At 46.7% G+C, this 192,977-nt stretch carries 172 protein-coding genes, 1 tRNA gene and 1 pseudogene (1 of these 174 running past the window's edge); 102 read left to right on the forward strand and 72 right to left on the reverse strand.

Features of this window, described 5'->3' with window-relative positions; genetic code table 11:
• The 3 genes in view from AC1DXC_RS07640 to AC1DXC_RS07650 are tightly spaced (at most 1 nt apart) and all read left to right on the forward strand, a layout consistent with a single transcriptional unit that may run on beyond the window.
• On the forward strand, positions 1-397 hold the 3' portion of the coding sequence (locus tag AC1DXC_RS07640; RefSeq protein WP_477458555.1) for an EVE domain-containing protein. It extends 11 nt beyond the left edge of the window; 397 of the gene's 408 nt are visible here — the last part of the coding sequence; its start codon lies off the left edge, out of view; the stop codon is at positions 395-397.
• The gene (locus AC1DXC_RS07645) at positions 394-1,521 is read left to right on the forward strand and encodes a carbohydrate-binding family 9-like protein (RefSeq protein ID WP_477458556.1); all 1,128 of its coding nucleotides are present in this window, start codon (positions 394-396) and stop codon (positions 1,519-1,521) included. Before AC1DXC_RS07640 ends, AC1DXC_RS07645 begins: the two co-directional genes overlap by 4 nt.
• 1 nt (position 1,522) lies before the next feature.
• Complete coding sequence (locus AC1DXC_RS07650) at positions 1,523-2,596, forward strand: family 10 glycosylhydrolase (protein ID WP_477458557.1); 1,074 nt, start codon at positions 1,523-1,525, stop codon at positions 2,594-2,596.
• Here the strand turns inward: AC1DXC_RS07650 and AC1DXC_RS07655 are convergent, their stop codons facing one another.
• From AC1DXC_RS07655 to AC1DXC_RS07685, 7 genes are all read right to left on the reverse strand, one after another.
• A complete protein-coding gene (locus tag AC1DXC_RS07655; protein WP_477458558.1) occupies positions 2,597-2,917 on the reverse strand; it encodes a hypothetical protein in 321 nt (106 codons plus the stop codon).
• A gap of 20 nt (positions 2,918-2,937) precedes the next feature.
• On the reverse strand, positions 2,938-3,465 hold the full coding sequence (locus AC1DXC_RS07660; RefSeq protein ID WP_477458559.1) for an O-acetyl-ADP-ribose deacetylase: 528 nt from the start codon (positions 3,463-3,465) through the stop codon (positions 2,938-2,940).
• 42 nt (positions 3,466-3,507) lie between these two features.
• A complete protein-coding gene (locus tag AC1DXC_RS07665) occupies positions 3,508-4,377 on the reverse strand; it encodes an aspartyl protease family protein (RefSeq protein WP_477458560.1) in 870 nt (289 codons plus the stop codon).
• A gap of 52 nt (positions 4,378-4,429) precedes the next feature.
• Complete coding sequence (locus tag AC1DXC_RS07670; protein ID WP_477458561.1) at positions 4,430-4,954, reverse strand: acyl-CoA thioesterase; 525 nt, start codon at positions 4,952-4,954, stop codon at positions 4,430-4,432.
• 30 nt (positions 4,955-4,984) lie between these two features.
• Positions 4,985-6,484: a type IX secretion system plug protein gene (locus AC1DXC_RS07675; protein WP_477458562.1), complete on the reverse strand. Its 1,500-nt coding sequence runs from the start codon at positions 6,482-6,484 to the stop codon at positions 4,985-4,987.
• A 13-nt stretch (positions 6,485-6,497) separates the two neighbouring features.
• The gene (locus AC1DXC_RS07680; RefSeq protein WP_477458563.1) at positions 6,498-8,426 is read right to left on the reverse strand and encodes an ABC-F family ATP-binding cassette domain-containing protein; all 1,929 of its coding nucleotides are present in this window, start codon (positions 8,424-8,426) and stop codon (positions 6,498-6,500) included.
• A gap of 327 nt (positions 8,427-8,753) precedes the next feature.
• A complete protein-coding gene (locus AC1DXC_RS07685; protein WP_477458564.1) occupies positions 8,754-9,521 on the reverse strand; it encodes an SGNH/GDSL hydrolase family protein in 768 nt (255 codons plus the stop codon).
• Between the two features lie 94 nt (positions 9,522-9,615).
• Between AC1DXC_RS07685 and AC1DXC_RS07690 the strand changes: the two genes are divergently transcribed.
• The gene (locus AC1DXC_RS07690; protein WP_477458565.1) at positions 9,616-10,650 is read left to right on the forward strand and encodes a quinone-dependent dihydroorotate dehydrogenase; all 1,035 of its coding nucleotides are present in this window, start codon (positions 9,616-9,618) and stop codon (positions 10,648-10,650) included.
• 156 nt (positions 10,651-10,806) lie between these two features.
• Here the strand turns inward: AC1DXC_RS07690 and AC1DXC_RS07695 are convergent, their stop codons facing one another.
• The 3 genes from AC1DXC_RS07695 to AC1DXC_RS07705 all read right to left on the reverse strand — a co-directional run bounded on the left by AC1DXC_RS07695 (position 10,807) and on the right by AC1DXC_RS07705 (position 11,880).
• Positions 10,807-10,980, reverse strand: a complete 174-nt coding sequence (locus tag AC1DXC_RS07695; RefSeq protein WP_078347886.1) for a spore protein — start codon at positions 10,978-10,980, stop codon at positions 10,807-10,809.
• A 32-nt stretch (positions 10,981-11,012) separates the two neighbouring features.
• Positions 11,013-11,083: transfer RNA gene (locus tag AC1DXC_RS07700), tRNA-Cys, on the reverse strand.
• 47 nt (positions 11,084-11,130) lie between these two features.
• Positions 11,131-11,880, reverse strand: a complete 750-nt coding sequence (locus AC1DXC_RS07705) for a TrmH family RNA methyltransferase (protein ID WP_477458566.1) — start codon at positions 11,878-11,880, stop codon at positions 11,131-11,133.
• Between AC1DXC_RS07705 and tamL the strand changes: the two genes are divergently transcribed.
• The gene (gene tamL / locus AC1DXC_RS07710) at positions 11,871-14,264 is read left to right on the forward strand and encodes a translocation and assembly module lipoprotein TamL (protein ID WP_477458567.1); all 2,394 of its coding nucleotides are present in this window, start codon (positions 11,871-11,873) and stop codon (positions 14,262-14,264) included. The genes AC1DXC_RS07705 and tamL overlap by 10 nt on opposite strands.
• Positions 14,265-14,298: 34 nt before the next feature.
• On the opposite strand, the gene AC1DXC_RS07715 is transcribed toward tamL, so the two are convergent.
• From AC1DXC_RS07715 to AC1DXC_RS07725, 3 genes are all read right to left on the reverse strand, one after another.
• Positions 14,299-15,186 carry a flavin reductase family protein gene (locus AC1DXC_RS07715; protein WP_477458568.1) on the reverse strand — a complete coding sequence of 296 codons (888 nt, stop codon included), beginning with the start codon at positions 15,184-15,186 and terminating at the stop codon, positions 14,299-14,301.
• A 121-nt stretch (positions 15,187-15,307) separates the two neighbouring features.
• Positions 15,308-16,303 (reverse strand): fumarylacetoacetate hydrolase family protein, encoded by a 996-nt coding sequence (locus tag AC1DXC_RS07720; protein WP_477458569.1) that lies wholly within the window; start codon positions 16,301-16,303, stop codon positions 15,308-15,310.
• The gene (locus AC1DXC_RS07725) at positions 16,300-16,590 is read right to left on the reverse strand and encodes a hypothetical protein (RefSeq protein WP_477458570.1); all 291 of its coding nucleotides are present in this window, start codon (positions 16,588-16,590) and stop codon (positions 16,300-16,302) included. Before AC1DXC_RS07725 ends, AC1DXC_RS07720 begins: the two co-directional genes overlap by 4 nt.
• A 375-nt stretch (positions 16,591-16,965) precedes the next feature.
• On the opposite strand from AC1DXC_RS07725, the gene AC1DXC_RS07730 reads away from it, so the two are divergent.
• The 6 genes from AC1DXC_RS07730 to AC1DXC_RS07755 all read left to right on the forward strand — a co-directional run bounded on the left by AC1DXC_RS07730 (position 16,966) and on the right by AC1DXC_RS07755 (position 21,737).
• Positions 16,966-18,123 carry a homogentisate 1,2-dioxygenase gene (locus AC1DXC_RS07730; protein WP_477458571.1) on the forward strand — a complete coding sequence of 386 codons (1,158 nt, stop codon included), beginning with the start codon at positions 16,966-16,968 and terminating at the stop codon, positions 18,121-18,123.
• A 104-nt stretch (positions 18,124-18,227) separates the two neighbouring features.
• A complete protein-coding gene (hppD, locus tag AC1DXC_RS07735; protein ID WP_477458572.1) occupies positions 18,228-19,352 on the forward strand; it encodes a 4-hydroxyphenylpyruvate dioxygenase in 1,125 nt (374 codons plus the stop codon).
• 121 nt (positions 19,353-19,473) lie between these two features.
• Complete coding sequence (locus AC1DXC_RS07740) at positions 19,474-19,935, forward strand: YciI family protein (protein ID WP_477458573.1); 462 nt, start codon at positions 19,474-19,476, stop codon at positions 19,933-19,935.
• Positions 19,925-20,599 (forward strand): DNA alkylation repair protein, encoded by a 675-nt coding sequence (locus AC1DXC_RS07745; protein WP_477458574.1) that lies wholly within the window; start codon positions 19,925-19,927, stop codon positions 20,597-20,599. Before AC1DXC_RS07740 ends, AC1DXC_RS07745 begins: the two co-directional genes overlap by 11 nt.
• A 51-nt stretch (positions 20,600-20,650) precedes the next feature.
• The gene (locus tag AC1DXC_RS07750) at positions 20,651-21,148 is read left to right on the forward strand and encodes a TspO/MBR family protein (protein WP_477458575.1); all 498 of its coding nucleotides are present in this window, start codon (positions 20,651-20,653) and stop codon (positions 21,146-21,148) included.
• A 49-nt stretch (positions 21,149-21,197) separates the two neighbouring features.
• On the forward strand, positions 21,198-21,737 hold the full coding sequence (locus AC1DXC_RS07755) for a hypothetical protein (RefSeq protein WP_477458576.1): 540 nt from the start codon (positions 21,198-21,200) through the stop codon (positions 21,735-21,737).
• Positions 21,738-21,802: 65 nt separating this feature from the next.
• Here AC1DXC_RS07755 and AC1DXC_RS07760 read toward each other — a convergent pair whose 3' ends face one another.
• On the reverse strand, positions 21,803-22,501 hold the full coding sequence (locus AC1DXC_RS07760; RefSeq protein WP_477458577.1) for a L,D-transpeptidase family protein: 699 nt from the start codon (positions 22,499-22,501) through the stop codon (positions 21,803-21,805).
• A 259-nt stretch (positions 22,502-22,760) separates the two neighbouring features.
• On the opposite strand from AC1DXC_RS07760, the gene AC1DXC_RS07765 reads away from it, so the two are divergent.
• Positions 22,761-22,955: a hypothetical protein gene (locus AC1DXC_RS07765; protein WP_477458578.1), complete on the forward strand. Its 195-nt coding sequence runs from the start codon at positions 22,761-22,763 to the stop codon at positions 22,953-22,955.
• Positions 22,956-23,048: 93 nt separating this feature from the next.
• On the opposite strand, the gene AC1DXC_RS07770 is transcribed toward AC1DXC_RS07765, so the two are convergent.
• The 4 genes from AC1DXC_RS07770 to AC1DXC_RS07785 form a co-directional block, all read right to left on the reverse strand.
• A complete protein-coding gene (locus AC1DXC_RS07770; protein ID WP_477458579.1) occupies positions 23,049-23,798 on the reverse strand; it encodes a LytR/AlgR family response regulator transcription factor in 750 nt (249 codons plus the stop codon).
• Positions 23,795-24,829, reverse strand: a complete 1,035-nt coding sequence (locus AC1DXC_RS07775) for a sensor histidine kinase (RefSeq protein WP_477458580.1) — start codon at positions 24,827-24,829, stop codon at positions 23,795-23,797. The genes AC1DXC_RS07770 and AC1DXC_RS07775 overlap by 4 nt, the downstream gene beginning before the upstream one ends.
• A gap of 158 nt (positions 24,830-24,987) precedes the next feature.
• Positions 24,988-25,323 (reverse strand): DUF4288 domain-containing protein, encoded by a 336-nt coding sequence (locus AC1DXC_RS07780; protein WP_477458581.1) that lies wholly within the window; start codon positions 25,321-25,323, stop codon positions 24,988-24,990.
• A 44-nt stretch (positions 25,324-25,367) separates the two neighbouring features.
• On the reverse strand, positions 25,368-26,207 hold the full coding sequence (locus AC1DXC_RS07785) for a LiaF transmembrane domain-containing protein (protein WP_477458582.1): 840 nt from the start codon (positions 26,205-26,207) through the stop codon (positions 25,368-25,370).
• Positions 26,208-26,373: 166 nt separating this feature from the next.
• Here AC1DXC_RS07785 and AC1DXC_RS07790 point away from each other — a divergent pair, with 166 nt between their 5' ends.
• From AC1DXC_RS07790 to AC1DXC_RS07800, 3 genes are all read left to right on the forward strand, one after another.
• A complete protein-coding gene (locus AC1DXC_RS07790) occupies positions 26,374-27,522 on the forward strand; it encodes a hypothetical protein (RefSeq protein WP_477458583.1) in 1,149 nt (382 codons plus the stop codon).
• Between the two features lie 46 nt (positions 27,523-27,568).
• On the forward strand, positions 27,569-27,970 hold the full coding sequence (locus AC1DXC_RS07795) for a hypothetical protein (protein ID WP_477458584.1): 402 nt from the start codon (positions 27,569-27,571) through the stop codon (positions 27,968-27,970).
• Positions 27,971-28,309: 339 nt separating this feature from the next.
• Complete coding sequence (locus tag AC1DXC_RS07800; RefSeq protein WP_477458585.1) at positions 28,310-29,146, forward strand: hypothetical protein; 837 nt, start codon at positions 28,310-28,312, stop codon at positions 29,144-29,146.
• Positions 29,147-29,149: 3 nt separating this feature from the next.
• On the opposite strand, the gene AC1DXC_RS07805 is transcribed toward AC1DXC_RS07800, so the two are convergent.
• Positions 29,150-30,190 (reverse strand): agmatine deiminase family protein, encoded by a 1,041-nt coding sequence (locus tag AC1DXC_RS07805; protein ID WP_477458586.1) that lies wholly within the window; start codon positions 30,188-30,190, stop codon positions 29,150-29,152.
• A 135-nt stretch (positions 30,191-30,325) separates the two neighbouring features.
• A complete protein-coding gene (locus AC1DXC_RS07810; protein WP_477458587.1) occupies positions 30,326-31,195 on the reverse strand; it encodes a carbon-nitrogen hydrolase in 870 nt (289 codons plus the stop codon).
• 454 nt (positions 31,196-31,649) lie between these two features.
• Here AC1DXC_RS07810 and AC1DXC_RS07815 point away from each other — a divergent pair, with 454 nt between their 5' ends.
• The 3 genes from AC1DXC_RS07815 to AC1DXC_RS07825 all read left to right on the forward strand — a co-directional run bounded on the left by AC1DXC_RS07815 (position 31,650) and on the right by AC1DXC_RS07825 (position 35,656).
• On the forward strand, positions 31,650-32,621 hold the full coding sequence (locus AC1DXC_RS07815) for a lysylphosphatidylglycerol synthase transmembrane domain-containing protein (RefSeq protein WP_477458588.1): 972 nt from the start codon (positions 31,650-31,652) through the stop codon (positions 32,619-32,621).
• A 485-nt stretch (positions 32,622-33,106) separates the two neighbouring features.
• Entirely contained in the window at positions 33,107-34,885 is a 1,779-nt protein-coding gene (locus AC1DXC_RS07820) for an aromatic amino acid hydroxylase (protein ID WP_477458589.1), read from the forward strand.
• Positions 34,886-34,951: 66 nt separating this feature from the next.
• Positions 34,952-35,656, forward strand: a complete 705-nt coding sequence (locus tag AC1DXC_RS07825; RefSeq protein WP_477458590.1) for an SDR family NAD(P)-dependent oxidoreductase — start codon at positions 34,952-34,954, stop codon at positions 35,654-35,656.
• A gap of 172 nt (positions 35,657-35,828) precedes the next feature.
• On the opposite strand, the gene tnpA is transcribed toward AC1DXC_RS07825, so the two are convergent.
• Entirely contained in the window at positions 35,829-36,263 is a 435-nt protein-coding gene (tnpA, locus tag AC1DXC_RS07830) for an IS200/IS605 family transposase (RefSeq protein ID WP_477458591.1), read from the reverse strand.
• A 358-nt stretch (positions 36,264-36,621) separates the two neighbouring features.
• A complete protein-coding gene (locus tag AC1DXC_RS07835; RefSeq protein WP_477458592.1) occupies positions 36,622-36,960 on the reverse strand; it encodes a single-stranded DNA-binding protein in 339 nt (112 codons plus the stop codon).
• Positions 36,961-37,107: 147 nt separating this feature from the next.
• Here AC1DXC_RS07835 and AC1DXC_RS07840 point away from each other — a divergent pair, with 147 nt between their 5' ends.
• The 8 genes and pseudogenes from AC1DXC_RS07840 (at position 37,108) to AC1DXC_RS07875 (ending at position 43,325) form a co-directional block, all read left to right on the forward strand.
• Positions 37,108-37,494 carry a hypothetical protein gene (locus AC1DXC_RS07840; RefSeq protein ID WP_477458593.1) on the forward strand — a complete coding sequence of 129 codons (387 nt, stop codon included), beginning with the start codon at positions 37,108-37,110 and terminating at the stop codon, positions 37,492-37,494.
• Between the two features lie 55 nt (positions 37,495-37,549).
• Positions 37,550-37,714, forward strand: a pseudogene (locus tag AC1DXC_RS07845) (short-chain dehydrogenase); the annotation flags it as partial.
• Positions 37,715-37,733: 19 nt separating this feature from the next.
• Complete coding sequence (locus tag AC1DXC_RS07850; protein WP_477458594.1) at positions 37,734-38,123, forward strand: hypothetical protein; 390 nt, start codon at positions 37,734-37,736, stop codon at positions 38,121-38,123.
• 163 nt (positions 38,124-38,286) lie between these two features.
• A complete protein-coding gene (gene namA, locus AC1DXC_RS07855; protein ID WP_477458595.1) occupies positions 38,287-39,354 on the forward strand; it encodes an NADPH dehydrogenase NamA in 1,068 nt (355 codons plus the stop codon).
• Between the two features lie 87 nt (positions 39,355-39,441).
• Positions 39,442-39,861, forward strand: a complete 420-nt coding sequence (locus tag AC1DXC_RS07860) for an OsmC family protein (protein ID WP_128531669.1) — start codon at positions 39,442-39,444, stop codon at positions 39,859-39,861.
• A 76-nt stretch (positions 39,862-39,937) separates the two neighbouring features.
• Positions 39,938-40,525: a DUF4230 domain-containing protein gene (locus AC1DXC_RS07865; RefSeq protein WP_477458596.1), complete on the forward strand. Its 588-nt coding sequence runs from the start codon at positions 39,938-39,940 to the stop codon at positions 40,523-40,525.
• Between the two features lie 61 nt (positions 40,526-40,586).
• Positions 40,587-41,969 (forward strand): M16 family metallopeptidase, encoded by a 1,383-nt coding sequence (locus AC1DXC_RS07870; protein ID WP_477458597.1) that lies wholly within the window; start codon positions 40,587-40,589, stop codon positions 41,967-41,969.
• An 18-nt stretch (positions 41,970-41,987) separates the two neighbouring features.
• The gene (locus AC1DXC_RS07875) at positions 41,988-43,325 is read left to right on the forward strand and encodes a M16 family metallopeptidase (RefSeq protein WP_477458598.1); all 1,338 of its coding nucleotides are present in this window, start codon (positions 41,988-41,990) and stop codon (positions 43,323-43,325) included.
• Positions 43,326-43,420: 95 nt separating this feature from the next.
• Here AC1DXC_RS07875 and AC1DXC_RS07880 read toward each other — a convergent pair whose 3' ends face one another.
• From AC1DXC_RS07880 to AC1DXC_RS07900, 5 genes are all read right to left on the reverse strand, one after another.
• Positions 43,421-44,527: an AI-2E family transporter gene (locus AC1DXC_RS07880; protein ID WP_477458599.1), complete on the reverse strand. Its 1,107-nt coding sequence runs from the start codon at positions 44,525-44,527 to the stop codon at positions 43,421-43,423.
• Between the two features lie 165 nt (positions 44,528-44,692).
• Positions 44,693-44,974, reverse strand: a complete 282-nt coding sequence (locus AC1DXC_RS07885; protein WP_477458600.1) for a Txe/YoeB family addiction module toxin — start codon at positions 44,972-44,974, stop codon at positions 44,693-44,695.
• The gene (locus AC1DXC_RS07890) at positions 44,956-45,165 is read right to left on the reverse strand and encodes a DUF2683 family protein (protein WP_477458601.1); all 210 of its coding nucleotides are present in this window, start codon (positions 45,163-45,165) and stop codon (positions 44,956-44,958) included. The genes AC1DXC_RS07885 and AC1DXC_RS07890 overlap by 19 nt, the downstream gene beginning before the upstream one ends.
• Positions 45,166-45,245: 80 nt before the next feature.
• On the reverse strand, positions 45,246-46,727 hold the full coding sequence (locus AC1DXC_RS07895; RefSeq protein ID WP_477458602.1) for a glycine--tRNA ligase: 1,482 nt from the start codon (positions 46,725-46,727) through the stop codon (positions 45,246-45,248).
• A gap of 162 nt (positions 46,728-46,889) precedes the next feature.
• Positions 46,890-47,984: an AI-2E family transporter gene (locus AC1DXC_RS07900; protein ID WP_477458603.1), complete on the reverse strand. Its 1,095-nt coding sequence runs from the start codon at positions 47,982-47,984 to the stop codon at positions 46,890-46,892.
• Between the two features lie 450 nt (positions 47,985-48,434).
• Here AC1DXC_RS07900 and trpA point away from each other — a divergent pair, with 450 nt between their 5' ends.
• A complete protein-coding gene (gene trpA, locus AC1DXC_RS07905) occupies positions 48,435-49,205 on the forward strand; it encodes a tryptophan synthase subunit alpha (RefSeq protein ID WP_477458722.1) in 771 nt (256 codons plus the stop codon).
• 46 nt (positions 49,206-49,251) lie between these two features.
• Here trpA and AC1DXC_RS07910 read toward each other — a convergent pair whose 3' ends face one another.
• From AC1DXC_RS07910 to AC1DXC_RS07920, 3 genes are all read right to left on the reverse strand, one after another.
• Positions 49,252-50,433 (reverse strand): hypothetical protein, encoded by a 1,182-nt coding sequence (locus tag AC1DXC_RS07910; protein ID WP_477458604.1) that lies wholly within the window; start codon positions 50,431-50,433, stop codon positions 49,252-49,254.
• Positions 50,434-50,467: 34 nt separating this feature from the next.
• The gene (locus AC1DXC_RS07915) at positions 50,468-51,088 is read right to left on the reverse strand and encodes an L-threonylcarbamoyladenylate synthase (protein ID WP_477458605.1); all 621 of its coding nucleotides are present in this window, start codon (positions 51,086-51,088) and stop codon (positions 50,468-50,470) included.
• Positions 51,089-51,297: 209 nt separating this feature from the next.
• On the reverse strand, positions 51,298-51,831 hold the full coding sequence (locus AC1DXC_RS07920) for a YceI family protein (RefSeq protein ID WP_477458606.1): 534 nt from the start codon (positions 51,829-51,831) through the stop codon (positions 51,298-51,300).
• Between the two features lie 722 nt (positions 51,832-52,553).
• Between AC1DXC_RS07920 and AC1DXC_RS07925 the strand changes: the two genes are divergently transcribed.
• Complete coding sequence (locus AC1DXC_RS07925; RefSeq protein ID WP_477458607.1) at positions 52,554-53,093, forward strand: hypothetical protein; 540 nt, start codon at positions 52,554-52,556, stop codon at positions 53,091-53,093.
• Positions 53,094-53,357: 264 nt separating this feature from the next.
• Here the strand turns inward: AC1DXC_RS07925 and AC1DXC_RS07930 are convergent, their stop codons facing one another.
• The 3 genes from AC1DXC_RS07930 to AC1DXC_RS07940 all read right to left on the reverse strand — a co-directional run bounded on the left by AC1DXC_RS07930 (position 53,358) and on the right by AC1DXC_RS07940 (position 56,283).
• Entirely contained in the window at positions 53,358-53,831 is a 474-nt protein-coding gene (locus AC1DXC_RS07930; protein ID WP_477458608.1) for a hypothetical protein, read from the reverse strand.
• Positions 53,832-53,979: 148 nt separating this feature from the next.
• A complete protein-coding gene (gene sucC, locus AC1DXC_RS07935) occupies positions 53,980-55,173 on the reverse strand; it encodes an ADP-forming succinate--CoA ligase subunit beta (protein WP_477458609.1) in 1,194 nt (397 codons plus the stop codon).
• A 291-nt stretch (positions 55,174-55,464) separates the two neighbouring features.
• Positions 55,465-56,283 carry an alpha/beta hydrolase gene (locus AC1DXC_RS07940; protein WP_477458610.1) on the reverse strand — a complete coding sequence of 273 codons (819 nt, stop codon included), beginning with the start codon at positions 56,281-56,283 and terminating at the stop codon, positions 55,465-55,467.
• Positions 56,284-56,368: 85 nt separating this feature from the next.
• Here AC1DXC_RS07940 and AC1DXC_RS07945 point away from each other — a divergent pair, with 85 nt between their 5' ends.
• The 4 genes from AC1DXC_RS07945 to AC1DXC_RS07960 are packed head-to-tail and all read left to right on the forward strand — an operon-like array spanning position 56,369 to position 59,562.
• Positions 56,369-57,031, forward strand: a complete 663-nt coding sequence (locus AC1DXC_RS07945) for an ABC transporter ATP-binding protein (protein ID WP_477458611.1) — start codon at positions 56,369-56,371, stop codon at positions 57,029-57,031.
• Positions 57,028-57,336: a hypothetical protein gene (locus AC1DXC_RS07950; protein ID WP_477458612.1), complete on the forward strand. Its 309-nt coding sequence runs from the start codon at positions 57,028-57,030 to the stop codon at positions 57,334-57,336. The genes AC1DXC_RS07945 and AC1DXC_RS07950 overlap by 4 nt, the downstream gene beginning before the upstream one ends.
• A complete protein-coding gene (locus tag AC1DXC_RS07955; protein ID WP_477458613.1) occupies positions 57,317-57,934 on the forward strand; it encodes an HAD hydrolase-like protein in 618 nt (205 codons plus the stop codon). Before AC1DXC_RS07950 ends, AC1DXC_RS07955 begins: the two co-directional genes overlap by 20 nt.
• 59 nt (positions 57,935-57,993) lie before the next feature.
• Positions 57,994-59,562: a S41 family peptidase gene (locus tag AC1DXC_RS07960; RefSeq protein ID WP_477458614.1), complete on the forward strand. Its 1,569-nt coding sequence runs from the start codon at positions 57,994-57,996 to the stop codon at positions 59,560-59,562.
• 57 nt (positions 59,563-59,619) lie between these two features.
• Here AC1DXC_RS07960 and smc read toward each other — a convergent pair whose 3' ends face one another.
• Positions 59,620-63,162, reverse strand: coding sequence for a chromosome segregation protein SMC (smc, locus tag AC1DXC_RS07965; RefSeq protein ID WP_477458615.1), 3,543 nt, complete (start codon positions 63,160-63,162; stop codon positions 59,620-59,622).
• A 76-nt stretch (positions 63,163-63,238) separates the two neighbouring features.
• On the opposite strand from smc, the gene AC1DXC_RS07970 reads away from it, so the two are divergent.
• On the forward strand, positions 63,239-63,769 hold the full coding sequence (locus AC1DXC_RS07970; RefSeq protein ID WP_477458616.1) for a hypothetical protein: 531 nt from the start codon (positions 63,239-63,241) through the stop codon (positions 63,767-63,769).
• A 25-nt stretch (positions 63,770-63,794) separates the two neighbouring features.
• Here AC1DXC_RS07970 and AC1DXC_RS07975 read toward each other — a convergent pair whose 3' ends face one another.
• Together AC1DXC_RS07975 and AC1DXC_RS07980 are read right to left on the reverse strand one after the other, a co-directional pair.
• On the reverse strand, positions 63,795-64,913 hold the full coding sequence (locus tag AC1DXC_RS07975; protein ID WP_477458617.1) for a redoxin domain-containing protein: 1,119 nt from the start codon (positions 64,911-64,913) through the stop codon (positions 63,795-63,797).
• Positions 64,906-65,691 carry a PhzF family phenazine biosynthesis protein gene (locus tag AC1DXC_RS07980; protein ID WP_477458618.1) on the reverse strand — a complete coding sequence of 262 codons (786 nt, stop codon included), beginning with the start codon at positions 65,689-65,691 and terminating at the stop codon, positions 64,906-64,908. The genes AC1DXC_RS07975 and AC1DXC_RS07980 overlap by 8 nt, the downstream gene beginning before the upstream one ends.
• A gap of 136 nt (positions 65,692-65,827) precedes the next feature.
• Between AC1DXC_RS07980 and AC1DXC_RS07985 the strand changes: the two genes are divergently transcribed.
• Positions 65,828-67,258 carry a cyclodeaminase/cyclohydrolase family protein gene (locus tag AC1DXC_RS07985; protein ID WP_477458619.1) on the forward strand — a complete coding sequence of 477 codons (1,431 nt, stop codon included), beginning with the start codon at positions 65,828-65,830 and terminating at the stop codon, positions 67,256-67,258.
• A gap of 30 nt (positions 67,259-67,288) precedes the next feature.
• Here the strand turns inward: AC1DXC_RS07985 and AC1DXC_RS07990 are convergent, their stop codons facing one another.
• From AC1DXC_RS07990 to AC1DXC_RS08005, 4 genes are all read right to left on the reverse strand, one after another.
• The gene (locus tag AC1DXC_RS07990) at positions 67,289-67,948 is read right to left on the reverse strand and encodes an ATP-binding cassette domain-containing protein (RefSeq protein ID WP_477458620.1); all 660 of its coding nucleotides are present in this window, start codon (positions 67,946-67,948) and stop codon (positions 67,289-67,291) included.
• Complete coding sequence (locus tag AC1DXC_RS07995) at positions 67,945-68,250, reverse strand: hypothetical protein (RefSeq protein ID WP_477458621.1); 306 nt, start codon at positions 68,248-68,250, stop codon at positions 67,945-67,947. Before AC1DXC_RS07995 ends, AC1DXC_RS07990 begins: the two co-directional genes overlap by 4 nt.
• A gap of 137 nt (positions 68,251-68,387) precedes the next feature.
• Complete coding sequence (locus tag AC1DXC_RS08000) at positions 68,388-69,248, reverse strand: sigma-70 family RNA polymerase sigma factor (protein ID WP_067053926.1); 861 nt, start codon at positions 69,246-69,248, stop codon at positions 68,388-68,390.
• 122 nt (positions 69,249-69,370) lie between these two features.
• Positions 69,371-70,210 carry an MBL fold metallo-hydrolase gene (locus AC1DXC_RS08005; RefSeq protein ID WP_477458622.1) on the reverse strand — a complete coding sequence of 280 codons (840 nt, stop codon included), beginning with the start codon at positions 70,208-70,210 and terminating at the stop codon, positions 69,371-69,373.
• Positions 70,211-70,326: 116 nt separating this feature from the next.
• Between AC1DXC_RS08005 and AC1DXC_RS08010 the strand changes: the two genes are divergently transcribed.
• A complete protein-coding gene (locus AC1DXC_RS08010) occupies positions 70,327-71,826 on the forward strand; it encodes an ATP-binding protein (RefSeq protein WP_477458623.1) in 1,500 nt (499 codons plus the stop codon).
• A gap of 14 nt (positions 71,827-71,840) precedes the next feature.
• On the opposite strand, the gene AC1DXC_RS08015 is transcribed toward AC1DXC_RS08010, so the two are convergent.
• Together AC1DXC_RS08015 and AC1DXC_RS08020 are read right to left on the reverse strand one after the other, a co-directional pair.
• On the reverse strand, positions 71,841-72,668 hold the full coding sequence (locus AC1DXC_RS08015) for an SGNH/GDSL hydrolase family protein (RefSeq protein WP_477458624.1): 828 nt from the start codon (positions 72,666-72,668) through the stop codon (positions 71,841-71,843).
• Between the two features lie 63 nt (positions 72,669-72,731).
• Positions 72,732-74,024, reverse strand: coding sequence for a tetratricopeptide repeat protein (locus tag AC1DXC_RS08020; protein WP_477458625.1), 1,293 nt, complete (start codon positions 74,022-74,024; stop codon positions 72,732-72,734).
• 229 nt (positions 74,025-74,253) lie between these two features.
• On the opposite strand from AC1DXC_RS08020, the gene AC1DXC_RS08025 reads away from it, so the two are divergent.
• The gene (locus tag AC1DXC_RS08025; protein WP_477458626.1) at positions 74,254-74,682 is read left to right on the forward strand and encodes an SRPBCC family protein; all 429 of its coding nucleotides are present in this window, start codon (positions 74,254-74,256) and stop codon (positions 74,680-74,682) included.
• A gap of 38 nt (positions 74,683-74,720) precedes the next feature.
• Here AC1DXC_RS08025 and AC1DXC_RS08030 read toward each other — a convergent pair whose 3' ends face one another.
• The 7 genes from AC1DXC_RS08030 to AC1DXC_RS08060 all read right to left on the reverse strand — a co-directional run bounded on the left by AC1DXC_RS08030 (position 74,721) and on the right by AC1DXC_RS08060 (position 85,061).
• The gene (locus AC1DXC_RS08030; RefSeq protein ID WP_477458627.1) at positions 74,721-76,382 is read right to left on the reverse strand and encodes a serine/threonine protein kinase; all 1,662 of its coding nucleotides are present in this window, start codon (positions 76,380-76,382) and stop codon (positions 74,721-74,723) included.
• Between the two features lie 513 nt (positions 76,383-76,895).
• On the reverse strand, positions 76,896-77,963 hold the full coding sequence (locus tag AC1DXC_RS08035) for an NHL repeat-containing protein (protein ID WP_477458628.1): 1,068 nt from the start codon (positions 77,961-77,963) through the stop codon (positions 76,896-76,898).
• A 425-nt stretch (positions 77,964-78,388) separates the two neighbouring features.
• Entirely contained in the window at positions 78,389-80,458 is a 2,070-nt protein-coding gene (locus tag AC1DXC_RS08040) for an alpha/beta hydrolase (RefSeq protein WP_477458629.1), read from the reverse strand.
• 64 nt (positions 80,459-80,522) lie between these two features.
• Positions 80,523-81,815 carry a hypothetical protein gene (locus AC1DXC_RS08045; protein WP_477458630.1) on the reverse strand — a complete coding sequence of 431 codons (1,293 nt, stop codon included), beginning with the start codon at positions 81,813-81,815 and terminating at the stop codon, positions 80,523-80,525.
• A gap of 261 nt (positions 81,816-82,076) precedes the next feature.
• A complete protein-coding gene (locus tag AC1DXC_RS08050; RefSeq protein ID WP_477458631.1) occupies positions 82,077-82,850 on the reverse strand; it encodes a polysaccharide deacetylase family protein in 774 nt (257 codons plus the stop codon).
• Complete coding sequence (locus tag AC1DXC_RS08055) at positions 82,831-83,841, reverse strand: glycosyltransferase family 2 protein (protein ID WP_477458632.1); 1,011 nt, start codon at positions 83,839-83,841, stop codon at positions 82,831-82,833. The genes AC1DXC_RS08050 and AC1DXC_RS08055 overlap by 20 nt, the downstream gene beginning before the upstream one ends.
• The gene (locus AC1DXC_RS08060) at positions 83,838-85,061 is read right to left on the reverse strand and encodes a glycosyltransferase family 87 protein (protein ID WP_477458633.1); all 1,224 of its coding nucleotides are present in this window, start codon (positions 85,059-85,061) and stop codon (positions 83,838-83,840) included. Before AC1DXC_RS08060 ends, AC1DXC_RS08055 begins: the two co-directional genes overlap by 4 nt.
• 652 nt (positions 85,062-85,713) lie before the next feature.
• Here AC1DXC_RS08060 and AC1DXC_RS08065 point away from each other — a divergent pair.
• The 7 genes from AC1DXC_RS08065 to AC1DXC_RS08095 all read left to right on the forward strand — a co-directional run bounded on the left by AC1DXC_RS08065 (position 85,714) and on the right by AC1DXC_RS08095 (position 93,150).
• The gene (locus AC1DXC_RS08065; protein ID WP_477458634.1) at positions 85,714-86,403 is read left to right on the forward strand and encodes a class I SAM-dependent methyltransferase; all 690 of its coding nucleotides are present in this window, start codon (positions 85,714-85,716) and stop codon (positions 86,401-86,403) included.
• 114 nt (positions 86,404-86,517) lie between these two features.
• Complete coding sequence (locus tag AC1DXC_RS08070; protein ID WP_477458635.1) at positions 86,518-87,639, forward strand: glycoside hydrolase family 130 protein; 1,122 nt, start codon at positions 86,518-86,520, stop codon at positions 87,637-87,639.
• A gap of 235 nt (positions 87,640-87,874) precedes the next feature.
• Positions 87,875-88,429, forward strand: a complete 555-nt coding sequence (locus tag AC1DXC_RS08075) for a hypothetical protein (RefSeq protein WP_477458636.1) — start codon at positions 87,875-87,877, stop codon at positions 88,427-88,429.
• A gap of 182 nt (positions 88,430-88,611) precedes the next feature.
• Entirely contained in the window at positions 88,612-89,547 is a 936-nt protein-coding gene (locus AC1DXC_RS08080) for a transporter family protein (protein WP_477458637.1), read from the forward strand.
• A gap of 16 nt (positions 89,548-89,563) precedes the next feature.
• Positions 89,564-91,117 (forward strand): vanadium-dependent haloperoxidase, encoded by a 1,554-nt coding sequence (locus AC1DXC_RS08085; protein WP_477458638.1) that lies wholly within the window; start codon positions 89,564-89,566, stop codon positions 91,115-91,117.
• A gap of 36 nt (positions 91,118-91,153) precedes the next feature.
• Positions 91,154-91,957, forward strand: coding sequence for a hypothetical protein (locus tag AC1DXC_RS08090; RefSeq protein ID WP_477458639.1), 804 nt, complete (start codon positions 91,154-91,156; stop codon positions 91,955-91,957).
• Between the two features lie 92 nt (positions 91,958-92,049).
• Positions 92,050-93,150: a transporter family protein gene (locus AC1DXC_RS08095; RefSeq protein ID WP_477458640.1), complete on the forward strand. Its 1,101-nt coding sequence runs from the start codon at positions 92,050-92,052 to the stop codon at positions 93,148-93,150.
• 92 nt (positions 93,151-93,242) lie between these two features.
• On the opposite strand, the gene AC1DXC_RS08100 is transcribed toward AC1DXC_RS08095, so the two are convergent.
• From AC1DXC_RS08100 to AC1DXC_RS08120, 5 genes are all read right to left on the reverse strand, one after another.
• Positions 93,243-93,659: an OsmC family protein gene (locus AC1DXC_RS08100; protein WP_477458641.1), complete on the reverse strand. Its 417-nt coding sequence runs from the start codon at positions 93,657-93,659 to the stop codon at positions 93,243-93,245.
• Positions 93,660-93,680: 21 nt separating this feature from the next.
• Positions 93,681-94,094 (reverse strand): hypothetical protein, encoded by a 414-nt coding sequence (locus tag AC1DXC_RS08105; protein ID WP_477458642.1) that lies wholly within the window; start codon positions 94,092-94,094, stop codon positions 93,681-93,683.
• A 43-nt stretch (positions 94,095-94,137) separates the two neighbouring features.
• The gene (locus tag AC1DXC_RS08110; RefSeq protein ID WP_477458643.1) at positions 94,138-95,187 is read right to left on the reverse strand and encodes a PorP/SprF family type IX secretion system membrane protein; all 1,050 of its coding nucleotides are present in this window, start codon (positions 95,185-95,187) and stop codon (positions 94,138-94,140) included.
• Positions 95,188-95,189: 2 nt separating this feature from the next.
• Positions 95,190-100,316 (reverse strand): PKD domain-containing protein, encoded by a 5,127-nt coding sequence (locus tag AC1DXC_RS08115; protein ID WP_477458644.1) that lies wholly within the window; start codon positions 100,314-100,316, stop codon positions 95,190-95,192.
• A gap of 258 nt (positions 100,317-100,574) precedes the next feature.
• Positions 100,575-101,813 carry a nucleoside recognition domain-containing protein gene (locus AC1DXC_RS08120; protein WP_477458645.1) on the reverse strand — a complete coding sequence of 413 codons (1,239 nt, stop codon included), beginning with the start codon at positions 101,811-101,813 and terminating at the stop codon, positions 100,575-100,577.
• Positions 101,814-101,906: 93 nt separating this feature from the next.
• Between AC1DXC_RS08120 and AC1DXC_RS08125 the strand changes: the two genes are divergently transcribed.
• From AC1DXC_RS08125 to AC1DXC_RS08175, 11 genes are all read left to right on the forward strand, one after another.
• Positions 101,907-102,341, forward strand: a complete 435-nt coding sequence (locus AC1DXC_RS08125; protein ID WP_477458646.1) for a DinB family protein — start codon at positions 101,907-101,909, stop codon at positions 102,339-102,341.
• A 1-nt stretch (position 102,342) separates the two neighbouring features.
• Positions 102,343-102,765: a DUF3052 family protein gene (locus AC1DXC_RS08130; protein ID WP_477458647.1), complete on the forward strand. Its 423-nt coding sequence runs from the start codon at positions 102,343-102,345 to the stop codon at positions 102,763-102,765.
• 182 nt (positions 102,766-102,947) lie between these two features.
• Positions 102,948-103,655, forward strand: a complete 708-nt coding sequence (locus AC1DXC_RS08135) for an ATP-binding cassette domain-containing protein (RefSeq protein ID WP_477458648.1) — start codon at positions 102,948-102,950, stop codon at positions 103,653-103,655.
• Between the two features lie 169 nt (positions 103,656-103,824).
• Positions 103,825-104,328 carry a hypothetical protein gene (locus AC1DXC_RS08140; RefSeq protein ID WP_477458649.1) on the forward strand — a complete coding sequence of 168 codons (504 nt, stop codon included), beginning with the start codon at positions 103,825-103,827 and terminating at the stop codon, positions 104,326-104,328.
• A 153-nt stretch (positions 104,329-104,481) separates the two neighbouring features.
• Complete coding sequence (locus AC1DXC_RS08145; protein ID WP_477458650.1) at positions 104,482-104,991, forward strand: hypothetical protein; 510 nt, start codon at positions 104,482-104,484, stop codon at positions 104,989-104,991.
• A 76-nt stretch (positions 104,992-105,067) separates the two neighbouring features.
• Positions 105,068-105,604, forward strand: a complete 537-nt coding sequence (locus AC1DXC_RS08150; RefSeq protein WP_477458651.1) for a hypothetical protein — start codon at positions 105,068-105,070, stop codon at positions 105,602-105,604.
• 118 nt (positions 105,605-105,722) lie between these two features.
• A complete protein-coding gene (gldG, locus tag AC1DXC_RS08155; RefSeq protein ID WP_477458652.1) occupies positions 105,723-108,122 on the forward strand; it encodes a gliding motility-associated ABC transporter substrate-binding protein GldG in 2,400 nt (799 codons plus the stop codon).
• 146 nt (positions 108,123-108,268) lie between these two features.
• Positions 108,269-109,393 (forward strand): DNA polymerase III subunit beta, encoded by a 1,125-nt coding sequence (dnaN, locus tag AC1DXC_RS08160; protein ID WP_477458653.1) that lies wholly within the window; start codon positions 108,269-108,271, stop codon positions 109,391-109,393.
• A gap of 177 nt (positions 109,394-109,570) precedes the next feature.
• Positions 109,571-110,245 carry a DUF4397 domain-containing protein gene (locus AC1DXC_RS08165; RefSeq protein ID WP_477458654.1) on the forward strand — a complete coding sequence of 225 codons (675 nt, stop codon included), beginning with the start codon at positions 109,571-109,573 and terminating at the stop codon, positions 110,243-110,245.
• Between the two features lie 15 nt (positions 110,246-110,260).
• Positions 110,261-110,998, forward strand: a complete 738-nt coding sequence (locus tag AC1DXC_RS08170; RefSeq protein WP_477458655.1) for a DUF4397 domain-containing protein — start codon at positions 110,261-110,263, stop codon at positions 110,996-110,998.
• 58 nt (positions 110,999-111,056) lie between these two features.
• Positions 111,057-111,725 (forward strand): DedA family protein, encoded by a 669-nt coding sequence (locus AC1DXC_RS08175; protein ID WP_477458656.1) that lies wholly within the window; start codon positions 111,057-111,059, stop codon positions 111,723-111,725.
• Here AC1DXC_RS08175 and AC1DXC_RS08180 read toward each other — a convergent pair.
• The 4 genes from AC1DXC_RS08180 to AC1DXC_RS08195 all read right to left on the reverse strand — a co-directional run bounded on the left by AC1DXC_RS08180 (position 111,715) and on the right by AC1DXC_RS08195 (position 114,737).
• The gene (locus AC1DXC_RS08180) at positions 111,715-112,446 is read right to left on the reverse strand and encodes a TMEM175 family protein (protein ID WP_477458657.1); all 732 of its coding nucleotides are present in this window, start codon (positions 112,444-112,446) and stop codon (positions 111,715-111,717) included. The two genes, AC1DXC_RS08175 and AC1DXC_RS08180, sit on opposite strands and share 11 nt — an antisense overlap.
• Positions 112,443-112,877: a hypothetical protein gene (locus tag AC1DXC_RS08185; protein WP_477458658.1), complete on the reverse strand. Its 435-nt coding sequence runs from the start codon at positions 112,875-112,877 to the stop codon at positions 112,443-112,445. The genes AC1DXC_RS08180 and AC1DXC_RS08185 overlap by 4 nt, the downstream gene beginning before the upstream one ends.
• A 9-nt stretch (positions 112,878-112,886) precedes the next feature.
• The gene (locus AC1DXC_RS08190; RefSeq protein WP_477458659.1) at positions 112,887-113,849 is read right to left on the reverse strand and encodes a zinc dependent phospholipase C family protein; all 963 of its coding nucleotides are present in this window, start codon (positions 113,847-113,849) and stop codon (positions 112,887-112,889) included.
• A gap of 114 nt (positions 113,850-113,963) precedes the next feature.
• Positions 113,964-114,737 (reverse strand): class I SAM-dependent methyltransferase, encoded by a 774-nt coding sequence (locus tag AC1DXC_RS08195; protein WP_477458660.1) that lies wholly within the window; start codon positions 114,735-114,737, stop codon positions 113,964-113,966.
• Positions 114,738-115,266: 529 nt separating this feature from the next.
• On the opposite strand from AC1DXC_RS08195, the gene rpsT reads away from it, so the two are divergent.
• From rpsT to AC1DXC_RS08245, 10 genes are all read left to right on the forward strand, one after another.
• Positions 115,267-115,521, forward strand: a complete 255-nt coding sequence (gene rpsT, locus AC1DXC_RS08200; RefSeq protein WP_067190882.1) for a 30S ribosomal protein S20 — start codon at positions 115,267-115,269, stop codon at positions 115,519-115,521.
• A gap of 258 nt (positions 115,522-115,779) precedes the next feature.
• A complete protein-coding gene (gene radC / locus AC1DXC_RS08205) occupies positions 115,780-116,478 on the forward strand; it encodes a RadC family protein (RefSeq protein ID WP_477458661.1) in 699 nt (232 codons plus the stop codon).
• 159 nt (positions 116,479-116,637) lie between these two features.
• Entirely contained in the window at positions 116,638-116,865 is a 228-nt protein-coding gene (locus tag AC1DXC_RS08210) for a hypothetical protein (RefSeq protein ID WP_477458662.1), read from the forward strand.
• A 161-nt stretch (positions 116,866-117,026) separates the two neighbouring features.
• The gene (locus tag AC1DXC_RS08215) at positions 117,027-117,470 is read left to right on the forward strand and encodes a DUF1572 family protein (protein WP_477458663.1); all 444 of its coding nucleotides are present in this window, start codon (positions 117,027-117,029) and stop codon (positions 117,468-117,470) included.
• A gap of 568 nt (positions 117,471-118,038) precedes the next feature.
• Positions 118,039-120,438 (forward strand): phenylalanine--tRNA ligase subunit beta, encoded by a 2,400-nt coding sequence (gene pheT / locus AC1DXC_RS08220; protein ID WP_477458664.1) that lies wholly within the window; start codon positions 118,039-118,041, stop codon positions 120,436-120,438.
• Positions 120,439-120,559: 121 nt separating this feature from the next.
• A complete protein-coding gene (locus tag AC1DXC_RS08225) occupies positions 120,560-120,850 on the forward strand; it encodes a hypothetical protein (RefSeq protein ID WP_128531645.1) in 291 nt (96 codons plus the stop codon).
• A 21-nt stretch (positions 120,851-120,871) separates the two neighbouring features.
• The gene (locus tag AC1DXC_RS08230; protein ID WP_133234236.1) at positions 120,872-121,165 is read left to right on the forward strand and encodes a cell division protein ZapA; all 294 of its coding nucleotides are present in this window, start codon (positions 120,872-120,874) and stop codon (positions 121,163-121,165) included.
• Between the two features lie 222 nt (positions 121,166-121,387).
• Entirely contained in the window at positions 121,388-122,953 is a 1,566-nt protein-coding gene (rny, locus tag AC1DXC_RS08235) for a ribonuclease Y (RefSeq protein WP_477458665.1), read from the forward strand.
• Between the two features lie 51 nt (positions 122,954-123,004).
• Entirely contained in the window at positions 123,005-123,544 is a 540-nt protein-coding gene (locus AC1DXC_RS08240) for an Mpo1 family 2-hydroxy fatty acid dioxygenase (RefSeq protein ID WP_477458666.1), read from the forward strand.
• Positions 123,545-123,554: 10 nt separating this feature from the next.
• A complete protein-coding gene (locus tag AC1DXC_RS08245) occupies positions 123,555-124,037 on the forward strand; it encodes a hypothetical protein (RefSeq protein WP_477458667.1) in 483 nt (160 codons plus the stop codon).
• Positions 124,038-124,305: 268 nt separating this feature from the next.
• On the opposite strand, the gene AC1DXC_RS08250 is transcribed toward AC1DXC_RS08245, so the two are convergent.
• Entirely contained in the window at positions 124,306-126,060 is a 1,755-nt protein-coding gene (locus tag AC1DXC_RS08250; RefSeq protein WP_477458668.1) for a lysophospholipid acyltransferase family protein, read from the reverse strand.
• 60 nt (positions 126,061-126,120) lie between these two features.
• On the opposite strand from AC1DXC_RS08250, the gene AC1DXC_RS08255 reads away from it, so the two are divergent.
• The 8 genes from AC1DXC_RS08255 to AC1DXC_RS08290 all read left to right on the forward strand — a co-directional run bounded on the left by AC1DXC_RS08255 (position 126,121) and on the right by AC1DXC_RS08290 (position 143,925).
• Entirely contained in the window at positions 126,121-126,960 is an 840-nt protein-coding gene (locus AC1DXC_RS08255; protein WP_477458669.1) for a ComEA family DNA-binding protein, read from the forward strand.
• A 49-nt stretch (positions 126,961-127,009) separates the two neighbouring features.
• On the forward strand, positions 127,010-127,537 hold the full coding sequence (locus tag AC1DXC_RS08260; protein WP_477458670.1) for an adenine phosphoribosyltransferase: 528 nt from the start codon (positions 127,010-127,012) through the stop codon (positions 127,535-127,537).
• A gap of 244 nt (positions 127,538-127,781) precedes the next feature.
• Positions 127,782-130,244: a glycoside hydrolase family 31 protein gene (locus AC1DXC_RS08265; protein WP_477458671.1), complete on the forward strand. Its 2,463-nt coding sequence runs from the start codon at positions 127,782-127,784 to the stop codon at positions 130,242-130,244.
• Positions 130,245-130,487: 243 nt separating this feature from the next.
• On the forward strand, positions 130,488-132,101 hold the full coding sequence (locus AC1DXC_RS08270; RefSeq protein WP_477458672.1) for a DUF6377 domain-containing protein: 1,614 nt from the start codon (positions 130,488-130,490) through the stop codon (positions 132,099-132,101).
• 450 nt (positions 132,102-132,551) lie between these two features.
• Positions 132,552-135,578 (forward strand): SusC/RagA family TonB-linked outer membrane protein, encoded by a 3,027-nt coding sequence (locus AC1DXC_RS08275; RefSeq protein ID WP_477458673.1) that lies wholly within the window; start codon positions 132,552-132,554, stop codon positions 135,576-135,578.
• Positions 135,579-135,591: 13 nt separating this feature from the next.
• Entirely contained in the window at positions 135,592-137,130 is a 1,539-nt protein-coding gene (locus AC1DXC_RS08280; protein WP_477458674.1) for a RagB/SusD family nutrient uptake outer membrane protein, read from the forward strand.
• An 80-nt stretch (positions 137,131-137,210) separates the two neighbouring features.
• Positions 137,211-140,513, forward strand: coding sequence for a VCBS repeat-containing protein (locus AC1DXC_RS08285; protein ID WP_477458675.1), 3,303 nt, complete (start codon positions 137,211-137,213; stop codon positions 140,511-140,513).
• 46 nt (positions 140,514-140,559) lie between these two features.
• Positions 140,560-143,925, forward strand: coding sequence for an FG-GAP repeat domain-containing protein (locus tag AC1DXC_RS08290; protein ID WP_477458676.1), 3,366 nt, complete (start codon positions 140,560-140,562; stop codon positions 143,923-143,925).
• Between the two features lie 3 nt (positions 143,926-143,928).
• On the opposite strand, the gene AC1DXC_RS08295 is transcribed toward AC1DXC_RS08290, so the two are convergent.
• Entirely contained in the window at positions 143,929-144,867 is a 939-nt protein-coding gene (locus AC1DXC_RS08295; protein ID WP_477458677.1) for a GyrI-like domain-containing protein, read from the reverse strand.
• A 203-nt stretch (positions 144,868-145,070) separates the two neighbouring features.
• Here AC1DXC_RS08295 and AC1DXC_RS08300 point away from each other — a divergent pair, with 203 nt between their 5' ends.
• The 3 genes from AC1DXC_RS08300 to AC1DXC_RS08310 all read left to right on the forward strand — a co-directional run bounded on the left by AC1DXC_RS08300 (position 145,071) and on the right by AC1DXC_RS08310 (position 149,205).
• Positions 145,071-146,399: a vanadium-dependent haloperoxidase gene (locus tag AC1DXC_RS08300; protein WP_477458678.1), complete on the forward strand. Its 1,329-nt coding sequence runs from the start codon at positions 145,071-145,073 to the stop codon at positions 146,397-146,399.
• Between the two features lie 10 nt (positions 146,400-146,409).
• A complete protein-coding gene (locus tag AC1DXC_RS08305; protein ID WP_477458679.1) occupies positions 146,410-148,443 on the forward strand; it encodes a glycoside hydrolase family 65 protein in 2,034 nt (677 codons plus the stop codon).
• Between the two features lie 282 nt (positions 148,444-148,725).
• Entirely contained in the window at positions 148,726-149,205 is a 480-nt protein-coding gene (locus AC1DXC_RS08310) for a hypothetical protein (protein ID WP_477458680.1), read from the forward strand.
• Between the two features lie 25 nt (positions 149,206-149,230).
• Here AC1DXC_RS08310 and bla read toward each other — a convergent pair whose 3' ends face one another.
• From bla to pgmB, 3 genes are all read right to left on the reverse strand, one after another.
• On the reverse strand, positions 149,231-149,950 hold the full coding sequence (bla, locus tag AC1DXC_RS08315) for a subclass B1 metallo-beta-lactamase (protein ID WP_477458681.1): 720 nt from the start codon (positions 149,948-149,950) through the stop codon (positions 149,231-149,233).
• On the reverse strand, positions 149,947-150,408 hold the full coding sequence (locus AC1DXC_RS08320; RefSeq protein WP_477458682.1) for a hypothetical protein: 462 nt from the start codon (positions 150,406-150,408) through the stop codon (positions 149,947-149,949). The genes bla and AC1DXC_RS08320 overlap by 4 nt, the downstream gene beginning before the upstream one ends.
• Positions 150,409-150,500: 92 nt before the next feature.
• A complete protein-coding gene (gene pgmB, locus AC1DXC_RS08325; RefSeq protein ID WP_477458684.1) occupies positions 150,501-151,154 on the reverse strand; it encodes a beta-phosphoglucomutase in 654 nt (217 codons plus the stop codon).
• A 108-nt stretch (positions 151,155-151,262) separates the two neighbouring features.
• Here pgmB and AC1DXC_RS08330 point away from each other — a divergent pair, with 108 nt between their 5' ends.
• Both AC1DXC_RS08330 and AC1DXC_RS08335 read left to right on the forward strand, forming a co-directional pair.
• Positions 151,263-151,631, forward strand: coding sequence for a hypothetical protein (locus AC1DXC_RS08330; RefSeq protein ID WP_477458685.1), 369 nt, complete (start codon positions 151,263-151,265; stop codon positions 151,629-151,631).
• Positions 151,632-151,755: 124 nt separating this feature from the next.
• Positions 151,756-152,280 carry a ferritin gene (locus tag AC1DXC_RS08335; RefSeq protein ID WP_477458686.1) on the forward strand — a complete coding sequence of 175 codons (525 nt, stop codon included), beginning with the start codon at positions 151,756-151,758 and terminating at the stop codon, positions 152,278-152,280.
• A gap of 80 nt (positions 152,281-152,360) precedes the next feature.
• Here the strand turns inward: AC1DXC_RS08335 and AC1DXC_RS08340 are convergent, their stop codons facing one another.
• Complete coding sequence (locus AC1DXC_RS08340) at positions 152,361-152,609, reverse strand: (2Fe-2S) ferredoxin domain-containing protein (RefSeq protein ID WP_477458687.1); 249 nt, start codon at positions 152,607-152,609, stop codon at positions 152,361-152,363.
• A gap of 96 nt (positions 152,610-152,705) precedes the next feature.
• Between AC1DXC_RS08340 and AC1DXC_RS08345 the strand changes: the two genes are divergently transcribed.
• The 8 genes from AC1DXC_RS08345 (at position 152,706) to AC1DXC_RS08380 (ending at position 159,882) form a co-directional block, all read left to right on the forward strand.
• Positions 152,706-153,059 carry a VOC family protein gene (locus AC1DXC_RS08345; RefSeq protein ID WP_477458688.1) on the forward strand — a complete coding sequence of 118 codons (354 nt, stop codon included), beginning with the start codon at positions 152,706-152,708 and terminating at the stop codon, positions 153,057-153,059.
• 173 nt (positions 153,060-153,232) lie between these two features.
• Positions 153,233-153,814 (forward strand): thermonuclease family protein, encoded by a 582-nt coding sequence (locus AC1DXC_RS08350; protein ID WP_477458689.1) that lies wholly within the window; start codon positions 153,233-153,235, stop codon positions 153,812-153,814.
• Between the two features lie 191 nt (positions 153,815-154,005).
• Entirely contained in the window at positions 154,006-156,432 is a 2,427-nt protein-coding gene (locus AC1DXC_RS08355; RefSeq protein WP_477458690.1) for a penicillin acylase family protein, read from the forward strand.
• 4 nt (positions 156,433-156,436) lie between these two features.
• On the forward strand, positions 156,437-156,778 hold the full coding sequence (locus AC1DXC_RS08360) for a hypothetical protein (protein ID WP_477458691.1): 342 nt from the start codon (positions 156,437-156,439) through the stop codon (positions 156,776-156,778).
• A gap of 4 nt (positions 156,779-156,782) precedes the next feature.
• Entirely contained in the window at positions 156,783-157,436 is a 654-nt protein-coding gene (locus AC1DXC_RS08365; protein WP_477458692.1) for a hypothetical protein, read from the forward strand.
• Positions 157,437-157,529: 93 nt separating this feature from the next.
• Positions 157,530-158,036, forward strand: a complete 507-nt coding sequence (locus AC1DXC_RS08370; RefSeq protein ID WP_477458693.1) for an RNA polymerase sigma factor — start codon at positions 157,530-157,532, stop codon at positions 158,034-158,036.
• A gap of 14 nt (positions 158,037-158,050) precedes the next feature.
• The gene (locus tag AC1DXC_RS08375; RefSeq protein ID WP_477458694.1) at positions 158,051-158,722 is read left to right on the forward strand and encodes a hypothetical protein; all 672 of its coding nucleotides are present in this window, start codon (positions 158,051-158,053) and stop codon (positions 158,720-158,722) included.
• Between the two features lie 59 nt (positions 158,723-158,781).
• A complete protein-coding gene (locus AC1DXC_RS08380) occupies positions 158,782-159,882 on the forward strand; it encodes an adenylate/guanylate cyclase domain-containing protein (protein ID WP_477458695.1) in 1,101 nt (366 codons plus the stop codon).
• A gap of 64 nt (positions 159,883-159,946) precedes the next feature.
• On the opposite strand, the gene AC1DXC_RS08385 is transcribed toward AC1DXC_RS08380, so the two are convergent.
• Positions 159,947-160,627 carry a lipid-binding SYLF domain-containing protein gene (locus tag AC1DXC_RS08385; protein ID WP_477458696.1) on the reverse strand — a complete coding sequence of 227 codons (681 nt, stop codon included), beginning with the start codon at positions 160,625-160,627 and terminating at the stop codon, positions 159,947-159,949.
• Between the two features lie 686 nt (positions 160,628-161,313).
• On the opposite strand from AC1DXC_RS08385, the gene AC1DXC_RS08390 reads away from it, so the two are divergent.
• From AC1DXC_RS08390 to AC1DXC_RS08400, 3 genes are all read left to right on the forward strand, one after another.
• A complete protein-coding gene (locus tag AC1DXC_RS08390; RefSeq protein ID WP_477458697.1) occupies positions 161,314-162,300 on the forward strand; it encodes a LuxE/PaaK family acyltransferase in 987 nt (328 codons plus the stop codon).
• A 70-nt stretch (positions 162,301-162,370) separates the two neighbouring features.
• Positions 162,371-164,344, forward strand: coding sequence for a gliding motility-associated C-terminal domain-containing protein (locus tag AC1DXC_RS08395; protein WP_477458698.1), 1,974 nt, complete (start codon positions 162,371-162,373; stop codon positions 164,342-164,344).
• A gap of 92 nt (positions 164,345-164,436) precedes the next feature.
• Positions 164,437-165,108, forward strand: a complete 672-nt coding sequence (locus AC1DXC_RS08400) for a PH domain-containing protein (protein WP_477458699.1) — start codon at positions 164,437-164,439, stop codon at positions 165,106-165,108.
• Between the two features lie 77 nt (positions 165,109-165,185).
• Here the strand turns inward: AC1DXC_RS08400 and tyrS are convergent, their stop codons facing one another.
• A complete protein-coding gene (gene tyrS, locus AC1DXC_RS08405) occupies positions 165,186-166,469 on the reverse strand; it encodes a tyrosine--tRNA ligase (protein ID WP_477458700.1) in 1,284 nt (427 codons plus the stop codon).
• A 194-nt stretch (positions 166,470-166,663) separates the two neighbouring features.
• On the opposite strand from tyrS, the gene AC1DXC_RS08410 reads away from it, so the two are divergent.
• The 4 genes from AC1DXC_RS08410 (at position 166,664) to AC1DXC_RS08425 (ending at position 171,003) form a co-directional block, all read left to right on the forward strand.
• The gene (locus AC1DXC_RS08410) at positions 166,664-167,326 is read left to right on the forward strand and encodes an ACP phosphodiesterase (protein WP_477458701.1); all 663 of its coding nucleotides are present in this window, start codon (positions 166,664-166,666) and stop codon (positions 167,324-167,326) included.
• A gap of 13 nt (positions 167,327-167,339) precedes the next feature.
• Entirely contained in the window at positions 167,340-167,699 is a 360-nt protein-coding gene (locus AC1DXC_RS08415; protein WP_477458702.1) for a hypothetical protein, read from the forward strand.
• A gap of 389 nt (positions 167,700-168,088) precedes the next feature.
• The gene (rpsA, locus tag AC1DXC_RS08420) at positions 168,089-170,095 is read left to right on the forward strand and encodes a 30S ribosomal protein S1 (RefSeq protein ID WP_477458703.1); all 2,007 of its coding nucleotides are present in this window, start codon (positions 168,089-168,091) and stop codon (positions 170,093-170,095) included.
• An 83-nt stretch (positions 170,096-170,178) separates the two neighbouring features.
• On the forward strand, positions 170,179-171,003 hold the full coding sequence (locus tag AC1DXC_RS08425) for an RNA 2'-phosphotransferase (RefSeq protein ID WP_477458704.1): 825 nt from the start codon (positions 170,179-170,181) through the stop codon (positions 171,001-171,003).
• 200 nt (positions 171,004-171,203) lie between these two features.
• Here the strand turns inward: AC1DXC_RS08425 and AC1DXC_RS08430 are convergent, their stop codons facing one another.
• Together AC1DXC_RS08430 and AC1DXC_RS08435 are read right to left on the reverse strand one after the other, a co-directional pair.
• Complete coding sequence (locus AC1DXC_RS08430) at positions 171,204-173,999, reverse strand: hypothetical protein (protein ID WP_477458705.1); 2,796 nt, start codon at positions 173,997-173,999, stop codon at positions 171,204-171,206.
• A gap of 193 nt (positions 174,000-174,192) precedes the next feature.
• The gene (locus AC1DXC_RS08435) at positions 174,193-175,818 is read right to left on the reverse strand and encodes an aminopeptidase P N-terminal domain-containing protein (protein ID WP_477458706.1); all 1,626 of its coding nucleotides are present in this window, start codon (positions 175,816-175,818) and stop codon (positions 174,193-174,195) included.
• Positions 175,819-176,251: 433 nt separating this feature from the next.
• On the opposite strand from AC1DXC_RS08435, the gene pyrR reads away from it, so the two are divergent.
• The 4 genes from pyrR (at position 176,252) to AC1DXC_RS08455 (ending at position 178,821) form a co-directional block, all read left to right on the forward strand.
• Complete coding sequence (gene pyrR, locus AC1DXC_RS08440) at positions 176,252-176,800, forward strand: bifunctional pyr operon transcriptional regulator/uracil phosphoribosyltransferase PyrR (RefSeq protein WP_477458707.1); 549 nt, start codon at positions 176,252-176,254, stop codon at positions 176,798-176,800.
• Positions 176,801-176,938: 138 nt separating this feature from the next.
• Positions 176,939-177,304, forward strand: coding sequence for a four helix bundle protein (locus AC1DXC_RS08445; RefSeq protein WP_477458708.1), 366 nt, complete (start codon positions 176,939-176,941; stop codon positions 177,302-177,304).
• Positions 177,305-177,363: 59 nt separating this feature from the next.
• Complete coding sequence (locus tag AC1DXC_RS08450; protein WP_477458709.1) at positions 177,364-178,287, forward strand: aspartate carbamoyltransferase catalytic subunit; 924 nt, start codon at positions 177,364-177,366, stop codon at positions 178,285-178,287.
• A 12-nt stretch (positions 178,288-178,299) separates the two neighbouring features.
• Complete coding sequence (locus tag AC1DXC_RS08455) at positions 178,300-178,821, forward strand: hypothetical protein (RefSeq protein ID WP_477458710.1); 522 nt, start codon at positions 178,300-178,302, stop codon at positions 178,819-178,821.
• A gap of 39 nt (positions 178,822-178,860) precedes the next feature.
• On the opposite strand, the gene AC1DXC_RS08460 is transcribed toward AC1DXC_RS08455, so the two are convergent.
• The 4 genes from AC1DXC_RS08460 to AC1DXC_RS08475 are packed head-to-tail and all read right to left on the reverse strand — an operon-like array spanning position 178,861 to position 182,237.
• Positions 178,861-179,784: a hypothetical protein gene (locus AC1DXC_RS08460; RefSeq protein WP_477458711.1), complete on the reverse strand. Its 924-nt coding sequence runs from the start codon at positions 179,782-179,784 to the stop codon at positions 178,861-178,863.
• Between the two features lie 46 nt (positions 179,785-179,830).
• Positions 179,831-180,175 carry a cupin domain-containing protein gene (locus AC1DXC_RS08465; RefSeq protein WP_477458712.1) on the reverse strand — a complete coding sequence of 115 codons (345 nt, stop codon included), beginning with the start codon at positions 180,173-180,175 and terminating at the stop codon, positions 179,831-179,833.
• Between the two features lie 41 nt (positions 180,176-180,216).
• Positions 180,217-180,906: a DKNYY domain-containing protein gene (locus AC1DXC_RS08470; protein ID WP_477458713.1), complete on the reverse strand. Its 690-nt coding sequence runs from the start codon at positions 180,904-180,906 to the stop codon at positions 180,217-180,219.
• 26 nt (positions 180,907-180,932) lie between these two features.
• Positions 180,933-182,237, reverse strand: coding sequence for a flavin monoamine oxidase family protein (locus AC1DXC_RS08475; protein WP_477458714.1), 1,305 nt, complete (start codon positions 182,235-182,237; stop codon positions 180,933-180,935).
• A gap of 65 nt (positions 182,238-182,302) precedes the next feature.
• Here AC1DXC_RS08475 and AC1DXC_RS08480 point away from each other — a divergent pair, with 65 nt between their 5' ends.
• The 6 genes from AC1DXC_RS08480 to AC1DXC_RS08505 all read left to right on the forward strand — a co-directional run bounded on the left by AC1DXC_RS08480 (position 182,303) and on the right by AC1DXC_RS08505 (position 192,673).
• Positions 182,303-184,621, forward strand: a complete 2,319-nt coding sequence (locus AC1DXC_RS08480; RefSeq protein ID WP_477458715.1) for a family 65 glycosyl hydrolase domain-containing protein — start codon at positions 182,303-182,305, stop codon at positions 184,619-184,621.
• A gap of 282 nt (positions 184,622-184,903) precedes the next feature.
• Positions 184,904-186,160, forward strand: coding sequence for a sensor histidine kinase (locus AC1DXC_RS08485; RefSeq protein ID WP_477458717.1), 1,257 nt, complete (start codon positions 184,904-184,906; stop codon positions 186,158-186,160).
• A 5-nt stretch (positions 186,161-186,165) separates the two neighbouring features.
• Entirely contained in the window at positions 186,166-186,609 is a 444-nt protein-coding gene (locus AC1DXC_RS08490) for a response regulator (protein ID WP_477458718.1), read from the forward strand.
• 39 nt (positions 186,610-186,648) lie between these two features.
• Positions 186,649-188,127 carry a sensor histidine kinase gene (locus AC1DXC_RS08495; protein ID WP_477458719.1) on the forward strand — a complete coding sequence of 493 codons (1,479 nt, stop codon included), beginning with the start codon at positions 186,649-186,651 and terminating at the stop codon, positions 188,125-188,127.
• Between the two features lie 191 nt (positions 188,128-188,318).
• Positions 188,319-190,040, forward strand: a complete 1,722-nt coding sequence (locus AC1DXC_RS08500) for an alpha-amylase family glycosyl hydrolase (RefSeq protein WP_477458720.1) — start codon at positions 188,319-188,321, stop codon at positions 190,038-190,040.
• Between the two features lie 218 nt (positions 190,041-190,258).
• A complete protein-coding gene (locus tag AC1DXC_RS08505) occupies positions 190,259-192,673 on the forward strand; it encodes a glycoside hydrolase family 31 protein (protein ID WP_477458723.1) in 2,415 nt (804 codons plus the stop codon).
• Positions 192,674-192,977 lie beyond the last annotated feature (304 nt).

Below are 192,977 nucleotides of genomic sequence, written 5' to 3' on the forward strand. Positions count from 1 at the left end.
GCTCGTAAAATCGGAACCATTTAAATACAGTTGGGATAAGTTCAATCAAGAGGGCCGCACCTTTTGGGATGGCGTGCGCAATTACCAGGCGCGTAACAATCTCAGGGCCATGGCCACCGGCGATTTGGTGCTGTGGTACCACAGCAACGAAGGCAAGGAGATCGTAGGCATAGCCCGCGTAGCAAAAGAGGCCTACCAGGACCCCACCACAGAAGACCCGAACTGGGTAGTGGTTGACCTTGAACCCGTAGAGAGCCTTAAACGCCCCGTAACCCTCGAAGAAATAAAAGCCGATGAGCCTTTGAAAGATATAGGCCTGGTGCGCCAGGGGAGGCTATCGGTAATGGGCCTTAAACGCGAAGAGTTCGACCGCATACTGGAGCTGGCCGAAAAATGAAGCATCAGACTGCCTATACCTCCAAATCATTAATCATATCACTTGTAGCAGCTTGCCTGTTCACCATACCGCAATTTGCAAAGGCGCAGGATGCTTTTGGCCGGTTTGCTAACTTATTTACCGTGCCCGCCCATTATGTGGTAAAGCATGTAGATAAAGCGCCGGTGATAGATGGCAACATAAGCAAAGACGAATGGCAACAGGCCGCGTGGACTACCGATTTTGTAGACATAGAAGGCGACCTGAAGCCGAAGCCATTTTTGCAAACCAACCTCAAGATGCTTTGGGATGATAGCTGCCTGTACATAGCCGCCCGCATACGCGATCCGCACGTGTGGGCCACCCTTAAAAAGCACGACGATATTATCTACCTCAACAATGATTTCGAGCTGTTTATAGATCCGCTGAATACTATGCACCATTATTATGAGGTAGAGGTAAACGCTTACAACACTATATTCGATTTATTGCTGACCAAGCCCTACCGCAACGGGGGCAAGGCGGTTATCAGTTGGGATGCAAAGGGCCTGCGCTCCGCTGTGCAGATTCAGGGAACATTAAACAATCCTGCCGATCGCGACACGGGTTGGACGGTGGAAATGGCCATCCCTTTTAAGGCCTTGAATGCCACGGCGCAGCAAATCAAGCCGGGCAACGGTTCCATGTGGCGCATCAATTTCTCGCGCGTGCAATACGATACCGAAATTTTTGGCGGCGATTACCGCAAATTGAAAGACAGCACCGGCCGCACGCTGCCCGAGCGTAATTGGGTATGGAGCCCGCAAGGCGTTGTCAATATGCATTGCCCCGAGCGCTGGGGTTACCTGCTCTTTAGTAAGGGAAAGAAAGCAGCTCAATTTAAGATGCCCGATGCCGAATTGCAGAAAAAATACCTTTGGCTGGTATATTACAAGCAGAAAGAATGGCTGAAAGGCAAGGGTAACTATGCGCCAACGCTTGCCGATTTGCAACTGGATGGCGCGGTTAAGGTGGCGGGGGCCATCAATGCCTTAAGCCTGGAAGCCAGGGGGCAAACTTTTATTGCCCGTATCAGCGGCGGTAGCAATAAAACTGTTTATACAATAGATCAGGACGGTTTGATACAACGAGAAACTGCTAAATAAAATGAATAAACGGGAATTTTTAAAAGTGGGCATGCTTACTGCCGCCGCAGCGCAGTTGCCTTTAGGAAGCTTTGCCACAAGCAAAAAGAAAAAAGGCATGAAAAACTGGGTATGGACCAACCCAAACACCAAAGATACCGACGAGGAACTGCCGGCCCGCTACGCCGCTTATAAAGCCGCAGGCATTACCGGGATATTTTTCGAGGCGGATAGCGAGCGGCATTTCCGTGCGGCAAAGGCGCAGGGGCTGGAAACGCACCGCTGGATATGGACCTTTAACCGCGCCGAACTGGTGAGCCAACACCCCGAGTGGTATAGTATAAGCCGCAAAGGCGATTCCTGCGCGGATAAGCCGCCATATGTAACTTACTACCGCTGGCTGTGCCCATCGCGCCCCGAGGTGCAGGAGTATCTGGAAAAGACTGTTACCGATATTTTAGCCTTGGATTATGTAGACGGCATTCACCTGGATTATGTAAGATACTGCGACGTAATTTTACCGGTAAACCTGTGGGACCATTACAAGCTTGACCAAACCCGAGAAATCCCCGAATACGACTTTTGCTATTGCAACGTATGCAAGGCCAAATTTAAAGAGAAATACAACTACGATATCGACCAGGTACAATACCCCGATGCCAGCTTATCCTGGCGCTTGTTCAGGTACGGAAACATCACGCGCGTGGTAAATAGCATTGCAAATATTGCACATCGCAATAAAAAACAGATTACCGCGGCCGTGTTCCCCACGCCGGAGATTGCCCGCCGCAACGTAAGGCAAGACTGGACGAATTGGAACCTGGATGGCATCTGCCCCATGATATACCACGGCTTTTACAAGGAAGGCGTAGGATGGATAGGCGATGCAGTGGCCGAAGGCGTACACTTTTTAGCAGGCAAATTTCCAATTTATGCAGGCGTGTACCTGCCCGATTTCAAGAACGACGACGAAGTGAAAACAGGTATCCAAAACGCGCTCAAGAACGGCGCAGCGGGTATATCTTTCTTCGGCAATGTTACGCCGGGCGTATTGGATGCCTTAAAAGGGGAGATTGCCAATAGCAAACGAGCGTAGCTAAAATTTCCCGAAAAAACTCGAGATATCGAAATAGACATCCAGCTTAGTACCTTCGCTGGTGATGATATGGATGATGTCGTAAGGTTTTTTGTCGTGGCTGCTTAGCGCCTGCCCCTGTGTTTTGGCCCCGGGGTATTTTACTTTTATCCACGCATATTCGGCATCTACGCCCTGGCGCTCGTGCGTTTCTGTGGTGATGACGGCGGTTTCAAAGGATTTGCCGTCTTGTACTGCGCTGGTACCGGCCAACTTTTTGGTGCTTGCGCAGGACGCAAAAATTAACAGGGAAAGGGCAAAAGCAACAGGTAATCTTTTCATAACGATATTGATTCAGGTATCTATAAATGTAATAAATTTTTATAGATACCTAAATTTTCATCGTCGAAGCAGATAAAAATCACTTCGTCTATCCCGTGGTTATCCGCCAGGAATTTATCCACGGTTTCGGTTGCTATTTCTGCGGCCCGCTGTTTAGGGAAACGATATACGCCCGTACTAATGTTGGGGAAGGCGATTGTTTTGATGCCGTTTTCAATTGCCAGGTTAAGGCTGTTGGTATAGCAGTTGGCCAGTTGTTCTTCCTCTTTAGTTATGTTCTTCCCGCCGTTGTAAACCGGGCCAACGGTGTGGATAACATATTTAGCGGGCAGGTTACCGCCCGAGGTGATGACCGCCTTGCCTGTTTTACAACGGCCTTGCCTGTCGACAATCTTTATACACTCTTCCAATATCTGCTTGCCGCCGGCGCGATGTATGGCGCCATCCACGCCACCGCCGCCCATCAGGCTGCTGTTGGCCGCGTTTACGATGGCATCCACGGCTAACTTAGTAATATCGCCCTGCTGTAATTTTATCCTTACATCCATAATAGTATAACGGCTGTTTAATGCAGCTGTTTGCGTGGGAAATTACTCCAAATAAAGCAAATTCCGTTTATAATCTATGGTGAATTTATACTGTTTTAAAATGCCGCCGCCGATGCTGCCATCTATACTGGTATCAGCAAAGCCACCGGTTTTTGCCATGGGGATGCGGGAAGCTACGTTGGCTATTTGTTTGTTCCCGATGCCGATCTGCTTTAAAGTAAACGTTCGCGCGTAAATTGGTCCGCCAATGCCATAGCCGGTAATGCTGGTATCAGATAATGGGTAGCGATTTTTGATGCCTGTACTTTCGGCATAATGGTTAAATACCGTGAGCGCGGTGCGGTCGCCGGTATCCATAATGAGGGTGGCGGGTTTGTCGTCGATAGTTGCTTTTATCCTGGGGATATGGTAATACATGCCGAATTGAATTCCACCTGTACCGGCGTATGAATTATAAAAGTTGATGGTTCGGTTGGGATAGTCGAACTGTACCGCATAATCTTTCATGAAGTTATAGCCGATGGCGCCATCCAGATAGGGCAAGTGCAGCTTGTTTTTGATTTCCGACAGGTCGACCACGTTAAAATCACCTTTTATGATGATAGCTTTGCCGATGCGCGTGGTATCTACAGTAGTTTCCCAGCTCGATGCCCGTTTGGCCCCTGCGCCGCTGGTGGTGCTTTCGTTTTCGAGTTTAAGGTGCAGGGCACGCGCCGTAGCCACATCTATCACATCCGTTGCACCGCAATCTAATATAAAGTGTAGGGTTTTATTATGAATCTTCACCTCGATGAACGGGCGGTTATCTACCAATGTAAATGGGATGCTGAACTGCAATTTATTTTGAGCCGATGCGGTATTGCAGCAAAGCAAAAATATGGCAAAGGCAAGCAGGCAAGTATTCCTCATCATCCAGGTTTTTAGTTGGATGGTTGAGAGAGACGAAAGTTACAGGGGCCACGATTTACTTCTTCTGCGCAGCAAAAAACAAAGCCTTCAACTCCGTAGCGTCATCCGGTTTCATCTTGCCGCCCAGTATCAGTCTCAGCTGCCGACGACGCAGTGCACCCTCGTACAATTCTATCTCATCTTCGGTTACGGGGAGCAGGGCGGGGACAGCTACCTTGCTGCCGTCTTTATCCAGGGCCACGAAGGTGTAGTAGGCTTCATTGCTTTTATGGCGGGTGCCTTGGGGGATGTTCTCGGCATACACATCCATCCGCACCTCAACCGAAGTGGTGAAAGCACGCGTAACCCTGGCTTCGATGGTAATTACATCGCCCAGTTTGATGGGGTGGTGGAAGGAAACATTATCTACCGATGCGGTTACCACCACGCGGTTGCAATGCTTTTGTGCGGATATGGCAGCCGCTATATCCATCCAGTGCAGCAGGCGCCCGCCCATTAAATTATTGAGGGTGTTGGTATCGTTGGGCAATACCAATTCGTTCATAATGGTGAATGATTCTTTAGGCGCTTTTCCTGTCATAATTGCAAAGATAGTTTTTACGGGTTAAAACTACGGCCTCACCGTCCTCAACAAACTATAGCCCACCAGTTCCTCCCAGCGGGCACCGGCGGGCCGGGCGTAAACCAATAGCTGGTACTCGTTCTCGGTTTCGAAATAAGTGCCCTCCAGCGCAGCGTAATCGGGTTGTTTGGTGGCGTTGTTTACCCACACGTACATATAATCGTAAACGCCTTGCTTTAGCAGCAAATCGGTGTAGAAGCGGCCACGGGCATCAAATTGCATGCGGCTTTGCTCATTTATCTTAAAATCATTAAACTGACCAATGATATAGGGCGTGCCCTCGGCTTCAGATTTATTGGTGCCCACATTGAAATATACATGCGCGTAATCGGCGTCCGTGCGTGCATCGCGGCCGTCCTGGTTTATCACATAGTATTTGCCGTCGTTATCGTAAAGCAAGGTGTAATTGGGCAGGTTGCGGTTCGGGTCGCCCAGCAGCATTACGGTGTTGGCCGTATCGCGGTATATCCTGGCAATACGCTCGGAATTTAGTTTCAACGAGCGCGTATCAAAATGCCGAAACTCGTTACCGCCGGCAAAATCGTTGATGTTTACATCGTTATACACCAGCTGCGTGCCGCGGATGTAGGTAGGCACGGTGTTCATCCTGCCGGTTTCGGGCCGGGCGTTTTGCATTACCAGCACGCGGATATCGCGATTGGGGTTCTGAACGTTCAGGCCGCCATAATCTACGGTGAAATTCAACTTTTGATTAGTTCGCCTCGCCAAAACATTGTTGGATGAAGTAATGGTGCCCCCAACACCAACGCGACTGTTCAGCACATACATGCGGCGTGTGAGTATCAGTTTAGTCGGGTCGCCATCTTCATAAATCTTCAAAACATAATTGCCCGCTATTTTTGGTGCAATGTTTTGATTGGGCAAGGTGAGCTCGTAATGGGTGTATTTTTGGAACGTGGCAGATGAGTAGGTGTAATTGAAAAGCCTGTCGTCCATAAAAGTTTGTAGGTATTCGGCAGGGGAGAGGTTAGATGATTTCCAGTTGGCATCGCAATGCTCTATAGTGTACGAGAAGTTGCGGCTGCCGCCGCTGAGGTCGTCAAAGCCTAACCTTACTTTTTCGTCGCTGTTTAGCGAAATTACCGGGAAGGCTGCGGCTTGTTTATCTACTTTGTAAAACTCTACGCTTTTTATTTCGGGGCGGAAGATATTGTTGCCGTAGGGGGATTGGGCGAAGGCGGTGCTTCCGAAAAAAAGGAGAAGTGTGGTGAGCAATGTTGTTGGTGACAACACCAACAACGGCGATAGGAAAACTCTCCACGCGTCGTTGCTAGGAACGACGCAATCCCCTATAGGCAGGTCGACCTGCAATGTGGCCTTGCGCGCCGATGATTGCCGCGCTGTCGCTCGCAAGGACGTGGTGACTATTTCCCGCCCGTCATTGCGAGGCGCGAAGCAATCCCCGATTTGCAGGTCGTCAAGGCTAAGTTCAGAGATTGCTTCGTTCCTCGCAATGACGTTTCTCATACTATCTTATCTACTAGGCTTCCAGCTCCATTATTTGCTCGGCCAGAGCTTCCCATTTTTGCTGCAGGCCGCCAAGCTCCATTTTTTTAAGCTGATAGCTGTTGTTTATCTGCTTCAACTTTTCGGCCTGGTTAAAGATGGCGTTATCAGCCAGTTGGGCCTCTAAGGCTTTTATCTCTTTTTCTACCAATGCAACGTTATCCTCCAGCTTTGTCAAATCCTGGTTAAGCTTTTTCAGCTGCTGGTGTTTGTTATCGCCACCGGCCTGTTGTTTAACCGGGGCAGATTCCTTCTTCTCTTCCTTTTTAGGCTGAGGAGCAGGTGTAGCTGCAACCGGCTCCAAAACGCGTTTGGCGTTCCATACGTCGTACTCGGCGTAGGTGCCGGGGTATTGTTTTATCTTTTGATTTTCGATGAACCAGATTTTATTCGCCACATTATCCAGGAAGTACCTATCGTGCGATACCACGATAACCGTACCTTCGTACTGTTGCAGCGCCTGTATTAGTATATTCACCGAAGCCATATCCAGGTGATTGGTAGGCTCATCCAGTACCAGGAAGTTAGCATCCGCAGTAAGTGCTTTGGCCAATGCCACGCGCGATTTCTCGCCACCCGATAGCACTTTTATCTTTTTGAAAACATCATCGCCGGTAAACAGGAACGAACCTAATATCGAGCGCAGCTCGGTATCGGTATGTTTTGGAGCGAACGCCTGCAGTTCCTGCAATATCTGGTGCTCCAGGTGCAACGACTCTAACTGATGCTGCGCAAAGAAAGTTTGCGTAACGTTATGGCCTGTTTGTGATGTGCCCTCAAACTCAGTATCGGCCCCTGCAACAATGCGCAGCAGGGTAGATTTACCTTTACCGTTGGCACCGATCAGGGCAATTTTATCACCTTTTTCGATGATGGCTTCGGCATCATCCAAAATATCGATGGTTGGATATTTTTTGGTGATATGCTCCATAGTAACCACGTGCCTGCCACTTTGCTTGCTGAAACGGAAGCTGAAGTTCACTTCTGGGTTATCATCATCCACATCATCAACGCGCTCCATTTTATCCAGCATTTTTATACGCGACTGGGCCATTTTAGCCTTGGAAGCCTTCGCACGGAAACGCTCTATCAAGCGCTCCTCCTGCTTTATTTTTGATTGCTGGTTTTTAAACTCGCCACGCTGTATCTCGGCACGTAGGGCTTTCTCTTCCAGATAGAAAGTGTAGTTGCCTGCGTAAACGTTCAGTTTGCCCTTGCGGCTTTCTACCGTGCGGTTGATAACTTTATCCAAAAACCACCTATCGTGCGATACGATGATGATGGCGCCATTAAAAGCCTTCAAATAATCTTCCAGCCATTGGATGGAGGGTAAGTCCAGGTGGTTGGTAGGCTCATCCAGCAGCAGGATATCCGGTGCCTGCAACAGTATTTTTGCAAGCATCACGCGCATGCGCCATCCACCCGAGAAGGTGCTTAACTTGCGTTGGCACTCGGCTTCGCTAAAACCAAGACCGGCCAAAATTTCGTGTGCTTTGTACTCGATGTTGTAACCATCAAGCAGTTCAAACTCGTGCTGTTTATCGCTAAGTTTATGTAAAAGGTCTTCGGTATAATCTGTTTCCAGTTTTTTTAGGAGGGCCTCAATCTCGTCGTGCAATTGGTTCTGGCGCTCAAAGGCTTCCATAGCAACGTGTACGATGTTCTTGTCGGATGAGTAAGAGAGCAGATCCTGGTTAAGGTAACCCATGGTGAGGTCCTTAGCCATAGATATGGTACCCGATGTGGGTTTGTAATCGCCTACGATTATCTTCAGGAGGGTGGTTTTACCGGTGCCATTGGCCCCTATAAGGCCAATTTTTTCTCCCGGTTTTATATGCCAGTTAGCTTCATCATACAGCGCCCGGGCACCAATCTCAAACGTAAGGTTATTTATAGCGATCATTTGCCGCAAAGATACGCTTTTGCGGCGACGCCTCAAAAGAGAGATTAGAGATAGGGAGACAGAGGTTAAAGATTAGAGGTCGGAGGCTAGTTGGTAGGTTGTTGTTGTTTTATAGATTAAATAGTCTTTGTACAGTTAATTTCTAATTTCTTGCCTAAAGTCTGTCCTTCAATAATGGCACCCCCTGCGGGCCGGGCTTTTCGGGGCTGCGCTTTGCTTCGGCCCCGTTGCCCCGCTCTTGCCCGTTGCACCGTGGCTTCCCCCTACAATCCCTGGTGCGGAGGAATGGCATTTAAATATATTTTCCTAACCTCTAATCTCTAGCCTCTACCCTCTAACAGTGCTTAACCATCCCTCTGCCATCAGCCTTGATCCTGCTACGCTGGGGTGTACGCCATCGAGCGTCCAATAATTGGCAGAGCCTGTTTCCAACGCCTTATCGAATATCTTTTGCAACAGTATCAGCGGCGCATCGAATTGCCCGGCCAGATCTTTCGCCGCCTTTTGGAATAGCGGGAACGTAGGGTACCACTTATCATCTACGAATTTGGTGCCCTTTAAAGCAAATGGCTCGCCGATGATGAATTTTACGCCGGGCAATGCTTTTTGGGTACGCTCAAGCAAGGTCCTGTAGTCAGCAATATAGGTGTCTATGGTGCCTTTGTAGCCGTTGGTAAGGCTGTGCCAAAAATCGTTCACGCCGATGTGGATGCTCACCACGTTTGGTTTTAGGGCCAGGCAATCGGCCTCCCAACGTTCGGCTAATTGGTACACCTTGTTGCCGCTTACGCCGCGGTTATATATTTTGAAGTTTTTTTGAGGATGTTTCAATAGCAGTTCGCTGGCGGCATAGGTGGTATAGCCGGTGCCCAGCATGTCTGTAGTGTTGGGTTCAGTTGCGGCATGGTTGCGGCCCCAGTCGGTTATGGAATCGCCCTGGAAAAGGATCACGTCGCCATCATTCAGCTCCACTTTTTTTGCAGATGATGTGCCAACGGCGGCCGATACGATTTGCGGGATTGACAAGGTGGCAACGGTGCCTATAGCGGCGCTTTTAATAAAACTGCGGCGGGAGTTTTGCAGGAAATTCTTCATTATTGGCAGGTGTCTGTTATAAATGGACAGCAACTAAATTACAATTTTCCGGCTGATGTTAACCCTTAAATATTAAAAACGGTAAATTCGCGGCATGTATCAACTGCTTAAGCCCCTGCTGTTCAAATTCGACCCGGAGAACGTGCATTATTTCGTTACCCGCAACCTAAAGCGTTTCAATAAAGCGCCGGGTGGTACGGCCATCAGCAAAGCCATATGGGCAAGCGATGATAAACGTTTGGAGCGGGAAGTCTTCGGCTTGAAATTCAAGAACCCGGTGGGATTAGCAGCTGGTTTCGATAAAAACGCAGAGCTGATAGCCGAGATGGGCAACCTTGGCTTCGGGTTTATAGAAGTGGGTACGGTTACACCTTTGCCGCAGCCGGGTAACGATAAGCCACGTATGTTTCGCCTGCCGGCAGATGAAGCGCTCATCAACCGGATGGGTTTTAATAATTTAGGGGTGGATGTTGCAGCGGAGCGTATTGCCGCCTACCGCAAAAGCCTTAAACCGGGCGAAACGGCCCTCATCATAGGCGGCAACATCGGCAAAAATAAAGTTACTCCGAACGAAGATGCCGTGAGCGATTACATCAAATGTTTCGACCGGCTATTTGATGTGGTGGATTATTTTGTGGTGAACGTAAGTTCGCCCAATACGCCCGGTCTGCGGGCCTTGCAGGAAAAGGAACCATTGATGCATATCCTGAACACGCTGCAGCAGCGTAATAGCAAGGATGGTATCAGCAGGCCAATCTTATTGAAAATAGCCCCGGATCTTATCGATTCGCAGTTGGATGATATTGCCGATATTGTAAAGCAAACGGGCATAGCGGGCATTATAGCAACCAATACTACTATCAGCCGCGATGGTTTGGTGTCGCCGCATAAAGGCGAAACGGGCGGTTTAAGTGGCAAGCCTTTAACCAAACGTTCCACTGAAGTTATCAGCTATCTACATAAAGTATCGGGCGGCTCGTTTCCGATCATAGGGGTGGGCGGTATCCATTCGGCAGAGGATGCGTTGGAGAAGATTGCCGCCGGCGCGGTGTTGGTGCAGTTGTACACCGGGTTTATTTATGAGGGGCCGGGGTTGATCAAGCGTATATTGACACGATTGAAGGATTAATAGATTAAAACGATTTTATTGTAGAGACGCAATATTTTGCGTCTCTAATCATGTAATCTTAAAATCAAGCAAATCATGGTTCAGACAAAATCTTCCCCAACAAAAAAAGGCGTACCGAACCTCGGTACACCTTCAAATCTTTTGTGTAGATAGGAATTACTTGCCTGCAGCAATAGCTAAAACAGCATTGTTTTTTGCTATCTGGCTATCTTTTTTCTCTGCCGAACGGCTGCCCAACTCAATGTTGGTAGCTAACTTTAAAAACTGTACTTCTAAACGAGAGAAAGTTTTGTTTCTTCTATCTTTTCTTTTTAAACGAGTAACGCCCATGATCTTTTATTTTATAAAATATATTAACCCTGAGGTCGGAAGCGGATTCGAACCGCTGTAGGAGGTTTTGCAGACCTCTGCCTAGCCACTCGGCCATCCGACCTTTTTTAAGGACTGCAAAAATAGTAATTATTATTTGCTAATCAATTTTTATTGAAATGATTTTGCTGCAAGTTTTGCACAAAATATAGCGGTAGCTATCGCCACGTTCAACGATTCGGCACCGCCCACGCGTGGGATGGTTACCGGATGCTGTATCACCTGCTGAATTTCGGGCCGAATGCCGTTGCCCTCATTCCCCATAACAATCAATGCTTCCTTTCCAAAATCGGTTTGGTAGATGCTTTCGCCATTGAGTAAAGCACCATATATGGGCAGATTTGCCGATCGCAGGAATTCCTTCAAATTGGTATAACTGATATTCATGCGAGCAAGGCTGCCCATGGTGGCCTGCACCACTTTGGGGTTGTATGCATCAACGGTATCTTCGCTGCAGATGATATTGGTAATGCCAAACCAATCTGCCGTCCGGATGATTGTCCCCATGTTGCCGGGATCCTGCACGCCATCAAGTACCAGGCTATGTTTATTTTTCAGGTCGGCATCGCTAAAACCCGCCCATTGCGGTATATTGACGGCTGCAACAGCATCGGCAGGGTTCTTCAGTACGCTTATTTTTTGCAGCTCGGCAGGTGAAATCTCCTGAAAGTTTATTTTTCGGGATAAATTGAGCAATTTTGAGGCAATGCCCGGCGTGTGGTAAATTGTTTGGATACGGTATGGGGAGTTTGCAAATTCGATGATGGATTTATAACCCTCCACCAGAAACAAACCACTTTGCTGGCGAAACTTTTTGTGTTGTAGAGACGTTAGTAAACTGATTTGAGATTTTGAAAGCATATTTAACACCCGGCCCTTACCGTCTTGCAATATTAAGTATTTTGGTGGTTATTATCTCCGGTTGCAGCGTTACGCGCGGAATAAAGCCCAACCAGGTCATTGTGCGCAAGGTTACATTAAAGAATTTCGACAAGGAGTTCTCCGAAGCGGCCTTAAATTATGTTGACAAAGAACAGCAGCCCAACAACTGGCTAAACCTGCAATTCTATTACACTTTCAGCAAAAAAGGCAAACGTAACATCGGCGAGGCTCCGGCTTTATTGGATAGCAACCTGGTGGAGTTCTCGCGCCTGCAGCTGCAAAAATACCTGCAGAACAAAGGATACCTTAAAGCAAAAGTGGCCGATTCCATCGTGATAAAAAAGCAGAAAGCGGAGTTGATTTTTACAGCCACCGAAGGCCCGATGTTTCACATCAGAAATTACAAGGACAGTATTGCCGACCCCAACGTACGCAACCTTTATCGCAGCACCAAGAAGCAATACTCGCATGTTAACCCCGGAAGCCGCTTCGATACGGATAGCCTGGCTTATGATCGCGACCAGTTTTTCCAGGTGATGAAACGGAACGGTTACTTCGATTTTTATCGCCAGTACATCAACTTCGAACCCGACAGCAGTTACCGCCAAAGCGTAGTAGATCTGGTGATGATTATAGATAACCCTACCGGCAAAGCCGCCCACCCAACTTATACCATCAATAATACGCTCATAACTATTTCCACCAGCAATGGCCGCAAAATGGGCAAGGCCGATACCATACAGGTAGACTCGCAGTTCAGGTACGTAGATTACTCGGGCCGCTTTAAGCCTAAAACGGTAACCGATTATATCTTTCAGAAAAAGGGGCGGATGTTTGATATAGATATGCAAACGCTTACCACTACGCGCTTATCGGAATTGAACGTTTTTAGGAACGTACCCAGTCCCATTTACGACAAGTTGCCCGATAGCACAAACCGGTTGAATACCAGGCTGGAGATAGTGCCACTCAAAAGGATGTCTGACAGGGTGGAGGCGGAGTTTCTGTTCAACGGCGGGCGTTATGGCTATAACCTGGGCAACACTTTTACCAACCGCAATATTTTTAAACAGGCTGCTGCCTTGCAGGTGAAGATTAACTGGAGCATATTGTTCGATAGTGGGCGCAACGCAGGCGATAACAAAGGCATCCAGAACCAGGAGTTCAAAACGGGCGTTAGCCTTATTTACCCGCGCATCGTTTCTCCCTTCGATTTCCCCAACCTGGCCAAATTCGGTGTGCCGCATACTACGTTCTCTACTAACTTCTCGTTGTTTTACCAGAAAGGCCTGGTACAACGCCGCAGTTGGGTAAACTCCATCACTTACGATTTCTTCGATACCCGTACCAAGCAGCACTCTATTACGCCCATCAACATCGAATTTTCCAGTGGTAGTATAGATCCGGTTGCCAAGGCCGAGTTGCTTAAACAGAATCGCTATTCGTATGTGTACCTTATCGGTCGCACCACATTTACATCCGGCTCGCAGTACACCTTTCAGTATAACACCATCAAGCTGAATACCTACGAGAATTTCTACTATTTCCGCGGTAGCCTGGATTTGGGCGGCGGCACGCTCAACCTGCTTAGCCGGGCCTTTAATACCCCGAGGGACACCCTGGGGCAGCGCACCATTTTTGGCAACGCTTTTTCGCAATACATCAAAACCGAGATCGATTACCGCCTGTATAAAAGTCTCGGCGGCGAAAAGCAGTTCATTTTCCGCTTTAGCCCAGGTATTGGCGTGCCTTATGGCAATAGCAGCCAGCTGATATTCGAAAAGAACTTTTATACCGGTGGTGCAAACGATATGCGTGCCTGGTTGCCGCGTACGCTTGGCCCTGGCCAGTTTAACCGCGCCAGCTACGGTGTTGGCGGCGCTGCCGATACCACGCGCGCCCGCCTCAAATACCTCGATCAATTTGGCGAGATAAAGATGGTTGCCAACCTGGAGTACCGATACAAACTGATGGATAACTTCTTCGGCACGAAGCTTAAAGGCGCTCTGTTTATGGATATGGGCAACGTTTGGCGCCTGCACAAAACGGCCGACAACCCTAACGGAGAGTTTAGGCTGAATAACATTTTCAATTCTACCGCCATAGGCATAGGTACGGGTCTGCGTTTCGACCTTAGCTTCTTTATCTTCAGGCTTGATGCTGCGTTTAAATTCAAAGACCCACAGTTTAGCGGATCTGATCAGTGGGTGCTCATTAAACACCCGGGTGAGTTATTCAAAGCCGGCGAATTTAAAAAGGCCTACCTTAAAGCCAACAGCACCGGAACGGATGGCAATGGCAATTATGTGGGCGATAGCTACAACTTTATGCAGTTGAACTTTGGTATCGGGCTACCTTTTTAGGCGCCACTGGCTGAATCGGGATTTTAGACAACGTTTACATCAGCAACACCTTCCAGGCATCAGCAACCAGGCCGTTATCCAGCAAATGTTTGGCGTGCAGGTGCAGCTGCAATTCGCGAGTTTGGCTGTCGCCGATGGTAGCATCGAATAATTCTTTTATCTCATCGCTTTGGGCAAATACTTCGATTTCTTCATCAGTAGGTAAAGCTTCCACATTGCCCAGCTGCCCCAGGTTATTCCCTGTGAGTACTTTAGAATTGCGGATGGCATATGGAATAGCATCCACGCCGATACCTATCGTACGCACGGGCTTTGCTACCTTAAACAGGTTATCGGCAGTAACGCGGCAGTACCAGTCGCCGCCAAGGCGGGCCACAAGGTCTATCTTCTCCTGGTCTATCTTGCCGGTAGCATCCAGTATGTCCTCAATAATGTGGATGAGCTTAATTTCTGCGATAACCAAATTCCCAGCGCCCGGGCCATCGCCAAGGCTTATTACCTCTTTAATCAGGCATTCAAACTGTACCGGAGATTCGGCAACGCGGGGTGGTTTTACCAGTACCGATGGTAGCGGTGTCAACCCCGATTTAACGAACTCGTCAACCCCCGCCGGGTACTCCACGCTGGATAGCGACACCTGCTGTACGATATCGTAATTCACGATATTGATTACGCACTCGGGCACTGCCAGTATATTCTCCAGCGTGTGCTTGGTGGTATTGTCCCTCACCCTCCGCGCAGGCGAAAACACGCAAATGGGTGGGTTGGTGCTGAACATATTAAAAAAACTGAAGGGGCTTAAATTGACATTCCCCTCCGCATCCATGGTTGATGCCAAACAGATAGGGCGCGGCGCTATAGCGTAATGCAGGTAGTTCTGCAATTCCAGCGGGGAGAGGTCGGAGGTATCAAGTGTTAACATAGCTATTATACCTCCACCACGTCATTGCGAGGAACGAAGCAATCTCCCGGCTAGGCGTACCACTTAGCGTAGCGGCTTGTCCTATGTAGAGATTGCTTCGTTCCTCGCAATGACGTGATGGTTATTTTTTTAGTTTTAGTATCGAAAACTCACTCTCACTTTTCTTGATAATATTGCCCAGCATCCCCAATCCTGTTATTTCCATTTCTACCAAATCGTTGGGTTGCAGCCATTGGGTTTGATAGTCAGGGTCGTTCAATAAACCGGTACCGTTCAGCTCCAGGAAACAGCCCGTACCTACTGTGCCGGAGCCGATGACATCGCCGGGCAGCACATCGCAGCCGTAGGCGCAGCGTTCTATTATTTCGGCAAAGGTCCAGTCCATATCAGCCATATTGCCGCTGCTTACTTCTTTGCCGTTTACCACGCACTTCATCTGCAGGTTGTAGGCGTTACCTGTGTGGCCCGGTTTGGGCGCAGCTTTGTATTGCTCTAATTCATCGGGTGTTACCAGCCATGGGCCAATTACGGTAGAAAAATCCTTTCCCTTTGCCGGACCAAGGTTCAACAGCATTTCTTCCATTTGCAGGGTGCGGGCGCTCATATCGTTCATGATCATGTAGCCTGCGATATAGCTATCTGCATCAGCTGCTTTTATGTTACGTCCTTTTTTGTTGAGTACTACGGCTACTTCCAGTTCAAAATCGAGCTTTTGGAAATGATCCGGCATGCATTCTATTTCGCCGGGGCCTTGTATGGCATTGTGATTGGTAAAATAAAAAATCGGGTACTGGTCAAATTCGGGTATCATATCCACCTTGCGGTTGCGGCGGGCAGCAGCCACATGCTGGCGGAAAGCGTAGCCATCGCGGCAGCTTGTAGGGTGGGGCACGGGTGCTATCAATTCGTAAAACAGTTCTTCTTTACCTTGCATCTTGCCCTTGCGCAAATCCTCGTCTACACGTTTGGCGTGCTGCATTAACTCATCGCCGCCCCATAAAAACTCATTCATGCTATCGGGGATAAGCTTATCGCAGGAGTTGAGGTTGTAGATATGTCCTTTGATGTACACACCTAAATGCTCGCGGTCTTCGGTTTTATACGATACTAGTTTCATAAATATGGTGGTTTGTTTGGTTCTTGTTTTTTGAGGTTGCGCTGCAGGAATATGTTCGCGCCGTAGATAAAGGCGGCTAAGGAGGAAAGATCTAATATGAAGTTGCTGAAATTAAAACCCAACTGGCTTTGGTCAACATAGGCCAGCCTCCCGCCCGTGTAACGGTAAAATTGCCAGGGAAAACCAATAGCAGTAAAACCATCAATAGCGGCTTTATTCTCCATAAACAAAAAAGTTAAAATAACCCAAACGACTATCCCGATTACTATGGCGTCTTTTCTGATCATGCCCGGTTTAATTGGAAACCAAACATAAAACTTTTTTATAATAAACAGTATCGATAATATTATGCTTGCATATTAAAACAACTAGTCCTACATTTGTTTACCAAATATGAGCATCATCAAACAGTTTTACTTTTCCCTGGGCCTCACCTCTATGAGTGATGCTTCTTCCTTCAGGGATGCTGTGCTCGCTACTGCTGTTTTAGCACAGTATTAACTTCGTTGTTTTAAGGTTTTAATATTGAAAGCTTAGAAGGTTGTCTTTCTCCTGGCTATTAAAACTATTCCCCCGTTTCAATCGTTTAATAACTAATGATTTAAGTTAAGGTTTTCACAACTTTTCAACCTTAAAGCATTCCAACATTTAAACCAATTTTAATGCCTATTTACCATACTTTGGGGACTATCCCGCATAAGCGGCATACCCAGTTCCGTAAACCCGATGGCACTTTATACGCCGAAGAGTTGGTTTCTACCGAGGGTTTCTCCAGCCTCTACTCGCTGGTTTACCATGCCTACCCGCCAACCATTGTAAAGGAGCTGGGCGAGCCATACTCCGTAGAACCGAAAATTGCCCGCGAAAAGCACCTTAAACATACCAGCCTCATCGGTTTCAATATTGAACCGGTTGACGATTACCTGCAAAGCCGTAAACCGATGCTGGTGAATGCCGACCTGCATATTTCGCTAGCCGCCCCGCGCCAAAGCATGACGGATTATTTTTACAAGAACAGCCAGGCCGACGAGGTGATATTTATCCACGTAGGTAGCGGCACGCTAAAGACGGGCTTCGGGAAAATCAAATTTGCTTACGGCGATTATCTGGTGATACCCCGCGGGACCATCTACCAACTGGAATTCGATACGCCCGATAACCGCCTGTTTATCGTAGAGAGTTTTAGTCCCATCCGTTCGCCCAAACGCTACCGCAATGCCTACGGGCAACTAATGGAGCACTCGCCCTATTGCGAACGCGATATCAAACGCCCAACCGATTTGCAAACAATCGACGAGAAAGGCGATTTCAAGATACTCATCAAAAAACAAGGGCTTATTTACCCCTACATCTATGGCACTCACCCCTTCGATTTCATCGGCTGGGATGGCTTCCATTACCCCTGGGCATTTTCGATACATGATTTTGAACCCATAACCGGTCGGGTACACCAGCCACCACCTGTGCACCAAACCTTTGAGGGTAACAACTTCGTTATCTGCTCTTTCGTGCCGAGGAAATTCGACTACCACCCGTTATCTATCCCCGCACCCTACAACCACAGCAATGTGGATAGCGATGAGGTGCTGTATTACGTAGACGGCGATTTTATGAGCCGCAAGAGCGTGGTAAAAGGGCAGATAACTCTGCACCCCGGCGGCATTCCGCATGGCCCTGCGCCGGGCTCGGTAGAGAAATCTATCGGTAAGGAGTTTACCGATGAATTGGCCGTGATGATAGACCCCTTCCGCCCGCTGATGTTGACGGAAGATGCGGTAAGGATAGAGGACGAGAATTATTATAAGAGCTGGGTTATTTAGGATTTGTTGGAAGGTTGAAATGTTTGAAGGTTGGAAAGTTAGAATTCCGCCGAAAGCAAATCAACCAACTTTACAACCTTTCAACCTTAAAACATTACAACACTATGGAAACACTAACATTAGATAAAAAACCAACCACAACAGATTTCCTGCCGCTTAACGGTACCGATTATGTGGAATTTTACGTGGGCAATGCCAAGCAGGCGGCGCATTATTACAAAACCGCTTTCGGCTTTCAGGACCTGGCTTATGCAGGCCCGGAGACCGGCATGCGCGACCGTGCATCGTACGTGTTGCAGCAGGGCAAGATACGCCTGGTGCTTACCACGCCCTTGCATTCGGAGCATCCCATTGCCGAGCATATCAAAAAGCATGGCGATGGCGTAAAGATATTGGCCCTTTGGGTGGATGATGCCTTCGATGCCTTTAAGCAAACCGTTGCCCGTGGTGCCGAGCCGTACCAGGAGCCAAAGTCTATCACGGACGAGCATGGCGAAGTACGTACCAGCGGCATTAAACTTTATGGCGAAACCGTGCACCTTTTTGTGGAACGCAAAAATTATAATGGGCCGTTTTTACCAGGTTATAAAGCTATGCAAACCACCTATCAGCCAAGCGATACGGGCCTGCTATATGTAGACCATTGCGTGGGCAATGTGGGCTGGCATAAAATGAACCAATGGGTTAATTTTTATGAGGATATTATGGGCTTCCGCAACATCCTAACCTTTGATGATAAGATGATATCTACCGAATACAGTGCCCTGATGAGCAAGGTGATGAGCAACGGGAACGGCTACGTAAAGTTCCCGATAAACGAGCCCGCCGAGGGCAAAAAGAAAAGCCAGATAGAAGAATACCTGGAGTTTTACGAAGGCGAAGGCGTGCAGCACATGGCATTGGCCACTGCCGATATCGTTAAAACCGTAACCGACCTGCAAAGTCGCGGTATAGAGTTTTTAACCGTGCCCACCACTTATTACGATGAACTGACCGACCGCGTGGGCCACATAGACGAGGACCTGGGCCCCTTAAAGGAACTCGGCATCCTGGTAGACCGTGACGACGAAGGCTACTTGCTACAGATATTCACCAAACCGGTGGAGGATAGGCCTACTTTGTTCTTCGAGATTATCCAGCGCAAGGGTGCCAAATCATTCGGTGCGGGTAATTTTAAGGCCCTTTTTGAAGCGATTGAAAGAGAGCAGGAATTGAGGGGGAATCTATAGTTAGATGTGAGATTTTAGATATGAGATTTGAGACAGAAGCCGGGCCGAATAGTCCGGCTTTTTGTTTGGGTAATAGCCAAAGAGATTTTCTATCTTTATTCCACAACCCAAAAAAACCTGTATGATGTTACGATTAAAACTCCTGCTGCCCTTGCTGTTCATTGGCATGGCTTGTTTTGCGCAAGATAAACCTGTTTATGATGCCGCCCTGGCCAAAAAGCTGGGGGCCGACCAGTACGGCATGAAGAAATACGTAATGGCTTTCCTGAAAGAAGGCCCCACCAAAATTACCGACCCTAAAGCCGCGCAGGAGCTGCAAATGGCGCACCTGCGTAACATTATGAAACTTGCCGCCGAAGGCAAACTGGTGCTTGCCGGGCCGTTTATGGACGACCAGCCCATCCGGGGCATCTTTATTTTCAATGTAGAAAGCGTGGCCGAGGCCGAACAACTCACCGCTACCGATCCGGCCATAAAAGCCGGTACGCTGGTGATGGAACTGCATCCCTGGTACGGCTCGGCGGCCTTGATGCAGGTGGTACCCATCCACAACACCCTCCAAAAAAAGAGCGTTGCCGACTAAACCTCTCAGTGATGCGGATAGCATCATAGTCCAGCTAAAAGAGCATGCCGATGCTAAATACCTTGCCGGTATGCTGCGCTTTGGTGTGGATAACACACGCGCCCTTGGCGTAAGGATACCTGAGGTGCGTAGAATAGCGAAAGCCTACAAAAAGAATCACCAGCTGGCTTTACAGCTTTGGGATACAGGCATCCACGAGGCACGTATAATGGCGTCGATGGTTGATGACCCCGCACAGGTTACCGAAGAACAGTTTGATGCCTGGGCGATGGATTTTTACTCATGGGACCTGTGCGACCAGGTTTGCGGGAACCTGTTCGACCGTACGCCATTTGCCATAGCTAAAGCCATAGCGTACAGCGAACGCCCCGAAGAATACGTAAAACGCGCCGGCTTTGTGCTGATGGCCGAATACGCCATGCATCAAAAAAAGGCCGCAGACGAGGTGTTCTTGCAATTCTTCCCCCTCATGGAGCGCGAAGCATACGATGGCCGCAATTTTGTGAAGAAAGCCGTGAACTGGGCCTTGCGGCAAATTGGCAAGCGAAATGCCATCCTGAAGGCCGAAGCAATTGCAACGGCAAACCGTATAATTTTACAAGATAGCAAGGCGGCGAAATGGATAGCCCAGGATGCTCTAAAAGAGCTTTCAAGCCGACCTTAATTTATGCTTGAATTATAAACTTTTTAATTCTGAAGCTGTTGTGCTAATACCATGAAAGCCGATACTTCCGTTGACAAATTCCAGCCAATACCTTTTACCATTAGCCTGGCTATTACGCTCGTTATTGGTTTTGTTGCCTCGCTGTTTACCCGGCCCGAAATTGCGGGTTGGTACACCACATTAAAAAAGCCCGGCTACACGCCGCCGAACTGGGCATTCCCTGTAGCATGGACCACCCTTTACATCCTCATTGCCACTGCCGCCTACCTGGTTTGGAAACGTAGGGACGGTACTTCGGTTTACAAAACCGCCGTGTTTATTTATATCGTTCAACTGCTGTTAAATTTCTCCTGGTCGATTGTGTTCTTCGGGATGCATGCGGTGCTGGGCGGGTTGGTCGTTATTATCCTGTTGCTGGTATCTATCGTGCTCAACATCGCATGGTTTGCACGCTTCAAAAACACGGCAGCCTGGCTGCTGGTGCCATACCTGCTTTGGGTGGGTTATGCCACGCTGCTCAACATCGGTATTTATATATTTAACAAGTGATAGAAAAAACATTATTTTTATTGCAGGCTTATAGCCATAAAAACGCCCCATGAAAAAAATACTTTTTGCCTGCTGCCTGTTATTCGTTGCATCGGGTTACGCTTTTGCAGATACCGTAAGCATCAAACATTTCGTGGTAAAGGAAAACCCTTTCGCCAAGGATGAGATAGCCATAGTGGCTGTAGATACCGCCAGCAATATACAGGAAAACGTAAACGGCACCTTCAATTTTACGATAAACGGATTTTCGGAGGAACTGAAATTCGAAAAGGGTACGGCCTTCTACCGACATAAACTCGATAAATCGAGCTTTATATTTGCCCGCCATCAGAACGACGAGGGCACCACCTCGATGCTCTACTACGTTTACCGGCACGATAGCAAACTTACCCCGGTAAAAATCAGCTGGATACTGCTTGTAGCCATCCCCTTAGGGCTGGTATTATTGGGCTACCTGTTTAAGCGCTTCATCATCATCGCGCTCATCATCTTCTGTATATTCCTATATTTTAACCACAGCAACGGGCTCAGCATACCTACCTTTTTCCAAAGCGTGCTCGACGGATTGAAGGGGATATTCAGTCATTAATGAGTGAATTAGTGAGGGATTGAATGAGTGAATTAATGAATTGGCGAGGGGGTGCTAATCTGCTTCTAAAAGCTATACGCTTTCCTTAGCACTTTGGCGGTTGCAGGTATGTGCTTTTTCTCAAATAAATCGTATCCCGGTTTCAGGGTTGTCCAAAAGGGTAGGTAGGGCGATGCCGTGAATAACTGCATATGGGTTGCATCCATCGCAAAAGGATAGATATCCAGGTTTATTTTTTCCTGCCCGGCGCCGAGGGCTTTGTAAATCAGCGTGTAAATTTCTTCGATACGCGCGTCCGTCATGGCGTAGCAGCCGATAGAGGCGCAATTCCCGTGTATCATGATGGCGCTGCCGGTGTAGCCTTTTTGCTGTTCCAGTCTGTTAGGGTAACCTATGTTGATAGCGAGGTGGTAATTGCTTGCGGGGTTAAGCTGTTTAGCCGTAATAGTGTAAAAGCCTTCCGGACTTTTGCCGTCGCCCTGTTTGGTTTTGGTGCCCAACCCGCCCGAGTAATAGCAAATCTCATAGCGTTTAAACAAAGCATACTTCGAGCCTTTTTTCGCCCACACTTCAAGCTGGTTGTTTTGTTTAAAAATGCGCAGGTAGATGCGGTAATTGCTATCGAAACCGCCATCGGCAATTTCCTTTTGAAGCCTGGGCCAAAGCGTTGTACGCACATCGCTGGCGCGTTTGCTGTCGGGGAGTTCGGCAGTTTTTTTGAACGTTAATAAGGATAGGAAAAGGATAAAGAATAGCTTAGGCATTGCTGGTAATTTGATTGATCAAATATACCTAAGTTTGTAGTTGATTCGGAATAAAATTTTAATATATTTTATTATTTAGCTTTTAATTCTTTTAAAATGTATTTTAAAGATATTAAAAGTTGTTTTTATTGAGTTTTGTTCCCGGGCTTAAGCTGGAAGCTTAAGCCATGTCAGCCACGAGATACGCTTCGCTAATCTCGCGGCAGCGGAGGAAATTTTGAGGAAAACTATTTCTTTGGAAATTGTTATATTTGTTAAAATGAAATTCTACGAAAAATATCCGCAACTAAAAGACAGGGCCTTTTTGACGAAGGTGCTAACGGATACAATTTATTCAACTATGGCGCTCGAAGATCAAACAATTGAGGAAACTCGTGTTGAAGAACTTGTTGAATCGCTACTACATGATGCCGAATTAAAGGGGCCGCAGTTCTTTAGTAATCCAAATAATTAACCATTCGAATTGCTCGTCTACAACGAGGGGCGGATTGCTAATCTCACGGCAACTTCGTAACTAAATCCGAAATCGAAAATCCGAAATCCCAGCTTATATCCCCAACACCTGTTTCAACTTCACATACCCGGTTTTGCTTACCGGTATCTTCGCGCCCGACTTCAGGATGGCCAGGTGGCTGTCTTTCTCGTAAGGATCTAAGCGGGTGATTTGCTGTATGGCGATGATGTAGGAGCGGTGTACGCGCACGAAGTAACGCGGGTCGAGGGTTTTCTCGAAGAAGGCCATGGTTTTGTTCTTCAGGAAGGCACCTTCGGCCGTTATTACGCTTACGTAATCATCGTCGGCTTGCAGGTATTCCACATCCTGTACCGATATAATCTTCACTTTGGTGCCTGTTTTTACCACGATGCGCTCGTTTTGCGCGGGCGATTGAGCGGCTATCTCCAATAAAGTTTCCGTAGTTTTTGCGTTAGCGGCAGGGCCGGCAGCGGCGTGCGACAAGTATTTATCAATTGCTTTTACGAAACGCTCCTTGCTGAATGGCTTGAGCAGGTAATCTACCGCATGCGCTTCAAAGGCTTTTATGGCAAATTCATCAAAAGCGGTAGCAAATATTACGGCAGGTGGGTTCTCTACCAGCTCCAGCATCTCAAAGCCGTTTATTTTTGGCATCTGCACATCCAGGAAAATCAGGTCGGGCTGGTGCTGCTGGATAGCCTTGAGGCCCTCGAAGCCGTCGCCGCATTCCTGCAAAACTTCAATCTGCGGGAATGCCTGCAGGTATTCCAGTACAACCATACGTGCCAGGGGCTCGTCGTCAATAATCAAAACGCGTGTCATAACTGCGGTATTTTTATAATGGTTGTAAATATATTATCATTTGCATGGGTTTCCATCAAATCGTTGCGGGCAAATATCAAATATAATCTGCGTTGTACCCCACTGAGGCCGAAACCGGTGCCCTTGCGGGGCCTTGATGTTTGCGAATCGTAGGGGTTTTGTATGGTCATGATGAGGTAGTTATCCTCCAGTTCGCCACTGATGCTGATAGTTACTTCGCCCGTGGTATCGTACAAGCCAAATTTTATCGCATTTTCTACCAAAGGCTGTAAAAGCATAGAGGGCAGCAGCGCCTTGCCACATTTTTCGTAGCAGCTTATTTCGGTTTGCAGGCGGTGGCCAAAGCGTACCTTCTCAATCTCCAGGTATAAGTTCAAATGCGTCAGCTCATCGCTCAGGGGCACCAGCAGTTGGTCGTCCTTTTTGAGCGTGCCGCGAAGGAAGTCTGATAGCTGGTGTATCATCTTACGCGCCTCATCGGGCTTAAAGCCAATGAGCGCATTGATAGAGTTTAGGCTATTGAACAAAAAGTGGGGCTGCAATTGCTGGCGAAGGTTGTAAAGCTCGGCATCGCGGGCCAGTTTTTCGGCCTCGGTTTTGCGTTCTTCTGTTTTCTTATGGTCCAGCTGCGAGTAGAACAGGGCGCTGATCATGGCCATCCAGCCGATGGCCAGGAAATCGGTAAAGAGACGGATAATGAACGATTGTTTCAAAAAGTTATCATACACTACGCCGAAGTTAAAGAAAGGCAGTAGGTACCTGCATGCTGCTGTACAGCCTGCCGCCAGGGCACCGCACCATACCAGCAGGTAAATGTAGCTGCCACGGTCGGGTTGGTAGTAGCGCAGGTTGTTGTTGATGAGCCAGCAGGCCATGGAGAGCAAAAGGGCGCTCATGGCGCTATCGGCCAGGGCTACCATCCAAACAAAGCCGAAACTATGCAGGATATAAGCCTGCAGCGCGGCCCAAACCACCCCGCAGATAGCAAATGCCCCAAATAATTTCCCTCCTGATAATTGTGATGATGCCAAAACCTATGGTTTAATATTTTATTTAACGTTTAACGTTGCGTTTTTAATTCCCCTCTTGAGAGGGGGCGGGCCGGATAGGTGCAATGGCAGGGGTGTGTTGGCGACGCGGACTAACACACCCCTAACCCCTCTCAAGAGGGGAACCTTTTCGGCCTTCCCTAATTCCTAACCCCCAAAAGGGCCGATTTATGATGCGCCCAGGCGATGTACAGATCCGGGTCGGGAGCTTCGTGGATATTGTAGTAAAGTTCTGCGCCGTCTGTCGGCGTGCCTATGGCGTTCAGTTCGGCAACATCTATAAACTGCCATTTTACGGTTTGCTTTTGCACGTTTACAAAGCTATCCTGGTTGGCGTGGCCTATGTTGCTGGCTTTTTCGAAGGCGTGCTGCTCGGTGTCGGCGTTTATCAGCCTAAGTTGTTCGTCAAACTGTGGGTTATGGTCGCCGTTGCCGCTTATCACCCTAAAAACTAATTTCGCTACGTACCAATTCATGTTGTTGGGTATTATAGGTTATCGGATATATTAATGGGTATCGATTAGTAGCTGCGTATCTCCAGCCCGGCGAATAATGATACGCCTTTGATAATCAAAACCTTGTCGCTTTTCATGGCCTGCATGGTCTTCATGCGTTTATCGTCGGTGCCGGCAAAAATCGCGCTCATATCTACTATTACCTGCCAGTTGGCCGGTACGATAATTTTGGTTCCGCCAAATACCTGCGTAAGATCTATGATGGCGCGGTTGCCGATATCGGCATGGGTAAAATCAATTTCGGTACCACCGAAGATGTTGGTAATATCGCCACCCCTGAAGTTTTTGGAGAAGATGGTTTTATTTACCCCGCCGAAGATGGCGGTAGCATCTAAAATATCATCGTGCGATGGGGGAGGCGTAGTGCCGCTGTTTGTACCGCCATCGGTTGGAGGCACACCGGTTGAGGCACTGTATGGGGCAGCGTCACCAAAATCGGCTAACGGTTTTTCGCCGCTAACGCTACCTGCCTGGTATTTTTTATCCCAAAAGTCGCCGTCGTTTAATTGCCCGGCGGTTTTTTTCTTCTTCATAATGATCCACAAGCCCATGGCTATGAAGGCTGCGGGCCAAACGATGCCGCTGGCGTTATTGATGTTCTCTGTTAAAAGGGTTATAACGCCCAGACCAGTGATAATAACCCAGGTAGCGTTTTGGAAGTTGCTGCGCGAACCTATCCACAGGCCGATGAATACCAGCCATAGCGGTTTAAGATCTATATAATCGGGCAGGAGGAAAAGGTTGAGTTGCCTGAGCAGCATATAGCTGCCTATGAGGAGCAGTATTGCCCCGGCCATAACTGCGCCATTGGCTTTGTTAGGTTTTGGATTTATGTTGGTGTTCATGATATCTAAATTTTAATGTTACCCAAAACTAATGTAACATTTGGTTTATGCAAACCGCTTATTGGCGATGTAATTGAAGAAGTCGGTAAGTATGGATAAATTGTCGGTGAAAAATTTTGAGGGGCTTTAGTTTTTGATTGATATATTCGGAAGCAGAATAACGGAGATGAATAAAGAGTATAAAGTTGGAACCTACAGCAGGCTGTTTTATGGGTTCGCTGCCTCGGCAATGTTGTTTTTTTGCTTATTGCTCGTAATAACCATACGCTCCCATGGCTATGCGGTTTTATTTGTGCCGGCAATACCAAGTTTCATATGCATAGCTATTTTGTTCAACCTGTTTACCAGTAAAGTGGTGGTAACTGATGATGCAATCCGCCGCATCAGGTTGTTTTACGATAAGGAGCTTAGGCTTGCCGACATTAAAGGGTGCCGCATTGGGCAAAAAGTTATCGTTTTAGAATCTAAAACGGCATCATCGTTAAATATACAAATCAGCAACTATCATGACTTAAGCAGGTCTGAGGAGCTGGCAGCCTGGATAGCAAAAACCTTTGTCGATTTGAATAAACAAGATTTGGAAAAAAACGAATTGGAGATATTAAAGGATACCCAACTTGGGGCGACAGAAGCCGAACGCAAAGCCAAAGCAGGCAGGATAAAAGAATTCGGTATCGCTTACGTTATTTGGGGCGTTATTTTAGGGTTGATATCGTTACTTATTGATAATAAAATTGCATTGGTTTTAATGGGAATAGCGTACCCATTGTTGGCCTTCGTATTATTTAAATTCAGTTACGGCTTGCTGGTGTTTGTGACTACTAACCAAAACAGTGCATCCTTCGGAATAGCGATAGGCTTCCTGGCGCCGGCGGGTGCTATGCTGGCCGCGACACTGACAAAATTCGAACTATTAACAGTTGCAAACGCATTGCTACCCGCAATAATAATCGGTTTGGTGATAGCCGCCCTTTTCTACCTATCAGGAATTAACAAATCAGAGCGTGTAAGCGGACAAATTGCATTAATGGTATTAGCAGGGTTCGTTTACGCTTTTGGGGGCATATTGATGGTCAACTGCCGGTTTGATCAGTCCAAACCGAAAATTTACCAGACTACCGTGACCGACGAATACATCAGCAGCGGCAAGGGTCCTCATTATCATATCAGGTTAAAGCCATGGTTGGCCGGTAGGGGATACCAGGAGATTGATGTGTCTGAAAGCACTTACGAAGCGAAGCCGATTGGCACGCCCGTTACAGTTACCCAAAAAGCGGGAGCCTTGGGCATCCCGTGGTTTTATACCGATTTGTAATGCGGGTTTTCGCATTTGCCTATATTCGGGCACCTAAATAATTGGAATGGAAAAGGAGTATAAACTATCAGTATTTTGGAGAGCATTGAACGGCCTTGCGGCATTTGTTTTGATTGGTGCGGGCGTTTATGTGTATATAATTCTTCCTTTAAAATTAAGCTCACTTTGCTTGTTTCTGGTATTATTTGGCACAGGTTTGTTTATTGGAATCGATATTTTTAAACGTAGAGTCATTACATCGGATACAGCTATCCAACGAATTAATGTATTGGGGAAAAAGCAAATCCAGCTGGTTGAGATAGGATCGATAAGAATAGAAGCAACTTCGATAATTATAGTGCCGAAAGATAAATCAAGAAAAAATATACTCATTGCTTATGCTCACCTAAGCAATCATGAAGAATTTATCAATTGGCTAAAAGGGAAATTTACGTCTCGGGACGCTTAAATAAATGTAATGGAACAAGAATTTACCTTGTCAAAATACTGGAAAGCATTTTACGGAATAGTGGCCACTGGAGCGGGGAGTGCATCAATCTTTTTACTGACCAAATTATCGTCCGCGAAAAGTCCTTCCGCCTTGATTGCCTTATCTGTCGTCTTCCTGATTTTTGGAATAATAATGGCCCTGTATATATTAAGAAGAAAAGTTGTGTTATCAAAAAACTCAATATCCGTCAGCGGCATTTTGGGCACAAGAGAGTTTGCCAATAACGAAGTAAAAGGGTTCAGGCTAGAGGCGAAGGCTATCTTAATTTTTTCAAATACAGAATGCGTGCGCCGGATAATGATTAACGATTACGACAGTATAGGCAACAGCAATGCCCTGATAAACGAGCTAACCGAAAGATACCCGGACTTGGACGCTATCGATTATCAGGCCGGCCTTAGCGATATTCTGCAAAGCGATGAGCTTGGCCTGTCGGAGGATGAGCGCATGAATAGCTTAAGGTCTGCTGGGCGCTTAGCGTTTATTTATAACATTTTTGGACTCGTTGTATTTATCGGATCTATCTTTTTTGTTGATGCCCTGATAGCCAGCGACCTGTACTCTGTTGTGTTAATCATTTACCCTTTGGTGGGCTTATTGCTCATGGCCACCCAAAAGGGCTTGATAAAATTTGCGACAAAGAAAACCAGCCCGCTTTACAGTTTGTATTATTCGATGTTCATGTCCTGTGTTTTTTTGGTAGGAAAACCCTTAGTCAAATATAGTCTTATAGATTTTAGTACAGCCTGGTTTTCGATAGGTGGCGTTGCCGTGGTGTTTTTTGGATTATTGTACTGGAAAGGCAAAGCCGATGCTGCGAGCGCGGTAAAAGGACACGTAGTAGCCATGTTTTTAGTAGCCTTAGCTTATGGATTTGGGTTTGCAATAATGGTGAATTGTATGTTTGATACAACTAAACCGCAAATATTTACCGCTAAAATAGAAAAGGTATATATAACAACCGGAAAGCGGACGATATACAATGTTACCGTAGCCCCATGGGGGCCAGTACATAAATCCAAATCAATCCAGGTTGCCGAAACGGTTTTCTACAGGTTGACGGTAGGAAATGATATCGGGGTTGAGCTGAGGCCCGGTTTGTTCAGCATGCCCTGGTATCAACTCAATATTTGATTACTACACGCTCGGTTCCTGCTGGCTCAAACAGTGGAAGCTCCCCAATCCCCAAATGATATCGGTAGAATCTATCCCAACTACTTTCCTGTCGGGGAAGCAGCTCTGGATAATATCCAATGCTTTATCATCGTGCTTGCTGCGGTAAGTAGGCACTACAACCGCCGCGTTGCCGATGTAGAAGTTGGCGTAAGAGGCAGGCAGGCGCTGGTCGTCGTATATCACGGCATCGGGCATGGGCAGTTCTACAATGTTCAGTTGCTTGCCGTTTAGCAGGCGCATGGTTTTGAGGCTTTGCAGGTTCTCCTGAAGCAGGTGGTAATTCTCGTCGTTCTTGTTGTGTTCTACCACCGTAACTACGGTATCGGTATTAACAAAACGGGTAATATCGTCTATATGCCCGTCGGTATCATCGCCTACGATGCCATCGCCCAGCCAAAGTATCTGCTCTACGCCGTAGTATTTTTGCAGGTAGCCTTCTAGCTGTTGCTGGTTTAAATGCGGGTTACGGTTCGGGTTTAGCAGGCAGGCGGTGGTGGTAAGCAAGGTACCGGCACCGTTAAAATCTACCGAGCCGCCCTCCATCACTATGCCTGGATGATAAACCGGCAGGTTAAAGTGGTTGGCAATTTTGGTTGGGATAACATCGTCCAGATCATACGGAGGGTATTTGCAGCCCCAGGCGTTGTAGCCCCAGTCAACGATAGCTTTCTCTTTGGTTTCGTAGTTCACCAAAAAAGCGGGGCCATGGTCGCGGCACCAGGCATCGTTGGTTGCAAAGCGGAAGAACTCTACCTTGCTTAAATCTACGCCTACCAAATTCAATTGCATTTTGGCAAAAGCTTCCATTTGTTCATCCAAAACGTTAATTCGCACCAACTCGCCTTCGGTAAGTATCTTCACAAACTCGGCGTACTTGCCGTAAATCAAATCGATTTTTCCCGGCCAGGAAGCCTCCTTATGTGGCCAGCTAAGCCAGGTAGCGGTGTGGTGTGCCCATTCGGCGGGAAAGTGGAGTCCGGTTGGTATGTTGGTGGTGCTCATTGTGTCGTGTTATTAAAATCATAAAACCATGTCATTGCGAGGAGGAACGACGAAGCAACCTCATAGGACGCTCGGGCATGCTGAGGTTGCCGCGCTATCGCTCGCAATGACGTTAGGGTTGTAGCATTGAGAGAACTAATCGCCGTCGATCAGGCGTTTTGTAATTGGCTGATACGAATCTATACGACGATCCCTCAGGAACGGCCAGTGGCTGCGGTAGTAATCAGATTTATCCAGATCCAGTTCCATTACCACAACTTCCTCCTGATCTGGAGTGGTTTGGTGCATAATGGCGCCGAATGGATTGGCAAAGAACGATCCTCCCCAAAATTTTACGCCGGCTTCTTCGCCCACGCGGTTTACGCTTACCACGTAAACACCGTTGGCAACGGCGTGCGAGCGCTGTATGGTTTGCCATGCGTTGTATTGCTCCACGTTGGTGGCTTCGTCCTGCGTGGTGGCCCAGCCTATTGCGGTAGGGTAGAAGAGTATCTCGGCACCCATTAGTGCGGTAATGCGCGCGGCTTCGGGGTACCATTGGTCCCAGCAGATAAGCACGCCTATGGTGGCGAATTTAGTTTTGAAAACTTTGTAGCCCAGGTCGCCGGGGGTGAAGTAGAATTTCTCGTAAAAGCCCGGGTCATCGGGGATGTGCATCTTGCGGTATTTGCCCAGGTATTGGCCATCGGCATCTAAAACGGCGGTAGTATTATGGTAAACGCCCTGCGCACGTTTCTCAAACAGGGAGGCGATAATGACCACGCCAAGCTCGGCAGCGACAGCCGATAAAGCATCGCTTGACGGGCCGGGGATAGATTCCGCCAATGCAAAATTGTCGTAATCCTCTACGTCGCAAAAATAAAGCGACGTAAAAAGCTCCTGCAGGCAAACGATCTGCGCACCTTTAGCGGCAGCTTCGCGCACCTTTACGATAGCCTTATCCAGGTTTTCCTGCTTATTGGCAGTGCAGGTCATCTGCACCAGGCCTACTTGTACTTTTCCCATAGCGTTAGAAATTTGCCGCAAAACTACCGTTTTTTAAGAGATTGGAGGGAAATGATTAGAGATTAGTTATCCATCATCGCTAAAAATTACGCGGCGGTGATTAGCGGTTAAAGCAACCGAATTGAGAAAAACGCACAAGGGATAGAAAGAGGAAGTTGCGATAGGGATGGGCGCGGATACCTGCCTCGTGCGTAATGCCTGCAGGCGTATGAGCAGACAGCCCGGGCCGAAGGCATCGCCATAATAATTTGTCTGAACTCGAATTTTTATAGAATTAAACGAATTGACAGAATTTTAAAACAAAGCACTTCAATTTGCATTAACCTTTAACCTTTAACCTTTAACCTTTAACCTTTAACCTTTAACCACTTCCCTCTACCACCAATGTTAAGTTTTGTTAACTAATCGCTCACCTCAAATCAACTAATCGCTAAATTACTACCTTTGCACCCGGATGAAAGACTTGATAGAGACCGAGCTGGAAGAAACGGAGCAAGCCATAAAGCCTAAAAGCTGGAAAGATACGCTGTGGAGCGTAACCAAGGTGTTGCTTAAAGTAGGCGTAACCGTGGTATTGCTGTATCTGCTTTTCCATGGCAAGCAAGATCTGATAGACCAGGTAAAGAGCCGCCTGCTGCACGCAAACTACTGGTGGATGCTGGCCGCGCTTATCAGCTATATGTGCAGCATGGTGTTATCCTCCTGGCGTTTGCTGAGCTATTTTAAATCCATCGGCTTGAAACTCGACCCACGCTTCAACTTCCGCCTGTACCTTTTGGGCCTTTTTTATAACGTACTGTTGCCGGGCGGCATCGGCGGCGATGGTTACAAAATTTACCTGCTCAATAAAACTTACAAACTGCCGGCCCGCAAAATGTTTTGGGCCATTATGTTTGATAGGCTTAGCGGGCTTTGGGCCATAGGGCTCATTACCGTGGCGCTGATATTTTTGATACCGCAGATAGATATTCATATCGGTATCCCGCTGGGTATATTCACCCTTGCATCGGTTGTTTATTACGGCGTTGCCTATAAATTCTTCAGGGAATACACACATTACTTTTTCGAGGGGCACTTAAAGGCTGTAGGCGTGCAGGGCTTGCAGGTGATGGCGATTGTGTTTGTTTTGCTGGGGCAAAATTTTACCGGCAAGTTCTCGCCATACCTTTTATCTTTCCTGATATCGGCCCTGGCTACTATCATCCCTATCAGCATGGGCGGCGTAGGCGTACGCGAAACCGTATTCAGCTACCTGGCCAAATGGTTCCCCATGGAGAAAAGCCTTACATTGTTCTTGCCGGGTACGTTTTACCTTATATCGCTTATCGTGGCTCTGCTTGGTGTTTATTACCTCATACGCCCCAAACGTTTGGAGGAGGGTCTGACGAAAAACGATATGGAACTGCACGAGGATCAGGACCTTTAGTCCCGCGCTTTTGGATGCATTTCTCCCGGCGGCAAGCTGGAAATTCCTGGAAATCTATAGCTAAAAACTGCGCAAAAGTTGGAAAAAGCTGGAAATTTTTTTGAGGCTCAAAAAGCTGTTTTTAGTCAAAACAGCCATTCCATGCAAATTTGGCCTATTTGAGGTTTGCTAAGAAAAAGCCATAGAAACACCGAAAAAGCTAAGAAAAACACAGAAAAACTCAGATTTTTTACGGTGTTTTGCCAAATTTAAGCCCATGACAGGGGCAACTTAATGGCAGGTATGCTGGTCCCAATCCGGCCCAATTCCACTCGATTTTTCTAACATTTCTATAAAATAAAACGGGACAAGCATTTTTCAGAATCCGTAATTTAATTCGGGCATACGGGTCTCAAAAAATATTATATTCTGAATTAAAAATCTATCGAATCATAATCGGTTATTTGCTGTTTCTGTACAAGGAACCAGTTAAAACCAGCTTCCCAATGAGCCGATTTAATGATTTTAATAACCCCCAGGTTGCTGCGCTGCCCGCGCATCTTAAGCAATTCATCGTACCGCAGCACTATGAGCATTACACCCCGGTAGACCATGCCGTGTGGCGTTACGTAATGCGCCAAAACTACAGTTACCTTAAGGATGTTGCCTACTACCCCTATATCCCCGGCCTGCAAAAGGCAGGGCTTACCATAGAGAAAATACCCGATTTGCAGGACATGAACAATGCTTTGGCCAAAATTGGCTGGGGCGCGGTTACGGTTGATGGTTTTATACCGCCGGCGGCTTTTATGGAGTACCAGGCTTACCGGGTGCTGGTGATAGCTGCGGATATACGGCAGCTTAAGCACATCGAATACACCCCGGCGCCGGATATCATACATGAGTCGGCCGGGCATGCGCCCATTATTGCCGATAAGGACTACCACCAATACCTCAGCTACTTTGGTTCTATTGGAGCCAAGGCGATGTTCAGCGCACAGGATTTTGAGTTGTATGAAGCCATACGGGCATTATCGATATTGAAGGAGATGCCAGATGCTGATCTGGAAGAAATAAAAAAGGCCGAAGAATTGGTCGCCTACCGGCAGGATAACATGGGCGAGCCATCTGAAATGGCCCTGCTGAGCCGCCTGCACTGGTGGACAGTGGAATACGGATTGATAGGCACAATAGAAAATTCGAAGATATACGGAGCCGGTTTGCTATCCTCCATCGGTGAAAGCGCCAGCTGCATGATGGATGAGGTGAAAAAACTGCCTTATACCATCGATGCGGTAAAATATAGCTACGATATTACCAAAACACAACCGCAGCTTTTCGTTACACCCACGTTCCAGAATTTGATTGATGTGCTGGAACAATTTGCCGATACCATGGCATTCCGCAGAGGTGGAGCATATGGCCTGCAAAAAGCCATCGACAGCAAAAATACCTGCACGGCGGTGTATAGCTCGGGGCTACAGGTTTCGGGCACGTTTACGGCGATGTGCGCCGATGCGCAGGGCGATGTTTCGTTCCTGAAAACTACAGGCGCTACGGCTTTATCGGTAGATAATAAGCAGCTTAAGAGGCATGGCAAAAGCTATCATAAAGATGGGTTCAGCTCGCCCGTGGGTAAATTGGCAGCAAGTGAAAAAGCATTGGAGGATTTTACTGCAGATGAGCTAAAGGCCGCAGGCATAGAAATCGGCAAGGAAGCATCGCTCCGATTCGAAAGCGGCCTTAGCGTTTATGGCAAGGTGAAAAGCGTCGATGCGCAAAATGGTAAGATACAAATCATCACTTTTACCGATTGCACTGTAAAGGATAACGATGGCGAACTGCTGTTCCAACCCTCATGGGGTGTTTACGATATGGTTGTTGGTGAGCACATCGTATCTGTATTTTGCGGTGCGGCCGACAAGGATGCTTTTTTAGAAATTGCTTATAAATCAGCAACGGGAACCCATCATCCGGAATACGATCATATGACCCGCGAACTGCATAAACTTTACCAGCAAGTACGCAATCGCAGGCACAATGGCGGCGATTACGGCTACCTGGGTAATGTATGGCTGATGCTGCAAAAATACCACCACGACGACTGGCTCTGCGCATTAGAGATTTTAGAACTGCTCGACCATGAAGGTGTAGAACATGCGCTGGCTGCTGAGATACGGTCCTTCTTAGAAAATAAAGCCGTCGCCGAACCGGGGTATAAAAAGCTCATAAGCGATGGCTTGTACCTGATAAAGCATCCTGTGGAAGAAAAATTGGTGGTTTAGATACAAATACTAAATTTGCAATAACATTTATCAATTCCCCGCTAGCCAGCGGGGGTTAGGGAGCTCATGAATATCATTATAACAGGCGCAAGCAGCGGCGTAGGATTTGAAGCTGTGTTAGAACTTATTTTATCGGGCAAGCACAAAGTGATCGCGCTGGCCCGTTCGCAGGATAAACTGGAGAAACTGCTGGAGATTGCCAAAGGCCTTAATCCAGATTGCGAGCTGTATGCTATCGCTTTCGACATCGTACACGATGACTATGCCGGCCTGCAGCAATTCATTGCCGCTAACTTTGACAATAGGGTAGATGTACTGGTGAATAACGCCGGCGTTCTCATCAATAAGCCCTTTACCGAGCTTTTGGAAACGGACTTTGTAGAGATGCTGCAGAGCAACTACATAGGGCATGTGCGCATTATCCAAAGCTTGCTGGGTTTTATGGGCGAAGGCTCGCATATCCTTAACATAGGCTCAATGGGCGCTTTTCAGGGGAGTGCGAAATTCCCGGGATTGCTTGCCTACTCGGCCAGTAAAGCGGCCTTGCATACCTTAACCGAATGCCTTGCACAGGAACTAGTAGGGCAGGGCATCAAAGTAAACTGCCTGGCCCTGGGTTCGGCGCAAACCGAAATGCTGGAGCAGGCTTTTCCGGGCTACGAATCGCCGGTAATGGCATTTGAGATGGGCAAATACATTGCCGATTTCGCAGTTACCGGGCATCGGTTCTTTAACGGCAAAGTTCTACCGGTGGCGGTGACTACGCCATGAGGCATTATATGGCCGCATGATTTCTCTACCTCTGTCCGTCCCATAAATGGGACGGCAATGAAGGTGGGATTTCGGATATTATCATCTCCACTTCTCAACCTGCCAACAATCCTTAACCCACCTTCATTGCCGTCGGTTTCAACCGACGGGATAGGTCATATGCTTTCGCCAATTAGTCCTTGACCAAACTCCAACCGTAAATGGTTTTGAATTCGGTTGCTTCTTCTTCAAAGGATTTCCTCAGATGATGCTGCTCCTGGTTTTTAATGTAATTAATGACCCTCTTAACCTGAGATTCACCAACCGATACAGCGAAATAATCGTCCTGCCAGCAAAAAGGCTGTTCAATAATTTTGGTATTATTTATCCAGAAAGATGATTCGCCTTTTATAAGTTGGGCAACAGTAGAAATGCTTTGATTTTTCCCCAATGAAATTAAGCAATGCAGGTGGTCAACGTATCCATTAATCGTTTGCAGATAAATTTCCTTCTTTTTGCAGTTTCCGATAATATGTGTGCATACATCATGCCTTAATTCTTTTTTAAGCCAGGGTTGCCTGTTTTTTGTCGAAAAGACTAAATGAACCCAGATTTTAACAAACGACATTTTTTGATATTTAAATTTGTTTAATATTTTCACCAAAGCAGGATTCACTATTCCATCACATAAATGTTACGGCAATGAAGTTGTCTTACCAAACATATCCATATCCCCGCTTCATTGCCGTCGGTTTCAACCGGAATACCTCCGTCCCATAAATGGGACGGCAATGAAGGTGGGGTTTCGAATATTATCATCTCCACTTTTCTTCCTGCCAACAATCCTTAACCCACCCTCATTACCCTCGGTTTCAACCCACGGAATTCCTATTCCATCCCATAAATATGACGGCAATGAAGTTGTCTCGCCAAACATTTCCATCCTCTCACTTCATTGCCGTCGGTTTCAACCAATGGACCTAGCTCTATGCTTTAGCCCCCATCTTCACAAATTCATTTACCACAATTTCGGTAACGTAGCGTTTTACGCCCTCTTTATCGTTATACTGCCGGCTGGCCAGTTTGCCCTCAATAATTACCGAATCGCCTTTTTTTAAATAGCTCTCGGCCAGGTTTGCCTGAGCTCCCCAAAGTACGATCTGGTGCCATTGGGTTTCGGTTACTTTTTCGCCTTTGTCGTTTTTATAGCTTTCGTTAGTGGCTATAGATAGGCGCGCCAGTTTACGGTTATTGTCAAATGTTTTCACTTCAGGGTCCATGCCCAGGTTGCCGATCAGCCTTACGCTGTTTTTCAATGTTGTCATTTTTGTAGTTTTAAAATGGTATTCGATTAATTGATGATACAAAGTTGCAGCGGGCTGGGAAGGTTAGTCGGATAATAAGCGCTTATAAACGACAGTATCCGTTTGCAAGCGTTTGCAAACGGATAATTAATCATTTATCTTTATCAGGTGAATGCAGAAAGAACCTGTTTAGATTGCGGAACGCCCTTACATGGTCGTGCGGATAAAAAATTCTGTAACGACCTGTGCCGCAATAATTATAATAATCAGCTTAACAGCAACAGCTATAACCTGGTGCGCAATATCAATAATATCTTGCGCCGTAACCGCCGCGTAATAGAAGAGCTGAACCCATCGGGCAAAACCAAAACCACGCGCGAGAAACTGCTGAAGAACGGTTTCGATTTTGAATATTTCACCAGCAGCTACAAAACACAGGCAGGCGCGCGCTACTTCTTTTGTTACGAACAAGGCTACCTGCTGCTGGATAACGACGAAGTACTACTGGTAAAAAGTAAAAAGGAAACAGCCAAATTTGGAGAAGCAGGAAATTGAATTTTGCCAAAATGCTTAATATGAGAGGCTTTGTAATTCTTTTTTAGGCCTTTTCCTGGCCCTGGGTTCGGCGCAAACCGTAATGCTGGAGCAGGCTTTTCCTGGCTATGAATCACCCGTGACGGCATTTGAGATGGGCAAATAAATCGCCGATTTTGCTGTTGCCGGCCGCCGCTTTTTTAACGGGAAAGTATTGCCGGTTTCGGTTACTACGCCGTAGGTTTACTATATTGCATGCCATGAAGCTATTCTTATCCGCCGTATTTTTCCTGATGTTTTCAACCTTGGCAGCGAAGGCCCAGGAACCCGATTGCCTGAAATTCCACGATGGTAAATTTAAACTGGTTGACCCGAAGTACGGCACTTTTATCATTACCCGCAAAGGCGATACGCAAACCGAGCAAATATTGGGCGATACTACCGTTTACACTTTTAAGGTTACCTGGATAGATGAGTGCACCTACCGGTTGGATGACGGTGAAAAATTCAAGAAGGATTTCAAGCCGCTCGGCCCCAACGACGTGTTTACCGTGCACATCATTAAAACCACCGCCGATTCGTACACGCAGATTTCCAGTTCTTCATCCATTAAGAAAAAACTGGTGAAAACACTCTTCAGGATAGAGTAGTTTGATGCTGCCCATAGTTCCGTGGTAAACCGGCCAGACGCGCTTTTTTCAATAAGCCGCCGTTTATTTTCATCGCAAAGTAATATCTCCACCCCACCGCCTATTTTACAAAACACTGAGACGGCTTTGCGCTTTGCTATGCATATTTGCCAAAAAAAATATCATGCCGCATCTATTCAGTCCTATAAAAATAAAAAATGTTGAGTTAAAGAACCGTATCGTGGTATCGCCCATGTGCGAATACTCTGCCATAGATGGTTTCGCCAATAACTGGCACCTGGTACATCTGGGCAGCCGCGCCGTTGGTGGTGCCGGTCTGATCATCACCGAGGCCACAGCCGTATCGCCTGAGGGGCGTATTTCTTATGGCGATTTGGGCATCTGGAAAGATGAGCACATCGCCAAACTAAAAGAGATTACCAATTTCATCAGCGAGCAAGGCGCGGTAGCAGGTGTCCAGTTAGCACACGCCGGCCGAAAAGCCAGCCACGATTTGCCCTGGACCGGTGGCAAACAAATACCATCTGCCGAAGAAAACGGTTGGGTAACTTTCGCACCCAGCGCGCTTCCTTTCACCGAAAGCGAGGAGGCCCCACTGGAACTCGACCGCCAAGGCATTGCCAAAGTAATTGACGACTTCCGCGCTGCTGCCGTACGCGCATTGGCTGCAGGCTTTAAGGTTATAGAATTGCATGGCGCACACGGGTACCTCATCAACCAGTTTTTATCGCCCCTGAGCAACCACCGCGCCGATGCTTATGGCGGTACACTGGAGAACCGCGCCCGTTTACTATTAGAGATCATAGAAGCCGTAAAAGAAGTTTGGCCTCAGGAATACCCGCTGTTCGTTCGCATATCTGCCACTGATTGGACCGAAGGTGGCTGGACGATAGATGACTCGGTGGTCTTAGCCAAAATATTGCTTGATAAAGGCATCGACTTGATTGATACCAGCACCGGCGGCAATGTTGCCGGCGTGCGCATCCCCTTAAAACCGGGCTACCAGGTAGAATTTTCCGAAGCCATAAAAAATAGGACAGGCATACTCACCGGTGCTGTAGGTTTGATAACCACTGCGCAGCAAGCCGACGGCATCATCCAAACCGGCCAGGCCGATTTGGTGCTGCTGGCACGCGAACTACTGCGCGACCCGCATTTCCCCCTCCGCGCAGCGCATGAGTTGGGTGCTGATGTGAAATGGCCGTTGCAGTACGAACGGGCAAAGTGGTAGCCCGCTTCACACAATCATAACACCTAATATTTTCAATCAAACCAACATATTGCTACATTCGTAAAAACTAAAAAACAAAACACTACCATGAAACGCACAGCAAATGCACATTGGAACGGCACCCTGCAAGCAGGTCAGGGTGAAATTACCACCCAAAGCACCATCCTTAACAAAACACAGTATTCTTTCAAAACCCGCTTTGCCGACGGTATAGGCACTAACCCCGAAGAATTGATAGCTGCTGCACACGCAGGCTGCTTCACTATGGCAGTTGGCGCGGCATTATCGCAGGCAGGCATCACTCCCGGCGATTTAACCACCGATGCTATCCTTGATCTGGATATGCAAGCACTGGAAATAAAAGGCATCCACCTGGAATTGAAAGCATCAGTAATCGACGGCGTAGACGAAGCCAAGTTCAAAGAAGTGGCCGAAGGCGCAAAGGCCGGCTGCATCGTATCAAAAGCATTGAGCGTGCCTATTACGCTGAACGTTACCTACGCTTAAGCAAGTTAACATATTATTAAGCGGCGATGGCGCAAACCATCGCCGCTTTTTTTTGTAGCATACATAAACAATTTACATGCTTAATACCTCACGTTCTCGCATATCCATCACCGCGATTTTTTACCTGGTGATAATTGCCTCGGCAATCTTCCTGTTCTTTTATATCAAAGGGCGATTCGCTACGCGCACGGAGGTAACCGAGGATATTATGGTATCTAAGATTACAGCCATGGGCAAGTTGGAACTGGTAAAATATTCCATGAAGGACGTGGTGGAAAAGAAGGAGATTCACCCCATACTGCCCGATGAACGCGTGCTGTTCGTAGCGGTAGGGGAGGTAACCGCCTGTATCGATCTTACCAGAGTGAAGAAAGAAGACATTGTGCAGTCGAAAGACAGCGTTTGGCTAACCCTGCCCCGGCCAGAGATATGCTACGTAAAGTTGGATCATCAAAAATCGAGCGTGTACGATGTATCGGGCGTGTGGTTTGCCGATAAGGCTAAAACCATGGTAGAAGACGTGTACAAAATTGCCGAGAAAAAGATGCTGGCCACCGCCGGCGAAATGAATTTGCTGGGCAAGGCGCAGGAGAACGCCGGGCTTATATTCAAGCCTTTTTTAGAGGGTGTATCTGGTAAAAAGGTGGCCCTGAAATTTAAATGATAACTAAAGGTTAAGTTTTAAAATAATGCAATATATTTATGGTTTACAATCTACCATAAATATGGCTTCAAAATTTACCAAACAAATTGTATTGGGTACGGCTGCATTGCTTTGTACCCTTTGTGCAGCCGCGCAGCCGCGATTGCCCCTGGGATATTTCTGGAAAAAACTGCCCAATGGCCTCGAAGTGGTGGTGATAGAGAACCCCAAAGTACCTTTGGCTACCGTAGAGATAGCTGTAAAGAACGGCGCCTACACCGAGGGCCCCGAGTACAGCGGCCTCTCGCACCTGTTCGAGCATATGTTTTTTAAGGCCAACAAAGATTATCCCGACCAGGAGAAATTCCTGAAACGTACTAAAGAACTCGGGGATATTTGGAACGGCACCACCGGCAACGAGCGCGTAAACTATTATTTTACCGCTAATAAAGATAGCCTGAACGGCGTGCTGAGGCTGATGAATGCGGCCATCCGTTTCCCTATTTACCGGGAAGAAGACATGGCAAAAGAACGCCCGGTGGTAGACGGCGAGTTCCAGCGGAACGAAAGCAGCCCCTACTTCCAGCTGTATTTCGATGTGAACAAACTGATGTGGGGCGACCTCATCACCCGCAAGATGGCCATAGGCATACATGAGGTTATCAATACCGCCACGCCCGCCAAAATGATGACCATTAAGGATAGATATTACTACCCCAACAATAGCCTGCTTATCATTTGCGGCGATGTAAAGCACGAAGATGCCTTTAAGCAAGCCGAAGGCGTTTTTGGCAACTGGGCAAGCAGCGGTTTCAACCCGTTAGAAAAGTACCCTATCCCTGCTTTTACCCCTATCGCGCAAAGCCAGGCATTCGTAAAAGAAAGCACCATAGCCCAAACGCCTTATATGATGCTGGCCTGGCAAGGGCCCGCTTTCATGACCGATTCGGCGGGTACCGTTGCTGCGGATGTGTTCTCTACGGTAGTTGGGCTCAACTCTTCAAAACTGCAGCAGGCACTGGTAGATAAGGGTCTGGCATCATCGGTAGGACTAAATTATTCAACCAGCCACTATACCGGCGGTATAAGTCTGTTCGTGGTTCCTAATCCCAATAAATTAAAAGAGTGCTACGAGGTGTTACAGGCCCAGGTGAGCCAGTGGAGCAACCCCGATTATTTTACCGACGAGCAATTGAATGATGCCAAGGCCATTTTGCTGCGTAACCACAGCCGCGAAGCCGAAAAACCATCCAGCCTGCCCAGTCAGCTCAGCTACCAATGGTGCAGTACTTCGCTCAATTACTTTACCGACCTTACGGATAACTACCAAAAGGTAAGTAGGCCCGATATTGCCAAGTACATCAGCACGTATATTACCGGCAAACCATCCATAGCCGGGCTGATCATCAACCCCGAAATGAGCAAGCAAAGCGATGCCAAAACGTTTTTCGTAGTGGCCAAATAACATTTAAAAATATCTGAGATGAAAAAGAGAAACTTATTTGCGCTGCTTGTATTAGCTGTTATTTGCAGCGCCGGCACAGCAAGCGCCCAGTTAAAACCCTACGAAACCATCGTAAGCGGCGTAAAAGTAATTGTGCAGCCCAGCGGCAACGATATAGTAGAGATACAAACCGTAATAAAAGGCGGCGTGCAAAACTACCCTGCCGAAAGGATGGGCATAGAGGGTATGGCTATTAACGCGCTTACCGAGTGCGGCACCTTAAAACACGATAAAAATAGCTTTAAGAACGCCCTGGATAAGGTAAGCGCCGAGGTATGGGGCTTCGATACCAAAGAATACGCCATCATTCGCATGAATTGCATTAAAAGCGATTTCGAGACGGTTTGGCCTTTATATGCCGAGGCTATTACCCAGCCGGCTTTTGACGTGAAAGAGTTTGAACGCATAAAACAAGACGCGATAAGCACGCTGAAATCAAATGATGCCGACCCGGACGGTGCCATAGACAAATATGCCGATAAAGTAGCCTTTGCCGGCCGCGATTATGCCAAAGACCCGGATGGCACGGTAGCTATCCTCAGCAAACTTACCGCTGCCGAAACCAAAAAGTACTACCAGGGCATACTCACCAAATCGCGCATGGTGATCATCGTAGTGGCCGATTTGCCGCAGGCGGATATAGAAGCCCGTGTAGCAGCTATGCTGGCCGGGGTTAAACAAGGCTTGCCGTTCGAGGCCAAGAAGTCGTTTTTTAGGTCGTATAAAAACAGTTTCTCTTCCGAGAAACGGGACCTGGCAACCAATTACGTAGAGGGCATCAGCAGCGGCCCGGCACCCGGTACGCCCGATTTCAACGCTTTTAACGTGGCCATGCGCATATTTGCCGACAGGCACTTTTTAGAGGTGCGCACTAACAACGGCTTGTCCTACGCTCCGAGCGCATGGTTCAGCGTGGGTAATACTGCGGTAGCCAAGTTTTCGGTATCAACTACGCAGCCCGATAAATACATCGCCGTTTTTGATAAATTGGTTGATAAGGTAAAAACACAAGGCTTTAGGGCAGATGAGGTTGCCGATATGAAAGTGACCTACCTCACAGGCTTCTATTACAAAAACGAAACCAACCAGGCACAAGCCACCTCATTGGTAAACAACGAAGTGCTGCACAATAATTGGAAACGCTCTATTACTTTGGTAGACGATATCAAAAAGCTTACGCCGGAGGAAGTAACCAACGCCTTTCGCAAATACATCGGCAACATCGTGTGGGTTTACCAGGGCGACCCCAAAAAGGTTAACCCATTACTGTTCACCAACGGCACACTAAACAAAGGCGGTAGCCCGGTTAGTCATTAAGTTCATAGATGATGGTTGATAGTTCATGGTAGCTCATCGGCAGCAGCTTGAAGCTCCCTTATTTCTACTATGAACTATCATCTATTAACCATGAACTAAGAATCTACCCCTACGGCTTTCTTCCTGCGGCCGCCCCATCTATCACCAATTTGGCGGGTGGGGATATTATCGCCGAGGAGTTTGCCCCAGGGTTTGAGTGCGTCTATACGGTCGAAGATGATCTTGAGTACTGCCACAAAGGGGATGGAAAGGAACATGCCCGATAAGCCCCAAAGCTGGTTGCCCAAAAGCACCACTACGATAGACATCAGCGCATTTATTTGCACTTTAGATGATACGATGCGCGGTACCAGCACATTGTTATCGATGAATTGTATAACGATGTAGGCAATGATCACCCCCAACTGTGTGGAGTAGCCGTCTTTGGTTACGGTAGCCATCAGCACGGGCAGGCCAATGGCTATGATACCACCGAGGTAGGGTATCAGGTTCAGGATGGCGCCTATGCAACCTATCAGTATGCCGTATTTTACGCCAAGCAGCAATAAGGCCCCGGAGTTTAGGGTTGCTACGATGATCATCTCTATCAGCAAGCCTACAATATAACTTTGTATGGCCCCCTTGGTTTCGCTTAAAACCTCGCTTACCTTTTTTGAATTTTCCTCGGCAAATACCTCGTACAAGAAATTGAGGATAAGCGGCTTATAAAGCAGCATGAAAAAAATATAAACCGGCAGCAGAAAAATGATGCCGAGCGTACCTATTAAACCACCCAGGGTTTTGCCAACCATGGCCTGGCTGTTGCCGAGGGCTTCTTTTACCATTTGGTCCTGCTTGGCAACGGCTATGCCGAAGGTGGCCTGTACCCAGTCCTTTAATTGCAAACTCATCTCAGCAAACTTTCTCTTCAGCATGGGCAGCGAATCGCCGAACTGTATAATCTGAGTAGACAGGAAATAAAATACTGCAGCAACAAACAATATGGCAACCGCCATGGCAATAGCTATGGCGGCAGCACGGGGCATTTTATAACGCTGTAGGCGGTTGGCAAGCGGGTTTAGCAATATAGCCAAAAAGGCAGCGAAGGCAAGCGGCACCAAAATATCGGTAAGGGTGGCTAATGTATACACCAGCAGCACCAAACCAAACAACACGGCAGTTGCCTGTATGTAAAAGGGCTGGTCTTTAATTTTTATGGGCATGTAGGTATGTTTGCATATTTACACAGAAAAGGAAATTGCGGTGCAATTGTTTTCGGGCTATGTGCATAATATCAAAAGAAATATAAAGGAATTGGAACTCACATTAATCCTTTCGACGTGGAATTTTCGATGACGGGCTGATATCGCGATATATACCTTAGCTCATCATTTATCATCATAATGGCCAAGAGCAGAAACAACGGTAACGGTGATGACGTTATCTTCGATGAAATAAACTAACCTGTCTTTTTTATTAACCCTTCTCGACCAATATCCGGCTAATTCAAACTTTAATCTTTCGGGTTTCCCGGTGCCGGTTTCAGGATGATCGTATAATTCTGAGATAATGCGTTCAACCTTTTTTATAGATGCTTTATCGCCCGATTTCTGAATGCTCAGCAAGTCGCGTTTAGCATTTTCGGATAGTATTACCCTAAATTTTCCCATAGGGATTTACCGGGGTCAAGCGTAACGAATTTGCCCTCTTCAACTTGTTTTTTGCTTTCTTTGATTTTGGCTACAAAATCGGGGTCATAGGAACTTTTATTGGTTTCAAACTTAAGGTTGAGTGCTTTAGCGAAAGCCTTCAAAGCAGATAGCTGCTCTTTGTTTTCGGGATGTATAATCACTGATTCCATAAACAAATTTAAAAATAAAAAAAGAAACCTAACTGTTTTTCTTGCAGTTAGGTTCTGTAATATGGTATAGGGCTTGTCGGTTATCCCAGCAAATTCTTCCAGCTTACCAAATCGCCTATGATTTTTTCCAGGTCGTCGGCAGCTACGCGTTCCTGTGCCATGCTGTCGCGGTGGCGGATGGTTACGGTGTTGTCTTCTAATGTTTGATGATCTACCGTGATACAGAAAGGCGTGCCTATGGCATCCTGGCGACGGTAGCGTTTGCCTATGGCATCTTTTTCCTCGTATTGCAGGTTAAAGTCAAGCTTCAGCTTATCCATTATCTCGCGGGCCTTTTCGGGCAGGCCGTCTTTTTTGGTCAGCGGGAAAATGGCGGCTTTAACCGGTGCCAGGCAAGGGTGCAGGCGCAGCACGGTACGGCTGTCTTGTTTTTCTTCGGTGCTCAGGTCTTCTTCTTCAAAGGCGTTTATCATCGTCAGCAAGAACATCCTGTCGAGGCCTATCGAAGTTTCTATAACGTAAGGAATATAGTTACCGAAAGGTTTTCCGGTTTCCGGGTCTACCTCAGGGTCGAAGTATTGCATCTTCTTGCGCGAGAATTTCTCGTGCTGGCTCAAGTCGTAATTAGTACGGCTGTGGATACCTTCTACTTCTTTAAAGCCGAACGGGAAATCGAACTCGATGTCGTAAGCGGCATCGGCGTAGAATGCAAGTTTAGTGTGCTCGTGGTAGCGGTATTTGGCAGCATCGGTGCCCAGGGCGAGGTGCCATTTTAAACGTGCAGCCTTCCACTTCTCGAACCATTCTTTCTGCGTGCCGGGGCGTACGAAGTATTGCATCTCCATCTGCTCAAACTCACGCATGCGGATGATGAACTGGCGGGCGATAACCTCGTTACGGAAAGCCTTACCAATTTGTGCAATACCGAAAGGGATTTTCATCCTGCCCGATTTTTGCACGTTAAGGTAGTTTACGAATATCCCCTGCGCGGTTTCGGGGCGCAGGTAAATAGTGTCTGATTCATCGGCAATGGCGCCAACCTGCGTGCTGAACATCAGGTTGAACTGGCGAACGTCGGTCCAGTTAGCGGTATTGCTTATGGGGCATTTTATATTCTGTTCGATGATAAGCTCCTTCAAACGCGGCAGGTTCTCTGCTTTCAAAGCATTATCCATCTCCAGTTGCAGTTCTTCTGCTTCGCTGGTTTTGCCTTCTTCGTCGAGCTTGGCTATCCTGTCTTCCAGCAGTTGGTCGGCGCGGTAGCGTTTGTTGCTGTCCTTATTATCAATCATCGGGTCGCTAAAGCCGTCTACGTGGCCGCTTGCTTTCCAGATGGTGGGGTGCATAAATATAGCAGAATCAAGCCCAACGATATTATCGTGCATCTGCACCATGGCTTTCCACCAGTAGGTTTTGATGTTGTTCTTCAGTTCGGCACCGTTTTGGCCGTAATCGTAAACAGCGCTTAGTCCATCGTAAATCTCGCTACTCGGGAAAACAAAGCCATACTCCTTGGCGTGCGATATAACATTCTTGAAAAGTTCGTCGGTTGAATTGCTCATAATAAGGGCAAAGATAGTTTTTAGAGGCGAAGTCCGAAAGTCCGAAAGTCTGAAAAGTCCGGAAGTCGGAACCTCCAATGCCTATCTTACAAAATTTGGCATTGTGGGCGCCTCACTAGTAATCTTTCCGACTTTCGGACTTCCCAACTTTCGGACTATTTTTCAATCCGTCAACGGCACATGCTTCGCTTCCACTTCTGGCTTTGGCTGGCCCTCGTTTATCTTTTTTACGTATAGCTCGTCTGCCAGTATGATGATGATGGCCAGCAACGGTACAGACAATATGATGCCCAGCGCACCCGATAGGGTACCCATAATTACCTGGCTGATGATCGTTAGCGCAGGCGGCAGGTTGATGATTTTGTTCTGGATAATAGGCGTTACGATATTGCTTACGATGGTTTGCGATACCATATAAATAAGCGCCACCACGATAGCCGTATTGGTGCTTATGGTGAGGGCCAGCAAAACGCCGGGTATCATGGCTACCATCGAGCCGAAGTTGGGGATGATTTTCAGCATGCCCGCAAACAGGGCTAATACCAGTACGGCCGGTATGTTAACGATGCTGAGGCCTATGACCAACATAATGGTAATCAACACCATCGATAGCAGCGTGCCCTTTAGCCAGCCTTTAAGTGATACGTTAACGCGGTTCATGATACAGCGCCACAGCTCTTTTTTCTCGGGCGGGATAATGATCAGGAAACCCTCTTTGTAAACCGAAGGGCTCACGGTAAAGAATATCCCCAAAAACAGGATGATATAAATATTGCCCAGTACCCCGAAGCTGGTACTAAAGAACTGTTGTGCGGTTACGAATAGCTTGCCCGAGTTATCGTCAAGGTAGGTGAGTACCTGCTGGCCAACAGGGGTTTCTGCAAGCTTGCCGCGCGCAGCATTGATGGTACCCGGCAACGAGTGGCTAAGCTGGGCCACCTGGTGCTGTATTTTTGTACCCATAAACCAAAGCAGCGCAGCTATAATAGCAAACGAGCCACCTACTGATAAAGCCATGGCCGCCTTGCGCCCCCATTTTGTTTTGCGCTGGATAATATTGCCCAGGCCATGGAAATAGGTAGCAATAAGCGTTGCCGCCAGTATCATCAGCAATACATTGAAAGCAACACGGGCTATCAGTACCACTATGACCAGCAGCGCTACGATGCCTACGGTGTGCCATACTTTTTGTATGTAAGTAAGCTCGCGTTTTGGGCGGGGTGTGGGTATTTGGGGTTTGGGGTCGATATTTTCCATTACGTTTAAAGGACAATGATGCCGCCTAAATGTTTTGATGTGCATCGCCTATAAAAGACGCGGGGTATTTTGGCTTGTGATGTGGGCGTACACAAGACCACCAGATAGACTTTTCGACGCAGTGTTCCATTTTGAATGTGGAACACTATTTTTTAAATAGCCATTGATTATCAAATAGTTGCATTTTTTAGCGGAACACTTTGGAACATCCCTGTTGTTTAGGTAAAATCCGTAATGTGCTTATTGTTAAATACTTAAACATAATAAGTGAAATGCTTTTTTGGACGCAAAGTGGAACACCTTGCGTAAACCCTAATCAGGATTATGCTCCCGAGGTGTATTGTAATATAGCCTGCCCGCCGGGACTCCTTCAAAAAGTTTTGCAATAAACCCTCCGAAAGCTGTTTTTTAACAATATTTTTGCAGCATATGGCTGATACAATTACCCCCATGAACCGGTTGAACAAACTTTTCGCTGCTAAAAAGCATGACCTGCTGTCTATCTACTTCACCGCCGGTTACCCCGGGCTGGATACCACGGTAGATATTGCCGAGGCGCTGGAAAAAGCCGGTGCCGATTTCCTGGAGGTAGGGTTCCCGTATTCAGACCCGGTTGCCGATGGGCCTACCATACAGCATAGCTCGGAACAGGCCCTGCTGAACGGCATGACGCTGGCCGTGTTGTTCGAACAACTGAAGGATTTGCGCCAACGCGTAAGCATCCCCATATTGCTCATGGGTTATGTAAACCCCATCGTACAATATGGCGTAGAACGTTTCTGCAAAGATGCAGCTGCGGTTGGCGTAGATGGTATCATCGTGCCGGACCTGCCTATGTACGAATACGAAATGCTGTACAGCAACTATTTCGAAGATAATAACCTCAGCAATATATTCCTGGTTACGCCACAAACTTCAGAGGAGCGTATCCGTAAGATAGATGCCTTGAGCAACAGCTTTATATACCTGCTATCCTCATCATCTATCACCGGCGGCAACTTGCAGCTTACCGATAGCATCGAAAGCTATTACACCCGTGTAAAGGCTATGGAGTTGAATAACCCAGCTATCATCGGTTTCGGCATATCAGATCATGCCTCGTTCAGCAAAGCTTGCCAGTACGCCAATGGCGCCATCGTTGGTAGCGCGTTCGTTAAATTACTGGGGACTGAAGGTTATATGGAGAAGATACCGGGCTTCATTGCGGGGATAAAAGGGTAGCGTATTTTTCCTTAAATTTCTTTAATTTTCTTTGCTTTTCTTCGTTTTAGGGCTGCAAAAGCTTGCTTTTCGCAAGGGCTATATAATCATCTACTAATACCGTAGTGGCTTCCATACGTTTCGCTTTTTCGAAGTTTGCCAGGGCCTCGCTGAGGTGACCGGTTTCCAACTGGTACATGCCCTGAACCAGGTAGATGTAGGCGTTGTGCTCGTTCAGCACCATCGAACGGTTTATGTCGACTAAAGCATCGTCCATCAGTCCAAGCTTAATGTTGGAATACGCTCGGTTGGTTACCGAGTAGGCTGCATTAGGGTCGATTTTGCAGGCTTTGTTTAAATCGGCTTTGGCGGCAGCATAGTTACCCAGTAGGTTGTGCACAAAGCCGCGGTTGTTGTAGGCGTAATAGCTTTCATCATCCAACTCTATAGCCTTGTCCAGCAACGCCAGTGCTTCAGGATATTCTTTTAGCTGTATGTTGGCGAACGACAAGTTTATGGCATTGTAAGAAGTAAGTGAGGCCAACAGCCCCGCATCCATATACTTTTCTTTGAACGCCGTGAGCGCAGCAAATTGTTTCAGCTCTACATAACTTTGTATATACAGGCTGGCGATGTATTCGTTGAGGTATCGCTTATCTATGCGGTCCAGTTCCGTTAAGGTTTCCCGGAATTGGTTGTGATAGAAAAAGGCCGCAGCCTTGAAAAGATACGTGTTTGTTCCCCGCAGTTTAAGGATATCGATAAGCTGCTTCCCGTCGGAATACAAAGTAGTATCCGGCTCTAATTTGCGGGGATATAAGTTACCGATGAGATTGAGCAAGGTGCAGCCTAGCAGTATCACCACCATAATCTTCAGCGGACCGTGAAAGTCGCCGTCAATTACTGCCGGCATAAGCAAAGCCGCTATGGCCACCGTTACCAATGGACCGCCCAGTAGTATGGCGTAGTTTTTTGTGGCCGATGGGATAGCCTCGTAGGTACTAAGCCCACCCGCCCGTAAATAGGAGAGGCGGGGTTTTATCCTGATGGTTAATTTGCTTATGCGAATTTTCGGCCCCACATCGTCGCCGTAGGAACCGATGTAGATGGTGACGGGTCGTTTGGTGAAAAATAGCGCGGGCAGTGCGTGCCCAAGTTCGTGCAGGAGGATGATGATAAAGCTTGCAGTATTAAGTACTATTAAGCCGGCGATAGCAAACACCCCCAATAAAAGCCAGTTTTCGTTCATCGGCCGAAAATTAGGATGTTTTTGGCAGATATCCTTATAAATAATCTTCCAGCACGCCCTTGCCTTCGCGGATAACCTCGAAATCTCCGCCGGTGCAATCTACAACGGTAGAAGGCACGTTGTCGCCGTAGCCGCCGTCTATCACGAAATCTACCAAATCCTGGTATTTCTCGTAAATCAGTTCCGGGTCGGTACTGTATTCGATGATGTCGTCCTCATCGTGGATGGAGGTGGAAAGGATAGGGTTGCCCAGCACCTTCACAATTTCCCGGGCGATATTGTTATCAGGCACACGGATACCCACCGTTTTCTTGTTGGAACTAAGCAGTTTGGGCACCGCATGGCTGGCATTGAATATAAAGGTGAATGGCCCCGGCAAAGCTTTTTTCAGCACCCTGAAGGTGGCATTGTCTATGGGTTTGATATAATCGGAGATATGACTCAGATCGTAGCAGATGAACGAGAAATTAGCCTTCTCGGGTTTGATGCCGCGTATCTTACAGATAGCTTCAATGGCCTTGTGATTGGTTATGTCGCAACCCAGCCCGTAAACGGTATCGGTTGGGTAAATGATGAGACCGCCCTTGCGCAGCACATCGGCAACTTGCTCTATGGCTTTTGGGTTGGGGTTCTCGGGGTATATTTTGATTAGCATGATTTTATATTTCGGAATTCGGATGTTCGATTTCGGATTTGCCTATTTGGCGCTGCCTTCGAATTCCTATAAGTACATATTAAATACAAAAATGCCGAATAATTGTTATATCCGGCATTTTGTATATGTTAAGATTTGTCAACTTTTTAAAAGTTGACAAATCTGCTTGATTTAAAATCCGAATTCCCAAATCCGAATTCCGAAATCAATTACGCTTGTTTTGCAAACTGTACGTTGATGATCAGTTTAATATCTGAACCCAACACAACCGAACCTGCTTCGGTTACGCCATCCCAAACCAAACCGAAATCTTTACGGTTTATTTTGCCGGTTACTTCGAAACCTGCTTTAGTGTTGCCGTAGAAATCGCCTGCTACGCCACCGTGCTCTACATCAAGGGTTACCGGTTTGGTAACGTCTTTAATGGTCAAATCGCCGGTTAATTTATAGTCGTCGCCGTCTTTGGTGAAGGCGGTTGATTTGAAGCTGATTTTTGGGTAAGTTTCTGCATCGAAGAACTCAGCAGATTTCAGATGACCGTCGCGCATTTCCTGATTGGTATCGATGCTAGCTACATCTAACGAAAAGCTGATATCAGCGCCATCAAAATCTTCGCTTTCGGTGCTCAGTTCGCCTTCGAATGTTTTGAAAGAACCGGTTACGGTTGATATTACTAAGTGTTTTACTTTAAATTGTACTTCTGAGTGCATTGGGTCTAAAACCCATTTTGTTGCTGTTGCCATGATGTTTTATGTTTTAAATTTTGTTTCTCTTTTGAATTATGATACAAATATAATAATAGATGTTTAAACATCTATTATTTATTGTCGATTTTACACTAGGTAGACAAATATAAGTTATAACACTTATTTTGGGCTTTTTGTTTAGGCAAATAAGCAACAAAAGGGGCGGTGCGCGAATATTATAGCGTGAAGTACTTGTTACGTTTTCAGTCTCCGTAGAGGGTATTTTCTCCCCATTGTCATTGCGAGGAGCGGCAGGGAACTGAGCGCAGGGGCGACGTGGCAATCTCATGGGTCAAGCACCGTTGCTTTGCGGCGTCGCTAAATGTCCTCTGAGGTTGCCGCGCTTCGCTCGCAATGACAACGTGATTAATACAGCACAGCCTACACATGTCAACGTCCGGCTGACGTAACGAAATGATTTTTAGTCGATTTTGCAGGTATATTATTATTCCTGTACCGAAACCACGTGCCAACGGGGCTGCAAGATTTAAATGTGGATGTTTCTAAGATTGCAAAGTGGTGAAGTAAGCGGGACGCTTACTATAACGCTAAGGTTCAAGCGGGACGCTTGAACCGGCGGGAAGTCTATCGAGAGGCCCTGCGGGCGACGATATGTTTGGCCCACCCCACATTCCTTGACCATTTAGGGGATTAGATTTGCGGCTGTTTTAGATTTTGTGCCGATAGAAAGTATATATTGCGTAAAATAGATAATACAATTGAGCTATACCTTCGAACGATTATTTAAAACGACTGGCAAGGTCCTTTTTGTGACAGGGTTAGTCCTGAATATTTGTATGGTTTTCTTCGGTATATGGCCCACCCCGGTGTATTTCCTGTTGATGCTTTTTGGCGCTGGTATGATTTACCTTACCAAAAAAACTAAAACGCCAGGCATTACTTACGCAGCTGTAAAAAAAACAATCACTCTTATCTTATTGTCTTGTTTGTGCATATTTTCTATCATTATTTTAGTATTCATCTTTTCTAAAAATTACTTTAAAAAACAAGATACTTTAAAGGAATGCGAAGAGATTAATATCGCATTGAAGCATTACAAAGGGAGCACCGATTTGTACCCTGCCAACTTATTCATTTTAATTCAAGGAAACCCACTACGATCAGACTGGATGCAAGATGAATGGGATAAATCGTATAAATATCAACTGATGAACGGGGGTAATTCTTATCTATTAAAATCCAGTGGAGCCGATCAGAAATTCGGAACAAAAGATGATGTTATTTTCAAAGGAAACTAAAGCAACAAAAGGGGCGGAGGGGAGATATTGAAACATGATTTTTTTGTTGAATTTAGAGTTAAACGGTCTATGTAGAGACTTTTAACTGTATTTTCTCCCTTTTGTCATTGCGAGGAGCAGCGGGGAGCTGAGCGCGGGGGCGACGTGGCAACCTCAGAGGACAAGCACCGTTGCTTTGCGGCGTCGCCAAATGTCCTCTGAGGTTGCCGCGCTTCGCTCGCAATGACAACGTGATGAAACGCCAAATCAATCAATTGGGCGTTTTCACCTCATCAACACCGTATAAGTCGTATTATCCGTATCCCGTTCCTGATTGGTGTAGAACACCGTATCGCCATTTTTAAACACGAAGTAGAGTTGTTTTTCTATCAGTTGCACGCCTGCGCATTTGTAGTTTTCTTTTAAAGCAGCGACCATAAACTGCTGGTAATAGAAATCGCTGGTTATCCAATAATAGGTGATGGTATGCTTCGGCTCAATTATTTTCCTGATTTTAAAATCGTAATCTTCTCCCTGCTTTGTTTGAAACAGCCAGTTACTTACTTTGTGCCCGGCGTTGCCCCAGCTGTAAGCCGGCTTGTAACCTTTTATGGCTAAAGAGGCGGTAACGGCGCTACTATCTGCAGCTTGGTGTGCGAGGCTTAGTTCGGTAGGGGTCAAGAGGCTTTGTGCGCTCGCGGTACCGGCAAATAGTAAGACTATGGCAATAAGTTTGATGATGTGTAGGGTTGCTTTCATATTGAGGTTTTACAGGCAGGATGCATACCCACGCTATATTCCATAAAAGCCCCCAAAATTTGATCAACAAAAAAAGGGGCCGAAGCCCCTTTCAATATCTAAACCGGAAATCAAACTAACCGCTAACCTCCGGCCGCTAATCTCTAAACTAAAGTGCCAGCACTTCTTTAACGCGCTCGGCTGCTTCTTTCAGTAATATAGCCGAGTACACTTTCAAGCCCGAGTTATCGATCAGTTCTTTCGCTTCGGCAGCGTTGGTGCCTTGCAAACGTACGATGATAGGTACCGGGATGTTGCCGATCTCTTTGTAAGCGTCTATAACACCCTGCGCAACACGATCGCAACGAACGATACCGCCGAAGATATTAATAAGAATAGCCTTCACGTTAGGATCCGACAGGATGATGTTGAAACCTGCTTTAACGGTTTGTGCGTTGGCAGTTCCGCCTACGTCCAAGAAGTTTGCAGGCTCGCCGCCGGCAATTTTGATAATGTCCATGGTAGCCATGGCCAAACCCGCGCCGTTAACCATACAGCCAACGTTACCGTCGAGCTTTACGTAGTTAAGGTTGCTTTTGCTTGCTTCAACTTCGGTTGGGTCCTCCTCGTCGGTATCGCGCATTGCTGCGTAATCCGGGTGGCGGTAAAGGGCATTATCGTCTAAGTTTACCTTAGCATCAACCGCCAATATTTTGTTATCAGATGTCTTTAAAACAGGGTTTATTTCGAACTGCGAAGAATCGGTAGCATCGTAAGCTTTGTATAAAGCAGTGATGAATTTTACCATATCCTTAAACGCATCGCCGCTAAGGCCAAGGTTAAAAGCAATCTTGCGCGCCTGGAAGCCCTGCAGGCCAACTTTTGGGTCTATTTCTTCTTTGTGGATAAGCTCAGGGGTGCTGTGTGCTACTTCTTCAATGTCCATACCGCCTTCGGTAGAGTACATGATGATGTTGCGGCCTGCGGCACGATCAAGCAATACGCTTACGTAAAACTCTTTTACTTCGCTTTCGCCGGGGTAGTAAACATCCTGGGCAACCAATATTTTCTTCACTAATTTGCCTTCGGGGCCGGTTTGCGGGGTAACCAACTGCATGCCGATAATCTTGCCTGCAATTTCTTTTACCTGCTCAGCATTTTTGGCCAGCTTTACGCCGCCGCCTTTGCCACGGCCACCTGCGTGTATCTGCGCTTTGATAACCGTCCAGTCCGACCCGTAGTCTTCCTTCATTTTTTGTGCAGCTGCCACCGCCTCTTCGGGGGTATCGGCAACAATGCCTTCCTGTACTCTAACGCCAAAGCTTTTTAATATCGCTTTGCCCTGATATTCGTGGATATTCATGTGTTTTGAAAGATTTGCGGTAAAACTACTATTTTCTTTTTAGAGATTGGAGGTTAGCGGTTATAGATTTGTTGGCAGGGTGTTAATTTATTGCCATGAATGTTCGAAAGCTTTCTTTTTTGTTCCCCTCTCGAGAGGGGGCGCGTTGGATTGTGTAGTGGCAGGGGTGTGTTCGCCACTATGCTGTAGTACAATACATAGCGCATAAACACACCCCTCCACCCCTCTCAAGAGGGGAATCGCACCTCCCCCGGTCTTTTCAATAGGGTCGAACAATCTCCCTCCTCCGCCCTATTTTATCACCTTTTCCCTGGCTACAATCTCTTTCAGCAGCAGGGGGAAGGCACCTGCGGGCATACCGCCATGGTCGTAGCCCTGCAGTTGGAACAGCCGGGTGCTTTTATGGCCGGCAAGTTTCATCATGCGCAGCATGTAGGCGTTTTCTTCGTAACGGCCAAGCAGCTCCATTTCGGCATCGCCGGTGATGAGTAGCATGGGCGGGGCATCGGCACGTACCCAGTAAAGCGGGGCAAATTCGTCGATAGTTGGCTGGGTATCTTTAATGCCGTGTTCCTGCCTGATGGTGTAATGCGTAATGCACTGCCCGCTGAAGGGAATCAGTTCGGCCACGCTATTGGCATCGATGCCGTATTTGGCCAGATAGGCTTTATTCAGGGTAATCATCATGGCCAGGTAGCCGCCTGCCGAGTGGCCGGTTAAGTAGATATGTTTAGCGCTTCCGCCGTATTGGGCAATATTTTTGAACGCCCAGGCCACGGCAGCGGCTGCATCTTCTATATAAGCCGGCGCTTTGGCTTTGGGCGATAAACGGTAACCAACGCCAATTACTGCATACCCTTTATCCTTTAACTCCTGTGGTATTTCTTTTGCGCCGCCGGTAAGCCCGCCACCGTGGAACCATACTACCGTGGCAAAATCCTTTTTATCCTTAGGATAATATACATCCAGTACGCACTGTGAGGCTATATAAGCATCTTTCTGGCGGATAGAGTCGGCATAGTAGGGCACTGCCTTTACGGTAACGTAGCTTTGCTGTGCATTTACAACAACGGGAATGGTGAAGAGCAGCAGGATGATAAGTTTTTTCATGGTAAATTTAGATAGCCGGTTATAATTGTGAGCCTAATATACGCCCCCTTCCGGTTTTTCCAAGGCAAATCACTAATTTTACCCCATGCTTAAAGCGCAATCTATCCATAAATCGTACGGGAAGCTGCATATCTTAAAAGGGGTAGACCTTCAGGTGAACCGGGGCGAGATCGTAACCATAGTAGGCGCATCCGGTGCGGGCAAAAGTTCGCTGCTCAATATATTGGGTACGCTGGATAATGCCGATTCGGGAGAGCTGTTTATCGATAATGTGAAGGTTAGCCAGCTGGATAACAAACACCTGAGCGATTTCCGCAACCGGAAAATCGGCTTTATCTTCCAGTTTCACCACCTGCTGGTAGAGTTTAACGCCATCGAGAATGTGTGCATGCCCGCCTTTATTGCCGGCGTGCCCCGCGCCGATGCCGAGAAACGCGCTACAGAGCTGCTGGAAATGCTGGGCCTGGGCGACAGGCTTACGCACAAACCTGCCGAACTATCGGGCGGCGAGCAGCAGCGCGTTGCCGTGGCAAGGGCTTTAATAAATAAGCCTGCATTGATTTTTGCCGATGAACCATCGGGTAACCTCGACTCTAAGAACGCGCTGGAACTGCATGAACTATTTGTAAAATTGCGCAGAGATTTTAACCAAACATTCGTCATCGTAACGCATAACGAGGAGCTTGCCGGCATGGCCGACCGCACCATATTAATGAAAGATGGCAAAATTGTAGATACTTTAGCTTGAACATACTGATAACCGCCGCTACATCCGCATCGGCACATAAATTAAAGAACAAACTGAGCGCCTGGGAGATATTGCTGGGCGATTACGCCGACCTGCCCGATTTTATGGTGAAGAACATGGGCCTGCTTAGGCTGCCCAACCCGGCATCGGTAAGTTACCAGCACGAGATGCTCACCCTTTGCCTGGATAAAGGCATAGATGCGATTTATGCATTGACAGGGGAGGAGTTTAACCTACTGAAACAATCTGAACTACTATTTAACGAATATAACATAGCGCTATTTGATGGCCAGGCTTACTTATAACGACATCGACCCACGCAAAAAAGCTTTCATACTGGAGCTGGACAACGTGCTGTATCCCGAGAAGGACTACCTATACCAAATTTATTACCTGTTTGCCAATCTTTTGGAATACACCGAACTTACCGATGCCAAGCAGACAACCAATGTAATGATAGATACGTATATCCATAAAGGAGCCGATGCGGTGTTCGACGAATTGGTGGTCACTTTGGGCGTAGACGAAAAATACAGGCCCAACCTGGCCCTGCTGTTGGACACAGGCAAGGCGCCGCTGAAGTTGCTGTTGTACCAAAATATGTTAACCTTTTTGCAGGAAGCCGTTACCGATCGCAAGAAATTGTTCATCGTAACCAATGGCAGCCCGCAGCAGCAGCTCAACAAAATAAAGCACATGGAATGGCACGGGCTGGAGCCTTACCTGGTGGCTTATTTTGCGGATGAAAGCACGCCCAAACCCGAGCCGGATGTGCTGCATTTGCTGATGAAAGAGCATAATTTAGAGCGTCGCGACCTGCTGATGATAGAAAATTCAGAAACTGATGTATTATGTGCCCAGGCAACCGGTATAGACTACTTAAATGTGAGCGAGTTTTTGTAATTTCAGGGCTGTAATATATTATTGATAAATCCGTTAACGAACATATACTTATAATTAATATGCGCAAAATACTTTACCTGGCTATACTTTCTGCAGTGGTTGTTTTCTCATCATGCAAAAAGAGCAAAACGCCCACCCCGGACGATACCACTATCGGCCCGTCAAAAACAGGCACAACGCTTGACCTGATACGCGATTCTATCTTCCTGTATGCCAAAGAAGCTTATTATTGGAATGATGGCTTGCCGGATTACGCCACTTTTAAACCCCGTACCTTTACCGGTACCGACGATATCAGCGCCCTGCAGAAAGAGGTGGATGCCATATCGCAGTATAAGATAAACCCAAACACAGGCAAACCCTATGAGTATTATTCGGCTTCGCCGGGCGAGGCTAAATACTCGTTTATAGATGATGGTACCGTGTCGTCAGAACTGAACGGTATTAACGGTGATTTCGGTTTCGCGCCGATATATAACGACAACAACGATTTGCGCGTGCGCTACGTTTATCCCAATTCGCCTGCAGATCTGGCGGGTATAAAACGTGGCTACCAGATAACCAGCATAAACGGGCGCACTGCCTTAACTTATGATGGCAACGGCGGCCCGGGTACCAACCTTAACTTCGTGATCAATGCGTATGCCAATAGCAATACCATTAACATGGTGCTTAAAAAGCCCGATGCTACCAATATCACGGTTACACTTAATGTGGCCACTTATACCATAAACCCGGTAATCGTTCATAAGGTGATAGACCAGGGCGGCGGCAAAAAGGTAGGTTATATCGTGTTCAATAGCTTCACCTCGCAGGCTAATGCTAAGCCTAAAATAGACGAGGCATTTGCCGAATTTTCCGCGCAGGGTATCACCGACCTGGTGGTAGATTTACGTTACAATGGTGGTGGCTACGTATCAACTGCCGAGTATCTGAGCAATTTGATTGCCCCGGCGTCAAAAAGCGGTACGTTGATGTACAGTTCATACTTCAACAGTATCTTAACCAGCGGCAAGGCCAGTATCCTTAAAAACCAGGTACGTAAAGACCCGGATACCGGCGAGATATACAATTACTCACAGTTTGATTATTCTGTATCAGGCAACGCCGTTAATTTCACTAAAACAAACATCCCTTATTCACTGAACCTGAGCCACGTGTTTTTTATCATCACGGGTTCAACGGCATCGGCAAGCGAACTCACCATCAATAACCTGCGCCCTATAATGGATGTTAAGTTTATCGGTACCACCAGCTATGGTAAACCGGTTGGCTTTTTCGATATCGATATCAACAAGTACCAGATGTACATCCCCGAATTCGAAACCAAGAACTCGGCAAGCCAGGGCGGCTATTATGCAGGCATGACGCCGGGCACTACCGATTACCCGGGCATCAGGGACTTTGACGACGTGACCAAAGATTTTGGCGACCCAACCGAAGGCCTGTTCGCGCACGCGTTGAACTATGTTAAAACCGGCACGTTTACTGTAGCAGGGCAGGTGATACAAAGCACCAACGGTAAAACCCGTGTAATGTCTTTAGACCAAACGCACGATGCGGGCGTACAGATTGATGGTAGTAAATTCCGCGGCATGGTGTTCAACAAATCGTTGAAAAGGAAATAGTTTTAAGTATTAGTAATGATGTGAAAGCGTCCTGTGAAAACAGGGCGCTTTTTCGATTTAATCGGCTAGCTCGCGAAGGTCTACCGGTACTACGCGCGATATGCCCTGCTCAACCATCGTCACGCCGTAGATAATATCTGTGCAGGCGATGGTGCGCTTGTTGTGCGATATGATGATGAACTGCGATTCTTTTGAGAACTTGCGTATGATGTTGTTGAACTTATCGATATTGGTATCATCAAGCGGGGCGTCCACCTCATCAAAAATACAGAAGGGAGCGGGCTTCAACAGGTAAAGCGAGAAGAGGATGGCCGTAGCGGTCAACGTTTTTTCGCCGCCGGATAGTTGGTTGATGGATAAGGGGCGCTTACCCTTTGGACGCGCGACGATGTCTATCTCCGATTCCAGCGGATGGGAGGGGTCGGATAGTATCAAATCGCAACTGTCCTCCTCGTTGAAGAGGGAACGAAACACTTTGATGAAATTCTCGCGCACCATCGTAAATGCCGACATGAATTTCTCTTTCGCGGTATCGTCTATCTCCTGTATGGTAGCCAGCAATGATGCCTTTGCCTCTGCAAGGTCTTTCTTCTGGGCCTGTATAAAAGCGTGGCGTTCGCTCATTTCGTTGTAGGCTTCTACCGCCATCGGGTTAATGGCACCAAAGTCGTCCATTTGGCGTTTTAGCTTATCGGTACGCTCGCGTATGTCGGCCTCGTCTTCTGTTTGGTTTTCGTCAGTCTCGGGCAGGTCGGCAATATCCACGTTAAACTCAACCGAAAGGCGTTCCTTCAAGGCATTCAGTTCCAGTTTTAGGTTATTGCGGGCATCTTTCAGCTCGTTCTCTATCAGTTCGGCCTGGTCTTTATTGCGGCGAAGCTGAAGTATTTCGTTCTCGCTTTCGGTGATGCTGCCGCGCCATGCGTAGTATTCGCGTTCGGCCTCCTGGGTGGCTTTTTCCAGGTTTTCCTTTTGTTCGTACATGCTCAAAAGGTCGTCGTCGCTTTCGCCGGTTTGCTGCAGGTTCTCTTTTATCAAGACCTTCACCTTTTCCATTTCAGCACTGTTGTGCATAATACGGCCGTCGAGGTTGTCCAATTGCGATTCGCGGTACTCCAGGTCCTTCATCAGGCCCGATACCTTGTTCTGCTGCTGGTGGAAACGGATGTTCTCCTGGTTGTAAGCGTTTGATTGTACCGACACCATCTCGTTCAGCTCGTTAAATTCCTGCTGCTTATCCAGCATCAGGTCGGCCTGTGTTTGCTTTTGGGTGCGGTATTCTACCAGTGCAGGCTGCAGGGTAATGATATCGTTTTTGATACCGGCAATGCGGTTGGCAATATCCTGCTTGCGGTTAAGGCTGTTCTCTATGAAGGCCTGGTACTGCTCCTGCTTGGTTTTAACGGTGACCAGTTCGGTATTAAGCTTGTTCAGGTCGACTTGTTTTTGCCTTATCTCGTTCGCTTTGGTTGATGCTTTCAGCGCAACCAGGCTGCTTTGTAGCTGCTGGCTCTGGCTCTTAAGCGTACCGATGCGCGTTTCGGCCTGTTTTATTTCCTTCAGCAGGTTCTCCAGGTTTTTGGCGCGGCCAATACGTTTGCCCTCAAACAAGCCCACCGAACCACCGGCCATAGTGTGGCGCGATTTATTGAACTTACCGCTTTTGCCTATCAGCACCACGCCATCGGGTAGGGGGAGGCTGTTGATGTCCTGCTCGGTATGGTCGTTTACCAGGTACACGTTCTTAAGCAGATGGGTGCATAGCGGCGCGTACCGCGGTTCTACTTCTATTACGGACAGGGCAGGGATGGATACACCCTCAAGATTGACATTGCTCTCCGCAGCTTCGTTTTTGTAATTATCAAGTATAAAAAACTGCGCCCGGCCTTTTGACGAATTGCTAAGCAGGTTGATGGCGGCTATAGCTTCATCATAACTGTTTACCACGTAATGGTTCATCAGCGGCTCCAGGTAGTTCTCTATCGCTATGCGGAATTCCTCCTTACAAAACAGGATATCACTGAACAGGGTGATGTTTTTGGCCCAGTTGGTATTTTTCTTCAGGAAACGGATAGACTCGGGGAATCCCTCCAGGTTATCAACCATACTTTTGGTAAGGTTGTATTCGTTTTGTTTGGCATCCAGCTTGCGGCTGTCGGCGGCTATACTGTCGGTAACGGTTTTCAGCTCAGCGTCGGTAGCTACTATTTGCTCCTGTAGCTTGTTTTCGGCATCAACGGCCAAATCGTATTCGTTCTTCAGCGTTTCGCTGCGGCTATCCAGCTCGGCAACCACGTGGTTAAAGTGCGATAGCTCCACCTCTTTATTGCTGGCATCTTCCATATTGCGCAGGCTTTCCTGTTCCAGGGCCTGCTGCTGTATGTTGAGGATATCGATATCTTTTTCGGTTTTGTACACCTGGTTTTGCAGGCGGTTGTTAACCGAGTTGAGCTCGTTCAATTCTGCCCGCGCCTCGGTTTGCGATAAGCGGAGGTCATCCACGGCGGCCTTCAGTTCGGCCACCCGTGCGGTTATGCTTTGCAGGTTTTCTTCCTCCTGCATTTTTTCCTCGTTGAGGCGTTTGATATTGTATTGAACGTGCTTGTGCTGGTTGGTATCGCGTTCCAGCTCCTCTTTCAGACGGGCTTCTTTATCCTGCTGGTGTTTAAGCTGCTCGTTCTTGATGCGTTTCTCGCTCTCGTAAGCGCGTATTTTAGATACGAACTCGTTGGTGGTTTTTTGCTGCGCGGCCAGGTTTTTCTCGCGGGTAATGCTATCCAGTTTCTGCTGTTGCAGGGCCGCTTCCAGGGTATCTATTTGGGTCGCGAAGCCCGATTTTTCTACCCTTTGCTTTTGTTCTTTTTCCTCTATCTCTGCCAGTGTTTTGCTGAACCCCGCAATGCGGAAGGAGGCGAGCGAAATGCTGAGCACCTTATACTGATCGCGCAGGCGGTAGTAGCGTTCGGTTTTCTTGGCCTGGTTCTCTAAGGTTTTGAGGTTTTTCTCAATCTCGAAGAGCAGGTCCTCCACGCGTTCCAGGTCGGCTTCGGTATCTTTTAGCTTATTGAAGGTTTGCTTTTTGCGGAGTTTGTATTTGGATATGCCCGATGCCTCCTCGAACAAGTTACGGCGCGAACCCTCCTTGTTGTTGATGATCTCGTCGATCATCTTAAGCTCGATGATGGCGTACGAATCGGCACCTACGCCGGTATCCAGGAACATATCGGTAATATCTTTCAGCCGGCATTGCACATCGTTGAGGCGGTACTCGCTTTCGCCGCTGCGGTACAGGCGGCGGGTAAGCGTAACCTGCGAAAAATCGGTAGGGAGGATGTTTTTGGTATTGTCGAAAGTGAGCGATACCTCGGCTAAATTGGCGGCCTTGCGGCTTTTGGTGCCGTTGAAAATAATGTTATCCATCTTCTCCGATCGCAGCGCGCGGGTGCTCTGTTCGCCCAAAACCCAGCGTATAGAATCAACCACGTTGCTTTTGCCGCAGCCATTGGGCCCCACAATAGCGGTAACACCCTCATTAAAGTTGATGGTTATTTTATCGCCAAAGCTTTTGAAACCCTTGATTTCTAATTTAGTAAGCTGCATTAAACAATATAGTACGTGCCGAAAAATTAAGGCTTTAAGGTACGGAAATTATCGCGGTATTTTGTATGTTTAAGCTATGTTTTCCTCATATAACCGCGATGCCCGCCCGCCGTATTTATTGGGCCTTTTAGGATTTGTACCCCTAGTAGGTGCTTTTGTGGGCGTAGCCTTAATATTATACGGCTTAATAAAGTATCACGACCGTAAACTTGTTTTGATAGGGGTTGCCTGCGTGCTGTTTACTGTTTTTGCTTATGCCTCTTTAGGTATATTTTCCCGCAGTGAGGATTTTCAAAAAAGGTTTGCGTCCATATCAAAAGACCAGCTAAACGGCCTGGTGAAAAACGTTGAATTTTATAAGGTACAGCACGGGCAATATCCCGATAGTTTAGAAGAACTTACTAAAGAAGACAAGATGATCTTCATTTACGACCCGGTACAGAAAATCCACAGCAAACAGCCAAACTTCAGGTATAAAAAAAGCGGCGATAGTTATTACCTGTTCTCTGCCGGCGTTGATGGGGTAGACAATACCAGCGATGATATTTACCCCGTACCGCCCGTAATGAAAACCGGAAAAACCGGGTTGTTGATACCCGGTAAGTAGAATAGATTTACTAACTTTTGATTGTTCAGGGCTTCTTAAGGTATTTGATAAGACGCAGTTCCAGGCTGCCCATGCCGCTTGCTTGTTTTTCGTACCCCGTCCATTTCTCAGTAATTACGCCGCCCGGCGAAATGATAAAAAAGGTAGGATATACCGGCACGCCGTATTTTAGCAATATTTTGCTGTGATCGCCCTGGCCGTCGGTAAGGCTTATCCAGGTTGCTTTGTCGTTTTTAATGCCCTGCAACCATTCGGCTTTTTTATCGGGCGAGAAGGATATTACATGTAGGCTACCCTTGTATTTTTGGGTGAGCATACGTAATTCATCCGCCGCAGCAATACATGGGCCGCAATGTACGGAGGAGAAATCGAGCAGGATGTATTTATCCGTATAATTAGAAAGCAAGTGATTTTTGCCGCCGGCATCATAGGCCTCAAAATCATAAATTTTATCGTTAACCTTTAGCGTATCGCCCGTAGTTAAATACGTTTGGATGCGCTTCCCGTAGATGCTCTGTTGTATATGCCCCGAAAGGCCGCTGTACACCCGCTGAATGCTGTCCCGGCCCATTTGGGGTAAGTAGTTGTGGAATTCCTTTACGGCATAATAGGTGTTGCTGTTTTGATTAATTAGTTTCTTGTTGATGGTTTGGTATTCATCGCCCGTTTTATTGTAATTTATGGCCGCTTGTCGTGCTGCTATGCTGTCGTTCCGCACTTTTAAATAAACCTGCATCAGGGAGTCCGACTTCTTATTTATCGCTTTCATCAACTGCTGATAAGCATTAAACTTGCGTTGTTCGGCAGGCCCGTCTATTTTGATATTGTATGGAAAATCCTTTTTGCTGCCTGTAATGGAAACATCGCCGCCACCAGCAAACACCTCGCAGGCATACTCGTTTTTTCCTTCGTGAATAATGACAGAAAGGTACATCGGGCCGTCCTTTAAATTGCCTTTTAAATGGAATATGCCTTGCCTTAGCACGGTGCTGTTTATGCGGTCGTCGGTTTCTCCATTTACCAAATAAACTTTGCTGTTATTTTTAAAACCTCCTATTTTGCCGGATATGCTGTACCGCTGTGCAAAAAGTGCTGCGGGGCTTGCCAGCAGCAACAATAAAATAAGGCACCATTTGTTAAACATAAATCTCACCCTTTAAATAGGTAACTGCTTTGCCGGCCATCAGCACCCTGTCGCCCTTCAACTCACACCAAAGTTCGCCTTTGCGGGCAGATATCTGGTAGGCATGGAGCTTGGCTTTGCCCAATCTATCGGCCCAATAAGGGATGAGGTTGCAGTGTGCCGAACCTGTAACCGGATCCTCAGGTACGCCCGCACCCGGCGCAAAAAACCTCGACACGAAATCTACCTCTTTGCCCGGCGCGGTTACGATAACACCAAGTGTATTTATTTTGGTTAGTGCGGAATGGTCTGGTACAATGCAGGCTACGTCTTCCTCGCTTTCGTACACCAGCATATAATCGCGCGAGCGCAAAACTTTTAAGGGCTTTTTTCCGCCTAATGAAGCAATCAGGCCCTCAGGAGCATCCGCTGCGAATGCCGGCCGCGAGGGAAAATCCAAACAATATTTGTCGCCTTCGCGCTTTACCGACAGCGTGCCCGCTTTAACGGTATCGAAACGGATGGTATCGCCATCATAGCCCAGTTCCGTAAAAATGATGTGCGCCGTGGCCAGGGTGGCGTGGCCGCAAAGGTCAATCTCCAGCTCGGGCGTAAACCAGCGCAACAGGTAGCCGGTATCGTTCTTTACAAAAAAGGCGGTTTCGGCGAGGTTGTTCTCCAAGGCTATCTTTTGCATCACAGCATCGGGCAGCCATTCGGTTAGCGGACAAACAGCAGCCGGATTGCCGCCGAAAAGCTTATCGGTAAAGGCATCGGCCTGGTAAATTGGAATGGTCATGATGGGTAGAATTTAGTCTATTCAATATAGATTCTTTATAAGAGAATTGCAAATCAAGAAACCTAGTGAAAATAGGTTTGCGATGGAGGGTTATTGTTCATAAATTTACAGCTAATATGCTGATTAAAATATAATTATGACTAACAAATTGGAGTTGCCTGCTGCTACGTTATTGGAAAAATTTGGCAAAGGGAGTCATGTGCCCGGCAGTGGTAGCGCCGCCGCTTTCCAAGGCATGTTATCTGCTCAATTAATTTTAACTGTAATATCCCTTACTATCGATAAAAAGAGAGGCAAATTGTACCAATCGATAATTCCTGAAATCAGCAAAATATCATCAGAAATCAAAAATAGAATTTATCCGAGACTTCAATTTTTATTCCATCAGGATTCTGAACAATTTAATATTGCAATTGAATTGCGTGACGCTCGTGACAAAGAAGATAATTTCTTACGTGGCAAGATTTTAAGTCAACAGGCAAAAGATGCGCTCAAGCCCGCTACCGAAACATTGGTAGAGATTGCAGAATTGTGTACGGAACTCGCAGATTATGCCATATTCATTTTCAACAATGCTTTCAAAACGGCCAGAGGTGATTCAGGTGTAGCACTTCACACTGCTGTTTCCACTATTGCGGGGTGTTTGTCTATTATCAATTTAAATCTACTTTCCATAAATGATTCAACTTGGATAGAAAGTATCAATTTGACTTCTCGCAGTTTAAAAAAAGGACATGAAAGATTGCTTTCGTCGGCTCAAGAGTGCCAGGAATTACTTGAAAACGAAGTTAATGAACACCAATTGCTTCTTCGAGAAATTAGGAGTTTAGAAACCATTAAGCAGGGCAATACCAAATTATCTGACTCAAACATTGAAGATGTCGCCAAGAAACTTCAAAATATTATGTGGCGTTATCGAAATACAATTTGGAAAAGGAGAAGCTTTGAAAGCCCGAGAGAGATTTTACAGCCCCAAGTTGCTTTTGAAAAACTATTAAATTATACGGTCTTCAAACGAGAAAGACTTAATCCTTACAAAATGTTTGGAGAAACTGTTGAAATCGCTGGGATTATAGACAGCAGTAAAGAAGCTGTAGTCGTGTCGACAATATTTCCAGTTCAGACTCAAAATTTTACTTTGGCACATGAACTCGGTCACGCACTTTTACATAAGCAGACTGTATTGCATCGCGATAGGGCAACTGATGGCTCAAGTGCCCTTATGACAAGAGATAGAACCGAAATTCAAGCCGATAAATTTGCTACTTATTTTTTAATGCCCGAAAAACAGGTTAGAGCAACGTTTCACGAACTATTTTTTACGGAGACGTTTTCACCTAATGATGAGACGGTTTTTGCATTAACTGGAGGACGCCTTGATTCATTTTTGCTCAGATGTAGAAATCTTAGAGAGTTGGCAAGGATTATTGCTTCAGCAGATTCATTTTACGGAACCTCGTTTAGGTCTATTGCAAATTTATTTAACGTTTCCGAGGGGGCGATGGCTATTCGCTTGGAAGAACTTGGGTTAGTGGAATTTCGTTCACCTGTTTCTGTTTATAATTAGTTTCGATTTATTGATATACCGAATTTCTGGTCACTTCCCGCTCAAATACCCGTACGTAACCAATTCATCATTATCCGCGATGTGTTTCGTCACCCCATCGGCTAATAAAATCACTTTATCACTTACTTCCAGTATGTTGTAGTATTGGTGATCTGTGATCACGATGCCTTTGCGTTTGGCGCAGGCGCGTATTACGGGCTTGAACTCTTCGGCCTGGATAGGGGAGATGTGGGTGAAGGGCTCATCCAATAATATAAAATCGGCGCGACTGTGGATAATCATCATGGTTTCCAGTTGGCGCAGCTCGCCGCCCGAAAGCTCGTGTATCTCTTTATCTGCATTGCGTTGGTATATGGGCAAGGTAGCAAACTCGGGCCACGATATAGGGTCTACCAGTACCCGGGCCAGCTTCTCTATCCTGATGCCGCCCGGCAGGTAGTTATGCTGCGGTAGGTAGGCAATGCGGTTGTGATGATAGCCTTTATGGATAAATTGCTCATCTATGCTCACATATCGGTAATTGGCCTGCAGCGTACCGAAAATAATCTTGAGCAACGACGATTTGCCGCAGCCATTACGGCCCAGCAAACCAATCACTTCGCCCTGGGTACAATTGAGATATACGCTCTGCAATATCTTGCGCCCGTCGAATTCCAGCTGCACGCTATCCACTTTTAACGTCTTGTTCATTTGATTAATAACAGGCAAATGGTTAGCAAAATGAAGTATATGGCCAGATCGATAGCGTAGGTATAGGCATACATGCGGCGCACGCTATAGCCCGCGTTGCGGTAAAACATGTACACGTTTTTGGCGGTATAGCTTTGCAGGAAGGTAGTTGATACATACCCCATCAACTTAAAAAACAGCACGAAGCCCGCCACTTTGCGGCCATAATAGCAAACCAGCCCCAGGCAGGTAAGGGTGAACACGCTGTTCCAGAAAAGTATGGGTTTGTAAAAGTACCAGAGCAGCTTGCGTATATCGGGCATCGGGAGTATTTGTGAGTCCTTTAGGCAGACAAGGCGTAAACGCTGCCTGTGCAACGATATTGTATCCTGACGCGGCTATTGGGCATAAAAAAACCTCCGCTGTTTTGGCGGAGGTTTTTTCGTATAACGTAAAAGTATTACCCCAGGTACGATTTTAGGATTTTGCTGCGCGACGTGTGACGCAAACGCTGCAAGGCTTTGTCTTTTATCTGGCGCACGCGCTCGCGGGTTAAATTGAACTTCTCGCCAATTTCTTCCAACGACAGCGGGTGATTGCTACCCAGGCCGAAGAACAGCACAATGATTTCGCGCTCACGCTCGGTCAGGGTTGATAACGAGCGTTTTATCTCTTCGGATAAGGATTCGTTTATCAGTATCGAATCGGTATTGGGTTCCTGGTTTTCCAGTACATCCAGCAAAGTATTTTCCTCGCCTTGTACGAAGGGGGCATCCATACTTACATGGCGGCCGCTGTTACTCAGCGTATCAGATATTTTATCAACGGTGGTTTCCAGTATGTCGGCCAGTTCTTCGGGCGATGGTTCGCGTTCGAATTCCTGCTCCAGCTTGCTGAAAGCCTTACTTATTTTACTTAAACTGCCTACCTGGTTCAATGGTAAGCGCACTATACGGCTTTGCTCGGCAATGGCCTGCAAAATAGACTGGCGGATCCACCAAACAGCGTACGAAATAAATTTGAAACCCTTTGTCTCATCGAAACGCTTGGCAGCCTTTATCAAACCCAGGTTGCCTTCGTTTATCAAGTCGCCCAGGGTAAGGCCCTGGTTTTGGTATTGCTTGGCAACCGAAACCACGAAACGCAGGTTGGTTTTGGTTAAACGCTCCAATGCAGCCTGGTCGCCTTCGCGTATTTTTTGGGCTAAGATTACTTCTTCTTCGGCAGTGATCAAATCAACTTTACCAATTTCGTGCAGGTATTTGTCGAGGGACTGCGACTCACGATTGGTAATGGATTGCGTTATTTTGAGTTGTCTCATCTATTTAGGTAAACCTCAATTCTGTTATTTAGGATTGAACGTGCAAATGTATATTTTTGTTTCTTAAAGTTAAAAAACCGCATTGCTAAAATGCAATAATTATTCATATATTAAAAGCAATCTCAAAGTTTATCCAGGCTAAACATTTCCTTAACCTTGATGCCTTTTTCGGTTTGTTGCAGCGTGCAGCACTCGTTTATCGGGTCGTGCTCCAGGTACAGGATGTACTCCTGTTCGATGGCCTCGTTCCAAAATACCTTACGCTCGGCTAGGGTCTTCATCGGGAACATATCGTAGGCCATTACATAAGGCAAAGGGATATGCCCCACGGATGGCAACAGATCGGCCATGTACAATAGCTTTTTGCCTTTATAATCAATCAGTGGCAGCATCATGGCATCGGTATGCCCATAGGCCAGCCGTATGCTGATATCATCGGTAAATTTTGCGCCATCCACAGCATCGATGAATTTTAGCTGACCACTTTGCTGTATGGGCAGGATATTCTCGGTAAGGAACGATGCTTTCTCGCGCTCGTTGGGGTTCACCGCCCAATCCCAGTGCTGCGGGTTGCTCCAGTAGGTAGCATTTTTGAAGGCTGGTTTCAAAAGCTCTCCATCGCGAAGCACGGCACCCCCCACATGATCGAAATGCAGGTGAGTGAGGAACACATCCGTAATATCATCCCGGTGGAAGCCTTTCGCCGCCAGTGAGCTATCCATGGTGGCATCGCCATGCAGGTAGTAATGGCTAAAGAATTTCTCGCTCTGCTTATCGCCTATGCCGGTATCTATCAGGATCAGCCGGTTGCCATCTTCTATCAGCAGGCAGCGCATGGCCCAGGTACAAAGGTTGTTGGCATCGGCCGGGTTGGTTTTTTGCCATATGGATTTGGGTACCACGCCGAACATGGCACCGCCGTCTAATTTAAAAAAGCCTGTATCTATGGTGTGGAGGGTCATAATTGAATACGAATTTGAAAAATATTATTGACAAAAACCGGCTAAAATAAAGGGAACTTTTTTCCTGATATGCAAATGTTCCTATCTTTACCTTATAACATTGTTAGTAAGGGCAAATGCAATACAAACCGCCGGGGACAGAAACATTAAAGGCGCTGGAAACAGCGCCAAATATGTATTTAGTATTGTCGCCAGATCTTTATATCCTTACGGCTAGCGACGAGTACCTGGAGGCCACGCAAAGCAAACGTGAAGTTATTGTTGGCAAGCATATTTTTGAAGCTTTTCCGGATAACCCATCCTTGCCCGATGCTGACGGCGTGGAAAATATAAACGCTTCTTTGCAGGAAGTGCTGAAAACAAAAAAGCCGCATTATATGCGTATCCAGCGCTATGATGTACCCGATATTGAAAACCCCGGCCAGTTTATTCAGCGGTATTGGGACCCCAGCCACACGCCGGTTTTTACGCCGGATGGCGAAATCCACTACATTATACAGCTGGCAACAAACGTTACCGAGCGTGTGCTTGCCAACCAGGCCCTTGCCAAACAAATGATTGCAAACAAACAACTAGAGGTTAGTGAGCAGCATTTCAGGCATTTAGCAGATATTGTACCCGCTAAAATAAGCAATGCCCTGCCCAGTGGGGAAGTAACTTTTTTTAATCAAAAATGGCTGGATTATTCGGGCATGACTTTTGAAGACCTGCGCGATTTTGGGTACCACCAGATGATGCACCCCGATGAAATTGCCACGTTCCAAACCCAGCTTACCGAAGCTGCGATGACGGGCGTACCATTGGAAAGCGAGATGCGATTTAAAGATATCAACGGCAATTACCGCTGGCACCTCAATATTGCTTCGCCCATACTTAATGCCGATGGCGAAATTACCATGTGGGTAGGTTCTACCACCGATATTCAACGTATTAAAGAGGAAGACCAGCGGAAGAACGACTTTATAGGCATGGTAAGCCATGAACTTAAAACGCCTATAACTTCCCTTAATGCCTATTTGCAAATGCTGCAGGCAAAAGCAAAAAAAGCCGACGATACTTTTACTCTAGGCGCGCTGGACCAATCGGTAAAGCAGGTTAAGCGGATGACCACGATGATCAATGGCTTCCTTAATGTATCGAGGCTCGAATCCGGAAAAATCAACATCGATAAGCAACGGTTTGACATGGCCGAACTGGTTAAAGAAGCAGAGGCAGAGACCATCCCGATGTATTCATCGCACAAAATTATTTTTGCACCGGTTGCAGAAACCTTTGTTAACGCCGACCGGGACAAGATAGGCCAGGTTATCAGTAACTTAATTAGTAATGCCATTAAATATTCTAAGCCGGATAGCGTGGTGTATGTAGCGTGCGTAACAATAAATGGCCGTGCGGTTGTCAGCGTAACAGACGAAGGCATCGGCATAAAAAAAGAAGAGATTCCCCGGCTTTTTGAACTGTATTACCGCGTGGAGGCCAATAATCATATAGCAGGTTTTGGGATTGGCCTTTACCTTAGCGCCGAAATCATTGAAAGGCATAACGGACAGATTTGGGCAGAAAGCGAACCCGGCAATGGGTCGACTTTTTTATTTAGCCTTCCGGTGGTGATTTGAAAATACACCTGCTCTTAATACTTCTTCATGATCTTTACCAACATTTTAGCTATTGCGGCGTGCCCTTTGTCTGAGGGGTGGAGGCCATCGTAAGTCATGTTCATAGCTTCTACAGGATAAGGGTACTCGTCTGTTGCCGGGTCGTAGGGGATGCCGATGTAGTCCGGGTAGGTGTAGTTTTTGTATTGGTGGGTTTGCGGGTTGCGCAGGCGGCGGAAGTTTACTGCATTTTTCAAATTGATGCCGCTCTTGTAATAGAGGTCGGCCAGTTCGAAGCATTCAGCTTTTGCGATGGCTTTGGTAGCATCGGCATATTGCGACAGGAATACGCCGTCCTTAGCTTTGTATTGGCCCTGTATAAATACCTTGGGGTTGTTAAGGTCTACATAGTCGGTACGTTGCAGCGGCGTCATCAAAATAATCTTCGCATCGGGGTTTAAGCTGCGTATTTTGTTGATGATGGTGCGGTAACAGCCATATACCGTTTGGTTGCCTGTATTGCTCTGGTAATCGCTCAAGGTACCAATAGGCAGCCCAATCCACCAATCGTTAGTACCCAGAAATATCGAGTATATATCAGCCTTCTCGATGCCGATCTTCTCGATGTTCTCGGCCATGCTTTTTGCCGTCCAGCCCGGGTAGCCGTGGTTATTGAAATGCACGTATGGCAGCGCCGTAACCACATCATCCATATAGCCTTTGCTGATGCGGTGCTGCGAGGCCTCGGGCCGGCCGTTGGAGTAGGTAATGGAATCGCCAATGGCTTCCCACTTCAATTCTTTATGGGGACTGAAAGCGGAAAGCATCACCAACAAAAGCAAAAGCGAAAACGATTTTTTCATGCCGGTAATTTGGTCAATAATAAAGGATTTCCAAAGGGTTTTGTGATGAACCCTAATTTATCATTATTCGATGATTACGTTATTGCCCAATAAATCGCGCAGCGTTTTTACCGATTGGTCGAAGATGTTGCCGCAGGTATCTAGCAGTATCAGGTAAAATATCTTTCCTTTTACGCGCGCGAATTTCAGGGGCGCTTTGTAGTAGTTTACCTGCCCGCTGTTGTCGTCGCTTTTGGGTGTTTCGGTCGGGGTTTCCAGCAGCATGCCCGGGAATTCGGGGGCATCGCGCTCTATTGCCAGTTCGTAAAAATGCCCGCCGCCTATGTCGCGGTAGCTGGCCGGGTCGTTTATTTCGTAAGCCAGCATACTGGTGAAGCCGCCTGCCGTAAAGGTTACAGGCTTGCGGTTGGTGTATTTAGAAGTAAGTTTATCCAGGTAAGCCTGTAAAGTTTCGCCGGGCTGGGCCTGTTTCATCATAAACAGCATTGTGTAGCCAATTTTTCGTCCTTCAGCATCGGTAGCCCGCGCCGGCTGTAAAACGAGGTAACATTGATGGTCCTTATATTCGCCGGCCGTGAGTCCCCAGGTGCTATCTAAGCCTACTTTGATGCCCATCAGCCAGTTATCGAACACCACTTTGCCGTCTTGACGGTAGGAGGTCCATATATCGGTGTTTTGCAGGGTGGTGTCCGGCGGGGCTATCTTATACCGGTTGGCAGCTACCTGGAGCAATTGCTCCTCCAGGTGCTGCATGCCACTGTCTATTTTGGTGGCCCTGCTTGCAGCATAGCGGGCAGTGCTTATCATGCTGGCGTTGGCGCAGGCTACCGAGTAATCTGCCCAAAACTCCGGGCTTTTGGCATCAGCGGGCATTAGTTTGAGGGCGATGGCATAAGCGCCAAATGCATCCATTTGCCTGGCCGATAGGGAATAGTGGTTGCCCAGGAACCAATAAGCCCGGTAATCGTTAGCGGACAAGGATTGCGCTTTTTGGTAATTGTCAACAGCTTTTGGGTAATACGTTTCCACTTCCATATTGTACAGGTAATGGGCTATATCGCCAAGCAGCAGGTACGTCTCTTCGTTTTTCGCGGTGTTTTTTTCCAGTGCCTGGTAAAGGGACACCAGCGTATTCACGGTTTTTTCCTTAGGTATGTCGTACTGCCAATCGTGTACCCAATGGTTGTAAAGCCGGTAGTTGGTCTTTAGGAAGGTAATTTGAGGCTCCAGTTTGCCGGCATCCGGAATTTTGGACAAATCGATAGCATTGACGTTGGCAGTGGCATTTGTTGCGACTGCTATAGCCGACAAAACCGCCAGCGCAATTTTCAAACGTTTAAAAAAATGGGGTGTCATAAGGTTTAAGTAAGTTTATAATCTGTATCCCAAGCCAAATATAAGGTTCTTTTCCTGGTGGTTTTTTGGGTTGTCCTTATTTCTATCAATATTTTAAATTAACTACCCTGGAGTTTGCCCCCCCCTGACATACGGTTGTCATTACCGCCGTTAATTTTACGCGGGAAACTAATGCGAAACCCAAATGGGTTTACGTTGTTAATTAAAGCAACCCATAAAACATAAAACCATGAGCGACATAAAATTAACAACCAGCATAAGCTTCAACGCACCGAAGGATAGGGTTTGGGAAGGACTTACCGACCCGGATGTGGTGAAGCAGTATTTCTTTGGCACTATGCAGGAATCGGCATGGATGGAAGGCAGCCCCATTACTTGGAGCGGCGAATGGGAGGGTAAAACCTACCAGGATAAAGGCACCATACAGGAGATAACGCCCGGCGAATACCTGCGCTACACCTATTGGAGCAGCATGGGCGGCACAGAGGACAAACCCGAAAACTACCAGGTGGTGAGCTACAAGCTGGATGAGCAAGACGGCGTAACCACACTGACCATTACACAGGAAAACATCAAAGACGAAGCCGCCAAAGAGCACTCCGAGGGTAACTGGCAGGCCATTTTCGGCGGGTTGAAGAAGCTGCTGGAAGAAGAGTAGGCAGGCTGGGCACTGGTTGCCAAAGCCGTTAAATAAAGCTACTGCCCAACTACGATCAAATCTTTTTTATTGAGCCAGCCACTGGTGGTTTGGCCGTTTTTATTGGTGAACGTAACATAGATGAAGCCGTTCTGGTCGTCTATAGCGCGGACGCGGGCGTTATCCCATTGGTTGATGTTTGCTGCGCGTTTGCTGGCAGCATCGGGTCGACTATGGAAATAGGCATAGCTGGTAAACAGCGAGAACACTTTGCCCACATCGCCACCTTTAGATTGGGCAACTACAGGCTGTTTCGGCGGAAGCGGTATCTTTTTTGGCGGCGTTTTCTTAACCGTATCTTTTTTGATTTTCTTGTGCGTGGCCAGGGTTTCGGGCCTGACTGCGGCGGGTTTTGAATGCGCTGTATCGTGTTTTTTTACCGGTAATGGTTTGGTGGCAGCTACGGTATCGGTATGGCCGGCGGGTTTAGAAACGCTGTCTGCAGGCTTTTGTATTTCTGCAGCAGTTTTTACGGCCGCAGCTTTGCTTCCCGAAGAAAGGTAGTGCCCCAAAGCCGCGCCGGTGCCAATGCATAGCAAGGCAATGCCAATTAACAAGCCTTTCGATGTGCTTTTGGCGGGGGCGTTCACGGGCGGGGGGAAGGCAGCAGGCGTTTTGCTATGCGATGCGGCTTGTTTCAGCCCGTCAATTTCCTGCTGCAGGGTTTTATTCTTTTCCTGCTCTTGTTGCAGCAGGCTTTGCAGACTGGCTTTTTCGTTCTGTAGTATCAGGGCGCCCTCGGTACCGGTTTTGGTGTTGAGTACGCTGTTTTGTATGGCCTGCCGCAGTTCGGTGCCGTCGGCATAGCGGTTGGCGGGGTCTTTTTGCAGGCATTTGTAGATGAGGGTTATCAGCCATTCGGGTACCTGCATTTCGCTTTGGCGTTGCCCGGCACTCCAATCCGGTGGCATATTGCCTTTGCGCAGGGCCAGCATATTGGGCGGCTCGTGGTCAAGGTGAGCAATCATCACGGCGTTGCGTGCGCTTTGGCCGTTGTCGTTCAGTTTGAAGGGCACGGTGCCGGCCAGCAGTTCGTACAGGATGATGCCGTAGCTGTACACATCGCTTTGCGGCAGCAGGTTGCCGTCGCTTTGTTCGGGTGCCATAAACTCTACTGCACCGGCATTGCGCAGGCTGCTGCGCCGCTGCTCGCCGGTCATGATAGCCAGGCCGAAATCAAGCAGCACATAGTTGCCCGTATTTATATTGAATTTTACGTTGTTGCTTTTGATATCGCCATGCTTTACGCCCACTTTGTGGCAGTGGCTGAGCGCGTTGGCCAGCTGGTAAGCCACCTTGATGGCTTCGGCAATGGTGAATACGGGTTTGTCTTTTTCGGTAAGTAGCTCGGCCAGGTCGGGGCCCTCTATGAATTCCATTTCGATGAAAGGGAGCGAGCCGCTTTCGGTAATGCCCGAGCTGAGTATCTTCACCACATTGGGGTTGGCTACCTCGTTTACCTTCTTCAGCTTTGCTACCTCGTTGGTAAAATCCTTGTAATGCTTGTCGTTTTCGTCCTCCGCGAAGATGGGGGTGGGCAGCAGTTTTACCGCCACAAAAATTTCGCCGATGCGCTTACCCTTGTACACGGAACCCTGCCCGCCGGTATGCAGCGCGCCCATATTTTCCAGTCCCGCGGTTATCGTAAAAATTTTACCCATGTGATATTGATTGCCTAAGTCGCTATGTTAACGCAACAAGCCCATAAATTGTTGGATAAGATAAACAGTTTAGGGTTTAAAATGAAACCGGGGAAAATGATTGGGGAGAATCAGCGGAACAATCCAATTTCTTGTCCAATTCAAGAACGATGGAATTTCACCAAAATGAAGCTGCGGAAATTTTCGTGATAATGGCAAAAAATCTGCAAAAATCTGTGTTTTTCTTCAAATTTCGGTGTTTTTCGTAAGCGCGAAAATGGCCGGAAATGGCCAAAAACGGGCCAATCTTGTCCAGTTTTTTCCAATAATTCGTGATATTTTACAGCTAGATTTCTAATAAATTCTAATGCGAAAAAGGGCAATGGAAATTCCGCTGCGGCAGGGTAGTGGGCTTGTGGCTAGTTAGTGAGGCGGCTTTTTATTTGCAGGTTGGCGTAGTGGCTACCTTGCATGCGGGGCAGCGGCTGGTTCCGAACTATTGCTTTGACTAACTGAAAGAGCCCCTTACTGTTGTTAATGTTTATTGCTTATTTTACGTATCAGGTTATTACGGGTATCAGCCACATATACATTCCCTGCCGCATCTACCGCAACGCCCTGCGGTAAATAAAATGAAGCTGAAGTGCCCGTGCCGTTGGCCGAACCTGGGGTGCCATTGCCTGCCAGGGTAATTACTACGCCACCCGGGCTTATCTTACGGATCCGGCTGTTATCGCGATCCCCCACATATATATTACCCGCTGCATCTACCGCTACGCCGGCAGGGGGGCTAAACGATGCTGAAGTACCTGTACCGTCGGCCCAGGCCCGGGTGCCACTGCCCGCTACGGTAGTTACTAATCTGTCGGGGCTTATCTTCCGTATCTGGTAATTGCCGTTATCGGCTACGTACACATTGCCCAATGCATCTACGGCTACGCCGTAAGGACCACGAAATGAAGCTGCAGTGCCAATACCGTTAGCCGAACCTTGCGTGCCACTGCCTGCATAAGTAGTTACCATACCCTCCGGGCTTATCTTACGGATCAAATTGTTAACACAATCCGCCACGTACACATTACCTGCTGCATCTACCGCTAAGCCCAATGGATGGCTAAACGAAGCTGCAGTGCCCATGCCATCGGCCGAACCCTCAACACCACTGCCTGCAAAGGTAGTTACTACGCCCGCTGGGCTTATCTTACGTATCAGGTTATTGCTTTGATCCCCTACATATACATTACCCGCAGCATCCACCGCTACACCCATTGGCTCAAAAAACGAAGCTGAAGTTCCGGTACCATTGGCAGAACCCTGGGCGCCAGCGCCTGCAAGCGTGGTTACTGCACCATCCGGGCTTATTTTACGTATCATGTCATTGCCTAAATCTGCAACGTACACATTGCCTGCTGCATCAACTGCTACGCCCGCCGGGCCGCTAAATGAACTTGACGTACCGATGCCATTGGCTGCGCCCCAGGCGCCACTGCCTGCAAAGGTAGTTACCATAGGAACGGCCTTAGAACCATCAGGTCCATTTTTGTTGGTGCAAGCAGCGGTAAATAATATAATAAGGGGAAGTAATGATAAAGTTCTTCTCATGGGTTTTAGGTAGTATAAGAATTATACATTTTTTATTCAGCGAAGTTATCTGCATTAAACTACAAAATAGGGCTACAATTAGTCAAAAATGGCTATGCAAATGTTTACAACAGAAGGAGAAGACGATTTTTTGGTGCAATTTATGGATTTTTAAAAAAATCCAATGGTTGGAAGGTAGAGCCCGCGGGGGGACTCTTCCTATTGTCTTCGCGAGGAACGAAGCAATCCCCGGCAGGAGAGGTAGGCGATTTGCATAGACACTAAATTGCATGCGGGCCACAGGTGGGGATACCTGCGGCAGCGGGGGGCTACTCTCCCCATCGTCTTTGCGAGGAACGAAACAATCCTCTGTAGGACAGGTGAGCAATTTGCATGGTGGCTACTTTGCATGCAGTTCATAGGTGGGGGATTATAGCATTGACGCACTATGCCTTTTTAAATTCCCAGTTGACTGCCGACGCCGAAACCTTTTTGATTAAGTTCCTTTGAGCTGGTGAATGATTGTGACGAATTAACAAGTAAAGGTCATTGATAAGGGGAGCCGTTTCCGCAAAATATCCATGCCCCATAAAGTCCGTATCTATGTTGCTAGCATCTACCGTATCTATACCATCAAACACCACTATGCGGCTCCCCGAAAGCCCAAGACGCGAAATCATCCCTCCCCGCAATTTTTTTGATGCGGTAAGTGCAACGTCGCCGGCAGAAGTGTAAAGGGTTATTCTTTTAGAGCTGCGGGTGATTTTTGGGGCTATATATTCAACGAAAACTTGTGCATCGATATCAGGTGCCGCTAAAATGATTTGATTAAAAGCAAACCCTTTAAAAAACTTTTCCTGCTGTAAGCTAACTAAAGTATCCGTCAAGGCCCTGTTGCCCATGCTGTGAGCTATAATATGTATTTTTTTTGCTTTTGTTTGGTTTTTAACGTCTTTTAAAAATTGAATCAGATGAGGAACGGTAAAGCGGATGTTGTCCTCATCACTCATATAAAGTAGAGTTTTAGCTGGCGAAGGCCAACTGTAAACAATTGGCGCACCCACGAAATTTAAGTCGTAAGCAATTTGGGCTGCCCTAAGCACGCTATCATCAAAACTTACGTTAAAGCCGTGTATAAAAACAAAAGCATCGTGCTCGTCCGAGACGTTTATTTTCGATGACACCTTGTCAAAAAATAGAGCCTCGTTTAGCTCAATAGCACCTACAATCAACATGTGTTTATCGGGATTCTCATTGAATTCGAATTTCCAAATTTTGAGGCGCGGTATTTCACCTATTTTTTTGCCTTGGGGTATGCTTACTTCACAACTACCATAACTTACAGGTCCCCTTCGCCCACTGTAGGTGATTCTGTCACTGCTTTTATTCTGTAAGCGATCGGTAGTATAGAACACCTCCACTAATGTATTTTCGTTTGCTACTACAGTAGGTGTATCGTAATTAGTTGCCACAGACGTAGATGAGGGCGCGCCGAATATTAGGGCGGGTAATGTGAGCAATAAATCTGCAATGTGAGCCAAAATATTCTCTTTCGGTTGGCGCGGAGGGCTTGCCATAGGCCTTTGAGATACCCGTCTCAACCCATCATCAAACGGCATTGCATGTTTTTCCAATTGCGATTGTTGCTCAGTACTGCTGTGGAAATCAAAGGATGGCCCCATTTTATTGCCGTTTAACATCTCTATCAGTTCTCCAGCTCGTTGCGCCCTTTTGCTTGCGTCTTTAACAAGGCAACTCTGTGCAATCTTTCTATATGGCTCTGACAGCTCACTTAGTTTAAGGCTTGCTTGTTCATCGTTTAGGATGGAGGCCATCGTCTCCTCTGTATCTCCGGTAGGGAATAATTTCAGACCGAACGTCGCCAACTCGTACACAATCACGCCAAAGCTCCATAAATCCAGGTTAGTACCTATATGGCCGTTAATGCCATATTTTTGAGGAATAAGCTGTTCTGGTGCCATGTATTCCAAGGTGTTCATCCGCGGCAATGAAATGCTGTATTGCTCTGCTCTGTAGTTGCTGATGCCGAAGTCTATTATTGTGGCAACCGGACCGTATGTGGTGTTTTTTACCAGAATATTTTGCGGAGTTAGTTTGCGGTGCACGATGTTGTTTTTATGCAGGAATGCTAAGCCCTGCAATACATCTACCAACAATTTGTCCAAACTCTCAGGGTGGGCTTTACAATACGATATGAGTTCACCACCATTTATATACTCACTAACGGCTACAAGGTGTTTTTCTGGTTCGTTTAGTGCGTTTGAAGATTCCACGAAGGCCGCGTCGTAGTAGCGGCACAAATTGGTGTGGTCAAGCGTTATTGCTTTCTTTATCTCGATAGCCAGGTCGCGCTTTGCAGAGACCTCGACATTGAATACTTTCAGGGCAACATCTCTATCCAGCAACATATCATGCGCCTTGAATACCCGCGAAAAGCTACCTTTAGATAAGAGGTCTGTCGTGGGATGGTATTGGTAACGGGTCTGAAAGTCCATTTAATTAACGTGATAAGGTTGTTGTTGAATATCGGTTTTAAATTTCATAAATGAAACTATCCCTCTACCTATTCTGCTCACTCAGCCAATGAAACTGCCGCTCGGCCAGCTGAAAATGGCGTTTCGTGCGTTTTAGTTCTACGTATAAGCTGTCCTTGCCTTTTAGGCCGCTGAGGGTAATGGTGCTGCTATCGGGCATGGCGTAGTTGAATAAGAGGATGTAGGCCTTATCGTCTAAGCGTTTTTTGAAGTAGAGCATTTGGCTCGCGCTGTCCAGACCGTAGGCAAAATAGCCGCGGTTGTACCGCTTCCTGAAGAGCGTATCATTAGATTTTACGCTGCCGTAGCCATTCTCGAATATCAGGTCCTGCCAGCGTGTAGTGTCTGTAAGCGAAAGCGGTACATCCTGTTTATTGATTTTGTAGCTGGTTACGGCATACACGCCATTTTGAACCGGCTGTTTTGGCACCTTGTTAGGACCCGCGCCGCTAAAATCCTGGTAAAGGGGAATGATAATCATTATCAGTACGAAGAGCGATTTTAGCACTATGCGGGTAATGCGCATCCACTTTTTGGTGTACCTGAAATGGTATATGGCGCTGAGGGGGGCGGGCTTGTCCAGTATAAAGAAATTTATCAGTCTCCCGCTTTCGTTGGCCAGCAAAAACAGACAGGTGAATACCATCTGCATCGAAAATATCTTCACAGGGATATCGTAGCACAGGTTCAGCATCATTACGTTGATGAAAACGCCGGTGGCTACCAACGTGCCGAGGGAAGTGGTGCGTCGGTACAGCAATAGCAAGGCTGCAAAAACTTCCATCGCGCCCGAAAAAAACTGGTATGGCCCCGAGTAACCGATGAACAGCCAGGAAAAACGCATGGGCAACAAATCGCCAAGGGGAGTGGCCAATTGGTGCAGGCTCGGGAAAATCATCTGCATGCCGAAAAGCTTTATAATGCCATACCCCAGCGCTACCAAAATAACATAGTAACGGGTAAAAAGGCAGAGCCAATAGTTCAGGTGGGTGTAATTGGGCCGTTTGCGGTCGGCTACCGACCATATAATCGCGCCCAGTGCCGCCAATAGCAGGTACGTCCATAACCTTGCCCAGCCCATAGAGGTATCGCCGCTGCCATTTTCGGGCACCAGCACCGGTTTTACGTGCAAAAACAGGGTATTCGCCTCGGTCACTATCCAGTCGGTAAGCTTGCCGTAGTATTGCGTTACGGTACTTACGTAGGGGATGCTATCCAGCCAGGTGATGGGTGCGGTTTGTAAGGCCAGGTAAATGAAAAAGAAGCGGAATACGATTTTTCGCCAAAGCGGCCAATGGGAGTTTTCTACGTTTTGCATAAATAGTGAGGGCTTTTTACAGGTTGAGTTAAGCTCACAATTTATCGATTTATTTTGAAAAATGATAAGGATTGTTAGATGAATGAGGGGAAAATCGCTTTTAGTTTTTTGTTCCCCTCTAGAGAGGGGGCGGGTGGGAATGTGTGAGGGCAGGGGTGTGTTAAGCTATGCAATTGACGCCAACACACCCCTCCACCCCTCTCAAGAGGGGAATCGCGCAGGCCCCCGGCGCAGTATCTTTAAAAGAGGAAGGTTTCGATATTATTTCCCTTCCAAAAACCCACTAATCGACCCAAACGCCAAGCCTTTTTGCTTGAAACTCCCAATCAAATTTTCCATCCTTTGCAGCATGGCCTCGCCGCTGTTTTTGCTTACGTAGCCGGGGAAGCCGAAGCGGGCTTTATCGTGCAGGTTGGTAAATTCCCAGGGATGGTAGTACAGGTTAAGGTAGCCGTCGGCCTGGTAGGTTTTTCGGCACAGGTATTTGTAAAGCCACATAGGGAAGTTGTGCAGGGCCAGCCAAAATAGCGGTAGCCGCAAGCGGGGACTAACCGATGCAGGCAATTGCAATACGCCATTGTGCATAAAATAAGTGCGCGATACTTTGAGGTTATTGTACCGCCCTGGCAGCCAGGTGGGGTTGATGGAACTGTTGTACACATAGCCGGCCTTAAGTACTTCGGCTTCGTCTACCGGCATCATGCGGGCCATGCGGTAGCCGGTAACGGGTGCATGCGTAATGGCTTCCAGCGCCAGTTTGGAGCTCAACAAGTGCGCAGGCTCAAATTCGGAATGGTAATAGCCGTGCGAGGCTACCTCGTGGCCATCGGTAATCATCTGCCTGATGAGGTCGGGCCGGGCAAGGGCAAAGGTAGCCGTGCAAAAAAACGTGGCCTTTACCTGCTGCCTTTGCAGCATGGCCAGTATAGTTTGGGTGCCGGTGGCGGATATGGTTATCTGGTCGTCGAAGGTTATGCTTTTGCCGTACTCCAGCGGCATATCAAACTCTTCTACATCAAAACTCAACAAGATCATACTGGCGCTCTTTAATACTGCTGCTCTCTACCACATAATTCGGCCTCAACTTTGTCTGCAGGAATATCTTGCCCACGTAAATGCCTATAATACCCATAATGATCAATTGCAGGCCTCCCAAAAAGAAAATCGACATCATTATAGATGCCCAACCTGCCGAGGCATAGCCCACCACCGCATGCCCCATGTAATAACAATACAGCACATAGGGCAGGAAAATAGCCGTTAAGGTGGAGAAGGCGAAACCCAGGTACACCGCAAAATAAAGCGGACGTATGCTGAAGGAGGTTATCCCCTGGAAAGCAAAGCGCATCATTTTGATGAGTGAGTACTTGCTTTTGCCCGAGTGGCGCGGATCTGCAGTGTAGCTGATGCCGTATTGCGAAAAGCCCAGCCATTTGATGATGCCGCGCAAAAAGGGGTCAATCTCCTTGAATTGCAGCAGCGCATCGGCCACTTTACGGTCAATCAGGCGGAAATCGGCGGTACCGGGTTCCATGTTTATCTCGCTGAGGCGGTTGGCCAGCGCGTAGAACATATTGGAGGTTGTTTTTTTGAACAACGACACCTTTTCGGTAGAGGTGCGTTTGCTGTACACGATATCGTAGCCTTCTTCCCACTTGCTTAAAAAGGCGGGGATAAGTTGTGGCGGATGCTGCAGGTCGCCATCCATGCATATCACGCAGTGGCCGTCGGCATAATCCAGACCGGCTTTAAGCGCGTTCTGGTGGCCAAAGTTGCGGCTCAGCTTAATATAATGGATGCGGTTATCCTGTACGTTGAAGGTGCGGAGCACGTCGGCGGTATCGTCTTTGCTGCCGTCGTCCACAAAAATAAAATCGTAATCGTAGGGCAGGGTATCAAACACCTGCCTCAGCCCCTTGATCAGGATGGGGAGGTTTTGAGCCTCGTTAAAAGCAGGCACCACTACCGACACCTTTTTGCGGGGCGGGGCGGTCCTGGTTTTTGGGCGTTCCTGTACGTATCTCATATCGTTGTAGGGGTGGGGGTTATGGTATCGTTATGGGTTATTGCAAGCGGCTGCGCGGGAGCAGTTTTTTTAATAAGCATTTCGCCAACTATAGCCAGCCAAACCAGCAGGCAGGGCAGGGCTTTAAGGGCATAAGGCATAATCAAATTGTTTTTGATATAGGCCGGGAAAATATCGGTACGGAATAAACTGCCGAAGTACAGCGTAAATGCGAACAGGGCTATCTGCCATTTGCTTACCGGCTGCGGGGCGCTCATAAACCATATGCCCACGCCCACAAAGGCGATGATATAGGTAGCGTGCTCTGAACTGGTACTGAACAACACCACGAATAGCAGGCAGCTGGCCAGCATGAGCAAGCGGCTGCGCAAATCGGTAGCTAGTTGATTTTTTAAGCTGCTCCAGGCGAATAAGGCTACGCCCGTAAGTAGTATGGGCAGTATATTGATAGGGTGGCCCACTATACGGCGCACCATGCCGGTTACGGATATGTCCTGGTATTGGGTGGTCATGGATACGTTTTGGGCGTTCTTCTCCATGAGCGAATGGTACCAATCGATGTACGAGTGCGCCACGAATTGCGGCGAGAAAAATAGCATCGGCAACACGAAGAGCACTGCCCCCCAAAAGAACAGGCCTATGATGAACTGCTTCTTTTGTTTGGATAGCAGGAAAAATACCACGCCCACAACCCCGTAAAGTTTTACGAAGAGGCCCAGCATAATGAACAGCGATGCCCAGAAATCTTTCTTATTCTCTACCAGTACCCAGGTAAAGATGAGCAGCGCGGCGATGGCCCCGTTGGTTTGGAATTCTTTGAGGGAGATGATAAGCTCCTGCGCACAGATGATGCAGATGATATTTTTCTTCAGCGTGCTTAAGGGCAAAAACTGTATGGCGCAGAACAGGAACGCGACGTTGCAAATCTGCCAAAAGTACATGCCCAGATTGCCCTTAAGGACGGCGAAAGGAGCGATAATTAGGCAGAAGATGGGGCCGTAATGGTTGGTATCCGAATAATACTGCGGATAGCCGGCATATAGATTATGCCCCATGGAGGCATTGAAATAGCTGTATTTAAAAATGAGGTAATTGTTGATAGAACCGTAGCCAATGTACTTGTAAGTAAAAAAAACGGCAATGAATATCCACACCGCCAGGATGAAGTACTTATTTTTAAAAATCTTGTAAAAAAGGCTGGTTTGCCCTTGTTTGGCCATTGGCATGAACTTTTTTTCGTTGTTTTGAAAGCATTACGGCAAATGCCGGGACTTTGAAACAGCGGTTTGAACAATAGTTTATAACTTAATTAGGCTATAAAGATAAAGTATTTTTTTAATCTGTATTAAAAATGTTACAAATATGCTCGTTGCTTTCGGGTATGGTTAAAGGCTGATATGCAGTGTTTCAACGACGAGGTTTGGTGAAGTGATTCGCGTTATTTTACCGCCAAGGGTGCAGAGATTTGAATAGCACTAATTTTTCGAATTAAATCGAATTTCACTAATTTATTTTCGCGCAAAGCCGCAAAGATCGCCAAGGAGGGAAAGCATAAAAAAACTTTGCGTCTTCGCATGCCAACTAACCACCTGCAAGAATCTTTGGTTAAAAGCAAATCTGTAATTATAATAACTTCCATTTTTACCCTGCAATGCTTTCCTTTGGGGTAAACTAAGGGTGTTCGAAATAAGCAAAAAAGCGGGGGAATGCGCGATTCCCCTCTTGAGAGGGGTGGAGGGGTGTGTTTGTACATTATGCATTGCGTTATTGCATTGCGGAGAACACACCCCTGCCACCACACAATCCATCGCGCCCCCTCTCGAGAGGGGAATAAAAAACCCTTCGAACACTCATCATTAAAACCCATAACCATTGGCAAAAGATATTTTCGGGCAGGCCTTGTACGATGCCTATAAGGGCAGGCAGGCCTCAAAGCTTTTCATCCATAATAAATATGGCCCCAAAGAGGAGATGCCGTTGGAGGTGTATTTCCGTACCGAAGCCGAAATGCCCGATCTGGAACTGCTGGCCCTGAGTCATTGCCGGGGCCGTATTTTAGATATCGGCGCAGGCGCGGGCAGCCATGCCTTGTATTTGCAGGAACGTGGAGTGGATGTTGCAGCGATGGATATATCCGGCCTTGCCGTACAGATAATGCAGGAGCGGGGCGTTAAGCTGGCTATAGAACAGGATATATTCGGCCACGCCGGAGAAAAATACGACACTTTATTATTGTTGATGAATGGCATAGGCCTCTGCGGGAATATCCAACAATTACGTGTATTTTTACGGCACGCCAGGCAGCTCTTATGCCCGGGCGGCCAATTATTATTCGATTCATCTGATATTGCTTATTTGTACGATGGTGCACCGCCCGCCGGTAATTATTACGGCGAAGTATGGTACCAGTATGCCTACAAGGGCCAAAAAACCGATTGGTTTCAATGGCTGTATGTAGATGCCGATACGCTGATCCAAATTGCCGCCGAAGAAGGCTGGGCGATAGAGATACTGGATGAGGACGATATGGATGGCTACCTGGCACGGCTGATGCCTTTGTGAGCTTATTAAATATCGAACACCGAACGCCCAATAATGAATGATGAAGTGGAAGGACTTCGATGGGATATGTTTGCCTGGATTATACTGCACTTAATCTTTTGAACCGATAAACCTATGATAAAGACCTTTTATAAAACCCTTCAGGCCTTCGGCCTGCTGTTGTTGCTTACAGTTGCTGCCAACGCGCAAACCAAACTACCTGCCTGGGCCTTCGGTCCGTTCGTTCGGCCGGTGGGGGTGAACCCTTTGATTAGTCCCGATACCACAACCCGCTTCAACGACCCGATGTACAAACGCAGCGTAGATTGGGAAAGCAACGATACATTTAACCCCGCCGCCACCATTAAAAATGGTAAGATATATATCCTGTACCGTGCCGAGGATAAATCGGGCACAGGGATAGGGGGCCGCACATCCCGCCTCGGCCTGGCGGAAAGTAAGGACGGCATCAGCGTAAAACGCTCGCCCGTACCCGTGCTGTACCCATCTAACGATAGCCAGAAAGAATTCGAGTGGACGGGCGGCTGCGAGGATCCCCGCGTAGCCATGACGGCCAACGGCACCTATGTGGTTTTTTACACCCAATGGAACCACGATATGCCGCGCCTGGGCGTTGCCACTTCTAAGGACCTCAAAACCTGGGTAAAGCATGGCCCTATATTCCGTAAGGCATACAATGGCAAGTTCCATAAGATAGCCAGCAAATCGGCCTCCATCATTACCAAACTGGTAAACGGCAAGCAGGTCATCGCCAAAATAAAGGGCAAATACTGGATGTATTGGGGCGAAACCGGTGTTTACTCCGCCACCTCCACCGATTTAATGAACTGGACACCCCTGATAAACAAGGATAGCACGCTGAGGCCGCTCATCTCGCCCCGCCGCAACTTCTTCGATAGCGACCTTACCGAATGCGGTCCGCCGGCAATTGTTACTGCCAAGGGTATCGTACTATTATACAACGGTAAAAACAACGCAACCTACGGGGATAAGAACTATACTGCCAACTCGTACTGCGGCGGTCAGGTAATGTTTTCGGCAACGGATCCAACCAAGCCCATCGGTCGGTTAGATAAGCCTTTCTTCGTGCCGCAGGAGGCTTTCGAAAAAAGCGGGCAATACCCTGCAGGTACCGTGTTTATGGAGGGGCTGGTGTATTTTAAAAGCAAATGGTTCTTGTATTATGGCTGCGCCGATTCGAGAGTAGGGGTGGCGATATATAAACCCGGGAAGTAAGAAGAGAGATTTCGGAATTCGGATGTTCGATTTCGGATTTGTTTTGATTGAGAAGCCGCCTGAGTTATGCATTTGGCGGCCTTTCCTTTTTATCTCACATCTCATATCTCACGTATCAAATCTAATCCCATGTAACAATTTTGCGCTTTTACAACAAATCGTTAAAAATGTTTGCAGATAAAAATATTTATATATATTTACCACCAAATTATACCCCTAATCTGCTACGGATATTGTGAAACGGTTTTTTGTTATATTGCTATTGAGCGTGCACCTGTTTTATGCAGGAGGCTACACGCTTTTTTTTCAATATTTCATCCACCGGTCCGAAACTCAGATGGTAAAGCAGATTTACGAGAACAAAGTAGATGCTACCCAACTGGTGCAGATAAAAATACCTGTCCACATGCCCCAGATGCAGGATTGGCCCGACTACGAGCACGTACAGGGTCAGGTTCAGCTTAAAGATAATTACTACAATTACGTTGGTGTAAAAATGACGCGCGATACCATGTACCTGGTATGTATTGCCAACAGCGTAAAAACACGCCTCGTAAGCGCAAACTTAATCGTAGCCAAAGATGTATCTGATGTACCCCTTACCAAAAAAGGCTCAGAGCAATCATCGGTAAAAAAAGCATCCGGGGGTTTTGAATACAACATGCCTGCCCTGCATTACAGCTTCGTTACGTTCTCCCAAACATTGAAAGGACATGAGAACCCTATATCTGCCAAGTTGACTAACCCGTACATCGAATCTCCAGGAAAACCGCCAAACTTCGCCGGTTAATATATTTGACAATTTTTCGTATTCCAAAAAGCTTTTTGCTCTATCACTATTGCACGCGTGTGTTATGCTTGTTGGTATTGATAAGTGCTAAGGCCACTTGGGTTACGTAATCTCCGTTGCCGGCGTAAAAGCCTGCACTCACAAATGTTGCTCGTTATCTTATTCATTACTAAAAATTCTTTATGAAATACTTTTTACAATATACTTACAGGTATTGTGTTGGTATTATTGCTTTTGTTGCCTTATCACAAACAGTTTGTGCGCAAACGGAAAGCGATGCTATCATGATCCCGAAAAATTACATATGCGTAGCCGGCATGTACGCCCACAACAGCTGGGATCATTACTGGGAAGGCACCCTCAAACGCGAAAACTTAAACCTAGGCACCATCAGCGCCAATATTTACAATGCAGGCGTGGTTTACGGGCTCAGCAACCGCATCAATGTTTCGGCATTTGTGCCATACATCCAAACCAAAGCCAGTGCAGGCACCTTGCGTGGCCAGCGCGGTTTTCAGGATATCAACCTGGCTTTTAAATGGATGGCTTTACGCGAGCAAATCGGTACAGGTATCCTTAGCGTCCACGCTATCGCGACAGGTTCTATACCCGTTGGCGATTACCAGGGCGATTATCTCCCTTTCGCTTTAGGCAGCCGCAGCAAAAGCGTAGCCTTACGCGGTTTAATTAATTACCAGCAAGGCAGGTTCTTCGTTGCCGGTGCAGGGCAGTATATCCGCAGGAGTAACATGACTATCGATCGTGATGCGTATTATACTACCGAGATGCACTACACCAACCAGGTTGCGTTGCCAAACGCTACCAACTTTATGGTTAGCGCAGGTTTCCGTAGCTTATTGCTCAATGTAGAAGCTATTGCTACTAAATACACCACAGTGGGCGGTTTCGATATTACCCGCAACAATATGCCTTTCCCAAGCAACCGTATGAATGCTACTGCAGTAGGCGGTTTAATAAAATATATGCCTCAGTTTGCCAAAGGCCTCGAGTTTACCGTTGGTGGCAGCTACGTAACATCGGGCCGTAATGTTGGGCAAAACACCCAAATTATGGGCGGTATAGATTATGTTTTTTCGGTTAAAAAGGAAAAAAAATAAGGAGAGGATAACAATCATGAAAACAAAAATACTTTATATATCATCATTAGTGGCCGTATCGCTTTTTGCAGCATCGTGCAAAAAAGATATTACCGAACGTAACACGGAGTACGCCGCACTGACACCTGCTAATCCGGACTCTACCGCAGGTGCCTGGACACCGATTTTAACTGGTTCGACTACATTTACATTAGCTTTACCAGAAGCGAAGACTGCTCCCAATTACGTTGCAGACCTGAACGAGATCAAGAGCTACCAAAAGAACCTAACCAGCGAACAAAAAGAAATCATCAAATACTGGAGCGCGGGTTCGGTATTGCGCTGGAACGAAATACTGCGCGAACTGGTGGCCAAGCACAACCTTCCTCCGTATCAAAACGATAACGGTACGTATCCATTCCCCAGCGCAGCTAATCCATTGGCTTACCCGCTGTTCCCATTCTCCAACCCACCATACGCCGCCCGTGCTTATGCTTATGTAAGCGCAGCACAGTACGATGCGTTGGTGCAAACATTCAAATTCAAATACGCTACGGGTTACAGGCGCGAAGCTCCTTATGCGGATGATAAAGCCAACGTACAGGCCTTGATACCTAAATCAAAATTACCATCGTACCCAAGCGAAGACGCGGCGGTTGCAGGCGCAACTGCGCAGATGATGATTTTGCTGTTCCCGGGCGATTTGGATTTCATTCAACAGAAAGTTGCCGAAGAGAAACTTTACCGCTTAATGTCGGGCGCTAATACCCGCTCTGATTGGGATGCTGGTGAAAATCTTGGTAAACAAGTTGCAAACGTATTTTTAGCACGCGCCCGTGCAGATAAAGCAAACCTGGCTGCGGGGGCACAAGCCGACTGGACTAAATTCGAAACAGATGCTACCGCTGCCGGCAACACGCCATGGATAAGCCTGGAACTGCCGCACCGCCCGCCGATGCTGCCCTTGTTCACTAAGGTTACGCCTATTTTGATGCCCGCTGCAGATGTAGCAACCGTTCGCCCCGCTGCGCCTTATAAGGAAGGTACCGCCGAGTACAAAAAAGATGTGGATGAAGTAATGGCTATGAGCAACAACCACGACCGCGACCATGAGCGCATCGTAGCGTTTTGGGCAGACGGCGTAGGTACAACAACTCCTCCGGGCCATTGGAATGCTATTGCCGCGGAAGAATTCATAAAACATAACTGGAGCGAAGTACGCTGGGCACGCAACCTGGCCCTGCTTAACATGGCCGAAATGGATGCAGCTATCGTATGCTGGGATACCAAATACTTTTATTTTAACCCGCGCCCAACACAAATGGTTGCCGGTATAAAAACGCTTACAGGCATACCAAACTTTCCGTCGTACATATCGGGCCACGCTACCTTTAGCGGTGCTGCGGCAACGGTGCTGGGCTATCTGGTGCCCGAGCGTGCTGCTGAATTTATGACGATGGCCAATGAAGCAGGCATGTCGAGGTTATACGGTGCCATCCACTACCGTAACGACTGTACCGTTGGTTTGGCTACAGGCGTAAAAGTAGGCACTTACGCGGTAAACCGCGCCAAAACCGACGGCGCAAATTAATATAATCGCAAGAGAGAGAATTAGAGAGACTGAATCGTGAGAACTGAACAGGGGCTTCATTATATTTTACGCATAGCGGTTGCTATGTGTTTTATTGGCCATGGCGCATTCGGCATCATAACTAAAGAGATATGGTGTAATTACTTTGCCGTATTCGGCATTGGGAAAGAAATGGCCTATGCATTGATGCCCTGGGTTGGTATTTTAGATATTATGATGGGGGTAATGATGCTGGCTTATCCTATACGCGCCATTGCCTTATGGCTGGTGTGCTGGGGTACTATGACAGCATTCTTGCGGCCCTTATCGGGTGAGCCATTTGCAGAAGTTATTGAACGTGCCGGTAATTTCGGTGCGCCATTGGCACTGCTCGTACTATCCGGCGGCATAAAAAACTGGCGGGAGCTGTTTACCAGGATAGATCCTGCCGCTGCAGCCACGCCCCAAACACTGGAAACTGTAAGCCGGTGTTTGCGGATGGTGGTATTTATGCTGTTGCTTGGCCATGGCTGGCTCAATATCATCGAAAAGAAGGCTTTGCTAAATCAGTATGCTTCGCTTGGGTTTTCGCATCCGGCTAAAGTGGCTGTATTTGCAGGCGTTTTTGAGATTACCGCCGCCCTTATCGTGCTTATCAAACCCATCAGGAATATATTGCTCGTATTATTGATCTGGAAAATAGCCACCGAATTATTTTATCCGCACTACGAAGCATTCGAGTGGATAGAACGCGGCGGCAGCTACGGATCTATACTTGCATTATGGTTTGCACTCAAAGAAGCGCCCTCTGGTTTTAGCCTGTTCTCTCTTGCAAAGCATAAACAAACAGAACATTATTAACCAATTAATAAACCTGTAAACAGCCTGCAAACACACGCCCGGTGCGTGGTGGCGTTTACCTATTTCATTCTTTTAAAGCCCCAATAACACACATGAAAACCACCTTAAAATTAGTGGCTGTACTAGCCGTTTTTATCCTTCTTAATTGCACGAAAGCAAGCGCACAAGGCTGCGTGGCCATCCGCAGTACCGGCGGCCTCTGCAATATGGACGAGCACCCGGATAGTACTTCTACCGGCGGCCTATGGCTGTTTAACAGCAATAGCCGTTACTACCGCTCATACAAGCACTTCGTTGGCTCAGAGGAGCAAAAACAACGTATCGCATTAGGTACTAATGTTATCAACCATTCATACGCGCAAGATCTTACGCTTACGCGCATCTTCAACAACCGCTGGTCGTTCTCATTGGACATCCCGGTGTTGGCAAACAGCCGCTCGTCGCTTTACGAGCACGGCGGTAAAGAACGCCGCCTTACCCACTCATTCGGCGTGGGCGATATTACCTTAAAAGCTTATGCATGGTTGCTTAACCCGGCTAAAGCAAAAAAGGGTAATATACAAATAGGCCTGGGCCTTAAATTGCCTACAGGCAGCTACACCTACCAGGATTACTTTTACAACACCGGCACAGGCGGCGCTAAAACCCTCGGCCCTGTAGATCAATCTATCCAATTAGGCGATGGCGGTACCGGTATCACAACCGATATCAACACCTACTACAACTTCTCGCATAAATTTGGCTTGTATGGCAGCTTTTACTACCTCATCAGCCCACGCGAGCTTAACGGCGTATCTTCTGCCCGCGGCGGCACACCAAGTGCCAAAGCAGTGGCCAACGGCAGCGACATCATGAGCGTGCCCGATCAGCTGATGTTAAGGGCTGGTGCAAACTACGGCGTAAACAAATTCAATTTCTCTGCCGGCATTCGCTACGAATGCCTACCAGTGAAAGATCTTGTTGGTGGCAGCAACGGCTTCCGCAGGCCGGGTTATATTACCTCGATAGAGCCGGGCGTAACCTACCGCATCAGCAAATTCTCTATATACACGTTTGTGCCGGTTGCTATAGTGCGCAACCGTACTCAAAGTGTACCTGATAAGATCTCTACCCAGCTGACCGGAACCAATAGCCACGGCGACGCTGCATTTGCCGATTACGCCGTTAACCTGGGCGTATCGTTCAAACTATAATATTCTATGTGTTTAATTGTTTGGTTAAAAGCCGGGAGTAGTGACCCCGGCTTTTTCTTTTGATTGCTATTGGGTCGAGGCCCAAATAATTATTAAGATTTCTTGCCGATGCCGGTGGTGATGGCGATGTTGCCTACCAGTATTTTGTGGATAGGGCAGGCATTGGCAATAGCTAACAGGCGTTTCTGCTGCTCGTGCGTTATTTCGCCTTTAAAGGATATGCTGCTTTCTATCAGGATACCGCTGCCGGTACGGTACATTTGCAGGTCAACCGCGATTTCTTCGATGGGCCACATTTTGCGGTTGATGTACATGCGCAGGGTAATGGCCGTGCAGCTGGCCAAACTTGCCATCAATAAATTATAGGGCGACATGCCCGCATCGGTACCGCCTTCATCTAAGGGCTCGTCGGCAATAATGGAATGCTTGCCGCTGCTTACCAGGGTTTGGAATTGCGCCCGGCCTATAACGGCGCGGCCATCAACAATAAAATCTTTTTGGATATCCATATAAATTATGGCGTAAAGGTGCTATTCCTGATTAAGGTCCAGCAATTTCCAGCTTTCCTCGCGGTTGCCTGCACCGCCCATATATTTCAATGAGATAGTGAAGTTGGTGGTTGTTTTTTCGCCGCTGCTGCTTACGGCCGAGTAGGACGACTTTATCACATAAACCGAATCTGATTTCTTGGCGAATTTATATTCATCGTCATGAAAGGAAACGTTGGAGGCCAATACAGTTGGGCGGATGTATATTTTAGCCATCGAATAGGCTGCATCGCTATCGGGCAACCCGCTAAAAACGCCTACCGAGTTGGAGGTGGCTATTTTTACCAGGATTACTGCGAATATTATGCCGAATGCAACCAGTATCCATACGCTGCTTTTCGCTTTTTTCTTCTTTGCCTGTTCCGCTTTTAGGTATTGGTCTTTAACCGTTTGCATTTTTCTGAATTATTGCCCTTTATAGCCCTAATATTTTGCAAATTTAATAAAAATCATAACACCGGCGTGCGCCATTGAATTTGCGGTAATCGTTCGAGCGATTAGGCAATGTGGTTTCGTACCCAATGCTGCCCTCGGTAGTGCCGCTGGTATTGCTGTAGTTAAGACCGCGGCCCGATGGTACATCGTGGCTTACGCCCAGCCGCATTTTTTCGGCACCCTCGCGGTTGATGAACAGGTCGAATATAAAAGATACTACTATAGAGCTTGGCCCATTGCTAAGGCCGCCGCTGCGGTACCACAAACCGGCGTTTATGCTTCGCCGTTTGTACTGGAAGCCCACGCTTAAAGATTGCGCCTGGCTTTGTTTATAAAAAACTACCGAAGGTATAACGTATGATTTTTGGTCCTCGTCCAGGTTGTCGTCCTGCGTTATGTTGTAGCGGTAACTGGCATGGAAAACCCCGCGCATGGGTAGTTTGGCCGGCACGCCGGTAAACGATTCGTTGGGGCGGTTAATGTGCTGCATGGCGCCACCGATGTTGAAATTGCCTGCGGTGAGGTTAAGGCCCGCACCCGAATCGAAAAAGAATTTATTGTTGAACAACGCTGCATCGGCCCCGCTTACCGAGCCGGGGATGTAACCCAGGCGGGGGTCTATCTGATCGCTGAAGATCAATTTGGTATAATCTACGGCGCGGTTGGTTACGCCGGCCTGCAAGCCAAAGGATAGTACGAAACTATCGTTGCCTATGCTATAGGAGTATATGCCCGAGATATTGTTTTTGGTAAGGTAAGCCGTACCCTCGCTGGCCCTGGTAAACATCAGCCCGAAGCCGCCGCCGAAGCGCGGTACATTATAATCGATGGACGCGGTAAGATAGGTTAAGCCCCCGCCCGCAATGGACGAGTATTGGTTGCGATAGATGAGGTTCATGCGCAAATCGCCCTCAAACTGGCCGTTCAAAGCCGGGTTTAGGTAATTGGGCGAATTGAAGAATTGCGAGTACATATGATCTTGCGCTTGTAAACGCAGGCCCCCGGATAGGGCAATCAACAGCAAGGCGTAAAATCTCTTCGTTCCCTTCATCATCGCTATCTTATTAAATGTATTACGCCCGTTCGTTTTGGCAGGGTGTGTGGGCCGTATTGCATGCCTTTCCAATCGGTTCCGTTTATGAATTTGGCTGATGCCTGCCATATATACACGCCCTGCTGCGCGGGCACGCCTTTGTACAGGCCATCCCAGCTTTCAACAGGTCGCCCGTTCTCATCTAGTTTGGTGGTTTCCCAAACCAGCTGCCCCCAGTTATTGAATATCTGTAAGCGCCAGCTCGCTATGCCCGATCCCTTTACAACGAAGGTGCGCAGCTCGGTAGTGCTGCTGGCCGGCATAAAGGCGTTGGGGATGTAAAGCTGCCCCGGCACACCCGTAATTTGTACATTGTGCGATACGGCGCTGTCGCAGCCTTCGCGGTTCGTTACTCTAAGGGTTACTTTATAAGTGCCGGTATCTATATAGGTATGCCCTGGGTTTTGTTCGGTAGAGAAGGTTTCGTCGCCAAAATCCCAGCTCCAGCTTACCGGGTTGCCCGATGTTTGATCGTCGAACGCGAAATGGTAATTCGGTATTTTAGTGATAAAGCCCGGGCTGGCCGAGAAATCAACATTAGGTCCATCACTAACTTTTATAAACTCCGTCTTGGTGATCATATTGACACAGCCGGTAGCCAGGTTAGTGACTTTAAGTGTAACCGTATAAGGCGAATTTTTAGAGCCATAAACGTGCGGCAGCGGCGTGTAGCCAAAAAAATGTGCTGTGCCGTCTCCAAAATCCCATTCGTAACTTAACGATTGCGGGTTAGTAATACCATTGGCCGGCGTTGTGTTTGTGAAATGAACGGTTACTGCCTTGCAGCCGCTTGGTATATCGGCATCAAAATTCGGCAATGGTTGTGGGTAAGCCTCAAACTTTATCCTATCGGTAGATTCGAATGTGGCGCAGGGGTTTTGGGCCACAATGCTTACAAAATAGGTTCCCGGTGTTGCAAAAGTATAGGGCTGTTCGGTCTTACTGCCCTGTATTTCATCAACTTTTACGCCGTTTGCATCAAATATGCGGTACAAGAAGGTGTCCCCGCCCGACGATATATTTACAAACGTTGCTGTGAAAGGGTAGCAGCCTTCACTCTTATTGTCCTTGGGGAAAAATAAGGGTACAAACGTTGCCGGGAATATGTTGATAGGTATGGCTGTGCTCTGCGAGGTGTTATCGCAAAGATCGGTTGCAATCACATAAACGGTATAAAACTTGTCGTTACGCGGTGGGCCCAGTGGGTCAAAGGTCACATCCGATTTATCAAACACATGTTTTTGGAATATTCTCACATTGCCATCATAAACAAAGAAATCGTAAAACTTATTATTGCCAGGCGATGTGTTTTTAACTTTAATGGCCAAAGAACCACAGCCCGAGAGCCGTTCGGGCAGCAAAGATGCTATAGGTACCGCCGGCCTAACGGTTATTTGCATGCTGTAAGGAGGGCGTGGAAGGCAGTTGTTGATAATGCTTAATGATACGGTATATGTAGTATCTCTTCCATCGGTACGTGGTAAAAAGGTATGCTGCGGGCTTACCTCGTTAGAGTTTCCGGTACCGTCGCCAAAATCCCATAGATAAGTGGTTGTTGTAAATACGGGGGTAGATGTATTGGTGAACTCAACACTTACCGGCCCGCACACGGTGTTGGTAAAATTGGATATAAATTTAGGTGTTACATCCGGGTTGTTTACTACAGTAATTTCATTTTGGCTGTTGGGGCAGGGGGCGGCTCCTTTTATTGTCCAGGTAAATTTATAGGTACTGCCGCCAACTAAGCCGGTTACCTGGGTTTTAGGATTGGTTGCATCGGCAAATACAACGGGAGGGCCACCGGTTTGTGTCCATACGCCTGCAAATGGCGTAGGGTCGTTGCCATTTAAGGTAACCGTAGCGGCGTTGCACAAAGTGGTTAAAGGCCGGCCGCCACTTGCCGCCATTACAGGCTGGTTTACCGTTACGGTTGCAATTGATGAACGCACCACATTACACACGCCATTTTGTATAACCGCCCTAAACTGCGTTGTTTGCGTAAGCATGTTATATTCGTATTGGTTGGTGGTATTTAGTAAAGTTACCCAGCTAACGCCATCGGTAGAAGATTCCCAACTTACTACGTTACCCAACTGGCCCGAAAGGTTAAGAAAGCCGCCATTAGCGTCTGCACATACCGATACAGAACCGGCAATTGTGCCGCCTATGGTTGGTACATCGGTAGTTATACTTACCATATCGGTAGATGGTGAGCAGTTTGGACTGGTATTTATCGTCCAAACAAACCGGTAAACGTTGCCCGGCTGTAAGCCGCTTGCAATTGCGTTTGGGTTGGTAGCATCAGAAAATGTAATGCCGGTTTGGCCCGATGCGAGTGTCCACTTTCCTGTGCCGGGCGATGGGTCGTTGCCTTGCAGCGTATAGGTGGGGCCGGCACAGATAGATTCGTCGGGCCCGGCAGCAGCAGCTATTGGCAATGGCGCAATATTTACCGTCACCTCAACAGGCTGGCCCGAACAAGTACCGTGGTAAGGCGTAATAACATATTTTACAGTGCCATACGCGGTACCGGTATTTACCAATATATCATTGATTCTTGCTGAAGCAGATGTTTGATCGGTATTGCCTGTAATCCCCGCCGATGCCACGCTCGTCCAGGTGTAAGTTGTGGCAGGTGTGGATGAACTAAGTACAATACCATTTGGCTGATTGCTGCAAATTGCGGCAGCAGGTGGCGTGGCGGTTAAAACGGGTATGCGGCTAACTGTTACAAATAAGTCGGCAGCATTGCCCGGGCAACCATTGGTAGTAGGGGTGATGGTATATTTAATTACGGCATCAGTTGCGCCGGTATTTGTGATCACATCATTTATGGTTGCGCCGGTACCGGTAGCGCCAAAACCCGTTGCGTTTCCCGAGAAAACGCTCGCAGTCCAATTATAAATCGATACAGAATTTTGCGATGTGATGGTGTAATTGAAGTTAGTGCCTGTGCAAACCTCAGCTGTTTTGGGGCTGGTGATATTGTCTTTACGGGTAATAGTAATAATTACAGGCGCCGAAATTACATTACAGGGCGCTGCCAGGCTGGTAGTTACTTCCAGGCTAATGGTGGCCGTCCCTGCAGCAATCTCTGCAGCAGATGGCGTGTAAGTTGGCTTCTTTACGTTTCGGCCGGGGCTAAATGTCCCCGTGCCGCCAACCCATTGAAAACTGTTGTAAACTCCGGTGATGTCAGCATCCAGGAACGTTGTGCTCCCTTCGCAGATGGTACGGTCTCCGCCGGTGGTTATAATTGGCGCTTCCTGGAAAGTGAGCTGTTGAGAATCTGAAGCAGGCCCGCAGTTGTTGACATGGGTTACCGTAATGGTGTAGGTTTTGTACTCGCTGAATATGATATCCGGGTATTTACTATTTGCTGCTGTGCCGTTTGCAAAACTGAAGACTCCGCCGGTAACCGTCCACGTGTAGGTTGTAGGCAAATCTTTAGATGTGCCGGTTAAGGTTGTTTTAGTGGTTGTTGCTGTGTTACTGAATGAGATGGGCTGGTCTTTTCCGCAGATGAGGGCATCAGCAGAAAGTTGGGCTACCGGGCCTAAATTAACTACCACATCTTGGGGGGCTGATGATACCAACCCGCAACTTTGTGTGCTAATATCTAATTGAATGGTGTACACCCCGGCCGTGTTAAAATCAAACTGCGGTACTTTACTATTTGCATTTGTACCGTTTATATACCTGAAGGTAGCAGGCGTAACGCGCCAGGTGTAAGTAGTATTAGGGTCGCAATTTTCATCAACCACTGAAGTATTGACTGGGGTGACCGAGCCGGCTGTACAAATAGTTGATTCGGGCAAGGTAAAACTTGGCTTTGGCGGGTTTTGAATACAGATGTTGATCACCGTATCCTTTACTTCGCAAATATTATTTCCATTTTGTAAATGCAGGCCCACAGCGTGTTGGCCGTTTGTAATGAAGGTATATTCAAGAGATTTATCCAGCGGGTAATTTACGGCAACAACCACACCATCTACCATCCAGGTGTATAAGGCATTTTCGTTTGTACAATCAAACGAAGAGCTGTTTGGGTCTTGCCCGGGGATGGAAGCGTTGCCAAATGTAACGGGTGTGTTGGTACACGCTGTTGGGTCGGCCCTGATAATATTTTTTGGCGGTTCTATCACCCGTGCGTAGCCTGTAACAGGTGTGCCCAATTTACCGCAGATAGGGCTTGTGGGCTGCAGGTCTATTTCGAAAACGTTTTGCAGCCCGTTTGCCACGTTGCCGCAGGATGCTTTTTTGTACGTATGATCTATAAAGCCGCCGGTCGCCACAATATCGCAAAGCGTATAATTGGTGCTTAATCCATCGCCCCAGGTAACACTGTAAATTAAACCGGGGTAATTTTTTTGAATACCGTTTGGCGAGTTGACATCAACGCTATAGCTTAATTTATTTTTGTCGCTTAAGCATACCTGGTTACTGCCCGATGCACCGAAGCTGTTGTTAACCAGGTTATTTATAAGGGAATAAGCCTTGGTGCCAACTGTGCCCGCGCCGTCCATTGCTTTTACAAACACGGTATAGTTAGCAGCCTTCGCGGTAAATGGCTGTGAGGGGAGTATCAGGGTGCCTTCATCTGTTTGGGAAAGCTCATTAAAAAAATTGGCGGATGCTGTAGCGCCTGCAGACGATGCGTTTACAAAAGGGTAAGCTGTATTGTCTGTTCCGATACATGCGCCGAATACCTCTGGAGTGCTTGCGCTGATAGCTTGCGAGCTTACCCCTGCGGTTACGCCCGCAGCAGCCTTCACCTCAAATGGCCCCGAAGTAACGGGCAGTATGGCCGGGTCGGTACATTGTATGCGTATGCGGTAATTTGTGCCTGCGGCAGTAGTAGCAGGTATAACGCCGTTAACGAAAGTGCCGTAAAAACCTGTATAGCTGCCAATCAGTTTCGGTGCGCCGAAGTTGCCGTTGGCATCTGAAAGGTAAAGGTTGAAAACATTGGTAGAACTGGCGCAGCCCGTAGATGTATTGAGGTGGAAAGGGATACCGATGGTAGAGCCTTGCCCGTAAGGACCGGGGTCTATATTGCCTATAGTAATGACTTGGGCAGAAGCGCCCATAACCATGAGACAGCAAAAAACAAAGGCAAGAAAAAATATCCTCGTAAAAAGTCTCTCCATCAAACCGAATTCATAGTCAATCTTAGCACGACACTAAAATAATACAAAAGTTACACATTTTAAACCAATTTTTAAACCAAATATCGGTTGACATGTCTACGTTGTTTTGTAGTATTTGGTTGTGTGGAGAAAAAAAATTATCTAAAACACAATAAAATAATTTTCATTGTTGTATTTGCCGACAAACGGATAGGTTTATCAGCCGAAAAATAGGTACGATACCAGGATAGCCGCAATTACACCGGCCAGATCGGCAATAAGGCCAAAGGGTATGGCATAACGGGATTTTTTTATGCCCACGGCTCCAAAATAAAGCGCAACGATATAAAAAGTAGTATCGGCCGAGCCATTGAAAACAGAGCCTAGCCTGCCTGCAAAACTATCTGCACCGTAGGTCTTCATTACATCAATCATCATGCCCTTTGAGCCTGAGCCACTTAGGGGCTTTACATAGGCAACAGGCAATGCATCCACAAAGCGGGTATCCAGGCCTGCCTGAACGCAAACCCAGCGTACGCCATCGTTTAGAAAACCAAGGGCACCACTGGTTCTGAAAACACTGATTGCAACCAGCATGGCCACCAGGTAAGGTATGATTTTTATAGTTACCTCAAAGCCACCCTTTGCGCCATCAATAAATGCCTCGAACACATTTACTCTTTTAAACAAGCCGCCAATGATAAACACCACCGGTATAGAAAATAAAAGGGTATTGCTGATGAGGCTCGATACCGATTGTATTTGCGCTTTATCCAGATACTGCGTAAAATACCATACCATACCGGTTATAAATAGCGTTAGCCCGCTGAGCCAGGCGATAATAACGCGGTCCCATAGGTTTATTTTTTGTTTGATGGCCACGGCCAGCATACCTACTACCGTTGCCACATAGGTTGCAATAATACAGGGCAGGAAAACATCAGCAGGGTTTTGCGCATGCATTACAAAACGCTGGGCAATTATGGTTACAGGCAATAGCTGTAAACCCGAGGTATGCAGCACCAAAAACATAATCTGCGCGTTAGACGCTGTCTCTTTATCGGGGTTCAACTCCTGCAGGCTGCCCATGGCTTTTAGGCCCAAAGGAGTTGCAGCATTATCGAGCCCTAAAAGATTGGCCGAAAAATTCATCATCATTTGCCCTGTTGCAGGATGGTTTTTAGGCACTTCGGGAAACAAACGGCTAAGGAAGGGGCCTACGATGCGGGCCAGGAAATTCATAGCACCTGCCTGTTGGCCAATATTCATGATACCCAGCCAAAACACCATATTACCTGCGAGGGGCAGGGCAATTTCCATTACCGAATTTTTCGAGGTATTGAACATGCCATCAACCAAAAGCTTAAAGGCATCTACATCGCCCAGAAAAATAAGCTTGCAAAGCGCTATAACAAAGGCGATGAGGAAAAAGGCTATCCAGATGTAGTTAAGGGCCATAGTATGTTTAAAGGCTTGAAGTTAATTTTTTTTGGATAATTTATGCAGGAATGAGGATATTTAAATGATTTTTAAAACCGATAAATACCTTTTATGCCGAATGTAGCCGGGCAATTAGATGCCGCCATCAATCATTTTTTGGATAACGATGCCGCCGGGGTCGACTGGCAAAATACCGTGCCGACGGGTAAATGGAACAATAAACAAATCATCGGGCACCTGATAGATAGCGCCCACATCAACCTGCAACGTTTTGCACGTTGCACCTACGAAGAACGCTTTAAACTAATTTATTACCAGGAAGAATGGGTGCAAGCGCAGCACTACGCCGATGCTGATGCGCGGGAACTTTTGTTGCTTTGGAAACTGGTAAACAAGCAAATTGTACGCGTGCTGGCCAATTACCCCGCCGATAGGTGGCAAGCAACCTGCGATAACAACCGTGGCGAACCTATTTATAATACGGTGGCGTTTATTGCCGAAGATTACGTAGTGCACATGCAGCACCATTTAAATCAATTGAAATAGTATGCCGACAGCAGGTTATTCGGGCACGCCGTTGGCGAAGAAGCTGGGTATAAAGCCGGGTTTCCTTGTGAAGCTGATTAATCCGCCTGCCCATTATTTCGATTTGTTTACCGATTTGCCGCCTGATATTTTAATATTAGATGATGGCGCGACGGCTGTGGACCTTATCCACTTCTTCACGAAAGAGAACAACGAATTAATAGAATTTCTGCCCGCACTGAAACAGCAAATTACGCAGGACGGCATCATCTGGGTATCGTGGCCTAAAAAGGCATCTAAAGTTGTTACCGATGTTACCGAAGATAAAATACGCAACTACGCGCTGCAAATTGGATTGGTAGATGTAAAGGTTTGCGCGGTAGATGAGGTATGGTCGGGCTTAAAACTGGTTTTCAGGCTGAGGGATAGAGCAAAAAAGGAATAATATCGAACACCGAATTTCGAACTCCCAACGCTGAAGTACTCCGGCCAGAAATATTTACTTCATTATTCGATATTCAGCATTCGGTGTTCGATATTTTTTTCCTTCAATCTCAAGCACTCATTTCAATCCTAAATCTCACATCTCATATCTCACATCTCAAATCTATAATCTATTTTTGCCTAATGAGCATTTCGGTACAGGGCCTTACGAAAATTTACGGGCAGCAAAAGGCTGTAGATAACATAACGTTTACTGCCGGGCCGGGCGTACTGGGCTTTTTAGGGCCAAACGGTGCGGGGAAATCTACCACCATGAAAATGCTTACCTGCTTTATCCCCCAAACATCGGGCGCGGCTACGGTTTGCGGTTTCGACATAAGCAAGCAACCTTTAGAGGTAAAACGAAATATCGGCTACCTGCCCGAGAGTAACCCGCTATATACCGAAATGTACGTAAAGGAGAGCCTGGCCTTTGTTGCCGGTATTCATAAACTGCATGCGCCTGAAAAACGCATTGCCGAAGTGTTGGAGCAAACCGGCCTGGGCCCCGAACAGCATAAAAAGATAAACCAGCTATCGAAGGGTTACCGCCAGCGTGTTGGCCTGGCGCAGGCTATACTGCACAATCCGCAGGTGCTGATATTGGATGAGCCCACCTCCGGCCTGGATCCCAACCAGCTTATCGGCATCCGCCAACTGATAACCGACCTGGGAAAAACCAAAACCATCGTGCTATCAACCCATATTATGCAGGAGGTTGAGGCTGTTTGTAACCATGTCATCATCATCAATAAAGGCAATATCGTAGCCAACGATACGCTGCAAAACCTGCGCAAAAACAATAACAACAAAACGCTTGAGAATATCTTTATTGGCCTCACCAATAAATAAGTTATAATTTAATACACTAAATATCAAGCCTTTATGCCACTACTAATTTTTCCGCACACAATTGGTGTAAAGTTGTGTTTAAACAAAACGTCTGCAAAAGACAAAAAGCTGCGCTGCAGAAGGTACCCTGCAAGGCAGCTGTAAATGTTTATTACAATTTAAAACTACCATGAAAAAAGTATTATTACTCTTAACCGTTTTAAGCGGTTTATCAATCGGAGCGTTCGCGCAATCATCATCGTCAAACGGTGGCAAATTCAGTATCGGTTTCGAAGGCGGCTTGCCTGTCGGCAACGCCAATGACGCTTACAACGCAGTTGTTGGCGCCTCGCTTAAATACGATCATAATATTGCTGCAGGCACTTACCTTACCGGTTCAGTTGGTTACAGTGCGTACCTTGTAAAATCGGAGTTCAAAGGCATAGCCGGTTCTACATTTGGCGCTATCCCGTTAAAGGCAGGGCTGAAGTATTATTTTGGTAGCGGCTTTTACGGCGAAGGCCAGTTAGGTGCCGCATTTATTACCGAAAGCGGCGGCGGTACAGCATTTGTTTATTCTCCGGGCGTTGGTTATGATTTTGGTAGCGGTGTAGACTTGGGCTTACGCTACGAAGCCTGGTCTAAAACTAACACCATCGGCCAGGTTGCCGTACGTTTAGGCTTCAGTTTTTAAGCGGCACAGCTAAATTAATATAAAACGGTCCGGCGGAAATATTCCCACCGGGCCGTTTTGCGTTTTTTAGGAGCATAAGCAATGTTAAAAAATGCGCAATTGGTGCATTATATTCGTAATTTCGGCGTTGTTAACTGCAGAGTAATACCTTATATGAAGAGATTCTTACCCTTACTATTTTTGTTTTTTTACGCAGCAGCCTACAGTCAAACCCAAACATCTCCCCAAAAAGCTTTCAGCATAGGGTTAGATCTGGCAATTCCAACCAATAGTATCTATAGCATCGGCTTTGGTGGCTCGGGCAAAGCCGAGGTGCCCGTTGTGGGTGCGGCAAGCCTTACCTTTACAGCAGGTTACACCAGCTTATATTTCAAAAGCTCGTTGCTGGGCAGCGCGCAATCGCAGCAGCCCAGCGGCTTTGTGCCATTAAAGGCCGGCGTAAAGTATTATATAAGCGAAGGCTTTTATATAGAGGGCGAGGCCGGCACATCCATAGAAACCAATTACACTAAAAACAAGCTGTTTGCCTTTGCCGTTGCGCCGGGTTTTTTGCTGCCTATTAATAAAAACTCTGCTGTAGATTTGGGTTTCAGGTACGAGAACTGGGGCAACGGCCGCGTACGCCAAACCGGCATAAGGGCGGCGTACCGCATAAGCTGGTGATTAAATAATTGAATATTTTATATAATATCCCATATAATGGTATTATATTTCCAACGTTTTTTAATAAATGCTACAAATGATGAAAAAATTACTGACTATTGCTTTTGTATTAATTGGATTTTGTGCGTATTCCCAGGAGCGTACCACCGTTTTCGAAAAATTTGATAATTCTAAAGCCATTGGTATAGGAGTTACGGGCATAGTTACATCAGGTAATTATTTCAACTATGGCTATGGCGGATCGATAAAGACCGAATGGCCTGTTGCCCAGGGGCTTAGTGTAACGGGCACAATAGGCTATGTAAGGCTTTCTTACAAGGACTTTTATCAGGAAGTAAAGCAACCTACCACACCAAGTACATTTTTACCCATAAAGGCAGGCGTGAGGTTTTTTTTGGCATCCAACCTTTATTTTGAAGGCGAGATGGGCGGCGTTTACGCAAGGGATTATAGAAGAGACGGGCTTTTTATTATTGAACTAAGCGCGGGATACCTGATGCAGGTAAGCAAAAAAGGCTCTTTTGATGTTTCGCTGGCTTATCAGAACTGGAGTAACAAAGACAACATTAAATTAATTGCGCTTAAGGTGGCTTACCGCGCAGAGTGGTTATAGTTTGGCCACGTGCGTTTTATTTAGCACTTAGCGAGTTTGATTCCTGTTCAATTTTATAAATTAAGATAAAACCAAATCATAACTTTGCCACCTTTACGGTCATAAATAAAGCGTTACTGTGTTCCCTATCCTAAAAAAAGAAATTACCACCTACCTAAGCTCATTGGTGGCCTATGTTACCATCGGTGTTTTTTTGTTGGTTTTAGGCTTGTTTTTATGGGTATTCCCCGATACCAGCATACTGGGTTACGGCTATGCCGGGCTCGAGAGCCTTTTTAGCACCGCGCCTTACCTGTTTATGTTTTTGGTGCCGGCAGTTACCATGCGCTCCCTGGCCGAGGAACGCCGGGAGGGCACCTTCGAGTTGTTGCTTACGCGCCCGCTAAGCCACCTGCAAATTGTATTGGGCAAATATTTTGCAGGCGTGGTAATAGTGCTTTTTGCGCTGGTGCCTACCTTGGTTTATTACTACAGCGTGTACACGCTTGGGGCGCCGCAGGGCAATATAGATAGCGGTGCGGTTATCGGCTCTTATATCGGCTTGTTTTTATTGGGCTCATCTTTTACGGCTATCGGTTTATTTGCCTCATCGGTAAGCAAAAACCAGGTAATAGCCTTTACTATCGCCGTATTCCTTTGTTTCTTTTTCTATAGCGGGTTCGATTCGCTTAGCGGCTTGTTGTCATTGCAGAGCCTTGGCATCCAGTCCCTGGGTATTACAGAGCATTATAATTCGGTGAGCCGCGGTGTGCTCGATACGCGCGACCTGGTGTATTTTATAGTGCTTGATGCTGCATTTATCATGCTCACCATTTTTGTATTGCACAGACAACAGCAAAAAAAGTTCATCAATACCGTATTCTTAACCACCATCGGTATTCTATTCGCACTTACGTTGGGTAGCCAAAAGGTGTTCACCCGTTTCGATTTTACTAAAGAGAAACGATTTACCATATCGCCCATCAGCCGTGCCGTGCTCGATAGCCTGCCTGCCGCTGTTAACGTTACGGTTTACCTGGAGGGCGATGGTTTCCCCGGCGGCATCAAAAGACTGCAAACGGCCACCAAAGATATGCTGAGCGATTTGCAGGCCTACAGCCACAGCAAACTCACCTTTGTGTTTGTAGACCCGTTGAAGGGGCTATCGCCGGAGGAACAACAAAAAACCGTTACGGACCTGGAAGGGCAGGGAGTATTTGCGCAAACACTTAGCGTAAAAAGCGATGATGGGGTGCAATCTAAAGTGATGGTGCCTTATGCGCTGGTTAGTTATAATGGCAAAGCCATCCCGGTAAAACTGCTGGAAAACCAGAGCAACCTGGATACTAGTCCAGAGGAGAAGCTGAACAGCTCCATCCAAAATCTGGAGTACGCCTTTACATCGGCCATCAAAAAAATAACCACCGGAGGCAAACGCCGCATTGGCTTTACCGAAGGGCATAAAGAACTTACCGACCTGCAATTGAATGATGCCATGCGCAACTTATCCGATGGGTATTTGGTAGGCAGGATAAACCTGGCGACCATCCCTTTTGATAGTCTGCGAAAAGTGGGGCTGTTAATAATTGCCAAGCCCGATAAGCCTTTTAGCGAACCGGAAAAATTCAAGGTGGATCAATACATTATGCGTGGCGGCCGCGTACTGTGGGCCATAGACCAGGTAAGCGCCGAACTGGATAGCCTGCGTGGTAAAGGCAACCAGGCCCTGGCGTTCAATAAAGAACTTAACCTCGACGACCAGTTGTTCCGCTACGGCATACGCATCAATTATAATTTAATTGCCGATATTAACAGTTCGCAAATACCCGTAACCACCGGCGATGTAGGCGGCACCCCGCAGATACAATTGCTTAACTGGTTGTTTTACCCGGTGTACATACCGCAATCTACCCACCCTATAGTGAAGAACCTGGATGGTATTACCAGCCAGTTTGCCAGCACCATTGATGTGTTGGATACCAAGGACGTGAATAAAACCGTGCTGCTGAACACTTCGCCGTATAACAAAGAGATAAAAACGCCGCATCTTATCTCGCTGATGTCGCTCCGCGATGAGCCCGACCCTAAGGAGTTCCAAAGTCCGCAGAAGATAACCGGGGTGTTGCTGGAAGGTAAATTCGTATCGGATTTCCGCAACAGACCAGTACCCGATAGCCTGGGCGAAAAGATAGAATCGCTGCCCGAGAGCAAGCCTACCAAGATGATCGTTCTAAGCGATGGCGATATATTACGCAACCAGGTTGGTACCGATGGCTCGCCCTTTCCGCTGGGGTATGACCGATACACCAAGCAAAGCTACGGCAACCTGGCCCTGCTGATGAATATGGCCGATTACATGGCCGACGACTCGGGCCTGATATCGCTGCGCAGCAAAGAAGTGCAGATACGCCTCCTGGACAGGGCGCGCATCCGCAGCGAAAAAACTTACTGGCAGCTCATCAACAACATCGTGCCAATAGGGATAGTGTTAATATTCGCTATTTGTCAGCATTATATCCGTAAGCGGAAGTACACATGATAATGCGAACTTTCGAATCGCCTTATTTTTGCTGCACATAGTTCAGCTATTGTTAATATTTCTCTTAGTTTTCAACAATGCTTTCATATGAGAAAGTATGCACGTTAAATTTTATACTTTTGGTTTACTAAAAGAACTTACCAATTATGAGATTCATAGTTTCCACATCAACCTTACTTAAGCAACTGCAATCTGTAAGTGGCGCGCTTAGCAACAGCACCGTGTTGCCTATACTGGAAAACTTTTTGTTCGAGATAAAAGACGGGAACTTAACCATTTCTGCCACCGACCTGCAAACCAGTATGACCACTTCTTTGGCTGTTGAAGCCAAAGAGAACGGCCGCATAGCCATACCATCGCGCATATTGCTCGATACGCTGAAATCATTGCCAGAGCAGCCGGTATCCTTTTCGGTAGATGATAAAACCTTCGCTATAGAAATAAGCGCCGGCGACGGTAAATACAAACTAAGCGGCGAAAACGGCGAAGACTTCCCTAAGATTCCTGTGGTAGAGAATGCCTCATCGGTAAACCTGCCTGCATCTGTATTGGGCGAGGCTATCAACAAAACCATATTCGCCGTAAGCAACGATGAGCTTAGGCCGGCCATGACGGGTGTTTACTGCCAGTTAAGCAGCCAGCACCTTACCTTTGTAGCAACCGATGCCCATAAACTAGTGCGTTACCGCCGCAAGGATGCTAAGGCCGATAGCACCACCTCGTTCATCCTGCCCAAAAAAGCGTTGACGTTACTGAAATCGGCTCTGCCGGATAGCGACGTAAACGTTTCTGTAGAATATAACAGCACCAGCGCATTCTTTAAATTCGGCAACATTAATTTGGTGTGCCGCCTGATAGATGAACGCTACCCCGATTACGAAGCCGTTATACCTAAAGAAAACCCTAACAAGCTGGCTATAGACCGCCTGGCACTATTGGGCACCCTTAGCCGCGTGGCTATATACGCGAACAAAACCACCCACCAGGTGCGTTTGAAAATAAGCGGTAGCGAACTGAACATATCCTCAGAAGATATCGATTTTGCAAACGAGGCCCACGAACGCCTGAGCTGCCAATACGAAGGCGACGACCTGGAAATTGGCTTCAACGCCCGTTTCCTGATAGAGATGCTGAAGAACCTGAGCTGCGAAGAGGTGTCGCTCGAAATGTCGACCCCAAACCGTGCAGGTTTACTGTTGCCACAAGGCGGCGACGAAAACGAAGACGTATTGATGCTGGTAATGCCGGTAATGCTTAACAGCTATGCATAATATTGATTAGAGGATGAAGTTAAGTTAGAGTGACAGCCACTGGCCATCATTTAACCGCTTATCTCCAACCTCTAATCAACCCAAAACGAAAAGTCTGGCCTGCAAAAGCCGGACTTTTTTGTTGAAAGGATAACAAAACCTGCCGTTATACAGTTATTATTGCATCTGCTTTTGTATATGAATTTTAAAGTACCTGTTTTATTTGTAATACTGCTGATTTTTGGGATAGCCGCCTGCAATAAAGGCGACGATAGCGTGCCGGCCTCTTCAAAGCTGACTACCACCCTCAACGTGGTGAACACCACTACCGATACGCTTAATTATTACCTCAATGGCAGCCGGGTAAACACCACTGCGTCATTATACCCCTTCGGCAATACCGGCTACCTGGCTGTAAAGTACGACGACCAGGACTACCAGTTTAAACGACTGGGCAATGCCGACGTTTTATTTAATATATCTTTGGCTTTGGATACCAATAAGGTTTATTCGCTGTTTGTAGCGGGTCGTGCTGCTGAGCAAACCTTTACTACGCTTGATACCTTAACCGCCGATACAGCGGGCCGTGCGCGCATACGCTTTGTAAACGCTTCGCCAGACGCAGGCAATCTGGATGTAATGATAGGCGATACGGTTAACTTTAAGGTGAGGGCCTATAAATCGGCCTCGGTGTTTTTGCCTGTGGGCGTAGGCATAAAACACGTTAGGGTGTTTCAATCGGGCAGCACCCTTGCTATATCCGATACCTCACGCACCCTGGTTGCGGGCAGGGTGTACACGCTTTTTGCTAAGGGTAAGCTGGCGGGGGTAGGCGGCGCCAAATTCGGTACGGGGCTGATGGTTAATAAATAGTTTTGATTAATAAGGATGAACAATCATAACAGCAGCATATTAAAGTACCTGGGCCTGGTAATAGGGAGCTTGCTCCTTGTGTCGCAGTTGGTGTCGTGCGGCAAAGATAACAGCACATCGTTGGGTACCGATAACGGCTACCTCAACATTGTGAACCTTAGCCCCAACATGAACCCGGTAAACTTATACGCCGAATACATAAAACAAGGTACAACCCAATACAGGTACCCCAACGCATCGGGGTATTTTTTGATGAATATCAACGATACACCTTTGCAGGTGAGGCCGGCGCTTAGCACCACCAGCAGCCAGATTAACCTCGTTTCGCTGGATAGGTCGCTAAAAAAGAATGTGCGCTATACCTGGTTTTTAACCGGGTTAAAGTCTGATAGTGCGTTTACGTATATCTTTACGGTCGATTCGGGCGCAACGCCGCCTATAGGGCGTAGCAAGGTAAGGCTGGTGAATGCATCGCCAGGCAGCCTTGGCATCAACATTACGGCCAATGATTCGGAATTGGCCACAAACATAGCCTACAAAGGCGTGAGCGATTACCGCGAAGTTACCTCGGGCTCGTACAATTTTAAGATAAGTGCCACCAACGCACCCGGGATTGTACTTACTACCCTTAAGAACACCACTGTGCTTGATGGTAAACTTTACACCATTTACGCCTATGGCCTGCCCAACCGTACCGATACGGCCGCCTTTAACGCAGGCATTATCCTGAACACCATCCCCGATAAAAAGTAGGGAAAAAAGGCACCAGTTGTGCTTAATCTTGCTATTTTTGGATAAAAATTAAAACGCTTTGGAAATAATACACGGCCTGATAGACTTTATACTGCATATTGATAAGCACCTTTCGGATATAACCCGCGATTACCAGGGCTGGACCTACCTCATCCTATTCATCATCATATTTGCCGAGACGGGTTTCGTGGTGACACCCTTTCTGCCAGGAGATTCGCTGCTATTTGCAGCGGGAGCGCTTATTGCGGGCGGCGCATCGGGCCTTAATGTAAACCTGTTGGCGGTTATACTCATTATTGCTGCTTTTGCCGGCAATACGGTAAACTATATGCTGGGCAATTACCTGGGCGCAAAAGTTTTTAAGGAAGAGAATAAGATACTGAAGCTAAGCTACTATTTGCAAACGCAGGCTTTTTTTGATAAGCATGGCGGCAAGGCCGTAATATTTAGCAGGTTTATGCCCATTATACGCACCATTGCGCCATTTGTGGCAGGTGTGGGTAAAATGCCCATTGGGCGATACAGCTTGTACAATATCATCGGCGGCCTATCGTGGATAGTGCTTTTCCTGTACGGTGGTTACTGGTTTGGCAATCTGGAGTTCTTCAAAAAGAACTTCTCGTTGGTGGCTATCGGCATTGTGCTGCTTTCTATATTGCCACCTATTTTTGCGGTAATAAAAAGTAGGTTTACTAACAAAGAAGAGCAGCCGAAGCCTACCCGGTAACCCCAAATGTTTTCCTGAACTTTTTACCGCGATAGCTATACCAGGTTGAGTAGCCGACAGGGATAAGGAAATAAGCAAAGCCCGTGCTGCCTGCAACATTTGCTGGGACAAAATAGGTGAGCGACATGGCCAGCACGCATATTAAAATACAAATAAGGTTAATGCCAGCTACGGTTTTGGTTTCAAATACCTCCGTTGGGCTTAGTCCAACTTCATTGGCGTGCTTTGTGGCGTTGCGGTACATCAGGAAGAACAGCAGGTAAATAGCTACAAAACCTGCACCGTACACAAGCATCAAAGATCTTACCTGCTCCTCGCGTATCATGTTTACGAGGTGGCCCTCCACTAGCACTTTGCCATCAGAAAATATCAATACGGAGAGGAATTTAAGCGGGTAAGCGTATATCAATACCACAAAAAGCAATATCGCATTCAGTAGGTTGGTGAGTGTGTCTTTAAGCCCATACCGGCGGAAGAAGATGTTTTGGTTGTTCCATATCTGGAAGAGCAGTGCAAAGCAAACCGCGAAGCTTAGCGTGCCCTTCATGGTCTCCGCCAGTTCATCGAAGGTTTTTGGCACTTCTATGGATACGATGATGAGCGTTAAGGCGAAGCCAAAAACCGCATCGCTAAACGTCTCCAGCCGCGATGGTTCGTGGCTGCGCCATTTGATTTCGCGATTCCCCGTGGGTTCTTTTGCTGCTTTGGTTCTGATGCTCATGTTTTATCGATAATTAATTGCCCGTTTTTATAATAGTGGATTTTTTGCCATCCGGCTGTTTTTCGAAGCCGATGCCAGTCTTTTAAGGTCAGAATTTTATCCCGTCCTTCCGAAATGAAAATATCAAGATAAAATACTTGTAAAGTGTTAGAATCCACATAAAAATGTTCTGTAGGACGGAACCGTTGAGCATTTGATATTCCCAGGCTGATCCAGTAATACTTACGTTTTTGGGTAGGTTCGCCCTGGAGCAGGAGCATTGCCTTCTGTGCTGTATGTTCTTTCAAAAAGGCTTTCACCTCGGGCACTTCGGCAACTTTGTCCATCGCTACATCTGCTTTAGTCTTTTGTTGTTGAGGTGTGGAATTATGCAAATGTGCGAAATTCCCAGTGAGGGCAAGATACAAAACGGGCAATAAGGCGACTTTCATTTGGGCAAACTATTTCCCTAAAATAAACACTTTCCCCGTCCTGTACAAAGCTTCTTCCTTATTTATTTGTTGTTTTTGGGGAGTGGTTAAAGGGACAGCAATCAGCTTATCCAGGTTGGGTTGACCGGCATCTACCCATGCCGAAAACCAAAAGCTGCCCACGCTCAATATCGACTGCCGCATTTTGCGCTGCACCATGCCAGCCAGCATTTTATGGTAGGCTTTGCTATAGGCAACCGAGTATGCCTTTACCATACGGTTGCCGCGTTGCTCCATAGTGTATTTGGTGCTATCGGTAAAACGTTTGTTCAGCAGTTTCTCGAATTTCAGCACGCTATCGGCGCTTTTAAAGCTTGCCCTGCAAATGGCGAAGGCTTCGGCTTGCGGGTTGGCTATGTAGCGCGCCTTGCCCACGTAGTAATTGTATTGGTTGGCAAAAAGTTCGGGCAGGCGGCTTTCCCAAAACGAATGTATGCCGTTCTGGCCCGTAAGCTGGCCGTCGTAATTCTCTGTAAGGTGCAGGGGCGTATGCGCGTCTGATACGTAATGCCCCAGGTTGGCTGATAGGGTGAGGATGGCGGTAGTATCATGCCGTTTAAAGGCTTTTACCAACCAGTAATAGTTAGAGGTGATAACCCAGGGCAGGGTGCCGTATTTGTTAAGTGTATCTGACGAGTATTTGGCCGCGGCATCTATCCAATGCTGCGGCATGGCTTTAAAGGGTTGTTTGCCATAATGGTCGGCATCGAAGAAATGGTGCGGGGCCTCGGTAGAGTCGATATAGCGCTTTTTATCCGCGCTTACGGCGTGTTCGGTCAGGAAATCGATATTGGCCCTGTAAAAGCCGGCCATGCCCTTAGGTAGCGTAAAAACCGCCAGCCGGTGTATGCGGTAATGCGCAAAGAAACCCCAGGAAGTGCAAAGGGTAGTGATGATAGCGGCAGTGAGGAAGAGTAGGAGGGGGCGCTTCATGGAAGGTTGTCTGAACTCGAATTTTTAGAATTAACGAATTTACATAATATAAGGATGGCGATGGCCTATCAATTAACAAATCCAAAAAATCCCATAAATCTGTTTAATCCCGGTTCAGACTTCCCCCGTATAAACCTTCGTATCATAATTAATCGTAATGAGATTATCCTGCTGGTATCGGTCGAAGAGTTTGCGCAGGTCGGCCATTGTAGGTTGGTAGCCATCTTGCCCTTTAGCAGGTATGTAGGATGATGAGGAAAGCCTGCCTGCTAGCCCGTCGAAATCGAATACCTGTTTGTTGGGAAACACCTGCAGTTGGAACTGCTGCGGGTGGAAGAACTTGCCGATATGTTCTACATCGATGTTGCGGTGGTCCACCTTTACGTAATCTATCGCGTGCCTGATAATCAGCTCGTCATAATCCACCTCGAATTGCGAGGCGGTTTTGCGTTCGTTCCATATTAGGGCAACGATGCCGCCAGGTTTCAGTATCCTTTTGAATTCGATGCGGCTGGTTTCGGCATCGAACCAATGGAATGCCTGACCTGCAATAATTGCGTCGACGCTGCTGCCTGCCAGGCCGGTGTGCTCTGCGGTGCCATCTTTTGCCGTAAAACCCTGGTGATGGTCTAGCAGTTCGATTGCTTTATTGCGCATTTCGGCATTCGGTTCAACGGCAATTACGCGGTAACCGGCATCAAGGAACAAAGCAGCAGAGATGCCTGTACCCGCGCCAACGTCGGCAATAAGCTTATCGGTACTAAGGTTATAGGTTTGCTGTAGGTAAGTGATAATTTCTGTGGGATACCCGGGGCGATATTTAACATAGTCGTCCACGCGGTTGCTGAATCGGGTAGTGTTGTTGGTCATATTTATAGAACGTAACAATCGTAATGATGATTATGCCCGGTTGACGATAAAATCTCCCAAATCAAATGAGCCCGTTTAATAAGTCCGGGAAAGTTTTTCCGCGTTAGTGATTGGAAGGGTTTAGCCACGGCGGGTAGGGCAGGAGCTGGGCAACGGGGCCGAAGCGCAGCGCAGCCCTGGAAAGCACGGGCCGAAGGCAACGCTATAATGGTGAGTGGTTGATTAGTGGAGTGGTGAGTGGTTGAAAGTCACTGGCCCGTCAGTTGTGCCCAATATCTCGCAGATAAAACCACTCACCCAATCAACTACTCAACAATCAACCATCATTCGTCCGTCCGTTTTGGCGAGCGGAATTATACGGACAGGCCGATAAACACCACGTTTTTTCTGCGGATGGTGTTGTACAGGGCGTTTTTGGGGATGCTTATAGCAATTGGATAGCAAACTTTCCCGTTAATCGAAAAATAATATCAACACGCTTGCAAATTAAAATTTATCAACCTATATTTGCACCTCTAAAAATAAAGAAAGAATAACACGCTGAACGATGGCAAATCATAAATCATCCTTAAAAAGAATCAGGTCAAACGCTGCGAAGCGTCTGCGCAATAGGTACCAGGCAAAAACCACCAGGAACGCTATAAAAAAATTAAGAGGCACTACCACTAAGGTTGATGCTACACCTCTATTGTCGAAAGTTATCTCGATGCTGGATCGTTTGGCTAAAAAGAATGTTATCCACAAAAACAAAGCTTCTAACAATAAATCGAAGCTTACCAAATTTGTAAACGCTTTAAGCTAATCGCTTAACACGATATATTAAAAAGGGATAATGCGGAAGCGTTATCCCTTTTTTGTTTGTCGGAATAGGAATTTTTCGCGGTGTAGGTTTTTATAAGGTGCTCAAGAGGGCTCTGCCGTTTACAGAATTAAAGGATTTTCAGAATGGTTGCACGACTCAGTTGGTCTCCATGTTTTTTTTAATTCTGTTCATTTTCGAATTCTGTAAATTCTGATTCAGACATATTTCCTACCTTAGGCTGATAAAACCTACGCCCGATTGGAAGATTACGGTAACAACTTAAGTATAAAAAGCTGGGCCGAGGCCGACCGCCCCCGCGAGAAACTAAGCGGGCAAGGCCGCCGCGCCCTTACTGATGCCGAACTCATCGCCATACTCATCGGTAGCGGCAGCCGCAACGAAACCGCCGTTGAGCTCAGCAAACGTATCCTGCACCATTACGATAACGACCTTAACAAGCTGGGCAAGGCCGGTATAGCCGAACTATCTAAGTTCAAGGGCATAGGCGAAGCAAAGGCCATCAGCATTATTGCCGCCCTGGAAATTGGCCGCCGCCGCGGCGAAACGGAAAGTGCTATTCCCGAAGTGCTTACCTGCTCCCGCGATATATACAACGTAATGCGCCGCCATCTGATGGATCTCAACCACGAGGAATTCTGGATAATGCTGCTCAGCCAATCCAGTAAAGTTTTAGGTAAAGAACTCATCAGCAAAGGGGGGCTCAACAGTACCGTTGCCGACCCGCGCATCATCTACTACACCGCCGTTCAGCACCAGGCCAGCAGCATAGTGCTGGTTCACAACCACCCATCAGGAAATCTAAAGCCCAGTCGCGACGATATTTTCCTCACCCGCAAAATGGTAGAAGCCGGCAAATTGCTGGATATAAAGGTGCTAGATCATGTGATTATTACCGATAAGGGGTATTTTAGTTTTGGGGATGAGGCGATGCTGTAATTTCGGATTTCGGATTTTCGATTTCGGATTTTAGGTAGATTGGTGGATTCGAATTTTCTGCTTCAATAAGTCCGAAATCCGATATTCGAAATCCGAAATAAATAGCAAACAACGCTGTGCTTTAGCGGTTGTAAATAAACAATCAAAAACCCGCAAACCATGATAGAGCCAGAAGACGACCAACTGCAACAAGACGACCAGCTTGGCCAAACCGAGAACGACGACCAGATAAGCCAGCAGGATATCCACTCCAACGGTTTCGATGAAACTAACGAGCCCACCGGCGAGATTGACGAAAGCGCACCATTGCAGCGTGCCTATGATGCAGCCGAATCTGCCTACACCCTCAATTTGGATGATGACGGGGATGCCATAGATGAGGATTAAATAACCGATGAACTGTCCGTCCGTTTTCCTGCCCCGACATTGTTGGACACGCAATCGGACGGATAGGTATCCTTATTAACCTGTCCGGTGTCTGTCTGCATAATTCCGTTCCCGCAGGCGGACGGACAGACCTTAAAACGCTAAGTATTATTTGTAATTTGATGAAAGACGCGCTCAAAAACCTCATCATCCGCGATCTTGAGAAGCTAAAGCAAGAGATACGGGCTTATCAAAACGAGGCAAAGCTTTGGTATATAGAGGAGCACATATTGAACTCTGCCGGTAACCTTTGTTTGCATTTGGTAGGTAACCTCAATACCTACATTGGTGCGCAATTTGGCAATACCGGATATGTACGCAACCGCGAAGCTGAATTTGAGATGAAGAACGTACCACGCGCAGAATTGCTTGATAAAATTGAGAAAACCATCGGGATGATAGGGGAGACGTTTGGTATGCTATCTGAAGAGCAACTGGATGAGAAATATCCAACCGAAATCGTCCTGAAAGATGCCACAACCGGGCACTTCTTTATTCATCTTGCCATGCATTTGGGTTATCACTTAGGCCAGGTAAATTATCATCGCAGGTTGTTGGATAATTGACGTTAGCAGTAATTGGTTTTTCTCCTGGTTAAGCCATTGCTATAAAATTATATCAACCACTAATTGCAAACCATACCGTTACCTGATACTTTTTTATTGATAAAAAATTTAAAAATCGTCCGATTTTTTAAAATACTCCCCCCTTACCCCTCTTACCCTATATAGTAGTAAGCGGAGACGGCTTCAACATAGCACCCGTAAATCGTTCGGTTTATACAAATGTACATATAAATATTTGATTATCAATAAATTAAATAAAATAACTTGTATTGTTTGTCTGTCCGTCCGCTTTCAGGAACGGAACATTGTGGACATTGAGGACAGGCATTGCAGAGAGGCTGTGCAGCTAGTACAAGTTGCCTGTCCGTCCGCTTTTAGAACCGGAACATCATGGATACCCATGCGGACGGTTACGGGCAATAAAATTTAACCGTCAGATATGTCCGCAAAAATTCCGGTCAGGAAAACGGACGGACAGTATTCGGCAATGCTATCCTAAAAACCTTTTGCCTTTCGCCTTTAACCTTTCCCCCTAAATTGTATCTTTGCCGATTATCATTCTGCTATAATGAAGATATCGTATAATTGGCTAAAAGAATTTATTGATACAGATAAAACCCCCGGGGAGATATCCACCATACTCACCGGTACGGGTTTAGAGGTTGAGAGCCTCGAAAAGGTACAGGCCGTGCCCGGCGGGCTGGAAGGCCTGGTGATAGGTTACGTGCTGGAATGCAAAGACCACCCGAACAGCGACCACCTGCACATTACCAAAGTAGATGTTGGCAGTGCGGAACCCCTTAACATCGTTTGCGGCGCAGCTAATGTAGCCGAAGGGCAAAAGGTTGTTGTAGCCACTGTAGGTACTACCGTGCACCCAACCGTGGGCGAACCATTCAAGATAGGCAAATCAAAAATACGCGGCGAGGCATCTGAAGGGATGATTTGCGCCGAAGACGAGATAGGCCTGGGCAGCAGCCACGAAGGCATTATGGTATTGCCTGCCGATGCCCCGGTGGGTGCCCCCGCCAAGGCATACTTCAACCTGAACGACGATTTTATGTACGAGATTGGCCTTACGCCAAACCGTGCGGATGCGGTATCGCACCTGGGTACTGCCCGCGATATCGCTGCGTTCCTAAAAATTGGCATCACCAAACCCGATGTATCAGCCTTTAAGGTAGATAACACGGACAGCAAAATAGAGGTACTGGTAGAAGATGAGCAGGCTGCTCCGAGGTATGCCGGCCTAACCATTTCGGGTATCGAAATAAAGGAATCGCCGCAATGGCTTAAAGAGCGTTTGGCAGTGATTGGCGTGCGTAGCATAAATAACGTGGTAGATGTTACCAACTATGTACTGCACGAACTGGGCCAGCCCCTGCACGCCTTTGATGCCGCTGCTATTGCAGGCAATAAAGTAGTGGTGAAAACCGTAGCCGAAGGCACGGTGTTTAAAACATTGGACGATGTGGATAGGAAACTAAGCGCCAATGACCTGATGATTTGCAACGCGGAAGAGCCCATGTGTATCGCCGGCGTGTTTGGCGGTGCAAAAAGCGGCGTTAGCCCAACCACCACCAGCATCTTTTTAGAGAGCGCGTATTTCAACGCGGTATCTGTACGTAAAACGGCGAAAAGGCACGGGCTAAAAACCGATGCGTCCTTCCGTTACGAGCGCGGTACCGACCCGGATATGCCGGTGTTTGCCCTTAAACGTGCTGCTCTGTTGATACAGCAGGTAGCGGGCGGCGTGGTATCGTCGGAGATATTCGATAATTACCCTAAGCCGGTGGCACCTTTCGAAATTGAAGTTACTTACAAAGGCATCGACAGGCTGATTGGCAAAGCCATCGGGCACGATACCATTAAGGCTATTTTGACCGGGCTGGATATTACCATTGTAACGGAAACAGAAGAGGGTTTAAGCTTAAAAGTGGCCCCTTACCGTGTGGATGTAACGCGAGAGGTGGATATTGTGGAAGAGATTCTGCGTATCTACGGCTACAATAATATCGAGATACCTACGCAGATAAGGGCATCGCTCAACAACTCGGTAAGGCCCGAGCGCGATACCGTGCAAAACGCCATATCCGATTTATTGAGCGCCAACGGCTTCAACGAGATCATGAACAACTCGCTCACCAAATCGGCCTACTCGGATGATTTGGAGCATGCCGTGAAGATATTAAACCCGCTAAGCAGCGACCTCGACGTGATGCGCCAGAGCATGCTGTACTCGGGTTTAGAGGCCATTGCCTACAACCAAAACCGCAAAGCTGCCGACCTTAAATTGTACGAGTTTGGCAAGATATACAGCTTTGTTGATGAGAAATACGTAGAGGCGCAACGCTTCTCCATCTTCCTTACAGGTGCTTTCAAAGCCGAGCAATGGAACGGTAAAGCGGTGCCAGCATCGTTCTATAACCTTAAGGCGGTTGTAGATGGCCTGCTGAGAAAACTAAGCATTACTGATTATACTACAGAAGAAACCACTGCCAATGGTTTGGCCTATGGCCTGCAATACCTGCGCGGCAACAAGGTGCTGGTGAGCTTCGGTTCGGTGGCGGCTTCGGCATTAAAAAAGGCCGAAGTGGATAAGGAGGTTTTCTATGCCGATTTCGATTTTGATGTAGTATTGAAGCTGGTGCGCAAAAACGTGATAGTGTACCAGGAAGTGAGCAAGTTCCCGGCCGTGAGGAGAGATTTGAGCATGCTGGTAGATAAGAGCGTAACCTTTGGACAGTTGAAGCAGATAGCCGGACGGACGGACAAAAAACTGCTGAAAGAGGTGGATGTGTTCGACGTGTACGTAGGCGATAAGCTCCCGGCTGGCAAAAAATCATACGCCCTGAGCTTTATTTTGCAAGACACCGAAAAAACTTTAACTGATAAGGCAATTGATGCCACCATGCAGAAATTAATTTATAATTTAGACAAAGAAGCAGGAGCGGAGATAAGGAAGTAAGTTAGAAAGGTTAGTAAAAGTTGGAAGGGTTTGAAAAGTTAAACCTTCACAATCTCTTTAACGTTTGCAACCTCTACAACCCTTCCAACTTTTACAACCTTTTTAACATTTTTAACTAAAGATGCCTTCAGTAGCAGAACAATTAACTAAAGTTGTATATAAAACCGAGCGGTTGATAGAGCTTTGTGCTGCGCTACAGGAAGAGAACGACTTGCTTAAACTGGAGAGCGATGCGCTTAATGCAGCGCTTGATGCCAGCAAAAACAAGACGAAAGATCTGGAGGAAAAGCTTCGTGTATTGAAACTGGCAAAGTCTTTTTCAGAAACAAATGAAAAAAGTGTTGACATTAAGCAAAAAATTAACGACTTTGTGCAGGAAATAGATAAGTGTATTGTATTGCTTAAAAAGTAGTACAAAAAGTGAAAAGCTCAGATGGGAGAAATCTCAATAAAAATAAATATTGCTGACCGCGTTTACCCCTTAAAGGTAAACATGGAGGAAGAAGAGATAATAAGAAGGGCAGCGAAGCTCATCAACGACCGCATAAAGGAGTACCAGGAGAACTATGCGGTTAGGGATAAGCAGGATTTGCTTTCGATGTGCGTGTTGCATTACGCAACATCTGCGTTAAAAGCGGATAAGAAAGTTACGTCCGACGATTCAGAAGTTACCGATAAGGTTTATCATTTAGACCATATCCTGTCTGATTTTTTTTCTAAACAATAACGTTCTTACACATAAAACAGAGCCATTAAGATTTAACCGCAGTTAAATTTTAAGTTTTCACTATTAAAAACTTAACGCTTCAATATCTACGGATCAAAGAGGCATGCGTTGATCGTGTAATTTACGGTAACCCGTGATCCCGAGCCATCCGACCAGAAGTTTTAACAATACATGAACACTTAGAAGTTTAGTTGCGGTTTTTTTATTTATATAACCTAAGAAATGAACACATATTTGTATTTGATTATCGGGGTGCTCGTAGGGGTACCCACGGGTATCGTCATAGGCCGCTTCCTGCTACGGAAGCTGTTTAAAGACCAGGAACTTAACGCCCAGAATAAAGTAAAGAAGATTTTAAAAGAAGCGGAAATAAACGCCGACATCCTTAAAAAGAACCGCCAGCTGGAAGCCAAAGAGAAATTTTTGCAGCTTAAGGCCGAGCATGAGCAGGAAGTAAACAGCAAGAACAACGTGCTGAACCAGCGCGAGAACGGCATCAAGCAAAAAGAGCAATCGTTTAACCAAAAGCTGGAAAACCTTAATCGTAAGGAAACCGAGCTGGATAACGCCCGTAAAAAACTGGAAACTCAAACGGATACCCTCTCCAAAAAGCAGGAAGAAGTTGAGCTCCTGAAAAACCAACACGTAACCCAGTTGGAGGCTATAGCCGGCTTAAGTGCCGAGGATGCCAAGAACCAGCTGATAGATAACCTGCGTGAAGAAGCCCGCAGCAAGGCCATGGCCCAGATAAAAGATATTGTTGACGAAGCCAAGCTTACCGCCACCAAAGAAGCCAAGAAAATCGTTATCCAAACTATACAGCGTACCGCTACCGAGAACGCTATAGAGAATACGGTATCTATCTTCAACATCGAGAACGATGAGATTAAAGGCCGCATCATCGGCCGCGAAGGTCGTAACATCCGCGCGCTGGAAGCTGCAACCGGTATAGAAATTATTGTGGATGACACCCCCGAGGCCATCATCCTTTCAGGCTTCGACCCGGTACGCCGCGAGATCGCCCGTTTGGCTATGCACCGTTTGGTTACCGATGGCCGCATACACCCTGCACGTATTGAAGAGGTAGTTGCCAAAACCCGCAAGCAGATAGAAGAAGAAATTGTTGAAATAGGCGAACGTACCGTTATCGACCTTGGTATCAACGGCCTGCACCCCGAGCTTATCCGTATGGTGGGCAGGATGCGTTACCGCTCATCGTACGGGCAAAACCTGCTGCAGCACTCGCGCGAGGTTGCCAACTTCTGTGCTACCATGGCAGCAGAATTAGGGCTGAACGTAAAGCTAGCCAAACGCGCAGGCTTACTACACGATATAGGTAAAGTACCTGATGATAACCCCGAACTGCCACACGCTATTTTGGGCATGCAGTTAGCCGAAAAGTATAAAGAACACCCTGAAGTGTGCAACGCCATAGGTGCCCACCACGACGAGATTGAAATGACCTCGATGCTGTCGCCGATAATACAGGTTTGTGATGCCATATCGGGCGCAAGGCCGGGCGCACGCCGCGAAGTGGTAGAAAGTTACATCAAGCGACTGAAAGAGCTTGAGGAGCTTGCATTATCGTACCCGGGCGTTGAAAAAACCTTCGCTATACAAGCAGGTCGCGAATTGCGCGTTGTGGTAGAGAGCGAGAAGATAAGCGATGCCCAAAGCGAAATACTGGCGGCAGATATATCAAACCGCATACAAACAGAAATGACCTACCCGGGCCAGATAAAGGTTACCGTAATACGGGAAACCCGCTCGGTAGCATTTGCAAAATAATTAAGCTTAAATTTGAGCCCTTCCTTGAAACGGGGAGGGCTTTTTTATTTTATGGCGAAACCAAAACCAAATACTATTAAACCCGTGCTTCCCAAAAAGGAAGAGCAGCGCCCAGTAGATGTTTACTTTAGCCGGCTCGACGCAAGTCACCGCAACCCAACCAACCGTCTGCTGCATTTTATTTGCGTACCGTTGATGCTGTTCTCTGCGTTAGGCATTGCCTGGGCTATTCCGTTCCCGTACCTCAAATTTTTAGGCACCTATAACGGCATGTTCAACTGGGCATCGTTTTTAATAGCATTCAGTGTTTATTACACGTTAAAGCTTTCGCCGATACTATCTTATACCATGCTGCTCATATTGTTCGCATTAAGCTATGGCGTATCGCGCCTCGCAGCCCTGGAACTAGCAGGCGGCCCACCCATGATATGGGTTTGCACCTTTACCATGGCACTAGCCTGGCTGGGTCAGTATTTAGGTGGTAAAAAGGAAGCAAATGAGCAATCATTTAAGGATGACGGGCAATTGGTTTTGATTACCCCGATATGGGTGTTGTATAGCTTTTTTAAAAGGCTGAGGTGGAAGTATTAACGGGTGCCCAATGAAACGCCCCATATTTTATTTTGAGCGATTTAAAGCATGGGATATTTGGACTATCGCTGCCTATGTCATCATCAGCCTTGCGGTTTACATAAATGGTAATAAAGGATCGTTGTTGCTGTATGTAATCTTTACTCAAATATTTATTTATGTATGTAATTATCGGTCGCTAAGAAACCTATCCGTTTATTTAGTGTGGCTTGGTTTTGGTATCGTCCATTTTGTGGTTTATTTATATTTGCGGAATGATCCCTTATTTGCATTGCCTAAAGGTAATGCCGCCAATGCTTTAAAGGATACCATAATCCTCTTATTTGTTTATCAGTTATTGCGCATATTAAGCTTAAATATACAACATCAGGAATTTGTTATGCCAACTCGCAGCGGTACCGATATATTTGGCGAACGTTTTCCTAATTGGTTGGACACCTTGTTGTTTTTTTTATTTATGGCTTGTTTTGCCGGGCTTTTAGCGATAGGGTGAGATGGGGAAATTTCCGGGGGGCTTCACGGTATCACTCTTCTGTCCGCAACAATGTCGTCGCTAAAATCGGACGGACGAAAATATATCTGTATTCATTTATTACGAAGCGTAAATGGGGGATCGCGGTCAATTCGCTCACCGTCAGTTAAAACTGACGGCAATGAAGGTGGATTAAAGAACTTATGCACTTTCACTGCCGTCCCATTCATGGGACGGTGCGGCGTGGCAGAGAGAAATCCCTAAATCGCAAAAATCCGCTGAATCCCGGTTACAGGTTCTTCCCCAGTTTCTCCAAAATATCCTGCGGCACTTTCTCCAGATCGAGTACTAAAAATCCATCCAAGCAATCAGAGAATTTAGGGTCGATGTTGAAGCTGATAATTTTGGCATTGAGTTGTATGTACTGGCGCAACAGCACGGGCACTTTCATGTTATGCGTTTCTACTTCAGATATCAGGTTATCCAGCCCTTTAAAGCTGTCGCCGCCGCTCATGAGCAGGTCGGTATCGATGTTCTCGAAGTTTACCTTGAATTTTTTGCGTGGCTTTACGTACTGCGCCAGTTCGTGGTCGAAATGGTTGCGGTTGATGTAATCTACGATGAGCGACTTGGAGAACTGCGAGAACGAATTGCTGATGCTTACCGGGCCTATCAAATAACGGTAGCGCGGGTTATCTATCAGGTACTTAAGGATGCCTTTCCAAAGCAGGAAGAGGGGGAGGGGCTTCAGCTGGTATTCCTTGCGTATCCACGAGCGGCCCAGTTCCAGGCTTTTCTTCAGCACAGGGGTAAACTGCTCTTTCAATTTGAATAGCTCGTTTATATAGAAACCTTTCTTGCCCACACTGTAAAAAATCTCGTCGCCCAGGCCTATGCGGTAGGCACCTACGATCATCTTCGCTTCAAAATCCCAGATGAACAGGTGATGGTAGTAGATATCGTACTCATCCAGGTCAGTCGCTTTATTGGTACCCTCGCCCACCTCGCGGAAGGTAACCTCACGCAGGCGGCCAATTTCGCGGATGGTGCAGGGGATTGCGGAAGTAGGGGCGATGAACACCTCGTAGTTCTTCTCCGTCCATACCTTATAGTGTTCGCGCAGCGGTGCAATTTCGGCCTCCAGTTTGTCGGCAGTAGTTTCGGGTACGATGGCTTCCGGCAGGCGCTTTATCTTGAACAGGTTGCGTGGATTGAAAATTTTCTTCTCCTCATCCAGCCCTGCACCAAGAGCATAGGTTTTGGCTCGCAGGTAGTTCAGTACCTTAGCAGCATTGTTATTATCGGGGATATCTGCTACCTTGATAGGTTTGCCAATACGTAGCTTAATGGTATGCCCCTGTTTGTTGAATAATTCAGACGGCAGCTTGGCGGTACGCAGCGCAGGGTGTATCAGGCTGAGCAGGTTAAACAGCAAGCCGTTATTACCATGGAAGTAGATAGGCACCACGGGTACCTTAGATTTAGCGATGATTTTGCCGACCACCGGGTGCCAAAGGCGATCGGTAACTTCTTTCTTCTCCATTTTAAAGGTAGATACCTCCCCGGCAGGGAAAATGCCTATCGGCGTGCCGTTGGCCAGCAGTTCCAGCGTGCTTTTGAGGCCGCTGATGCTGGAGGAGTGCTCCACGTTTTCGAAGGGGTTAACAGCTATAAAGTAATCTGCCAGGTTGGGTATTTTCTTCAGCAGGAAGTTGGCCATCAATTTAGAATCGGGCCTGGCCATACAAAGTATCTTCAGCAGTACCATGCCCTCTATACCGCCGTAGGGGTGGTTGGCAATGGCTATAAAAGCGCCGTCTTTTGGTATGTTTTTCAGTTCGCGTTCGTCAAAATCTATCTCTATACCGCAGCCTTTTAAAATAGCATCTACAAATTCGGGGCCTTGTTTGGGCTGGGCCTGGGCAAACAGGTCGTTCACCTGGTTTATCTTCATTAGTTCCATCAGCAGGGGGGCCAAGCCGGGCATTTTTAGTTTGTCCAGTTTAGTTGCTTTGGCAAATTCCTCGGTGGTTATAACTTTCATCCTTGTTTAACGGATTAAATGGTTGTAAAATTATTACTTTAACGCTTGCAATTGTATCATATGAAAGCGCAGCTGAAAAACTATCTGTCCCTCACCAAAAAAGAATGGAACGGTATGCTTGTGCTGGTTATTTTGATAATTGCGGTCTTAGCTGCGCCCTACGTTTATCAATGGTATCACAAAGATAGTACAATTAATAGTAAAGCGTTCTATGAGGCGGCGGCACAGCTAAACAAAGCCAACCCGGGTTACCAGGCAGCGGCTTCGGCCGGACCTAAAAATGGAAGCTTTTCCAAATTCGACCCCAACACACTATCGGCTGCCAAATGGAAAGCGTTGGGGTTAAGCGATAAGCAGGTAGCTATCATCCTAAACTATCGCACCAAAGGCGGCAGGTTTTACAAACCCGAAGATTTGAAGAAGGTTTACGGCATTACAGACAGCAACTACAAAGCCTTAGCACCCTATATCGATATCCCCAAAGGCAAGCAGCCGATAGCTGCCATAGTAGAGCTCAACACAGCCGATTCTGCAGGGCTTACTGCATTAGACGGCATCGGCCCGGCTTACGCCAAACGCATTATCTACTATCGCGAACGGCTGGGCGGTTTCGTATATAAAGAGCAACTGAAAGAAGTATATGGGATGGATGAATTAAAATACGCCGAAATAGCCGGGCAGCTAAAGGTTGATGCCTGGCGGATACGTAAGATAGATATCAATACCATTACTTTTGATAAGCTGCGCCTGATGCCCTACCTCAGTTATAAACAGGTGAACGCCATCATCGAATACCGCAGTCAGCATGGCAATTACGCATCGGTAGCGGATTTGAAAAACATTGCCATTTTAACCGACCAAATTTTGATAAAAATATCCCCTTATTTGGTGATAAAATAGAAATTCACGGAAGTTTTTTCCGTAAAATTGAAGCACATTAGCGCAACAAATGATACAGCAACAAATAAAGGATGCCATCCGCGATATCCCCGACTTCCCGAAACCCGGCATAATTTTTAAAGACATCACGCCGATATTGAAAGACCCCAGCCTGTGCGATAGCATAGTGGATGCCTTTGTTGCGGGCCTTAAAGATACCCGGATTGATGCCATTGCGGGTGTGGAAAGCCGCGGGTTTTTATTCGGTTTAACACTGGCTACCCGGCTGGGCGTTCCCTTTATCCCGGTGCGCAAAGCGGGTAAACTGCCTCACACAGTAAGGCAAAAAGTTTACGAACTGGAATACGGCACCGCCACCATTGAACTGCATACCGATGCCTTTAAGCCCGGCGACCATATCCTCATCCACGACGACCTTTTGGCCACCGGCGGCACCGTAACCGCAGCCAGCGAACTGATACAGGATATGGGTGGAAAGGTTGCCGGTTTTACCTTCGTAGTAGGCCTGGGTTTTTTAAACGGCCTCGAAAAAATAACCCCAATAAGTAATAACGTAATGGTACTGGCCAATTACTAAGGTTTTTAGGCAGCAGCCATCTATATTTTACCTTATATTTTCGGGCCGCAACATCGGCAAAAACCCTCTAATTTTAATAATTAGAGGGTTTTTGCTTTATAAAAAATCCATAAAAATTAATATCCGTTCGCGATACCGTAAATGTGTTATAATTTCAACCAACGAAATGGATGCTGTGCACCTTTTTAAATAGCCCTTTTAGGCTGCCAATACCAATTATAAAACCATATCGCCAAACAGAAGAATGAAGATAATAAACCGCTGTATTGCCCTTGCTGTAATTTTTGCAGCCAGTACCCATGTTGCGGGCGCGCAAACCCTATTGAAAAGGGTAGGTAAAGTTACCGGGGTAACCGTGAATAGCCAGGATATAGATATTAAAACCGAGAACGCATTTATAAAGGTGGTTGTTTATAGCCCAAACATCATCAGGGTGCGTATGGATAAACAAGCCCTCGCCGAAGATTTTTCGTACGCAGTTATCTCCAAACCGGTTGCTGCCAAAGTATCGGTTACACAAAACGATAACGAGATAAACCTCATTACCGATTCGCTTAAGGTAAACATCAAAAAGAACCCTTATGCCATTACCTTCAGCACCCTTGCCGGCGAGGTGATAAACCAGGACGAAAACGGGCTTAGCACCTCCTGGGTGAGCGAGAATGTTACCACCTACAAACACATGCAGGATGGCGAGCACTTTATTGGCCTGGGCGAAAAAACCGGCCCGCTGGACCGCCGCGGAAATGCCTATACCAACTGGAACAGCGATGTATTCGCTTACTCTGCCGGGCAGGACCCACTATATTCTACCATCCCTTTTTATATAGGCATACACCACAACGTGCAGTACGGTATATTTATGGATAACACCTGGCAATCAGATTTCAACTTTGGTGCCAGCAATAACCGTTTTTCGTCGTTTGCGGCAAAAGGAGGGGAGATGAACTACTATTTTATCTATCACTCGCACCTGGCGGATATCATCACCTCGTACACATCGCTTACCGGTCGCATCAAAATGCCGCCCCTGTGGAGCCTCGGCTATCAGCAAAACCGCTACAGCTACTATCCCGATACCGAAGTTTACCGTGTAGCTAACACCCTGCGCGAGAAAAAGATACCCTCCGATGGTATTACGCTGGATATCCACTACATGGATAAATACAAAGTATTCACATGGGATAAAAGTCGTTTCCCAGATCCGCCTGCCCTTACCAAAAAACTTAAAGACATGGGCTTTAAGGTTACTCTGATTGTTGACCCGGGCGTTAAAGAAGAAAAAGGCTACGGCGTGTATGATCGTGGCCTGGCGCAAAACATTTTTGCCAAGTACCCCGACAGCACCAACTACACCGGGCAGGTTTGGCCGGGCTGGTGCAACTTCCCCGATTTTACGAATCCTAAGGGCCGCGAATTTTGGGCAAGCGAATTAAAAGCATACGCGGCCGATGGCGTTAGCGGCATATGGAACGATATGAACGAATTTAGCACCTGGGGCCAAAAAGCGCCGGATAATATATTCTTCAACTATGAAGGTAAGGGCGCATCGCACCTGCAGATACATAACGTGTACGGCCTGGAGATGATCCGCAGCAGTTATGAAGGTTACCGCGCTGCATTGGGCGGCAATAAGCGTCCTTTTGTGCTAACGCGATCCGGCTACGCAGGATTGCAACGCTACGCCGCTATGTGGACAGGCGATAACCGCGCAGAAGACAGCCACATGCTTGCCGGAGTCCGCCTCATGAATAGCCTGGGCTTAAGCGGCGTGCCTTATACAGGTATGGATGTGGGCGGTTTTACCGGCGGTGCATCGCCGCAATTGTATGCCCGCTGGATGCAGATTGGTGCATTTAATCCCTACATGCGCAACCACACGCAAATTAACACCAAATCATCCGAGCCCTGGGCTTACGGCGAAGAAGTGCTGGAGATAACCCGCAACTACATCAACCTGCGCTATAAATTGCTGCCGTATTTGTACTCGTCGTTTTACGAGGCAAAAGAAAACGGCAGGCCGCTGATGCGCTCGCTGGCTATCGATTATACCCACGACGAAAACGTGTACAACGGCACTTACGAAAACCAGTATATGTTTGGCCAGGCCTTTTTGGTGTTGCCGTTCGATAGCCAAACACAAATTGGAAGGGTGTATTTCCCGGCCGGTAAGTGGTACGATTTATACAATGGCCAGGTGCAGCAGGGCAATACCAAGCTGAATATTGATTTGGGCATGAGCAAATTGCCGGTTTACGTAAAGGAAAGCAGTATTATCCCAATGCAGTCGCTGATACAAACTACTGCCGATAAACCGACCGATACCCTGTTTGTACACGTTTACAAAGGCGATATCAACAACAAGTTTGTTTATTACGAAGACGATGGCGAGAGCTACAACTACGAGAACGGCGATTTTTACAAACGTGCCATCACTTACGATGCAGTTAAGAAAACCATCACCTTTGCTAAACCCGAAGGTTCGGCAAAATCAAAATTCAATAATATAAAACTGATTTTGCACGGTTTTGGCGGCGGCCCGGTTAAGTTGAATAACAAAGCCGCAAAAGCCGATGATGATTTCAGCGCACTGATGGTGCCAATCTCGCGGTTCGACCCTACTGGTTTATCAAACCCGGTTGAGGGCGAAAAAGTGAAAAGCCTGGTGCTGAAGAACGCTTCGGCGCAAATTATAATAAGCTACTAAATATAAACTGATCTTATAAATAGCCAGCCTGCAGCGGTAAACGCTGCGGGCTTTTCAGGTTTGGTTAGCTCCCTTCCTCGCTTCAAATTATCAAAATCTCATCCCCTGATTGCAGGGCCGTTACCGAGTCGCTAACAAAAACTAAAATTAACCATCATTATAGCAAAAACGACCAAATGTATCCGTAGATGTTCGGCCTTTAATTTTTAGTTATTAACTTTAATCCCGTCTCAATATCAATTTATGAGGATATTTCTACTGTTTTTCTTCTCGTTGCTTTTTGCTGCCCCGGCGTTTTCGGCAGATAACGACGCGCTGCTGAACCAGCTTAAAACCGAGATAGCCAAAAAAGACACTTATGAGGGTGCCAAGCAAACACGCATCCATCAGTTGATGCAACGGCGAGCGCAGGTTTCGCCCACTAATTATGCCCTCCAGTACGATCTTTGCCTCAAATTGTACGATGAATACAAATCCTACCAGTACGATTCGGCCTACGTATATGTAAATAAGCTGAAGGACCTTAGCGTGGGCATGAATGATATGTCGCGCGCATATTACAGCCGTATAAAACTGGGTTTTATTTTGCTCTCCTCGGGCATGTTCAAAGAAACTTTCGACTGCATGAACAAGGTAAACCCCAAATTGCTTAACGATAGCATGAAGGTAGAGTACTACTTTATTATGTACCGCTGCAACAGCGATCTGGCAAAATACAACAGCGACAAATATTTTTCGCCCGATTACCTCGCCGCGAGCAACGCGTATATCGATTCGGCCATTATGCTGAGCAAGCCCGGTTCGGTAGACAGGATTTATTACGCAGGCCTGAGGCATGTAGGCTCGAACGATAACTATAGCGGATCGCAGGAGTTGAGCAAACTGGTAGGGCCGGGCGTGCCTATATCTATGCACCTGCGTGCCATGATAACCTGTTCGCTGGGGCAAAGTTATATCAACTCCAACCGGCGCGACGAAGGCATAGCGTTCCTGATACAATCTGCCATTGCCGATATCAAATCCTCCACCAAGGAAACTGTGGCCCTTTTTACGCTTGCCGAGCAGCTTTATAAGGCAGGCAACGTAAAAGATGCCTACAGTTTTGTGCAGCTCGCCAAGGCCGATGCCGATTTTTACGGCGCCCGCCAGCGTAAGATACAAATAGGTGCCATATTACCCCTGGTAGCTGCAGAGGAGCTTAACCATACCGAAAGCGAAAAAGACAGGATACTGATATTTTTGCTGGCCATAACCGCCCTGGCATCGCTGGTAATATTGTTTTTGATAATGATTTACAAACAATTGGCCAAACTGAGGCACAAGGAGCGCATCATCGAGGATAAGAATGTGCTGCTTAAGCAGGTAAATTATAAACTGATAGAAGACGCGCACATCAAGGAAGAGTATATCGGGCAGTTTTTTAAGATTATATCCGGGTATATACTCAAGCTTGAGAAGCTGAAAATGTCTGTTGATACCAAGCTATCCATTAAAAAGTACGATGATATAAGGTTGATAATCAATAATATCAACATAAAGAAAGAGCGGGAGGTGCTCTACCATAGTTTCGACCATATCTTTTTGAAGATATTCCCCAATTTTATTGCGGTGTTCAATTCGCAATTCGACGAGAAAGACCAGATATGGCCGCAGGAACACGAAGTGCTAAATACCGACCTCCGGATATTTGCCCTCATCAGGATGGGGATAAATGATAACGAAACCATCGCCAAGATACTCGAGTATTCTGTAAACACCATTTACGTGTACAAGATGCGTATCAAAGCAAAGTCTAAAAACCCCGAGCAGTTTGAGCACCGTATAATGGATATAAAAGCGGTTGATTCTGTTGAATAGATAATACAGCAGGAGAAGCCATTTTTGATATTTTAAAAACTATTTAAAGTACTATTTTAACATTACGAGCTTAATAAATGCTAAAAAACACTTATATTTTTAGTGGTATTTTGATAGTTAAGTATTTGATTTGTAATTACTTAATTATAAATAAACCTATATTTTTTTACAAATGCGCCAAATGTGTAGGGATTGAGGCGCAAGACACACATCTTTGTATGGAGGTAAAACTCTTTAAGAAGTTAACCGCTTAAAGATTTACTATACCAGGCGGCTTATTTAAGCCGCTATTACCAATTATAAACGTTAATAAGATTTTTTTTGAATACCGTGTGTAAGCACTTTTGATTTTGGAAGCGGTCCTGAGCTTTTTGCGGGTGCTTTAAAATGAATTATCATGAACCATGTACAAGAACTTTTATATAACCAATTTTAATTAAACCACAAACTATGCAATTTAAACACTTACTCACATTATGTTTTTTTGCTTTAACCTGCTTCTTTATCCAGCCAGCACTGGCTCAGAATAAAGTAATTACAGGTAAAGTAACCGACAAGAAGGACGGTTCGCCCCAGATAGGCGTTTCCGTGAGTGCTGGCAATGGTATCGGCACGCAAACCAACGTAGACGGTACCTTCAGGCTTTCTGTGCCTGCCAACACAACTTCTCTTACTTTTAACTACATTGGTTACCAGTCTCAAACTATTAACCTAGATGGCAAGACCTTTATTGCAGTTGCGCTGGAATCTACCAGCAAAGCGCTTAACGAGGTTGTTGTAATTGGTTACGGTAGTACCCGCGTTAAAGATGCAACAGGTTCGGTAGCATCTTTAAGCCCTAAAGACTTCAACAAAGGCGTTATAGCAACGCCGGAGCAGTTGTTGCAGGGCCGTATTGCAGGCGTACAGGTAACCCCATCAAGCGGTGAGCCCGGTGCAGGTGCTACTATCAACATCCGTGGTGCAAGCTCTATCCGTTCTGGTACAAGCCCGCTTTATGTAGTGGATGGCGTGCCTTTGGATAATGGCGGTACTTCGGGCGGTTTCGATAGCGGCGCGGGCGGTGCTTCGGCGCGTAACCCGCTGGCGTTTATCAACCCTAACGATATCGAAAACATCTCTGTATTGAAAGATGCATCTGCATCGGCTATCTACGGTTCTCGTGGCGCAAACGGCGTTGTAATAATTACAACCAAAAAAGGCCGCAAAGGGCAGGGTATTTTGTTTGGTGCTAGCACAAGTATGGCAAAAGCAGCAAAAACTTACGATTTGCTTGGCCGCGAAGATTTCCTGAAAGCTGTTGCAAGCGTAGGCGCTGATGCTGCCGCGGTTGATTACGGCGGCAATACCGATTGGCAAAAAGAAATTTTGAGGACAGCCGTTTCTCAAAACTATAACCTTTCTTTCGGTGGCGCAAGCAATACAGGCAGCTATCGTGCCTCTGCCAATTACGATAACCAACAGGGTATCGTTAAGAACACCGCTCTTAAGCGTTTCAATGCACGCATAAACGCGTCTCAGTCGTTCTTTGGCGAGCGTTTGAAATTCGACCTGCAGTCATTGTTCTCTAATGTAAAAGACAGGTTTGCTCCGGTAACCAACAACGCCGGTTTCAACGGTAGCTTAATTGGTGCTGCGCTGCAAACTAACCCTACTATCCCGGTTTACGATGCACAAGGCAGGTATTTCAATTTAAATGGTTACTCTGCTAACGGTATCCCTAACGGCAACAGTTTCCGTAACCCGGTTTCGTTGTTGAACCAGATAGACGATACAGACAACATCAACCGTTACCTGAATAACTTAACCATGACTATCAGGCTGATAGAAGGCTTGTCTTACAAAGGCAACATCGGTATTGATAGGGCCAACTCGTTAAGGCAAACCTACTACGATCCAACAATCGTTGGTTTCACCGATAACTCGGGCATCAGGGATTTCACTGTTCCCTCTGCAACCGGTAACGGCCGTGGTATATTGCAGCATAACGAGTTAAGGAGCACTACTACAGAGCATACCTTAAACTACGACAAAAAGCTGACCCCTAACAGCACTATTACTGCATTGGTTGGTTATTCTTACGCTACATACAAAAACTTCTATCGTTATGATATGGCTTGGGGTGTAGCAGTTCCGAAACAATTCGTTAAAGATTACTATGACTACAACGGCTTCACTAACCGTTTAGCATACCCAATCGGCGATAGTAGCAGCTACAAACTGCAATCTTATTTTGCACGTGTTAACTACTCATACAAAGACAAATACATCATCACAGGTACGGTGAGGAGAGACGGTTCATCTCGTTTTGGTGCTAACCACCAATACGCTAACTTCCCTGCTGTTGCAGCTAAATGGCGTATAAGCAGCGAAAGCTGGGCTCCAAAAAGCATCTTCGATGATTTGAGCCTTCGCTTAAACTATGGCCAAACAGGTAACCAGGATTACCCTTCCTACGCTTCTTTGAAATTAAAGCAGCTTAACTACTACGGTACATCAAGCTCTCCATTGAATGCTGCTAACCCGGATCTGAAATGGGAAACCCAAACCGCTTACGGTGCAGGTATCGATTTCACCGTGCTGAGAGGCCGTTTATCAGGTACAGTAGAATACTTCAACAAATCGCAAAAAGACCTGCTGTTTTTACAGGATTTGGCTCAGCCAGCTGCCGATACAAGGTACTGGGTTAACTTGCCGGGTAACGTAAGAAACACAGGTGTGGAAGTAGGCTTAAAATTTGCTGCGGTTACAAATTCAACCGCAAAAGGCTTTACCTGGGATATCGATTACAACATGACTTTCGTGAAGAACCGTGTTGAGAACTTCGGTAACCGTAACGTAATCACCGGTAACATCGATGGCCAGGGCTTATCTGGTGCATATGCACAGTTTATAGGTAACGGCTACCCGCTGTACACTTTCAATGTGTCGCAATACAATGGTTTGGATGCAAACGGTTTCGGTATATATCCTAACGGTATCGATGCTGCAACTCCTCATGGCAGCCCGCTTCCAACCTTCCTTGCCGGTATCAACAACAGCTTTACTTACGGAAACTGGAACGCTAGTTTCTTCGTAAACGGAGCAACCGGTTTTTACATCTATAACAACACAGCAAACGCTTTCTTCTACAAAGGCAACTTGGTAAGCGGCCGTAACGTAACTAAAGATATTGCTGCTACAAACGAGAATGCACTTAACTCTGGTGAGGTATCAAGCCGTTTTGTTGAGAAAGGCGATTTCCTGAGATTATCAAACGCGGTTATCGGATACACCTTCCCTGTTAAGGGTAGTGCATTCAAATCGCTGCGCGTATCGGTAACCGGCCAAAACCTGTTATTGATTACCGGTTACAGCGGTCTTGATCCCGAAATTAATACCAACAAAGAAAGAAACGGCGTGCCATCACGTGGTATAGATTATACCTCATACCCAAGCGCACGTACATTCACATTAGGTTTAAACGCGAGTTTCTAAAAAAAATATGAGCATGAAAAAAATAACATTGAAAGCAACACTTTGTGGTATGGCGCTTTTGGCCGCGACAGGTTGTGCAAAATTGAACGAAACTGTGTACGGGTCTAAATCCGTAGACGCCGGGGGAGCATCAAGTGCGGCGGATTTGAATGGTGTATATTCTCAATTGAACGGGCAAGCCGACCAGGCAAATACTTACGCTTTGCAAGAGCATCCTACAGACGAGATGATGGGCCCAACCCGCGGTACCGACTGGGGTGACTTTGGTACATGGCGCAAGCTGCACACCCACACCTGGACACCATCGCACAACCAGATAAACGATACCTGGGATCAGCTGAACATCGGCGTGTTCCGTGCAACACAGGTAATTGCCAGGGCAACATCTGATCAGATCAAAGCAGAAGCAAGCTTTTGCCGTGCTTACTTTATGTTCCAGATAGTTGACTTGTACGGCCAGCAGCCATTCCGTGATCCGGATGCACCAAACTCATCTGTACCTACAGTAATGAACCGTGCAGATGCTACTGCATTCATCATCAAAGATTTGGAGTTTGCCGAATCTAAATTAGGCGCCGCAGCTAACATTGGCGTAGCCAGCAAAGCAGCCGCACAGGCTTTATTAGCCAAAGTTTACCTTAACAAAGCAGTTTATACAGCCGCTACCGTTGGTGGCCCATTCACATTTGCTAAAGCAGATATGGATAAGGTTATTGAGTATGCAAATAAGGTAACAGCAGCGGGCTATACTTTAGAGCCGGCCGGTAAATACTTCCAGGATTTTGCATGGGATAACTCAGATCAGTCTCACGGTAACATCTTTGGTTTATATAACACTACTGCACGTCAAACCGGTAACGCAAAAAACCGTTGGAAAATGGGCTTGCACTACAACCAGACACCAGATGGCTGGAACGGTTTCACAACCCTTGCCGATTTCTACAAATCATTTGAGGCATCTGATGAGCGCCGTGGTGTTGCTTACCCGGGCTTAACTGATAAAGTTGGCTTAAGGGCAGGTTTTGCCGTAGGCCAGCAATACGGCCCGGGCGGCGTTGCCTTAAAACAACGTGGCGGTAAACCACTTATCTTTACAGAAGATGTTAATATTAACTTCTCTACAGAAGCACAGGGTATCAGGGTGTTCAAATACTTCCCGCATCCTAATGCAGATGGTACAGTACCTGATAACAGCGAGGATAATGACTATGTATTCTTACGCTACGCCGATGTATTGTTAGAGAAAGCCGAGGCAATTATGCGTGGCGGTACAGACCCGCTTGGCCAAACTGCAGTAAGCATCGTTAACGCGGTACGTACCCCACGTGGTGCAAGCACCCTGGGTAGCGTTGATGCTAAAGTTATGCTGGCAGAACGCGGCCGCGAGCTTTACTACGAAGGCTGGAGGAGGAATGACCTTATCCGTTTCGAAAAGTTCAACGATCCTGTAGATCAGCGCCCACTGGCAACTGATAAATCTAAAACCCTTTTCCCAATCCCTCAGCGTGCGGTTGATACCAACCCTAACCTGAAACAAAATCCGGGTTACTAATTAAGGAACCAGTTTACAGTTTTATATTTGATTTGAACGTAGCGAAGTAATTCGCTACGTTTGTTTTTTCTAAACGTATAATGTTTAAAAAAAAGCCGTTTACCCTGATTGCTATTGCTTCTTTTTTATTGGTATCCTGCGGCAAAGAACGCGTCGATAATCCGCTGTTTTCCTTGCAGGACAATAGCGCAGTCGGCATAAACTTTACCAACAAGCTAAACGAGCAGGACCGCACCAACGTTTTCACCTTCCGCAATTACTACAACGGCGGCGGCGTGGCCATTGGCGATATAAACAACGATGGGCTTAACGATGTGTACCTCACCTCAAACCAGGGCGGCAATCAGCTTTACCTGAATAAAGGCAACTGGAAGTTTGAAGATATTACCGATAAGGCGGGCGTTAAGGGCACCAAATACTGGAGTACCGGCGTTACCATGGTTGATATTAACGGCGATGGATGGCTGGATATCTACGTTTGCCATAGCGGCAATATCATCGATAGGAAGGGCAACGAACTTTTTATAAACCAACACAACGGCACTTTTAAAGAAGAAGCCGAAAAGTATGGCCTGGTTGATAACGGATTATCTACCCAGGCCATATTTTTTGATTATGATAACGACGGCGACCTGGATTGCTTCGTGCTCAACAACTCATTCAGGCCAATTGGCTCTTTCGATTTCAGCAAGAATTTGCGGGCGGTGGTAGATGAGTTGGGCGGCGCGCGCCTTTACCGCAATGATGGTGGGCACTTTACCAATGTAACCAAAGGCGCAGGCATATTTAGCAGCGATATCGGCTTTGGCCTTGGCGTATCGGTAGCCGATGTAAATAACGATGGCTATCCGGATATCTACGTATCTAACGATTTTTTCGAGCGCGATTACCTATACATCAACCAAAAGGACGGCACTTTTAAAGAAGACATACAAGCCGAGACCGGCCACCTGAGCCTGGCATCGATGGGTTCGGATATCGCCGACATCAACAACGATGGCAACCTGGATATTTTTACCACTGAGATGTTGCCCGAAGGCGACAGACGTTTGAAGAAGATGACCTCCTTCGAATCCTTCGACGTAATAAAACTAAAACAGCACGATGGTTACTTTAACCAATACATGCAAAACTGCCTGCAGCTGAACAATGGCGATGGAACATTCTCCGAAGTGGCCTTCAATGCGGGCGTAGCCGCTACCGATTGGAGTTGGGGCGCACTATTTTTTGATATGGATAACGACGGCTGGAAAGATATCTTCGTATCTAACGGCATATATAAAGACCTCACCGATCAGGACTACATCGAATTTTTGGGCAACCGTGAAAACATGGATAAGATAGCCCAGAAAAAATCATTTGATTATAAAGATTTTACGGATAAGATGGTGTCGACACCACTTTCCAACTACGCATTTTCCAATAACCATAACCTTACTTTTACCAATAAAGCAAAGGAGTTTGGGCTGGACGACCCGTCGTTCAGCAACGGGGCTGCCTATGGCGATTTGGATGGCGATGGCGATAACGACCTTATCGTGAACAACGTAAACTCGCCCTTATACATCTACAAAAACAACGCTGAAACGCTAAAGAATAATTTTATCCAAATAAAGTTGCAAGGCGATAAGCTGAACCGGTTTGGGGTAGGGGCAACGATCAAAACATTCAGCAAGGGGCAGGCCCTGGTTTACTATCAGCAGCCAACGCGCGGTTTCCAGAGCAGCACGTCACCAAATTTAATTACCATTGGCCTCGGCAAGGTAGCTTTGGTAGATTCTGTACAGGTTATATGGCCCGGCGGTAAATACCAGGTGGCAAAAAACGTAAAGGCGAACAAAGTGTACACCTACAACATCGCGGATGCGAAGGGAACTTACGATTTCAGCAGGAAAGCGGTTAAGCCTCTGTTTACTGAAACCGCCAAAGCATTGTTCGATTCGGTGCCCACCCACACAGAAAACGGATTCATCGATTTCGACAACGAGCGCCTGATGCTGCAGATGCTCTCTACCGAGAACCCTTATATGGCAAAAGGCGATTTAAATAAGGATGGCCTCGCAGATTTTTACTTCGGCAGTTCGAAGGATAGTCCGGCATCCATCTACCTGCAACAAAAAAACGGCAGGTTTAAGATATACGTGCCCGATGACCTGGGCAAGCAGAGCTACATAGAAAATGCCGGCGCAGCCTTTGGCGATTTTGACGGCGATGGCGACGAGGACCTGATCATAGGCGTAGGCGGCAACGAAGATGAACCCGAAAATCCATTATATTTCCCTCGTTTTTATGAAAATGATGGTAAAGGTAACCTACATCGTAATCCGCAGAAAAGCTTGCCTGCGCCGGTAAATGCATCGGTAGTGATGGCTTGTGATTACGATAAAGATGGCCATCTCGATTTATTCATTGGTGGGCGGAGCGTGCCCGGCACTTATGGAGTATCGCCAAAATCATACGTGTTCCACAACAATGGCGACGGACACTTTACTGATGTATCTGCACAGGTGCTAGGAGCCGATACCAGGTTGGGGATGGTAACATCGGCACAATGGGCGGATATCGACGGCAACGACTATCCCGACCTTATAGTTGCAGGCAACTGGATGGGGATTGAGATATTTATGAACAATAAGGGCAAATTCACCCACGATAAACAATTGGATAACTACAAGGGCTGGTGGAGCGCATTGCAAATTGCCGATGTGAACGGCGACGGTAAACCGGATATCGTAGCGGGTAACATTGGGCTCAACATCAAATTCAAAGCATCTTTTGAGGAACCGATGAAGATTTACGTGAAAGATTTCGACAAGAACGGAACCAGGGAATGCGTAACATCCATGTACAAGAGCGACCACATCCCTTATGTGTTCCACATGAAGCCTGATTTGGTTGGCCAGATGCCCCTCCTCAAAAAGAAATACCTTAAATATACCGATTACGCGGGCAAGCCGTTCAGCGAGATATTCCCGGACGAGCAACTGCAAGGGGCCGAAACGCACGAAATGAACTACCTGGCTTCGGCGGTGTTCATAAACCAGGGCGGTAAATTCGTGGCGAAGGCATTGCCTTATAATGCGCAATTGGCCAACGTAAATACCATCCTGTGCGACGATTTAGACGGCAGCGGAGTCCCCTCGATTATCTTAGGCGGCAATTTTTATGGTTTTAAACCCGAAGTTGGCCGATTAGATGCCAGCCATGGTCAAATTTATAAGTACGGTAAAAACGGATTTACGTATATTTCGCCATCGCAAAGCGGGATGGATTTGTCGGGCCAGGTGCGTTCGTCATTGATGATAAAAAATGCCAATGGAGAGAAATATTTTTTGTTCGGCCTTAACGACGATAAGCTGAAAGCCTATAAATTACACCGGTAAACCTGCATGAACCATTTGACGGTAGAAAACCTGGAATATCTATAAAATGAAGAACGCCAAGCGCAAAAAACGCTTACCTAATAAACCCGCTATCGCGCTTCGGTCCACCCTGGCAGGATGCTGCCTGGTGCTGGCTTTTATCGCTTTTTTCTACTCCTGCGGATCTAAAAAAGCAGGTGATGGCATTTTTAAACTGGTGCCGTCCAGTGAGAGCGGTCTCGATTTTGTGAACCGCAATGTAGTAAGCGACTCAGTAAATATCCTGGATTACCTGTACTTCTATAACGGAGCAGGCGTAGCCGCCGCCGATTTCAACAACGATGGCCTGCAGGACCTTTACTTCGTTTCTAATCAGGACCAAAATAAACTGTACTTGAACAAAGGCGGGCTTAAATTCGAAGACATTACAAAAAAAGCGGGCCTCGTAGGCACCGGAAACTGGAAAACCGGCGTAACCGTTGTAGACATCAACGGCGACGGTTTAAAGGATATTTACGTTTGCGTGGTAAGCAACTACAAAGGTTTTAAAGGCAAAAATCAACTGTACATCAACAACGGCGATCTCACCTTTACCGAATCGGCAGCGAAGTATGGGCTCGATTTTTCGGGCTTCTCTACCCAGGCAAGCTTTTTTGATTACGATAAAGACGGCGACCTTGATATGTTTCTGCTCACTTCATCGGTACACAGCACAGATACTTATGGCGATTCTACCCAGCGTTTTAAATACAGCCACGATGCGGGTGATCACCTGTTCCGCAACGATAATGGCAAATTTACCGATGTAACGCAAGGCTCGGGCATTTATTCGGCGCCGATAGGGTATGGGCTTGGCTTAAGCGTGGGCGACCTGAACAACGATGGCTGGGACGATATATACGTAAGTAACGATTTTTTTGAGCAGGATTACTACTACGTAAACCAACAAGATGGCACCTTTAAAGAAGAATTGAAGAGCGCATTTGGGCATACCAGCCTTTTCTCCATGGGGAATGCGATAACGGATATCAATAAAGACGGGCATCTGGATGTGATAAGCACAGACATGCTTCCGGAAGATATCAAGGCACTAAAATCGACCATAAACGACGAGCCGCTTGATATATACAATCAGGAGGTGAACGCAGGGTATTACTACCAGTATTCGAAAAATAGCCTACAACTAAACGTGGGTAACGGCAGCAAGTTTGTAGATATGAGTCTGTATGCGGGCGTGTCGGCTACGGATTGGACGTGGTCGCCCTTAGTGCAGGATTTTGATATGGACGGGCGCAAGGATATTTTCTTTAGTAACGGCATCAAAAAGCGACTTAATGATATGGATTACCTGAAATACCTGGGCGACCCTGACGTAGTGAAAGATTTCAAGACGAGCCGTTTCTTCGATAAGGAAAAAATAAACCTGATGCCCGACGGGCAGGTGCACAACTATTTGTACCACGCCGGTGAAAAACTGAAGTTTACAGATATATCCGAAGGGAACGATATGCGCGATACCACCATTTCGGCAGGTGCGGTTTCTATCGATCTGGATAACGACGGCGATTTGGATATGGTAACCAATAATATGGATGCCCCGGCGTCTATCTATCAGAACACGACGATGGAGAATGCCAAGGATGCCAAGCCGCCTTACCTCAATTTCAGCGTAAAATACACTGCGCTTAACCCGGACGGTATCGGTACCAAATTTTTCCTGCGTTCCAACAACGATGTTGATCATCAGGAGATACAAACCAGCACTGCTTACGAAAGCACGCAGAACAATAACCTTACCTTTACCTTCCTGCCCGGCGATAAGCCCGCGGAACTGATGGTGATCTGGCCCGATAACTCCTATCAGATTATCAAAGATTTTAACCCCAATAAAAAAACGCTGATCACCTACAACAAAAGCCAAACGCAGCAAACTACAGATATGGTTGGCCTGATAACCAATTACACCAAACGCGATGCGCAGTTTAGCTATGTGCCGGTTAAGGCAAGCATACTCGCTACCCTGCAGCAGAACGAAACACCCGATTTTAACTATTACAACCTGTTGCCGCATACCTATCTGCCGCATACCCCGCCGGTAGCCGTGGCCGATGTAAATAAAGACGGCCTCGACGATATTTACGTGGGCGGTATGGCAGGCGATGACAAATATATTTTGGCAGGCAACAAGGCCGGCGGCTTCACAAAAGTGAGCGTTGCTGCCTTTGATGCTTTTAAAGATTACGGCGATACCGGCGCACAATGGGCCGATGTGAATAAGGATGGCCTGCCCGATTTACTGGTGCTAACGGTTAACAACCCCCTTCTCGAACCAAATAAACGCCAGCAGGTGCGTTTGTATATCAACAAGGGCAATTACCAATTCGAATACAAAGCCATTCCGCAGCCGGTGCAATTGGCATCTAAGATACTTTTTTATGATTTTGACGGCGATGGGCGAAAGGACATTTTCCTGGGTGCCGGCGTATCGTTCGTAGATTATACTGTAACGGCTGAATCTACTATTTTACTAAACAAAGGCAATGGTGATTTTGAACTGGCATCGCCGAAGGCATATACCGAAATCACCACGCTTAAATACGTAACCCAAATAACTGCCCGGGATATTAACGGCGATGGAACAGAGGATTTGTTGATAGCATCTGAATGGAACCCGATACAAATTTTCCTCAGCAAGAATAAAAAGCTCGTGAAATTCAGCAGTCCGCTGCTCGATGGGGCAAAGGGGTGGTGGCAGAGTGCAACCGTTACCGACTTGGATGGCGACGGCAAAGCCGACCTGATAGCTGGTAACTGGGGCGAAAACAGCAAGTACAACGTATCGGCCAATGAGCCGCTTTACGCTTACAACAATGATTTGGACAACGATGGCAGGAACGACCTCATCCTATCTTATCCTTATAAAGGCAAGTATTATCCCTTCCGCCCAAAAAACGATTTGGAGCAGGAGCTGCCCTACCTAAAAAAGGAATTTCTGAGCTTTCAGAAGATGGCAGATAAAACCACCGAGGATATCTTTGAGGACCGCATCAACCAAAATCGCCGCCTTGAAGCCAATGAGTTTAAAAGTGTGTTCATCAGCGATGTGCTGCACGCAACAGCCTCTACCGCTTTACCTTACCTATATCAGCAAGCGCCCATCCGCTCGGTTACGGTGTTAAATAACAAGCAGGGCGATGTGTTGCTAAACGGCAACTTTTGGGGAGTAGTGCCTTACGAGGGTAAGTACGATGCTCTTGGCCTGGTTACCATGCATTACGATAAGCAAACCAAACAGCTTTCGTTGCCCGAGTATTGGGTGAACCCGCTATTCAATTTCCAGGAAATGACTGCGCCGCAATTGGTTAAGACCGCCGCAGGCGAAAGCTATGTGGTAGTTACTTACGAGGGTAAATTGCTCCTGATAAGTAAGTAGACCTTAAAGGATGGGCCAGTAAAGTTTGGTTACCCATTTGGCGGTATCGGGTTGTGCAATGCGGTCGGTCACCATCAGCTCAAACGGCATGGCTACGGAGGTAAGCTTATAGTCTTTTTGAAAAGCGCGCATCTGCCAAAACGCATTGTCAATGGTGTTTCGCCCGCCTTTAACCTCTGTGGTCATGATATTGCCGCCTACCACCATTTTATTGATAACCGAATTTGCGGCGGGTGTAATTACCTTATTGATAGGGATGGCCACCATAATATGGTATTCGTTATCATCAGCTTTGGTAATGTTGAGCATGGGTTTGTTAGTTTCCGCAGCGTTTTGGGCGGCTATTTGCTTGCGCAGGCCGGCAGCCATAGCATAAACAGTTTCCACTGTGGGTGGGGTGGTACTAACTGAATTGGTTGCCAGCATGATGCCATCTTTTACTTTGTCTATTTTTATCGGAAGCCCGTAAACATTTATATCTTTTTGTATAAACTGCTTAAATACGTTCAGGAGGCTGTCCATGTCGTTCTGTTCAGATTTAATGTGCATAAATTCTGATACCCTGGTGAAGGGGTTAAGGCTACTTTGCTTAACGGCTTCCCAGGTGATTTTTGTAGAAACATCATCTATTGCCAGGTAGTTTATTTTGCCCTCTAATTCCACCTTCCCTGTATTGATGTCTACCTCAATATAACTGTTGGCGTCTTTTTGAATGGTGTACAACCTGCCGTCAAAGGCAAAAAGATTACTGTCTGATGCCATATGCTCGCCGGGCCACCATTTAGGCCAGGCTTCTTTTTTTACCAGGAATTTGAATACGTTGCCGTCTACGGCATCCACCGTAACAGTGCTGGTAGCAGTAATATTTTGCGGGATAATAAAATAAAGGCTGATGAAGGCCAATAACAATGCACCTAATACTAAAAGAGCAGGTTTCTTCATAAAACGGATAAATAACAAATAAAAAACAGCACGCAGAAACGCGTTTTGCGTTGCAAAAGTAACTATTTCACGGTGTTAAAATCAAACAATTTTATGCCCGTCAATTAGCAATAAAACCCCTATATTAGCCTCTAAACAAAGAAAAACCAATACCTGCCCGGCATCGAAAGCGCGGGCGTTTTTTCTTAAACCAATACATGATTATGAACCGTTTCCTGATTTTGCTTGCAGGTGTAGCCCTAACTTTTGCATCCTGCAAGAAAGCTGATTATCAAAAAGTTACAGACGACCCAGAACTGTACCGAATTACGGTAAAGAAACTAAACGATATCGTTCTAGAGAATAATTTCCCTCCGGTAATCGCATCGCGCAACTACGTGTACGCTAATATCGCCGCCTACCAGGTAATAGCGGCCGGCGACCCTAAGCATTTCCGCAGCTTATCGGGCCAGATAAAGCACCTGCCCACCGCGCCAACCCCGCCAAAAGATACCGACATCGATTTTAAGTTTGCCTCCATGCTGGCGTTTTGTACGGTTGGCAACGCTGTAACCTTCCCGGAGGGCAGCATGGCAATCTATATCGACGACCTGAAACAGAAGGCTAAGGACGCAGGTATGCCATCGGACGTGTTCGATAATACCGTGGCGTATGCCGATACCGTTGCCAAATACATACTTAAATGGAGTAAAAAGGATAACTACGCCCAAACCCGTTCGGCAAGCAAATATACCGTTACACGCAAAGATGGTCGCTGGATACCCACGCCACCCATGTATGCCCAGGCACTGGAGCCGCATTGGGGCGAGATACGCCCGATGGTGTTGGATTCGGCATCGCAGGTTGCTGCGCCCGAGCCACCAGCCTATAACATGACCGATAAGAACAGCGTTTTTTACAAAAACGTAATGGAGGTTAAAACACTGGTAGACAGTTTGAACAAAGAGCAAAAACACATAGCCGATTTTTGGGACGATAACGCCTTTAAGTTGAATGTGATAGGCCATGCATCCTTCGCTACCAAAAAATTCTCGCCCGGCGGGCACTGGATGAATATTGCAGGCACCGGCAGCAGGCTCAAAAAAGCCGATTTCGGCACCACCGTAGCAGCCTACACCGAAACATCTATCGCCTTGTTCGATGCATTCATCAATTGCTGGTACGTAAAATATCAAGCTAATAGCGTGCGTCCCGAAACGGTGATTACTAAACAGATTGATGCCGATTGGCGCCCGTACATACAAACCCCGCCTTTCCCCGAGTATATCAGCGGTCACGCGGTTATCTCGGCTGCTGCTGCCGAAGTGTTGACTAGTGCATTTGGCGACAATATTGCTTACACCGATTCGTCTGAATCTGAATTCGGTATTGAGCCGCGCAGTTTCCCGTCGTTCCGCGCTGCGGCATTGGAAGCGGCCATATCGCGTGTTTACGGAGGGATCCATTATAAAATTGCCTGCGACGTAGGCAATGCGCAGGGGCGAAAAATAGGGCAATTGGTTACCCAAAAACTGCAATTGAAAATAAAATAGCACCAATTTTATGAGAAGTATCAAACTGTTTTGCTTGCTGATGAGCCTTTCGGTATCGGTAAAGCTGATGGCGCAGGACCCCTGGGTGATAAAAGCCGATAAGATAGACCCGGCGAACTACTACGGCATTACGGTAGCCAACGGCATGATCGGTATCGTATCCTCGCCCGAGCCGTTCAAGGTGAAGAATGTGGTGCTGGCCGGCGCGTATGATTTGTATGGCCGTGGCCGTGTAAGCAATTTCCTGAACAGTTTCAATTTACTAAATATGTATTTGGAGGTTGACGGCCGCCGCCTGGATGCCAAAATGGTAAGCAATTTTAAGCAGGAGCTGGATATGCAGCGCGCCGCCATGACTACCACTTTCGACTATGGCGACAAGGCGAGCATCAAATACACCTATTATTCGTTGCGGCAATTGCCTTATACCGTGCTGATGGATGTTGCCGTGACTGCCAAAAAAGCAATCACGATTACCGCTGCCAGCGTAATGGAGGCACCCGATGCCTTGAAACAGGTTGAGAACTATTATAATGAGATTGACCGCCCACATGTAACCATCAGTTTGTTAACCTCTACCGCAAAAAGTCCTACGGGCAAACTGCAGCTTTGCGCATCAACTTCGTTCTTGTTTAACGAGCCGCACGGGCAGGAGCCACGGGTGATACACGAAATGTGGGACAATAATATGCACCTGATGAAATTTAGCCACCAGGTTGCTGCGGGGCAAACTTATTCCTATGGCGTAACCGGCTCGTCCATCACCTCTGCCCATCATGCCGACCCATTGAACGAGGCCGAGCGCTTAACCATTTTTGCCCTGCTGGAAGGTAAGGACAGGCTCATCAAATTCCACAACCAGGCATGGGATAAGCTTTGGCAAAGCGATATACAGATAGAAGGTGATGCCCAGGCCCAGCAGGACGTGCACAGCATGCTTTATCATTTATACTCGTTTTCGCGCGAGGGGACGGCACTGTCGCCATCGCCGATGGGCCTTTCGGGCCTGGGTTATAACGGCCACGTTTTTTGGGATACCGATTTGTGGATGTTCCCGGCTATGCTGGTACTGCACCCGGAGATTGCCAAATCGATGGTAGAATACCGTTTCGAACGGTTGGATGCCGCCCGAAAAAATGCCTTTTCGCATGGTTATAAGGGAGCGATGTTCCCTTGGGAAAGTGCCGATAGCGGGGTGGAAGAAACTCCCGTTTGGGCATTGAGCGGCCCTTTTGAGCACCATATTACGGCCGATGTAGCCAACGCCGCCTGGAATTATTACTGCGTAACGCAGGACAAGGAATGGCTGCGCGAGAAAGGCTGGCCCATACTATCTGCCACTGCCGATTTTTGGGCAAGCAGAGTAGAGCGCAACGGACCCGGCCATTACGATATCAAGAACGTAGTTGCTGCCGATGAGTGGGCCGAGAATATAGATAACAACGCCTTTACTAACGCTGCCGCGCAGGTTAACCTGAAAAATGCTACGGCAGCTGCCAAAATATTGGGCCTTACCGCCAACCCGGATTGGATGAATGTAGCCAACAATATCCCGATACTGAAGATGGATAACGGCGTAACCGCCGAGTTTGCCACTTACAAAGGCGAGGGCATTAAACAAGCCGACGTAAACCTGCTGGCCTACCCGCTGAAAACCATTACCGACCCTGCACAGATTAAAAAAGACCTGGAATATTACGAAACTCGTGTGCCTAACGAAGGCACCCCGGCCATGACACAGGGCGTGTTCGCCTTGCTATACGCCCGCCTCGGCAACGGTGACAAAGCCTACCATTGGTTTAAAGAAGCTTACGAGCCAAACCTTAACCCGCCTTTCCGCGTGATAGCCGAAACCAAGGGCGGCACCAACCCATACTTTGCTACAGGGGCAGGGGGCATTATCCAGGCCATGCTGATGGGCTTCGGCGGGTTGGACATTACGCCAGCGGGCATTGTACAAATAAAAAGCAAGTTGCCTGTCAACTGGAAATCATTGAAGATAATCGGGGTGGGGGTGAATAAGGTAACTTATACGGTGAAGTAAGCAATAGGGCGGGCCGCAACCCAGCAGAAGGTTGGCGACTATCACCGCGATAGGGATTGCAGTGAAAAACCCGCAGCGAAGGGGGGGGCTGGTGCGGCTGCGCGAGGATTTGTAACGGAAAGCCCGGGCCAAAGGCATCGCCCAAAAGCGCTTCACCATCTCGTCGTTGCAGGAGCGGCGCAGAGGCAAGTGCGCTAGGGCGCCGCGGCGATCATCGGCGAGCAGAGCGGATATGCAAGTGCGCTTTGCTCATCGGTGTGATTAATAAAAACAAACTTTAAAATGGAAAAGCTAAAGGACAACATCATACTTTACGCCTTGGTGAAATATGGTTTTCATTTCCTGCTATTCGCGGCGTTTTTCTTTGCGGCAAATAGCTTATACCCAGTATTTCAGAACTTCCTCATCAACACTTTTTCGAAAATAAAGTATCATGGTGCCGAAGAGAGCTGGTTCTTCCTTATTTTCATATTCGCTATCGTGTGCCAGGGTATAGATTTTTCTATTGTGCGGAGGTACGGTCTTAAGGGATATACCATCGTTTATTTAGTGCCGTTTGATATCTGCTGTTTATTTATGGCTAACCTGGTGATGGTGTTTTATACCAATATTGTTTTTGCTAAGGCAGGCTGGGCTGATTTACACTTACTAACTAACGGCTTCGCAGTAGTTGCCGTTGTAGCATTGAAGAATCGATTAGTCGTGCGTTATTTAAAGCACAGTCAAAAGAAAGCGCTACTCGCTGGGCAAATTCCCGCTTAGCGTCATTCCGTCATTCCGATAATTTCTACTTCACTACATCCATGGTATGGCTCAGCTGCTCCACACCGCCTTGCCAGCCGAGGTGGCCGGGGATGATGTATTTGGCGTGCCCGTAGTACTTAATCACGTTTTCGATAGCGGCGGGCCATTGCTCCAGGTTGGCATCGCCTGTAAATCCTTTGCTATTCGTATCCAGGCTTTTTACCAGGCAGCCGCCTACAAGCACCAACTCATCCGGGAACCACACCACAATATTATCTTTAGTGTGCCCTTCGCCGGGGTAGTAGGTCTTTAGGGTTACGCCGCCTACCGTAAAAGTAGTATCGCGACTGAAGGTAAATTCCGGCAGTTTATTGTGCTCCTTTTTGGCGAGTTTATAGGTTAGTGTGCTGCTGTAGGTTTTGGTGCCGGCTTTCTTCAGTATGTCGAAACCAATAACCTTATCGTCATGAAAGTGGGTGGCTATGCAAAGCACTATCTTTTTATGATAAGTTTTAGCAAGCGTATCTATCAATTGCTGGGTTTGCGCCTCGCCCCAGGGGGTATCTATCAAAACAATGCCGGCATCTGTCACCACAAATAAGCTATTAGAAGGGTATAGTTCGCTATCCTTATCTGGGTAGCCATGCGATGTTACTACGTAATAATTTTTGGTAAGCGGTGTGATGATAATTTTTACCTGAGGCTTTTGGGCGAAAAGAATTGTTGATATCAACGCAAATAATAATGTGGCTATTATCTTCATTGTCCTCCTGAAAAGTAAATTTTAGTAGTTGTTGGATTTCCTTGCTTGTCTAACAAAATGCTTTCAATATAAAATTTTTGCGTTTTTTTAGTGGTTAAATCAATATCAAAAATCCAAAATAGGTTGACACCGCCCTCAGAGAAACCTGTGTGTTGTAGCGTTTTTAAATACTCTATTTTGCCATTTATGTAATTATTAAGAACAAAGGTCATTGTAGTAAAATGGTGACTTTTAGACGTTATCCGTATATGATAGGTGCGTGCGCTATCATTTTCAATAAATAAAGTTTTTTTCGTTCCTACATCGTAAACTAAAGCATGAAAAGCAAGGGTTGTTTGCGAACCCAAATCTCGTGGGCTTAAGATATAAATAACATGCTCGGATTTAGGGAGGCTATCTTTTATGGTTTTAAATAATATTTTACTAGGATTATTCTGCTCCAGGCCAGCTTTTTTCAACTTATGGTATGTCAGTCTATCGGTGCACGAATACAGTCCCAAGATAGTACAAAACACAATCAACCTAAATTTCATATGACAAATCAATAATTCTAAAGTTCTTCTAGCTTGGCTAAACTGAACTTATCCAGGCCGCTCACTACTACGTCCGCTTCGCTCAGCGTTTCCGGCGAGCCGATGCCCACCGCTTTCATACCAGCGTTTTTTGCGGCTTCTACACCCGCCACGGCATCCTCAAACACTATGCAATGGGCAGGGGATACGCCCAGGGCTTCGGCACCTTTCAGGAACACTTCCGGGTCGGGTTTGGCTTTGCTTACGCTGTTGCCATCTACCACGGCATCGAATAAGGGGGTTAATTGCAGCTTGGCCAATATAATCGGCGTGTTTTTGCTTGCAGAACCGATGGCCGTTTTGATGCCTGCATCGCGGCAGCTCTGTACGAATTCGCCAGCACCGCTGAGTATCTCGTCGGGCGTCATCAGGTTGATCATTTCCGTGTACCAGTTGTTTTTACGGGTAGCCATTTCTTCCTTCTCAGCATCGGTGGCATCGGTAACGTTGCCCCAGCCCAGCACCAAATCCAGCGATGCCATCCGGCTTACGCCCTTAAGCTGCTCGTTTTGGAGTTCGGTAAAATCAAAACCCATCTCGTTGGCCAAGCGTTTCCAGGCTTTATAATGGTATATGGCGGTATCTACGATAACGCCGTCGAGGTCGAATATGCAGGCTTTTATGGTGCTCATGTTTATACTAAACCGCTAATGTAGGTTTTGGTTGTTAATAATCATTATAAATAATTGTTAACATTATTTGGATTAATTATAAATAAATACAACCTTTGCATTGCAAACATGGTTACAACGCAGCATACTCAAGAGCTTTCTACCTGGACTAACGTATTCAGCACCACCAAAGGCGCTATATACCAGTGCGATGAAGAGCGTTGCTGGTACGTTGATTTTGCCGGCAAACTTAATAAATTCGATTACCGCTGCCTGCTGAAATTGAAGAAAGCGGTTTACCATGTAGATATCGAAGACCGCCTGCTGAACAGCGGCAAAGCCCCCGATGTAGAAATCATCTTCATTTGTGCCTGCGACCATACCTACGTGCTTACCCTACTGCAAATCATCGCCCTTAAAGAAATACTAGAGGGAACTTTCGTGATGTTCCAGCTGAACACCATCATTCAGGATACCCTGTACAGCCTTCCGCTGTAGTAATTTAGACTGAATTCATATTGCTTTTATTTTCTTTGCTGCTGATTTATAGCGGTATTATTGTGTAGCGAAATAAATCGGCACGTTTGTTGTCTTTTGTTATCAGCTCTAAAACCACAAGAACATGAAAGATCTTATCCGTATCAAAAGTCTGATTTCTGCCGAGGTAGAGTCGCTTTTAAATCAGCAGGTAAAGAAAGAAGCGTATTCGTCTTCCGTATATTTAGCCATGGCTTCATGGTGTAACCGCAATGGTTACGATTTTTCTTCTGACTACTTTTTCAAACAAGCCGAAGAAGAACGCCAGCACCAACTAAAATTCTACAAATATATTCTGGATATGGGCGGCAACGCCATTTCGCCCGATGTTACCGGCATCAAGCAGGAATATAACTCGTTCCGCGAAGTTTTCGAAGAAGCTTTAGACCAGGAAATAAGCGTTACTCAATCAATCAAAAATATTTACGCCCGTTGCTTAAAAGAGCAGGACTTTGTTACCAACGAGTTCCTGAACTGGTTTTTGAAAGAGCAGCGCGAAGAAGAATACAAAGCACGCCGTGCGCTGGAATTGTTCGATGTGATTGGCGAAGAAGGCACCGGCAGGTGGCAGATAGACAAGCACGTTGGCGGTATTGAATACAACGGCTAAGCGTAAGAAGCCTCATCCCAACCCTTCTCCAAAGGAAAAGGGCTATGATATTTAAGCCTCATCCCGACCGGATGGGGCTTTTAGCTCTCCAGCAATTTCAAAACTTCCTTAGGCGAATACTCTTTTAACCAGGTATTCCCCGGAGATATGGTACACACAGGTGCATAATCGCACCTGTCGGTGCACTCTATCCTGAAAACTTCGATATCATCCTTAGCGTGTTTGGCAAATTTATGGGCAAGCTTATACATGTCCTTACCGCCGCGCTTGGCGCATTTGCTGCCGGTACATACAAATAAAACCTTATCGGGTACGGTAAACTTGCTCATCACATCCTCCTTATTGCCAAATAAATAACCACACAAATAACGGGTTTATTTTTTATTTATACTTTTATGATGTTATAAGCACAAATAGACAACACCATGAAAGGCATCGAGATTATCTCCATCCCCGTAACCAACCAGCAGGCCGCCAAGGAGTTTTATTTAAAAATGGGCTTCACGCTGATAGTAGAAGCGCCCTACGAAGGCGGCTCTAACTGGATCCAATTGGGCATCCCCGGGTCCGATACCACTATTACGTTGGTGAACTGGTTCCAACAGATGCCGCCGGGCAGCATCCGCGGCCTGGTTATCAAATGCGATGACCTGGATAAAGATATAGCAGAGATGACCGCTCGCGGCGTAACCGTTGAACCCGCCCAAAAAATGCCATGGGGCCGCTTTGCCACGGTGAGGGATCCTGACGGCAACGCGATGAGCTTGCATGGGAAATAAGCGATTTAGTTTTAACCGCAAAGGACACAAAGAAAAACGCAAAGTGCCGCAAAGCCTTGCAACCGTAAAAAGCTTATTAAATAATTTGCAAGGCTTTGCGTTCTTTGCGCTAACGCCGCTGCAAATCCTTTGCGTTCTTTGCGGTTAATTAAAACCATGCATAATTTAGCCCCATGCTTAAACGACACTTTTTCCTTTTCCTCCTCATCCTTGCCACCGCCTGTAACAACGACGAAAAAGACACCAATAAAGATTACATCTACAAAGTTGTAGGCGTTAAAGATGGCGATACCATGGTGCTTCTCTCGCCCGATAATATACAAACCACCGTACGCCTTGCCGAAGTGGATTGCCCCGAAAAGAGCCAGGCATTCGGCCAGGCTGCCAAGCAATTTACATCAGACCTTTGCTTCGGCAAGCTGGTAAAGCTAATAGCCAACACACAGGACAGATATGGCCGCACGGTAGGCCAAGTAGAACTGGCCGATGGTACCAATGTAAACTACGCCCTGGTGAAAAATGGTTATGCCTGGCAATACCTTGCTTACTCAAAAAGCCCGCAACTGGCCACGCTGGAACAGCAAGCCCGGCAAAGCCGACTGGGCCTTTGGCAGGATGCCAACCCAACGCCGCCATGGGAGTTCCGCAAAGAGGGCAAGGCGCAACGCGCCCAAAACCAGGAAGCAAAGCCGAAGAAAGCCAAACGGCATTATAAGAAGAGGAAACCGAAGTATAGCGATACGGTAGTGATGTAGGTCTTTATCGCTCGCATATTTGACTCACCCCGAATGCGCTTGCTGTTCGACCCTCTCTAACTTCGTTAAAGAGGGTGAAGAAAGAAAAAAAACTCCCCATCTTTGCGCAGCAGAGAGGGGTTGGGGGTGAGTCAACTCGCCACGCGCACTTTTGTCGAATTTTCCTATCTTGCTTCACCATTCCCATCCCGATGAAAATTTTTAAGGCACTGGTTTCCGTAATCATTACCACAGCCCTCATTTGGGCACTACAAACAAAATTCGGCGATATACCGCCTATAGGTAAGTTCCTGAACCCGGCTACCGGTTTTTGGCAAAATGCCGAAAGCAAAAACATAGATGCCGCCGAAGAACTTAAGCTTGATGGCCTTACCGCTAAGGTAACCGTACAGTACGACGATAACCGCATCCCCCACATCTTCGCCGAAAACGAACACGATTTATACTATGCGCAGGGCTTTATCACCGCGCGCGACCGCCTCTGGCAAATGGATATCCAAACCCGCAGCGCATCGGGCAGATTATCTGAAGTAGTAGGTTCAAAAGCACTGGATGTAGATCGTTACCACCGCCGCATGGGCATGGTGTACGGTGCCGAAAATACCCTGAAAGCTATGATGAAGGATCCCGTGATGAAGGTGGTTATCAACGCTTATACCGATGGGGTGAACAGCTATGTACACCAGTTATCTAAACGAGATTATCCTATTGAATTCAAACTATTGGATTACGCGCCAGAGGAATGGAAGCCCATCAATTGCGCGTTTTTGCTCAAGCTGATGTCGGAAACTTTAGCCGGCGGCACCAACGAACTGGCTATGACCAATGTACTGAATAAGTTTGGAGCGAAGATCACCAATGATTTATTCCCCGATTACCCCATGCACGAGAGCCCTATCATCCCGGTTGGTACCAAATGGGATTTTAAACCCCTGCCCATTCCTGCGCCGCCTGCGGCCTTTAAAGCACAGCTGCTTACGGGCATGAAAATGAAGGAAAGGGTAGAGGGCATAGGCAGTAATAACTGGGCCATCAGCGGCAGCAAAACCGCATCGGGCTACCCCATTTTGGCTAACGACCCGCATCTGGATCTGACCTTCCCATCCATATGGTACCAGATGCAGTTATCGGCGCCCGGCGTAAATGTTTACGGGGTATCGCTGCCCGGTGCGCCTTGCATCGTTATTGGCTATAACCAAAAAATAAGCTGGGGCGTAACCAATGTGGATGCCGATATTCTGGATTGGTACCAGCTGAAATTTAAAGACGAAAGCCGCAACGAATACTGGTACAACAACCAATGGAACAAAGTTATTTACCGCGTTGAGAAAATTACCGTAAAGGGCCAGCCGGATATCATCGATACCGTGCGCTACACCCGTTTCGGCCCGGTGGTTTATGATAATGCAGGCATGGCCAAAGGGCACGATAATATCCCCGTGGGCAATGCTTTAAAGTGGATAGCGCACGAGGAAAGCAACGAGTTTAAAACCTTTTACCTGCTTAACCGCGGCAGCAATTATGCCGACTACCGCGAGGCCTTGAAATACTTCAGCGCACCGGCGCAAAACTTTGTATTCGCCTCTGTTGATAACGATATAGCCATTACCCCAAACGGCAAGCTTCCTTTAAAGTATAAGGACCAGGGCAAATTCCTGATGGATGGCAGCGACCCGGCTAACGACTGGCACGGCTTTATCCCTTTTGAACAGAACCCAACGGTGAAGAACCCGCCGCGCGGCTTCGTAAGCTCGGCCAACCAAAGCTCTACCGATCCAACCTACCCATATTACATCAACTGGCAGTTTGCGCCTTACCAACGTGGCAAGCGTATTAATGACCGCCTCGGTGCGATGCAAAAAGCCACCGCCGATAGCATGCGCATATTGCAAACCGATACCTACAGCATCCGCGCGCAGGATATATTGCCCACCATGCTCAAATATCTCGATGCCAGCAAGCTGGATGAGAACCAAACGGCGGCCCTCAACATCCTCAGGAAATGGGATAAGTTTTTGGCAGCCGACTCGGAAGGGGCAGCTATATTCACCAACTGGTGGAGCAATTTTTACCGGGCCACCTGGCAAAATAATTTCTCTGACAAGGATATGCCGCTCAACTGGCCATCGATGGCAAGGACAGAGGAATTATTGCTGAAAGACCCAAACTCCGTATGGTTCGACAGTAAAAATACCACGATGAAAGAGAACGTTGCCGATGTATTGAGCCGCAGCTTTAATGTAACGGTAGATAAATTAGTAAAAGACCAGGGCAAGCCCGGCAACTGGCAATGGGGCAAAGTAAAACCTTTCGAGGTGCGGCATTTGGCTAACCTGCCAGGCTTTGGCTCAGGCAACTTTGCAAGTGGCGGGGCAGGTTCTACGGTAAACGCGCTTATCGACGGGCACGGGCCATCATGGCGGATGGTAGTGCAATTAGGCCCGCAGGTAAAAGGCTATGGCATATTGCCCGGCGGACAAAGCGGCAATCCCGGCAGCTTTTATTACGATGATATGCTACAGACCTGGAAAGATGGTAAGCTAAACGAACTGCTTTACCTGCAATCGCCAAGCGAAAAATCGCCCCGAATCAAAACAACCTTAACCCTTAGCAAATAAACCTATGTTATTCGCACTGATACTTTTATTATCTTTTATAAGCGGGTTTATACTGCCCTGGTGGGCGGCCTGCATTTTCGCGTTTGCCTCGGCGATTTTTTTAGGCAAGGCATCAGGTCACGCGTTTTGGTCGGGCTTTGGTGCATTGGCATTGGCCTGGCTGGCATTGGCCCTGCTGAAAAGCCTGCCCAATGAGAATATATTGGCTACACGCGTAGCGCACCTGTTTCAATTACCGCATTGGTTGCTGCTCCTGTTGGTAACGGTTTTAATTGGCGGTTTGATAGGGGGGATGAGCGCCATGTCGGGCTTTTTGGTGAAGAGGGTGTTTGAGAAGGAAGGCTAATAAGATGTTGAACATTATAGCCGGATTTTTTAAAAGAACTAAGATAGAGCCTTGGGAAATAGAGGTGCTGCTGGAATCTCTTAAATCTCTTCCGCATGGATATGAAAAGCTTACTGAACAAGTTCAGGCTGGGATATTCAGAGGGGTATTAATTGGCGCAAGCGATATTCCTGGTTATAACACATTTACTTTTAATTCTAAAGTCTTCTCGAAATTTAGCGAGAAGAATGTTGGCCAATACAAAATAACGGGTATTACTGTTCCGGACATAAACACCAAGACGAATCTACAATACACCATTTATGTTTCGTCGGGGGTCATCAATGGGTATTCGTTAAATAACAGGGGAAAGTTTAAGTTGGATGCTAAAACGGTCAACACCGAAAAGATAAAAATCGAATACATTAAAAATCCCGACTATGAAAAAATCAAAGGCATTTTAACTCCCGATGAAACGCAATTAGTTAGCGTTAGCGATGTGTACAATGTGAGTTTAAATAATAAGACCTATTTTCATCTTATAGACCTTGGCGATGGCGATTTCATTGGCATTGATTTAGAAAAAAACGTATATAAAATAACCCATGACCCATTCGAAATAATTCCGGTTAATGGTAACCTGATGTTTGTGTTAGAGCACTTGAACGATTTTGCTTAAACAGAAGCTTCTGGAAATTTTAAAAAGAAAATTCCTTCACCCCATGTGATTTTTCTCCTCTTCCTGCGAATAATGGTATAAAGAAATCACCCAATGACACCGCAGGCCTATAAAGACCAGTTCTTACAACTCATTCAGCAGCATAAAAAGCTGATTTTTAAAGTCTGCAATACCTATTGCAAGGATGATGAGGACCGTAAGGACCTGGTGCAGGAAGTCATCATCCAGCTTTGGCATGCGTATCCCAACTACAACAACAGGTACAAGCTCTCTACCTGGATGTACCGCATAGCGCTCAACACCGCTATCTCCTTTTACCGTTCGCATCATAAAAGGCAATCTGCTACTACATCCATCAACGAGGCCATTTTCGATATTGCGGATGATACCGATACCAGCCGCCATCTCGACGAGAAGGTTATCCTGCTGCACCAATTCATCAACCAGTTGGACGAACTGAACAAGGCGCTGATGATCCTTTACCTCGATAACAACAGCTACAAAGATATGGCCGACATCCTCGGCATCACCGAAACTAACGTGGCCACCAAAATAAGCCGCATCAAACAACACCTTAAGCAACAATTCAACAAAAAATAAAATAAATAGAAATCATGGAACTACAGGAATTACAAAACATATGGGCTGAGTACGACCGCAAACTGGATAGAAACCTACAAATGAATATGCAACTTTTAAAACAACTGAAATTCGATAGAGCAAAGCGTAAGCTTAGTAAGATAGTTTACCTGAAAGTGATAGAAGTGCTACTGCTGATACCAGCAATAATATATCTCGGCAATTTTGCCGCCGACAATTGGCGTATGCCGCAGTTCAGTTTGTCGGCGACAGTCATAGGTTTATTATTTATCTTATTCCTGGTATATGTTATTAAACAGTTAGTAATTACGCGACAGGTTGAAATGGGGTTTGATAACGCCGTAACCCCGATTCAGAAGAAAATAGAGCAACTTAAATTGAGCATTGTTAACTACGTTAAATATATTCTGATACTCTTACCATTATATCCTTTGCTGTTATTATTGGCCGGCAAAATAGTTCTTAACGTTGATTTTATGGAACCTGCATATAAGGCTTATTTTTTATCAAACGTTGCCATTGATATAATTCTATTGCCCCTGGCTTTATGGCTCATCAATAAATTAAGTGTAAAAAATATAAACTCTACCGTTGCCAAAACTTTATTAACGGGCTCCGGCTGGTTTCAGGCGAACGCCGCATACCAATTTTTAGGCGAAATTGAGGAGTTTGAGCGGCAGGGATAGCCTACAGCTTTACTTGCAATTACGCCGTAAGAACGATACCTTGCTACAACCGGATTTTTATGACAACGCTCTCGCCCAAAGCCAAACGGAATATCCTGCGCATCATGCCATTCGGTGTACTGTGGCTGGTATTCAGTTTGGTTTACACCCTGCTGGAGCGCGGCCTGCTGGGCAGGCTGAATTATTACCCATCTACCGGCAACCCTTACTTTTTTACGAGGAATATTGTCACCATGCCCTTTGCTGCGCTGATAACCGGTTTAATTATGGGCGTGCTGGAGGTTTTTTGTTTCAATAAGTGGTTCGTTAAAAAAAGCTTCAGCAAGAAAATCCTTTACAAATCGCTTGTCTATCTCCTGATAATCCTGTTATTCCTCGTCGTCACTTTCATCGGTACGGCCCCCGATGTGTTAGCCGCTTTGGGTCGGAAAGCGTTCTGGAACACTGCATGGGTTTTTTTTACCAACTATTCCATGTTAAGCGTTACTATTTACATCGCTTCCATTATTTTGGTTACGCAATTTTATACCGAGGTAAGCGCTAGCATCGGCCACGCCGCCCTGCGTAATTTCTTTTTGGGGAAATACCACCACCCGGTACAGGAAGAAAGGATATTCATGTTTTTGGATATGCGCTCATCCACCACCATTGCCGAGAAACTGGGCCACGTAAGGTATTTCGAAATGCTGAAGGAGTATTTTGCCGATTTGTCCGAGCCGGTGATAGATTACTCCGGCGAGATATACCAATACGCCGGCGACGAAATGATTATCTCCTGGAAACTCAAGACCGGCCTGCAGAACACCGACTGCATCGGGTGTTTCTTTGCGATGAAAAATGCCCTGGCGCAGCAGGCATCAAAATACGAAGCGCGTTTTGGCTTACTGCCCGGCTTTAAAGCAGGCCTGCATTATGGCATGGTTACCACCGGCGAAATAGGCGTGTTGAAGAAGGAAATTATTTTTACCGGCGATGTGCTCAATACGGCCGCCCGTATACAGGGCCTGTGCAACCAGTTCGATGTGGATATCCTTATCTCCGGCCAACTCGCTAAAGCACTCGGGCCAAATCCCCTTTTCGAAACAAAACCCTTCGGGCTGCATAATTTAAAGGGGAGGGATCAGCAGATGGAAATACATACGGTGTTATATACGCTCTAAAATAGCAGCAACAAAAAAACGCCCCGGCTTTCACCAGGGCGTTTCCGTTTTAGAATATGGTTGCTTATTCAAACGAATTCAATGTGGTTTTCAACTCGGCGATGGCACTTTCGGTGCTGGTAGCACGTTCGAAAATCTGTGCCGAAGTAACGCCCTCGCCATAAAAATCGGCGTTAAGGCTTTTATTAATGGCCAGGTTCGATCCGTTTACGCTGATGCCGGCAAACAGACCTTTGCTGCGCGAATAAGAGTAGATTTCGGCTTCCAGCTTATGATCTGTGCTGGCAGTAGAGCTGCGGCCAACCGGGCCGGCAGCAGCAGAAATATCGCCGCCGATGGTGAAATCGCCGTTTTTAACTTTGGTAAGCACGCCTTTGTTCTTGAAAACCAAAACAAGGTCAACCGATTGTACGCCAATTTGAAAACCGAAGCTGCCGCCCGTAAGGGTAACGAATACCGGGTCGCTCCATTTGCCGCCGGGCAGTTTTACCATAGCCAGGCCCTGTCCGCGTTTGCCGCCTATGCCAAAACCGGCGTTGATAAGTTTCGGTACGATAACGATGCCCTCGTACTCCTTAAGCAAGTCGCTCGGGATGCTTTCTTTCATCTCGCCGAAGGCTTTCAATACATTAGTAGCCTGGTGTATCTTCTCGAGGCCTTTTTCGGTAGAAACCGGTTTGGCCGATGCCAGTATGAAGAATGCGCTTAAGAGAAGCGGCAATCTTAAAAATTTAATAGCTTTCATGATAGATAAGAATGATGTGTAATTATTGATTGTCTTTAGCTATAATAACTCAAAAATGGCCGATTTGTTACACCCGGGAGATGTGCAAATGCTGGCGGATGTGCAGATGTGCAGATTTCAGATGTGCAAATGCTGGCGGATTGCAGATTCAAATGTGCAGACGTCGGCAGATTGCAGAAACCGATAGATATGCAGATGTAGGTAAGTTGCAGGTACATTTGAAACATCTGCCGTATTCCAAATCTGCATATTTGCACATCTGAAATCTGCACATCGAGATGTTTTCCCGCCTGGAATTTTCTGGAAAATCAGCTTAGAAAAGTGTCGAAAAGTTAGAAAAAGCTGGAATTATTTTTGAGGCCGTACAGGCGGCATTTAGCCAAAACAGCCATTCGATGCAAATTTCGCCCTTTTATACTTTTACAGAAAAACCCATAAAAAATTCCGAAAAACACAGAAAAACACAGAAAAACGCGGTTTTTCAGCGACGTTTCAACAAGTTTAAGCCTGTGGCAGGGCGACATCACGGTGGGTCAGCCTTTCCGGGCCCACCCCGATTTTACAGGATTTGTCCAGAATTTCTATAAAATAAAACTGGACAATCACTGCGCGCCAACATGCGTCATCTGCATATCTGGAATCTGAAATCCGCACATCTGACGCATCTTCCTTATCTTTGCAAAAGCATGATCAAGCCGGGTAAAGAAACCATATTCACTTTAAATAACCAAGCCTCATTCAAGGAAGCTGCCTTGCAGGTATTCAGGTATCAGGCGGCAAATTGTGCGGTTTACAATGCGTTTATAGATGGCCTGAGAATAGACCCCGTGCTGGTTTTTGAGCTGGGGCAAATACCCTTTATGCCGGTGGAGTTCTTTAAATCGCACCGGGTTGTTACGGGTGATGCAGAAGCAGAAGTGGTATTCACCAGCTCGGGTACTACCGGCATGGTTACCAGCAGCCACGCCGTTACCGATGTAAGCTGGTATGTGCAAAGCTTTAGGCTAGCCTTCAACTTATTCTACGGAGACATTACAGATTATACCGTGCTTGCCCTGTTGCCGGCCTACCTGGAGCGTGAGGGCTCCTCGCTTATTTATATGGCGCAGGATATGATAACGCAATCGACCTACCCGGATAGCGGCTTTTTCCTGTACAACCATGCCGAGCTTCACGCTATACTTCAAAAACAGAAAGCCACCCATAAGCCAACGCTGCTTATCGGCGTAACCTTTGCCCTGCTGGATTTTGTGGAGCAATATCAAATAGATTTCCCGGGCCTTATCGTTATGGAGACTGGGGGCATGAAAGGCCGGCGTAAAGAGATGATACGCGAGGAACTGCATACCATGCTTTGCGCAGGTTTCGGCGTAAGCGCCATCCATTCCGAATATGGGATGACGGAGCTGCTGTCGCAAGCGTACTCCAAAGGGGAGGGGATATTTAATTGCCCGCCCTGGATGAAGGTTATCACCCGCGATACCAACGACCCATTTACAATGGTTGGCGATGGCAAAACAGGTGGCGTAAACATTATCGATCTGGCCAACATCAATTCCTGCTCGTTCATAGCCACGCAAGATTTGGGCAAGGTGTATGCCGATGGTTCTTTTGAGGTTTTGGGCCGTTTCGATAATTCCGACATCCGTGGTTGTAACTTATTGGTGGGTTAGCCCGTCAATGCACGTAATGGTGCCTATGTATTGCAGGCGTCTTTTCAAAATAGTATCTTACAGCATATTTATGTCCCTGAACTTGTCGCCTGTGATAAACCCGCTAATTAAAAAGGCAATCGTTTTGTGCGCGATGCTATTGTGCATCGTCGCCGCGGCCTATAGCCAAACTTTTTATGTAAATACCAGCAACCAGGAGCTTAAACGGGTTACCATAACAGGCAACGGTCTGGTAACTCAGGATGTAACCGGATGCGGCAATGGTTATTTCTCTATAGCCATTTATCAAAATACGCTTTATTATAACCTTACCTATAGCACTTTGATGAAGGCTACCCTTACCGATGGCAGTACACCATCGGTAAGCGACTGTATCTCTCTGCCTATAACTGTGCCCGCCAATTCGCTCACGGTCGACAAAGATGGCGTGGTGTATTATGCGGCTGGTGGTCAGCTGTACTCATTCGCACCAGGTGCATCGGCAGCGGTTTATTTAGGCGATATGCCTTTCCAATCGGCAGGCGACCTGATGTTTTATAAAGATGAGTTATATATGGCCGCGTATGAGGGTATTGTGAAAATACCCCTTGGAAATCCTGCTTCCGCGAGCCTTTATATCCCTATTCCTAATCGCTCTTTATACGGCTTGGCTACAGTGCTTAAGAATGGCGTAGTTAAAGTATATGCACTCGCCGGCAGCTTTACATCCGGCACCGACCTGCTGGAGTTGGACATGGATGCCCAAAACGTAAAAGGCATTATCGGCACCCTACCTTTCACCGTTTATGACGCAGCCAGCAGTACTGAAAATGGCATAGTGCCCGTGATAGACCTGCAGGAACTTAAAATAAACCAGGAATGCCGAGCGATAAATAAAGGCATCATAGAGGTGATATGCAAGCCGCACACCAGCGAATACACCTATACCCTCAATACCGGGCAAAGCAATACCTCGGGCATCATTACCCCGCTTGCGCCGGGCAGTTACCGTCTTACCATTACGTCTAACGGTGGCGAGTTGCCTGTCGAAACCGACTTTGTAATCCCCGATTACAGCCTGAACAATCCGGTAATCAGCATCGTTAAAAAGAACGCGGTATGCGATGTGCCTGGGGAGATTACCCTCAATACAGCAAGCGGCAACACCACCTATGCCATTCAGTACAACAACGCGGTTTACGAGTTTGGGCATAAGTTTACGGGGCTGGCAGCCGGCAGCTACCATTTTACCATTATCAACAAAAATGGCTGCCTTATTGATGAAAAGGATTACGTGCTGGAACAGGATATTTGCCCGCTCATAGAAATTACCGGCGTACAGTTTTTGCAGGAATGCATCAATTACGCCAACGCCAACGTGACTGTTATTACCGCTCCGCACCCCGATACTTACACCTATTCGCTCAATGGCGTTACAGGTTTGAGCAATTCCTTTGCCAATGTGCCGCCGGGGACTTATACGCTGGTGGTGACTTCATCCGGCGGCGACCGCAAAGAGCAGCAGGTATTGGTTCCTGCAATTTCGGCCATAAACAAACCTGCCCTAACTTATATCGTGCGGAACGCGGTTTGTACCGCACTGGGGCAGATAACCTTTATTGCCGCAGGGGATTTAAAAGGGGCAACTAAAATAAAGCATGGGGCAGATGTGTACGCCATAAGCCAAACCATAAAAGGATTAGTGCCGGGAAGCAACCATTTCACAGTATTGACTGCAGAGGGCTGTATATTAGACGAACTGGACGTAACCATAGGGCAGGACCGCTGCGATATGGTTACCTTCCCCAACACCTTTACGCCCAACGGCGATGGCGTGAATGATGCTTTCAGGCCCGACCCAAACAGTAATCCAATTGGCATTGAGTACTTTATATACAACCGCTGGGGCGAGCAATATTTCCATTCGAGAAACCTTAATGGTGGCTGGGATGGCAATTATAGGGGCAAGCCGGCATCAGCAGGCGTATATTATCTGGTTGCCAAGTACACCATGGGCGATGGGTTGAGCCATATGCTTAAAACATACATTACCTTGTTGAGGTAACATGCCGGAAGTTTTTTTCGGTATAAAGCGTATATTTACAAGCGGTATATTATTGTTATTTTTGCCGCCGATACAAAATATCAACCATCATCATGATAGAGAAATTCTTAAAGGAAGAACAAGACCCCAAAGCCGTTGAACGTATTTACGGCCGCCTGGTAGATTTGCTGTCTACCGGCGAGGAGATATTATACATAGCGGTGCAAAAGAAACCGATAGTGAACCTGTTCCCCGATTGTATTGCGCTTACCAACAAGCGTATCTTGTTTTTTACCCCGGCAAACCTGGGGCTATCCATCAAATTCGTTGATTTTGTATGGAAGGACATCGTAGATGTTTACACCCGCGAAGAAATAATAGGCGCCATATTCAGCGTAAAAACAACCAATGGTGCCGAAATGGGTGTGGATTACCTGCCCAAAGTACAAGCCCGTAAACTGTACCAATATGCACAGGAACGGAAAGAAGCCGAACGCGAAGCCCGTCGCCTGCGCGATCTGGAAGAAAAACGCGCCGAATCTGGTTCGATGCAGATAGAACAAGCGGCGCCGCTTGCTTTTCAGCCCGCTGCGCCGGTATATCAGCCGCCTGTTGCGGCTCCGGCACCTGTGCCCACCCCGCCGCCTGCATCTGTTGCACAGGAAGAGCCTAAAAAGGATGAGTTGACCGAGAAGTTGAAGAGGCTAAAGACGCTTTTTGAGAATGGGTTGATATCGCAGGAAGAGTATAACGCCAAGAAGCTGGATTTACTGAGCGATTTTTAATTCGCTTTATTGCCATAAAATATAAAAGCCCTAAACAGTTGTTACTGCCTAGGGCTTTTGCTTTAGTAGGACTGCGATTATTCAGCAACAATCAAAAAATAATTCCTCTTTCCTTTTTGTACTACTAAGTATTTGTTATTGATAAGGTTAGCAGTACTATAAATATCATCCGGCGTGCCAACTTTTTCTTTGTTTATGGCAACGCCGCCGCCCTGTATCATTTTCTTGGCTTCGCCTTTTGATGGGAAAATTGTCGTCTTTGCTGCCAGTAAATCGGTTACGGGCACGCCGCCTTCCAGCTCAGCCGTGCTGATGGTGAAGTTGGGTACGCCGCTGAATATCGCCAGCACTTCGTCGTCGTTAAGTTCACTTAAGAACTCGATTCCTGTATTGCCGAACAAAAACTCGGTTGATTTAATAGCCTTTAAGAAACCCGCTTCGCCATGCACGCGCAGGGTGATATCTTTCGCCAGGGCCTTTTGCAGCGTGCGCAGGTGGGGGGCTGCATCATGCTCAGCCTCTATAGCTTCGATGGTTTCCTTATCGAATAGCGTAAATATCCTGATGTATGATTTGGCGTCGTCGTCGCCGGTGTTTAGCCAAAACTGGTAAAACTGGTAAGGCGATGTTTTTGCCGGATCTAGCCAGATGTTGCCCCCTTCGGATTTTCCGAATTTAGTGCCGTCGGATTTTTTGATGAGTTGTGTGGTTAGTGCAAACGCTTCGCCGCGACCTTTGCGGCGTATCAGTTCGGTACCGGTTACGATGTTGCCCCACTGGTCGCTACCGCCCATTTGCAGTGCGCAGTTTTTATTTTTCCAGAGGTAGTAAAAATCGTAGCCTTGCACCAATTGGTAGGAAAACTCGGTGAACGACATGCCTGTTTCGCCTTCCAGCCTTTTCTTTACCGAATCTTTGGCCATCATGTAATTAACGGTAATATGCTTGCCTACATCGCGGATGAAGTTGAGGAAATCGAAGCCTTTGAACCAATCGTAGTTGTTTACCATCTGGGCGCTGTTTTCGCCGCTGCCGAAATCGAGGAATTTCTCCAATTGGCTTTTAATGCCGTTGAGGTTGTGTTGTAGGTCTTCTTCGCTCAGCAGGTTACGTTCGGCAGATTTGCCCGATGGATCGCCTACCATGCCGGTTGCGCCGCCTACCAATGCATAAGGCTTATGGCCGGCACGCTGGAAGTGTATCAACGTCATTATCTGCGCCAGGCTGCCTACGTGCAACGAATCGGCCGTTGGGTCGAAACCGATATAGCCGGAAACCATCCCTTTATTCAGTAATTCTTCAGTCCCGGGCATTATATCGTGCAGCATGCCGCGCCAGCGTAATTCTTCTACAAAATTCATGTTGTGTGTATGTTATCAATCCCGATAGCTATCGGGACGGCAAAGATAGCAGTTTATCTTTTGCGCGTAAATGTAATTCAGGCTTTTTGCCCGTGTAAACGCAGGGTGATATTGCCATTACATCTGTGTAAAGCCTTTTTTATGTGCCGAATTTTTCGTTTCTTGCTGATGACGTAATATTTTAGCCCTCGCTCATGAACTTTTTGTCGCATTATTACTTCGATAAGGATACGCATAATTGCTACTTTACCTTAGGTACTGTATTGCCCGATCTCTTGAAAAATGCCGATAAAACCATCGTGTTGCACCCTGAAAAACTGGTGCATAGCAACCCGCAGATAAACTCTATTATACAAGGCTGGAACAAGCACCTGCTGGTTGATAAGTACTTCCATTCGTCGGAATTCTTTTTGCTTCATTCTCACGCGCTTAAGAATCTGCTTGCCCCTGCCATTGCCGGCTCGCCCGTAAAGCCATTCTTTCTGGGGCATATTACCATTGAGTTGATACTGGATAACCTACTCATTACTACCAATAAAATAGTGGTAGATGATTTTTATGGCCATCTGGATAGCTGCGATATCGAAGTCATCAACGAGTTCCTGGCTTTCGCGGGCATGAAGAACCCTGCGATATTCGGGAAGTTTTACGCTGAGTTCAAAAGAAGCCGGTACCTGCACACTTATGCCAACCTTAGCCAGGTAACCTATGCCCTCAAACGCATCTGCATGCGCGTATGGCGCGATCCTTTTACGCCCGGGCACGAAACTGCTATGACCGAAGTGGTATTAGCCTACCGCCTGGGTTTGTTGGATAGTTTTATGGAGATATATGAGGAGATAGGGGAGAAACTGTAACTATTGCATAAGTATGGATATTGAGAAATTTAAGGCGGAGTGGGGTGAACTGGGTACTGTTTTTATTTCGGGATTTCAGTATTTTAACGACGGCAGCCTTGTATTGTACCTCACGGAGGACGGTAATGATAGGAAGTTGCGTCACCGTATTCTTTGCACGGGAGTATTAGGTTTTCACGATAGAGGTTTAGTGGGCAAAGAGGTAACTTATTTTGACATTAATGAATTAGCAGGTGTCAAGTATTGGTTTTATGCCCAACAAGTTGGATTATATCCCAAAGACTATATCGAACTTGTACTGACAGATGGCCTCCATTATGATAAGCGCGAGCTTATCATTGCCTGTAAGGATGCCTTTATTGATAACAAATAAATTTTACTACGCCTTTTTAATTCTCAACACCGAACTTTTTTTAAAAAGTTGTCAAATCTTTACCGGTAAGCTGCGTTAGCGATAGTAGTGGAAACCCCGGAATGAAGCGGCGCTTCTATCAGCGGCGCGGAATGAGGAATTGCAACGGATAGCGCGGGCCGCAGGCAACGCCATAACTTTTAGATACTTAGGGTGAACTCATCTTAAAATCTTCAAAATCGTTCAACTTCACAACCCAATCCCTAAAACCATTTTGGTTCACGTGAAATTATCTGCAAAAACCGCCTAAAAATCAATATTTAACAATAAAAATATTTTTATCTATAAAAATTATATCCGTACCTTTGCAGTCCCAAACGAGTGTTGGGAAAAAGGAGTAAAATTTATTAATGGCAAAAAAACAAGAAGCAGAAAAAGAATTAAAAGCTAAAGAAGCTGAACTGGGTACAGTTACAGCCTCGGCAGAAAAAGAAACTATTGAATCAGAAGCTGATTCGATATCAATCGAAGAAATCAAATCTAAAATCGCAGTTGCACCTCTGGAGGATTTCGACTGGGATGCAGACGACAAAAAATTTGGTAACTACAGCGATAGCGACCGTGAGAAATTAGAGAAATTGTATGATGGTACTTTCAGTTCTATCACCAAAGGCGAAATTATCACAGGTACCGTTGTAAATATCAACAGCAAAGACGTTGTTTTGAACATCGGCTTCAAATCTGACGGTTTGGTATCGGTTTCTGAATTCCGTGATACGCCCGATCTGAAAATCGGCGATACGGTTGAAGTATTCGTTGAGTCGCAGGAAGATGCTAACGGTCAGTTAGTATTATCGCGCAAACGTGCTAAAACACAAAAATCATGGGAGCGTATTAATTCGGCTCTGGATAACGATGAAATCATCACCGGTTTTGTAAAAAGCCGTACTAAAGGTGGTTTAATTGTTGACATAATGGGCGTTGAAGCCTTTTTACCAGGTTCACAAATCGACATCAAACCTATCAGGGATTATGATGTTTACGTGGGCAAAACAATGGAATTCAAAGTTGTTAAGATAAACCACGAGTTTAAAAACGTTGTGGTGTCGCACAAAGTGCTTATCGAAGACGATTTGGAAAACCAAAAAACAGAAATCGTTGCTAAGCTTGAAAAAGGCCAGGTATTGGAAGGTACCGTTAAAAACATTACCGATTTCGGTGTATTCATCGACCTTGGTGGCGTAGACGGCTTGCTGCACATTACCGATATATCTTGGGGCCGCATAGAGCACCCACGTGAAGTATTGGCATTGGATCAAAAAATCAACGTTGTTGTGCTTGATTTCGATGACGAGAAAAAACGTATCGCTTTAGGCTTGAAACAACTTACCCCGCACCCTTGGCAATCGCTTGATACTGATTTAGTTATCGGCTCTAAGGTTAAAGGTAGGATTGTTACCGTTGCTGATTACGGCGCGTTCCTGGAAATTATCCCGGGTGTTGAAGGTTTGATCCACGTATCAGAAATGTCGTGGTCGCAAAACCTGCGCAACCCTCAGGAATTCCTGAAAGTGGGCGACGAGGTTGAGGCTCAGGTATTGACCCTTGATCGCGACGATCGCAAGATGAGCTTAGGTATCAAACAATTAACTCCTGATCCTTGGCAAAATGCCGGTACCAGGTATGCAATTGGTACTACCCACGTTGCTACAGTTAAAAACATGACCAACTTTGGCGTGTTTGTTGAACTGGAAGACGGCATCGACGGTTTGATCCACATCTCTGATCTTTCATGGTCTAAAAAAGTAAACCACCCTAACGAATTTACTAAGGTTGGCGAAAAATTGAACGTGGTTGTATTAGAGCTTGATATCGATAACCGCAAATTGAGCTTAGGCCACAAACAGCTTGAAGAAAACCCTTGGGATACTTTCGAAACTATCTTCACTATCGATTCGATACACGAAGGTACCGTTATCAAAGTAACCGATAAAGGCGCTATCGTTGCTTTACCTTATGGTGTTGAAGGCTTTGCCCCAACCAAGCATTTGATAAAAGATGACGGCAAACCTGTAAAAGCAGAAGAAGCTGCTGAGTTCAAGATCATCGAATTCAACAAAGAGAACAAACGTATCGTTATTTCACACTCACGTATATGGGAAGAAGCTCGCGCTGATGCTCGTGTACAGGAATTCGAAAACCGTAAGAAAGAAGCAAAATCTGCTAACAACGCGGTGAAGAAAGTGAAAGAATCTGTAGAGAAATCAACTTTAGGCGATCTTAGCGTATTGGCTCAGTTAAAAGAGCAAATGGAAGGCGCAGAAAGCAAAGCGGCTAAAAAGGCCCCTGCTGCTGCACCGGCTAAAAAAGCTGAACCTGAAGCTGCTGCCGAAACAGAAGAAACCGAAGAAGTTTAATCCTCTTAAGGTTTAAAATATAAGCCCTCCTGAGCAATCGGGAGGGCTTTTTTTATGATGAAAATTCTATCTTCGAGCTAAGAATGAAAAAGGAAAGTGATATAAGCAGGTTGATAAGTTATTGGCTGCGACATAACCCAACTGACGGTAATTTAGCTATAGATGAGTTAGGATGGGTGGAAATAGGTGAATTACTGGATGCCTTAAAGCGCGGCGGACACGTAGTATCAACCGACGAACTGTTTATTTTAAGCACTTCATTCGATAAAATACGATGGGAGTTTGATGGATCTAAAACAAAGATAAGAGCTACCCACGGACATTCAATTCCAGTTGTCATCGAAAAAACTGCTACACCTCCCGAGGTGCTTTATCATGGTACTTCAATAAAAAACTTGAAAGCTATAATAGATGACGGATTAAAGGCTATGAACCGTCAGTTTGTACATCTATCTTCTCAATATGACGCCGCCTTAGCCGTAGGCCAAAGGCATGGCAAAGCCCTTGTGCTTGAAATTGATGCTGAGTGGCTGCACCAGGATGGACATACTTTTTATCAAACAAGTGATAATGTTTGGCTGATTAACGAAGTGCCCGCTAAGTATTTACAATTTGGCCCTTGGTATAGCACAAGCCCGGATGAGCCTGAACTGGTCAACGAGTTAAAACGGGAGGTGGGCCGAGGTCACTTACTTTTTGGGAAGACCGAAAACCTAAAGACGATAATGCGGCGGGTGGATCGGGATGATTGTTTGTTCATAGATAAAAAGAGCCAGGAAATTTACAAAGTGCATTTGACATGGAGCAAGGGCATAGAAGCCGATGTACGCTGGCCTTCTACCAGATATTATCAAAGTTTTCAGGATTGGCTATCGACCGATTTTTTAGAAGACTACCACAATTTCTAAGTTCTTTTTACCGGGTATTTTACCTGCCGAAATTAGGTTTGTTATTTCATACGGTCGGCACCGAAAAATGCGAGCAGGAAAAAGCAAATAGTACAGAAAATAAGGGCCAGAATGGCGGCTACGAATATTGTTATTGCGTTCGTTTTCATTATTAACTATTTAAATCTTTCCGGCTTTAGGTGCTGTTTTTAGGCAGGAGGTTATTTGGTTATGCGGTTTTTGTCTGCCGCCACCGGTGGGGAGATAATTATCTTACTCATTTGATATCCAAAATTCCCATTCATATCCGTCCCTTCAACAGTAACCGTATAGGTTCCCGGCTTATCTACAGCGTAAAAGGATAGCGTTGCCTTGCCGTTTTTGTCGGTGATTAAATTGGGTTCCCAGTGTACTGTCGGGCGGGGGGCAATAGGTGCGGTGCTATTAACCGTATAGCGGGGCCTGTAAAATTGCCTTGGCAAGCAATAGGGGATGGGCCTGAAGGCCACTACATTGGGCGATGTGCGCGTGTAATAGCTATTGCCGCTGCGTGTGGTAACGGTGATGAATGTTCTTAGGCCGTCGGCTATTTTAATATCCTTCACATCATCTGCGCCTATGTAGCGCATTAGGTCTATCATGGCTTGCGGGTTCCCTATGGGGATGTCTATCGTAGACGTTGAGCCGGTCATCACATTGCTCCCTAATCCGTCTACTATTATGTCATATATCATATCTATACCTTTGACAAGAGCGGGCTTATCGTGCATGGTAGGTTTTGAAAATAGGCCTTCTTTGTAAAGGGCGCTAAGGCCAAAGCCGCTTAGTTTGTGCGATAGCAGGTCATATAGCGTCATCTTGCCGGCCTCCACCAGTTCTGCTTCGGTTATTTCTTTTACCAGGGACCCTGTCATCCCGCCGGCCTTTACATAGGGTTTTCGTTCTTTTATATTTACTTCTTTTAACAGCGTTCCTTTTATCTCCTTCATATCTATGCCAGGCACACGCGCGTGTTGCGGGTGGTTAAAATAGCCCAGCATCAGGCTATCTGTAAGGTGCACAAACCAGGGCATAGGGCGGATACCTTCGTCCTCAACTTTGGCGGGTGTAAAAGTGTTTAAATAGATGTCGGCGGTAGATGCATTACCTTTTTTGTTGTTAACCCTTAAGGTGTATGCTATGGTATCAAACACAGGCAGGTTGCTGAAAGTAAACTCGCCCTGTGCGTTGCTAACAGTGTCGTATAAAACAAGGCCGTATTTTTTGTTTATCGAAAACAGGCTTAGCTTTGCATCTTTAACGGGTTTGTTAAAAAGATTGCGCAGGTTTCCGGTCAGGCTATTATCAGGCTCGGCTAAAAATTTAGGCGGTTTGGTGGATTGCAGCACAGTTTCCCAATCGTAAGCCGCCCAACCTTGCGCAAGCATTAAATTATCTAAGGCTGCTGCTTTGTCGGCATCAGTAGTTGTGAGGTACCATGCGGCATCTTCTACGTAGCCTTTCAGTTCCGAGGTAAGCAACAAATGGTTAACGATGTTATCCGTACCCGCCTTACCATTGATATAGGCATCGTCTGTTACCGAAACCGCGAAGCTGCCAATTATTGGTGCGCCTCGGGGGTCGCACGCGTGAAGGGTGAGGGAGACGCTATCTTTTGGCTGATGTATCGGCTGGCTGCTTGTAACATCCAGGTTAAGGCGGTCGTGGTTATCAATAAAAATCCTTCGTTGGCATACGGGAGCCCCTGCGTCATCAAGTATGGTAAAGCTGACTATTCCTGAGCTTAGCCCATCCCTGGGCGAATGGATATTGCAATACCCTTTACTTAAGCTAAACGGCACTACTACATAAGTGTCGGTTGCAGATTGTACCATTAGTTTGTATAACTTATTTTGCGCCGCAAACCCAGGCGTTGCTCTTACAGAGATTAAAATAGAATCGGCAAGTGACAGATTATCTGCTCTTAGCGTTAAGCCTGCAGGTGCAACTAATGGCAACGCGGCTGTGTGCACAATGCCATTTAGCTCGTATTTTGCTGAATAGGTTTCATTTGCTGCCGGCAGTAACATAAAAATCCCCATCCCTTTATGTGTGCTGGTAAAAGTACTAACCTCGCTGCCATGGCTATCCACAACTTTGCCCCGCACATTTACCCCCAAACCATCTTCGCCAATGGCTTTAAACGCTACGCGCGATGCAAGGCCTGCCACCAATTTGCCACCCTCTGGCATAAATTGCAGATCGATGTTTTGCATTTGCCCGCCGGGGTAAAAGGGGAAGCTATACTTATTTTTGGTGGTTTTATCGGTAAGGGTAAGTACGAGTTTACGCGTGTCGGCTTTATCGGGCAGAATGAAATTAGCCGTGGCTTTACCACCATCAGAGGTGAGGAGATTGTTCTTGAATATGGTTTTTTTGCCTTCGGTTAGTCTTAATTCAATATCCCGGTAGGGGATGATAGCCCGGGTGAGGGTGCTTAATTGCAAGGCAAGATTAACCTCATTGCCTTTTGTGTTTTGTGTGATGGTATGCTGCTCGTTTACTAACCAGCCGCCCTGGGCAGATGGCTTGCCCACATAAAATTGCTTGCTGAAAAACACGTCGCTACCAAAATTTTGCATCCAGTTGGTGTAGGCGCGGACGGTGTAAAGCCCATCGGCAATGTTTTCGCGAAGGGCGATATGGCCCTGCCCCAATCCCGATACCAACGGGATGGCAAAACGGTTGACAACCTTACTGCTATCGTTAATGAGTTCGATATATATTTTATTGCTTAACCGCGATGGCGTATAGGTTGTTGCGTTGAATAAATTGGCTTTAAACCAAATGGTATCAAAGGTGGTATAATACGGCCTGTCGAACTGCAGGTAAAGTTTTTCGACCCGGTTGAGGGTGGGTATGGTATCGGTTGATTTAGCAGACTGGGCAAAAACTGCCTGGCCTACTAAAACGCAGAGGCAAAACGCCGCCCAAAAAGTGGCTTTAATGAAACAAAGAAAGGTACCCGGTTTTAACATGGGCTTAGGCAGATGATTTAGGTAAATATAGGCAATAACGTTTGAAAATCAATGGTTTGATTTTTTATAACAGCAAAGCCCGCCAAGTAAAAAAGCACAAAGGGCACGAAGAAAATAATCTTTGCGCCCTTTGTGGCTAATGGTTATGCAATTTCTTTGCGCACTTTGTGGTTAACAACCAACGCAAGTCTGGTTACTTCAAGGCAGGGAATTTCGCCGCATCGAAGATGCTTTTTTGCAAGGCTACCTTCTCTATCTCCTGCCAGCTGCGTGGCGCATCTGCCGATAGGTTGATGCCTTTATCTTTACCTATCTGTATATCGTCTTCTATACGTACGCCTATGTTCCACCATTTGCGGTCGCACGGGCTGCCTGCGGGGATGTAAATGCCCGGCTCAACGGTGATTACCATGCCTTCTTCCAGCGGGCCGCCGTAAGCGCCTTTATCGTGCACATCAAGCCCTATGTGGTGCGATACGCCGTGCGGGTAGTATTTGCTCACTTCGGATGCTGTTTTTATCAGCCCCAGTTTTATTAGGCCGGCGGCAAGCACTTCGCGGGTTTTAAGTTCCAGTTGCGAGTAGGGTACGCCTGCCTTGCACAGCGCGAACACCGCTTCCTGCGCATCATATACAATCTGGTAGATAGCCTTTTGCTCCTCGGTAAACTTGCCATTCGCCGGGAAGGTACGGGTAACGTCGGCACTGTAACCGTGATATTCGGCACCAACATCCATCAGTACCAGTTGGTTTTGTACCGCTGTGGCGTTGTTTTCTTCGTAGTGTAAAATACAGCCGTTGCCGCCTGCACCTACTATTGGTGGGTAGCCCTCGTCTTCGGCACCGTATTTTTTATGCACGTATAGCATAATGCCTTCCAGTTCGCGCTCGCTCATTGCAGGGGTTACGGCGCGCATGGCTTCGGCATGGGCAAAGCTGCTTATCTGTACCGCTTTTTTGATAAGGGCCAGTTCTTCGGGCGTTTTTACGCCGCGCAGTTGGGTTAGGGCATCATCGTAAAGTACGGTGCCGCCCATATCTGCCGCTACCTTGGCTTTAAAATCGGCCAGGGTTGCAGAATCGGGTTTGGCCACCAATGCCTGTATCAGGGCGTTATTTTTATAAGCATCAAGTTCCAGCTTGGGTTTCAAATAAGTCAATATACGGTCTATATTTTTGGGTGTGCCGCGTTGGGCAATGAGGGTAAGATCTGCAAGCAGGCCTTTATCGGCATCCTTGATACCGGCTTTGGTTCTGAAAATGCTCACCAGATCGCTCAGGCTGCCTTTAGATACATCAGCACCCACATCGCCGGGGATGCCATCGTACAAAATAGTAGCGAATTTTTTAAAGTCGATGGCGAAGGCCGCAAATTCGGCGCTGTTATAGGCATCTTTAAAGCCAAGTTTATTTTTTGCGCCTTCAACGCCTAAGCGTTTGCCGGTCCACTGCTCGCGGGCGGCATCGCGTTTCTGCACAAATAGCACTTCGTTGTAGGCGTTGTTGCCGCTACCCTGCATATCTTTAAATACCAGCAGCATGGCGTTTGGTTCTTTATAGCCGCTCAGGTAATAAAGATCGGGGTTTTGGTGGTAAACGTAGTTTACGTCGTTAGAGAAAACCTCTTCCGGGAAAGCGAATATAACCGCAACGGAGTTAGCGGGCATTTTATCGCGCAGGGCCTGGCGCCTGCCGGCATGGAACTCCTTGCTCAGGTAATCGGTAGGGAGCCTTTCGATGACCTCGGTTTGCGAAAAGGCAGGTGCAATAGCTGTGCAGGTAAGCGCGGCAGCTAAGGAAATTTTATAAAGCAGTTTCATTTGATTGTGATGTGTTGAAAATAACGGATGAAGATAAATATAATATCGGGAGGACAATGTAACAAGAATGTGTTTTTTATTTGGAGGATTGTTACGTGATGATTTTTTTTCTGTGATAATTTACCGCAAAGGGCGCAAAGAAAAAGCGCAAAGAACGCAAAGCTTTGCAAATGGTTATATTTATTACGCGCCGTTAAGAAAACAAGTTATACCACAACAAAAAAACCACGTTTTAAAATATCGGTGTTAAAGCCTTTGCGTGCTATTAATCTGCCGTCAGTAAAGCTTTGCGCCCTTTGCGCTCGCAAGTCAATATATCTTTGAGTTCTTTGCGGTAAAATAGCCGTTGTACCTTTGCGGTTAAATAACCAAGCAGTAATTCGTCCCCAAAACTCAAAACTATTTACTACTTTTGCCCAAATCCACCCAAACGATGCAAAATCTAACGCTGCTCGACGGTCAGAAATTTCAAATTACTATACAGCGTTTATGTCGTCAGTTAATCGAAAATCATAACGATTTTTCGGGCTCGGTACTGATTGGCATACAGCCGCGAGGCATTTACTTAGCCTATCGCGTAGCCGAAGAACTCAGGAAGATACTCCCCGGAAGCAATATACTGCAGGGTGACCTCGATATAACCTTTTACCGCGACGATTTCCGCAGGCGCGAAACACAGCTGGTACCCAATCAAACCAAGATAGATTTCATCATCGAGGGCAAGAAGGTGATCATGATGGACGATGTACTATGGACAGGCCGCACTATCCGCGCCGCCATGGATGCCATGCAAGCCTTTGGCCGCCCCGAAAAGGTGGAGCTGCTGGCACTGGTAGATCGCCGCTATTCGCGCCACATACCTGTTGCGCCCGATTATGTGGGCATAGAGGTAGACAGCATTGCATCGCAAAAGGTAGTAGTAAGCTGGAAAGAAACAGACGGAGAAGATAGGATTGTGCTGGTATCGGAAGCTAAAGAATAATATCGAACACCGAATGTCGAACTCCGAATAATGAAGTGTTTGAAGAAAGAACGAAAGAGTTAAGGAATAAATAACATCGAACACCGAATGTCGGACACCGAATAATGAAGTGTTTGAAGAGGGGGAAAGAATAGAATAATGACCAATAGCAAATACGATTTAGAGGAAAGGCTGATTGATTTTGCTGTTATGGTTGCTGACGTTGTTGAGAAGTTACCAGCCACGAGATTAGGCAACTACATTGCTGGGCAATTGGTAAGGTCTGGCTGTTCGCCTGCCTTAAATTATGGCGAAGCACAATCGGCAGAATCTCGGAATGATTTCATCCACAAAATGAAAATCATCCTAAAAGAATTAAGGGAATCGTTGATTTCAATTAAGATAATAGAAAGAAAAGGGTTATACGACCTGGATAAGGTGATGCCTGTAAAGGATGAGTGCAATCAGCTTGTTGCAATATTTGTTAGGAGTATAGATACTGCTAAAAAGAATATCGGTAAATAGGCTATTTATCTTTTTACTTCATCATTCGATATTCGGAGTTCGATATTCGATATTTAAACATGGCATTAAGTACAAGGCATCTTTTAGGTATTAAAGATTTGAACCTTTCGGATATCGAAAAGATATTCGAAACTGCTGATAATTTTAAAACGGTGCTTAACCGGCCCATCAAAAAAGTGCCTTCGCTGCGCGATGTAACCATCGCCAATATATTCTTCGAGAACTCTACCCGTACCCGTTTATCGTTCGAGCTGGCGGAGAAAAGGCTTTCTGCGGATGTAGTGAATTTCTCGGCATCGTCCTCATCGGTTAGCAAAGGCGAAACGCTGGTAGATACCGTGAACAATATCCTGGCCATGAAAGTGGATATGGTAGTGATGCGCCACCCTTATGCCGGCGCAGGCGTTTTTTTAGCCAAGCACGTAAAGGCCCAGATCGTAAACGCCGGCGACGGTGCGCACGAGCACCCTACCCAAGCCCTGCTGGATGCCTTTTCCATCCGTGAACGTTATGGCGAGGTGGCCGGTAAAAAGGTGGTCATCGTGGGTGATATTTTGCATTCGCGCGTGGCGCTTTCCAATATCCTTTGCCTTAAACAATTGGGTGCCGAAGTGATGGTTTGCGGACCCACCACCCTGATACCCAAATATATCCGTTCCCTGGGCGTATTGGTGGAGCATAACCTGATAAAGGCCCTCAACTGGTGCGATGTGGCCAATATGCTGCGCATCCAGCTGGAAAGGCAGGACATCCGCTACTTCCCCTCGCAGCGCGAATACACTATGCTTTACGGCTTGAACAAGCAAATCCTCGATTCGCTGGATAAAGAAATCACCATTATGCACCCGGGCCCCATCAACCGTGGCGTGGAAATAACCAGCGATGTAGCTGACAGCAAACAATCCATCATCCTGGATCAGGTGGAGAATGGCGTTGCTATCCGCATGGCGGTGCTTTATCTGCTGGCAGGGCAGGGGGCGTAAAATTCAAAATTTATGAATAAGGGCCTCTTTGAAAAATATTGGAGCTTCCATCATAAAAACATCCTCCTTATCTTAGCGTTATTAATTTTAATAGGCGTTGTTACCTGCGACTATTTTTTCGGCACGTACTTTTGGCTGTTCTTTTCTGCATATGGCTTTCGCGATTATTTTCGCCACGATGCCAAACTGCACGAAATTGAGCGACTGAAGGCAAAAGGTCTTACCGTAGAAGATGCCGAGAATATTCGGTTTGTGAAACAATGGGAACAAACCCGCACCGAAGGAAAGCTAAGTTACTGCTTGTTTGATGGCGGCGTTATCCAAGGCGGTATATTGGCCTTGTTTTTATGCCTGATAGCCATTGCTGTATTTGGCGTGCAAAAACTTTTTGCCGAATTATCTTACATGTTTATTGTAACCGGCGGCGCTTACCTTATTGGCGGATTAATAACCTCTTTATATTACCGGTATTTGTGGAAAGTAAACGAGCAACGCTTTAAGCAACTCACCGAATTTGAGCATATTATTGCTTGATAATGTCCTGCTTTCCTTTACCGGTATCAGGGCGCAAACTTACCCCGCAACCCTTTGTTTCAATTCGCGGCCGATGCCGATAAAGCTGCGCTGATTCAGCGGGAATTCCAATATTACATGGCCGAGGCTTAAGATAAATAACCAACTGAAGCCTAAGTGATAATCATAAAAATAGAGGGACACCGAAGCTATCCAAATTACACCAATCATCACCGCCCTGGTTGCAGATATGCGGTGCCAGCCAATCACGCCTGTTTTTGTAAACCAATTGATATAGTGATAAGTGTAGGCAAAGGCAATTACACGGGTCAGGGCGATGCTCGCCTTATCCGTAAATATGCTTAACGATTGATTACGCAGGCTAACCTTGTTGAGGTTGGCAAAATGCCCATAGTTGCCCATGGCCCAAAGCGTGGGTCTGGTCTCGACAGTAGTAAACAGGATGCAAAGCAAGGCCGGGCAAAGCAAAAAGATGAATACCGCCACATAGCCCGAAACAACCTTATCTTTTAAGGCCCCAAACAGCAGGAACGCTCCCGTAAACACATAAACATGGATGAGGGTAGGGATGTACAAACCGAAAATGGTGCGCCAAAAATTATTGCTGAGAAAAAAATTGCCGGCAACTACAACCAGGATAAATGCGAGGGCCCTTAAGCGGTTGCCTGGTATGGTTTGCAGTATAATGGATAAGCCGAAAGTGTAGTACACCATTTTTACGAAGGGCAGCCGGAACAACAGGCAAACAAGGACTACCCCCAGGATAAGTAAATAATCGTACCTTTTTAAGGTGAAGAATTGCTTGCCACTTAACCAGGAAATTTCGGTTAGATAATGTAGAGGCCCCAAAACCGCGTACGAAAGCAAAACCAATTCGAACGGCACCATAATAGCCAGGCACGATGCCAGCAACATCGCTGCAACGTTTAAGTAATTTAATCTGTTTAATTGCGGAACCGTCATAGTAGGGGTAGCCCCCAAGGTAACTAAATAATCACACTTTGAAGGCCTATCGCTCCACCTTCACCGTTTCCATATCTGCAAGCTCAAAGGTAATGTTCACCGAGCGGCTGCCCTTTGGCCGGGTCCGATGTATTACATTTTTGGGGATGCTAAACAACTCACCAACCTGCAGTTGTACGGTTTTGTCTTCAAGGTCTATCAGCAGGCAGCCCTCGGTAACCAAAAACGTCTCGTCGGAATTGGGGTGGTAATGCCAATAGAAATCCTCCGTCATTACACTGGCGCGGATAACATGGTCGTTGATGAACGATACGGGGATGTTTTTATAGGCCTCGTCGGTAGCCATCTCCGCGGCAAGGTTAATAATGGTGAGAGGTTCAGGGTTCATCATGTTATTTATTGATTATTTTTTTCGCCACGTCGACCCGCTGTTTACTTTTGCTTTTTGTGCCTGACGTATTTGAAGTTCTTATCTTCAGCGCGGGCGAACCCCGTGACTTTGAACGTGGCACGGTCAGCTCCTTTAACCAACTCTCCATCCCAATATATATTAATGTTATCGCGTTCATATCCTCCGGTTAAAAACTCAAAGCTTTTACAATCGGCAATAGGATATTTATTTGCCAGGATATATAAATTGCTTTCATCCATAGCCCAATACATTAGTTCTCTATTTGGTGGAAATACTTTAAACTCTTTTACATTAGGTACATCGAGTTTATCGATTTCAAAAAAGCAATCTTTGGCATCGTGAGAGTAAGGACCATTGCCGAAAACCTCAAACGTTTTTCCGTCCGCGCCATCAATTTTTTGTGACAGATAATAAGCAAAGTGTTTATCCTTACCATACCAATTATTGAGGTTGATAAACGTCTTTGGGTCGGCATCTTCTAACACACCAGCTTTCCAAAAAACATGGTTCTTATCAACAGCATAATCTTTTGCATTCAATTTTCTGAAAGTTGCAGAATCGGCTTCGGGTATTAAGATCTTCGATGTTCCCAAGCCACCTCCGTTGTGCGCTTCGTAATATACCACGCCCTTTTTTTGTTGTCCATTACAACTGCCTATTGCTAAAGCCAACAGTAGTAACGAACATGTTGTAGGTTTTAAATTATGCATAGGGTTTAAGAGATGGATAAATATAGTTATTTGCCCGCAATCTTTTTCGCCGCATCCGCCCCGCTGCTTAACGCCGCTTCAACAGTACCCATAGCCGTACCATCGTACAAATACTCGCCACAGAAATAAATGGTATCATCCAGAGGCGTGCACAATATCTTGCGGGCTTCGGGGGCTCCCACGGTATCGTAGCCGTAAGAACCACGGGTGAATGGGTCGGTGGTCCAATTCATAATGCGGAGGGCATCCAGCATGCCTTTCAGTTCGGCCACATCATGCTTAAAAATATTAGCCAGGGATTGCAGCCCCTGCTGGCTGATTAGCTCATCTGATAGCTTTGCTTTTTCGGCTGCTGCGGGGCCGCCTATCCAGCCTGTGAGCACGTGCGATTGCTCGGGCATCTGTGTCCACCAGGTGGGTATTTCCTCGTCAGAAAACAGGTAGCCCATTTCCTTGATACTCTTGCCGGCGATATCTTCGCTGCGGCTATCCAGCCAAAACGGATCCGTAAACTCGAATAATATCTTGATAACCGCTCCGAATCCCATCTGCTGTATGGCCTTGCTGTGTGCGGGTATTGCGGGTAAAAAACTGATAGCGCCCAACTCGCCGGTGCCGGCTTTCAGTACGCCGAGTGGCATGGCAACTAGTAATTGCGCGGCTTGGTATTCGTCTCCATCGGTAGTAATGGTTGTCACCTTACCTGCTTCCCAATGGATGTCCTTTACCACAGCGTTCAGGAAAATCTCGCCGCCATTGGCCCTGCAGCTGGTTGCTAAATAATTCATAAGCCGGCAATAGCCGCCATCTATACGGTGCTGCGCATCCATCTCGTCGTGCTCCCATTCGTTGCGTAGGGCAAAGGCGCTGGCCTTTTGCGGGTCGGCCGTATCGTAGCCGCTAACGAAATTCCATACGCTGCTGCGTAGTTCGTTATACTTATCGCCGGGGAACTCCCGCAGTAAAAAGTCGTTGATGCTGGTATCCGTTTGCAGTTGGTTTAGTTTATCAATCAGCAGATCCCAATCTTCAATAATACCCGTATTGCCGTCGAAATTGCCGTTTTCGTAACGCATCATTTCGGCGCTGGCCGGGAGGTAGGGGATGTTGGCTTCCTGGAGCAGGTTGAGGGTTACAGGCAAATCGCCGTGGATAAACTCGGCACCGAGTTCGGTATGGTTAAAAAACGATTCATCGCTAAGGGTGTGGATGCGCCCGCCAATACGGTTGCGGGCCTCGAGTACGATTGGTTTTTTGCCCGCTTTGGCCAAAGCATGAGCAGCCATCAGCCCGGCGGCTCCGGCGCCAATAATTAATACGGTATTTTTCATAGCAGGTGATGCAAGGTAAATAAATGTTTATATTATTTTAGCGCAGCTAACGAAAGACGCTGTTTATGAAGGATTATTTTAAAGTTGACGAGTGGAAGATTATCGAAGAAGGGTTCGATCCGCACTATAATAAAGTGGCCGAGAGCGTATTCAGCCTCGGCAATGGGCGTATGGGTCAGCGCGCTAACTTTGAGGAAGCCTACAGCGGCGAAACCTTACAGGGCAACTACGTAGCCGGCGTGTACTACCCCGATAAAACCCGCGTAGGCTGGTGGAAGAACGGCTATCCGGAATATTTTGCCAAAGTTTTGAACGCAGCCAACTGGATTGGGATAGATATAAGGGTGCGCGGAATTACGCTCGACCTGGCGAAAAATGAAGTAGACAGCTTCAGACGTGAACTGAATATGCAGGAGGGTTATTTAAAAAGGAACTTTCATGTATCGCTCGATGGTACAGCCGTTAGAGCCGAAGTTACACGCTTTTGCAGCATAGTGGATGATGAAACCGGAGCGATCCGTTATAAGTTTGCGCCTTGTGATTTGAGCGACGCACACATGATTTGTGGTGTAACGCCATTTATAGACGGAGATGTAAAAAACCAGGACTCGAATTACGACGAAAAGTTTTGGGACGAGGTAAGCAAAGGTGCCTGGGATGATGGCGGCTATGTGCAAATGCGGACTAAAAAAACCGGTTTTGAAGTAGCCACCGGTATGAAATGCGTGATATTTGTAGATGGCGTACAAATTGATACACCTGCCGAGGCCGTTTTAAAGGATAAATACGTTGGCGCCGAATACAGGCTACAGGTAGAGGATGGCGCCGAGGTGGTGATATACAAATACGCCGCCAACGTTTCATCGCAAAATTACCCTGCGGAGCAATTGGTGGATAAGTTGAAAGAAAAACTGGAACAGATTGCTGCCAAGGGCTTCGATACCATGCTGGCCGAGCAAGCCGCTGCCTGGGCCGAAAAGTGGAAGCATAACGATATCATTATAGAAGGCGATGCCAAAGCACAGCAGGGCATTCGTTTCAATATATTCCAGCTTAACCAAACCTACACCGGGGAGGACGACCGATTGAACATCGGCCCCAAAGGCTTCACCGGCGAAAAGTACGGCGGCAGCACCTATTGGGATACCGAAGCTTATTGCGTGCCCTTTTATTTGGCTACTGCCGAGCAAAAAGTTGCCCGTAACCTGCTGCTTTACCGCTACAAGCAGTTGGGCAAAGCTATCGAGAACGCCAAACTGCTTGGCTTTAAAAACGGCGCGGCCCTTTACCCCATGGTAACCATGGATGGCACCGAATGCCACAACGAGTGGGAGATAACCTTCGAGGAGATACACCGCAACGGCGCTATTGCCTTTGCCATTTACAATTACGTGCGCTACACCGGCGATGAAGCCTACCTGGCTGATTACGGACTGGAGGTTTTGATAGCCATTTCGCGTTTCTGGTCGCAAAGGATTACTTTTTCGGAAGATAAGGGGCTGTATGTGATGTTGGGCGTAACCGGCCCGAATGAGTACGAGAACAACGTAAACAACAACTGGTACACCAGCACCATTGCGGTTTGGTGCATGAAGTACACATTGGAAGTTATTGGCAAAGTAAAACAAGCTGATAATGTAAAATACGATGCCCTTGCCGCTAAAATAAACTTTGATGAGGCAACCGAAACAAGTCGCTTCGCAGATATCATCGCCAAAATGTATTTCGCGCATGACGAGAAACTGGGTATCTATTTACAGCAGGACGGTTACCTGGATAAAGAACAAATCCTGGTAAAAGATTTGCCGAAATCAGAATTGCCATTGGTGAAAAAATGGAGCTGGGACAGGATACTCCGCTCTATCTACATTAAGCAGGCAGATGTGCTGCAGGGGCTTTATTTTTTTGAGGAGGATTACGATATCGATACCATCCGCCGCAATTATGATTTTTACGAACCGAGGACGGTGCACGAGTCGTCGCTATCGCCCTGCGTACACGCCATATTAGCCGCTAAGCTGGGCGATGTGGAGCGCGCCTACCAGTTTTACCTCCGCACCTCAAGGTTGGATATAGACGATTATAACGATGATACCGATGACGGCTGCCACATCACCTCGATGGCCGGTACGTGGATGGCTGTAGTGGAAGGTTTCGGCGGCATGCGGGTGAAAGATGGGATGCTGTCGTTCAATCCACTGTTGCCCGGCGAATGGAAAGCCTTATCCTTCCAGATTGGCTTCCGGGGGAGTTTGTTGAATATCCGGATAGCCCATGATGGGGTTAGGGTGAAGAATTTATCGGAAAAGGCACTTGTTGTTTTATTGAATGGGGAAGATGTTTCAATAAATGCGCAGCAAGAGGCATTCGTCGGCACTAAATAACAAACACATTACCTGCGAAATAAATAGCAAAACTGGTTAATAGTTTTGCTATTTTTCTTTAATGACGGTGATGATTGCGCTTTTCGCAATTAATAAACTACTATTAAATAAGTGCCTGTTAATATGATTAATAAGCGTACCTTCCAACACTTCTTAGGAAATCAGGTTCACTTAACCGGTTCCTTTTTTTTAGCCTAACCTTTTAACTTGCCGCCTTTTATGCAATCGGCATTCATACTTTAAAAAGCATAATTATTTTTTATAAAGTTGCTTAATCAGTCCATGAATAAAGATCAAATTAATTCAAAGGCACCGGCAAATTCCCCCGAGCAATTAAGCGCAGCTGAACTTATATTGGCTAACAACGAACTGGCCTTTCAAAATATAGAGAAAGAAAAAAGGGCAGCCGAACTCATTATAGCTAATATTGAACTCGATTTCCAAAACGAGGAGAAAGAAAATCGGGCAGCGGAGCTCATCATTGCCAATAGAGAGCTGTCTTTTCAAAACCAGGAAAAAGAAAAGCGTGCGGCTGAGCTGATCATCGCTAATGCCGAGCTGGTGTTCCAGAACGCAGAAAAAGAAAAGCGCGCGGCTGAGTTGATCATCGCTAATGCCGAACTGGTATTCCAGAACGCAGAAAAAGAAAAGCGTGCGGCGGAGTTGATCATCGCTAATGCCGAGTTGGTGTTCCAGAACGCAGAAAAAGAAAAGCGTGCGGCTGAGTTGAGTAATGCCAACCGGGATTTAAAAATCGCGGAAGACAATATCCGAAAGCTGAATGAGGAAGATATCCGGAAATTAAATGAAGCCCTGGAACAAAAAGTAATTGAAAGAACGGAGGAACTGGAAGCAGCCAACCAGGAACTGGAGGCATTTTCTTATTCCGTATCCCATGATCTCCGTGCTCCTTTGCGGATCGTAAACGGATATGCCATTATTCTCCAGGAAGAATACCAAAATATTTTTGACGATGAAGGCAAGCGGCTGCTTTCAATTGTACAGGATAGCGCCAAAAAAATGGGTGTGCTCATTGATGACCTGCTTACTTTTTCGAGGCTCGGCCGAAACGGTGTGTTTAAAACAAATGTTGACATGAACCTGGTGGTAAAGAACGCTGTAGATGAATTAACGGTACTGACAACTCATAAGGCAACCATTGAAATCCATCAACTCTCACCGGTGCTTGCAGACCACTCGCTCATTAGCCAGGTATGGCTAAACTTATTATCCAATGCCATTAAATATTCTGTTCACTCGCCTAAGCCTGTTATAGAGGTCAGCTGCATTCAGCACGATGCGGAGATTATTTATTCAATTACAGACAATGGCGTTGGTTTCGATATGCAATACGCACATAAATTATTCGGCGTGTTTCAACGGCTGCATGATACGGAAGAATTTGAAGGAACAGGCGTAGGATTGGCGCTGGTGCACCGGATTATTAAAAAGCACGGCGGAAAAATATGGGCGACGGCTGAAATTGATAAAGGCGCCACTTTTAATTTCAGTTTACCACAAACAGCCCCCAAACAATAAACTAAATGGAAAACGAACAAGTTGACATCCTGCTTATAGAAGACAGTTTACATGATGCCGAATTAACCATTCGCGCGCTGCGCAAAAACAACACCCATGCAAAGATCATTCATTTAAAAAATGGTGCGGTAGCGCTCGACTTTCTTTTCGGTAAAGGAATTTACACCGGCAGAAATGTAAACAACAGGCCCCGGGTTATTTTACTGGACCTGAAAATGCCGAAGGTAAGCGGGCTGGAGGTGCTGGAGAAAATAACCAGCGACCAACTGACCCAAAAGATCCCTGTGGTGGTGCTTACCTCTTCAAAAGAAAATCCGGATGTAGAGCGTGCTTATTCGCTGGGAGCTAACAGCTATATTGTTAAACCAGTCGATTTTGAAAGCTTTCAGAAAATAGTTGCCGACTTGGGCATATACTGGTTATCGCATAATCATCCACCACTTAGTTAATGCTAATATTACATGAAATCTCAGATTAAGATATTGCTATTGGAAGATTCTCCGCTGGATGCAGAGCTAATCAAAAGAGAGCTTATTAAAGGGCTGATTGATCATGAAATATTGTTGGTGCGCGATAAAGAAAGCTTTCGGCAGGCACTCGGTAACTATCCGGCTGATATAGTCCTGTCTGACCATTCGCTCCCTAACTTTAATTCTCATGAGGCCTTAAAAATGGTTGAATCTTCGGGGGTGGGGATCCCGTTTATATTGATCACAGCTACCATGACGGATGAATTCGCGGTAAAGATCATGAAAGAGGGGGCAAATGATTATATCATTAAAGACCGGTTATCGCGCCTACCCTCTGCGGTGGTCAATGTGATTGAAAAATTCCGCCTGATACGCATACAAACCGCTGAGCGGGTTAAAGTAAATGAGGAACTTAAAAGTCTGAATTACCGGCTGCAACTGGCTACTAAAAGCGCGGCCCTGGGTATTTGGGATTGGGATGTCGTCAACAATAAGCTTCATTGGGACGAAGGTATGTTTCAAATATACCATATTGATGACAGCGGATTTGATTCAGTTTATGAGGCCTGGACTTCACGGCTCCATCCGGAAGACAAAGATCAAATAAACGAGGAAATACAATCGGCGCTCAGGGGAGAAAAAAAATACGATACCGAATTCAGGATAGTGGATGGTAACAGTGGTGTTCATACGATAAGGGCGACGGGTACAGTTGAATGGAATGATATGGGTGTCCCCATCAGGATGATCGGCGTTAACTGGGATATTACCAGGCGAAAATTAGCTATGGCAGAACGGGAGGCGATAATTGGTGAAATGTCGCGGCGAAATGCAGAACTGGAACAGTTTGGTTATATCATTTCTCATAATTTGAGGGCCCCGGTGGCTAACATTATTGGCGCTGCGGGTGCCCTGGAGGACCCCGAACTGCCCTGCGAAGACAGGATTATATACAATAGGGCAGTTCATCAATCCGCTATTAATTTAGATGATATTATCAAAGATCTGAACCATATTTTGGAGATAAAATCAGGCAATCAGTCCAAAGAAACGGTTTGTTTTTCTGATTTGGCGGACGATATAAAAATGAATATCCACGATTTATTACTAACCTATGAATATAACATTGCTTATGATTTTTCAGCAATAGGCGAACTGTTTACGATAAAAGCTTACCTATATAGTATTTTTTATAACCTTATTTCCAATAGCCTAAAGTATCGAAGGAAAGATATTATAGGCAGGATTGAAATTAAAAGCCTATTAGTAAATAATATGGTTGTGCTCTCTTTTGCGGATAATGGCATGGGCTTTAACCAGGAGAAGAACAAAACAAATATTTTTGGTTTATACCAGCGTTTCCATTCGGGTTTTCCCGGCAAAGGCATGGGTTTATTTATGGTTAAATCCCAGGTTGAAATTTTAGGAGGAAGTATAACGGTAGAAAGCCGTGAACATGTGGGAACAAATTTCAGGATTGAATTTCCTATTATATAGATCGTATTCCGGGCTTTATCACACATAAAAGCAGAGCTGACGCATTAGCGTCCCCCGCCCCCGGGATGTTTGCACTCTGACCGAAATAAACCGGTCCTTTGTCAGCAAGAAGTATCCGGCAAAAGCAATGAAATTACTGCAATCCCTGAATTATCGCCTTAATGTTTATTTTCGCGCAATAACATTCAGGCATGCAATCATCCATTCCCAATCATAAACTCATCATCTACCAACTGCTTCCACGTCTGTTCGGTAACGCCAACACCACCAATAAATTCTATGGATCGATAGAAGAGAACGGCTGCGGTAAGCTGAATGATATTACCAACAAGGCCCTCGCAGAAATAGGCAAGATGGGTTTTAGCCACGTGTGGTACACAGGCGTAATTGAGCACGCCACCATGACAGATTATTCTGCCCACGGCATCAAGCCCGACGACCCTGATGTGGTGAAGGGCCGCGCCGGGTCGCCATATGCTATCAAAGATTATTACGATATAGCGCCGGACCTGGCGGTAGATGTGCCCAATCGAATCAACGAATTCCAGGATTTGGTTATCCGCACGCACGTTAACGGACTAAAAGTAATCGTCGATTTCGTGCCTAACCATGTGGCGCGCACCTACGCATCAGATATGCGCCCCAAAGCCGTGCGCGATTTTGGCGAGGACGACGATACCTCCAAAGATTTTACCTCCGAAAATGATTTTTACTACATCCCCGGCCAACATTTCAGGGTGCCTGCGGGTTATAACCCGGGTGGCGACGAGTTGATATCGCCGTTAAAGGACGGGCATTTTGATGAGTACCCTGCCAAAGCCACGGGCAACGATGTTTTTAACGCGGCACCTTCCATTAACGATTGGTTTGAGACGGTTAAGCTTAACTATGGGGTTTACTACCTCGATGGCCATAAAACCTATTTTGGCCATGTGCCGCCGCTATGGTATAAAATGCACCACATCCTTACCTATTGGGCAGAGATGGGGGTTGACGGCTTCCGCTGCGATATGATAGAGATGGTGCCGGTAGAGTTTTGGGCATGGCTGATACCCAAACTGAAAGCCGTACATCCCGAACTGATATTCATTGGCGAAGCTTACGATAAAAATCAATACTACAATTATATCCACAACGGCGGGTTCGATTACCTGTATGATAAGGTGGGCCTGTACGATGCTATCCGGAAATTGACCTGTAACGACCCATGGAGCAGCACCTGGGATATCAACGCGGTGTGGAACACCCACAGCCGGGGCATAGACGAGCATATGCTACGCTTTATGGAAAACCACGACGAACAACGAATTGCCAGTCGCTTTTTTGCGGGTGATGCCTGGGATGCCGTGCCAGGTATGATTGTGAGCGCCACTTTGGCAACCGGCCCGGTGATGATATATAGCGGGCAAGAGGTAGGCGAACCTGCCGATGGCGCACAAGGCTTTAGCGGCGATGATGGCCGCAGCACCATATTCGATTATTGGGGCGTGCCCGAACATCAAAAATGGGCGAATAGCGGTAAGTTTGATGGGGGAGGTTTATCCCCACAACAGCAGCAATTGAGGAAATTTTACAGCGACTTGCTCAACACCGTAAAAGACAATGAAGCCCTCCGCAACGGCGAGTTTTATGAACTGATGATAGCCAACGAGGGGCAGCCCGGCTTTGATACCAGAATGTATTTTTACCTGCGCTATACTCAAACACAACGCGTTCTGGTGGCTGTGAATTTTAACCGTGCCGAAAGAAGCATCGCCCTTAAGCTACCCGAAGATTTGCTTAGTCGTTTTAACTTAAGCGGCGAAACCAATTTTACAGATTTGCTAACCAAAACGGTGTTTAATACGCCTGATATTGCAGCAGGAGTGGAAATTAATATAAAATCTGTAGGCGGATTGTTGTTAATTTTCTAAATTCTTATTCCCAAAATCATATTTTGGCCCGATAATGGCCATAATATTCGCTAATAAATCGTTTATTAGCTGATAAGTATCAGTTGCTGATGTGTTTTGTACGCTCTGTTAAGTAATAATTAACAAAGTAAATTGAATGTTGATTTTTTATGAAAAAAAATATACCTGACCCCAACCCCGAATTACTGACGGCCAGATTACTCGTTGCAGAGGAGAATATGATTGTGGATGATGAGGAATTCCATCACCTTAACAACCCTGCCGATGGCATTAAGCCCATCGTAAAAAAATACCTTGGCATACCCAATCGCGCCGAGCAGAAAGGCAATAAAATATTCTTTACCGATGGCGATGCCAGTGTAGAAGTTACCATCGTAACTAAGGATATCATCCGCATACGTTTAGCCCCGCACACTGTTTTTTTGGATGAATTTAGCTACGCAGTGCCCGAGTTGCCTACCAAAGCGGTGCCATTTAACCTAACGGAGACCGAACTGGAATTCAAGGTATCTACCACCGCAGTAAATTGCCACATTCGCAAGGAGGATTTCTTGATTTCTTTCTCTGATAGCAATGGCATCATTACCAGTAGCGATGCTGCGCCCATGCACTGGGAAGAGAACATTAAATTTGGAGGCTACTATGTATTCTGTACCAAAACCTGTGCGCCCGAAGAAAGCTTCTTCGGCCTGGGCGATAAGGCTACCGAGTTTAACTTGCGCGGCAAACGTTTAAAAAACTGGAACACCGATGCCTACTCTTACGGCTGGAACCAGGACCCACTATACCGCTCTATCCCTTTCTATATCAGCGTAAGCGAAGGCATTGCCCACGGTATCTTCTTCGATAATACTTTTAAGGCGCATTTCGATTTTGGCTGCGAGGATGCAACCAAAACCAGCTTTTGGGCCGATGGCGGCGAACTGCAATACTATTACATCCACGGCCCGCACATGATGGATGTGGTGAAAAATTACCACATTTTAACCGGTACGCACCCCATGCCCCCGCTTTGGGCGCTGGGCTACCACCAATGCCGCTGGAGCTACTACCCCGAAAATAAGGTAAGGTTTATTGCTAACGGCTTCCGCCAGAATAAAATTCCCTGCGATGGTATCTATCTCGATATCGATTACATGGATGGCTACCGTTGCTTTACCTGGAACCCTAAATATTTCCCAAATCCGCGCAAGATGATTGAGGACCTGAATGCTAACGGCTTTAAAACCGTGGTGATCATTGATCCCGGCATCCGCGTTGATGATAACTATTCGGTGTTTAAAGAGGGCAAAGAGAAACGTTATTTCTGCCGCCGTAGCGACGATTACTTTATGGAGGGCCACGTGTGGCCGGGCCGTTGCCAGTTCCCCGATTTTACAAACCCCGAGGTACGTACCTGGTGGGGCGATTTGTTTGACGACCTGGTTGACCTTGGCGTGGCCGGCGTTTGGAACGATATGAACGAACCTGCCGTATTTGGCGCAGGTACCTTTCCCGATGACGTGCGCCATCAGTACGATGGTTTCCGCGGCAGCCACCGTAAGGCACACAACGTGTACGGCATGCAAATGGTGCGCGCGACATACGAAGGTCTGCGCAAGCAAATGAAGAATAAGCGCCCCTTCACCATAACCCGCGCGGGTTATGCCGGCGTGCAGCGTTACTCATCTGTATGGACGGGCGACAACGTAGCCTCCTGGGAACACCTTAAAATAGGCAACGTGCAATTGCAGCGTTTATCCGTATCGGGCATCTCGTTCTGCGGAACGGATATAGGCGGTTTTAGCGGCGAGCCCGATGGCGAATTATTTACCCGCTGGATACAGTTGGGCACTTTCTCGCCATTTATGCGTGCGCACTCGGCCGGCGATACCAAAGAGCGTGAGCCATGGAGTTTTGGCGAGCCATTCACCAGCATCAACCGTAAATTCATCGAACTGCGTTACCGGTTGATACCGTACCTGTACTCCACTTTTTGGGAGCATCACCGTTACGGCTTCCCTATATTAAGGCCGATAGTAATGCACGAGCAGGAAACCCTGGCAAACCACTTCAGGCAGGATGAGTTTACCTACGGCGATAAGATATTGATATGCCCGGTGTTAGAACCTGGTCAGCAAAGCCGTACCGTTTACCTGCCAAAAGGCAAATGGTACCATTTCTGGAGCCTGGAAACCGTAGACGGTGGCCAGGAGATAATGGTAGCCACGCCATTGGATACCATACCCATCTTTGTAAAAGCAGGCTCGGTAATACCGGAGTACCCCGTAATGCAGTACACTAACGAAAAGCCAATAGAAGAGGTGAAGCTGAATATCTACTATAGCGATTACGAAGTGAACTCCTTCTATTTTGAAGATTACGGCGAAACATTTGCCTACGAGCAGGATATTTACCTGGAGAAGAAGTTCATCGTAAAAGGCACGGCAAAATCGTTCAGCATCAAACAAAGCATGGAGGGTTTATACACGCCACGTTACGATGGCTACCACATCAAAATAAACGGCCTGCCCTTTAAGCCATCGAAAATAATAGCCGATGGCAAAGAGATAAAAGAAGTATCGGTAAACGCCGACAAAACCTACGAGTTTAAGTTCAGCAAGAACTTTAAGCAAATAGAGATACTGAAATAAGAAAGGCCCCGAAAGGGGCCTTTTTGGTGTTAACAACAGACATTTATAAAAAAAACGTCATCCTGATTACTATGACATATGCAAATGTTTTTGCCATGAGACTTTGTTTTTCATGAAGATTTCCTGGTTAAACAGGGTGTCCGAATGAATAAGTTTGAATACAATCTTTAGCAAAACGTTTTTTATCCGGTTCAATATAGAAAGGTGTTCAATATTATTATTGATCATTCCTTGATAGTAACTGTAAAAGAGTTGCCCAGGCCTGGTGCACACACTGACTATGCCTTGGTTGAGGTCCACTTTT

It is taken from the genome of Mucilaginibacter sp. P2_D11, assembly GCF_056404435.1.

What these genes read in the sequence shown, in the direction of transcription:
- AC1DXC_RS08485 (WP_477458717.1), top strand. Translation starts at nt 184,904, where the DNA reads ATGAATAAAGATCAAATTAATTCAAAGGCACCGGCAAATTCCCCCGAG.
- AC1DXC_RS08310 (WP_477458680.1), top strand. Translation starts at nt 148,726, where the DNA reads ATGGAAAAGCTAAAGGACAACATCATACTTTACGCCTTGGTGAAATAT.
- AC1DXC_RS08370 (WP_477458693.1), top strand. Translation starts at nt 157,530, where the DNA reads ATGACACCGCAGGCCTATAAAGACCAGTTCTTACAACTCATTCAGCAG.
- AC1DXC_RS07790 (WP_477458583.1), top strand. Translation starts at nt 26,374, where the DNA reads ATGAATAAAGAGTATAAAGTTGGAACCTACAGCAGGCTGTTTTATGGG.
- AC1DXC_RS08045 (WP_477458630.1), bottom strand. Translation starts at nt 81,815, where the DNA reads ATGCAAAACGTAGAAAACTCCCATTGGCCGCTTTGGCGAAAAATCGTA.
- AC1DXC_RS07785 (WP_477458582.1), bottom strand. Translation starts at nt 26,207, where the DNA reads ATGAACACCAACATAAATCCAAAACCTAACAAAGCCAATGGCGCAGTT.
- AC1DXC_RS08290 (WP_477458676.1), top strand. Translation starts at nt 140,560, where the DNA reads ATGAAGAACGCCAAGCGCAAAAAACGCTTACCTAATAAACCCGCTATC.
- AC1DXC_RS08250 (WP_477458668.1), bottom strand. Translation starts at nt 126,060, where the DNA reads ATGAAAGTTATAACCACCGAGGAATTTGCCAAAGCAACTAAACTGGAC.
- AC1DXC_RS07915 (WP_477458605.1), bottom strand. Translation starts at nt 51,088, where the DNA reads ATGCTAATCAAAATATACCCCGAGAACCCCAACCCAAAAGCCATAGAG.
- AC1DXC_RS07865 (WP_477458596.1), top strand. Translation starts at nt 39,938, where the DNA reads ATGCTTAATACCTCACGTTCTCGCATATCCATCACCGCGATTTTTTAC.
- AC1DXC_RS07655 (WP_477458558.1), bottom strand. Translation starts at nt 2,917, where the DNA reads ATGAAAAGATTACCTGTTGCTTTTGCCCTTTCCCTGTTAATTTTTGCG.
- AC1DXC_RS08475 (WP_477458714.1), bottom strand. Translation starts at nt 182,237, where the DNA reads ATGAAAAATACCGTATTAATTATTGGCGCCGGAGCCGCCGGGCTGATG.
- AC1DXC_RS07690 (WP_477458565.1), top strand. Translation starts at nt 9,616, where the DNA reads ATGTATCAACTGCTTAAGCCCCTGCTGTTCAAATTCGACCCGGAGAAC.
- AC1DXC_RS08115 (WP_477458644.1), bottom strand. Translation starts at nt 100,316, where the DNA reads ATGGGCGCTTCTGCCCAAGTCATTACTATAGGCAATATAGACCCCGGT.
- AC1DXC_RS08135 (WP_477458648.1), top strand. Translation starts at nt 102,948, where the DNA reads ATGAGCATTTCGGTACAGGGCCTTACGAAAATTTACGGGCAGCAAAAG.
- AC1DXC_RS08035 (WP_477458628.1), bottom strand. Translation starts at nt 77,963, where the DNA reads ATGAGAAGAACTTTATCATTACTTCCCCTTATTATATTATTTACCGCT.
- AC1DXC_RS07765 (WP_477458578.1), top strand. Translation starts at nt 22,761, where the DNA reads ATGAAATTCTACGAAAAATATCCGCAACTAAAAGACAGGGCCTTTTTG.
- AC1DXC_RS07805 (WP_477458586.1), bottom strand. Translation starts at nt 30,190, where the DNA reads ATGAGCACCACCAACATACCAACCGGACTCCACTTTCCCGCCGAATGG.
- bla (WP_477458681.1), bottom strand. Translation starts at nt 149,950, where the DNA reads ATGAAGATAATAGCCACATTATTATTTGCGTTGATATCAACAATTCTT.
- AC1DXC_RS08430 (WP_477458705.1), bottom strand. Translation starts at nt 173,999, where the DNA reads ATGTTAAAACCGGGTACCTTTCTTTGTTTCATTAAAGCCACTTTTTGG.
- AC1DXC_RS08020 (WP_477458625.1), bottom strand. Translation starts at nt 74,024, where the DNA reads ATGACACCCCATTTTTTTAAACGTTTGAAAATTGCGCTGGCGGTTTTG.
- AC1DXC_RS08385 (WP_477458696.1), bottom strand. Translation starts at nt 160,627, where the DNA reads ATGAAAGCTATTAAATTTTTAAGATTGCCGCTTCTCTTAAGCGCATTC.
- AC1DXC_RS07875 (WP_477458598.1), top strand. Translation starts at nt 41,988, where the DNA reads ATGAAAAAGAGAAACTTATTTGCGCTGCTTGTATTAGCTGTTATTTGC.
- AC1DXC_RS08340 (WP_477458687.1), bottom strand. Translation starts at nt 152,609, where the DNA reads ATGAGCAAGTTTACCGTACCCGATAAGGTTTTATTTGTATGTACCGGC.
- pheT (WP_477458664.1), top strand. Translation starts at nt 118,039, where the DNA reads ATGAAGATATCGTATAATTGGCTAAAAGAATTTATTGATACAGATAAA.
- AC1DXC_RS07945 (WP_477458611.1), top strand. Translation starts at nt 56,369, where the DNA reads ATGCTTAAAGCGCAATCTATCCATAAATCGTACGGGAAGCTGCATATC.
- AC1DXC_RS08265 (WP_477458671.1), top strand. Translation starts at nt 127,782, where the DNA reads ATGAAGATAATAAACCGCTGTATTGCCCTTGCTGTAATTTTTGCAGCC.
- AC1DXC_RS07970 (WP_477458616.1), top strand. Translation starts at nt 63,239, where the DNA reads ATGTTTTCCTCATATAACCGCGATGCCCGCCCGCCGTATTTATTGGGC.
- AC1DXC_RS08180 (WP_477458657.1), bottom strand. Translation starts at nt 112,446, where the DNA reads ATGAGCATCAGAACCAAAGCAGCAAAAGAACCCACGGGGAATCGCGAA.
- AC1DXC_RS07995 (WP_477458621.1), bottom strand. Translation starts at nt 68,250, where the DNA reads ATGCCCGATATACGCAAGCTGCTCTGGTACTTTTACAAACCCATACTT.
- AC1DXC_RS08345 (WP_477458688.1), top strand. Translation starts at nt 152,706, where the DNA reads ATGAAAGGCATCGAGATTATCTCCATCCCCGTAACCAACCAGCAGGCC.
- AC1DXC_RS08330 (WP_477458685.1), top strand. Translation starts at nt 151,263, where the DNA reads ATGGTTACAACGCAGCATACTCAAGAGCTTTCTACCTGGACTAACGTA.
- AC1DXC_RS07885 (WP_477458600.1), bottom strand. Translation starts at nt 44,974, where the DNA reads ATGGGAAAATTTAGGGTAATACTATCCGAAAATGCTAAACGCGACTTG.
- AC1DXC_RS07705 (WP_477458566.1), bottom strand. Translation starts at nt 11,880, where the DNA reads ATGCTTTCAAAATCTCAAATCAGTTTACTAACGTCTCTACAACACAAA.
- tyrS (WP_477458700.1), bottom strand. Translation starts at nt 166,469, where the DNA reads ATGAATTTTGTAGAAGAATTACGCTGGCGCGGCATGCTGCACGATATA.
- AC1DXC_RS08255 (WP_477458669.1), top strand. Translation starts at nt 126,121, where the DNA reads ATGAAAGCGCAGCTGAAAAACTATCTGTCCCTCACCAAAAAAGAATGG.
- AC1DXC_RS08465 (WP_477458712.1), bottom strand. Translation starts at nt 180,175, where the DNA reads ATGATGAACCCTGAACCTCTCACCATTATTAACCTTGCCGCGGAGATG.
- smc (WP_477458615.1), bottom strand. Translation starts at nt 63,162, where the DNA reads ATGCAGCTTACTAAATTAGAAATCAAGGGTTTCAAAAGCTTTGGCGAT.
- tnpA (WP_477458591.1), bottom strand. Translation starts at nt 36,263, where the DNA reads ATGTCGTTTGTTAAAATCTGGGTTCATTTAGTCTTTTCGACAAAAAAC.
- AC1DXC_RS08085 (WP_477458638.1), top strand. Translation starts at nt 89,564, where the DNA reads ATGAAAACAAAAATACTTTATATATCATCATTAGTGGCCGTATCGCTT.
- AC1DXC_RS08295 (WP_477458677.1), bottom strand. Translation starts at nt 144,867, where the DNA reads ATGAAGAAACCTGCTCTTTTAGTATTAGGTGCATTGTTATTGGCCTTC.
- AC1DXC_RS07770 (WP_477458579.1), bottom strand. Translation starts at nt 23,798, where the DNA reads ATGACACGCGTTTTGATTATTGACGACGAGCCCCTGGCACGTATGGTT.
- AC1DXC_RS07800 (WP_477458585.1), top strand. Translation starts at nt 28,310, where the DNA reads ATGATTAACGATTACGACAGTATAGGCAACAGCAATGCCCTGATAAAC.
- trpA (WP_477458722.1), top strand. Translation starts at nt 48,435, where the DNA reads ATGAACCGGTTGAACAAACTTTTCGCTGCTAAAAAGCATGACCTGCTG.
- AC1DXC_RS07980 (WP_477458618.1), bottom strand. Translation starts at nt 65,691, where the DNA reads ATGACCATTCCAATTTACCAGGCCGATGCCTTTACCGATAAGCTTTTC.
- pgmB (WP_477458684.1), bottom strand. Translation starts at nt 151,154, where the DNA reads ATGAGCACCATAAAAGCCTGCATATTCGACCTCGACGGCGTTATCGTA.
- AC1DXC_RS08240 (WP_477458666.1), top strand. Translation starts at nt 123,005, where the DNA reads ATGGCGAAACCAAAACCAAATACTATTAAACCCGTGCTTCCCAAAAAG.
- AC1DXC_RS07920 (WP_477458606.1), bottom strand. Translation starts at nt 51,831, where the DNA reads ATGGCAACAGCAACAAAATGGGTTTTAGACCCAATGCACTCAGAAGTA.
- AC1DXC_RS07990 (WP_477458620.1), bottom strand. Translation starts at nt 67,948, where the DNA reads ATGAACAAGACGTTAAAAGTGGATAGCGTGCAGCTGGAATTCGACGGG.
- AC1DXC_RS08425 (WP_477458704.1), top strand. Translation starts at nt 170,179, where the DNA reads ATGAAAAAGGAAAGTGATATAAGCAGGTTGATAAGTTATTGGCTGCGA.
- AC1DXC_RS08285 (WP_477458675.1), top strand. Translation starts at nt 137,211, where the DNA reads ATGTTTAAAAAAAAGCCGTTTACCCTGATTGCTATTGCTTCTTTTTTA.
- AC1DXC_RS07910 (WP_477458604.1), bottom strand. Translation starts at nt 50,433, where the DNA reads ATGAACGAAAACTGGCTTTTATTGGGGGTGTTTGCTATCGCCGGCTTA.
- AC1DXC_RS08100 (WP_477458641.1), bottom strand. Translation starts at nt 93,659, where the DNA reads ATGGATATCCAAAAAGATTTTATTGTTGATGGCCGCGCCGTTATAGGC.
- AC1DXC_RS08005 (WP_477458622.1), bottom strand. Translation starts at nt 70,210, where the DNA reads ATGACCCTCCACACCATAGATACAGGCTTTTTTAAATTAGACGGCGGT.
- sucC (WP_477458609.1), bottom strand. Translation starts at nt 55,173, where the DNA reads ATGAATATCCACGAATATCAGGGCAAAGCGATATTAAAAAGCTTTGGC.
- AC1DXC_RS07890 (WP_477458601.1), bottom strand. Translation starts at nt 45,165, where the DNA reads ATGGAATCAGTGATTATACATCCCGAAAACAAAGAGCAGCTATCTGCT.
- AC1DXC_RS08165 (WP_477458654.1), top strand. Translation starts at nt 109,571, where the DNA reads ATGAATTTTAAAGTACCTGTTTTATTTGTAATACTGCTGATTTTTGGG.
- AC1DXC_RS08125 (WP_477458646.1), top strand. Translation starts at nt 101,907, where the DNA reads ATGCCGAATGTAGCCGGGCAATTAGATGCCGCCATCAATCATTTTTTG.
- AC1DXC_RS08015 (WP_477458624.1), bottom strand. Translation starts at nt 72,668, where the DNA reads ATGAAAAAATCGTTTTCGCTTTTGCTTTTGTTGGTGATGCTTTCCGCT.
- AC1DXC_RS07860 (WP_128531669.1), top strand. Translation starts at nt 39,442, where the DNA reads ATGAAACGCACAGCAAATGCACATTGGAACGGCACCCTGCAAGCAGGT.
- AC1DXC_RS07660 (WP_477458559.1), bottom strand. Translation starts at nt 3,465, where the DNA reads ATGGATGTAAGGATAAAATTACAGCAGGGCGATATTACTAAGTTAGCC.
- AC1DXC_RS07740 (WP_477458573.1), top strand. Translation starts at nt 19,474, where the DNA reads ATGATGTTACGATTAAAACTCCTGCTGCCCTTGCTGTTCATTGGCATG.
- AC1DXC_RS08300 (WP_477458678.1), top strand. Translation starts at nt 145,071, where the DNA reads ATGAACCGTTTCCTGATTTTGCTTGCAGGTGTAGCCCTAACTTTTGCA.
- AC1DXC_RS07760 (WP_477458577.1), bottom strand. Translation starts at nt 22,501, where the DNA reads ATGCCTAAGCTATTCTTTATCCTTTTCCTATCCTTATTAACGTTCAAA.
- AC1DXC_RS08145 (WP_477458650.1), top strand. Translation starts at nt 104,482, where the DNA reads ATGAAGAGATTCTTACCCTTACTATTTTTGTTTTTTTACGCAGCAGCC.
- AC1DXC_RS08190 (WP_477458659.1), bottom strand. Translation starts at nt 113,849, where the DNA reads ATGAAGCGCCCCCTCCTACTCTTCCTCACTGCCGCTATCATCACTACC.
- AC1DXC_RS08375 (WP_477458694.1), top strand. Translation starts at nt 158,051, where the DNA reads ATGGAACTACAGGAATTACAAAACATATGGGCTGAGTACGACCGCAAA.
- AC1DXC_RS08050 (WP_477458631.1), bottom strand. Translation starts at nt 82,850, where the DNA reads ATGATCTTGTTGAGTTTTGATGTAGAAGAGTTTGATATGCCGCTGGAG.
- AC1DXC_RS08455 (WP_477458710.1), top strand. Translation starts at nt 178,300, where the DNA reads ATGAATAAGGGCCTCTTTGAAAAATATTGGAGCTTCCATCATAAAAAC.
- AC1DXC_RS07670 (WP_477458561.1), bottom strand. Translation starts at nt 4,954, where the DNA reads ATGACAGGAAAAGCGCCTAAAGAATCATTCACCATTATGAACGAATTG.
- AC1DXC_RS08350 (WP_477458689.1), top strand. Translation starts at nt 153,233, where the DNA reads ATGCTTAAACGACACTTTTTCCTTTTCCTCCTCATCCTTGCCACCGCC.
- AC1DXC_RS07900 (WP_477458603.1), bottom strand. Translation starts at nt 47,984, where the DNA reads ATGGAAAATATCGACCCCAAACCCCAAATACCCACACCCCGCCCAAAA.
- AC1DXC_RS07720 (WP_477458569.1), bottom strand. Translation starts at nt 16,303, where the DNA reads ATGAAACTAGTATCGTATAAAACCGAAGACCGCGAGCATTTAGGTGTG.
- AC1DXC_RS07755 (WP_477458576.1), top strand. Translation starts at nt 21,198, where the DNA reads ATGAAAAAAATACTTTTTGCCTGCTGCCTGTTATTCGTTGCATCGGGT.
- AC1DXC_RS08355 (WP_477458690.1), top strand. Translation starts at nt 154,006, where the DNA reads ATGAAAATTTTTAAGGCACTGGTTTCCGTAATCATTACCACAGCCCTC.
- AC1DXC_RS07680 (WP_477458563.1), bottom strand. Translation starts at nt 8,426, where the DNA reads ATGATCGCTATAAATAACCTTACGTTTGAGATTGGTGCCCGGGCGCTG.
- AC1DXC_RS08275 (WP_477458673.1), top strand. Translation starts at nt 132,552, where the DNA reads ATGCAATTTAAACACTTACTCACATTATGTTTTTTTGCTTTAACCTGC.
- AC1DXC_RS07940 (WP_477458610.1), bottom strand. Translation starts at nt 56,283, where the DNA reads ATGAAAAAACTTATCATCCTGCTGCTCTTCACCATTCCCGTTGTTGTA.
- rny (WP_477458665.1), top strand. Translation starts at nt 121,388, where the DNA reads ATGAACACATATTTGTATTTGATTATCGGGGTGCTCGTAGGGGTACCC.
- AC1DXC_RS07665 (WP_477458560.1), bottom strand. Translation starts at nt 4,377, where the DNA reads ATGATGAGGAATACTTGCCTGCTTGCCTTTGCCATATTTTTGCTTTGC.
- AC1DXC_RS08480 (WP_477458715.1), top strand. Translation starts at nt 182,303, where the DNA reads ATGAAGGATTATTTTAAAGTTGACGAGTGGAAGATTATCGAAGAAGGG.
- AC1DXC_RS08185 (WP_477458658.1), bottom strand. Translation starts at nt 112,877, where the DNA reads ATGAAAGTCGCCTTATTGCCCGTTTTGTATCTTGCCCTCACTGGGAAT.
- AC1DXC_RS08280 (WP_477458674.1), top strand. Translation starts at nt 135,592, where the DNA reads ATGAAAAAAATAACATTGAAAGCAACACTTTGTGGTATGGCGCTTTTG.
- AC1DXC_RS08060 (WP_477458633.1), bottom strand. Translation starts at nt 85,061, where the DNA reads ATGGCCAAACAAGGGCAAACCAGCCTTTTTTACAAGATTTTTAAAAAT.
- AC1DXC_RS07810 (WP_477458587.1), bottom strand. Translation starts at nt 31,195, where the DNA reads ATGGGAAAAGTACAAGTAGGCCTGGTGCAGATGACCTGCACTGCCAAT.
- AC1DXC_RS07675 (WP_477458562.1), bottom strand. Translation starts at nt 6,484, where the DNA reads ATGAGAAACGTCATTGCGAGGAACGAAGCAATCTCTGAACTTAGCCTT.
- AC1DXC_RS08080 (WP_477458637.1), top strand. Translation starts at nt 88,612, where the DNA reads ATGAAATACTTTTTACAATATACTTACAGGTATTGTGTTGGTATTATT.
- AC1DXC_RS08470 (WP_477458713.1), bottom strand. Translation starts at nt 180,906, where the DNA reads ATGCATAATTTAAAACCTACAACATGTTCGTTACTACTGTTGGCTTTA.
- AC1DXC_RS08150 (WP_477458651.1), top strand. Translation starts at nt 105,068, where the DNA reads ATGATGAAAAAATTACTGACTATTGCTTTTGTATTAATTGGATTTTGT.
- AC1DXC_RS08055 (WP_477458632.1), bottom strand. Translation starts at nt 83,841, where the DNA reads ATGAGATACGTACAGGAACGCCCAAAAACCAGGACCGCCCCGCCCCGC.
- AC1DXC_RS07695 (WP_078347886.1), bottom strand. Translation starts at nt 10,980, where the DNA reads ATGGGCGTTACTCGTTTAAAAAGAAAAGATAGAAGAAACAAAACTTTC.
- AC1DXC_RS08215 (WP_477458663.1), top strand. Translation starts at nt 117,027, where the DNA reads ATGAAAGACGCGCTCAAAAACCTCATCATCCGCGATCTTGAGAAGCTA.
- AC1DXC_RS07715 (WP_477458568.1), bottom strand. Translation starts at nt 15,186, where the DNA reads ATGTTAACACTTGATACCTCCGACCTCTCCCCGCTGGAATTGCAGAAC.
- AC1DXC_RS07930 (WP_477458608.1), bottom strand. Translation starts at nt 53,831, where the DNA reads ATGAAAGCAACCCTACACATCATCAAACTTATTGCCATAGTCTTACTA.
- AC1DXC_RS07725 (WP_477458570.1), bottom strand. Translation starts at nt 16,590, where the DNA reads ATGATCAGAAAAGACGCCATAGTAATCGGGATAGTCGTTTGGGTTATT.
- AC1DXC_RS08230 (WP_133234236.1), top strand. Translation starts at nt 120,872, where the DNA reads ATGGGAGAAATCTCAATAAAAATAAATATTGCTGACCGCGTTTACCCC.
- AC1DXC_RS08395 (WP_477458698.1), top strand. Translation starts at nt 162,371, where the DNA reads ATGTCCCTGAACTTGTCGCCTGTGATAAACCCGCTAATTAAAAAGGCA.
- AC1DXC_RS08210 (WP_477458662.1), top strand. Translation starts at nt 116,638, where the DNA reads ATGATAGAGCCAGAAGACGACCAACTGCAACAAGACGACCAGCTTGGC.
- AC1DXC_RS08225 (WP_128531645.1), top strand. Translation starts at nt 120,560, where the DNA reads ATGCCTTCAGTAGCAGAACAATTAACTAAAGTTGTATATAAAACCGAG.
- AC1DXC_RS07820 (WP_477458589.1), top strand. Translation starts at nt 33,107, where the DNA reads ATGAGCCGATTTAATGATTTTAATAACCCCCAGGTTGCTGCGCTGCCC.
- AC1DXC_RS07975 (WP_477458617.1), bottom strand. Translation starts at nt 64,913, where the DNA reads ATGTTTAACAAATGGTGCCTTATTTTATTGTTGCTGCTGGCAAGCCCC.
- namA (WP_477458595.1), top strand. Translation starts at nt 38,287, where the DNA reads ATGCCGCATCTATTCAGTCCTATAAAAATAAAAAATGTTGAGTTAAAG.
- AC1DXC_RS07815 (WP_477458588.1), top strand. Translation starts at nt 31,650, where the DNA reads ATGAAAGACTTGATAGAGACCGAGCTGGAAGAAACGGAGCAAGCCATA.
- AC1DXC_RS08490 (WP_477458718.1), top strand. Translation starts at nt 186,166, where the DNA reads ATGGAAAACGAACAAGTTGACATCCTGCTTATAGAAGACAGTTTACAT.
- AC1DXC_RS07850 (WP_477458594.1), top strand. Translation starts at nt 37,734, where the DNA reads ATGAAGCTATTCTTATCCGCCGTATTTTTCCTGATGTTTTCAACCTTG.
- AC1DXC_RS08095 (WP_477458640.1), top strand. Translation starts at nt 92,050, where the DNA reads ATGAAAACCACCTTAAAATTAGTGGCTGTACTAGCCGTTTTTATCCTT.
- rpsT (WP_067190882.1), top strand. Translation starts at nt 115,267, where the DNA reads ATGGCAAATCATAAATCATCCTTAAAAAGAATCAGGTCAAACGCTGCG.
- AC1DXC_RS08505 (WP_477458723.1), top strand. Translation starts at nt 190,259, where the DNA reads ATGATTGTGGATGATGAGGAATTCCATCACCTTAACAACCCTGCCGAT.
- AC1DXC_RS08380 (WP_477458695.1), top strand. Translation starts at nt 158,782, where the DNA reads ATGACAACGCTCTCGCCCAAAGCCAAACGGAATATCCTGCGCATCATG.
- AC1DXC_RS08010 (WP_477458623.1), top strand. Translation starts at nt 70,327, where the DNA reads ATGCAATACAAACCGCCGGGGACAGAAACATTAAAGGCGCTGGAAACA.
- AC1DXC_RS08000 (WP_067053926.1), bottom strand. Translation starts at nt 69,248, where the DNA reads ATGAGACAACTCAAAATAACGCAATCCATTACCAATCGTGAGTCGCAG.
- AC1DXC_RS07645 (WP_477458556.1), top strand. Translation starts at nt 394, where the DNA reads ATGAAGCATCAGACTGCCTATACCTCCAAATCATTAATCATATCACTT.
- AC1DXC_RS08140 (WP_477458649.1), top strand. Translation starts at nt 103,825, where the DNA reads ATGAAAAAAGTATTATTACTCTTAACCGTTTTAAGCGGTTTATCAATC.
- AC1DXC_RS08400 (WP_477458699.1), top strand. Translation starts at nt 164,437, where the DNA reads ATGATAGAGAAATTCTTAAAGGAAGAACAAGACCCCAAAGCCGTTGAA.
- AC1DXC_RS08105 (WP_477458642.1), bottom strand. Translation starts at nt 94,094, where the DNA reads ATGCAAACGGTTAAAGACCAATACCTAAAAGCGGAACAGGCAAAGAAG.
- AC1DXC_RS08120 (WP_477458645.1), bottom strand. Translation starts at nt 101,813, where the DNA reads ATGGCCCTTAACTACATCTGGATAGCCTTTTTCCTCATCGCCTTTGTT.
- AC1DXC_RS08360 (WP_477458691.1), top strand. Translation starts at nt 156,437, where the DNA reads ATGTTATTCGCACTGATACTTTTATTATCTTTTATAAGCGGGTTTATA.
- AC1DXC_RS07985 (WP_477458619.1), top strand. Translation starts at nt 65,828, where the DNA reads ATGACTAACAAATTGGAGTTGCCTGCTGCTACGTTATTGGAAAAATTT.
- AC1DXC_RS08245 (WP_477458667.1), top strand. Translation starts at nt 123,555, where the DNA reads ATGAAACGCCCCATATTTTATTTTGAGCGATTTAAAGCATGGGATATT.
- AC1DXC_RS08365 (WP_477458692.1), top strand. Translation starts at nt 156,783, where the DNA reads ATGTTGAACATTATAGCCGGATTTTTTAAAAGAACTAAGATAGAGCCT.
- AC1DXC_RS08415 (WP_477458702.1), top strand. Translation starts at nt 167,340, where the DNA reads ATGGATATTGAGAAATTTAAGGCGGAGTGGGGTGAACTGGGTACTGTT.
- AC1DXC_RS08110 (WP_477458643.1), bottom strand. Translation starts at nt 95,187, where the DNA reads ATGATGAAGGGAACGAAGAGATTTTACGCCTTGCTGTTGATTGCCCTA.
- AC1DXC_RS08025 (WP_477458626.1), top strand. Translation starts at nt 74,254, where the DNA reads ATGAGCGACATAAAATTAACAACCAGCATAAGCTTCAACGCACCGAAG.
- AC1DXC_RS08500 (WP_477458720.1), top strand. Translation starts at nt 188,319, where the DNA reads ATGCAATCATCCATTCCCAATCATAAACTCATCATCTACCAACTGCTT.
- hppD (WP_477458572.1), top strand. Translation starts at nt 18,228, where the DNA reads ATGGAAACACTAACATTAGATAAAAAACCAACCACAACAGATTTCCTG.
- AC1DXC_RS07955 (WP_477458613.1), top strand. Translation starts at nt 57,317, where the DNA reads ATGGCCAGGCTTACTTATAACGACATCGACCCACGCAAAAAAGCTTTC.
- AC1DXC_RS07730 (WP_477458571.1), top strand. Translation starts at nt 16,966, where the DNA reads ATGCCTATTTACCATACTTTGGGGACTATCCCGCATAAGCGGCATACC.
- pyrR (WP_477458707.1), top strand. Translation starts at nt 176,252, where the DNA reads ATGCAAAATCTAACGCTGCTCGACGGTCAGAAATTTCAAATTACTATA.
- AC1DXC_RS07650 (WP_477458557.1), top strand. Translation starts at nt 1,523, where the DNA reads ATGAATAAACGGGAATTTTTAAAAGTGGGCATGCTTACTGCCGCCGCA.
- AC1DXC_RS07870 (WP_477458597.1), top strand. Translation starts at nt 40,587, where the DNA reads ATGGCTTCAAAATTTACCAAACAAATTGTATTGGGTACGGCTGCATTG.
- AC1DXC_RS08270 (WP_477458672.1), top strand. Translation starts at nt 130,488, where the DNA reads ATGAGGATATTTCTACTGTTTTTCTTCTCGTTGCTTTTTGCTGCCCCG.
- AC1DXC_RS08335 (WP_477458686.1), top strand. Translation starts at nt 151,756, where the DNA reads ATGAAAGATCTTATCCGTATCAAAAGTCTGATTTCTGCCGAGGTAGAG.
- AC1DXC_RS08460 (WP_477458711.1), bottom strand. Translation starts at nt 179,784, where the DNA reads ATGACGGTTCCGCAATTAAACAGATTAAATTACTTAAACGTTGCAGCG.
- AC1DXC_RS08040 (WP_477458629.1), bottom strand. Translation starts at nt 80,458, where the DNA reads ATGGACTTTCAGACCCGTTACCAATACCATCCCACGACAGACCTCTTA.
- dnaN (WP_477458653.1), top strand. Translation starts at nt 108,269, where the DNA reads ATGAGATTCATAGTTTCCACATCAACCTTACTTAAGCAACTGCAATCT.
- AC1DXC_RS08445 (WP_477458708.1), top strand. Translation starts at nt 176,939, where the DNA reads ATGACCAATAGCAAATACGATTTAGAGGAAAGGCTGATTGATTTTGCT.
- AC1DXC_RS07795 (WP_477458584.1), top strand. Translation starts at nt 27,569, where the DNA reads ATGGAAAAGGAGTATAAACTATCAGTATTTTGGAGAGCATTGAACGGC.
- AC1DXC_RS07880 (WP_477458599.1), bottom strand. Translation starts at nt 44,527, where the DNA reads ATGCCCATAAAAATTAAAGACCAGCCCTTTTACATACAGGCAACTGCC.
- AC1DXC_RS07960 (WP_477458614.1), top strand. Translation starts at nt 57,994, where the DNA reads ATGCGCAAAATACTTTACCTGGCTATACTTTCTGCAGTGGTTGTTTTC.
- AC1DXC_RS08410 (WP_477458701.1), top strand. Translation starts at nt 166,664, where the DNA reads ATGAACTTTTTGTCGCATTATTACTTCGATAAGGATACGCATAATTGC.
- AC1DXC_RS07685 (WP_477458564.1), bottom strand. Translation starts at nt 9,521, where the DNA reads ATGAAGAATTTCCTGCAAAACTCCCGCCGCAGTTTTATTAAAAGCGCC.
- AC1DXC_RS08450 (WP_477458709.1), top strand. Translation starts at nt 177,364, where the DNA reads ATGGCATTAAGTACAAGGCATCTTTTAGGTATTAAAGATTTGAACCTT.
- AC1DXC_RS07835 (WP_477458592.1), bottom strand. Translation starts at nt 36,960, where the DNA reads ATGACAACATTGAAAAACAGCGTAAGGCTGATCGGCAACCTGGGCATG.
- AC1DXC_RS08130 (WP_477458647.1), top strand. Translation starts at nt 102,343, where the DNA reads ATGCCGACAGCAGGTTATTCGGGCACGCCGTTGGCGAAGAAGCTGGGT.
- AC1DXC_RS08070 (WP_477458635.1), top strand. Translation starts at nt 86,518, where the DNA reads ATGATAAAGACCTTTTATAAAACCCTTCAGGCCTTCGGCCTGCTGTTG.
- AC1DXC_RS08260 (WP_477458670.1), top strand. Translation starts at nt 127,010, where the DNA reads ATGATACAGCAACAAATAAAGGATGCCATCCGCGATATCCCCGACTTC.
- AC1DXC_RS07895 (WP_477458602.1), bottom strand. Translation starts at nt 46,727, where the DNA reads ATGAGCAATTCAACCGACGAACTTTTCAAGAATGTTATATCGCACGCC.
- AC1DXC_RS08435 (WP_477458706.1), bottom strand. Translation starts at nt 175,818, where the DNA reads ATGAAACTGCTTTATAAAATTTCCTTAGCTGCCGCGCTTACCTGCACA.
- rpsA (WP_477458703.1), top strand. Translation starts at nt 168,089, where the DNA reads ATGGCAAAAAAACAAGAAGCAGAAAAAGAATTAAAAGCTAAAGAAGCT.
- AC1DXC_RS08030 (WP_477458627.1), bottom strand. Translation starts at nt 76,382, where the DNA reads ATGGGTAAAATTTTTACGATAACCGCGGGACTGGAAAATATGGGCGCG.
- AC1DXC_RS07780 (WP_477458581.1), bottom strand. Translation starts at nt 25,323, where the DNA reads ATGAATTGGTACGTAGCGAAATTAGTTTTTAGGGTGATAAGCGGCAAC.
- AC1DXC_RS07825 (WP_477458590.1), top strand. Translation starts at nt 34,952, where the DNA reads ATGAATATCATTATAACAGGCGCAAGCAGCGGCGTAGGATTTGAAGCT.
- AC1DXC_RS08390 (WP_477458697.1), top strand. Translation starts at nt 161,314, where the DNA reads ATGATCAAGCCGGGTAAAGAAACCATATTCACTTTAAATAACCAAGCC.
- AC1DXC_RS08170 (WP_477458655.1), top strand. Translation starts at nt 110,261, where the DNA reads ATGAACAATCATAACAGCAGCATATTAAAGTACCTGGGCCTGGTAATA.
- AC1DXC_RS07750 (WP_477458575.1), top strand. Translation starts at nt 20,651, where the DNA reads ATGAAAGCCGATACTTCCGTTGACAAATTCCAGCCAATACCTTTTACC.
- AC1DXC_RS08305 (WP_477458679.1), top strand. Translation starts at nt 146,410, where the DNA reads ATGAGAAGTATCAAACTGTTTTGCTTGCTGATGAGCCTTTCGGTATCG.